This window comes from Bacteroides faecium (assembly GCF_012113595.1).
Taxonomy (GTDB): Bacteria; Bacteroidota; Bacteroidia; order Bacteroidales; family Bacteroidaceae; genus Bacteroides; species Bacteroides faecium.
The window spans coordinates 6,286,188-6,516,873 of record NZ_CP050831.1 but is presented as its reverse complement, the minus strand read 5'-3'; the positions used below and the strand labels follow the sequence as shown (position 1 = coordinate 6,516,873).

184 protein-coding genes, 3 tRNA genes, 3 rRNA genes, 4 pseudogenes and 1 riboswitch (1 of these 195 running past the window's edge) are annotated in these 230,686 nt (G+C 41.6%); of the genes and pseudogenes, 97 read left to right on the top strand and 97 right to left on the bottom strand.

Translation table 11 applies throughout. From position 1 onward, the window contains the following. Positions 1 to 253: 253 nt before the first annotated feature. Positions 254 to 760: an Imm9 family immunity protein gene (imm9, locus tag BacF7301_RS24775; RefSeq protein ID WP_167966865.1), complete on the top strand. Its 507-nt coding sequence runs from the start codon at positions 254 to 256 to the stop codon at positions 758 to 760. Between the two features lie 18 nt (positions 761 to 778). Here the strand turns inward: imm9 and BacF7301_RS24770 are convergent, their stop codons facing one another. After that, the gene (locus BacF7301_RS24770; protein WP_167966864.1) at positions 779 to 2,266 is read right to left on the bottom strand and encodes a glycoside hydrolase family 30 protein; all 1,488 of its coding nucleotides are present in this window, start codon (positions 2,264 to 2,266) and stop codon (positions 779 to 781) included. A gap of 209 nt (positions 2,267 to 2,475) precedes the next feature. Between BacF7301_RS24770 and BacF7301_RS24765 the strand changes: the two genes are divergently transcribed. Continuing rightward, a complete protein-coding gene (locus BacF7301_RS24765; RefSeq protein WP_167966863.1) occupies positions 2,476 to 3,372 on the top strand; it encodes a hypothetical protein in 897 nt (298 codons plus the stop codon). 86 nt (positions 3,373 to 3,458) lie between these two features. On the opposite strand, the gene BacF7301_RS24760 is transcribed toward BacF7301_RS24765, so the two are convergent. After that, the gene (locus BacF7301_RS24760) at positions 3,459 to 4,226 is read right to left on the bottom strand and encodes an MBL fold metallo-hydrolase (protein WP_167966862.1); all 768 of its coding nucleotides are present in this window, start codon (positions 4,224 to 4,226) and stop codon (positions 3,459 to 3,461) included. A 132-nt stretch (positions 4,227 to 4,358) separates the two neighbouring features. Here BacF7301_RS24760 and BacF7301_RS24755 point away from each other — a divergent pair, with 132 nt between their 5' ends. After that, positions 4,359 to 4,733 (top strand): virulence RhuM family protein, encoded by a 375-nt coding sequence (locus BacF7301_RS24755; protein ID WP_209319481.1) that lies wholly within the window; start codon positions 4,359 to 4,361, stop codon positions 4,731 to 4,733. Positions 4,734 to 4,957: 224 nt separating this feature from the next. Here BacF7301_RS24755 and BacF7301_RS24750 read toward each other — a convergent pair whose 3' ends face one another. Then, a complete protein-coding gene (locus BacF7301_RS24750; RefSeq protein ID WP_167966861.1) occupies positions 4,958 to 6,238 on the bottom strand; it encodes an O-acetylhomoserine aminocarboxypropyltransferase/cysteine synthase family protein in 1,281 nt (426 codons plus the stop codon). A 128-nt stretch (positions 6,239 to 6,366) separates the two neighbouring features. Here BacF7301_RS24750 and BacF7301_RS24745 point away from each other — a divergent pair, with 128 nt between their 5' ends. Next, a complete protein-coding gene (locus BacF7301_RS24745; protein ID WP_167966860.1) occupies positions 6,367 to 7,461 on the top strand; it encodes an N-acetylmuramoyl-L-alanine amidase family protein in 1,095 nt (364 codons plus the stop codon). Between the two features lie 486 nt (positions 7,462 to 7,947). On the opposite strand, the gene BacF7301_RS24740 is transcribed toward BacF7301_RS24745, so the two are convergent. The 4 genes from BacF7301_RS24740 to BacF7301_RS24725 form a co-directional block, all read right to left on the bottom strand. Beyond that, a complete protein-coding gene (locus tag BacF7301_RS24740; RefSeq protein ID WP_167966859.1) occupies positions 7,948 to 8,865 on the bottom strand; it encodes a YncE family protein in 918 nt (305 codons plus the stop codon). A 76-nt stretch (positions 8,866 to 8,941) separates the two neighbouring features. After that, positions 8,942 to 9,829, bottom strand: a complete 888-nt coding sequence (locus BacF7301_RS24735; RefSeq protein WP_167966858.1) for an AraC family transcriptional regulator — start codon at positions 9,827 to 9,829, stop codon at positions 8,942 to 8,944. A 61-nt stretch (positions 9,830 to 9,890) separates the two neighbouring features. Next, positions 9,891 to 10,073, bottom strand: coding sequence for a helix-turn-helix domain-containing protein (locus BacF7301_RS26025; RefSeq protein ID WP_369805593.1), 183 nt, complete (start codon positions 10,071 to 10,073; stop codon positions 9,891 to 9,893). A 317-nt stretch (positions 10,074 to 10,390) separates the two neighbouring features. Further along, on the bottom strand, positions 10,391 to 10,870 hold the full coding sequence (locus tag BacF7301_RS24725; RefSeq protein WP_167966857.1) for a hypothetical protein: 480 nt from the start codon (positions 10,868 to 10,870) through the stop codon (positions 10,391 to 10,393). A 256-nt stretch (positions 10,871 to 11,126) separates the two neighbouring features. Here BacF7301_RS24725 and BacF7301_RS24720 point away from each other — a divergent pair, with 256 nt between their 5' ends. Next, positions 11,127 to 12,161 carry a YeiH family protein gene (locus tag BacF7301_RS24720; protein ID WP_167966856.1) on the top strand — a complete coding sequence of 345 codons (1,035 nt, stop codon included), beginning with the start codon at positions 11,127 to 11,129 and terminating at the stop codon, positions 12,159 to 12,161. Between the two features lie 99 nt (positions 12,162 to 12,260). Here the strand turns inward: BacF7301_RS24720 and BacF7301_RS24715 are convergent, their stop codons facing one another. From BacF7301_RS24715 to accC, 3 genes are read right to left on the bottom strand one after another with little or no spacing between them, the layout of a single operon-like run. Next, the gene (locus BacF7301_RS24715; protein WP_167966855.1) at positions 12,261 to 13,796 is read right to left on the bottom strand and encodes an acyl-CoA carboxylase subunit beta; all 1,536 of its coding nucleotides are present in this window, start codon (positions 13,794 to 13,796) and stop codon (positions 12,261 to 12,263) included. 21 nt (positions 13,797 to 13,817) lie between these two features. Beyond that, complete coding sequence (locus BacF7301_RS24710; protein ID WP_005679512.1) at positions 13,818 to 14,327, bottom strand: acyl-CoA carboxylase biotin carboxyl carrier protein subunit; 510 nt, start codon at positions 14,325 to 14,327, stop codon at positions 13,818 to 13,820. A gap of 19 nt (positions 14,328 to 14,346) precedes the next feature. Continuing rightward, positions 14,347 to 15,858 carry an acetyl-CoA carboxylase biotin carboxylase subunit gene (gene accC, locus BacF7301_RS24705; RefSeq protein ID WP_167966854.1) on the bottom strand — a complete coding sequence of 504 codons (1,512 nt, stop codon included), beginning with the start codon at positions 15,856 to 15,858 and terminating at the stop codon, positions 14,347 to 14,349. Positions 15,859 to 15,993: 135 nt separating this feature from the next. After that, positions 15,994 to 16,198: riboswitch (cobalamin riboswitch) on the bottom strand. A gap of 203 nt (positions 16,199 to 16,401) precedes the next feature. Between accC and BacF7301_RS24700 the strand changes: the two genes are divergently transcribed. The 4 genes from BacF7301_RS24700 (at position 16,402) to BacF7301_RS24685 (ending at position 18,567) form a co-directional block, all read left to right on the top strand. Then, positions 16,402 to 16,725: a thioredoxin family protein gene (locus BacF7301_RS24700; RefSeq protein ID WP_005679510.1), complete on the top strand. Its 324-nt coding sequence runs from the start codon at positions 16,402 to 16,404 to the stop codon at positions 16,723 to 16,725. 319 nt (positions 16,726 to 17,044) lie between these two features. Next, a complete protein-coding gene (locus BacF7301_RS24695; RefSeq protein ID WP_167966853.1) occupies positions 17,045 to 17,821 on the top strand; it encodes an N-acetyltransferase in 777 nt (258 codons plus the stop codon). Positions 17,822 to 17,927: 106 nt separating this feature from the next. Beyond that, positions 17,928 to 18,245, top strand: coding sequence for a type II toxin-antitoxin system RelE/ParE family toxin (locus BacF7301_RS24690; RefSeq protein WP_167966852.1), 318 nt, complete (start codon positions 17,928 to 17,930; stop codon positions 18,243 to 18,245). 7 nt (positions 18,246 to 18,252) lie between these two features. Then, positions 18,253 to 18,567 carry a HigA family addiction module antitoxin gene (locus BacF7301_RS24685; RefSeq protein WP_167966851.1) on the top strand — a complete coding sequence of 105 codons (315 nt, stop codon included), beginning with the start codon at positions 18,253 to 18,255 and terminating at the stop codon, positions 18,565 to 18,567. Between the two features lie 68 nt (positions 18,568 to 18,635). On the opposite strand, the gene pncB is transcribed toward BacF7301_RS24685, so the two are convergent. Beyond that, entirely contained in the window at positions 18,636 to 19,805 is a 1,170-nt protein-coding gene (pncB, locus tag BacF7301_RS24680) for a nicotinate phosphoribosyltransferase (protein ID WP_167966850.1), read from the bottom strand. Positions 19,806 to 19,968: 163 nt separating this feature from the next. Between pncB and BacF7301_RS24675 the strand changes: the two genes are divergently transcribed. Then, positions 19,969 to 21,852, top strand: a complete 1,884-nt coding sequence (locus tag BacF7301_RS24675; RefSeq protein ID WP_167966849.1) for a toxin-antitoxin system YwqK family antitoxin — start codon at positions 19,969 to 19,971, stop codon at positions 21,850 to 21,852. 8 nt (positions 21,853 to 21,860) lie between these two features. Here BacF7301_RS24675 and BacF7301_RS24670 read toward each other — a convergent pair whose 3' ends face one another. The 5 genes from BacF7301_RS24670 to BacF7301_RS24650 all read right to left on the bottom strand — a co-directional run bounded on the left by BacF7301_RS24670 (position 21,861) and on the right by BacF7301_RS24650 (position 26,186). Next, positions 21,861 to 22,391, bottom strand: a complete 531-nt coding sequence (locus tag BacF7301_RS24670; RefSeq protein ID WP_167966848.1) for a hypothetical protein — start codon at positions 22,389 to 22,391, stop codon at positions 21,861 to 21,863. Continuing rightward, on the bottom strand, positions 22,391 to 23,116 hold the full coding sequence (locus BacF7301_RS24665; protein ID WP_167966847.1) for a T9SS type B sorting domain-containing protein: 726 nt from the start codon (positions 23,114 to 23,116) through the stop codon (positions 22,391 to 22,393). Before BacF7301_RS24665 ends, BacF7301_RS24670 begins: the two co-directional genes overlap by 1 nt. After that, entirely contained in the window at positions 23,113 to 23,727 is a 615-nt protein-coding gene (locus BacF7301_RS24660; RefSeq protein ID WP_167966846.1) for a TetR/AcrR family transcriptional regulator, read from the bottom strand. Before BacF7301_RS24660 ends, BacF7301_RS24665 begins: the two co-directional genes overlap by 4 nt. Before the next feature lie 374 nt (positions 23,728 to 24,101). Beyond that, positions 24,102 to 24,881, bottom strand: coding sequence for a 7alpha-hydroxysteroid dehydrogenase (hdhA, locus tag BacF7301_RS24655; RefSeq protein ID WP_167966845.1), 780 nt, complete (start codon positions 24,879 to 24,881; stop codon positions 24,102 to 24,104). A 366-nt stretch (positions 24,882 to 25,247) separates the two neighbouring features. Continuing rightward, complete coding sequence (locus BacF7301_RS24650) at positions 25,248 to 26,186, bottom strand: DUF1848 domain-containing protein (RefSeq protein WP_167966844.1); 939 nt, start codon at positions 26,184 to 26,186, stop codon at positions 25,248 to 25,250. A 456-nt stretch (positions 26,187 to 26,642) separates the two neighbouring features. Between BacF7301_RS24650 and BacF7301_RS24645 the strand changes: the two genes are divergently transcribed. The 4 genes from BacF7301_RS24645 (at position 26,643) to BacF7301_RS24630 (ending at position 29,851) form a co-directional block, all read left to right on the top strand. Beyond that, complete coding sequence (locus BacF7301_RS24645) at positions 26,643 to 27,512, top strand: DUF6845 domain-containing protein (RefSeq protein ID WP_167966843.1); 870 nt, start codon at positions 26,643 to 26,645, stop codon at positions 27,510 to 27,512. A gap of 193 nt (positions 27,513 to 27,705) precedes the next feature. After that, positions 27,706 to 28,467, top strand: a complete 762-nt coding sequence (locus BacF7301_RS24640) for a hypothetical protein (RefSeq protein ID WP_167966842.1) — start codon at positions 27,706 to 27,708, stop codon at positions 28,465 to 28,467. A gap of 119 nt (positions 28,468 to 28,586) precedes the next feature. Further along, positions 28,587 to 29,390 (top strand): AraC family transcriptional regulator, encoded by an 804-nt coding sequence (locus BacF7301_RS24635; protein ID WP_167966841.1) that lies wholly within the window; start codon positions 28,587 to 28,589, stop codon positions 29,388 to 29,390. A 95-nt stretch (positions 29,391 to 29,485) separates the two neighbouring features. Beyond that, positions 29,486 to 29,851 (top strand): VOC family protein, encoded by a 366-nt coding sequence (locus BacF7301_RS24630; RefSeq protein WP_167966840.1) that lies wholly within the window; start codon positions 29,486 to 29,488, stop codon positions 29,849 to 29,851. 146 nt (positions 29,852 to 29,997) lie between these two features. Here BacF7301_RS24630 and BacF7301_RS24625 read toward each other — a convergent pair whose 3' ends face one another. Further along, positions 29,998 to 30,855, bottom strand: coding sequence for an AraC family transcriptional regulator (locus tag BacF7301_RS24625; RefSeq protein ID WP_167966839.1), 858 nt, complete (start codon positions 30,853 to 30,855; stop codon positions 29,998 to 30,000). 313 nt (positions 30,856 to 31,168) lie between these two features. On the opposite strand from BacF7301_RS24625, the gene BacF7301_RS24620 reads away from it, so the two are divergent. Further along, positions 31,169 to 31,393, top strand: a complete 225-nt coding sequence (locus tag BacF7301_RS24620) for a winged helix-turn-helix domain-containing protein (RefSeq protein ID WP_167966838.1) — start codon at positions 31,169 to 31,171, stop codon at positions 31,391 to 31,393. 134 nt (positions 31,394 to 31,527) lie between these two features. Here the strand turns inward: BacF7301_RS24620 and BacF7301_RS24615 are convergent, their stop codons facing one another. Then, positions 31,528 to 32,841: an amino acid kinase family protein gene (locus BacF7301_RS24615; RefSeq protein ID WP_167966837.1), complete on the bottom strand. Its 1,314-nt coding sequence runs from the start codon at positions 32,839 to 32,841 to the stop codon at positions 31,528 to 31,530. Positions 32,842 to 33,288: 447 nt separating this feature from the next. On the opposite strand from BacF7301_RS24615, the gene BacF7301_RS24610 reads away from it, so the two are divergent. Together BacF7301_RS24610 and BacF7301_RS24605 are read left to right on the top strand one after the other, a co-directional pair. Next, positions 33,289 to 34,581: an MATE family efflux transporter gene (locus BacF7301_RS24610; RefSeq protein ID WP_167966836.1), complete on the top strand. Its 1,293-nt coding sequence runs from the start codon at positions 33,289 to 33,291 to the stop codon at positions 34,579 to 34,581. 42 nt (positions 34,582 to 34,623) lie between these two features. Next, complete coding sequence (locus tag BacF7301_RS24605) at positions 34,624 to 35,331, top strand: TIGR02757 family protein (RefSeq protein WP_167966835.1); 708 nt, start codon at positions 34,624 to 34,626, stop codon at positions 35,329 to 35,331. Positions 35,332 to 35,425: 94 nt separating this feature from the next. Here BacF7301_RS24605 and BacF7301_RS24600 read toward each other — a convergent pair whose 3' ends face one another. The 3 genes from BacF7301_RS24600 to BacF7301_RS24590 all read right to left on the bottom strand — a co-directional run bounded on the left by BacF7301_RS24600 (position 35,426) and on the right by BacF7301_RS24590 (position 38,948). Then, entirely contained in the window at positions 35,426 to 36,712 is a 1,287-nt protein-coding gene (locus BacF7301_RS24600) for a leucine-rich repeat protein (RefSeq protein ID WP_167966834.1), read from the bottom strand. 11 nt (positions 36,713 to 36,723) lie between these two features. Further along, positions 36,724 to 37,128, bottom strand: a complete 405-nt coding sequence (locus BacF7301_RS24595) for a hypothetical protein (protein ID WP_167966833.1) — start codon at positions 37,126 to 37,128, stop codon at positions 36,724 to 36,726. A gap of 164 nt (positions 37,129 to 37,292) precedes the next feature. Next, a complete protein-coding gene (locus BacF7301_RS24590) occupies positions 37,293 to 38,948 on the bottom strand; it encodes a tetratricopeptide repeat protein (protein WP_167966832.1) in 1,656 nt (551 codons plus the stop codon). A 234-nt stretch (positions 38,949 to 39,182) separates the two neighbouring features. On the opposite strand from BacF7301_RS24590, the gene BacF7301_RS24585 reads away from it, so the two are divergent. The 3 genes from BacF7301_RS24585 to BacF7301_RS24575 all read left to right on the top strand — a co-directional run bounded on the left by BacF7301_RS24585 (position 39,183) and on the right by BacF7301_RS24575 (position 41,784). Continuing rightward, positions 39,183 to 39,536: a type II toxin-antitoxin system MqsR family toxin gene (locus tag BacF7301_RS24585; protein ID WP_167966831.1), complete on the top strand. Its 354-nt coding sequence runs from the start codon at positions 39,183 to 39,185 to the stop codon at positions 39,534 to 39,536. Positions 39,537 to 39,541: 5 nt separating this feature from the next. Further along, complete coding sequence (locus tag BacF7301_RS24580) at positions 39,542 to 40,537, top strand: type II toxin-antitoxin system antitoxin SocA domain-containing protein (protein WP_167966830.1); 996 nt, start codon at positions 39,542 to 39,544, stop codon at positions 40,535 to 40,537. Positions 40,538 to 41,043: 506 nt separating this feature from the next. After that, a complete protein-coding gene (locus tag BacF7301_RS24575; protein ID WP_167966829.1) occupies positions 41,044 to 41,784 on the top strand; it encodes a hypothetical protein in 741 nt (246 codons plus the stop codon). A gap of 418 nt (positions 41,785 to 42,202) precedes the next feature. Here BacF7301_RS24575 and BacF7301_RS24570 read toward each other — a convergent pair whose 3' ends face one another. The 13 genes from BacF7301_RS24570 to BacF7301_RS24515 all read right to left on the bottom strand — a co-directional run bounded on the left by BacF7301_RS24570 (position 42,203) and on the right by BacF7301_RS24515 (position 56,155). Further along, complete coding sequence (locus tag BacF7301_RS24570) at positions 42,203 to 42,874, bottom strand: RelA/SpoT domain-containing protein (protein WP_167966828.1); 672 nt, start codon at positions 42,872 to 42,874, stop codon at positions 42,203 to 42,205. A gap of 6 nt (positions 42,875 to 42,880) precedes the next feature. Then, a complete protein-coding gene (locus tag BacF7301_RS24565; RefSeq protein WP_167966827.1) occupies positions 42,881 to 43,981 on the bottom strand; it encodes a ParA family protein in 1,101 nt (366 codons plus the stop codon). 714 nt (positions 43,982 to 44,695) lie between these two features. After that, positions 44,696 to 44,842, bottom strand: coding sequence for a DUF5989 family protein (locus BacF7301_RS26020; protein WP_245208298.1), 147 nt, complete (start codon positions 44,840 to 44,842; stop codon positions 44,696 to 44,698). Positions 44,843 to 44,848: 6 nt separating this feature from the next. Further along, positions 44,849 to 46,582, bottom strand: a complete 1,734-nt coding sequence (locus BacF7301_RS24560; RefSeq protein ID WP_167966826.1) for a carbamoyltransferase family protein — start codon at positions 46,580 to 46,582, stop codon at positions 44,849 to 44,851. Positions 46,583 to 46,585: 3 nt separating this feature from the next. Then, positions 46,586 to 47,857, bottom strand: a complete 1,272-nt coding sequence (locus BacF7301_RS26140) for an MBOAT family O-acyltransferase (RefSeq protein ID WP_167966825.1) — start codon at positions 47,855 to 47,857, stop codon at positions 46,586 to 46,588. Then, a complete protein-coding gene (locus tag BacF7301_RS24550; RefSeq protein WP_167966824.1) occupies positions 47,848 to 49,848 on the bottom strand; it encodes a GDSL-type esterase/lipase family protein in 2,001 nt (666 codons plus the stop codon). The genes BacF7301_RS26140 and BacF7301_RS24550 overlap by 10 nt, the downstream gene beginning before the upstream one ends. Before the next feature lie 41 nt (positions 49,849 to 49,889). Next, the gene (locus BacF7301_RS24545; RefSeq protein ID WP_167966823.1) at positions 49,890 to 51,020 is read right to left on the bottom strand and encodes a hypothetical protein; all 1,131 of its coding nucleotides are present in this window, start codon (positions 51,018 to 51,020) and stop codon (positions 49,890 to 49,892) included. Between the two features lie 31 nt (positions 51,021 to 51,051). Continuing rightward, positions 51,052 to 51,924 (bottom strand): His-Xaa-Ser system radical SAM maturase HxsC, encoded by an 873-nt coding sequence (gene hxsC, locus BacF7301_RS24540; protein ID WP_245208297.1) that lies wholly within the window; start codon positions 51,922 to 51,924, stop codon positions 51,052 to 51,054. Further along, the gene (gene hxsB, locus BacF7301_RS24535; RefSeq protein WP_167966822.1) at positions 51,921 to 53,312 is read right to left on the bottom strand and encodes a His-Xaa-Ser system radical SAM maturase HxsB; all 1,392 of its coding nucleotides are present in this window, start codon (positions 53,310 to 53,312) and stop codon (positions 51,921 to 51,923) included. The genes hxsC and hxsB overlap by 4 nt, the downstream gene beginning before the upstream one ends. A 3-nt stretch (positions 53,313 to 53,315) precedes the next feature. Beyond that, positions 53,316 to 53,618, bottom strand: a complete 303-nt coding sequence (hxsD, locus tag BacF7301_RS24530; protein ID WP_167966821.1) for a His-Xaa-Ser system protein HxsD — start codon at positions 53,616 to 53,618, stop codon at positions 53,316 to 53,318. Next, complete coding sequence (locus BacF7301_RS24525) at positions 53,615 to 54,505, bottom strand: peptidoglycan-binding domain-containing protein (RefSeq protein WP_167966820.1); 891 nt, start codon at positions 54,503 to 54,505, stop codon at positions 53,615 to 53,617. Before BacF7301_RS24525 ends, hxsD begins: the two co-directional genes overlap by 4 nt. After that, positions 54,502 to 55,377 (bottom strand): hypothetical protein, encoded by an 876-nt coding sequence (locus BacF7301_RS24520; protein ID WP_167966819.1) that lies wholly within the window; start codon positions 55,375 to 55,377, stop codon positions 54,502 to 54,504. The genes BacF7301_RS24525 and BacF7301_RS24520 overlap by 4 nt, the downstream gene beginning before the upstream one ends. A 283-nt stretch (positions 55,378 to 55,660) precedes the next feature. After that, a complete protein-coding gene (locus tag BacF7301_RS24515) occupies positions 55,661 to 56,155 on the bottom strand; it encodes a hypothetical protein (protein ID WP_167966818.1) in 495 nt (164 codons plus the stop codon). 561 nt (positions 56,156 to 56,716) lie between these two features. Here BacF7301_RS24515 and BacF7301_RS24510 point away from each other — a divergent pair. Beyond that, positions 56,717 to 57,934: a site-specific integrase gene (locus tag BacF7301_RS24510; protein ID WP_167966817.1), complete on the top strand. Its 1,218-nt coding sequence runs from the start codon at positions 56,717 to 56,719 to the stop codon at positions 57,932 to 57,934. 218 nt (positions 57,935 to 58,152) lie between these two features. On the opposite strand, the gene BacF7301_RS24505 is transcribed toward BacF7301_RS24510, so the two are convergent. Then, complete coding sequence (locus BacF7301_RS24505) at positions 58,153 to 59,037, bottom strand: helix-turn-helix transcriptional regulator (RefSeq protein WP_167966816.1); 885 nt, start codon at positions 59,035 to 59,037, stop codon at positions 58,153 to 58,155. Positions 59,038 to 59,304: 267 nt separating this feature from the next. On the opposite strand from BacF7301_RS24505, the gene BacF7301_RS24500 reads away from it, so the two are divergent. The 14 genes and pseudogenes from BacF7301_RS24500 (at position 59,305) to BacF7301_RS24435 (ending at position 76,281) form a co-directional block, all read left to right on the top strand. Continuing rightward, entirely contained in the window at positions 59,305 to 59,874 is a 570-nt protein-coding gene (locus BacF7301_RS24500; RefSeq protein WP_167966815.1) for a DUF3575 domain-containing protein, read from the top strand. A 4-nt stretch (positions 59,875 to 59,878) separates the two neighbouring features. Further along, on the top strand, positions 59,879 to 61,183 hold the full coding sequence (locus BacF7301_RS24495; protein ID WP_167966814.1) for a DUF3868 domain-containing protein: 1,305 nt from the start codon (positions 59,879 to 59,881) through the stop codon (positions 61,181 to 61,183). Positions 61,184 to 61,242: 59 nt separating this feature from the next. Next, positions 61,243 to 62,811, top strand: a complete 1,569-nt coding sequence (locus BacF7301_RS24490; RefSeq protein WP_167966813.1) for an Mfa1 family fimbria major subunit — start codon at positions 61,243 to 61,245, stop codon at positions 62,809 to 62,811. Between the two features lie 288 nt (positions 62,812 to 63,099). Continuing rightward, positions 63,100 to 64,074, top strand: a complete 975-nt coding sequence (locus BacF7301_RS24485; protein ID WP_167966812.1) for a FimB/Mfa2 family fimbrial subunit — start codon at positions 63,100 to 63,102, stop codon at positions 64,072 to 64,074. Between the two features lie 17 nt (positions 64,075 to 64,091). Next, entirely contained in the window at positions 64,092 to 66,551 is a 2,460-nt protein-coding gene (locus BacF7301_RS26015) for a fimbrial protein (protein WP_245208296.1), read from the top strand. A 30-nt stretch (positions 66,552 to 66,581) separates the two neighbouring features. Then, positions 66,582 to 69,503, top strand: a complete 2,922-nt coding sequence (locus BacF7301_RS24475) for a hypothetical protein (RefSeq protein ID WP_167966811.1) — start codon at positions 66,582 to 66,584, stop codon at positions 69,501 to 69,503. A gap of 30 nt (positions 69,504 to 69,533) precedes the next feature. Continuing rightward, positions 69,534 to 69,800, top strand: coding sequence for an HU family DNA-binding protein (locus tag BacF7301_RS24470; protein ID WP_167966810.1), 267 nt, complete (start codon positions 69,534 to 69,536; stop codon positions 69,798 to 69,800). Between the two features lie 41 nt (positions 69,801 to 69,841). Next, a complete protein-coding gene (locus tag BacF7301_RS24465; protein ID WP_167966809.1) occupies positions 69,842 to 71,011 on the top strand; it encodes an OmpA family protein in 1,170 nt (389 codons plus the stop codon). 162 nt (positions 71,012 to 71,173) lie between these two features. Continuing rightward, positions 71,174 to 71,578, top strand: coding sequence for a hypothetical protein (locus BacF7301_RS24460; RefSeq protein ID WP_167966808.1), 405 nt, complete (start codon positions 71,174 to 71,176; stop codon positions 71,576 to 71,578). A 39-nt stretch (positions 71,579 to 71,617) separates the two neighbouring features. Next, positions 71,618 to 72,277, top strand: coding sequence for an MIP family channel protein (locus tag BacF7301_RS24455; protein ID WP_167966807.1), 660 nt, complete (start codon positions 71,618 to 71,620; stop codon positions 72,275 to 72,277). A gap of 535 nt (positions 72,278 to 72,812) precedes the next feature. Beyond that, positions 72,813 to 73,328 (top strand): HU family DNA-binding protein, encoded by a 516-nt coding sequence (locus BacF7301_RS24450; protein WP_167966806.1) that lies wholly within the window; start codon positions 72,813 to 72,815, stop codon positions 73,326 to 73,328. An 85-nt stretch (positions 73,329 to 73,413) separates the two neighbouring features. Then, complete coding sequence (locus BacF7301_RS24445) at positions 73,414 to 73,764, top strand: hypothetical protein (RefSeq protein ID WP_167966805.1); 351 nt, start codon at positions 73,414 to 73,416, stop codon at positions 73,762 to 73,764. A gap of 30 nt (positions 73,765 to 73,794) precedes the next feature. Next, positions 73,795 to 74,576 (top strand): annotated as a pseudogene (locus tag BacF7301_RS24440) (peptidoglycan recognition protein family protein). Positions 74,577 to 74,724: 148 nt separating this feature from the next. Beyond that, positions 74,725 to 76,281 carry an ATP-binding protein gene (locus BacF7301_RS24435; RefSeq protein WP_167966804.1) on the top strand — a complete coding sequence of 519 codons (1,557 nt, stop codon included), beginning with the start codon at positions 74,725 to 74,727 and terminating at the stop codon, positions 76,279 to 76,281. A 40-nt stretch (positions 76,282 to 76,321) separates the two neighbouring features. On the opposite strand, the gene BacF7301_RS24430 is transcribed toward BacF7301_RS24435, so the two are convergent. Together BacF7301_RS24430 and BacF7301_RS24425 are read right to left on the bottom strand one after the other, a co-directional pair. Next, positions 76,322 to 76,669 (bottom strand): DUF4907 domain-containing protein, encoded by a 348-nt coding sequence (locus BacF7301_RS24430; protein ID WP_245208295.1) that lies wholly within the window; start codon positions 76,667 to 76,669, stop codon positions 76,322 to 76,324. Next, positions 76,656 to 77,672 (bottom strand): Kelch repeat-containing protein, encoded by a 1,017-nt coding sequence (locus BacF7301_RS24425; protein WP_167967298.1) that lies wholly within the window; start codon positions 77,670 to 77,672, stop codon positions 76,656 to 76,658. Before BacF7301_RS24425 ends, BacF7301_RS24430 begins: the two co-directional genes overlap by 14 nt. 245 nt (positions 77,673 to 77,917) lie before the next feature. Between BacF7301_RS24425 and BacF7301_RS24420 the strand changes: the two genes are divergently transcribed. The 6 genes from BacF7301_RS24420 to BacF7301_RS24395 all read left to right on the top strand — a co-directional run bounded on the left by BacF7301_RS24420 (position 77,918) and on the right by BacF7301_RS24395 (position 83,886). After that, positions 77,918 to 79,237: a DUF4270 family protein gene (locus tag BacF7301_RS24420; protein ID WP_167966803.1), complete on the top strand. Its 1,320-nt coding sequence runs from the start codon at positions 77,918 to 77,920 to the stop codon at positions 79,235 to 79,237. After that, positions 79,224 to 80,429, top strand: coding sequence for a BamG family beta-barrel-assembly machinery protein (bamG, locus tag BacF7301_RS24415; RefSeq protein ID WP_167966802.1), 1,206 nt, complete (start codon positions 79,224 to 79,226; stop codon positions 80,427 to 80,429). Before BacF7301_RS24420 ends, bamG (BacF7301_RS24415) begins: the two co-directional genes overlap by 14 nt. A gap of 158 nt (positions 80,430 to 80,587) precedes the next feature. Beyond that, positions 80,588 to 81,790 (top strand): sensor histidine kinase, encoded by a 1,203-nt coding sequence (locus BacF7301_RS24410; protein ID WP_167966801.1) that lies wholly within the window; start codon positions 80,588 to 80,590, stop codon positions 81,788 to 81,790. Further along, on the top strand, positions 81,787 to 82,548 hold the full coding sequence (locus BacF7301_RS24405) for a LytR/AlgR family response regulator transcription factor (RefSeq protein ID WP_167966800.1): 762 nt from the start codon (positions 81,787 to 81,789) through the stop codon (positions 82,546 to 82,548). Before BacF7301_RS24410 ends, BacF7301_RS24405 begins: the two co-directional genes overlap by 4 nt. A gap of 128 nt (positions 82,549 to 82,676) precedes the next feature. Then, the gene (locus BacF7301_RS24400; RefSeq protein WP_167966799.1) at positions 82,677 to 83,114 is read left to right on the top strand and encodes a LytR/AlgR family response regulator transcription factor; all 438 of its coding nucleotides are present in this window, start codon (positions 82,677 to 82,679) and stop codon (positions 83,112 to 83,114) included. 70 nt (positions 83,115 to 83,184) lie between these two features. Continuing rightward, on the top strand, positions 83,185 to 83,886 hold the full coding sequence (locus tag BacF7301_RS24395) for a TonB family protein (protein ID WP_167966798.1): 702 nt from the start codon (positions 83,185 to 83,187) through the stop codon (positions 83,884 to 83,886). Positions 83,887 to 83,997: 111 nt separating this feature from the next. Here BacF7301_RS24395 and BacF7301_RS24390 read toward each other — a convergent pair whose 3' ends face one another. Both BacF7301_RS24390 and BacF7301_RS24385 read right to left on the bottom strand, forming a co-directional pair. Continuing rightward, on the bottom strand, positions 83,998 to 84,294 hold the full coding sequence (locus tag BacF7301_RS24390; RefSeq protein WP_167967297.1) for a DUF1905 domain-containing protein: 297 nt from the start codon (positions 84,292 to 84,294) through the stop codon (positions 83,998 to 84,000). 97 nt (positions 84,295 to 84,391) lie between these two features. Then, positions 84,392 to 86,458: a HelD family protein gene (locus tag BacF7301_RS24385; RefSeq protein ID WP_167966797.1), complete on the bottom strand. Its 2,067-nt coding sequence runs from the start codon at positions 86,456 to 86,458 to the stop codon at positions 84,392 to 84,394. Positions 86,459 to 86,600: 142 nt separating this feature from the next. On the opposite strand from BacF7301_RS24385, the gene BacF7301_RS24380 reads away from it, so the two are divergent. Continuing rightward, on the top strand, positions 86,601 to 87,185 hold the full coding sequence (locus BacF7301_RS24380) for a nucleotidyltransferase domain-containing protein (RefSeq protein ID WP_167966796.1): 585 nt from the start codon (positions 86,601 to 86,603) through the stop codon (positions 87,183 to 87,185). A gap of 36 nt (positions 87,186 to 87,221) precedes the next feature. Here BacF7301_RS24380 and BacF7301_RS24375 read toward each other — a convergent pair whose 3' ends face one another. Further along, positions 87,222 to 87,989 carry a helix-turn-helix transcriptional regulator gene (locus BacF7301_RS24375; protein WP_167966795.1) on the bottom strand — a complete coding sequence of 256 codons (768 nt, stop codon included), beginning with the start codon at positions 87,987 to 87,989 and terminating at the stop codon, positions 87,222 to 87,224. Positions 87,990 to 88,272: 283 nt separating this feature from the next. Here BacF7301_RS24375 and rbp point away from each other — a divergent pair, with 283 nt between their 5' ends. The 3 genes from rbp to BacF7301_RS24360 all read left to right on the top strand — a co-directional run bounded on the left by rbp (position 88,273) and on the right by BacF7301_RS24360 (position 90,637). After that, positions 88,273 to 88,575: an RNA-binding regulator gene (gene rbp, locus BacF7301_RS24370; RefSeq protein WP_167966794.1), complete on the top strand. Its 303-nt coding sequence runs from the start codon at positions 88,273 to 88,275 to the stop codon at positions 88,573 to 88,575. Positions 88,576 to 88,951: 376 nt separating this feature from the next. Further along, positions 88,952 to 90,076 carry a DEAD/DEAH box helicase gene (locus BacF7301_RS24365; RefSeq protein WP_167966793.1) on the top strand — a complete coding sequence of 375 codons (1,125 nt, stop codon included), beginning with the start codon at positions 88,952 to 88,954 and terminating at the stop codon, positions 90,074 to 90,076. 54 nt (positions 90,077 to 90,130) lie between these two features. Continuing rightward, the gene (locus tag BacF7301_RS24360; RefSeq protein ID WP_167966792.1) at positions 90,131 to 90,637 is read left to right on the top strand and encodes a cold-shock protein; all 507 of its coding nucleotides are present in this window, start codon (positions 90,131 to 90,133) and stop codon (positions 90,635 to 90,637) included. Between the two features lie 273 nt (positions 90,638 to 90,910). Here BacF7301_RS24360 and BacF7301_RS24355 read toward each other — a convergent pair whose 3' ends face one another. The 4 genes and pseudogenes from BacF7301_RS24355 to BacF7301_RS24340 all read right to left on the bottom strand — a co-directional run. After that, a complete protein-coding gene (locus BacF7301_RS24355; RefSeq protein WP_167966791.1) occupies positions 90,911 to 93,211 on the bottom strand; it encodes an AAA family ATPase in 2,301 nt (766 codons plus the stop codon). 7 nt (positions 93,212 to 93,218) lie between these two features. Next, a complete protein-coding gene (locus tag BacF7301_RS24350) occupies positions 93,219 to 94,589 on the bottom strand; it encodes an AlbA family DNA-binding domain-containing protein (protein ID WP_167966790.1) in 1,371 nt (456 codons plus the stop codon). Between the two features lie 160 nt (positions 94,590 to 94,749). Next, the gene (locus BacF7301_RS24345; RefSeq protein WP_010993355.1) at positions 94,750 to 95,478 is read right to left on the bottom strand and encodes an SLATT domain-containing protein; all 729 of its coding nucleotides are present in this window, start codon (positions 95,476 to 95,478) and stop codon (positions 94,750 to 94,752) included. Between the two features lie 58 nt (positions 95,479 to 95,536). Next, positions 95,537 to 95,907: pseudogene (locus BacF7301_RS24340) on the bottom strand (AlbA family DNA-binding domain-containing protein); the annotation flags it as partial. Between the two features lie 339 nt (positions 95,908 to 96,246). On the opposite strand from BacF7301_RS24340, the gene BacF7301_RS24335 reads away from it, so the two are divergent. Together BacF7301_RS24335 and BacF7301_RS24330 are read left to right on the top strand one after the other, a co-directional pair. Continuing rightward, positions 96,247 to 96,816 (top strand): Crp/Fnr family transcriptional regulator, encoded by a 570-nt coding sequence (locus tag BacF7301_RS24335; RefSeq protein WP_167966789.1) that lies wholly within the window; start codon positions 96,247 to 96,249, stop codon positions 96,814 to 96,816. A gap of 90 nt (positions 96,817 to 96,906) precedes the next feature. Next, positions 96,907 to 97,179, top strand: a pseudogene (locus BacF7301_RS24330) (cupin domain-containing protein); the annotation flags it as partial. Here BacF7301_RS24330 and BacF7301_RS24325 read toward each other — a convergent pair. The 6 genes and pseudogenes from BacF7301_RS24325 to sppA all read right to left on the bottom strand — a co-directional run. Further along, positions 97,179 to 98,111: pseudogene (locus BacF7301_RS24325) on the bottom strand (phage integrase SAM-like domain-containing protein); the annotation flags it as partial. The pseudogenes BacF7301_RS24330 and BacF7301_RS24325 overlap by 1 nt on opposite strands. A gap of 251 nt (positions 98,112 to 98,362) precedes the next feature. Further along, a tRNA-Phe gene (locus BacF7301_RS24320) sits at positions 98,363 to 98,435 on the bottom strand. 160 nt (positions 98,436 to 98,595) lie between these two features. Then, positions 98,596 to 99,630 (bottom strand): thiamine-phosphate kinase, encoded by a 1,035-nt coding sequence (gene thiL, locus BacF7301_RS24315; RefSeq protein ID WP_167966788.1) that lies wholly within the window; start codon positions 99,628 to 99,630, stop codon positions 98,596 to 98,598. A 16-nt stretch (positions 99,631 to 99,646) separates the two neighbouring features. Then, on the bottom strand, positions 99,647 to 100,456 hold the full coding sequence (locus tag BacF7301_RS24310; protein ID WP_167966787.1) for a purine-nucleoside phosphorylase: 810 nt from the start codon (positions 100,454 to 100,456) through the stop codon (positions 99,647 to 99,649). Continuing rightward, positions 100,419 to 101,549, bottom strand: coding sequence for a tetraacyldisaccharide 4'-kinase (gene lpxK / locus BacF7301_RS24305; protein WP_167966786.1), 1,131 nt, complete (start codon positions 101,547 to 101,549; stop codon positions 100,419 to 100,421). The genes BacF7301_RS24310 and lpxK overlap by 38 nt, the downstream gene beginning before the upstream one ends. Positions 101,550 to 101,559: 10 nt before the next feature. Next, entirely contained in the window at positions 101,560 to 103,338 is a 1,779-nt protein-coding gene (sppA, locus tag BacF7301_RS24300; RefSeq protein ID WP_167966785.1) for a signal peptide peptidase SppA, read from the bottom strand. Between the two features lie 291 nt (positions 103,339 to 103,629). On the opposite strand from sppA, the gene BacF7301_RS24295 reads away from it, so the two are divergent. Further along, positions 103,630 to 105,825 carry a GH92 family glycosyl hydrolase gene (locus tag BacF7301_RS24295; RefSeq protein WP_167966784.1) on the top strand — a complete coding sequence of 732 codons (2,196 nt, stop codon included), beginning with the start codon at positions 103,630 to 103,632 and terminating at the stop codon, positions 105,823 to 105,825. 167 nt (positions 105,826 to 105,992) lie between these two features. Here the strand turns inward: BacF7301_RS24295 and BacF7301_RS24290 are convergent, their stop codons facing one another. The 8 genes from BacF7301_RS24290 to BacF7301_RS24255 all read right to left on the bottom strand — a co-directional run bounded on the left by BacF7301_RS24290 (position 105,993) and on the right by BacF7301_RS24255 (position 118,707). Continuing rightward, a complete protein-coding gene (locus tag BacF7301_RS24290; protein ID WP_167966783.1) occupies positions 105,993 to 107,543 on the bottom strand; it encodes a beta-N-acetylhexosaminidase in 1,551 nt (516 codons plus the stop codon). 55 nt (positions 107,544 to 107,598) lie between these two features. Further along, positions 107,599 to 109,053: a hypothetical protein gene (locus tag BacF7301_RS24285; RefSeq protein ID WP_245208291.1), complete on the bottom strand. Its 1,455-nt coding sequence runs from the start codon at positions 109,051 to 109,053 to the stop codon at positions 107,599 to 107,601. Positions 109,054 to 109,068: 15 nt separating this feature from the next. Then, positions 109,069 to 110,562, bottom strand: coding sequence for a DUF4832 domain-containing protein (locus BacF7301_RS24280; RefSeq protein WP_167966782.1), 1,494 nt, complete (start codon positions 110,560 to 110,562; stop codon positions 109,069 to 109,071). Between the two features lie 20 nt (positions 110,563 to 110,582). Beyond that, positions 110,583 to 111,914, bottom strand: coding sequence for a SusE domain-containing protein (locus BacF7301_RS24275; RefSeq protein WP_167966781.1), 1,332 nt, complete (start codon positions 111,912 to 111,914; stop codon positions 110,583 to 110,585). A 19-nt stretch (positions 111,915 to 111,933) separates the two neighbouring features. Next, positions 111,934 to 113,469: a RagB/SusD family nutrient uptake outer membrane protein gene (locus BacF7301_RS24270; protein WP_167966780.1), complete on the bottom strand. Its 1,536-nt coding sequence runs from the start codon at positions 113,467 to 113,469 to the stop codon at positions 111,934 to 111,936. A 22-nt stretch (positions 113,470 to 113,491) separates the two neighbouring features. Next, positions 113,492 to 116,815, bottom strand: coding sequence for a TonB-dependent receptor (locus BacF7301_RS24265; RefSeq protein ID WP_167966779.1), 3,324 nt, complete (start codon positions 116,813 to 116,815; stop codon positions 113,492 to 113,494). Between the two features lie 232 nt (positions 116,816 to 117,047). Next, entirely contained in the window at positions 117,048 to 118,070 is a 1,023-nt protein-coding gene (locus tag BacF7301_RS24260; protein WP_167966778.1) for a FecR family protein, read from the bottom strand. A 34-nt stretch (positions 118,071 to 118,104) separates the two neighbouring features. After that, positions 118,105 to 118,707, bottom strand: coding sequence for an RNA polymerase sigma-70 factor (locus tag BacF7301_RS24255; RefSeq protein WP_167966777.1), 603 nt, complete (start codon positions 118,705 to 118,707; stop codon positions 118,105 to 118,107). A 183-nt stretch (positions 118,708 to 118,890) separates the two neighbouring features. On the opposite strand from BacF7301_RS24255, the gene BacF7301_RS24250 reads away from it, so the two are divergent. Then, positions 118,891 to 120,891 carry a retaining alpha-galactosidase gene (locus BacF7301_RS24250; protein WP_167966776.1) on the top strand — a complete coding sequence of 667 codons (2,001 nt, stop codon included), beginning with the start codon at positions 118,891 to 118,893 and terminating at the stop codon, positions 120,889 to 120,891. 85 nt (positions 120,892 to 120,976) lie between these two features. Here BacF7301_RS24250 and BacF7301_RS24245 read toward each other — a convergent pair whose 3' ends face one another. Then, positions 120,977 to 122,185 carry a hexokinase family protein gene (locus tag BacF7301_RS24245; protein WP_167966775.1) on the bottom strand — a complete coding sequence of 403 codons (1,209 nt, stop codon included), beginning with the start codon at positions 122,183 to 122,185 and terminating at the stop codon, positions 120,977 to 120,979. A 1,512-nt stretch (positions 122,186 to 123,697) separates the two neighbouring features. Here BacF7301_RS24245 and BacF7301_RS24240 point away from each other — a divergent pair. Continuing rightward, positions 123,698 to 124,036 carry a hypothetical protein gene (locus tag BacF7301_RS24240; RefSeq protein WP_167966774.1) on the top strand — a complete coding sequence of 113 codons (339 nt, stop codon included), beginning with the start codon at positions 123,698 to 123,700 and terminating at the stop codon, positions 124,034 to 124,036. 741 nt (positions 124,037 to 124,777) lie between these two features. On the opposite strand, the gene BacF7301_RS26010 is transcribed toward BacF7301_RS24240, so the two are convergent. Continuing rightward, positions 124,778 to 125,080, bottom strand: coding sequence for a hypothetical protein (locus tag BacF7301_RS26010; protein WP_167966773.1), 303 nt, complete (start codon positions 125,078 to 125,080; stop codon positions 124,778 to 124,780). A 7-nt stretch (positions 125,081 to 125,087) separates the two neighbouring features. Here BacF7301_RS26010 and BacF7301_RS24230 point away from each other — a divergent pair. The 11 genes from BacF7301_RS24230 (at position 125,088) to leuB (ending at position 137,262) form a co-directional block, all read left to right on the top strand. After that, a 16S ribosomal RNA gene (locus tag BacF7301_RS24230) occupies positions 125,088 to 126,612 on the top strand. 161 nt (positions 126,613 to 126,773) lie between these two features. Further along, a tRNA-Ile gene (locus BacF7301_RS24225) sits at positions 126,774 to 126,850 on the top strand. A gap of 55 nt (positions 126,851 to 126,905) precedes the next feature. Continuing rightward, positions 126,906 to 126,979 (top strand) — tRNA-Ala (locus BacF7301_RS24220). 161 nt (positions 126,980 to 127,140) lie between these two features. After that, positions 127,141 to 130,024, top strand: a 23S ribosomal RNA gene (locus tag BacF7301_RS24215). A 72-nt stretch (positions 130,025 to 130,096) separates the two neighbouring features. Further along, positions 130,097 to 130,207 (top strand): 5S ribosomal RNA (rrf, locus tag BacF7301_RS24210). The 16S, 23S and 5S rRNA genes sit together here with 2 tRNA genes alongside, the layout of an rRNA operon. A 136-nt stretch (positions 130,208 to 130,343) precedes the next feature. Continuing rightward, positions 130,344 to 130,601 (top strand): hypothetical protein, encoded by a 258-nt coding sequence (locus BacF7301_RS24205; RefSeq protein WP_167966772.1) that lies wholly within the window; start codon positions 130,344 to 130,346, stop codon positions 130,599 to 130,601. 403 nt (positions 130,602 to 131,004) lie between these two features. After that, positions 131,005 to 132,501 (top strand): 2-isopropylmalate synthase, encoded by a 1,497-nt coding sequence (locus tag BacF7301_RS24200; RefSeq protein ID WP_167966771.1) that lies wholly within the window; start codon positions 131,005 to 131,007, stop codon positions 132,499 to 132,501. Between the two features lie 71 nt (positions 132,502 to 132,572). Then, entirely contained in the window at positions 132,573 to 133,967 is a 1,395-nt protein-coding gene (gene leuC / locus BacF7301_RS24195) for a 3-isopropylmalate dehydratase large subunit (RefSeq protein ID WP_167966770.1), read from the top strand. 42 nt (positions 133,968 to 134,009) lie between these two features. After that, complete coding sequence (gene leuD / locus BacF7301_RS24190) at positions 134,010 to 134,606, top strand: 3-isopropylmalate dehydratase small subunit (protein WP_167966769.1); 597 nt, start codon at positions 134,010 to 134,012, stop codon at positions 134,604 to 134,606. Then, a complete protein-coding gene (locus BacF7301_RS24185; protein WP_073342738.1) occupies positions 134,588 to 136,132 on the top strand; it encodes a hydroxymethylglutaryl-CoA lyase-like TIM-barrel protein in 1,545 nt (514 codons plus the stop codon). The genes leuD and BacF7301_RS24185 overlap by 19 nt, the downstream gene beginning before the upstream one ends. A 68-nt stretch (positions 136,133 to 136,200) precedes the next feature. After that, entirely contained in the window at positions 136,201 to 137,262 is a 1,062-nt protein-coding gene (gene leuB / locus BacF7301_RS24180) for a 3-isopropylmalate dehydrogenase (RefSeq protein ID WP_167966768.1), read from the top strand. A gap of 145 nt (positions 137,263 to 137,407) precedes the next feature. On the opposite strand, the gene BacF7301_RS24175 is transcribed toward leuB, so the two are convergent. Both BacF7301_RS24175 and BacF7301_RS24170 read right to left on the bottom strand, forming a co-directional pair. After that, entirely contained in the window at positions 137,408 to 138,097 is a 690-nt protein-coding gene (locus BacF7301_RS24175; RefSeq protein ID WP_167967295.1) for a phosphatase PAP2 family protein, read from the bottom strand. Positions 138,098 to 138,194: 97 nt separating this feature from the next. Then, positions 138,195 to 140,030: an LTA synthase family protein gene (locus BacF7301_RS24170; protein WP_167966767.1), complete on the bottom strand. Its 1,836-nt coding sequence runs from the start codon at positions 140,028 to 140,030 to the stop codon at positions 138,195 to 138,197. Between the two features lie 131 nt (positions 140,031 to 140,161). Here BacF7301_RS24170 and cysK point away from each other — a divergent pair, with 131 nt between their 5' ends. Further along, positions 140,162 to 141,112 carry a cysteine synthase A gene (cysK, locus tag BacF7301_RS24165; protein ID WP_167966766.1) on the top strand — a complete coding sequence of 317 codons (951 nt, stop codon included), beginning with the start codon at positions 140,162 to 140,164 and terminating at the stop codon, positions 141,110 to 141,112. Positions 141,113 to 141,135: 23 nt separating this feature from the next. Then, positions 141,136 to 141,954, top strand: coding sequence for a tetratricopeptide repeat protein (locus BacF7301_RS24160; RefSeq protein ID WP_167966765.1), 819 nt, complete (start codon positions 141,136 to 141,138; stop codon positions 141,952 to 141,954). A 153-nt stretch (positions 141,955 to 142,107) separates the two neighbouring features. Here the strand turns inward: BacF7301_RS24160 and recQ are convergent, their stop codons facing one another. After that, on the bottom strand, positions 142,108 to 143,916 hold the full coding sequence (gene recQ / locus BacF7301_RS24155; RefSeq protein WP_167966764.1) for a DNA helicase RecQ: 1,809 nt from the start codon (positions 143,914 to 143,916) through the stop codon (positions 142,108 to 142,110). Positions 143,917 to 144,185: 269 nt separating this feature from the next. Here recQ and BacF7301_RS24150 point away from each other — a divergent pair, with 269 nt between their 5' ends. The 7 genes from BacF7301_RS24150 (at position 144,186) to BacF7301_RS24120 (ending at position 151,511) form a co-directional block, all read left to right on the top strand. Next, positions 144,186 to 144,650 carry a helix-turn-helix domain-containing protein gene (locus BacF7301_RS24150; RefSeq protein WP_167966763.1) on the top strand — a complete coding sequence of 155 codons (465 nt, stop codon included), beginning with the start codon at positions 144,186 to 144,188 and terminating at the stop codon, positions 144,648 to 144,650. A gap of 96 nt (positions 144,651 to 144,746) precedes the next feature. Continuing rightward, positions 144,747 to 146,795 carry a dipeptidyl-peptidase 3 family protein gene (locus tag BacF7301_RS24145; RefSeq protein ID WP_167966762.1) on the top strand — a complete coding sequence of 683 codons (2,049 nt, stop codon included), beginning with the start codon at positions 144,747 to 144,749 and terminating at the stop codon, positions 146,793 to 146,795. A gap of 7 nt (positions 146,796 to 146,802) precedes the next feature. Further along, a complete protein-coding gene (locus BacF7301_RS24140; protein WP_167966761.1) occupies positions 146,803 to 147,462 on the top strand; it encodes a DNA alkylation repair protein in 660 nt (219 codons plus the stop codon). Positions 147,463 to 147,542: 80 nt separating this feature from the next. Then, positions 147,543 to 148,031 carry a Fur family transcriptional regulator gene (locus BacF7301_RS24135; RefSeq protein WP_167967294.1) on the top strand — a complete coding sequence of 163 codons (489 nt, stop codon included), beginning with the start codon at positions 147,543 to 147,545 and terminating at the stop codon, positions 148,029 to 148,031. Continuing rightward, the gene (locus BacF7301_RS24130) at positions 148,028 to 149,299 is read left to right on the top strand and encodes an adenylosuccinate synthase (protein ID WP_167966760.1); all 1,272 of its coding nucleotides are present in this window, start codon (positions 148,028 to 148,030) and stop codon (positions 149,297 to 149,299) included. The genes BacF7301_RS24135 and BacF7301_RS24130 overlap by 4 nt, the downstream gene beginning before the upstream one ends. Positions 149,300 to 149,403: 104 nt before the next feature. Continuing rightward, positions 149,404 to 150,711: an alpha-L-fucosidase gene (locus tag BacF7301_RS24125; RefSeq protein WP_167966759.1), complete on the top strand. Its 1,308-nt coding sequence runs from the start codon at positions 149,404 to 149,406 to the stop codon at positions 150,709 to 150,711. A 119-nt stretch (positions 150,712 to 150,830) separates the two neighbouring features. Then, positions 150,831 to 151,511 carry a zinc metallopeptidase gene (locus BacF7301_RS24120; RefSeq protein ID WP_167966758.1) on the top strand — a complete coding sequence of 227 codons (681 nt, stop codon included), beginning with the start codon at positions 150,831 to 150,833 and terminating at the stop codon, positions 151,509 to 151,511. 127 nt (positions 151,512 to 151,638) lie between these two features. Here BacF7301_RS24120 and BacF7301_RS24115 read toward each other — a convergent pair whose 3' ends face one another. Continuing rightward, a complete protein-coding gene (locus BacF7301_RS24115; RefSeq protein ID WP_167966757.1) occupies positions 151,639 to 153,207 on the bottom strand; it encodes a hypothetical protein in 1,569 nt (522 codons plus the stop codon). 187 nt (positions 153,208 to 153,394) lie between these two features. Between BacF7301_RS24115 and hisS the strand changes: the two genes are divergently transcribed. Further along, the gene (hisS, locus tag BacF7301_RS24110; RefSeq protein ID WP_167966756.1) at positions 153,395 to 154,759 is read left to right on the top strand and encodes a histidine--tRNA ligase; all 1,365 of its coding nucleotides are present in this window, start codon (positions 153,395 to 153,397) and stop codon (positions 154,757 to 154,759) included. Positions 154,760 to 154,841: 82 nt separating this feature from the next. On the opposite strand, the gene BacF7301_RS24105 is transcribed toward hisS, so the two are convergent. From BacF7301_RS24105 to BacF7301_RS24085, 5 genes are all read right to left on the bottom strand, one after another. Beyond that, on the bottom strand, positions 154,842 to 157,370 hold the full coding sequence (locus tag BacF7301_RS24105) for an alpha/beta hydrolase family protein (RefSeq protein WP_369805664.1): 2,529 nt from the start codon (positions 157,368 to 157,370) through the stop codon (positions 154,842 to 154,844). Positions 157,371 to 157,471: 101 nt separating this feature from the next. After that, positions 157,472 to 158,662: a [FeFe] hydrogenase H-cluster maturation GTPase HydF gene (gene hydF / locus BacF7301_RS24100; RefSeq protein ID WP_167966754.1), complete on the bottom strand. Its 1,191-nt coding sequence runs from the start codon at positions 158,660 to 158,662 to the stop codon at positions 157,472 to 157,474. Between the two features lie 59 nt (positions 158,663 to 158,721). Further along, positions 158,722 to 160,140, bottom strand: a complete 1,419-nt coding sequence (gene hydG / locus BacF7301_RS24095; protein WP_167967293.1) for a [FeFe] hydrogenase H-cluster radical SAM maturase HydG — start codon at positions 160,138 to 160,140, stop codon at positions 158,722 to 158,724. After that, the gene (hydE, locus tag BacF7301_RS24090) at positions 160,140 to 161,186 is read right to left on the bottom strand and encodes a [FeFe] hydrogenase H-cluster radical SAM maturase HydE (protein WP_167966753.1); all 1,047 of its coding nucleotides are present in this window, start codon (positions 161,184 to 161,186) and stop codon (positions 160,140 to 160,142) included. The genes hydG and hydE overlap by 1 nt, the downstream gene beginning before the upstream one ends. Next, positions 161,167 to 162,636 (bottom strand): 4Fe-4S dicluster domain-containing protein, encoded by a 1,470-nt coding sequence (locus BacF7301_RS24085; protein WP_167966752.1) that lies wholly within the window; start codon positions 162,634 to 162,636, stop codon positions 161,167 to 161,169. Before BacF7301_RS24085 ends, hydE begins: the two co-directional genes overlap by 20 nt. 146 nt (positions 162,637 to 162,782) lie before the next feature. Between BacF7301_RS24085 and BacF7301_RS24080 the strand changes: the two genes are divergently transcribed. Together BacF7301_RS24080 and BacF7301_RS24075 are read left to right on the top strand one after the other, a co-directional pair. Continuing rightward, on the top strand, positions 162,783 to 162,956 hold the full coding sequence (locus tag BacF7301_RS24080; RefSeq protein WP_167966751.1) for a hypothetical protein: 174 nt from the start codon (positions 162,783 to 162,785) through the stop codon (positions 162,954 to 162,956). A 73-nt stretch (positions 162,957 to 163,029) separates the two neighbouring features. Then, positions 163,030 to 163,578: an NUDIX hydrolase gene (locus BacF7301_RS24075; RefSeq protein WP_167966750.1), complete on the top strand. Its 549-nt coding sequence runs from the start codon at positions 163,030 to 163,032 to the stop codon at positions 163,576 to 163,578. Positions 163,579 to 164,478: 900 nt separating this feature from the next. Here the strand turns inward: BacF7301_RS24075 and BacF7301_RS24070 are convergent. After that, entirely contained in the window at positions 164,479 to 165,525 is a 1,047-nt protein-coding gene (locus tag BacF7301_RS24070) for a L,D-transpeptidase (RefSeq protein WP_167966749.1), read from the bottom strand. Between the two features lie 245 nt (positions 165,526 to 165,770). On the opposite strand from BacF7301_RS24070, the gene BacF7301_RS24065 reads away from it, so the two are divergent. The 7 genes from BacF7301_RS24065 (at position 165,771) to BacF7301_RS24035 (ending at position 173,719) form a co-directional block, all read left to right on the top strand. Further along, a complete protein-coding gene (locus BacF7301_RS24065; RefSeq protein WP_004314007.1) occupies positions 165,771 to 166,043 on the top strand; it encodes a co-chaperone GroES in 273 nt (90 codons plus the stop codon). A 43-nt stretch (positions 166,044 to 166,086) separates the two neighbouring features. Beyond that, a complete protein-coding gene (gene groL / locus BacF7301_RS24060; RefSeq protein WP_167966748.1) occupies positions 166,087 to 167,724 on the top strand; it encodes a chaperonin GroEL in 1,638 nt (545 codons plus the stop codon). A gap of 147 nt (positions 167,725 to 167,871) precedes the next feature. Continuing rightward, on the top strand, positions 167,872 to 169,155 hold the full coding sequence (locus BacF7301_RS24055; protein WP_167966747.1) for an AAA family ATPase: 1,284 nt from the start codon (positions 167,872 to 167,874) through the stop codon (positions 169,153 to 169,155). 52 nt (positions 169,156 to 169,207) lie between these two features. Continuing rightward, positions 169,208 to 169,657, top strand: a complete 450-nt coding sequence (locus BacF7301_RS24050; RefSeq protein WP_167966746.1) for a hypothetical protein — start codon at positions 169,208 to 169,210, stop codon at positions 169,655 to 169,657. 232 nt (positions 169,658 to 169,889) lie between these two features. Further along, positions 169,890 to 170,828, top strand: coding sequence for a tyrosine-type recombinase/integrase (locus tag BacF7301_RS24045; RefSeq protein ID WP_167966745.1), 939 nt, complete (start codon positions 169,890 to 169,892; stop codon positions 170,826 to 170,828). A gap of 373 nt (positions 170,829 to 171,201) precedes the next feature. Then, positions 171,202 to 171,924 (top strand): PL29 family lyase N-terminal domain-containing protein, encoded by a 723-nt coding sequence (locus BacF7301_RS24040; RefSeq protein WP_167966744.1) that lies wholly within the window; start codon positions 171,202 to 171,204, stop codon positions 171,922 to 171,924. Then, on the top strand, positions 171,881 to 173,719 hold the full coding sequence (locus BacF7301_RS24035) for a hypothetical protein (RefSeq protein WP_167966743.1): 1,839 nt from the start codon (positions 171,881 to 171,883) through the stop codon (positions 173,717 to 173,719). The genes BacF7301_RS24040 and BacF7301_RS24035 overlap by 44 nt, the downstream gene beginning before the upstream one ends. A 269-nt stretch (positions 173,720 to 173,988) precedes the next feature. On the opposite strand, the gene BacF7301_RS24030 is transcribed toward BacF7301_RS24035, so the two are convergent. The 4 genes from BacF7301_RS24030 to BacF7301_RS24015 form a co-directional block, all read right to left on the bottom strand. After that, the gene (locus BacF7301_RS24030) at positions 173,989 to 174,492 is read right to left on the bottom strand and encodes a GDYXXLXY domain-containing protein (protein WP_167966742.1); all 504 of its coding nucleotides are present in this window, start codon (positions 174,490 to 174,492) and stop codon (positions 173,989 to 173,991) included. Further along, the gene (locus tag BacF7301_RS24025; RefSeq protein WP_167966741.1) at positions 174,479 to 175,447 is read right to left on the bottom strand and encodes a DUF4401 domain-containing protein; all 969 of its coding nucleotides are present in this window, start codon (positions 175,445 to 175,447) and stop codon (positions 174,479 to 174,481) included. Before BacF7301_RS24025 ends, BacF7301_RS24030 begins: the two co-directional genes overlap by 14 nt. Further along, positions 175,431 to 176,378 carry a DUF2157 domain-containing protein gene (locus BacF7301_RS24020; RefSeq protein WP_167966740.1) on the bottom strand — a complete coding sequence of 316 codons (948 nt, stop codon included), beginning with the start codon at positions 176,376 to 176,378 and terminating at the stop codon, positions 175,431 to 175,433. The genes BacF7301_RS24025 and BacF7301_RS24020 overlap by 17 nt, the downstream gene beginning before the upstream one ends. Positions 176,379 to 176,444: 66 nt before the next feature. After that, positions 176,445 to 178,184, bottom strand: a complete 1,740-nt coding sequence (locus tag BacF7301_RS24015; RefSeq protein WP_167966739.1) for a thiamine pyrophosphate-dependent enzyme — start codon at positions 178,182 to 178,184, stop codon at positions 176,445 to 176,447. A gap of 235 nt (positions 178,185 to 178,419) precedes the next feature. Between BacF7301_RS24015 and BacF7301_RS24010 the strand changes: the two genes are divergently transcribed. The 7 genes from BacF7301_RS24010 to BacF7301_RS23980 all read left to right on the top strand — a co-directional run bounded on the left by BacF7301_RS24010 (position 178,420) and on the right by BacF7301_RS23980 (position 185,726). Beyond that, positions 178,420 to 178,638 (top strand): winged helix-turn-helix domain-containing protein, encoded by a 219-nt coding sequence (locus BacF7301_RS24010; protein WP_024988146.1) that lies wholly within the window; start codon positions 178,420 to 178,422, stop codon positions 178,636 to 178,638. 155 nt (positions 178,639 to 178,793) lie between these two features. Continuing rightward, positions 178,794 to 179,819, top strand: coding sequence for a threonine aldolase family protein (locus BacF7301_RS24005; protein ID WP_167966738.1), 1,026 nt, complete (start codon positions 178,794 to 178,796; stop codon positions 179,817 to 179,819). Between the two features lie 92 nt (positions 179,820 to 179,911). Next, positions 179,912 to 180,910 carry a virulence RhuM family protein gene (locus tag BacF7301_RS24000; protein WP_167966737.1) on the top strand — a complete coding sequence of 333 codons (999 nt, stop codon included), beginning with the start codon at positions 179,912 to 179,914 and terminating at the stop codon, positions 180,908 to 180,910. Between the two features lie 487 nt (positions 180,911 to 181,397). Beyond that, positions 181,398 to 182,597, top strand: a complete 1,200-nt coding sequence (locus BacF7301_RS23995; protein ID WP_369805663.1) for a BamA/TamA family outer membrane protein — start codon at positions 181,398 to 181,400, stop codon at positions 182,595 to 182,597. Continuing rightward, a complete protein-coding gene (locus tag BacF7301_RS23990) occupies positions 182,584 to 184,299 on the top strand; it encodes a phosphoethanolamine transferase family protein (protein ID WP_167966735.1) in 1,716 nt (571 codons plus the stop codon). The genes BacF7301_RS23995 and BacF7301_RS23990 overlap by 14 nt, the downstream gene beginning before the upstream one ends. 138 nt (positions 184,300 to 184,437) lie before the next feature. Continuing rightward, positions 184,438 to 185,397 (top strand): DnaJ C-terminal domain-containing protein, encoded by a 960-nt coding sequence (locus tag BacF7301_RS23985; protein ID WP_167966734.1) that lies wholly within the window; start codon positions 184,438 to 184,440, stop codon positions 185,395 to 185,397. Between the two features lie 14 nt (positions 185,398 to 185,411). Continuing rightward, positions 185,412 to 185,726, top strand: coding sequence for a chaperone modulator CbpM (locus tag BacF7301_RS23980; protein ID WP_167966733.1), 315 nt, complete (start codon positions 185,412 to 185,414; stop codon positions 185,724 to 185,726). 112 nt (positions 185,727 to 185,838) lie between these two features. Here the strand turns inward: BacF7301_RS23980 and msrC are convergent, their stop codons facing one another. From msrC to BacF7301_RS23890, 18 genes are all read right to left on the bottom strand, one after another. Further along, positions 185,839 to 186,309, bottom strand: a complete 471-nt coding sequence (msrC, locus tag BacF7301_RS23975; protein WP_167966732.1) for a free L-methionine (R)-S-oxide reductase MsrC — start codon at positions 186,307 to 186,309, stop codon at positions 185,839 to 185,841. Positions 186,310 to 186,316: 7 nt separating this feature from the next. Further along, positions 186,317 to 191,377 (bottom strand): DUF4132 domain-containing protein, encoded by a 5,061-nt coding sequence (locus tag BacF7301_RS23970; RefSeq protein ID WP_167966731.1) that lies wholly within the window; start codon positions 191,375 to 191,377, stop codon positions 186,317 to 186,319. A 44-nt stretch (positions 191,378 to 191,421) separates the two neighbouring features. Next, positions 191,422 to 191,841 (bottom strand): hypothetical protein, encoded by a 420-nt coding sequence (locus BacF7301_RS23965; protein WP_167966730.1) that lies wholly within the window; start codon positions 191,839 to 191,841, stop codon positions 191,422 to 191,424. A gap of 7 nt (positions 191,842 to 191,848) precedes the next feature. Then, positions 191,849 to 193,600, bottom strand: coding sequence for a rhomboid family intramembrane serine protease (locus BacF7301_RS23960; protein WP_167966729.1), 1,752 nt, complete (start codon positions 193,598 to 193,600; stop codon positions 191,849 to 191,851). Between the two features lie 153 nt (positions 193,601 to 193,753). Beyond that, entirely contained in the window at positions 193,754 to 195,460 is a 1,707-nt protein-coding gene (locus BacF7301_RS23955; protein WP_167966728.1) for an acyl-CoA dehydrogenase family protein, read from the bottom strand. A 7-nt stretch (positions 195,461 to 195,467) separates the two neighbouring features. Next, the gene (locus tag BacF7301_RS23950; protein ID WP_167966727.1) at positions 195,468 to 196,487 is read right to left on the bottom strand and encodes an electron transfer flavoprotein subunit alpha/FixB family protein; all 1,020 of its coding nucleotides are present in this window, start codon (positions 196,485 to 196,487) and stop codon (positions 195,468 to 195,470) included. Between the two features lie 2 nt (positions 196,488 to 196,489). Continuing rightward, positions 196,490 to 197,362, bottom strand: coding sequence for an electron transfer flavoprotein subunit beta/FixA family protein (locus BacF7301_RS23945; protein WP_167966726.1), 873 nt, complete (start codon positions 197,360 to 197,362; stop codon positions 196,490 to 196,492). 196 nt (positions 197,363 to 197,558) lie between these two features. Then, positions 197,559 to 197,963 (bottom strand): HEPN domain-containing protein, encoded by a 405-nt coding sequence (locus BacF7301_RS23940; protein ID WP_167966725.1) that lies wholly within the window; start codon positions 197,961 to 197,963, stop codon positions 197,559 to 197,561. Then, the gene (locus BacF7301_RS23935) at positions 197,960 to 198,274 is read right to left on the bottom strand and encodes a nucleotidyltransferase domain-containing protein (protein WP_167966724.1); all 315 of its coding nucleotides are present in this window, start codon (positions 198,272 to 198,274) and stop codon (positions 197,960 to 197,962) included. Before BacF7301_RS23935 ends, BacF7301_RS23940 begins: the two co-directional genes overlap by 4 nt. A gap of 102 nt (positions 198,275 to 198,376) precedes the next feature. Beyond that, on the bottom strand, positions 198,377 to 200,251 hold the full coding sequence (locus tag BacF7301_RS23930) for an alpha-L-fucosidase (protein ID WP_167966723.1): 1,875 nt from the start codon (positions 200,249 to 200,251) through the stop codon (positions 198,377 to 198,379). 43 nt (positions 200,252 to 200,294) lie between these two features. Continuing rightward, positions 200,295 to 200,975, bottom strand: coding sequence for a hypothetical protein (locus BacF7301_RS23925; RefSeq protein WP_167966722.1), 681 nt, complete (start codon positions 200,973 to 200,975; stop codon positions 200,295 to 200,297). A gap of 106 nt (positions 200,976 to 201,081) precedes the next feature. Further along, positions 201,082 to 203,130 (bottom strand): sensor histidine kinase, encoded by a 2,049-nt coding sequence (locus tag BacF7301_RS23920; protein ID WP_167966721.1) that lies wholly within the window; start codon positions 203,128 to 203,130, stop codon positions 201,082 to 201,084. A gap of 25 nt (positions 203,131 to 203,155) precedes the next feature. After that, entirely contained in the window at positions 203,156 to 205,216 is a 2,061-nt protein-coding gene (locus tag BacF7301_RS23915; RefSeq protein ID WP_245208290.1) for a sensor histidine kinase, read from the bottom strand. Continuing rightward, entirely contained in the window at positions 205,126 to 206,973 is a 1,848-nt protein-coding gene (locus BacF7301_RS23910) for a tetratricopeptide repeat-containing sensor histidine kinase (protein ID WP_167966720.1), read from the bottom strand. The genes BacF7301_RS23915 and BacF7301_RS23910 overlap by 91 nt, the downstream gene beginning before the upstream one ends. Before the next feature lie 106 nt (positions 206,974 to 207,079). Next, positions 207,080 to 209,926 carry a TonB-dependent receptor gene (locus BacF7301_RS23905; protein WP_167966719.1) on the bottom strand — a complete coding sequence of 949 codons (2,847 nt, stop codon included), beginning with the start codon at positions 209,924 to 209,926 and terminating at the stop codon, positions 207,080 to 207,082. A gap of 42 nt (positions 209,927 to 209,968) precedes the next feature. After that, entirely contained in the window at positions 209,969 to 210,406 is a 438-nt protein-coding gene (locus BacF7301_RS23900) for a hypothetical protein (RefSeq protein ID WP_167966718.1), read from the bottom strand. A gap of 13 nt (positions 210,407 to 210,419) precedes the next feature. Continuing rightward, a complete protein-coding gene (locus BacF7301_RS23895; RefSeq protein ID WP_167966717.1) occupies positions 210,420 to 211,694 on the bottom strand; it encodes a DUF4925 domain-containing protein in 1,275 nt (424 codons plus the stop codon). 25 nt (positions 211,695 to 211,719) lie between these two features. Continuing rightward, positions 211,720 to 212,961 (bottom strand): DUF4925 domain-containing protein, encoded by a 1,242-nt coding sequence (locus BacF7301_RS23890; protein ID WP_167966716.1) that lies wholly within the window; start codon positions 212,959 to 212,961, stop codon positions 211,720 to 211,722. 920 nt (positions 212,962 to 213,881) lie between these two features. On the opposite strand from BacF7301_RS23890, the gene BacF7301_RS23885 reads away from it, so the two are divergent. The 6 genes from BacF7301_RS23885 to BacF7301_RS23860 all read left to right on the top strand — a co-directional run bounded on the left by BacF7301_RS23885 (position 213,882) and on the right by BacF7301_RS23860 (position 220,211). Next, positions 213,882 to 214,667 (top strand): polyphosphate polymerase domain-containing protein, encoded by a 786-nt coding sequence (locus BacF7301_RS23885; RefSeq protein ID WP_167966715.1) that lies wholly within the window; start codon positions 213,882 to 213,884, stop codon positions 214,665 to 214,667. Between the two features lie 36 nt (positions 214,668 to 214,703). Continuing rightward, on the top strand, positions 214,704 to 215,378 hold the full coding sequence (locus BacF7301_RS23880; RefSeq protein WP_167966714.1) for a DUF4956 domain-containing protein: 675 nt from the start codon (positions 214,704 to 214,706) through the stop codon (positions 215,376 to 215,378). A 55-nt stretch (positions 215,379 to 215,433) separates the two neighbouring features. Further along, positions 215,434 to 216,162 (top strand): DUF2490 domain-containing protein, encoded by a 729-nt coding sequence (locus tag BacF7301_RS23875; RefSeq protein ID WP_167967291.1) that lies wholly within the window; start codon positions 215,434 to 215,436, stop codon positions 216,160 to 216,162. 18 nt (positions 216,163 to 216,180) lie between these two features. After that, entirely contained in the window at positions 216,181 to 218,169 is a 1,989-nt protein-coding gene (locus tag BacF7301_RS23870; protein WP_167966713.1) for a carbohydrate-binding domain-containing protein, read from the top strand. 99 nt (positions 218,170 to 218,268) lie between these two features. Further along, positions 218,269 to 219,483, top strand: a complete 1,215-nt coding sequence (locus BacF7301_RS23865; RefSeq protein WP_167966712.1) for a sensor histidine kinase — start codon at positions 218,269 to 218,271, stop codon at positions 219,481 to 219,483. Beyond that, positions 219,483 to 220,211, top strand: coding sequence for a LytR/AlgR family response regulator transcription factor (locus BacF7301_RS23860; protein WP_167966711.1), 729 nt, complete (start codon positions 219,483 to 219,485; stop codon positions 220,209 to 220,211). The genes BacF7301_RS23865 and BacF7301_RS23860 overlap by 1 nt, the downstream gene beginning before the upstream one ends. Before the next feature lie 32 nt (positions 220,212 to 220,243). On the opposite strand, the gene BacF7301_RS23855 is transcribed toward BacF7301_RS23860, so the two are convergent. The 3 genes from BacF7301_RS23855 to BacF7301_RS23845 form a co-directional block, all read right to left on the bottom strand. Continuing rightward, positions 220,244 to 221,428 (bottom strand): C1 family peptidase, encoded by a 1,185-nt coding sequence (locus BacF7301_RS23855; protein ID WP_167966710.1) that lies wholly within the window; start codon positions 221,426 to 221,428, stop codon positions 220,244 to 220,246. A gap of 102 nt (positions 221,429 to 221,530) precedes the next feature. After that, positions 221,531 to 222,736 carry a BamG family beta-barrel-assembly machinery protein gene (bamG, locus tag BacF7301_RS23850; RefSeq protein WP_167966709.1) on the bottom strand — a complete coding sequence of 402 codons (1,206 nt, stop codon included), beginning with the start codon at positions 222,734 to 222,736 and terminating at the stop codon, positions 221,531 to 221,533. Then, positions 222,733 to 224,061 (bottom strand): DUF4270 family protein, encoded by a 1,329-nt coding sequence (locus BacF7301_RS23845; RefSeq protein ID WP_167966708.1) that lies wholly within the window; start codon positions 224,059 to 224,061, stop codon positions 222,733 to 222,735. Before BacF7301_RS23845 ends, bamG (BacF7301_RS23850) begins: the two co-directional genes overlap by 4 nt. Before the next feature lie 191 nt (positions 224,062 to 224,252). Here BacF7301_RS23845 and BacF7301_RS23840 point away from each other — a divergent pair, with 191 nt between their 5' ends. After that, positions 224,253 to 225,296: a Kelch repeat-containing protein gene (locus BacF7301_RS23840; protein ID WP_167966707.1), complete on the top strand. Its 1,044-nt coding sequence runs from the start codon at positions 224,253 to 224,255 to the stop codon at positions 225,294 to 225,296. Further along, the gene (locus tag BacF7301_RS23835) at positions 225,283 to 225,609 is read left to right on the top strand and encodes a DUF4907 domain-containing protein (protein ID WP_245208289.1); all 327 of its coding nucleotides are present in this window, start codon (positions 225,283 to 225,285) and stop codon (positions 225,607 to 225,609) included. The genes BacF7301_RS23840 and BacF7301_RS23835 overlap by 14 nt, the downstream gene beginning before the upstream one ends. A gap of 83 nt (positions 225,610 to 225,692) precedes the next feature. Here the strand turns inward: BacF7301_RS23835 and BacF7301_RS23830 are convergent, their stop codons facing one another. Then, positions 225,693 to 226,214 (bottom strand): hypothetical protein, encoded by a 522-nt coding sequence (locus tag BacF7301_RS23830; RefSeq protein ID WP_167966705.1) that lies wholly within the window; start codon positions 226,212 to 226,214, stop codon positions 225,693 to 225,695. A gap of 223 nt (positions 226,215 to 226,437) precedes the next feature. Here BacF7301_RS23830 and BacF7301_RS23825 point away from each other — a divergent pair, with 223 nt between their 5' ends. Continuing rightward, the gene (locus BacF7301_RS23825; protein WP_167966704.1) at positions 226,438 to 227,283 is read left to right on the top strand and encodes a patatin-like phospholipase family protein; all 846 of its coding nucleotides are present in this window, start codon (positions 226,438 to 226,440) and stop codon (positions 227,281 to 227,283) included. A gap of 88 nt (positions 227,284 to 227,371) precedes the next feature. Here BacF7301_RS23825 and BacF7301_RS23820 read toward each other — a convergent pair whose 3' ends face one another. After that, positions 227,372 to 228,394 carry a helix-turn-helix transcriptional regulator gene (locus tag BacF7301_RS23820; RefSeq protein WP_167966703.1) on the bottom strand — a complete coding sequence of 341 codons (1,023 nt, stop codon included), beginning with the start codon at positions 228,392 to 228,394 and terminating at the stop codon, positions 227,372 to 227,374. A gap of 1,439 nt (positions 228,395 to 229,833) precedes the next feature. Between BacF7301_RS23820 and BacF7301_RS26135 the strand changes: the two genes are divergently transcribed. Further along, on the top strand, positions 229,834 to 230,686 hold the 5' portion of the coding sequence (locus BacF7301_RS26135; RefSeq protein WP_369805662.1) for a family 43 glycosylhydrolase. The gene runs 71 nt beyond the window's last position; only the first 853 of its 924 coding nucleotides appear in the window; its start codon is at positions 229,834 to 229,836; its stop codon lies beyond the right edge, outside the window.

The following is a 230,686-nucleotide window of genomic DNA, read 5'->3' as shown; positions in this document are numbered from 1 at the left end:
AACAGTGCTTTATCTTTGTACTTTTTCTCAAATATTCTCATGCCTATGAGAAAAAATACTCATACCTATGAGAAAAAATTCTCAATGCAATGAGTATTTATTCTCACTGTGGTGAGAATGATTCCTTTTCAGAGTATGCTTGAAGAATCTAAAATATATTCATGGAATTTCTTATATCACAGGAAAAAAACTTTTATTCCTTCGTATTCCATTTAATTAAATAGTATATTTATAGTCGATAAAATAATAGCCAATGAAATATCAATTAGAAATAAGCACTCTGTTGACTCCTGTCAATGCACATTTGCTGTTTGAAAAATGTGAGTGGCCTGAATTAAACAGTTTTGATAGAGAAATGATTGGAGATTATTTCTCCAATTTGGTGGATGATATTCAAATGGATAGCGCTTTGGCGGATTGGACTTTTACTATTATCATACATGTAGGTACTTATTGGGGAGCTAAAGATATAAGGATTGGGAAACGGGGAATTATATACACGGATACCAAGGAGAAAGTACTAACGATAGGGATTCCTCTTCCTTATCATAAGACTGTTGGCTGGGGAGTGGAGAAGAAAAAGCGTTTTGCAGCTAAAATACCGGACCCAAGCAAGGATAAAAATGTCAGGCTGATTCCTGTAGATTTTACAAAATATGATGATATGGGAAGCTATATTGAGGATACTATAAAAATAGCCCTTCAGAGTTTATTTGAGGTCGGTTTTACTCTGAAAGGCTGTGAGGTGAGACTAAAATAAGGGTATTATCTCTAGCTTTTATTTTTCTACAAATGTATTCAGTGAATGAGGTGGTAGGGTAACGCTTAGATAGCGGCTGCCTAATTTCACTGTTACTTCTTTAGCTTCTTTGTTGAAATTTCCGGCTATCACTACTTGTTTCTTTTGTGGAGTCATGACTACCATTACCGGTGTTTTATCTTCTTCAGCCGCCCTATAAGCCAGTACCTTTGAACCGGGCGTAACATAATGGCTGTAATGTTTTACTGCATAATATTCGGGAGTAAAAGTTGCTGTTCCCGTCTTTGAATCTACATGGATTAAGGAATTCTGTTTCCATCCCCATCCGCTGAAACCACCATCATATAAGATAGCATTCCAAAAAGTATATTCTTCGCAACCGTTGCCCAGGTAGTGGTTCATCAGACCGAAGGTATGTTCGGCAGCTTTCCAGTCGAAAGACCCCCAACCACATTCACTTTCTGTTTGTACATATTTATATTGCGGATATTTGGCACGGAGTTTAGGCAGAATCTGTCCGCCTTCCCATTGGAAACCGACTCCTTGTATCGTTTCCGGCATACGAGGGTCGGAAAGAACCTGGTCGATGACATCGTAGCGGTTGGTGTTGATTGTACCTAAGTATAACTTAATTTCCGGGTGCTGTTTCTTCAATGTCGGAGCCAGGTATTCTGTGTTGAAACGGATGATACCTTCCGCTGTCCAGGCACAACCCGGATAGTTGGTATAGCTCCATGATTCATTTTGGAACATAACCATTGAAACGGGAATTCCCTCTTCCTTGTAGGCGTCGATGAATTTGCAGAAGTAGTTGGCATAAGTTTGCAGGTAACGTGGGTCTTGGATGAAGTAGTCGTTCACTGCCAGTTGTTGAGGGAATACTTTGGTATCCTTCTCTTTGCTGTCTTCAAAAAGGGTTACATCCGACAGGGGAGACATCTCGTTTTGATTACGGTCACTGCGGACGGAATAGTAATGGTTAATCTTCATCCATGAAGGCGGCGACCATGGAGACATCCAAAAAGTCATATGGGGATTATACTGCTGCGCGGCTTTGATATAAGGAATCAGAGTCGTTTTATCACGATTGATATTGAAATGTTTCAATTGGAAATCACCGGGGACTTCATCACAACTGTACCAGTCGCGGGCATAATCATTGGCATTCATGGAAAAACGTCCCATTGTAAATTTTAAATCTCCTTCGGGAGCAAAGAGTTGTTGAAGGATAATCTCCTGTTGTTTACGTGGAAGCATATTGAGCGCATCCCAGCCTAGTTCGTTAAAACACGTTCCCCATGCTTTGAAGACAGTACCTTCTTCCGTACCATTGGCTTCTAGTAAAGGAGTTTGTCTGCTACTTGTCTGTAACTTGACTTTGGCCTGCTTCCAAACGTTCCCTTCCGTACTGCTAATCCATTCGAAGGACTGGGCATACACTTCGTTTATTGACAATACCATTATCAAACCGCTAAACAGGGCTGTTCTTTTTAGAATGTTTTTCATGTTCTTATTGATATGTTTTATTCATTATTTGATTCGTCACAAAGATAGATAAGAAAGAGAATATAGAGGAACATAAATGTAACAGATACTGCAACAAATGTATCAAGAATAAAAAGGAATGTGTTTTTTTCAATAAATAATTCATTTTTACATAATACTTTAATATCTTTGCAAAACAATATAAAAAAGACAAACTTATAACTGAAAACATGAAAACAAAAACTTTACTGGGCTTCTTTCTTTTGTCTGTTATGACATTCTGTATGTCTGCTTGTCAGGATGATGCAGAGATTATTTTATTCAGCGGTTCACAACTCAACAATGAACCGGGAACTTGTACGAATACGATTTCTTCTACAACTTTGTATCTCAACGGGCGGGGTACGGAAGATATTGGAATTGCTAATGGAAAAGGCGGTTACTCTGCGCATAGTTCTGATGAAACTATTGTGACGGTAACTGTCAGCAATGATCGGTTATTGATAAATTCACATGGAAAGAAAGGAAAGGTAACTGTGACTGTCAGTGATAAGAAAGGGAATAGCGTTGTTTTACCCGTAACTGTTTCGTATGGAGTAATTTCGTTGTTCTGCAGAGAGCAGACAGGATTTGCTGTCAGTGTTAATGACGAGATTTTATCGACAGGGAAGGATGAGAATAAGGAACTGTTGAAATCGGTAAACGATGTGATGATGCAGGAATATTCCTTTATAAAAGGACAGGAAGTTTGTATTCTGCAACCGGATGATGTTTATAATTTTATGGAAGATGGCAACGGCAGTTTTATCTTGAAAGCGGAGAATGGTGAGATACGTGCTGAAGGAACTTATCAAGTGGGACATGATAATGATTTGATTAGTGACAAACAGGGGGTGGCTTTTACTTTTAGCTACAAAGATGCTGACAATGCCGATAAACAGCATAAATTCTATTTGGAGCCCTCATTCAAACGACAGCCTTCTACCAAAAGTGTAGGCCCTGTTATGATTTACTGGATGGAAGATGTGACGGATTCTTCTTATTTGAACGGTATTTCATTACCGGAAAACGGGAAGGTGCTTTATGTTGTATTTACGAGTAGTTTTGGAATCCGACCGGCAGAATAAATGATAGAGTCGTATTAAGAAAAATGCACCCTTAAAATTATGTATCTGATTTTAAGGGTGCATTTTTAGTTCTATTTCATTGCAATTTATTGTAAAGCACGAATACGTACTTCTGTTCCTTTATCGTTCTTCAACCCGTCTTTTACCTTATTAATGTCCGTATCTCCATAATGATAAGGATACAGTATATGTGGCCGGACGATTCGGGTAGCCCGTATCGCCTGTTCCGGTGTCATTGTATAAGGCTGGTTGACAGGCAAGAAAGCGATATCAATGTTTTTCACTTGTTTCAGTTCGGGAATATCCTCTGTATCTCCGGCAATATAAATCCGTATTCCGCCCAGCGTGAGAATATATCCATTGTCACGTCCTTTAGGATGAAACTTGTCTCTGCCGGGAGTTGTATTATAGGCGGGCACTGCTTCCAGCTTGATATCCGGTTCGAGTTGAAGTGCATCGCCGTTTTTCATCTCCTGTCCTCTGTCCAGCATTTTCCGGCAATTCGGATTCGCTATTATTTTTGTAGACGGGGTTTCGATAGCTTCGATTGCTTTCGTATCGAAGTGGTCATGATGTTCATGGGTAATCAGAATGAAATCTGCTTTGGGCTGTTGCGTGTAGTCTGCATAATCAGATACGGGGTCGACGAAAATCTTTTTTCCCGCATACTCCAATAGCAAGCTGGCGTGTTTGAAGAAAATAATCTTCAGGCTTTTCCCATTCTTGGTGGTAAATGAATCCGTTTCAAAGTTCTGCATCTTTGTAATTTCATTAGTTGGATAATAAAACGAACGGGAATAAGAAAATCCGTAAGAAAAGCATAGCGCAAACACTATCAGTAGAATCTTTTTCATATCTATACAGAATTTGGTTCCCTGCAAAGATAACATTTGGAGTGATTTATCAGTTCACGTTAAAACTGAATCTGTGTGATATTAACTTTCTTTGTGTAGAAGGTGATAGGCTGGAGTATAAATGTTATCTTTGTGGATAAGGAATTATACTATATATGTAAGTCGTTGAAATATAATGATATGAACCAAAATAATGAGATAGTTATTTATCAGTCTCAAGATGGGACAATAAAAGTGGATGTTTTGTTTGAAGGAGAAACCGTATGGTTGACAATAGAACAGATGTCTTTATTGTTTGGAAAGTCACGTTCTACAATAAATGAGCATATACTCAATATCTATAAAGAAGGAGAACTTGTTGAGATAGAAAGTATGAGAAAAATCGGAAATTCCGATTTTTCTACTAAACCGACTAATTATTATAATCTCGATGTAATCATTTCTGTTGGTTATCGTGTCAAATTTAGAAGACGCAGGGCGGATTTCTCATCAGTTGGCACTACATAAAGCAGGGCAGGAATATAATAAGTATAAGGAAACACAACATACACTTGAACATCTGAATAGTATAAAAGAACTAGATGAAGATATTAGACGATTAAAAGGTGGAGTTAAAGAATAAAAGGAGATATGTTTCTTCTGAAAAAGCCTTATGTTATTTTATATTAGTAAAAAAGACACGGAGTAAATAGCTGCCGTGTCTTTTTTAGTTTTATGCTAATATTATGCTTTTATGCATTCAGCGCTTGTTCAATATCCGCGATAATATCATCCGCATTTTCGATACCTACCGACAAACGGATTAGGTCCGGGCGTACCCCTGCTTCCATTAACTGTTCGTCCGACAACTGGCGGTGAGTATGGCTGGCCGGATGAAGCACGCAACTACGTGCATCGGCTACGTGGGTAACGATAGCGATGAATTCCAGTGAATCCATAAACTTGATAGATACGTCACGTCCGCCTTTCAGTCCGAAGGAGATAACTCCGCAAGAACCATTCGGCATATATTTCTGTGCCAAAGCGTAGTATTTATTATCCGGCAGTCCGCAATAGTTTACCCAAGCCACTTTCTCGTTTTTAGAAAGATATTCGGCTACTTTCTGTGCGTTGCCGCAATGTTGGGGCATACGTAGGTGAAGCGTTTCAAGTCCCAGGTTCAGTAAGAATGAGTTTTGCGGGCTTTGGATGCTGCCGAGGTCACGCATTAACTGTGCTGTAGCTTTAGTGATATAAGCACCTTTGCCGAATGCTTTTGTATAAGTCAGTCCGTGATAAGACTCGTCCGGTGTACAAAGTCCCGGGAATTTTTCAGCGTGAGTGTCCCAGTCGAAGTTACCGCTGTCTACGATACAGCCGCCTACGCTGGTAGCGTGTCCGTCCATATATTTGGTAGTAGAGTGAACTACGATGTCTGCTCCCCATTCAAACGGGCGACAGTTAATCGGAGTCGGGAAAGTATTGTCAACAATCAAGGGGACACCGTGGCTGTGGGCGATACGTGCGAACTTCTCAATATCCAGTACTTCGAGGGAAGGATTGGAGATTGTTTCGCCGAACAATGCTTTTGTATTCGGCTGGAAAGCTGCGGAGATTTCCTCCTCGCTGGCATCCGGGCTGACAAAAGTCACGTCAATGCCTAGTTTCTTCATCGTAACACCGAACAGGTTGAAAGTACCACCGTAAATAGCGGAAGAACAAACAAAGTGGTCTCCTGCCTGGCAGATATTGAAAATGGCGTAGAAGTTGGCAGCCTGACCACTGGAAGTCAGCATGGCAGCCACACCACCTTCGAGAGCGGCAATCTTGGCGGCAACAGCGTCGTTCGTAGGATTTTGCAGGCGGGTATAGAAGTAACCGCTTTCTTCCAAATCGAAAAGACGTGCCATTTGTTCGCTGGTATCGTATTTGAAAGTTGTACTTTGATAGATGGGCAATACGCGTGGTTCGCCCTTTTTAGGCGTCCACCCTGCCTGTACACACAGGGTTTCGGGCTTGAATTGTTTTGCCATAATGTTATCGGGTTTTAATGATTTATTTCAAAAAATGTTTTAATGGCGCAAAAGTAGGGAAAATAATTGTATTTTTGCCCTGTTTATGAGTGAAATGATACTCATGTGAAGGAGATAATTGTGTAGATATGAAAAATAAACTCTATGTGCTTTTATTCTTAGCTTTTCTTTTTTCGGGTACGGCGCTTTGGGCACAGCAAAAGGCGACTCCGAAGGCAGGCGAAGGTATCTCTACTTTTCTGTTGAGACACAACCGTTCTCCGAAGAAATACTATGATGATTTTATAGAACTGAATAAAAAGAAACTGGGAAAGAATAATGTGCTGAAAATGGGCGTGACATATGTGATTCCGCCTGTAAAGAAAGCATCGGGAACTCCTGCCGGAAATACGGCCGCAAAGAGTACAACTGCAAAGAATACAACCGCTAGAAGTACAGAACCCAAACAACAACCCTCTAAATCTAAAGCGTCGAAAATAGGAACTACCATCAATGAACCCCTGTTCGGAAAGGAACTGGCAAATGTCAAAGTTACTTCCAACCGACTTGCGGGTGCCTGTTTCTATGTGGTCAGCGGGCATGGCGGACCCGACCCCGGAGCTATCGGACGGGTAGGTAAACATGAACTTCACGAAGATGAATATGCCTACGACATCGCCCTTCGCCTGGCGCGTAACCTGATGCAGGAAGGGGCGGAAGTCCACATCATCATTCAGGATGCCAAAGACGGTATCCGTGACGATACCTACCTGTCGAACAGTAAACGTGAGACTTGTATGGGAGACGCGATTCCGTTGAACCAGGTACAGCGCCTTCAGCAACGTTGCAATAAGATAAATACCCTTTACCAGAAAGACCGTAAGAATTACTCTTACTGCCGGGCAATCTTCATTCATATAGATAGCCGCAGCAAAGGGAAACAGACCGATGTCTTTTTCTATCATTCGAACAAGAAAGCAGAAAGCAAGCGTTTGGCAAATAATATGAAAGATACATTTGAATCGAAATACGGAAAGCATCAGCCGAACCGGGGATTTTCCGGGACAGTGAACGGACGCAATCTGTATGTGCTTTCCCATACTACTCCCGCTTCCGTTTTTGTGGAACTGGGCAATATCCAAAATACTTTCGACCAGCGCCGTCTGGTTATAAATTCCAATCGCCAGGCATTGGCTAAATGGCTGATGGAAGGCTTTCTGAAAGATTACAAAGATAAAAAATAGACCTAAAACATATTTTTTCGTGAACAAAACCGAAAACTGTATGTTTTATATATGCAAATCGCCTGATGACTGCTTGTAGGTATGCGAATATATGTGAGTCAGTGAATATGCCTCCCCGGCATAACAGGAAGATTGCATAGTAGTTTTGTCGTGTTTTATTTTGTGTTTGTGTTGTGACGGTGCTGCGATGTGAATCGGGGTGCCGTTTTTTTTGTTAAAATCCGGTTCCAGTCTTATTTTTTTCAAACTTCCGTGAACAAAATTCCAATCCGTATGTTTTTAATTATGCAAATCGCCTGATAAAGCTTCTTATGGGTATGCGAATATAGATAGGTGAGCAAGACATGCCTCCCCGGCATAACAGGAAGATTGCATAGTAGTTTTGTCGTGTTTTATTTTGTGTTTGTGTTGTGACGGTGCTGCGATGTGAATCGAGGTGCCGTTTTTTTCTTTTCGAAAAGGCTCTTTGGTAAAGGTACTATTGGGCTATAACGGTAGAATAACCATGCGGCTATTAGGTAAATCGGGTATATACATAGTGTCATTAATTACAGTGATGTCTGCCGGGCCTGCAAACTTTTCCGTTGTCGCTAATGGAGTAATTTTTTTCGTAGACATATCAATGGTGCTGATTCCGGCAGGTGTCCAGTTTGTTATATACATCGTTTTCTTGTCGGTTGACAGAGCTATCCCGTCGTATTGGCCCGGAAGGCTGATGAACTTTTCAGCTACCGGATTTGACAAATCCGTGATTTGGTAAATAACATTAGCGTCTGTAGTATTTCCGTCCGCCGGATAAGAAGCGACATACATGATGCCATTATCAATGATGATTCCGTTCGGTCCTGTGACATCAAGCCATTTGACAGGAACGGAACTGGTCATTTTAACAGGGTTGGCGATGTCGATCCGATAGATTCTTCCGCTATTGGTCACTGAAGCGTATAACGTGTTGCCATCAGCTGCCAAATCATTGATAAATAAATCATCTTCCGGGAAAGTGATGATTTCGGGAGCTTCTTTCAATGCTTTGAGGTTGTAGACTACGATTTTGTTGACATCAGAGATAAAAAGACGATGGCTTCTGATAAACATGCCTTTGGGAGCAGATAGATTGCCGTCAGCTGCAATCAGTACGTTTGTTTTGCCGTCTTTATAGTAGTTTATGTAACCTTTCTTCTCGTTATTGAGCGGATTGAGTTGCTCGGTGCCGAAGTTTCCAATCAGGATACCGTCTTCATAGGGGTAAGTACTTTCGCAGAAACGGATATTTTCATTGATTACCGTTGGTTGTTTCTCTGCTGTTGCGCTTTCATTGTTGTTCTTGTTTTGTTTGTTCTGACAACCGGCTACGGCAGCCTGAACAATAATCACGAGTAAAATAAACAGTTTGTTCTTTTTCATAAGGCTATCTTTTTTATATATTTATTGATATGGCAAAGATAGGCGGAAAAAGTAGAAGGCGGCTTGTCTGTTTGGTTCAGCTTTTTGTCTGTTTGGTCCTATATTCGGTAGGCGTATGTTGGTAATGTTCTTTGAACAGGCGTGCGAAGTGAGGGGTACTGGTGAAACCGCTGGCTTCGGATATCTCTTCTATAGTCTTGTCAGACGTTTTGAGTAGGTAGGCGGCGCGTTCCAATTTTTTCTTGCGTATCCAACTGCGGGGCGGTTCTCCGTATTGGAGAGAAAACTCGCGTTTGAAGCTCGACAGGCTTCTTCCCGATAGCAGCGCCAGTTCATTGATGGTGGCGGAAGAATAGAGATTGCTGCCGACAACGGATGAGATGGACGGATTCTCCCCTCGTGCCGCATCCAACAGAAAAGACAGGATGAGCTTCTGGTAAGGACTGTCCAGTAGCAGGTAAATCAGTTCGGCGAATTTAAGCCTAAGCAGCTCGCAGGTGAAGCGGCTTTCTCCTTGACTGTAAGTCGCGATGGATGAGAAGATTTTCTCGATAGCCGGATTGTGAGGGATGATTTTCACCGCTTCTTTTCTTGTTGGAACAACATCGGACAGGTGTGCAGACAGATAACCGCTGATTTGTTCTATCAACTCTTGTGCTACCTTTTTGTTGAAAAAGAGCATCAGGCTTTGAAAGCCGTTTTCTCCGGTGATGTATTCGGACATGACGTATTCTCCCCGTGGTATCAGAAATAGTTCGCCGGGTTGAATCTGAAATTTATTTTGCGCCACTTTGATTTGCTTGACTCCGGACAGTATGTAGACTAAGGCATAATGTGTCAGAAAAGCATCGAAATTCTCCTGTGTTGTGGAATTGACATATTGCAGCAGTCGTATATTGGTGTTTTCACCGCAACGTGCCGGATGAATGACGGCATCGGGGATAAAGAGGCGTTTAGTAGACATGGCGCAGATTCTTTTTATAGTTGTTGCAAATATAACGACTCTTGGCCAGCTTTTCGATAATTCAGAACTTTTTCTGCCTTTTCCGGTAATCCGATACATTCTCTCCTGTCATGCTCTTGAAAAAATGGCTGAATGTGCATACATTTTCGAGTCTCAGGATATTGGCGATTTCCGGACTGTTCTGCAGCAGGCGTTTGGCTTCTGTGATGATTCTTTCGTAAATGATTCGGAGTGGGGATGGCAAGTGGTAGGATGCAAACGCATTGCTGAGGGGCTTAGGGGAACGGTGAAGTATTTCGGCATAGTTGAAATGGATTTGGGGAGTTGATTTGCCGAAGCCGGAAGGAATATTATAGACTTGTTTGCCCGACCGGATTTCGTCGATTATTCTGATACAGTCGTTGGCGTAATCGTTGGCGCAGACGTAATATCCACCGCTGAAATATCCGTCTTGCGGGTGCAGGTCTCTTAATGTAAAAAGAGGTGTATTGGCAAATCCTACTTATATCTTGCCTATATTATCTGCAAAAAAACTATGGTTTCTTTCAGGTAAAATTTTTGTTACAGCAAATTAAGGTTATAGTGTTTTTGCAGTTCTTGGGCAGTGGTGGTGTTGAGGGAATCGGACGTTTCGTAGTTAAGCAGCGTGTTTAAGGAATTCGGCAGGTTGGATAACGGATGACATAAAATGACCGGGATTCCTTTCCATTCATTGTCGAACAGTGACGAACTGATGTGCCACCCCGTTGCGCCGATGACGACAACTACTTTGGGGCAGGTAGGGAACTTTTGCAATATTTGTGAACACTGTTCTTTGGATTCTTTTTCCGGGCTGAAGGATGGAATGGATAGTTTGTGAGTATCTAAGTACAACTCGGAACGTTTGTGACAATGTTCTTGCAGCGTTTTGGTGAAATATTCGTCCCATGTTCCGTTTGCCAGAGTGGAATTTTGTATGAGGATAAAATCCTTTTCTGTTTTCACTGTTTTGATTGTAACTGCGAATAAAAGACTTCCTAAAATTAGTAATATCTGTCTCATATGATGTTCTGTTGTCTGTTTTATAGTCGGCAAAGGTACTGTTTTTTATGGATGAAATAGATTCAGAACTAATAAAAGGGAATTATTGTTATCACTTAGGGAAAAATTGTAATTGAATCAGGTGGCTCTTTGCGGAAGTATCGAGAAGTATAACCGGAGATTATCCGACATAATAAAAATCTGTGAGCTAGTCTGCTAAAAAATGGTTTCCTTTGCAAAGTAATTAATTCAGTATCACTCTTAAATCAAGTAGTTTATGTTCAACGAAAAAAGAAGCAGCATGTTGCACGGTGTCTTGTTGATAGCACTGTTCTCTTGTGCGGCGTTTTACATTGGTGAGATGCCTTTCGTGAAGAGTCTCTCTTTCAGTCCGATGATTGTAGGTATCATTCTGGGTATGCTTTATGCTAACAGCTTGCGGAATAATCTTCCCGAGACTTGGGTGCCGGGCATACAGTTCTGTTCGAAGAAGATTCTGCGTATCGGCATCATCTTATATGGTTTCAGATTGACTTTTCAGGATGTGGCGGCTATCGGATTGCCTGCTATGTTGATTGATGTTATTATTGTGGTGGTGACTATTTGTGGCGGTATTTATCTGGGTAAATTATTGAAAATGGACAGGGGCATTGCGTTGCTCACTTCTATCGGAAGCGGTATTTGCGGGGCTGCCGCCATTCTAGGCGCGGAGTCTACGATTAAAGCAAAACCTTATAAGACGGCAGTGTCCGTTTCTACCGTGGTAATCTTCGGTACTATCTCCATGTTTTTATATCCTTTCCTCTACCGGAATGGTATTTGTGCGCTCACTCCCGACCAAATGGGAATCTATACTGGTTCTACTCTCCACGAAGTAGCTCACGTGGTGGGAGCGGGTGACGCAATGGGAAACGGCATTTCGGATTCGGCAATAATCGTGAAGATGATTCGGGTGATGATGCTGGTTCCGGTGCTTCTGATTACTACTTATATGGTGGCAAGAGCGAGAAAGAAACAGGTACAGAAAGGGCAGAAATTTCAGAAGATTGCCATTCCCTGGTTTGCGATAGGCTTTATGGGAGTTATCGCTTTTAACTCTTTTGATTTGCTGCCTGCGCAGTTGGTTGCGGGAATTAATACACTGGATACTTTCCTGTTGACAATGGCTATGACTGCACTTGGGACGGAAACAAGCATTGACAAGTTCAGAAAAGCGGGGGCGAAACCTTTTGTCCTGGCGCTTCTTCTCTATATTTGGCTGGTAGTAGGCGGTTATTTCCTGGTGAAGTATCTCACTCCTTATTTAATGTAATAAAAAAACGGACTTACGTAGATTCTCAGAATGACATTCTTCAGAATTTGTGTAAGTCCGTTTTTGGTGGTGGTACTTTGACAAGTACCTATCTAGTTGTTATAAGGGCATATTTCCATGCTTCTTGGGCGGATTCGTCTGCATCTTGTTTTCTGTCATTTCCAATGCTTGAATCAGACGTTTACGGGTTTGTCTCGGATAGATGATTTCGTCGATGAATCCCAGTTCGGCAGCCTGATACGGAGTGGCGAACTTTTCCTTGTAAGCTTCCAGTTCTTTAGCCTTGGTTTCTGCGTCTGCTTTGCGGAACAGGATATTTACCGCACCTTCTGCACCCATTACTGCGATTTCCGCACTTGGATAGGCAAAGTTTACATCCGCGCCTGTCTGCTTGGAGTTCATCACGATATATGCGCCGCCATAAGCCTTACGGGTGATAACGGTCAACTTGGGAACGGTAGCCTCCGCAAATGCATAAACGATTTTCGCGCCGTGGCGGATGATACCGTTGTTTTCCTGCGTGTATCCCGGAAGGAATCCCGGAACATCTTCGAAAGTAATCAACGGAATGTTGAAACAGTCGCAGAAACGGATGAAACGGCTCGCCTTGTCGCTGGCATCAATATCGAGCACTCCGGCAAGGTAGGCAGGCTGATTGGCGACGATACCTACCGAACGACCTGCCAGTCGTGCAAAACCGATGAGGATATTCTTGGCAAAGTTCGGCATAACTTCAAAGAAATAACCGTTGTCCACCACTCGCTCAATGATATCTTTCATATCATAAGGAACGTTCGGGTCTGCCGGAACGATAGTGTCCAAAGCGGCGTCTTCACGGTTGGTTTCATCCGTGCAGTTCTGCTTTTTAGTCTCGTCCATATTATTCTGCGGCAGGAACGAAAGCAGTTCGCGGATACTCATCAACAGTTCTTCTTCAGTGTTGCACATAAAATGAGTCACTCCGCTTTTGCTGCTGTGAGTCATGGCTCCACCCAGTTCTTCCTTGCTTACTTCCTCGTGTATAACGGTCTTCACTACGTCGGGCCCCGTCACAAACATGTGGCTCTTTTCTTTCACCATAAAGATAAAGTCCGTGAGGGCGGGAGAGTAGCAGGCACCACCGGCACAGGGGCCGAGAATGGCAGAGATTTGAGGAATCACACCGCTTGCCATTGTGTTCTGATAGAAAATGTCCGCATATCCCGAAAGGCTCTCGATACCTTCCTGTATGCGTGCACCGCCTGAATCGTTCAATGCGATAATCGGAGCGCCGTTCTTTAAAGCCAACTGTTGCACCTTCACAATCTTTTTCGCGTTGGAAGCGGAAAGTGAACCGCCGTAAACGGTGAAGTCATACGCGTAAACGAATACCTGGCGACCGTCAATCTTTCCGTAACCGGATACGATGCCGTCTCCCGGAATCTTGTTCTTGTCCATGCCGTAGTTGGTGCAACGGTGAACCATTAACTTGTCCAGCTCGACAAATGTCCCTTTGTCGAGCAACATCCCGATACGTTCGCGGGCAGTCATCTTGCCGCTTTCGTGTTGCTTCTCTATCTTCTCAACGCCCCCGCCGAGGGAAGCGATGCGGTCACGTTCCTGGAACGTGGCATATGCTTTGTTTATTTCTTCCATGATGCAATCCGTTTTTTAGTGTTATGCAATCGGTTCTAATGTTATTAATGTCTGGTCACCAGTGATGTTATCGCCTTCCTGAACCAGAATTTCTTTGATACGGCAATCCGAAGTCACTTTATAGTTGCTCTGCATCTTCATGGCTTCGATAACGATAGCGGTGTCTCCCGCTTTCACTTCCTGTCCTGCCGTTACGGGGATTTTTACTACTTTGCCCGGCATGGGGGAAGTGATGCGGTCGTTCTGCTCGTCCTCGCCTTTCTTGCGCATACGCAGGTATTTCGCCTGGCTGTCTACGATTTCAACATTGAAACTGCTGTAATGCGTGTTCACTTTATAGCTTTTTCCGTTCTCCTTGCGGATGAGTTGCGCGTTTGCGCTGCGACCGTCCATGAGGATGTTGCAGGTTCCGTTTTCCGCCATTACCACGTCCGCTTCAAACGGCTTTCCGTCGATGGTAAGTACCACTTTATTATCTTCTTTGCTGACCAGTTCCACTTCGGCCACCCGGTCACCTATATGAATTTCCATAATTAACTGCTTTTTTAAATTAGATACGAAGTACGCCTTTATGCAATCCGAATTCTTTCCATTTACTGATAGGACGGTTGTCGGTAGTGTCACCGCTGTTCTCTTCAAGATTCATCAGGTAATCCATGTAGGCGGCAATCAACGCAATATTCTCGGCACGTTCGCTGGTTCGCATGATGCACTGACGCAGGTGCTCACCGTTCTTGGCGATGAATCCGGTATCGTAATGGCCTTCCACAAAATCGGGCGTATCCATGATGGCACGTAGGTAACTGATATTATTCTTGACTCCCGTCAGCTTGTATTCGTGAAGCACGCGGCGCATCCGTTCGATAGCATATTCGCGGTTGGTAGCCCACACTATCAGTTTGCCAATCATCGGGTCATAATAAATAGGAATCTCGTATCCTTCGTACACATAACTGTCGATACGCACTCCGATACCGTTTGGTTCTGTAATCTGCTTGATGATTCCCGGGCTCGGCATGAAATTCATTTCCGTATCTTCAGCACAGATACGACATTCGATAGCGTGTCCGCGCTGCTTGATATCTTCCTGTTTCAGTTGGAGAACCTGTCCGTCGGCTACCTTTATCTGCTCTTTTACGAGGTCTACACCGATTACTTCTTCCGTAATGGGGTGTTCCACTTGCAGGCGGGTGTTCATTTCGAGGAAGTAATAGTTGTGGTGTTTGTCCACCAGGAACTCGATAGTTCCCGCACCGATATAATTAACGGCTTTTGCGGCAGCCACCGCTTTTTCTCCCATATCTTTCCGCAATTCCGGAGTGACGAAAACCGAAGGAGTTTCTTCCACAATCTTCTGATTGCGGCGTTGCACGGAACATTCGCGTTCGCAAAGATGAATCACGTTTCCATGCTTGTCACCCAGAATCTGAAACTCAATGTGATGAGGCTCTTCCACGAACTTCTCCAGATAAACCGTATCGTCACCGAAAGAAGAAAGAGATTCGCTTTTGGCAGTTGTATAGGCCTCTTCCACTTCTTCCGCGCTGTGGATAAGGCGCATCCCTTTTCCACCGCCACCCATAGAGGCTTTCAGCATCACCGGATAACCGATTTTATTGCAAAGCTCCACGGCTTCTTCCACACTTTTTAGGTTTTCTTGTGTGCCGGGCACAACGGGCACTCCGGCTTCAATCATCTTGATGCGGGCGGAAATCTTGTCGCCCATTGCTTCCATTGTTTCCGGATTGGGACCGATAAAGATAATGCCTTCTTCCTGGCAGCGTCGTGCAAAAGCCGCATTCTCGGACAGGAAGCCATATCCCGGATGAATGGCGTCTGCGTGGTTCGCTTTCGCCACTTCGATGATTTTTTCTATATTCAGATAACTCTCTTTAGATGCGGCGGGACCTACACAATATGCTTCGTCTGCGTAGAGCACGTGCTTTGCAGTCCGGTCTGCCTCGGAAAATATCGCAATACTCGTTATTTCCATCTCCCGGCAGGAGCGCATCACCCTCACGGCTATCTCACCGCGATTGGCTACTAAGATTCTTTTTATCATACTTTTCTAAATTAAGTACATACCTATTTTATGTCTTCCCACCTTGCGGACATACTCCACCTGATGAAAACACAGTATTTTCTTGATTTGGGGCTTAACAAACGATGTCCTTTCTCCTAATCCACGAGGCGGAAGAACGTTTTACGTGAAGTGGCAGGTCTTCTGACTGACTCTTGTCTTATTTGCCTTCCCGATAGAACATCAGTGGCGTCAAATTAGTTCATTTATAAGACATTGAACAGAGTTTCACAGCAGCGGGACTGTCCGGGATTTGCACCCGATTCCCTATTAATCGTCGTCCGTTGGCTACGGATTCCGAACCATTTCGGCGGCAAAGATAAATAAATTTTGAATAGAGTGTTCTCTTTTTGCACGAAAGTTGCTTTTTTGTGCAATGGGCGGCTGTCCGGATATTAGAAACGAAAGACGGTAAATGCAAGTGGATTTAATAGTTAAATCTGTGTGTATTATTGTTTACCCTTTAAACTTTCTTTCTTTTCGCATTGTTGAAGTAGCAATTATTAATCAAAACAGTAATCAGTTATGAAAGAGAAGAAAGTAGCTCGTGAGGAACGGAATCAAGAGAAGCTGGCTAATGCCGATTGGGTAATGGCGGAATTTTACGCAACGTGGTGTCCTCATTGCCAGCGTATGAAACCTGTCGTTGAGGAATTTAAGAAATTAATGGAAGGCACGATTGAAGTGGTGGAAGTAGATGTAGACCAGGAAACTGCCCTTACGGATTTCTACACCATCGAAGCAACGCCTACATTTATCCTTTTAAGAAAAGGACAACAACTTTGGAGACAATCCGGCGAACTTACTTTGGAAAGACTGGAAAGAGCCGTGAAGGGATTTAAATCTTGAAAAAGTATTAATAAAAGAGGTGTTATTCTTCGGAAAGTTTTAAATCATGTTATGAAACATGCTTTTTTATTTGGATAATTTGCAGATAATCGGAAAGTCCGTATCTTTGCACTGTGTTTTTCATAGTATTAGATTTAAGGTTAACAAAGGTTGGAGCAAGGCGTTGCTCCTTTTTTTATGCCCGTACCTCACTTTCTACTAAATAATATTGATTTTTACGGGATTGGATAATGACTGCTACACTCGAATGTTTATCTTTGTGGATAATATAATATCCGATACTATTTCATTAAAAGACTACTAATAAAAAACTGATACCATGAACATCGACTTTATCACGCTTACCAAAGACAACATAAGGAAAGAACATATCTGCTGCGCTTTCTCGGATAAGAAATGCCAGGAAAGTTATAACCTGAAAAAGGAATGGCTGAAGAAGCAATTTGAAAACGGGTATGTTTTTCGTCGTTTGAATGAGCGAGCGAAAGTATTTATCGAATACGGCCCGGCCGAAAACGGGTGGGTTCCTGTGAAGGCTGACAATTACTTGTTGATAAATTGCTTTTGGGTAGCCGGGCAGTATAAAGGAAAAGGGTATGCGAAAGCTCTGCTCCAAACTGCGATAGATGACGCTTTGCAGCAAGGCAAGGACGGTTTGGTGACAGTAGTAGGAACAAAGAAGTTTCATTTTATGAGTGATACCAAATGGCTGTTGAGACAGGGATTTGTTGTTTGCGAACAGCTTTCGACAGGATTTAGTCTGTTAGTGAAGAAATTAAATGTTGATGCTCCGAATCCGACGTTTAATGAGCCTGCACGAACAGGAGAATGCCCTGATAAAAAGGGTATCACTGTTTATTTCTCCAACCGTTGTCCGTTTGCAGAATTTCATGTGATGAGTTCTTTGAAGGAAACCGCCGCCAAAAGAAATCTGCCTTTGACGATTATAAAGCTGGAGACAATGGAGCAGGCACAGGCTGCACCTACTCCGGCTACGATATTCAGCCTGTTTTATGAAGGCAAGTTTGTCACAACGGATATCAGTGCTTGTATGGATAGCCGTTTTGATAAAGCGATAGCAGGTTTTATAAAATAGCCTTATGGCTTTGAGCAAGTTTGGTAGAACTGCTATCATTATATCCACTTTTTTAGTGTATTCCTAAAAGAATTGCTATCTTTGTACTGTCGTAATAATTAGAGTAATGGTTATTGAGTTTGAAAAAGAGTATCTTTCAGAACTTTACTATGAAGGCAAATGCAACGATAAGAAACATCGTTTTCAACCTCAAGTAATAAGGAATTATGTGAAGCGGGTCGTCACTTTGGCTGAAGCACTGAATGTAGAAGTGCTTTATCCTTTAAACTCATTAAATTATGAAGTGCTGTCCGGAGATAAAAAAGGTATTTCATCTATTCGAATAGATAAACAATACCGATTGGAGTTTAGGGTATCAACTACTGATTCCGAACCAATCATAACTATTTGTTCTATTATCGATATAACGAATCATTATAAATAGGAGTAATATGACTAATTTAGGATATTCTTTTATTCCAGTACATCCGGGAGAAATCATAAAAGACGAATTGCAGTCTCGCGGAATATCGCAGAAACGATTTGCGGAAGTGGTCGGAGTGTCATACACAATGCTGAATGATATTTTGAATGGACGTCGTCCTGTATCAACGGATTTTGCTTTGTTGGTTGAGGCTGCTACCGGCATTAATGCCGATATGTTAGTGAATATGCAGACAAGATATAATATGCAAATTGCCCGTAAAGACAAGAATGTGATAGCACGTTTGGAGAGCTTGCGGAAAATATGTGCTTCCTTGCTGTAGTTTGGTGGCTAATTAAAATAGAAAAATCCTCGGTAGCGGCTATCGGGGATTTTTTTATTTCAATCAATTCATCTATTCAGTCTCAATTCATGCAAACATGCCTGTACTTCTTCCGGACTACCGGTATGTTTGCCTTCGTCATCGGATAGCTTGATACATTCCCGCCATTCCTGATTGACATTCATCTTGCATTGTGTCAGCTTCATGACAATGTTCGAAGGCTCGAATCCGGTGTCATTGGTGAGATTTGTCCCGATGCCGAAGGAACAACGGATTTTGTTCTTGCAATATTCCTGAATCTCCAGTGCTTTTGTGAAATCGAGGGCATTGCTGAAAACGATAGTCTTGGTGGTCGCGTCAATTCCCAGTTCCTTGTAACGGGATACCAGGCTGTCTATAAATTCAAATTCATTACCGGAATCGCAGCGGACACCGTCAAACAGTTTCGCCTGTTTGCGGCTGAGATTGCTGAGGAAGATACCGGAAGTATAAGTATCGGATAAGGCAATGCCCAAATCACCGTCATAGACATTCACCCAGTTTTCGAGCGCCATGTAGTTGGCGTGTTTATATCCGAATTGTGCTCCATGAAACATGAACCACTCATGCGGATGAGTACCCATCATTTTCATGTCGTACTTCATCGCAAAATAGCAGTTGGAAGTGCCTGTGCAATACTGCGCCGTTTCTTTTAATTTTCCGATAACCGTCTCCTGCACATGGACAGAGAATCTCCGCCGCGTACCGAACTCTGAGAAACGTAACTGATGTCGATTGGACAGTTCCACTTTCTCCGATAATTTGCATAAGATTTCATCCATATCGGCTACATTGCCGAAGAACTGGTTCTTTATTTCGGATACAATGGCAAGCAAAGGTACTTCATACAGGGTAGCTTTATAGAGAAAATCACTGACTTCGATGCGAAGATGATGCGCCTTATCCAAATGTATCTTGATTTTATCCGGATGAAAGCGGAAGGATGACAGCCATTCCCAGTAAACTCTCGGAAGGAACCGGCAATTCCGTGTCATATATTCCAGTTCTTCTTCTGTAAGTCTCAATCGGCTTAGCTTATCAATTTCATTTTTAAGCCTTTCCAGAAATTCTTCAGTATATTCAGTCTCATTTCTATCATGGAAGCTGAACTTCCCCATTGCATTGGGAAATAGTTTGATATAAGCGTACGATGTGGTAAACTTATAGAGGTCTGTATCCAGTAGCGTTCTAACAATCATGCCGTTCGTTCTTTATATTAAAAACGTTGTAAAGTTAGTATTTGTTGAACAAAATAATAGTTTGGTCGCTGATAATTCTTTCTTTTTCAGTAGACTTCTGTTTTAATCTCTGATTTTATAACTAATTTCGTGGCGATTATGTATTAAAAAAGAGATGTTAGGTATGAAAAAAGCTTTGATATATGGCTGCGCATTACTGTTGCTATCATGCGGCGGAAAGACCGGAGTGACTTCGCAGTCCCCTTCTGTAGAAAAAGAAAATACTTCGGACGGATTCTCTCCTGTGGTTGTAGAAGCTTTTTCTATGGACTTTTACAAGGGAAGCGACTGGCTTCTTCCCGATACGCTTTCCGAGGCATTGCGAAAAGAACCGGAAGCCTCTTCCTTAAAGGAATATATACCCGACAGTATTTGCAGGAAACAGATTGATGGTGTGGAACGTTGTTTCTACAAGGATACATTGATGAATGGAGCTTACAAGAATTTTTATTTCCGTTCTACGGATTCTTTTATGTCAGAACCCTATTATTCGGTAACTGTTTATAAGGACGGAATAAAAAATGATACAGTACGCCATTACAGCATATCTTCCCATTGCATGGTAGACCGTTTTATCACCCTCGACAGTATTCATGAACTTTATCAGTCTTATAATTCCAACGGAAATCCCCATATCTTCTATCAGGCTACACGTGGCAAACTCGACGGAGTGCGTCAACGGTGGTACTACGATGGAAAGCCTGACTGGTTTGAGCACTATAAAGAAGGGAAACTTCACGGAGAAGAAAGGAGATGGCATGCGAACGGACGACTGTGGCAGATTAATCATTATATTGACGACCAGGAAGTGTTTCCAAGCGAATGTTGGTATTATGCCCATACTGAAGATAGTTACAATAATCCCAACAACATAAGTAAAGCTCCCGACTACTACGAGTACAAATATCAGGCGTCAGAGGGACATCCTCTCTATCACATTGAGGAAACTTATGTATTGGAAGACGGAGAGAAGAAATGTCTCCTTAAACGGCAATATTTTGAAGAAGGAACCGACGAGCCGATATGCTTCACGGATGGCAGATGTGATTCCGTGAAACGTGGTATTGTGACAATCGGTTCTCAAAAGCGGTTGGAGATAAGAGATTACTCCGGTGGGCGGCTGTGCCATTTCGCGAGCTATCCGTATTCGGAGAAAGGTGCGCCGGGTGCTATAATCGAAAACTATTCCGAAGACGGCAATCGGATAGGAAAGAGTATGTATGACTACCATAGTGGGAAAATGATACCTGTACGTATATATGACAGTACGGGAGCCGACGTGAGAAAACTTGAATTCAGTGCATACATGGCTGCGAAAGCGGATAGCTGCAACACGCAGCTTGACCCTGGCAAAGGGCGATATGCAGACAGTAAAGCCCAATTGTCCGTGCGGTGGAAAAAGGGAACTCTTGCACTACTGAACTCTCCACTGGAAGAGGACGAAGACGGATTTAGAAAATGGTATTATGATGGTTACCAATCTGATTACGGTTTGCATTTCTTCCATTTTTCCGGGTTCGAAAGCTGGGGTTATTTTGCGATGAGCGATGCCACTGGAGAAGTTTACAAGTACAATGGAATAGATACTCCTTTGTTCTGCGGAAAATCCGGCCTTTTCCTTGTTGTTGATGAAAGTCCGTACGAGGGCGGGTGTTATGTCCGCGTTTACAAGATGCTCGATGAAGGGCGTTTGGCAGAAGTTGCCGTACTCGATAGAGGGGGACTTGCTTACACAGATGTTGATTTGGAAGACTTTGCCTGGGTGGGTGAAAGTTCATTCATAGCAAATAAAAGGACTTCAGATGATGAACTTCAATATGATTTTTACGGAGAGTGCGCAGACAGTTGTCTGGAAGAGTACAGGAAGTATGGCTATCTGCAAGGCAATGAGGATGGCTGGGGATATATGCGCGTTGACCTTCGTTCTGATGCCTTGCAGACTGGGCAGACTCTTTCTTCTTCATTGGCGGACATTGAAGAAATGAATGCGTGGATAAAATCATTGTGAAACGTTAGTCAATAGGTTAATCCGACTTTCACGGTGAGGGAATGGTGTGATAATTCTTCCTTAAATTCAGTACGGAAATACGGGTCGGTTTGTTTCTTTAACCGTTCCAACTTCTGTATTTCATAGCCTAACGCTACACTCATTTTCAGCTTTTGAGTAAGTCTTAGTTGTGCCCCCACGGAAGGCGAGAGATAAAATCCGCCGTTTGTTTCTTTGGCGGCAGCGAATGAGCCGCCGATATTACATTCCAAATAAGGAGTTAGCTTTCTGGGTTGGGTAATGAAGAACTGTGCGTTGGCATATAATGGGATAAGCGCTTTCTCATAAACAGATAAACCACTGCCGGCACCGACGGTAAACCGCTGATTGATGTGATAATGAGCAATGATTTGTCCGATGAAAGGTGTATGCGAAGGTTGGCTCATGGAGAACCCGGTTCCGATAGATACAGTATAAGAGAAATGTTTGTTATCTGCCTGTCCGTTGGCGTACATTGCGATGAGGGATAACAGAATAAAGGTGAGTGTTGACTTTTTCATTATTGTATGTATATCGTTATGCTTTTGACAATATGTAATGCAGTTGTGAGCGAAGAAGTATCTTCTGTTATATCCCCGTTGCTTCCGTCCGGACTGCTATGTCCGATTAACTTGGCTGCAAATACTTTTTCACCGGAAGTTAAATCCACCTCTGCTGCATAGACAAGGGCAGGCTGTCCGCTTCCCTCTTTTCCGCCGGAATAATGGACGTCTCCTTCTTTGGCGGATTTCGGATATGCATCATTGAAATCTGTAGAATGATTGATTTCTACTTTGACAATGAACTTCTTTACCTTACCCGTAGGAGTTATCCGTACATCAAAACTGCCTTTTGGAGTTGCTCCGCTGACTCCGTCGGTGAATGGCGATTTCTTTGTCGGAAGATACAGTCCGTCCTCATATTGAACACCTCTCTGATGACACCAATGTGGCAGAGTCTCTTTTCTGCGGTTTCCGCCGGAAGCTTGCCAGGATTGAGTGGCTATTTTATGCGTCACATAAATAGTGGATAAATAATTTCCTTCCATATCTTCCGTCCAAATAGCAATTTGTGGCGGATTCTTCTTATTGATACCTAAGAATAGCGGAAAGTCATGCATCCATTCCTCACCCTTTTCGATAGATATTTTGAGGTCGTCGGTGTTGTAATCTATTAATTCCTGATTGCATCCGCTATTAATCAATAGAGAGAAGAACCATAATCCCATAATCGTCATTTTATTCATTTCGTTAAAGTTGTTTTTTGTAACCAAAGGTCTACTAGTAAATTAATCCCCTCTTCCAGTTGTTCCCAACCGGTTTCCTGTTGTATCTTGAGTCCGTTATATGCCTGGCAGTTTTCTTCGAGCAGCGCCAGATAGCTGATAGCCGCTGTGATAATGGAAGCTACGGCGGCAGTTTCCTTTTGCGGATGCTTTGAAAGCCTGCTGACGGCTTCTATCAGCCAGAGTCCTTTCTCTTCCCGCTTGTCGCGCAGCTCTTTCACGAATTTGTTGTCTGTTGAGAGCTCCCAGCGATATAACCGTTTCAGTGTATAACTTTCCCGCAGCCGGGCGATTTGTCTTTTGAATATTTGCTTGATAAATTCAGATAAATGTTCTTTATCCGGCAATTCTTCATTGAAGTTAATCCAATAGTCATTTTGTTGGATATAGGCTGCTATCAACCCGTCTAGTGAGTTAAAATAACGGTAGATAAGCATTTTGGAAACTTTAGCCTTGGCTGCTATTGCATTGATGCCTAATCCTTCGAAGCCACTTTCCTCGATGATGTCATCGACGGCTTTAATCAAGGTAAGTTCCGTTGCCTGCCTGTTTTTGGTAATCTCTTTTTCCATACTTTTATAGTCTTGTTACTGGTTGGTCACAAAGGTATGTTTCCTACCGGTAACATGGAGAGGGAAAAGAGTTTTTTTTGATGCGGCTACTCTGAATTTGGAAAAGAATGATGAAATATGGGGGCGGCGGGAGAATTGTATGCTCGGTAATGCGATGCAATAACTAGTTTGTGGCAATGCATTGTTTAAGAAACCAGGCTTCATAAATTATTTATTCAACCTGCGATTCAGTTTTCGTTTGACTTAAGTCAAGCGATAGCTTAACTTAAGTCGAACGCTCGCTTGAGTTAAGTCAAACGAAAACCGAATAGGCAACGGGGGAAATAATCCATGCGAATGAATATCTTATTCGCAGTTAATAAGATGTTTCTCTATTATGATAATTCCACGGTTGGGTTATGAGTAGTCAATCCGCCGTCTACGACGATTGTCTGTCCGGTGATATACCGGGCGTCGTTCGAGGCGAGAAAGGCAATGGTAGCTGCCACATCTTCCGGTTCACCCAGATAAGGCGTGGCACATTGTCCCAAAAAGATGTTGCGGACATCCTCATTCAGATTATCCAGGGCGGCGGGAGTCAGTATCAGTCCGGGTGCTACGGCGTTGCAACGTATATTCTTCTTGCCCAGTTGGGTGGCGATATATTTAGTCAGGTTGATGACACCCGCTTTGCTGGCTCCGTATAAAGTCCCGTTGGCGTCGGCGGTCATTCCGCTGATAGATGCTACGTTTACGATATTTCCCCCGCCGTGCGCCACCATAATAGGAATCACTTGTTGGGAGAGATACATAGTGCAGCAAAGGTTCAGGTGGAATACTTCGTCGAAGTAATTAATATCCAGTTTCTCGATACCCAGGTCACGTTTCGGGTCGGTTCCGCCTACGTTGTTAATCAGTATGTCCACTTGCCCGTATTCTTTCATTGCAAAATCAATCAGCTCTTTACAGCTTTGCAGTTCGGTAGCGGAGAAATAAATGGGACGTACGTCAGCCCCCGATTGAGTGAGTTCGGCAGCAAGTTGCTCTGCTTTTTCTTTGGAGTGGTCGGCAATGACTACTTTGCCGCCTTCAGAAACAATACGGCGTGTGGTTGCCTCGCCAATGCCGCCGGCAGCACCGGTGATGATGACTACCTTATTTTCGAATCTATTCATATAATGGGAATTTGATGGTTACCTTCTATTTTAAACAAACGGGCGGGAGATTTGTTACTCACCTTAAACTCTCTTTAATAAGATTCGCCAACCAGTTTGAAAACTTTTGCATCTCTCTTAGTTTTCCACTCCTATATATTTAAGAAAACTGTTAAATGTTAACGCCACTCTACTTATATGTTAATCGGATTCCGATTCTATTAAACCATGTTATAAGATACCCCGTTTTGCCCGATAAATTTGGAGATAAGCCGAAAGTCCGTATCTTTGCAATGTGTTTTTCATAGTATTAGATTTAAGGTTAACAAAAGATTGGCTGTCTGGGATAGATAGCCTTTTTTTATGCCCTTAAATTCGGGAGAACATTTAAAATAGTGAGTACTGGCTATTCTTCATACTTTTCATTTCCCGTTCTTTCACCACGTCGTTTTCAGATAAATACCCGATAAGAAGCGGAGAGTTTTTATCATGCTTCTTCATATTATATTCTGCGGTGTTGTAATTGCCTTTGATTGCATAACAATAGATGCACCCGTTGAGGCAACTTTCATACGTACCGATGTCGATGCTTTCGATGCAGTTGCAGATACTCCGTTGATTCTTATCTTTCTTGGCAAGAATCGGGCAGCCGATAATTCTTTCTATCAGTTCTTTGTCGATACACAGGCCACTGGGGATATTCAGATGTCTCAAATCCACTTTAGTGGTGCAGGTATCTAATTGGACGGTCGGATATGCATCTATTGTTTTCTTGAAAGAAACAGCCATTTCTTCAATCTCTTCTTTTGTCAAAGGATTGATGTTGAATTGTCCTACCGCATTGCGGATATGCTGATAATGGTCGATGAATCCCAGCATACATTTTTCCGTATGGTCTTTAAGCCCGTCGGCTATTTGTGCAAATGCTTCTTTATGGAAAGCTACATTAAATTCTGTATTCGTTAATATCGGGTCGTAACGCCAGATGACTTTCTCTTTTCCAATCTTGTCGGAGAGCCGTTTGAAGGTTTCTATTCGTTTGGCGATAGAGGGCAAGTTGTTTTCCAACTTTTCACCGTAAGGGTTGAGGGTGAACTGGAAGTAGTATTTGTAATCCTGCAATTTATCCAGTTTGTCAATCATCGGAGCCGGATTCTTCGTCCAGAACACGACACAATCTACTACGGCAGGGGCGAGGCTGACCTTGCTAATCATCTTTGGATTGAAAGGATTAGGCACTAATACATATCCCTCTTTAATCCGGTTGAAAAACCAGGATGAATAAAATGCCGGAATATCCGTCCGGCGGCTGGCACTGATTATCATACTTCAAAGTTACGTAAAATGAATCTTATTTATCCTCTTTTGGGCAGAAAAAAGAATGAAGCCTGATTCCAGGCAATGTGATAAGCAATGATTGTGAATGAATATGTTAAATGTTAACGTGTGAAGTCTGAAATGTTAATGCGCTTCCGAGAGTATTAAACCGTGTTATATTATCACCCGTTTTCACCCTGAAATTTGCTATTTACCAGAAAGATAGTACCTTTGTAATGTGTTTTTTTCATAAGTATTAGATTTAAGGTTAACAAAAGATTGGTTGCTCGTGATGAGTAGCCATTTTTTGTTTTTATACTCCTTGTGATTGTTTATTCCTCAACCATCGCTAATAACATCTAGGACTTTCCTGCTCTTTTTTAACTTATCCGATATGCATTGTTTGGTTATAACAAAAAACGATTTTTATTGTTATAGTACGAAAGACTTAATAAACTGAACATTATGAAGAAAAGAATCTTGTTGTTAGGGGCACTTGTCGGTGCTTTCTTGTTGGTTTCTTGTTCGGGAGGGAACAAGAAGCAGGTTGCGTCCTCAGCTACTCCTGAAGAGTTGGACGACGCCAGTAAAGTGATAAATTATTATCATACATCACTCATTGTTTTGAGGCATGTAGCTAATGCAAAAGATATAAATGCGGTATTGGGATATATGGAGCAGACGGGAAAAGTGCCCGAAGTAGCTCCGATTGCGCCGCCGGAAGTCTCGGCCAGGGATACTGCGGAACTGATGAATCCAGGTGTCTACTTCAATGATGAAGTTCGTCAAAATCTGATACAGAATTATAGGGGATTATTTACTTCGAGAGCACAGTTCTACGCTAATTTTGATAAATTCCTGGCTTACCGCAAGGATAACAAAAAGGTGGAAACCACTAAGCTTTTGGAAGAGAACTATCAGTTGAGCATAGCGATGTCCGAATACAAACAAGTGATTTTCGATATATTAAGCCCTCTGACGGAACAGGCGGAAAAAGAACTTCTCGCCGACGAGCCGTTGAAAGACCAGATAATGGCTATGCGTAAAATGTCGGGCACCGTACAAAGTATAATGAACCTCTACTCCCGTAAACACGCAATGGACGGCATGCGGATTGACGTGAAAATGGCAGAATTGAAAAAGGAACTGGAAGCCGCAAAGAAACTTCCTGCCGTTACCGGTTATGACGAAGAATTGAAAAACTATCAGAGTTTTCTCTCTTCCGTAGAATCCTTTATGAAGGATATGCAGAAAGCCAGGGACAAAGGCGCTTACTCGGACGCAGATTACAATGCAATGTCCGATGCCTACGAATACGGCCTTTCCGTTATCTAAAGAAACAGACTCCCGCTATCCTGCCACCATTGGCACGATAGCGGGAATTATTGTTAATAATATTTATATCCGATATAAATCAATTGCAGTCTTGAATTCGTTCAAGACTTTTTTATTTTCTTTCCCATAACTTTGTTGCCATAAAACTAAACTATTTTATGAAATAGGAAAAGATAACCAAACCCTGTATGTTATGAAGAATCTGCAATTAACTAAACTAGGCTTTTTACTTTTTCTCATCCTGTTGTGTGGATGTAGTGACAACTTTGTTATTGACACTCCTGCCGAGGCGGGTAACTCTTACGAGTCCGATGTCCATGTCCTGAATAAATTCGTAGACATCAGCGAACCGGTTCAGAAGTATTACATTAATCCGAACAAGAAAAGCACCGTTCTGTCTTATATCACGAATTCCGACCTTGAAGAACTGAACGCTGTGAATTCCCTAAGTGCATCGAGGTATGAAAAAAGTCTGCTCCGACTGAATGAAAGGATTTCGCAGAGTATATCTTCCCATACGGTAGATTATGTAGTGATGTGTACAAGCAGCCAAATATTTGTAGACCGGATTAATAATGATTCGCCTATCGAACTGAAAAGCGCCGGTTTCACAACTTTGTCGGATAATCTGGTCGTTTCCTTACTGGATATTTCATCAGAGGAAATGTCTTCAAGAGAAATTTATTCGGGAAATCTGGTGCAGACGGGGCTTGAACTGAATCCGTCCCTGTATGCGAGGGATAACTGGATATTCCGCATAAAATGTGAGGTGGGCGAACCGACAGATAGAAAAACGGCCTGGGTGCTTTTCTGCGGAGTAGGCTATTTCAGTGCCGCCTCTTTCAATTGGCTTGCGCTCGATTCTTATGATAACCGGGTTTCTTGGAACTTCACCGGTGAAAGTATGATGGATGAACCTATGCCCTCAATTGCGCAAATGGTTTTCTTTAAATAATGGTTTTCTTTAAATAAAAGAATGTCCCATTTTTACAATACATTATCCGGCAAACTTTCTACTTTTGCAGTCGTAACCTAAAAAAACGGTTACAACTTAAAAAGTAGAAAATCTGCCGTATGCAATCATTTCAAATTATCACTCCTGTTTCCGTACTGGCTCCTTATATCCGGCATTACTGGATATTGCAGGATGATGCGGTGGATACTGTTTCCGAGCGGACTCTGCCTATCGGTTGCATCCAGCTCGTGTTTCACAAAGGCAAACGGCTCTTTTTACAGAACGAATCGCGGTTGCAGCCGCAGTCGTTTGTTTGCGGGCAGTCGGTCGGCTTTTCCGATGTGGTGTCTACGGGAAGGATAGAGATGATAACAGTTGTCTTTCAGCCTTATGCGGCAAAGGTGCTGCTTCATATTCCCGTCAACTTGTTTCACGGCCAGAATGTACCTATGGATGAAGTGGGAGATGCCGGACTCTCGGACTTATCGAAACAAGTCGCTGATACTCCCGACAATACGGCTTGTATCCGTCTGATAGAACAATTCTTTCTCCGTCGTTTATATTCTTTTTCCGAATACAATTTGAAGAGAATGTCCGCTGTCTTTCAAGAAATCAATAATCAGCCGCAGATTCAAATCTCGCAGTTGTCGGAAGCGGCTTGCCTGAGCAGCAAACAGTTCGGTCGGGTTTTTGCCGATTACGTGGGGACGACTCCTAAAGAGTTTATCCGTATTGTACGTATGCAGCGTGCGCTGTTCCTGTTGCAACAGAATCCGGCAGTTCCTTTTGCCCGGCTTGCCTATGAGTGCGGATTCTCCGACCAGTCGCATATGATAAAGGAGTTCAAGCTCTTTTCAGGCTATACGCCTGCCGAGTATCTTTCCGTTTGTGCTCCCTATTCCGATTATTTCTCCGAACTTTAGAAGATGTCCCTTTTTTCCTATCAGGGCCCGACGGGTTGCCCTACTTTTGCAATGTCTTTGCAAAGGCTTAGTAGTAACCATAAAAAAGAAACAAAATGAAAAAGTTTATTGCATTTTTCGAGATTCCTTCTGTCGATTTTCGTCGGGCTGTCGATTTCTATGAAACGGTGCTGGGTGTGCAACTTCCCGTTTTTGAATGTGAAGAAGAAAAAATGGCGTGTTTCACCGAAGAAGGGGAGACGGTCGGAGCTATTTTCTACGCGCCGGATTATCTTCCTTCGGAGAAAGGAGTGATTATCTCTTTTAATTGTGAAGATATTACCCTGACATTAGAAAAGGTGCTTCAGAAAGGTGGAAAAGTCGTGATGCCCAAAACGAAAATAGAAGTAGAAGGCAGAGGCTGGTTTGCTCTGTTTACCGACAGTGAAGGAAATCGAGTGGGGCTATATGCCGACAGATAACTGATAAAACTGATAAAAACAGATAAAGGAGAGGAAGATTATCTGTACATCGTAATTCCCATTCATCGGGAATGGAAATGAGCTAAGTTGATACAGGCGTGCCAAGACGGAGTGGCACGCCTGTATTTTATACTTCTTATTCCATTTTATTCCACCGGAATATAAATCTCCGTCAGCAACTCTTCGGGAGTCGTTTTGCACGGGTCGTTCAGATAACGTTCGGCACTGGCTTCGTCGCGCAACGTACATTCCATTTCGGGCAGATATTTTCCGTAAATAGTGTCATACACTGCTTGCAGGTTGTCGTACGGCCCTTTATAAAGGAAAATGGCATAACGTCCGGCAGGAAGCATCTTGAATCCTACGTCGCCTTTAGGCGCTACCTGAACAGGCATTACCATACATACATCTGTACGCAACTTCTCGGCAGGTGTCACTTTGGGGTCGTCGTGATAGATGCAAAGCGGGCTGAAATCCCCCATTGGCAGGTTTTGTTCTTTGATAAACTGCCACAACCGTCCCCAGGTTCCGCCATAATCATTCAGTTTGTAGTCGCCCGACAGGCGGATATAAATCACATTTCTTGCAGGTACATTCTTAATCTCACTTTTCAGTTCCAATTCCGGTCTGATAATCGCTGGTTTCATAATTACAAAGTTTTTATTGTTTCGATACTCTAAAGGTGAAATCCCATAAAACTGCCTGAATACTTTCGACAATGAAGAGGGAGACGAATATCCGATGCGATAGGCAATATCGGCAATCGGGATATCCGAGTAGCGGAGCAGGCGTGCGGCAGCTTCTGTCCGCGTCCGGACAATAAACGTACCAATCGGTTCACCGAGAAATGCTTTCATTATCCGGTGAAAGTAAAAAGGAGAGAAATTAGAAACCTTGGCCAGCGATTTTAAATCAATATCTTCTCCTAAATGCTGATTGATATATTCCACTACGACATTTACGCACTTTTGATACTCTTCTTTCGTTGTTTTCTTCTGTTGCATAGTTTGATTGTTATTTCACTTTGCAAAGGTACTGGTAAAAAAGGGAACAGACTTGTCCGATATTGCTTATTTGTAGAATATCTATTTGTTGACGATGCTTTATTATCCCTTTGTTTGATAATTTATTTTAATATTTTGTGTATTTAAGTATGGTATAACTGTATATAAAATGACCATATTTTTAACCGTTTGCGGTGATATGGATTTTAATGTTTTAAATAATGTCAAAACCTGAAATAAAAAACGCTCTTTTGATTATAATCTATTGCTAAAATCGCTATATTGTAACCAAATTATTAAATAAATAATAGCCATGGATAAAAGAATAGTAGGGACGAACGCCGGAAAGGTCTGGTGCGCCCTAAAGGAATTTGGTGAAATTTCAATACCAGAATTGGCGAGAAGATTAAACCTTAGCGTAGAGAGTACAGCATTAGCTGCCGGTTGGCTGGCAAGAGAGAACAAAATTTGTATTCAACGAAAAAATGGATTGATAGCTTTATCCGACGAAAGCGCCTTTCCTTTCAGTTTTGGATAGTATGGATTTTGTAAACGAACGTCATTGAAGTTTTATTAGCTTATTGATAATAAAATGTCAATACGTATGGATAAAAGTAAAAAGAAAAAAATACCGGGGAGTGGATAAATCTGCTCCCCGGTATTTTTTTCGGGTCAGGCTGCGCACTGGTTGCCGAAGAATTGTCTGGACAGTGAGTTGATAAGCTTGTTTTTATCTGTGGTGTGCACGGATAACGTGAAGCAGTGGTCGCTTCCCCCGTAAGAAATGAGAGATACGGGAATGTCCTTGATAGTGTCCATGATATGGCTTTCTACCTGCGTGCGTTCCCAGTGAAGTGAGCCGATGATGTGTATCACGGACATATTTTCGTCTATGACCATTTCAGCATACTTATGCAGTTCCCTTTGGACTATTCGCAGGGTATCACTGCTGGCTGTCAGCATCATGGAGATAGATACGTTGGATGAAGCCATTGAAACGACGTTTATTTGATATTTGTTGATGACTTCCAGTAATTTCCCCATTAGCAAATAGCCGGGCAATACGTTTAATGACGTAAAGCGTACAAAGGTGGCTGAGTCCTGCGAAAGTATTGCTTTGACACTGTCACCTGTGTCGTGAGAGGAGATATAGAGCCGTTCGGTTGTCAGGTCATGGATATCTGTCAGGCGGATGGCCATGTTGGAACGTGCCGCAAGGGTGATGCAATCCGCGTAGAGCAGGTAAACTCCGCTGTTAATCAGTTGTTCGGCTTCCGTATAGGTCAGTGAGTGCTGCTCTCTCCGGCAGTTCCGGTTTGCATAGATATGGTTGATTTGGGTGGATAAGACTATTTCGTCCGCTTGAAAAATGGTAGCGAGCACTGTTGCGTAGTAGTCGTTACGCCTTTCGCTCATGAAGTCCGTTTCACCATATACATTCTTGCAGATAGAGAGCGGGGCGACAAAAAGCTCGATATTCCGGTTTTCGTCGATATATTGACGGATAGATTCCTGGATATAAGGGATATCCGGTTTCCTTTCCAGATTGGTTTGCATAAATTTACCGGTATCCAGCGTTTGGGCACGAAATCCCTGTTGGCGCAAGCAGTAAGTGAATAAATCACTGGACAGTCCGTATATTTCAGCTTTTATTGTTTTATCAATCAGTAAATCAGCCTTGTCCTCTACCAACGCATGTATTTTCTTTATGCACTCCCGGATACGGATTTTCATATCCTGATTCAATTGCGGTTCTGTGATGAGATGATTGGTCAGGCTATAACAATATTCTTCAATAGCATTAACAGTGGTATGAGAAGCTTCGTCTTCTTCGTGGAACCAACTGGCGGAGATAGCCTGCATCCATTCTTGCAACTGTGTCAATACAGGAAGTACGGCTACATAAGGATGTTCCTGCCGGATACAGTTGATAACTTGCTTGATATCATCTTCATCTTTAATTTTTTCAAATTTGCAAACTTTCATCGTTGTCTGATTATTTATTGGTTGTTACTCTTTTCAAAATGATATGCCTTTTTTCAAAAGGGAATGATTGGATAGTATCATTCTTTTGCTTTGAAATCGGGTATATCTCTATAAATCAATTTATTAATCTTGTAATCAATGGCTATATAGCATTTCCTTACTATAAATAATCTGCCAATACCGTACCACATTGGGATATGAAATAATATTTGCTATCTTTGTAGCGTAATTGTAATTGATTGATAAACCAACAATATTCATCTATTTATGAAACTCTGTATCTAGCTACGCTCAACGAATAGCGCCACTTCTAATAAGGCTATTCAGCTATTAGACAGGCAGCTACTCGCCTGTCAAAGAGTTTTATATCCATTTTTATAAACTTGCGAAACTGTGTACTGCTATGAGAATGTGGTATGCCGTATCGTGTTATTTTTAAGTTGAGCGATGAATTATACATATAAGCAAATATGGCTCATCAACTTTCCTGTGATGATGAGCATACTCATGGAACAATTAATCAATATCACCGATGCTGTCTTTCTTGGGCATGTGGGAGAAGTCGAACTCGGAGCGTCCGCACTTGCCGGAATCTATTATTTGGCCGTTTATATGCTGGGCTTCGGGTTCAGTATCGGGATGCAGGTGATGATTGCCCGTAGAAACGGGGAACAGCAGTATAAAGAGACAGGACATACCTTTTTTCAGGGATTATATTTTCTGTCAGGGTTGGCAATCATTCTTTGCCTGCTGCTCCACTTTGCCTCTCCCTTAATCCTGCGACAGTTGATTACTTCTGATGAAATCTATAAAGCAGTGATTCAGTATCTGGACTGGCGTAGCTTCGGACTGTTATTCTCATTTCCTTTTTTAGCTTTACGCTCCTTTCTGGTAGGGATAACAAACACCAAGGCGTTATCCGTAGCAGCCATTACAGCTATCTGCATCAACATCCCTTTTAACTATTTACTAATTTTCAAACTGAATTTAGGCATATCAGGAGCAGCTATGGCTTCTTCTTTAGCAGAGCTTGGAGCCTTTGTCATACTTCTATTATATATGTGGACGAAGATAGACAAAGTGAAATATGGATTAAAAATAGTCTACGACAGGAAGTTATTAATGAAATTATTAAGACTTTCTGTTTGGAGCATGCTCCATGCCTTTATCAGCGTTGCTCCCTGGTTCCTGTTCTTCGTAGCTATCGAACATTTGGGAAAGACAGAGCTTGCCATCTCCAATATTACCCGTAGCGTTTCTACCGTTTTCTTTGTGATAGTCAACTCTTTTGCATCCACTACCGGTTCATTAGTCAGCAATCTGATTGGGGCGGGGCAGGGGAAAGAACTTTTCCCCGTCTGCCGTAAAGTTCTTAAATTGGGTTATGCCGTGGGACTTCCATTGATAGTGCTAGCTCTTTGGGGCAATCAATGGATTATCGGATTCTATACGAATAATGATTATTTGGTAAAACTGGCCTTCTGCCCTTTTATAGTCATGCTGTTGAATTATACATTTGCATTGCCCGGATATGTTTATATCAATGCTGTAACGGGTACGGGAAAGACACAGCTTGCATTTGTCTTCCAGTTAATCACTATTCTGGTGTATCTGATTTACCTGTATCTGTTGAGTGAATATTTCCATGCTTCCCTCACTGTGTATATGACGGCGGAATACCTGTTTGTTATTCTCCTGGGAATACAATCCGTTATCTACTTAAAGAAGAAATCCGGCTAGAATATGTACTTTTGCATTTTCAATACTAGATACATTCTCAAAATGACTGAAGATATAAAGAATAAACTTTTGATGTGTGCGGAGATTTATCATTGCGCAGACTTTATAACGAGCGACCCGGTACAATTCCCTCATCGCTATACGCTGAAACAGGATATTGAAATCAGTGGCTTGCTGACCGCAATTATGAGTTTCGGCAATCGCAAACAGATATTGAAGAAAGCGGACGAACTGCACAGGTTGATGGGGGATTCGCCTTATCAGTATGTGCTGTCCCGCCAGTGGGAGGTCGATTTCCCTTCGGGAGTAACCAATAGCTTCTATCGTATGCTGTCGTATGCCGATTTTTATGGATACTTCCGGCGGTTATATGCAGCCTATACACAGTTTGAAAACCTGGAAGAAACCTTGAATACGTACTCAGGAATACCTATGGAAAAGTTGTGCTCATTCCTTGAAGTATCCGCTAAAAGTCCTCAAAAGAAACTCAATATGTTTTTGCGTTGGATGATTCGCCGGGATTCGGCAGTTGATTTTGGAATTTGGAAGAGCTTTGACCGTAAAGAACTGATTGTTCCTTTGGATACACACGTCTGCCGGGTAGCACATTATTTCAAGTTGACGGATACAGAAACCTTTTCTCTGAAAAATGCCCGTCAGATAACGACAGCATTGGCTGAAGTTTTCCCGGATGATCCTTGCCTGGGCGATTTCGCCTTGTTCGGCTTAGGCGTGAATGGGGAGATTTAACACGTGACCTGATAAAATGAAATTTTCGATTATAACCGGAAAAGTTGATATAAAACCAACTTTTTTCGGTTATAATCGAAAAATCAGAGAATTATTAAAATGTTGTTATTTTGTTTGTGAAATCCTTCCAACCATTTGCATTCTTGTATTTCTCCACAGATTCGGCAGGAACATGAATGACGGTGATATCGTCCGGAAATCCGTACCATACTTTTTCAAATACCTGTGGAGGTGTTATCCCTTCTACCTTTACTTCCTTAATACCTGTATTATTGAAAGCTGAAAAATTAATCTGTGTGACGTTTGCCGGAATGGTTAATTGAGTCACTTTTCTATTACCGCCCAATAGTCCTTGTCCCAATATCCGGATACTTTTAGAAATTTCGAAGCGAGTTAATTTCGGACACCCTTCAAGGCAGTAGGGGTGAATCATAGCTTCGGGATTTTCATTGAGAACAGTTCCGTAGGTGGTCACTTCCGTCAATTCCGGGCAGTAATAAAAGGCTCTTTGCGCTATGGTTGTAACGCCATTCGGTAATTTCACAGTGGTAATGCCACTTTCCCGAAATGCTTCCAACCCGATTGTTCTTACATTCTCCGGAATCTCAATCGTTTTTAATTGAGAAGTACTAAGGAATGCCTGTGCTCCGATTTCTTTTAGTGTCGCAGGCAGCAGCACCTCTTCAACGCCCGCATATACAAAAGTGCTGGCGGGAAGTTTGGTGAGTTTCGTCCGACTTAAATCCGCTTTTTTCAAGTTCCGGCAATAGTAGAAAATGTTTTCCTCAAGTTGTTCCAGAGTCGTCGGGAATACAATTTCCTGAACGGTTGAATTGAAGAAAGCCATATCTCCGATAGATTGCAGCCCTTCGTTGAACACCACCTTGTTTATTTGACTACCTCTGAAAGTAGCCTTTGAAATTGACTTCACACTATTGGGAAGTATGATTTCATTATGCCCTTTCAATACTTCCGTCAACACTCCATTTTCTACACGGACAGGAGAAATCTGCACGGAGAAACTTTTCTGTTTACCCTCTATCGTTATGGTTACTTCCTGTTTATCAACAGGGGCAGATGATGAGAAACCACTGAGCTGTTCCGGGGTAACCTTCACAGGTCGTTGTTTCCCGTCATCATACTTACCTGTCACGTTAAGGCCGGTTAAGTCTATATTCTCTCCTAATGCATAAATCGTTTTTGCGGGCAATTGTTCTATGGAGAAATCCTCTAGTAAAGCTCCTACAGGTTCAGCAGGATTTGCTGCCGAAGGTGAATCTTTCTTGTATTCGTCATTTTCGGTGCTGCAACTTAGTAATATTGCTCCCAGAACCATTTGCAGGCAAAGTGCTGTAATTATATAAAGTCTAGTTTGTTTCATATGATAAAAGTTTAGTTAGGGAATTGGGTTAAACGTATTTCTACCTTTACGACTTTTCCGGCTTCTACGGTTTTGCCGGAAGACCATATCTGGTAGTTGTCAGGGCCACCCCCTTCTTGTACCACGAATGTCAGGAACCGTTGCGACTGCGTTGCGAACCATTCTTCTCGTGGCAATACAAAGGTTGCTATACCACTTTCATTTGTCTGGGCAATTGCAGTTGGCAAGGTTAAATTATCTTTTTCAAAAATCTTATAATCCTTTTCATTATACATTTTTACGGGAACGCCCGTTGCAATTTTTCCATTCTCATCATAAACGGCTACCACTACTTTTGCTTCTTTCATTTCTTCGTTTCCTTTTTCGCATGCTACCATGAAAAGCATGACGCTTAATAGAATAACAATCTTCTTCATAATCTTTTCTTTTTTTTCTAATTTTTCGAATACAAAAGTAGTAAGATTGCATCAAATATGGGTTATGATGCAATCTTTCAAATCTAACACTCTAATTTAAAGTGTGTTGATATTCAATGAGTTGTATAAGATGTATTCTAAGATTTCTAACACAGGTCTAACACCTATCCGAAAAGTGCTAAAAACAACTCCTTATTGGCTGTTTCTGCCGATTTGATACGTGATTTGAGCCGTGACTTGCGAGCATATACATTAGCTACCGTATCTTTCATGAACAAACTGATTACTTGTGGCGAGAAACCTACAAAAATATAACAAAGCAGCCGTATGTCAGCTTCTTTCATTGACGGAAAATCATTCCGCAGCTTCTCCATAGCATTATCATGGCAGGTATTTACGATAAGTTCCAGCTCTTGGAGCATTTCATTGTTCTCTGCAAAATCGGTGATAATCTGTTTCACTTCGTGGAACATGGCAGCCTGTTGTGATGTGGTGTTCTCACGTTCATAGTAAGTCTTTCCCAGTTTGTCAATGATGTCAAAGCGTGAAGCTATCAAACCCTTTAAATGGCTTTCCGCATTGCGCTGTCCTTCCATGTGTTCCGTCAGGGTTTTGTATTGGAAGTTGGCTTCTTCCGCCAATAGCAGGTAGTGGTCGGTACGTTCGCGTTGCAGGCGCAGACGTTGACGGATGATGTAGTATGCTACACCTATTATCAGAAAAATTACGCTTGCTACGGCAATCTCCCAGATAGTACGGTTCTTCATCCGGTATTCGGCAAAATTGGAGCGTTCCTTGAAATAGTCACGTTCCACCATACCGGCGGAAAATTGCATATTCGAGCGCGTCAGAGAGTCAGTCAGATAGATATAATGATGTATCTTCTCGGTTGCTTTCTCGAAGTTTCTGGCCTGCGCTTCAATCCGATAAGCGGTGTATTGCAGGTCTGCCATATCACGAATATCGGTAGAATGTGCCTCTGCAAGTGCCAGATAGTAGCGTGCGCTGTCTATACGGTTTTTCAGTAGATTTACATCTACTAACGTATGATATCCGTAGAGCGTATCTTGCCGGGCAGAAAGTTCGATACGTTGCAGCAGGTCATGAGGAATTTGTTTCTTGCCTGACACCACATAGAGAGAAGCAAGATTGGTGAGACTGGCTTTGGCTAACTTATCGTACTTGTGTTCATCGGCCAAATCGAGTGCGGCAGAATAGAGCCGCATGGCTTTCTCCATATCTTTCGAATTGAAAGTTGCGGCTGCCATATCAAGAGTTGCCTCTGTTTCTTCGCGAGTGTTATCAGATTGCCGGAAGTTATTGCGAGCTTCACGAAAATAATGATAAGCCCGGCTATAGTTCATCTGGTCATAATACACTTCACCGATTTGATTGTATAAAAGCCCCGCATAATAAGGCTCATTGGTATCTTTCAGTTTCTCTTCAACTTTCAAGTAAAGGCGTAACGCTCCCGGCTTGTCTCCTGCACGCAGTTTGACTTTTCCCCAATAATAGAGAGTCTTGCATTGACGGCGTAAATCTTTGGGATGATGTTTGTAATACTCCCAGGCCCGACGAATCAGCGAATCATTTGTTGCTTTAATATGATTCTTGTCTAAAGCCTCTGAATAAAGCAACGCATACCTAGCCTGTTCAGCCTGGCTGCCTTCCGATTTGAGTTGTTGTAATATTGTTAAGGCACTATCCGGCTTATTTTGTAACAGTGCTTCCGCCTCGTCAAGCCGGGAAATCTGTTCTCTGTTATAACATCCTGTAAAAAAGAGAATTGCTAATAGTTTGAGTATAATTCTGCATTTCATGATGTGAATGTAATAAAAATATTTCGAGTTTAGTATGGAAATGTCATATCTTTATAATTCTTATGATGTTTAATTTTGCAAAGGTAGGAAAATTGATTTGAGTTAAACTTTTCGGACTAATATTAATATTCCTTGAGTATATAGTTCTTTAATAGAGGATTTTTCAACTTTAAAGTTGAAAAATTGTTGTATCATACTATATTATTCATATCTTTGCATAAAGATATTTTAGATATGGATATAGAAACAGTCGATAAATTCTTGAAAGAATTTAAAGATAAGGCTAGGGTTTTCGGGATTATCTTTCGCATAGATAGAAAGAAGAATATGCAAGCTTTGCTTGATTTGGAAATTTCGGCAATTATGCGTGAAAAGATAATAATGTCTTTGAGAGTTGAAGACTATTATAAAGGTCCTACGGAAGATAAATTGAATTATATGGGAGAACTTTGGGAGTTTGGCAAGTCCGTAGATAAAAAGGAGGTCTATATCAAAATAAGTAAAGGTACTGGAACAAATTTTCCAATCTGTGTCTCCTTTCATTTGGCTGAGAGAAAAATAGAATATCCTTTCAAAAATAAAAAGTAGAAGTTATGAAAAGTCCGTTTACAGGTGGTGACGCTGTATTGTGTCATGAAAAGCAATCATTTGAATTTCGAAAAGACAATTTTGAGATAGTATATCATTTTTATAGATGTAAGGATACAAATGAAGAGTTTACTACAACTGAACTTGATCAATTGAATATGAATCAAGTTTATAATTTGTATCGTCAGAAATATGCAATACCATTTCCGGATGAAATAAAAAGGGTCCGGGAATTATATGGTATATCTGCACTTCGTATGTCTAAACTTTTAGGTTTCGGAGATAACCAATATAGAAAATACGAAGAAGGAGAGATGCCTAGTGTGTCTAATGGAAAAATGATTTCAGCTTTGAAAGATCCTCATTTCTTTTTGGAAATTCTGAAACTTGCTCAAAATCAGTTTCCCAATGATGAGATACTTAAAATTGAAAAAAGGGTAAAGGAACTGTTATTAAATAATTCCTGTTTTGAGAATAAAATAAATGAATTTATATTTCACAACCATTTGTCTTTACGTTCAAGTATGAATGGGTATGCTTCTGTCATTCCCGAGAAGGTTAAGCAGATTATTGTCTTTTTTGCATCTGCATTACAAGGAGTTTTTGAAACAAAACTAAATAAATTATTATTTTATTCTGATTTTCTTTCCTATAAGAAATATGGTAAAGGTATTAGCGGGTTACAATACCAAGCTATAAGTTATGGGCCTGTTCCTGTGCGTTATAGTACTATATATGAGAACTTGGACGGATTAAAAAAGGAAATTATAAATTTGGGAAATGGTTATTCTGGAAGTATAATTACAACTGTTGAGCAATTTGAACAGTCTTTATTTACAGTTGAAGAATTAGAGGTTTTACAATGTGTATTAGTTCATTTTGAGAAGAGTAAGGCTAATGAAATTTCGGAAATGAGTCATGCTGAGGAAGCGTGGCGCCAAAATGAAAAACAGCATAGCTTGATTGATTATAGTTATGCGTTTGATTTGAGACAGTTGTAATATTAAACTTCGTCCTAATAAACGGTTAGCCGTATTCTGTTTAAATGAATCCGACCGTTTTTTCTTTATCTTTCTCCCACAGATATTAAGTTTGTAATATATACGAAGGAAAGAAAGAAGCCGTCCAACAAGTTGTTGGAAAAAGGTAATCCCCTTTTTAGTTTTGCACTCGGAAGAGTTTCATATAAGCTTTAAGACTGTTAGTAAGCCTCAAGCTTAAATAGCTTTTATTGATATAGCTTCTTAGCGGATATTAACAAGATTGTTTTTCTTTCTTTCAAATAACCAGACTAAAAGGGGACTTACAAATTATCGGTCTAAGGTTGATATTCAAAGATGCAGGCAAAGAAATATAAATGAGATAGATATAAAACGATAATTTTACATTATTCTCCTAAAATATTATCTTTGTGTTCATGATAAGTTTCTCATAAAGTTTTTTGGTTCATATTATCGAAGACGATATTGGAACTGTTATATGATAAATTACAACAAATACTATAAATATGATAAATCTTGATTTATATACAATTGATTGGACTACTATAGGATCAATAGCAACTGCAATTGCTATGATAATTGCTTTTAGAGCTATAAGCGTATCTAATAAACAGAATAGAGAGAATCGTAACCTTCAAATTTTACTAATTCGTCAAGAACAAGAGCAAAAAAAACTTGATGAAATGGTAAATAATATTTTAGAAATAAGTCATTCTATAAAACCGATTGATGTTCTAGACTTTTCTTCAAAGTGGATAGATAAAGTATTTACAACAGAGGATAGACGCAAACTTGATTATATGGCAGATCAAGACTTATTAAACAATATCCGACTAAATATCCAACTGATAAAATTGAAAAACTATCCTACTGCAAATATCTTGTTGACTCGTCTAAATACGATTAGAGAAATTTATGGACAATGGATAAGATGTATCAACCCACTACATGTATTTTTAGAATCCAAAGATAAAATCACAAAAGAAGAGCAAGCTGCATTTATGACAAATATAGTAAATCAAATGGCAGCAACATGTAAAAAACTTAGTCCTGAATATACACCAATAATATCTGATATTTACAAGCAAAGAACTAATATAGTAGATATAGCTAAAGATGTAATGAACATTTTTGAATCAGTAATATCTAGCCAAATTCAAGTCCTTAAGCCGACATTTGAAAAAGAATTATATGAGTTTATAAAGAAAGAGCAAGAAAGGATTGATTGTATTATTGAAGCAAAATAATTTTGAAAAGAGTTTTCTATATCTTGATATGTATAAATAGTATATATTTTTATCGCCTTTCCTACTTTCAAAAAAACATTAGCAAGTCGAGTCAGAGAAATTGAAATACCTATTTTGACTATTTCTTGAACAAATAAAACTATATATAGTAAAATATAGCCAATTACCGACAATTTTTCCGACAAACCACTGAAACGTCCCTTTACTTCCTTTGTTTGAGGGTGGAAGAGAAATGTAAATGAATCAACTATTATCCTAATATTAGCTCTATAGAAAGAGAACAACTAGAGCAATTAATATTATGGAGAGTCCCCCTTTAAGAATAAAATGCTTGAAGGTAAATAGAGACTTTGAGAATTTCCATTTGCCTTCTATGATAATTCAATATAACCAAATATAAGTATGTGATTGATCTTTTTTACCTTGTTAAATGTTCTTTGTGTGACCTAAAAATAGAATCTGCTAATCGAGTTCCTGTTGAGACTAGTTTTGATAAAACTCTTAACTGTTCTTTACAGGCGATACTCTCTGTTGGATGTGGATAGTTAATCGTGTGGTCTATCTCTCCCCATATCTCTTCAAAAAGTGTCCTAACTTGGATCTCACAACAGATAGCATTTTTATTATTGGGCTTAACTAGGTAATGAATACTAGTATAATATGTGTCACGCAGTTCTGTTTCTAAATTTAACTCCTCGTAAAATTTCACTGTTTCTGGATCCCAAGTATATGCCTTAGGCTGTTCGACAAAAATCCAATCTCCACTATCTATTTTTTCCATTATAGCATTATGAATAGCAGGGAATTGATCTTGATATAAATGTAGAACCCTAACTCCAATAAAGTCAGTAATTTCATTAAAAATATTCTCTTCCGTTATAATTCTTCCCTTCTCCTGCTTTCGTAATAGCTTATCTTTCAAATGTGTAGGATCTTTCAATCTAGACTTAATAGAATGAATTATAGGTGATTGATTTGTGTTTAAATTTGGATGTTTCTGAAAGAAAACTAAGACACCCGCTAAAAATTGCTCATATTCAAATTGTTTGACGACATACGCATCGACAGCTTTATCAATATCAGAGTTCATATACACTTAGTTTAGGGTATTGACACGTTCAATAAAACTATCAGAGAATTCAATATATTTTTCTCTCGTAGCTTCATATATTTTTCTATTCCCCATAATTGTTCCTTTATCTTCTATATCAAGATTTGGACATGAAGGAATTGCCCATATTGGAAGTTTGTATTTTTGCGCCATATTTGGGAGTGTATTATGTGAATGCATAACGGCAGTTCCACCCATCGGATTTCTAGCTTGCTCCTCTGATAAATGTCCTCTAACATCAATATCTATACATTGTTCTATAATTGCAGGAATTTCTTGTGCATAGTTATAATGAGCAAGTGCTAAATCCCATGGAGAATTACCCGAATATTTTTTTGCATTATAAATTGTATAGCCTAAAAATCTTACAAAATTCTCGGGAAATCTTAATCTCTTATCTTCAGATATTAATCCATATATAGTGTTAAATTCTTTTTTCCAATTATTCAATGCATTACCTATATTTCGTATTCCATACGATGAAAACATATCAGGGAGAGCTGGGATTAAGAAACCATCAACCATAGAAATTATAACTTTATTCAAAGCTCCTAAGCTTGGTGAGGTGTCGATAATAATAAAATCGTAATTATTAATTGAATAATAATTTTCTGCAAGTTCTCGAATTTTTGTAATCGTCCTTATTGAAAGAGGATCTCCCGAATATGCTCCACTCCATCTTTCAGAAATTTTATTCTCATATTGGTAAACAGTAAGCCTTCCTGGTATTAAATCTAAATTAGTTCTAACTGAATAAGCCGGTGGTAAATTAGATAAGTCTCCTTGTCCGTCTTCTGTTGGCTTTAATAAAAAATGAATAGTTCTTGTTCTAGAAAGAATATCAGAAAGTTCTTCTTGGGATTTATTCTGTTTTGCGGTTTCAAAGTCATCTATAAATAAGTCTTCTTCACGCCAAATTTCGTGAAGTAATTCCTCATTCATCCCACAAATTGTTAAGTTACACTGGGGATCCAAGTCAATCATTAAAACCTTATGTCCTCTTTCTGCTAAGATATTCGATAGGTGAAAAGCTAAAGTTGATTTACCTACTCCGCCTTTATTGTTAAAAAGTGAAACAACTCTCATTTTTTATGTATCTTATTATTTATCAATAAATTGAATGCATTGTGCTGCTTTGCTGTTGATGTACAAAGAAGAACTATAACATAGCTGAGTACAAAGATACTAATTTTTTGAATACAAATAAAGTATATATAATAGTTTATTCAGTAAGTTTATTGAGAATTTATTAATAATGGAAGTGCTCTACCGCTAAAAAATATCCAATAAAAACTTTTGGGCTAGAGTGAGGGAGGCTCTCTTTAATTATATTAGGTGAGAGGTATTTACTGAGTATTTCCACAGAAAAAAGGCAACTAACTCGCAATGGATTAGTTGCCTTATATTTTATATTAAAGTATTTAAATATCAATATCTGGTACTGGATTGATATTCTTGAAATAAAGATATCGCCGCATGGTATAGTTATTGTACATTATGGCTATTTGGGTAAGTGTTTTTCTCCTCAGGTAAACGTTATATACAGTTTTAAGCTGACTTTTTCCTCTAATTACCTCTCTCCAGTTGTGATGTAATAATCACTTCACCACATATAATCATGGTCCGAACTAACAAACTCATGATTACGAATATGCCAAATCTTTCTTTTCTTTTTGATGAATAAAGAATAGGGGACTATTATGGCGAAATAAATTAGTATGAGGAAACAAGCTATGATATACTTGTTTGCCTGTTTTATGATATTTGAGAAGCCGTGGAATAATTTAATAATCGTTTTCATTAGAATAAAGAATAAATGAATGGTGCAACAGCTGAGTTAGCGAAAATAACAAGAAGCCCTACTATAAGTAGAATAAATAAAATAGGTGCCAACCACCATTTCTTGCGATTTATGATATACTGAAAAATTTCTTTCAAAAAAGTCATGTCGTCTTATCTATTTTTTGTAATTAAGTAATTTCCTATGATTAGAAAATCAATATTTGATTTTTGGAAAGTTTGTATAGCATCTTCAGGCGAACATACAATAGGTTCTCCCATAATATTAAAACTAGTATTTAAAAGTACCGGACAACCTGTTATTGAATGAAAATCACTCAATAGGTTATAAAATAACTTATTATCTTTCTTAGTAATAGTCTGTACGCGGGCTGTATTATCTATATGGATTACAGCTGGTAATTCATCGCTTTTTAGATGCTTAGCTGTTGCTGTAAACATCATATAGGGGGAATCATTATTTGGCATATTGAAGTATTTATCCGCTTCTTCCTGAAGAATTACTGGAGCGAAAGGTCGGAATTCTTCCCTGAACTTTATAGAAGCATTTATCTTTTTTTTCATATCTTGAACTCTTGCATCAGCAAGGATGCTTCTGTTACCAAGGGCACGCGGTCCGAATTCCATTCTTCCTTGAAACCATGCAACAATTGCACCTTTAGCCAAAAGACAAGCTACTTTCTGTGTTAATAGTCCGCTTGATTCTAATTTTGTATAGGATATTTTATTTTTGACAATAGCTGATTCTATGTCTGTGTCGCCATATACTGGTCCGATGAATGGGTTAGCATTAGCATTGGGTACTTGCTTAGGATGCGTAGAATGATATATTGTTAATGCTGCTCCAATAGCTCCACCAGCATCACCGGGAGAATAAGGTACAAAACAATGTTCAAAGATTTTGGAATCTTGAATAAATCCATTAACAGCGCAATTTAAGGCTGTGCCCCCTACGATACATAAATTAGAACAGCCAGTGCTCTCTCTTAAATGTACAGCCAATCGTGAGATGATTTTTTGTGTGACGGCTTGAATAGCATACGCTAAATTTCGATGTGACTGAGTTATACCACTTTGAGGTTTTCTTGAGGCTATATGGAATAAGTTTTCCCATTTGGAGAGGTTAATCATCTTAAGTCCGTAAGTGTAACTGAAATAGTTATTATTGATAGATAGCCCACCATCGTCCTGAATAGTGATTAACTCATTTTCAATTATTGAAATAAATTGTAGTGTTTCTTCTGAATGGGGATTTCCATATGGAGCCAATCCCATAACTTTATATTCATCTGAGTTAACTTTAAACCCTAGGAAATAAGTGAATGAAGAATAAAGTAACCCAATAGAATCAGGAAAATGCTGCTCTTTGATAACTCTTATTTTACCATTTTTTGCTTCCATGAGGGAGGTAGTAGCCCATTCTCCCACAGCATCAATTACAAGTATTCCGGTGTTAGTAAAACCAGACAAATAATATGCCAGAGCGGCATGGGATAAATGATGCTCAGTAAATTTTATATTCAGTGGTGAGAAACCAAAACTTCGTTTGAATTCTTTGCGTATGTGGTCCCGGAGGTTTAATCTCTCTTTTAGCCATATAGGAACAGCTTTTAGAAATGTTTTCCAACCTTTGGGTGCATATAAGATTTGAGTTTCGATGAAGCGTTCAAATTTAATAAGTGGTTTTTCGTAAAAAACTATAGTATCAATATTAGTGATATTACAGCCTGCGTATTCAAGACAGAAGCGGCAGGCATTTATTGGGAAAGAATTGTCATGTTTTATACGCGTAAAACGTTCTTCCTGAGCAGCTGCAACAATATTGCCGTCTATAATGATTGCAGCCGATGAATCGTGAAAGTGAGCAGAAAGTCCTAGTATAATCATTAGCTAAAATTTGAAATAGAAAAATGTTGAATTATAATCACCACAAAGTAAAATAATAAATATTATCATTATGGAAATCGTAGTTACTTCATATATAATGAATTTTTTATTGTCATGAATGCTGAAAATAATTTTAAGTACAGTCTTTGATTGTAGTATGACCATTACTGTGAGACTTATAGACAAATATACAATGAGCTGGATGTTAATACTATCAGGCGTTTTAATAGCTTTAAAAAGTGATGCTATATCTTCTAAATTATTGCACTTGAACATCTGCCATAGTAGTGAGACGGCTAGAAAAACAAAAATTCCATATAGCAATCCCAAGTTAAAAGAATACCGTTTGATAATAGTTAATTCTATAATTAATAGAATAGCATGTGTAATTCCCCAAATGATAAACGGAACCGTAGAACCATGCCATAATCCACTTACAATGAATACTATAAGGATATTGGAAATCCAGTGCAATCGTTTTACTTTATTTCCTCCTAATGGGATATAAATATAATCTCTGAGCCATGTACTCAATGTTATATTCCAACAGTTCCAAAATTTCTTGAAGGAATTCGAATAGTATGGTCTATTGAAACTTGGAGATAGTTTTATTCCATAAAGCCACCCAAAAGCAATTGCGAAGTTAGTATATGCCCAATAATCAAAATAAAATTGAATTGAAAATAAAAGAATGGAAATGATCGTATTAACTCCATTATAGTCTGAGGTAGTTGTTCCTTCAAGATTGTTGGCTATCACGAATTTACATAAAGTTGAGAAAACTATCAGTTTGAAAACTTTGTAAAATTGGATAAGTGTAGGTTTATTGATTGTAGAAAGTTGACTTATGAAATCTTGTGACCGTTCTATTGGTCCTGCTAGGATTTTAGGAAAGAAATATAAAAAACAAAGTATATCGAGCCATTTATATTTTATGTGATTTTTATATTGATCGACTATAAATGAAATACTACTAAAAGCATAGACAGAAAAGCCAACTGGTAGTTTCCAATTAGAAAAACCTGTATATTTCAGTATTGCAAAAGTGAAGATAATAAATAGTATAGGGATTATGACAAATATCTTCTTGTTTTCGTTGACAATGAATTTGCTTGATATAATTATAATTGTGGATAAAATGAGTAATAGTAATATATATACTCCAATGAATTGATAATATACATAAAGACTCGTGAGAATAAGAATCACTTTTCTCCATGTTATGCCTGTAGCATAAAAAAATAATAGGCTTATCACAATCACTGTTAAGGGCATAAATCGATTTTTTTATGATATATGCCGTTATTTATCCCAAATACACCTGCAAACCAAATATCAGAATCATCTGCACCAAATACTGGATCCCATTCATCGCCTAGTGTATCTGTTATTTGTTTTTCCTTTTGTTGCAGTATGTCATAAATGAATATATCCCAATTCTGATTTTTATAGCCTGCATAAAGCATGTATTTTCCTGACGGAGAAATTGCAATATCCCAGATATCGTAGTCAGTTTTAAGAAGAATTGATTCTTTGTGACTTTTTAGGTTATATGATTTTATCTTAAATTTGTCTGATTGCCTGTCCTTCTGAATGAAATATATTGTTTCATCATCAACAGAAAAAACGGGTCTCCAGCATTCTTCTTTATGTTTTATGGTAAATAGTATTTTGTTTTGTTTTATGTCATATACAGAAATGCCAGGTACTGAAGATTTATCCCAGTTTGCATAGGCAATCAAATCTCCTGTATGGCTAAATGTTGGTATAGCACCGTAGGTAGATGGGGCATTTATTTTTAAGGAATGTTCGGTTATAAAATTATATAAGATCACATCGGTACAGCCTTTTTCTTGATTCCCTTCTGTAAATGCCAACATTGTTTTGTCTGGTGAATAAACAGGGTGAATAAGTTCATTCAAGCTTCTCCATACAATTTCATTCTTGCTAAAATCTTGATTTGCAGTACAAATTTGGTGTAAATGTTCATCCTGGCTTTGATAGAGTATTTTTCTACTTTCATCGTAGATAGTCGGATATCGGTCGAAAGTATTTCCCTGGCTTAGGTAATTATAATTAAATGCTTCATTTAAGAAATATGAGGATACTCGTTTAGCAATTAAATGATGCCCAACATAATTCATATGTTCATCAATATAAAAAAAGGGAAAATCCTTGGAAGTCCGAAAGTCATCATATAAATCGATTAACTTGATTCCTATTTTATTGGCTAAATCTTGTATCCATCTATTAGGATAAGTCATATCCAAATCGCTTTTTTGTATATTATATTTGCATACAACTTCGTCAAGCATTTCATCAGAAACTTGTTCTTTGGATGGAATTAATAGCAAAACTAATTCTCCGCCATTTTGTTTTATGCATTGATTAAATTCCTTAATGCATTGATATAAAGAGGTTTTATCCTTTTCTTTCTGTGGAGAGGTCTTTTTATACAAGATATTGTAGTCTGTATTTTTTTGTATATTAGCAAAGAAAGGTTCTGTCCACCTTTTTAAGGATAAATCTTCTTTGCCGATGAGATTGAATTCTAAATAACGAAATAAGTCAGAATAGCACATTAACCAATCCTGAAATGATGCATTCTTTTCCTCAACATTGAAAAAATCATTGAATACTCCTATTTGTAAAAATACACGTTTAGGCTTTAATAAATGCCCCATATCTTTGTAATAGTTTAGTTCATCATAAAGTCCTGCACCGCTAATTCCTGCATTGACAATTATTTTATCGGGAAAGTAACGATATAATAATGATGAAAATAAATCAGGGTAGTCTACTTGTGCTCCTTGTGTATATGAATCACCAATGAACATCCAGTCACAATATTTTATACTATCGTTTGCATTTGATAGTCTGTCAATCCTATATCCTTGACAATTAGTTTTATATAAACTGACATATTCGTCATCATTGAAATTTCTATTAAGATTTGGTTTGTTGAAATAATACTTATCGTGGATTTGATATAGATTTGGGATATTCTTCTCGGGAAATACGTTTATGAAAATCAGTTCAGCATGGTATGCAATACTTAAGATTGCACATATATTGAAAGCCCAAACTTTTATTCTAAGATACTTATCATTTAGGGAATATATGTATAATCCGGTAGATAATATTATGGCAGGAATGAAGAAGGCTATTACATAATTCTTGAATAGTAATAATAAAGTGATAGGATTCCATAATAGTAAGATTATTACTATTATGGAACTCCAGTTTTTCTCTTTTAAATTCTGCATAATTATTAGTTAAGCCTTTATATTGGAAGGTGAGTAGAAGTTTAAATCGTTTGAGTTATGCGCTGTATGAATTCGTTATATTCAATTCGTACTATTTCATTGACATTCCGGTCGGTTTTCAATTTTAAGACATGTGGGTAGTCATAAATGCTAATGATAGGTTCGAGTGTATTTATATCTGTTTGTGAGAATTTCTCTCTATTTAATTCAACCCAGCAAAAACCGGAACTTCTGTTGCTATCCCATAATGCAATTCGAGCCGTTTCAATATTAGGGGTGATATTAAATACTAAACTACTAAAATAGTAAATAACTCCTAAAATGCAATCAGATTCATTTTGTAAATTCTCTTTAAGTGTCTTGCTCTTTATAGAGATCTTACCTGTTGATAAGATTGAAGCTTTCATTAATGGAATGTTTAGTCCTTTTGGTATTTCCAAATTTGCAGTAAATAATTTATTTTTAGCAGAATAGGTGTAATCTACATCTAGTTGGAATGGAATAGAAATATCATTTGCAAGAGTTTTCATACCTTCTTCAACAGCCTTTTCCTGACCATTGATGAATGTCTCTAAACGCTCTTTTTTTTGATTATATTCGGCTATATATACTTCGTTTTTTTTATATTCTATTGCCGTTTCAATATCTTCGAAAAAAGATTTTGTAATATTCCAATAATCTAGTCTTTGATTAAAGATATCTTTTAATTTCCCATTTATAAATGTCTCTTTTTTTCTTTTGTTATTAGAGAAAAGAGAATAAAATTTATGATATGCCTCGTTTTTTAGATCGTTTACGACTTCTTCTTTAGTTGGTTGGCTGATTGAAAATGGACGGCGTTGATAATGCTCTGGAGTCAAGTTGCCCAACTTTTTCTCATAATATACTTTTAGGTGTACCTTTGCCATTTTCTTGTTCATTTTTGTATGAATGAGTGTCTCATTTATATACTCATTATACATCTTTTGAGAAATTTCTAACATTTTGATTTTATACTCAGGATCACGTTTGGCACTTCCTTCATAGGCTGAATAATTTGACCCATTTACAAGGAGTTGATAACTTCCATTTTTATCAAGAGTTATGGTAGCTTTACCATAATTGAATGAGAATGAGGTAGATTGCTCTTTAATAGGCTCTGGCAATTGGGCGTTTATTGTAATTTTACTCATGTCTTATAATATTTTAAATATAGGGTTGTTTCTAATATGCTTTTAATCCGTTGTACGATTTGATGGATGTGCTGAATAGTCCACAACATTTATCTTTCATTTTGCATTCCTGACAAATATTCAAATATTTGGTTTTCCAATCCGAAATACTTTTTGGTACAAAATGGTGATATTCCTGTGGAAGTAAACATAGTGGAATATTATATATTGCTACATCGTAGTGCCATTCATCGAGATATTTGACAGCTTTGGTTAACAGATGGATATATTCAATAGGCTCTATCCAAATCTTAGAACTGTTTGTAACTGCATACCCAACGTATTCCATTCCCATGAAAGCAGTCCATGATGTAAAAGGTAGGTTCTTATGTATGAATTCTGCTATAGGAAGCAATCGTTTATAGTTTAGGGAAATTATCACAACACGTAGCTCAATAGAAATATGCTCATAGGCAAGATTATATAAACCGTACATTGTATCATTAAAAGCATTTTTTTTACCTGCTATCATATCATGATCTTTAAAATAATCAGAGTGCAATGGTATTCCAACTATTAACTTATCACCAGCTACTTCTTTTATCTCATGCGTAAATTCTACGTTGCAGAATTTTCGTCCATTGCTTAACATATGAATTTCTGTGTTAGGCAGATTGTTCCTGATTTCAGCTATCAGGGAGATTAATTTTTTCCCTAACAAAGTTGGTTCACCGCCTGATATTCCTATTATAGGTATATCTTTAGGAGCATTTTTAATCAATGTAAGATTGTAATCATATAATTCGTCAATGTCGTCAATCGGTTTTGGGGGTTGGCAACACATAATACAATTATTGTTGCATTGAGATGTAACAAACAATGTATTATCATTTGAATTTATGTCGAAAGGTCGATAGTTCATCATAGCCAGCGTTTGAAAAGTGGCATCACTTCGTCATGCCGGTTAATGATTAATGATATGATATATTCAATGATTGCTTTATTCTTGCGGCAGAGCAATGACGTAGGGCGATAGCCATACATATCATTTTGTGTAGAATAATTTCGGACAGGATCGGCACCACAGTACGATTTCAGTGCGCAATCAGCGCAGCCCGCTAATATCTCATTTGCCCATATCTTTGCGTATTGTTTTGCTTTTGTGCCATAGACAATGTTTTCGTAATCCTCGTTTACACTACCTAGGCAAAACGTAAAATCGTTGAACTCGGTAAGCATGCGTGATTCGTCGGAGGCGTAAACATAGCTGTCGTAATTGTAAACTAGTACGGAATTTATAATTCCAGCAGGTGATTGCAAGTCAACGAATCCTGTACTAAATGGAGTGAGCATTTTACGCAATATTATCGAAGCAAATTCTTCTACAAAAAATGTTCCTTGCTTGTTAAGTTCAATGATATAGTCGAATGCTTGTTTGTAGAATTCGATAAATCTATCTGTATATTTACTCCAGTCTGCATTATCTGAGGCCAATCCGTATGGATTCAAAGCTCGTAAAAAAACACTTTTGAATCCTAACTTCACATATTCATCAATGATTTCTTTGGGATAAGTGAGTCCTTTTTCGGAAGTTGTCATTAAGGCTGAGACCTGATCAAACCCTAAAGCTTGTCGAGCTAATGATATGCCGGAGACTACTTTCTTGTAACTATTTGATTTGCCACGATTTGAATTGTGCAGAAATGCAGGACCGTCAAGAGAAGTTGAAATAAGTACCTTATATTGCTTGCATATTTCTAAAACGTCCTCAGTCAGGTTGATGCAATTTGTACAAAGTACATATTTGATATAGCGTTGTTCCGTTTTATTGATTTCTTCAGCTTTTTCTATTCCAAATCTCAATAGGTTGGCTTCTAGACTAGGTTCTCCGCCTTGAAATTCCATTGTCAGATATCGGGATGGTGATTTAAACATTAATTTTACAGCGGACTCCATTGTTTGCTTCGACATAGTGCTGGAACTGCAACTCTCATTTCGGCTTGATGCTTGACAGTAAATACAATTTTGATTGCATCTCAATGTTAATACGAAAATGTGTAGTGCTGTAAAATCATCTAAAAATCTTTTTTTCTCTCTTAATCGTTCAGCATATATGTCCAATAATGGAGGAATAATGTCTTCTGATATAAAAAAATTGGAGATTAATGATTTGTAAAGGTCATTTTCTCCAAGAGAATGATTTACTATATTGCATACAGTTCCTTCAGGAGTTATCAGCAAATCTCCTAATTCATTTATCAGCACTTCTTTATTGGCAATTCTGGTAAAATTGAATGGCAGTAATTTATACATATATTATTCGTTTAAATCATCTTCGGTCAGTTCATCATATTCAGCAAAAGCTTTTGCATAAAGAATGGTACGGATGTCTTTTGTTTCTTCTTCGATGATACACCTTAATTTAAAGTCGTTCAGTTTGTCGAAAAAGGAACTTCGAAAAGCTGATTCATCAAAGGGTAGGCATGATTTTGCATCCACTATTATTTCTTCGGTATCTGTAATGAGATTCCGCTGGAATGTGTAGTCTTTAGATAACCAGTAAATGGTTTTAGAAATACAACTGTCCGAGTATATATTGCGGTCTACTGATAATTTCATTTTATTTTGGAGCGGAGTTTCTGAATAGTTTTTTCATCTGCGATACCGGTTACACTTAAACTGTTGTATGCTTGGAACATCTTTATAGCCATGGCAATATCTTCAGTGAAAATGACTTGTTGTCCACTGTATTGAAGTTTAGACGGGTCGGGAGCATAACCGGCTTTTTTGAGTAATACTACTAGTTCGCTTACGTCATTTCCCGAAACAATTGATGTAGAATCAATGTATTGTAAATCCCGTATTCCTAAAACTATCGTTGTTTTATTGGTATCCCATGCTTGCAGATGAGAGATTGTCGTTGCATCTACTACTCCTGTTTGTTTCAGTCCAGCGTCTTTTTGGAAACGCTTTATAGCAGATACGACATGATTATTGAATTGAGAATAGTTCGATTTTTGAGTTATCCAATTTTTTCTCAAATATTTGGCGAGAACAAGTAAATCAGTCAATTTGGTCACGTCAGCACCATATGACCCACTGGTGAGAATTCTGTCTCCCAACGAATAAGTGGCATAAGTTTTTTTAGGAGTAGAATATGAAGTACTTGAACCGGAATTGCTGCTTCCGGAACTGTAACTTCCACCATACGAACTAGATCTGTGAGAGGAATGGGAATAGTGCCCCCCACCTCCGCTAGATCTATGCGAATAGTGAGAACGATGTCCAGCGATTAAAGTCAGGTCACCATTCTTTTTCAATTTCAAGACATTATAATAAATCTTATTATTCAATGGACTCATTTCGTCTTTTTTATTTCCGTTGTTTAAGTCATCAAGTGATAATGACAATCCTTGGGCTTCGACGGCTTCAGCATTTGCGTGGAATAAAGAAACGATAGCTGATAAAAGTACTGATTTAATTATTTTCTTAGATGATTTTTTCATTTCTCTTTGTTTTTAATAAATATCAACCAATAGTCATCGGGGGCAAATTTTAATAACTCTGCAAGTGATTTTTTACCTTCTACATCCAAATGTCCCCCATTAGTGAAAATATTTAGTATAAGTTGTTCTTTCTTTTCTGAAACGATGTCTGATAACCTATCTGTTATAGATTTTATATCTTCGGCGATTTTAGGATTTTTATTTATAATTTCCTGATGAAGTGAGTGCATCTGTAGTTTTGCTTCATTGTAGTGTTCGTCAACTATTAATGACTCACACTTTGTTTTAAACATATTAAAGCAGATGATCATATGCTCCTTGGCTTCATGTTTATAGCTAGAATTATTAAAGGAACCGTCGTATTCGTCTTTTGCTTTTTGATAGGTGGTCATAGCTTCATTGAAATTTTCTTGGCTTTCAAGGCTTTTAGCTACATTCATTGAGTACTTAAATTTGTCGATAGCATCTTTTGAACTTATATATGAGCATAGTGTACCTAATCCCCAAAGTAGGATGATTACAGGAAGCCCTATTTTCCATGCCACTTGGAATAAGTGTTTGGATCTAGGTTGATGATAACGCTTAAGTATCTCATGTTTTTTAGTTGAGCACCAAGTGTGGTCATCTTTGCCCAACTCTTTATTTATAATTGCTATCTTATTTTCAATAAGGTATAGTTCATTGAGAACTTCGGCTGTAAAATATCCCGATATTTTATATGTTTTTCTTTTAGGTATTATAATTTGTTTTTTAAGTATGTCTATATATTGTTGCTTGAGACTATTTAATTGTTTCTCTAAGGTGTCAAGAATATTATCTTTAGAGGTCTTTTCTGTAGATATATTCAGTTTGTTTGAGTGTGGATCTGTCATATTCTATTTTTTATACTGTATCTAATGTGCAAAAATAATGAATTCTATGATATAAACAATTTGGAACGGTGTTTTTTTTACTTTCTTTTTATTGATAGGGTTATTTACTGGAATGGAAGTCTTTGGGTTGCTCGTAAAAAAGCTTTGGTTCTTGTATCTGTTGAATATTCTTTTCTAATAACATAATCTGTTAGTAATCTTTATTTTCTGTCCCACTATTTACTCTTTAGTAGTTTGCATAGCGGGACAGTTTTATTTTAAAGAATCTTAATTAGGTGTGATTTTATAGTTTAGAGTCTCCCTTCATTTTCTTTCTCCACCTCTGAAACCCTCTCATCAAACTTTCCTCTTCCACCGACTCCACCATATCATACTTTACCACAAACTCATGCATCGACTTTATATACATCACCCCATTTTTGAACTTATTTTCCAATAGGAATGAATAAAGCTCCGCTTTCATTTCCACCTCAATTTCCTTTTCAATAATAAAGATACTGTCCTGACCGAAGTAATTGTAGATTTCCGGGTTCTTGCTCTGTCTTGGGCTAGGAAGAACAAAAGTGATATTTCCAGTCTCTTTCCAGGAGACGCCTTGCGGATGGGGAACGGATAATTGATGCAAGAAATGATAAATGGGAGTGAGGTGGGAGAGGTGGATTGGAATGGGGAGCCTTGGCGATGGATTGCTGTGCGATAGAAGTTCTAAACTTTGTCCGTAGCGGACATACATGTACCTCGCCAGATATGGCTTAATGGCAAACGTGACTGTAACCATGGGATTTGAATTTTGAATTGTTGAAATTTGTTGTATACTGATTGCCGCTTCGTGCGGCAGCTTCCGTTGTGTTTGTTGGAAAAAATCCCATGGGTTGCGGGGACGGAATTCTAATTCAGTAAGAAGTTGAAATTCAAATGGTTACAGATGTTGGTTTTTCCTTTAAAACCAACGGGCCGTTCCTTTAAAAGGAACGGCCCGTTGCACACCGAGGAATGACCTCTTCCTTTTAAAGGAACGGACGGCTCCCTAAAATCCATAGTACAAAGCTATGCCTAATATTCTAATTTTTCAAAAGGATGAATAGCAGAAATGTTTATATTATGTAATGAAATATCATTTACTGTGTACATATTTAATTTATGCGTATGTATATTGAAATTATGTAATAAAAATATACTAATTACTAGAACGTGTATTTTAACTATATTTATTAGATAACTATTCTTAAAGTGAAAAAACTTTTTATTCCATTTCTTGTTTCTTGCGTAACAGGCGGAAAATAGTTCTGATAAGTAAGGTGAACTTCGTACTTTTACGTCTCAAACAAAAAAGCAGGATATGATAACATCAGTGAAACTTATGCTGAACAAGAGCAGGATATTGAATAATGGCAGTTACCCTTTAGTATTTCAGGTAATCCACAATCGAAGAAAAAAGTTGCTGTATACAGGTTACCGGGTGAAAGAAGAAGTGTTTGACGAGTCGGAAGGGAAGATTATTAATGGTACGGGTTCTTCTTTTACAGCTAAAGAAGTCGTGAAGATGAATCGTGAGTTGCGGAAGATGTGTAATCAGATTGATACACGGATCAGGCAGCTTGAACGGACAAGGGAAGAATTTACAGTGGAAGATGTACTGGCTCAAAATGTCCTTGGAAGTGGAAAACCACAGTTTTATTTATTGCAGTATATCAATACGCAGATTGAACGGAAGCAGGAACTGAAGAAAGTAGGAATGGCTGCGGCCTACAAGAGTACCCGCTCGTCGTTGGCAAAATTTATAAGTCGCCCCGATGTGCGGATGTCGGAGGTTGATTTGGCGTTTGTCAGGAGATACGAGGATTTCCTGTATAGTAACGGTGCTTCCGGCAATACGATAAGTTATTATCTGCGCAACTTACGCTCTTTGTATAACCAGGCGATAGTGGACGGCTATCATCCCCGTGGCGAATATCCGTTTGCTAAAGCGCAGACCCGTCCGGCGAAGACTGTGAAACGCGCTTTGTCACGGAAGGATATGCAGATTCTGGCGGACTTGGATTTGACGAATGAACCGCAACTGGAGTTTGCCTGCGATTTGTATCTGTTTAGCTTTTATGCGCAGGGAATGGCTTTTGTTGATATTGTCCTTTTGAAGAAAGCCGATATTTGTAATGGTGTGCTGACCTATTACCGGCATAAGTCGAAACAGCTGATTCGTATAGTCGTATCTCCCCAAATGAAAGTTCTGATAGATAAATATGGGACAGAAAATGAGTATCTCTTTCCGATAATAAGTGGTGAATATGCTTCTGGATACAAACAGTACCGTTTGGCGTTGGGACGTATTAACCGTTATTTGAAGAGAATCGCTGTTGTGGCTGATATTAAAGTACCGTTGACGACATATACTGCACGCCATACCTGGGCTACCCTCGCACGTGACTATGGAGCTCCGGTTTCTGTGATTAGTGCCGGGCTTGGGCACACTTCGGAAGAAATGACACGCGTCTATTTAAAGGATTTCGATGTGTCCATGCTCAATCAGGTGAATAGTATGGTTACAAATTTATCTTAGCGAAATGTTCTTTGTAATATAATCCGTTGGAAATTAGAAGATATTATATTTTTATTTATCTTTGCAATATTGTAATCTATTCTGTAATAGAGATTATCTTAAAATCTCTCTGTAGTTTTGATATCTTTCACGCTGCAAAGTAAACTAAATTTTTCATTATAGGATTTATCATAAAGTCCAATAATTTATTCATTTTGTACAGATAGGGATAATACTTGCTAGCTTGTCCGGTTTGCAGCCTGGCACCGCTCTATCAGCTGTTTGGGAGTACATCCGAAATGTTGTTTGCAGTAACGGTTGAAGTTGCCTTGTGAATCAAATCCCAATTCTTCGATGACATCTTTTATGCATACTCCTGGTTCTGTCATTTTTTCCAGTATCCTTTGGTTCCTTTGTTTCAGTATCCACTGTTTGGCTGTCATGCCGAACACTTCATTGAATTTGCTAAAGAAGCAGCTTCTTCCCATATTTGACAGTGAGATGAGCTGTTCTATATTATCCACTTTTCTATAGTTGTGCATGACAAAATCCTTGAAGTCCATTTCTTTTCCGATAATAGGGTGGAATAATGCTGCAATCTCCTGTTTTTCATAAAAACCACGTAAAAGAAAGAAGAACTCCCGTTGCATCAAGTCATGCAGGTGTGCGCAACTCATTCCATTCTTGATGCAGTAGGTTAACACTTCGAGGAATGGTGTCAACGGATAGTGTATTTTAATTGGTGAAAAGTTGTACTTAATGTTGTCGCATATATCTGATAAAGACTGCAATATGAGTTTGTCACAGTTTCCTTCAGGCATGTCGAAAAACATGGAGAGTAGGCTTGAACCGGTTTCCGCAATTCCTTTCAGCCGGGAAGAACGGGGGATTAGTATCATGTCTCCGGCATGAAATATTCTGTTGTGGAACTGGTTACAGCTTATGGTGAAATCACCTTTCAGAAAGAACAGGAGATAGTTTTTGGTTGCATTGTCTTCCTCAAATTCTGTGTTCCCGGTAAATTCAAGGAGTTTAAACCCGGTTTCAATCGTTGTCATGTAGTTTTGGCATGACAGGTGTTCTTCGATGTACAGTAGTTCGCTTTTTATAAGTTTTGTTTCCATGGCAATAACTGCTTTGATTGTTTGGTCTGTTACTTATTTGTTTGTTTCACAATTGTTTCAGCATCTATTTTTTTAATAAATTATATATCAGGATATTATTATCTATTTTTTTTGATATGATTCATTATATTATGATACTGAAACATTCTATTTTTATTTTATGTGATGTAATTCATTGGAAATTAGATATTTACTATTCGTATTATTTATTTCATCTCTATTACAGAATAGAGATGAAACAAAAGCAATAATAAATAATAAGATGATATGAAGAAATATCTATGTTTAATCGGGGTTTGGGGGATGTTACTTTGTAATGTGGTCAGTTCTTATGCCCAAAAGGTTGCAGTAAAGAGTAATTTGCTTTATGACGCTACTACTACAATGAACTTAGGCTTGGAAATAGGTTTGGGCAAGAAATGGTCTCTCGATTTATCCGGAAATTATAACCCCTGGAAGTTTGATGATGAAACGCGTTTGCGCCACTGGGGCGTACAGCCGGAACTTCGCTACTGGCTATGTGAGAAATTTAACAGCCATTTTCTGGGTCTGCACGGACATTACGCCAAATATAATGTGGGTGGAATGTCATTTTTGAGTGATAACATGGAACGTCACCGCTATCAGGGACATTTGTGGGGCGGTGGAATATCCTACGGCTATCAGTGGTTGCTCGGCAACCGCTGGAGTATGGAGGCTGTACTTGGAGTCGGATATGCGCGAATGGATCATTCCAAATATCCCTGTGCCACTTGTGGAACTGTTCAGAAAAGTGAAAAGAAAAACTACTTCGGCCCGACAAAGGCTGCAATTAGTATCATATACATTATAAAATAGGCTAATGATGAAAAGAATCTGTATATACATGGCTTTGGGGCTGTTAGGCGCAGTATCCGCCTATGCCCAGGAGGTAAATATCGGACATACTGTTGCCCGGAAAATAAGTGATGACAAAGTGGAAGTTTCATTTAGTATGGATTGTAGCACACTGCGGCTTCCTTCACGCCAGCAAATGATAGTTACTCCATTAATAATCAGCCGGTCGGAAAGTGATACGCTTGTCCTGCCCTCTGTTTGCATTGCAGGCAGGAACCGCTATCGTATGAACAAGCGGAAAGAAAGTTTGTATGGTAAGGAGTCGGTTGCGGGAGAGAGAGGAAAAATGACCCGTTTTGACAGGAAACGCGATATGCAGCTTGAATATAACGAAACAGTCCCGGCGCAGGAGTGGATGTCCGGTGCGCGTGTTGAGATATTTTGTGAATTGCAGGGATGTGCAGGGTGTGGAGAAATGTTGGGTAAAGCTCCTGTTGCCGAACTACCTTTATTTAAAGAGGTGATAGAACGCCCGAATTTAGAGATAATGGTGGCACAGGCAGAGGAAAAACGCCGTTCTTTCACCCGCAGTGCTTATCTGAATTTTAAAGTGAACCAGTCGGCATTGCTTGCCGATTATATGAATAATCCTGCCGAGCTGGCTAAAATCTATTCGTCCATTGATTCTATCCGTGGCGACGATAATTATCGTATTGCCCGGATTAAGATAGTGGGTTATTCGTCGCCGGAAGGTAGTTATGATGCTAACACACGCCTTTCCGAACAACGTGCGAAAGCGTTGGAACAAAACTTGAAACATGCCTATAAGCTGGACGATAACATGATAGAGTGCATTTCGGTGCCGGAGAACTGGGAGGGACTGGCTGTATGGTTACGTGAATACCGCCCTTCCTATATGCAGAAAGTGCTTGATATTATCGCGCAGACTCCCGAACCGGACGCACGTGACGCAAAGATAAAAGCGATTGACGGCGGAAAAATCTATAATGCCTTATTAAGGGAGGTATATCCGAAGCTGCGCCTGGTGGAATATACAGTCAGCTATACGGTGGTTCCATTCTCTGTGGAGCAGGGACGGGAAATCATCAAGACACGTCCCGATAAGATGAACCATAACGAAATGTATCAGGTCGCAGTAAGCTATGGCAAAGGTTCGGACGAATACAACAAGATTATCCGGCTGATTGCCGACCGCTTTCTGGGTGACAGGATAGCCAACAACAATGCAGCGATTGTATCCTGGGAAACAGGGGATTATGATGCGATGCGAATGTACTTGAAACGTTTGGAAGACATGAAAGCTGAATGATACAGCTTGAAACTTATATTTAATAATAAACATTTTAGTAATAATTTAATTTTTTATCAATGAAATTGGACAAATCTTTTTTAACGCTGTTTGTCGGACTGGCAATGGCAGCGTGTAGTAACGATGAAGAGATGGTAACCGGCGGACAAAACCAGTTGCCGGTAGACGGCAGGGAAGCTTATATGTCCGTGTCTGTGTCAATGCCCAAAAGTACGGGAACGCGTGCTCCGGGAGAAGATCACGGAAGTACAGAAGAACAGAAAGTAAATGAATTGCTTCTTGCGTTGTTTGACGCATCGGACGTTTGTTTGGAAACAAAGGCATTGGCTGCAACCGACTATATCCTGAATGCAGGTGGTGCTCTTGTGACTGGATATGACGGAAAAGCATTCAAAGTTCCTTCCGCTACCGCTAAAGTGCTGGCAGTAGTCAATCCGAGCAACAAATTCAAGACAGCCTGTGTGGCTTCCGCTTCCTGGTCTGCTATCAACAGTGCTGTGGAGCAGACACTTGAGGAAGTGATTGGAGCAACAAAGGACAACTTTATGATGATTAATGCCGGTGACAATGCCAACTCTGCTAATGGAGCATTGGTAGCAGTCGATGTAAAGGTGGTTGATGGAACGAATTTTGTCGATGCTATTGCTGCGAAGGCCGCTGCTGAGACTGACCGTTCCCTGATTCACGTAGACCGTGTCGTTGCCAAGGTTTCTTTAGGAACAAATCCGGCTGGTGTCACAGTTCCTACAGGGGTAACCTGTACATTCGGTGACTGGGCATTGAATGTAACTAACAAGAGCATGTTCCCGTATTCTGAAATCGTAATGCCTGTCGGAGGTTCTGTCAATGCGGATTACAGAAAAGACCCGAACTATGAATTGGCAGGATTCAATACGTCGCAGTTCAATTATCTGAAAGTAGCTGATGACGGTACTTTGCCGACTGATTTTTCAGCTATGACGGACAGCAAATATTGTCTTGAGAATACAATGGCTGCTGACGCACAAACCCAGGCACAAACTACGGCTGCCGTAGTAAGTGCGGTCTATACTCCTAGCTCATTTACAGTAGGCGATAGCTGGTTCCGCCTTTTGGGTGTCACTTATAAGACATTGGTTGAACTGCAGACAGTGTATAATGCTGCAAAAACAGCAGCTACGGCGGATGCATTGCAAACACAGATAATCACTCTTTGTGACCAGTTCTATGCACGTATGAAGGCTGCCGCTACTAAACAAGGCAAGACTGTCGGCGCTGATTTTGCCGCTATTACTATCGCCGAACTAGACGCTATTGCGAACGGTGGCGAATACTCCAAGCCCGCTGCCAGTGAAATCGTAGGTGTAGAATACTTCCAGAATGGTGTCTGCTACTATAACATCCTGATTCGTCATGACGACGCAATCACCGCCACAATGGAACTTGGCAAATATGGTGTCGTACGCAACAACTGGTACACATTGACTATCAACAGCGTGAAACAACCGGGTACTCCTTGGATTCCTGACAAGACAGATCCTACCGATCCTGAAAAACCGGGTGGGAATGATGATGACGCTGAAGCATATCTCTCTGTAAATATTGTGGTAGATCCATGGACTACCTGGAGCCAGGGAGTGGATTTGTAATGACAAATATATTGGGCTAAAATAATAATTAAAATTGTAGGAAGGCGTTATGATGCGGCGCAGGTTGTCTTATAGCGCCTTCCTTTTTTCCTCTTTTTGTTTTTATTAAGCTGGTGGAGGCATATTTCCGTGAATCAAGACCTTGATATGAAAAACTTGATAGAAGCAGGTCTTACCATACAGACAAGTTTTGACGCTTGTCCACTAAAGCAGATTATTCCGAGAAAAGCACAAAGGCGCTTTTCCACACTATATATGAAATTAGAAAAATAAATAGAACCATAGATTATGAGAAAGATAATGAATACAAAAGGTGTTGTCCGACGGATGAGTTATGGAAGTTGCCTGCTATTACTGCTTGTACTCTTTTCTTGCACATCCATTGATGAGACACTACCGGAATGTCAGTTATATGTCCGTTTCCAGTACGACTATAACATGGAGTTCACCGATGCTTTTGCGGCTCAGGTGAATTGTGTAGATGTGTTTGTATTTGACAAGGAAGGCACGTTTATTATAAAGAAGAGCGAACAGGGGGAAACTCTGGGCAGCGGCAGCTATCGTATGCCGTTGTCACTTCCGGTCGGAGAATACCGGATAGCCGCTTGGGCGGGAATGAGCGATGCCTTTGAAATGCCGGAACTGGTTGTCGGAAAATCGATACTGGAAGATTTGACGGTAAGAATGAAACGGGGGGAGTCATTGGTACATAATAAAGTTTTGAAGCCTCTCTGGTATGGCGAGGTGAAGAACGTGAGTTTTACAGGGAAACGGGAACAGACGGAAACGGTCAGGTTGATAAAAGATACCAATAAGTTCCGCTTTATCCTGCAAAAGTCCGGGCCGGGAGAAGAACTGGATATGAATGACTGCCTGTTCGAAATCCGTGCGGACAACGGATATTACGACTGGAATAATGACTTGCTGAATGATGATGTGATTAGTTATCAGCCGTATCATCTGGAAAAAGTGGAAGATGTGGGCATTGTAGCGGAAATGAACACCATGCGCCTGCTCGAACATAAAAAAGTATATTTGACGCTTACACGCAAGTCGGACAGCAAGGTACTGATGAAGATTGACCTGATACCTTACCTGCTGCTTACTAAAATGGAAGGACATGATATTCCGGCACAGGAATATCTCGACCGGCAGAGCGAATATGCGATAGTCTTTTTCTATAATCCGGAATTATTGAATTTCCTTTCCACTAAGATTGTGATTAACGGCTGGACTATCTGGCTAAAAGGTGAAGACCTCTGATAAATAAACAAAGATTGATGAATATGAGAGATAAAGGTTGTATATGGTGGATGTGGCTGCTGTTGTTTTTATTTTCTTGTACAGAAAGTGAACAGACAGTTGAGCCGGTAAATCCCGGAGAAGTGCGGATGAGCATGAATATCAGCACACGTGCCACGAGTGATCCGGAAGTGCTGAACACGAACGAAACCCGTATCAGCCGTTTGCGTATCTATGTTTTTGATGGTACATCATTGGATAAGATGTATTATTGGCAGGGACTTACCGCTACCGACGGGACTTACACTACTCCGGTTTTCAAGGTGAAAGCCGCTACTGGGAAAACATTGTATACCATTGTAAACGAGCCTGTTGACCTGAATACCCGTGCTATACTTGAGTCTGTGGATCATCCGAATGATTTGGTGGATGTGCAGTATCAGATGGCTGACTACTTGACAACAAAGACTAATGTCGTAGAATATGGAAAAGAATACTGCCTTCCCATGTATGGAGAACTGGCAGGGGTGGATGCGGCGGAAGGAACGACACAGACGGTCAATATGCATGTAGACCGTGCAGTAGCACGTGTGGATGTCTATATGCGGAAAGAATCAGGAAATCGGGAGGAAGTTCAGATACCTGCGATGTTGGTTGTGACGGGAGTTTCCAAAACCGGATTCATTTCTCCCGAAAAGACTGGTAATTATGCATCTTCCGCAATCAATATGTTGTCGAGAAAGACAGTAGGTGAAATCCCAGAAGAAACTTCTCCGGAAGACAAAGGTGTGCTGGCTTACTCTTTTTATATCCCGGAAATGGAGTGTAAGGACAGTAAGCTGAATATAGGCATTGACGAATACGATATGATAGAGTTGGGTGGGGATGCGAACAATTCGGGCGGAGCGCCTTTGGAAAAGCTGGAACGTAATCATGTCTATCAACTGTTGTGCCGGTTTATGATAAAATCACTTTCATTGGAAATGCATATACTTGATTGGGAAGATGTAGGGGTTACAGGTGATATTGTAGGTACTGACTTTTATATAGACAGGACTGCAGGTAAAGGAATAACCCTTATTAAAGATATTGTCGATCCGGTGAAGCTGGTGAAAGTGGACTGTCGTACTCCGGGTCGTTTACGAATTAGAGCTTTGAAACCTGATAAGGCGGATTTAATGTCAACAAGTGATTTGCAACTGTATTGCAATGGAATAACGGAAACGGATAAATTGGCGGATAACAGTGGCATTTATGACCTTACTGCTGCGCAAGTAATGAATTTCTATTGTACCACCGGTAGTGTTCCCGCTAATTATGAAGGTGGTTTTATCGAAGTGTCTTCCGATAATGTGCATGTGGAATATATTCCTATCAGTTCATTGGATACTTTTACTCCATTGGACACGGAAGGCACTGCCAACAGCTATATAGCGGATAGAGGTGCGGGCTCTTATTCTTTCACGGCTACCATAATGGGAAACGGATCGGACGGTATTATTGATGAAGGAAAGTTTGAAGATGTAATGGGGAATATATTGACGAAAGCAGCAGGTGCGGATATTCATCCTTTATCGGCAAAATTGCTTTGGCAGGATACGGATGAACTGGTGGAACAAGTTGCTTTAGTCGATAATAGGGTTCAAGTGAAAATGGGACGAAGCCGGGGAAATGCATTGATAGCCGTTTATGATAAGGCTGATCCTAATGCGGAGGATGCGAAAGTGTTGTGGAGTTGGCACCTTTGGTGTACGGCTGTGCCACAAATAATAGAATTTATTGTACCAAAGACAGGCAATAAATATAAAATGATGGATCGTAATCTTGGGGCAACAACTATTACACCTGCTTTGTGGACTACACAAGGGTTGCATTATCAATGGGGACGTAAAGACCCGTTTTACAGTCCATTGAAGAATGATGGGAAATTGACTACCTTATATAATGTTAGAAGTGTCGGCTCTTTGTGGAAGATTACTCATGAGGAACCGCTAACTCTTGCTCAAGCTATCAATAATCCGGATATATTTATTCATAGAACTTGGTCAGACGATACTTGGTGTACGAAAACTTCAGACTCGGAAACAACAGAAATGCGCTATGTGTGGGGTAATCCGGAAGGAACAATAGCCGATTATCCTAGTTCGACTATTAAAACAATTTACGATCCTTGTCCTGTTGGTTATAAAATATCACCATTCGATGCATTTTTTATTTTTAATGAGAGTGGGGTGAATATGAACGGTGTTACTGCCTATGTAGAAGATAAAATGATTTTTTTGCCAATAACTTGTACTCCTGATTGGGCATTTTCTCCAGCGATAAGTGGAACGTATTGGAGTTCGTCAGTTTATGGACGACGTAGCGATGACTTTTATTGGCAAAAAATGGGAGCTTTACTTTATTTTTATCCAAAGGGTACTGGCATAAATAAGTTAAATACGACTCTGTGGCTTGGATTTGTGCAGGCTGGCTCTATACGTTGTGTAAAGGAATAATTCATTAGAAATCAAAAAAGTATAAATGAAATGAAAACAAAAATACAGCAACGCTTATATTACCTATTCAGAGGATGTCTATTAATTCTCTGTACAATTAATATTCCTTTGTTAGTTGGTAGTTGTAGCGATAACAGTGAAACAACAACCGTTGACTTCTTTCAGAAAAATGTCATCAGACTATCTATCTCTGACGCGGAACTGGTGCAAGTGCGTAGTGTGGAAAATGAGTCGGAATGTAAGATTAGTGGTATACAAGTATTCGTATACAATGATTCTCATACTTCATCCCCTGTATATTATCAGGAGGGTACGACTGATTTATCTTTTTTGTTTGGAAATGGAACTGCGTCGCCTACTGTAACATTGAAAAAATTCATTCCTGCTAACGGAGAACGAATCTATGTGGTTTGTAACCTGACCAATCGTTCTTCTGCATTGGGAACAGGTGGTTTCCTTATAGATAAAACGGCTGGTGAGGAACAGTTAAGAAATTATACGAGCCAAGGCTTGATGAGAGGTTTTTCTAATTTGAAAGATGAAGGACAAGCAATCCCTATGTACGGGTGGATAGAATGGAATACCAGCGCTACTTCTAATGTATGTTTGTTGAAGCGATGTTTTGCTAAAATTACAGTAGATGCGGATATGCAGGTCTTATTTCCTGACAAGGTGGTTTGTTGGGAATGGCAAAATTTGGACTTTTCGGACTTTGTATTGGACAGTGAACATCGGGGTGGAATCTATCAAGGTAGTATAAATGAAAAGGGTATTTCAGAAAAGCATGATTTGCTTTCGGCTACGGTTCCTTTGGATGCAGCCAAAGGTCTGGTGACTAGTTACTATTCTTTAGAGTATAAACATTCTGTCTATGCGTTGGGGAATGAGATAGATGAAAAAACGTTTTCCAAAGATCGTGCCATGTTACTTCTTACTGTTCAGAATCCGGATGGCTCAAATAAGGAGTATTATCGTCTGGACTTTTGGGATAAAGAAACAGGAAAGTATTTGGATATAGTGCGAAACCACGCTTATCGTTTTAATATTACGAAGTTGAAAAGTAAAGGATATACTTCCGTACAGGAAGCCATTCAAAATCCGGGGAGCAATATTGAATATACAATAACAGTTTCTGATAAATGGGTGCAGGGGTATACTTCAAACGGGCAATATCTGGTTAAGACGGATAGGGAAGAAATAAAGTTATTGCAAGGTACAATAAAGGATCCGGTGATAATGTTGAAAATAGAGTTGCAGGCAGACGATGCAGGAAATGTCAATTTGGATAATGTGACAACCCGTAAAGTACGTTTATTGGGAAAGGATAAAGAGCTAGTGTCCCGTTTCTTCATTCAAACATTTTATAGCACGGATAATGAACATCTGACTCCAATAGATAATGGAATTGTCATGGACGGTATACCTTCTGTACCTGGTGCGATAAATAGTACCGGAAACGAATGTGAATTACCGTTGGATAATAAATATTGGATATATGCTACTGTGGTCTACGGAGTTTCTCTTATGCCGAAGGAAGGATTCCTGGAAATAACAATAGGCAACATAGTGAAATATATCCCTTTCAGTATTATACCTGAAACAGAAGTGTTCCCTGTGGATGATGATGGTCCGGCAAATTGCTTTATCACTCCGGTGACTTATGGTGCTTATTCGTTTGACGCCACGGTGATAGGAAATGGAGTGGAGGGTATTGTGGAGGAAACGAGAGATCATGCAAAAGCATCTACTGGTGGTGCCTTAACAGAAGATGTTGAACAATATCATTTTAAAAATGGGATGGGAGAAGATATTTCTAGTTCAAAAAATGTTGTGATATCTCCTCAATCTGCAAAGTTAATTTGGCAGGATCAAGAAAGTCTTATTTCGCAAGTGGCATTTAATCAGACTACCAATCGTGTTGAATTTTTGAGTAGCGGTGCAGGAAACGGAGTCATCGCAGTTTATGATAAATATGATCCAAATGCGGAAGATGCTAATGTACTTTGGAGTTGGCATGTCTGGTGTACGGAGAAACCTGATATTATTGAATTGGGGTTACCGACTAATGGAGAAAGTTATAGTGGGAAGAATTATAAAATTATGGATCGGGATTTGGGAGCTACAACTAATATTCCGGATAAATTGACAACTTGTGGCTTAGGATATCAGTGGGGACGTAAAGATCCTTTTATTGGCCTGACTTCGTTTTATACATCCCTTGACGATCCCGAACCGGAAAATGCTCCAATGTATAGTGTTCGTGGAACGGAGCAGGAATTAAAGGAAGAAGTGAAAAATGAAAGTATAGGAACTATTGAATATGGAATAAAACATCCTAATGTGTTTATTAAGGCTGGCATAGGTTACAGCAGTGGTGATTGGTTATATTATACTAATCTTCATGGTGGGGATAATTCCTTTGCGGGGAATCAGTATCTATGGGGAAATAATCCTTATTCGAGATATAAAATGGTTGATATAGAGACTATGAAGACTCTTTATGATCCTTGTCCTGCTGGTTATAAGGTGTCGCCGCCAGATATATGTGGGGCATTTCTAAAAAAGCCTATAATAAATGACACTATAACAGATCTGAGGTCAGGGAAAATAGTCGGACATACAGGAAAGATGATGGAAGACAGTTTTTATACTCCGTCATTTACTGAATATGGAGCCTATTTTTATTGTGGTAGAGAGAATAGTGAGCGGAAAGTATATTTTATTTCTGCCGGTTTTCGTTTGGGGGATGGCACTGAAGGCTTAAATTTGATACCAGGTTATGCCGGTCATCTTAGTGGGACAATGACTTCATATGATGGCTCTGGTATGAATACTGTGATGACCTTTTATTTTAAGAGCTTGCACACATTTTATACTTCTTTCGGGGGAGACACTGGTTTCTCGGAAATCCGCGCTTCCGCAGCACAAGTTCGCTGTGTCCGTGATGAATAAACACATATAATTCATTTTAAATATAAACTTATGAACAAATCAGAATTAATCAAAGAAGTAGCCTTGAAAGGTCAGTTGAGTTTTAGCGAAGCTACAAATGCAGTGAATGCAATAATGGAAACCATTGCGGAAACAATGCATAAAGGAGAGAGTGTCACCTTGGTCGGTTTCGGAACTTTTGTCGTTCAGGAACGGAAAGCGCGCAATGGGCATAATCCTGTGACTGGCGGCTCAATGGTAATCTCGGCTAAGCGACAGGTAAAATTCCGTCCTGGCAGTAAAATGAAATTAGAGTAAAGAAACAGGTTGAACTAAATGTTGAACATAAAAATTGAAACATGAAAAAGAGAATTATTACAGTTGCATTGGTATTATCATCAGTCTGCGCTATGGCGCAACAAAAGGAAAATCGCGATACGGACGGAAATATTCTTCGTGGCCCGTATGAAACGAATAGTTTTTGGAGTAACTGGCATATCGGTGTAGGTGGTGGAATCAATATCTATGAAGGTGAATTTGATAATAAGACATCGGTGGGCAACCGTATTGCTCCCGCATTGGATGTTTCGTTGGGTAAATGGATAACCCCTTCTTACGGAGTCCGTCTGCAATATTCGGGTCTGAAAGCCAAGGGGCTGACGGATGCAAGCGGGATGTATGCCAAAGGGGCGCATCGCGGTTATTACAAGGAAGAGTTTAATGTATCCAATCTCCATGCGGACTTTATGTGGAACTGGTCGAACGGTTTCCTCGGATTCAATGAGAAACGTGTGTGGAATGTGATTCCGTTTGTCGGTTTCGGTTGGGCACGTTCGTGGGGAAACAGCACGCATGATAATGAAATTGCTGCCAACATCGGTATTTTGAATACGTTCCGTCTGGGCAAGCGTCTGGACTTGACTTTGGAAGGACGGCAGATGCTAGTGAAAGAGTGTTTTGACGGAACGGTAGGCGGCAGCAAAGGTGAAGGAATGAGTGCTGTGACACTGGGACTAAGCGTGAAGTTGGGCAGGACCCGTTTCGACCGCGTTGAGAAAGTGGCTCCGGCAGATTATTCATCTTATAATGAACGTATCAACGCGCTTCGTGCCAAAAATCATGATTTGAGCACCGAAGCACAGCGCCTTGCCGCCGAACTGGAAGCTGCCAGAAATCGGAAACCGGAAGTGGTGAATGAATCGAAAGTGACTGCTTCGCCGGTAGCCCTGTTCTTCCCTATCGGCAAGGCTACTTTGGATAAGAAGGAACTTACCAATCTTGAGTTTTATGTGAACAACGCTATCAAGGCGGATAAGAACAAGACTTTCACGCTGATTGGTTCGGCGGACAGTGCTACGGGCAGTAAGGAACTGAACCAGCGTTTGAGTGAACAACGTATGGAATATGTGTACAATTTATTAGTCGAAAAGTATAAAATTTCCCCTGAACGTCTCGTGAAGAAAGCGGAGGGCGATACGAACAACCGTTTCAGTGAACCTGAATTGAACCGTGCCGTAATCGTCGAATAATAGTTTTATTTCATTTCAAGGTATTTATAGGCAACATTGCGGGGCTGTCTCGTTTTCTTCTATGTCGGGACTGAAAGTGCTTTGTCGTTACAAGGTGGGCTTGTCGGTGTCGGTAGTTGGATGGTTCTTTGCAATGTTGCTTTTTTGAATGAAGAGGAGAATATGATAATATATAATAGTCTGTTGGCGAAAACTTTCCTGAACAGGAAGAAAAGGCATTATTTTATGATTTTCGGATGGTGTTTCACCCGGTTCAAGTATCTGGAAGTGTGGGAGGATATGGAGCTTCGGATTCATGCGCGGCAGTATACGGAGTGTTTCTTTCTGGCGCTGTTTCCCGCTCTGGTGTTATCCGTCTGGCTTTTGTGGTGGTGGATGTTGGTTGCGTTCATGAATTATCATCTGCTTTACTGGCTGGAGAGGTGGTTCGGACATCATTCTTCTTTTGACTGGGAAGCGTTGGAACATTGTGGCGATACGCTTTATTTGAGGAAACGGAAATCATACGCCTGGATGAGATGGTACGGGAGGAAGTCGTTGCCGCCTTCGGAATGGGAGGATGATTAGAGAGAATAGTAAATCTTATACGAGAAGAAAAAGTAGATTATGAAAACGAAATTTATAGCTGAAATGGTGGGCACTATGGTGCTTGTTTTAATGGGATGCGGTGCTGCTGTATTGAATGGCGGTGCGACATCGGTAGCCGCTGTGTTGACGATTGCTTTCGCGTTTGGCTTGTCGGTGGTGGCAATGGCTTACACAATCGGCCCTGTTTCGGGCTGTCATATTAATCCGGCCATCACTATCGGTGTTTGGCTGAATGGCGGACTGTCGGTTATGGAAGCTGGTGTGTATATTGTAGCGCAAGTGACGGGCGGAATACTTGGTTCTGCATTGTTGTGGGTGATTACCGGCACAATGGGGATAGAAGGTACGGGAGCCAACGGTTTTGAAGAACCGTATCTGCTGGCTGCATTTGTTGCCGAGGCGGTGTTTACTTTCATCTTTGTGTTGACTGTGCTGGGCACTACCGACCGGGATAATGGCAGTCCTCATTTTGCGGGGCTGGCTATCGGATTGACTTTGGTCTTGGTGCATATTGTATGTATTCCCGTTACGGGGACGTCGGTTAATCCGGCCCGTAGCATTGGTCCGGCATTGTTTGCCGGTGTGGAGGCTATCAGCCAGCTCTGGCTGTTTATTGTGGCTCCGATTGTCGGTGCAGTGGTAGCTGTGCCTGTCTGGAAAGCAATAAAAGGGAATTAATTGTTTCATTTCATGTTTTTGTGAGAATAAAAAAGATGTAGGTTTTTCCCATAAAGTATAATAAATGAGTTTAATGGCCTATATCCTTAATGTCGCTGTGAAGCGCCTCATTTCCCCAAGAGAATCCATGCCCCTGCCATTTTTCTTTTTATAATAGTAGCATGGGAAAAATGGAATCATGGGTTCTTCTCTGCCTGTGAAGGTAGACTATTGTTTGTTTTGTTTGTGTGGTGCACCTTTTTCCCGGTGGGGGAGCAGGTGCACTCTTTTTTTGCATATATACTGGTTTGGATATATTTGTTTATTTATTATTCTCCCTAGTTATCGGTTTTGTCGCTTTTTTCTTATTCCCAGTCGTTCTCTTGTCGTTTATTGAGCACTTTTATACCGAATACATGTGTCTGAAAAGCCTTTTAGTACCTTTTTAATGAAGCAATTTAGTGTCGTTTCATCTCTAGGGAATATGCTGCATCTTTGCATTGTTAACGTTAGCGAAGTGATAATTAAAACAGTATTAATTAAAAAGAAAAGTATTATGGCAATTAGATTTAGAAGAGTGTTTCGCCTGTGTGACCCTACAAATAAAGAAGCAGGAAAGAAAGTATATCCAGTGATTTCTTATCAGTATGATACAAGTGCAACACTGGATGAATTTGCAAAAGAGATAGCTTCTGCTTCCGGTGTCAGTGAGGGTGAAACAATTAGTGTTCTCAAAGATTTCCGTACGTTGTTGAGAAAGACATTGCTGGGTGGCCGTTCGGTGAATATTAAAGGATTAGGCTATTTTTTCCTTTCTGCACAGAGCAAGGGAACGGAGAAAGCTGAGGACTTTACTATCGCCAACATTTCAGGGCTTCGTGTTTGTTTTCGTGCCAACTCGGACATTCGTCTGTTTACCGGGACGACTACCCGTTCGGATGGATTGAAGTTCAAGGATTTGGATCATATTAATGATTCGGGTCTTGTTGGTGACGGTTCGGATGGTGGTGAAACTCCGGATCCGGATGGCGGTTCGGGAGATGACGGTGAAACACCGGATCCGGCAGCTTGATTTACGGAAAGTTGAGAACTGTCAATTGTGTATGGAATGAGGCTTCGGCCTCATTCTTTCTTTGTAACTACATAAATAGACCAATATGCAAATAACTACAATCCTAGCTTTTATTACTGCTATGGGTGGTTTGGAAGCTGTGAAATGGTTGGTGAGGTATATCACTTGCCGTAAGACGGATGCACGGAAAGAGGAAGCGTCCGTGAATAGTATAGAGGAAGAAAATCGTCGTAAAAAGGTAGACTGGTTGGAAGAACGTCTTACCCAGCGTGACGAGAAGATAGACGGGCTTTATGTCGAACTTCGTAAGGAGCAGGAAGAAAAGATTAACTGGATACATAAATGCCATGAAGTGGAGTTGATACAGAAAGAGTCGGAAGTGAAAAAGTGTGAGATTAGAGGGTGTGCGAAACGTATTCCACCTTCGGATTATTAACAGATGCGTTTGAACTAATAATGAATTATCATGAGAAAAATAGATTCTATTATAATACATTGTTCGGCTACGAAAGCCGGACAGGATTTTACTGCCGCAGATATGGAATATGTTATATCGGTGGATTGGATGAGAACGGGCGTCCGGCAGATACCCGGACGAATGCTCAAAAACGGGTGCTTTATCAGATTATTATAGATTTGCAGCGGGAATACAATATTCTTCGAGTGTTGGGGCATCGGGATACTTCACCGGATTTGAATGGTGACGGAGTGATTGAACCTTATGAATATGTGAAGGCTTGTCCCTGTTTTGATGTAAGGGAGTTTCTGAGAAGTGGGCGGGGATTGCTGTTTGTGCTGTTGGTGGCTTTAGCAGTGCCTGTGCTGCTGTCGGGATGTAGGAGTAAGAAAGAGGTAGTAAGCAGGAATAATGAGATTAGAGTGGATTCAAGTTTGAATATTAGCTCCGGGAAAAGTCTTGTTAAAAATGAGGTTGCTTCGGAAAAGGATTCGGAGGTGGTGGAGGAGCATATCGAACAGGTGGTGTTTGTGTTTCCTGCGGATACGTTTGGATTGAAGGCTGGGGTGATGGTGAAGACTGTGGTGGATAGGAAAAACGTTAATCAGAAACAGTTTCTTCAAGAAATGAATTCACAGTCTGTGAGTTTGTCGGATATGAGTTCTAAGACAGAGATTCATAAAACGGGAGTTGAGAAAACTACTAATAGGATAATCGGAAGTGGGTATTGGTACGGAATTATTTTGCTGGTTTTAGTTATTGTGTGTTGGATTTGCAAATTGAAGAAGTGAGATGTTGTTTGTCTTGTACAAAGCCAGTTTTGATAAAAATGGAGTCATGATAGAGCTGTCTGTGAAACTGTGTGTTTTTTTGTGGAGTTTGTATGCGTATTCCCATGGAAATGCGTATCTTTGGATAATTACAAACAGAAGAAAAATTATGGGCGGGGTATTACGCAAACTTCCAATTGGAATACATGACTTTGAGAAACTTCGTAAAGGAGATTATCTCTATGTGGATAAAACCGCTCTTGTATGGCGAATAGCTAACATAGGTAAAACTTATCTTTTAACTCGCCCTCATCATTTTGGAAAAAGCCTACTACTCTCTACTTTTAAAGCCTATTTTGAAGGCAAGAAAGAACTATTTGAAGGGTTGGCTATTGCTGGTATGGAAAAGGATTGGAGTAAATATCCGGTATTACATTTGGATTTGAATGCCGAGAAGTATGAAACTCCAGATGACTTGCTTGCTATGTTGAATCAACACTTGGAGAAATGGGAAGCTGTATATGGAGATGAGAAAAGAGAATGGAACTTGGAAGGAAGGTTCGGTTATGTTATCTGTCGTGCCAGCGAACAGTTTGGATGTGGAGTAGTAGTGCTTGTTGATGGATATGATAAACCTTTATTGAAGGCATTAGGTAATGATGCTTTGCTTGATGATTATCGTAAAACCTTGAATGCTTTTTATAGTGTACTGAAAAGTTCTGATCGTTATCTTCATTTTGTTTTACTTACAGGTGTGACTAAGTTTGCACAAACTGGTATGTGTAATGATTTGAATCAGTTGAATGATATCAGCATGATGTCTCAATATGCGACGATTTGTGGTATTACACAACAAGAACTGGAAGATACTTTCATGCCAGCACTGAATCAATTGGCGAAAGAGAATGAACTAACTTATGAAGAAACGTTGAACAAGATGATGGCTTTATATGGCGGTTATCATTTTTGTGAGTTTGTAGAAGGGGTATTTAATCCATTCAGTGTGCTTAATGTTTTTGACGGGTATAAGTTTAGTAACTATTGGTTTCAAACAGCTAATCCAGCTTTTTTAGTCGAGTTACTCAAAAAACGGGAGTATGATTTGCGTACATTAATTGATGGAATTGAGACTAGTGTTTCTTCTTTCACGGAATACAGGGTGGAGGCTAATAATCCGATTCCGCTGATTTATCAGAGTGGCTATTTGACTATAAAAGATTATGATAAGCGTTTCGGAAACTATCTATTGGAGTTTCCGAATGATGAAGTTCGCTATGGCTTTATGGATTTTTTGGTTCCCTATTATACATCGGTGGTGGATGATGAACGGGGTTTTTATTTGGGTAAGTTTGTACGCGAATTGGAGAATGGTGATGTCAATGCTTTCCTTACCCGCTTACAGGCTTTTTTTGCGGATTTCCCTTACGAACTGAATGAAAAGACCGAACGTCATTATCAAGTTGTATTTTATTTAGTTTTTAAATTGATGGGACAATTCACCGGAGCAGAGGTTCTTAGTGCCCGCGGACGGGCGGATGCAGTGGTGAAAACTCCGAAGTATATTTATGTGTTTGAATTTAAATTGAACGGGACTGCTGAACAGGCTTTGCAGCAGATCGATGAAAAAGGTTATCTGATTCCTTATCAGGCGGACGGGCGTGAACTGGTCAAAGTAGGAGTGGAGTTCAGTGCGGAAAAAAGAAATATAGACCGGTGGTTGTACTAGTTCAATAACCATGTTGTTGGAGGAGTTGTGCATAAATCGATTAATGAGAAGGTAAGCATTGTTGCACTTCATTTTTTGACACAGAAAAATTGCGATGAGCATTAAATCGTTTTAAAACTAGAATACCGACTTTTCGTGTGCTGACCTCGTCAGGAAAAGGGATTACTGTATCAATAGCCGGGATAGTGGGTTGGTATATCAAAATCTTCTGCTTCATGACAATTTGATATCCCCAACCATTTTTATATTGAAATATTTCCAGTTCAGCTTTTGGTTCTCCTTCATCCTCAATTACCATAATTGAGTGATGAAGAAGAATGATGGTTAGTAACGACAGTAAACTAATCCAAAGTACGCAAGTTCTGATTTTGATATTAATTATTTTCATAATTGTCATCGTCATATTCGTATGGATGAAGTTCCCATATGTCGTCAAAGCGGTAATTATTGCTTCTGCCTGTAACAATGAAACCTTTGTCGCCATTAGAGAAGGAGGCGGTTGCTGTGCGTGGAGCACCTTTGAATTTGGCAACTTCTTCCCATAAATCATTAGTAGGAGAGTATTTCCAAGTATTGCTGCGTAAGTCAGGCGCTCCACCACAGGTTAGGTATGCTTGCCCGTCAATGACAAAGGCAACTCCGTAAATTCGTGTGATACTGTTATATTTATTGTCGTATGTTGCATCCGAGGTATCTGTGATATCACGAAGTTGAATCCAACGCTTTTGAGAAGGATCATATTTCCAGAAATCTTTAACGTATTCACCATTATTGAATCCGGCACAAACATAAGCAATATCATTTATCACAAAGCAGGTAGCTCCCCGACGTTTACTTCCACCCAGGCTGACAATTTGTTCCCATGTATCAGTTTGCGGATCATAACAATAGAAATCTTTCAGATAGTTTCCGTTATAGCCGCTACCTAGATAACCTTTATCTGATAACCCAAATGCTATGGCATCATTTCGCGCGCTACCCGGATAATCCTTTTTTGAACTCCAGGCATTTGTGCCCGGATTATATTCCCAGAAATCATTGTAGTAGTTTTTTCCGTCATAACCTGTTCCGAAGTATCCTTTGCCGCCAACGGAAAATGCTGTGGATGAACTACGGGAAGTTCCCGGGAAAGAAGCTTTTTGTGTCCAAAAGTCGAGTTCCATATCATATTCCCATAGATCATTCAGGTGTTTTCTAGCGTCATAACCACCGGTGAGATACCCCTTGTTACCGATAGTGAAAGAGGTTGCTTCTCCACGTGCCAGGCCGTCAAAATCGGAAACACGATACCATTTACCCATTAAATCTTCATCCTCGTCATCGTTACTACAAGAAACTGTGATAACAGAGAACATTGTTAACAGAAGTGCTAATAAATTTTGATGTTTCATCATATTATACATTGTTATTATTTTATGGATACAAAAGAACAAGGCTTTCACGTGCTTGACAAATCGAATCGGTAAGCATCCGGATTTATGCCGTAAATTGAGTATTTGAGAAGGTAAATGGCCTTGCTATATTTAATACATGGTTTGCCTTTGTTAATGGCATGTTGCCGGAAGATATGTATTGGTTGGCGGGATAAAATTGTATGAATGAATGCTTATTCCCTCTTTTGCCGCAAAAATAGAATATGCATAAATTGTTGATTGTTATTGGCTTTTGTTTAGTCACATTTTTAGGAGTGATATCGTGCTATGATGAGCGCAATACTTTTGGGGACAGGTTGGTTGATTCGGATTTGCGCAATATAAGTATGGATACAAGTACCATTGTCATGACTGCTGTGCTGATAGATTCTTTGGAAACTTCCGGCAAACAGGTTGTTCTTGCGGGAAGATATGTGCATCCGGTATGGGGGAAGGTCTCTGCTGCCAGCTACATACCTTACGTGCGGCCTCAATATTCGACAGAAGCGGATGTGACGGTAAAGTTTGACTCATTAATGTTGGTACTTTCCAGTAGTGGTGATTTTGTTGGTGATACGACTTTACAGCAACGATATTTTATTCATTTACTTACGGAGAAAATTATTCTGAATGACAATGGTTATTTGTATAATAATTCTTCATTTGCTTATGAATCCGAACCGATGGCCAGTTATTCTTTTATACCTAGACCTCATGTTACAGAGAAACTGGAAATACGTTTGCCTGATGAGTTAGGACAAGATTTGCTGACTCGTTTTCACAACCATGATGAGTCTGTTGCTATCAATCATTTTGAAGATTATTTTAAAGGGATTGTTATAATGCCTGATGAAAAGCAAAGTTATTCATTGCTGAGTTTTCAAGTTTCGGATTCATTGTCGGCTTTGGTATTGCATTATCATATTGAAGGGGGATATGAGAATCAACAGAAGCTGGTTTTCTCGCCGAATACAACTACGCAATTTAATCAGTTGATACATGAACGCCACGGTACTCCTATGGAACCTTATCCGTTGAAAAAGGTAGAGATACCTTCTGAAAAATTAGGAAATCGTGGAATATTGTTCAGTGGTATCGGCTGGTACACTCGTCTTGAATTTCCTTATCTTAATAATATTATGGAACAGGGAGAGTATATACATATCGAAAAAGCCGGATTGAAAATATATCCTGAATATGGGACTTATTCGGGATATAATGCGTTGCCGGATAGTATCTTTCTATACATAGCAGATGAAAATAATGTAGTGACTGATGCTGTAAAAGACTATTTAGGAAAGCAAGTACAGGGTGGAAAGCTGGTGAAAGATGATTTGTTTCTTGGAAATGCATATTACTATTTTGATGTTACCAAGTTTATGAAAGATGAGTTGGGAACTTCAGGTAAATATAAACATAATCTTCAGTTGGTATTTAATAGTGATGATTATACCAAGACACTGAAGAACCTGACTTTCGGTGACCCCAATGGGCAGCATCCTATTATTTTACAACTAAATTATAAAATATATGAAAGCTATTAACTGCATAATCTTTCTTTTGTTGGTTACGCTAAAATCACAGGCACAGAACGTTATGACTTCATCTCCTTATTCTATGTTTGGTATCGGAGAATTGGAATCCGGACTTTACGGACAAAATGCAGCTATGGGTGGTGTTTCCTACGGGATGCGAAATAATACACTGATTAATATTGAGAACCCGGCAGGATTGACAGGGCTAGAGAGTAAACGGCTGCTTACGGAACTTTCCATATTTCTAAAAAATGAATCATATACTTCCGGGGGAAGTTCGAATCAGGCTTTTACAGGAAGTTTTTCTGCTTTAATGTTGGGAGGCCGGGTGATTCCGCGGTGGTATACGGCAGTCAGCCTGACTCCTTATAGTTCGGTAGGTTATTATTTTCAGTCTTCCCAGCCGGTAGAAGGAAATCCTCATGAAAATTATGATGCTGCCTTTACAGGAAGTGGGGGAATCTCAAAAGTCACTTGGTCTAATGCTTATCTCCTGTCTCAACATTGGTCGTTGGGGATGAATATCAGTTATTTGTTTGGTAACATTGTGTTATCTGAGCAACAAAGTGACTTGATTGTTGACAGGAAGATGCATGCACGGTCACTTTATGCTAATTTAGGTATTCAGTATCACCGTACATTGAACCATGATTTGTCTTACACATTAGGAGCGGTTTATGGTTATCGGCAAAAACTGGATATTACTAATGCTAAATATATAGTAAATGGCAACGCACATGAAAAGAAGAAACAAAGAAGTCAAAAACAAAGTTTGCCTCAATATTTTGGCATAGGCGGCTCTCTACAATATAAGAAATGGACGTATGCGTTGGATTATGCTTTTCAGCAATATAGCTCTTTGACATCAACGGACAGTCGAATTGAATTCAAAGATGTAAACGAATGCCGTATCGGAGTTTGTTATTTACCAAATGGTTATTCTTCAGATGGCCTTTGGAAGCAGGTAGCCTATAAGGCCGGAATTAATGTTTCCAGTTCGTATATGATGATTAATGGAAACACGGGACTTTCTTTACGATTTAATGCAGGACTGAGTTTGCCTGTATTTAGAGGAAGAATAGATACCAGCATTTTTTATGACCGTATGCAACTGAAAAAAGGTACGTTAAATCGGGATGTGATAGGTGCTACTATTTCTTTTACATTAGGTGAGATATTCTATCACAGTAAACTCAAATAAAAGAAATAAATGAATGGGTGGGGTGCAATATAAAGCTTAATTTTCCGTTTATTCATAAAATGCGAGCGTTTTACCGCCTGTTTTGTCCGTTTCACCGGACTGCTTGCCGGAAAGTGGATAGATTGATTATTTTTGTAGATTAAAAAATAAAAGAGCTTATGCTGCGATCAACAAGAAATGAATTTCTTATTGGATTCACCCTATCGGTGATTCTTTCTCTTTTTGCCAATTTTGCATTGTTGATACGCCGTTATGATCTGATGATGGACTCGAAATTGCCTGGTTCTTCTTATGCGATAGAGAAATATGAATTGTGGTTCTCTGTCTTATGGTTTTTCTTTTTCTCTTTTGTATTGTTTGTTCTTTATAGATGGGCATACAGATGGGGTGATAAGGTGTTTCAACATAAAGAAGTAAAGACGATAGGACTTGCGATGGGAAGTATTTTTATTGTTGCTTTAGGGCTGTACAGGGCATATCCTGTTATAAATACGGCTGTAATGGGAAAGGTCTGTAATGTATCTGTTCTTCATGATTGTGCAGAGCGTTCAATTATGATAACAGAGGTTTCAGGAAAGATGCTTGATACTGTTTCTGGTTCTGTAGTGGAACCGGATAAGATTCGGGTAGGAGTGAATACCGTGTTTTCAACAGCTTATTCGAATCCTTTATTGATAGAGCATATTTTTGTATTGTTGACTATTATGTTAAGTATGCTGTTACTTCACTTGCTTGATAAAAAGCAGGAAATGAAATTAGAGTATGAGAAGATAAAAGTAGAGAAACTGCAAAACTCATATAATGCACTGATGGGACAAATCAACCCGCATTTCTTTTTCAATTCGTTGAATGGGCTTAATTCATTAATTCGTATGGGAGAGCAGGAAAAGACGCTTGAGTATCTGAATGGATTGTCTAATGTTTTCCGGTATATTCTGCAAAGTAATCATAAGACATTGGTAACTCTTGATGAAGAATTGCAATTTATTAAGGCATATACTTATTTGCTTAGTGTGCGATATGAGAATAAGTTGTTTTTCTCAATTCGGATAGCTGATATTTGCTTACAGAAGCGCTTACCTATCCTAAGTTTGCTTCCATTGATTGAAAATGTGGTTAAGCACAATGTTATTAGCATGCAACATCCTTTACAGATTGAGATTTATACAACTTCAGAAGATTTATTAGTCGTTTCAAATTTTATTCAACCCAAAATGGAAGAGTATGTCTGCAATGGGATTGGATTAAAGAATCTTCGGGGACGTTATCAGATGTTGGTTGGCAAGAATATACAGATAGATGATTCTAATGGATACTTTGTGGTTTCTCTGCCTTTATTAAATACACCGGAGCGAATATGAAAGCAATAATTATTGAAGATGAAACAGCAGCAGTAAACAGTTTGAAAGCTGTTTTGCAACAAAATTCGGTAACGGAGATTGAAGTGATTGCTGAACTGGAAAGCATTGAAGAAAGTGTGGAGTGGTTCAGATGCTCGTCGCAACCGGATATTATTTTCATGGATATTCATTTGGCAGACGGACTGGCTTTTAAAATATTTGAGCAAGTGGAAATTGCTGCTCCTGTAGTATTTACAACTGCTTATGATGAGTATGCTTTACAGGCTTTTCAGGTGACCAGCATTGATTATTTGTTGAAACCTGTTACACTCAATACATTAGAACATGCTTTGAATAAGTTTTTCCTTTTCAATCCGGCGGAACGAGAGGAGCATATTCGACAAACTAATTCTGCTATTAAAAATCGTAATGAGGTAAAAAAGTTGCTGATAATGCTTGCTGATAAGTTCTATCCGCTTTCGGTAGATGATATTTATTATTTTTATACGACCCGGGAGAAAGTTACGGCCTATACCTTTGACGGCAAAAAACATCCTGTAGACCGTACACTGGATACACTTGGTGAACAACTGGATAAACGGCTTTTCTTTCGTGCTAATCGTCAATTTATTATATCCCGTAAATCAATTAAAGATGTAAATATTTGGTTGGGCAACCGACTTTCTGTAAACTTACTATTGCCTGTTCCGGAGCGTATTATAATAAGTAAGGTAAAGACTCCGGTATTCAAAAAGTGGCTTATGCAGGAAGATAATTGAATCTGTTCACCTTTGCTTATTGTACGTCTCACCTGCGAAGAATCCCCGTTTGCCGGAGTTTAACTTTAGTTTGCTAATGTTTCCCTTTAATTTGTAACAGATAATAAGAACAAATAAAACGGGATGTTATGCTGAAATGTATCACTTTGGACGGCGATGTTTCTACGCTCAATGATTTGATGGAGTATTTAGAAAAGATTGACCGAGCTTTGGCAGAAGTCAATGGGTTGTTGGGAAGCAAGCGGGTCGAACAATCTGTTTTTCTTCGTGAAGGCTCCAGGATTGTGCGTCTTAATCAAGAGGATATTTTATATTTGGAAGGATACGGTGGTGATTATGTTAAAGTACACCGTATAGAAGGAAAACCTATACTTTCACAAGTGAGTCTGAAACGTTTTGAAGAATGTCTTGGAGAGAATTTTTGTCGCGTACATCGCTCTTATATCATTTCACTGTCTCATATAAGTTATATTGAACGGAAAAGAATCCGTATCGAAGGTGCTTTGATTCCGGTCAGTGATTCTTATCTGCCTATGTTAATGAGCAAACTGCGCATACAAATATAGATTGACATAATAGGCTATATAGTATGAATTACAAATATTTTCAATGTATCACATTTTAAAAAACAATCTTATGAATTACGAAATGGAATCTTTAAAAACAGGGGTGAAGAACTTTATTTTAGGGCTGTCCCTAGTTCTTCTTTTAACGATGACTGCTTATTCTTCTGGTAAAGCACAGAATTGCGTTGATAAGACAAGTGTTAATACTATTATTATGTCGGGTATGAAAAATGATACGGTTATTATTTCTCAAATAAAAACTGATTCTTTACATCATAACGGTTCTTGTTGTTCGAATAATATGCAGGTTGTATTTACCTTTCTTGGGAAACATATTAATTATCTGCCCAAAGCGATTGAGAACAAAGTAGAGGGAGATATAATAGTCGGTTTTACTATGACTAAAAATGGCGAGGTGGCGAATGGCAGTATTATCAAAGGGCTTTATGCTGATTTGAATGAAGAAGTGCTTCGGGTTATAAAAGAAATTCCCAAATGTGAGCCTATAAAAGAGGATATGGATTATAGGGTCACTATGAACTTTAATTTGTCAGATGGAAGATTGAACTTCAGACCGAAAATGTCTATTATCGGAGTAGAAACAAGTAATGCGAAACTTTCCGTTAAAAGAATGGATGGGAAAAATTATGGTTCTATGATTGTTTATGGAGAACCTGGTGTGGGAGAGGATTCTGTTGTTATAAAGACGATGTCTGTTAGAATCAGCGATATGGATAATAGTATAATAACCATTGATAAAAAGAATAAGTAGCTAAAGCGTGAATATTCATATTCGAATATTCCTTTAAAAAATATCATACTAATAATATATCCAGGTGGGTTATCCAAAATATTTTGAATAGCCCATTCTTTTGTTACAGTTTTAAATCCAAATCATAATCTCCACCTCTTTATCAGTTACGATTTTTTCCTTTTTCCTGATTTCTGCTTTGAGAGGCAGTAAATAAGTATCAAGTTTCGTGTCAAACCAAATAGCGGTTTCCCATTGAGTATTACCGATTTTTGCCGTTATTTTCAATCGTCCCCAGCCTTCTTCTAAGAATCCAAGATTTTCTCTTATTTCTTTGGATATTCCTTTCGGAAGGCAGGCTATGTGCCAACCACCCGTTCCGATAGTTGATGAGTAATTCCATACTTTTGCGGTAAACTCATATTTTATTCCCTTATTTTCCATTGTGCAAAAATAGGGAATAATTAGGAGACTAGATATCATTTTCTCTTTCAATTAATTTTCGATATTTGTCTGAATACATATCCTATTGCAGGAATCGACATTTGGGCGAAGAAACGGAATAAGTTAAAGTTAGCTTGTGCATAGCCCTTGTCACTGCCACATAAAGCATACTTCTATCAATGCCGGAATGATAGTTCTTATCATCAGCTTGCGGAATGATTACTTCGTCAAATTCCAGTCCTTTTGCCATGTGGGCGGAAGTGACGATAATTCCTTTAACATAAGCGGAGCTTTGACTTGACAATAGTGAAATGTCGTTGGTATAAGTCCGGAGTCTCTGAGCAAGTTCTTTTGCTTGGGATTCGGTTTTGCAAATGATTCCTAATGATGTGTTGTTGGAGTTTCTGAAAGAATTTATTAAGTCTGAGATACCGAGAACTTCCTCTTCAACATTTGGGAATTGAAAAACCTTTGGTTGTTCCCCATGTCGTGAAATAGGTTCTAATTCACAATTCGGTTGAATATTCTGTGCAAAGCCGGTAATCTCAAAGGTGGAACGATAGCTTTTGCAAAGCTTCATTATTTCCCCTGTTGTAAATGCTTTTTTTATCATATTTGCGGTGGATGAACCATAAGGATTCACGGATTGGGAAGCGTCTCCCAGTATTGTTTTCCGGCAGGGATATAGTTTCTGAATCACCTTGTATTGTATAGGAGAATAGTCTTGCATTTCGTCTATTAGAAGGTGTTTGACATAAGATTGGGCATTGTTTCCATTTAGTGCGATATGCAAATAAGCTAAAGCTGCTAAATCTGCATATTCCAATGTACGATTCTTGCGCATTTTGAACATTTCAGGCTTTCCTGTCCATTCGAAGAAATCTTTATAGATTTGCAGGTCGTTGTTTCCTGCAAACATATTCTTAATTTCTTTCTTTAGCAGATTCTTTTCAGCAGTGGTGACTGTAAGGTTATATTGGAGTTTCATCATTTCCAGAATATAATCTGTCATAGTCTCAAACCGTTGGCGTATGGGGTAGCGATGGAATCGCTTGAACTGTTCGCTGATAAATCCGGCAGGAATGGTAATGTACTTGGTGAGTTTTACATCTGTCGCTTTGAAATAGTTGTTTTCTATGTGAAGGACGAATTTATCGAGCCGTGATATGAACTCGAAGGAGGCTTTATACTGTATCCGTTCGATGAAATCAGAAGTCGGCTTCTCTAATAATTCCGTCACTTGCTCAAAGAAATTCTGATATTTGTATTTGTTATCGAGGACTGTGGAGAGTATTTGCTCCATACTGGTTTCCGGCACAGTTGTTTCTCCAAGTTCCGGAAGGACATTGGAGATGTAGTCGGCAAACACTTTATTGGGTGAGATAATCAATATGTCTTTTGAGGAAATCTGTCCTCTTTGCGCATAGAGCAGGTAGGCAATGCGATGTAACGCAATGGAAGTTTTTCCCGAACCGGCAACTCCCTGTATGATGAGTACGGGGGCAGCCTCATTACGGATAATCCGGTTCTGCTCGCGCTGAATGGTCATGACGATATTTTTCATCTTATCGTCCGCATTGGAACTGAGTTCTTTTTGCAAGATATCATCGTGGACAGTAACGGAACTTTCAAGCATATATTCCATTTTCCCTTTGCGGATACGGTATTGGCGTTTGAGTGAAATATCTCCATGAACTTCGCCTGCCGGAGAAGAATAGGTCGCTTCGCCCAACTCATAATCATAGAACATACTCGAAATAGGTGCACGCCAATCGTATATCAGGTTTCTCTTGTTGTTGAAATCAAAAAATGTATGTATTCCTATGTAGACAGGCAGGGATTGGCTTCCGTCTTTTCTCTCCTTGAAATCTATTCGTCCGAAATAGGGAATGTCTACTATTTTGCTCAGTCGGTTGCGTTTGTCAATCACATTTTCTCCCCGTGCAAAATGATGTAAGATGCTCTCGCGCATAGAACGGATTTCATGGGGATCGATGTCTTTGTTCGACCATAGATAGTCTTTGTATTCCTGCAAGGTATCCACATGTTCCTTGACCGATTTGTCCGTACTGTTTATCGTAGCATTAATGATACTGATAACCTGTTGCAAGTATTCTTTTTCCTGCTTTTCTGTTCTGTTAAATATCATATGAAAACCTCATTTGAGTATTAAAAGTTTATTGAAAGGGCTGGCAAAGTTAGGTCGATTTATCGGGGTATTAAATAGTTATTTATAGCTATATATTGAGCCTTTTTCCTACTTTTGCATACTTACTTAAAAAAGAAGAAAAATGAATATCCTCGATATTGCAGAACGGAATCAGCAGAAAGCATGGGAGATAGTAGCGAATACTAATGTTATCCCGATATGGGAAAGTATAGGTGCCCGGATTAACTTGGTGGGTTCTTTGCGCACAGGATTGTTGATGAAACACCGGGATATTGACTTCCATATTTATACCCCTACTTTGACTTTGGCAGATAGTTTCCGGGCAATGGAGAAGCTGGCGGAAAATGAATCTGTCAAGCGGATAGAATACATGAATTTATTACATACCGTTGAGGCATGTATCGAGTGGCATGCCTGGTATCAGGATGCGGAAGGTAAACTCTGGCAGATTGATATGATTCATATTCAGGAAGGTTCCCGATATGATGGATATTTTGAAAAAGTGGCCGAACGGATTTCTAATGTTCTGACGGACGAGACAAGAGAGAGTATTTTGAGATTGAAATACGAGACTCCTGATTCGGAGAAAATTATTGGGATAGAATATTATCAGGCGGTTATTCGGGATGGTGTGCGAAGCTATCCGGAATTTGAGGAATGGAGAAAGCGACACCCGATGACGGGGGTGGTGGAATGGATGCCTTAGACGGACTGATAGCTTCGGAAAAGGCGTGTGAGTTAATCAACCTAGCAGTCCGGTTTCCTGTCCCAAGTGAATAGCTTCGATAGAATTCTGTACACCTAGTTTACGTAACAGGTTTTGCCGATGGATATTGACTGTGTGAATACTGATACATAGCTTGTCTGCAATCTCTTTACTTAACAGTCCTTTTTGAATAAGCCGTAATATCTCTATTTCCCGATGAGTGAGGTTGGTAGAAGGTATGGACAAAGAGGATGGAGAGAAGAACTCTCCGTTCTTTAGATTCAGAACAGTGCAGTCTACTGTTTCGGAATGTTTCTGGTCGGGTGAAATGTCCATGTTGCCTATAACAAGCCATGCTTTGCCGTTACGGTCTTGCTCCAAAACTTGATGCCGGCTGGTGACACGTATATATTGTTGCCTGGCATTGAGTATGCGGAAACTGTAAATGTTGGAATATTCATTCCGCTGTTCGAGGGGCAGACTGTAAATAAATTGACTTAACGTGACCTGTAATGCTGCCAGTTGCGCACGGTCGTCCGGATGAATACGTGATTCCAGATAATCGCCCTGTTTTTCCAGAGTTTCTATTTTGTGGCTGTCATATCCCAGTAAATCAACGAAATTCGAGGAAGCATACGTGTAACTGCATTTGTAGACATCGACAACGAATGTGCAGCTATGACTGATTTTAGAAAGCCGGTGAAGCATGGACTTATCCCGTTCCCACGCGGTGTAATCAATATCGTTGGCGGACAAGCATTGCTTTGCCCACATTTCTTCCCGGGTGGTATGAGTTGTTTTCATATAGGATAGTGAAGTGGTAAATTAGGGTTAATTGCTTAGAGTGCGGCAAAAATAGAGATATTTCTAATACTTTAGGTGCTAATAAATGATAATTATCGTCTTTCTTCCGAAAAAGAATGAATATAAACGTATTTTTCTGATTTATTACATTATCTTTGCTCCCAGAGTTTGAGTTACGAATCATTATCGTATAGTTCTCCTTTTAATATATTATTAGTAAGTAGGCCTTTTCTGTAATTATCCTCCTCACTCCAATTTAGTATTTATTTTAATAAAAGTTTAAATGAACATTTACATCGCAGGTTTAAGTTATCGTACAAACGATGCGGACTTAACAAATTTATTTGCAGAGTTTGGAGAAGTTTCTTCAGCTAAAGTAATTATGGATAGAGAAACTGGAAAATCCAGAGGATTCGCTTTCGTAGAAATGGCGAACGACGAAGAAGGACAAAAAGCAATTGACGAATTGAATGGCGTAGAATACGACCAAAAAGTTATTTCAGTAAGCGTTGCACGTCCTCGCGCTGAAAAACCGTCATACGGTGGAAACCGTGGAGGTGGTTACAACAATTCCAGAAGATATTAATATCCGGACTTTGGGAAAGCGGAGGAAATCTTTCTTCTGCTTTTCTATAAAGTCTTTCTATATCCGCCTTTATGATTTGTCTGTGGAGGCTGTTTTAATCTGACAGCCGGAAATGAAAATCATCTAACAATTAAGTTCTGCTAATTCTCACTCCTCTGTGTAGTGCAACTAGGATACCCCAGATCCTGATCTTTTCATGTCTAAAGAAGAATTATTAGGCTTTATTGCAATTTGAAGACTCTTGAAAATCAAGAGTGTAAGTTTAATAATTATATCACAAAGTCTATATTGATAATTGTGCTGGCATTATCGTAAACATTTGCATGAAATGTTTTCAGATGCTCCGGCGTAAGTACAGGTATAGCAAATTACATTTATGACATTTAAAGATTTAAAAATAACCGAACCGATTTTAAAAGCAATTGAAGAAAAAGGATATACTGTGCCGACTCCTATTCAGGAAAAAGCGATTCCTGCCGCATTGGCGAAAAGGGATATATTAGGTTGCGCACAAACGGGAACAGGGAAGACTGCTTCGTTTGCAATTCCTATCATCCAGCATTTACATGAAAACAAAGAGCCTGGTAAACGTCAGGGCATTAAAGCACTGATATTAACGCCTACCCGTGAACTGGCTTTGCAAATCAGTGAGTGTATTGATGATTATTCAAAATATACCCGTGTGCGTCACGGGGTTATCTTCGGCGGTGTCAATCAACGTCCTCAGGTTGATATGTTGCATAAGGGAATTGATATTCTGGTGGCGACTCCGGGGCGTTTGCTTGATTTGATGAGCCAGGGACATATACACTTGGACAAGATACAATATTTTGTGCTTGATGAGGCAGACCGTATGCTCGATATGGGATTTATTCATGATATTAAGCGGATATTGCCAAAGCTCCCGAAAGAAAAGCAGACCTTGTTTTTCTCTGCGACAATGCCGGATAGCATTATTGCATTAACTAAATCTCTGTTGAAGAACCCGGTGAAGATTTATATTACACCGAAATCATCTACGGTAGATTCAATTAAGCAAATTATTTATTTTGTAGAAAAGAAGGAGAAGAGCCAGCTCTTAATCTCAATTTTGCAAAAAGCGGAAGAGCAATCGGTATTAGTTTTCTCACGAACGAAGCACAATGCTGATAAGATCGTCAGAATATTAGGTAAAGCAGGTATTGGCAGTCAGGCTATTCATGGAAATAAAAGTCAGGCAGCCAGGCAGTCCGCACTGGGAAACTTCAAATCGGGAAAAACCAGAGTAATGGTAGCTACCGATATTGCTTCCAGAGGAATTGATATTAATGAATTGCCGTTGGTAATCAATTATGATCTTCCTGATGTGCCCGAAACTTATGTACACCGTATTGGGCGTACCGGAAGGGCAGGAAATGAGGGAACTGCACTTACATTCTGTTCACAGGAAGAACGCAAACTCGTCAATGATATTCAGAAGCTGACGGGTAAGAAATTAAATAAAGCTGATTTTATTATTTAAAATCAGCAATTTACACTATCTTTAAAGTATAATATAAAACTAAATATAAATTCTATGGCAAAATCCATGACAGTTGGTAAACGTGAAAATGAAAAGAAAAGAATCGCTAAACGGGAAGAAAAACTAAAGAAGAAAGAAAGTAGGAAATTATCAGGTACTAGCAGCTTTGATGATATGATTGCTTATGTGGACGAGAACGGAATGATTACCTCGACTCCACCGGCCGACAATATTCAAAAGGAGGAAATCAGCCTGGATGAGATAATCATAGCAACACCGAAGAAAGAGGAAGAAGAACCGGCTATCTTGAGAGGTCGTGTTGAATTCTTTAACGAAGCAAGAGGCTTTGGTTTTATTAAAGACCTTTCAGGAGTTGAAAAGTACTTCTTTCATGTAAACAATGTTGTTGGTACTATTGCGGAAAATAATATCGTTACATTTGACCTTGAGCGCGGAGTAAAAGGGATGAATGCAGTCAATATATGTTTGGAAAACAAATCTAAATCGGAAAATTTGGCTCAGACTAAACCTGAACCTGAACCTGAATCTGAATCTGAATAAGAAAATGGGACGTTTGCAGATGCAAAAAGAAGGATAAAAAAATCCCTTGAACTTTCAAAAGTTCAAGGGATTTTTTATATTACCGAATCGATAGTGGTACCACCAGCAACCGAAAATGGTTTGATATGGCACTATCTTTCAGTAAGTTATATCTTTGCTACGATGTAAGTCCCTTGAATAAGGTTTTCACAGCTTTGCATCGTTCAACACAAGTTTGTATCTTGGGTACGATTTCTGAATGCAAAGATAATAATTATATTCTATTTTTTAAACTTAAATATCTTTTTTTTCTATACCTTCATATAAAGAGGATAGGTGCGCAGGGTCCTTACTCAGTAACACATATAAATCTAATATAATATCTTCTAGTTTAAATATTAATGCATTATGTTGAGCAACCCTTTCAAATGAGGTGAAATGAGAAAATGTATGTAATATTTTTAATTCGTTGGCATCTCCAATTAATATTTTCACTCTATTATCTATTTCATCTTTGTTACCCGGTAGTTTGATTAAAGTATATATCTCTAAAAAACGTCTGATAACATTGGGCATTATGTAACTCTTTTCTTCTGGAAATCCTGCGTCTTTAAATTTGTCTATTTCTGAAAATAAATAGATGTATTCAGAATTATAACTGCTCAACTCTTTGGGGATATCTGTAAGTGTTGATTCAGTGTTGTTTTTTCTTTTTAAAAAGAAAGAATTGCAGCCTTTTCCGTCTTTGTTTCTTTTGATATTGTTTGCCGTTTTGATAAATGAGTAAAACTCAAAACTATGCGTGGATATAAATAATTGTTTAAAGCAGGAAATTATTTTTGATGGATTTTCAGCATCAATGCCCCTTCTGAAGAAAAAAGAGTTGATAAGTGATGATACCTGTGCGATATGGTTAGCATCTAAACTTGATATAGGGTCATCAATGTAAATTATTGTATCCATGAGTTTATTTGTCTGTAAACTGTCTAGCATAACCATGAAATGTGAAAAAGCGATAGCTGTCATTTCTCCATCACTTAAATTTGTTGCTATATTGATTCCACGTTTTAGAATGAAATAATCATCGTCAGTAACTTCTATAGATATATCATCCCTATTAAGAAAGAGATGGATGAACTTATTTAGCTCTTCCTTTCCTTTAGTAATAGTTTTTAATTGTGCTTCAAGCTCTTTGTTTTCTAATTTAATCTTATTGATTATATTTTTGCAATTCGTACCTAAGTGCTCTTCACACTGTTTCAGTCGTTTTATCTCATAATATTGTTCGTCAATAAGGTACTTTGCGATGAGGTGTTTTTTATAAATATCCCTTGCTCGTTCTCTGATGACTCCAAATTCTTGAATATTTTTATTATGCTTATTGAAGATATCTTTTGCACTTCTAACCCATTCTTCAATTTGCGTAATAAAGTCTATATCAATCTCAGATGGTTTTTGTTTAATAAATATGTATTGAGAATCTTTTTTAACTAAATCATCTTGTAGTATGTCCAATGCTGAAATGTAATTTGCTTTAACTGTGCTATATTTTGCCAATAGAGAAGAAAATTCTTGTTGACAGCAGTCCATTAAATCATTTACGCTTTTTTTACTCCAGTCTAATTCTTCGATTTTTTGCTTCTCTGTGTTTATTTTTATTTTCAGATTTGTAATTCTTACTCTTAGCTTTGCTGCTTCATTAGTATAAAAAGCATTTAAATATGTAAGACGACTGTCATCAATGTTATTTCCGCAAAAAGCACACTTTTTTATTATTGGATTTTTTTCTATGTAAATATTATATCCGCTCTTTGCCCAATTATATAAATCTATATCGTTAGACAAGAGAGAGTCTTCTTCAGTTTTTGTTGGTTCTGATTGTAGTATTAGTTTGTATTCATTATATATGTTTTCAAATTCCAATATGCTAGAAGTTTCTATCGGTATTTCTTGTTTTGGATTTTGAGTGAGTGCAGTTGCTTTTATCTCTCCTAATTGTTTGGCATCTAGTAATACGTAAGTTTCTAATGGAGCAGATAATGTGTCTATTATCTTTTTTAGATGCCCTTTATTGAATTCTATTAGGCTGTTGAAACAATCATTTTTTATTCTTCCTGCTTCCTTTGTGAATTTTGTTTCAAATTCATTAAATTTTAAAATGTTTTCTTGATGTTTTTCCAATAACGACTCGGCTTTTGTAATAAGATTATTATTACTAGTGATTTTATCACGTGTTTCAATATTGCCACCCACATCAAAAGTAATGCCTTTAATACGATTATTTGTTCGTTCAAAAGATAAATTATCTCGTATAAAGTCTGAATTGAAAATTTTTACATTTAATGGTGATGAATTTCTGTTTTCATGAGTGATAATTTGTCCATTAGTCAATTCAACTTCAAATTCTATATCTGAATGTTCTATAGGAATTTCGTAGTCTTTATTCAAAAATGAAAATAATCTAGACAATGTGGTTTTTCCTGAATAGTTCCATCCATATATGATGTTTTTTTCATTAAAATCTCGGGTATTTCCATTCATTCTATAATTACTGAATACACCAAGGTTCTTTATTGATTTTATCCTCTTTATCATATCTTTCTTATTTTGTATAATACCCTCCTGTTTTTGGAGCACCTCTAAATTCTATCAAGCCTTTTTCACTCAAAGATTTAAGGTAGCGCATAGCTGTTCTCCAGCTTTTAGAAATACTTTCTGCTATTTCTGAAGCATTTAATCCCGGTTTGGCTTTAAGCAGGTTTATTATTGCTTGTTCATTCTCGTTTACTATGTCATTTACTATGTCATTTACTATGCCATCCGTGGCATAGTTCTTTGCACCTCGTTTGAACACTACCGTAAACATCCCGTCCGTATGAAATTCAGGCTCAGGAAGATTGGCTTCTTTCATGGCTTCCTGCATACGGGGAATACCAGATGCGACCCTTTCGACCAAATGCATACGGGTGAACAATCCAAAGATTAACGGGTTACGTGTCATACTCTTGTGTCCGAAATCTTTAGCTACGATAGGCAAAAGCCCTCCGGGATTAGAAACCTCTACCCGGTCATCAAACATTTCTATCGTAATGGTTGCTCCCTGTTCGTAATAGTCACGATGTGAGAGAGCGTTAATAATGGCTTCTTTAAATACCGTAAGAGGAATTTCCCAAATTTCTTCTCTTGGTCCTGCTCCCTCAATTTTATAAGCTACTTGCAGTTTACTTTCCAGCCATGCCATAGCCTGCAAATATTGTTGGTATAGTGGACCACCAAAGGTTTTATCATCTATGATATATACTTTGGTTGTTCCTTTGAAAAGGACACATCTTGTTACTGCGTGTGGAAACTTCCGTTCAGGTTGTTTCCCAAAGAACATGGCTGCTCCATTCTTGGCTACTCCTTTATCCGTAAACAGTTCCAAATTCTCAAATATCTGTTTATTGGCAGTCAATGGACTTAGCTTTGCTTCCGTGCGAAAGTCTTTTATCGCTTGTTCGTCTGCATCTTTGTAGATATTGAACCATGAGCAAGGAATAGCATCAAAAAAGATTTTGTTGCATTCCTGAAAGAAACTGCGCATTTCTTCGACAGTACGAAGTTTCTGTGAGTTTGCTCCCTCACGCACAAAGATAGAACCGGAAAATATATAAGGTTTATCTTTCCCTGATGGAACATCAATTACCCAAACTGTCTTATCTTCGATATTTACCACATACATCTCACAATGGAGGGCCGGAGATATTTCACTGATAGAGCCTTGGATGGCTGAACGTTTATCATTATCCAAACCTGTACCGATAATTTGTCCATTATCATCTACACCAATAAGTAGATATCCTCCGTCTGCATTAGCGAAAGCGCAAATTTCTTCTGTTAGTTCACGAACTTTTGAAGGAACACGAACTTTAAATTCTACATTATAGCCTTCTCCGCTATCAATGAGTGACTGTAGGTTTTCTGTGTAAAGCATAATTTTCTGAAATAGTGGTACAAAGTTAATTGTTTGTTGGGTAAGTAGTTCATAAACTCCTGCCTATTTGTCATGAAAGTCTCTTTTATCTTAGATATGATGGACCTGAGAAAATCTAAAAACAGGATGCTCTTTAAAATCTCATCATGAAGATTTCCGTTTATTTTAGGAATGTTCCTAGATTGATTATACAAATGGAGCAATACAAAATGGGAAGAATGAATACACAAAAATAGTAAGCAGAACGAACTAATATAAAGTATCTTATATGATTAAAAAAACTAGAATATAAGCTTATATTAAAATATTCTCTTTTCTCCAACTTGAACATTATTAAATCAATAGGCAAATGATTATTGTATCTATCGAGTATCTTTTCATATTCACCCTTTATTTTAAGAACTTCCTGCATACTATGTTCTGATTTTACTTTTAATGACCGTAGTTCATTATATAATTTTGCTATTTCCAAAGCGCATTCGTGATAATTTTTAGCATGAACAGAGTAATTTTTTGCATAAGCAAATTGGCTAAAAACTAAAATTAATATGGAAAGTGAGATGGATATAAATGTACTGCAATTATCAGGAAGAGTAAAAAATGGTATTTTGCATAGATTTAAAACACTAAAAATAATCAAATATGAGGATACCCATCCTACAATACGATTATATCTAGCATCTAATTCTTCGCATCGTTCACTTGCCTTAAATCTAGCTCCTTTCGTAACCCATAGTTTGTAATTTAATTCAACCTCAAAATTATTATCTTTTAAGTATTCTGGAATGTACTTTTTCTTATTACGTATATTCTTGGCTCTTCTTGTCTTATTATAATACTTTTTGAAAGAACTTGAATCTGGTAATGTTTCAATAATATAGCGGAACATAATATGTGTTTTTGATTAATATTGACTATTGCTGAGTGACAATGCTCTGTTATTCATATTTTGGGGAACAAATACTTTCCCGCACAAGGATAAAATCGGGAAATATATAAACTTGTCTTTCCCTGATAGGACATCAATTATCCAACTTGTTTTATTCTCAATACTTACCGCATATGTCTCACGATGAAGAGTCGGAGATATCTCACTGATAGAGCCTTGAATGGCAGAGTGTTTGTCATTTTCCAAATTTGTGCCAGTAATCAGTCCATTATCATCTACCCCAATAAGTAAATATCCTCCGTCTGCATTGGCGAAAGCGCAAATTTCCTCTGTTAGTTCACGAACTTTTGAGGGTACACGGACTTTAAATTCTACATTATAGCCTTCTCCGGTATCAATGAGTGATTGTATGGTTTCTGTATTTATCATAGACATCTATAAATATAATGCAAAAATAGCTATTTGTTTGGTAATCTCTTTATTAATACAGCTTTATTTGTTGTTGTGGCTTTTAATTGCTTATTTGTGAATCCCTTAATTCAATTTACGTTTTCACTTAATGAAAATAAGAATTTTATCAGTTGAATAACAAGTGCTTAGACGAAGTGTAAAGAATAAGCTGTAACGATATAGAAACGAAATAATTTCTTCAATCTGTTTAGCATTTCCATTGTTTCAAAACCTCACTATAAAAATAGTGATTTTGTTTGTTAAATGGAGTATCTGTTTGAAGTCTTTTGGGTAATTTTGTACTCTCAAACGGTAAATATGATATTAGAAGACTTAATAATCAAGGAAATAGGTCTATTATTCAATTCATATGGAAGATTGATGGATGTATGCGATGAAGTTGTTTTGAAGAAGAAAGAATTTTTATTGCATCAGGGACAAGTATGTTCATTTATTGGTTTTGTAGAAACGGGAGTTTTACGTTCTTATATAGAGAAGGAAGGAGATGATTATATCAGTGACTTTTATTTTGAAGGTGCATTTACCACATCATATAGAAGTTTTTTGACGAGAGAAATAAGTGTAGGAAGTATACAAGCGTTAGAAGATTCGGTTATATATCGTTTGTCTAAATCCGACTATGACCAATTACTACAAGAGTCAAATGAGTGGTATAAATTAGGAAAGTATATAGCAGATACTCTCTTTATAAAAAAATGTAGAAAAGAAACATCATTACTTATGGATAATGCTTTAGGCAGATATAAATTGCTATTACAGACTTATCCTAATATAGAACAAGATGTGTCGCAATATCATATTGCGTCTTATCTCGGAATAAAACCTGAATCTTTAAGCCGCCTTAAATCTCTTAACATAGGTCAATGAAATAAGGTTCTATCTTTGCAGCAAAACAAATCAATCATGAATAAGATAGCGATATTCATTTTATTAATCGTTTTAAATTGTTGCACAAATATGGAAAAGAAAAACGTAGCAAGAACCAATCTTTTTTCTGTCCGATTGAAGGAAAAACAAGGTTTGTCGAAAGTTGAAATTAAGAGAGTTGTTATTCCACAAAGCGGAAAGGCGGAGTATCATTTGCACCCTTGCTCGGTTGTAGGTCATGTCGTTTCGGGAACTTTATTATTTCAGATTGAAGGTGAAAGTCCTCAATTGCTAACAACAGGAGAAGCATTCTATGAGCCTAAGAATAAGCCGATATTGCATTTTGATAATGCATCAGATTCCGGATTGTCCTTGTATTTTTCAAGTATCTGCTTTGGAATGCTCAAAAGCGGAATGTTACAAAGATTGTTTGTTTTTTCACGGGCTTTTACTATCCACAAGTTGCCGTTGCTATCCTCTGAAATATGTTCGGGATGTAAATTATATACGTCTATAAACGCTAATCCGGTGTACACACAGAAAATGAATACATCCCGTACCAGTTCCAGCCGTTCTATCTTAAATTCTTTCTGCCATATCTTATTAATTTCAGTTTGGCTAAGGAACTGTTTGTTTACTTCCTCCTCGTGAAACTTGATTCCGGCAAACGGATTTTTTGTTATCCATTCGTTTGCAATAGTAAGGTTTATCACTTTCTTGAAACACTTCATATAACGGATAACGGTATTTTGTGCGCAATGCTTTTCCGTTTTCAGGTATAAATCAAAGTTGCGCACCAATTCCCCGTTTACTTCACGTAGTAGAATATCATCTACCTTATAATCCCGTTTCACCAGTTCCATAAGATATTTAAGGCAATTATCATAACGTCTTACGGTTATGTCGGCATAATTCGTTCCGATTAGCTTCCGGCAGTTGTCGTTATGCTCCTTGAATACATTATATAATGTCTTGAAAGTTTCGTCCTTTCCCTGATAACGGTTTACGATGGCACGGGCAGAAATAATCTTTCCCTCCAGTTCTAAATCTTGATAGATTTGATAGAATTTCACACGTAAGGCATCAATGTAGTGGTTTAGTTCTACGGAATTGCGGTCTTTGCCTATTGATTTCTCTTTGTCCTGCGACCAAAGTGGGACTTTTACACTTCATTTAAGTTGGAGTTCCACATATAAGCGGTCATAAGTGACGCGTACACGCACGGGAGCTTCCCCATTTTTTAACAGTTTGCTTCTCTTGATGAAGAACAAAACGCTGAATCTCTTTCTTTCCATACTGCTCAATTTTTAATGATACAAAGTTAGGAAATCGAACCGAGGACTCTGTTATGTAAAATAGTGCAACGTACTGTAAAAGAATGAAGTAACTATTGCGCAGTGGAACATTCAGGGCTTTCTAAAACCGTCCCCCAAATAAGGACGTACAGTTTGCTTTAATCCCACTTATTTTGCTTATTCTTGGAAATGAAAAATCCCTGAACTTCTTTGAAATTCAGGGATTTACATCGTTTTTCTTTTCTTAAAAGTGGTGCCACCAGGAATCGAACCGGGGACACAAGGATTTTCAGTCCTTTGCTCTACCAACTGAGCTATGGCACCTTGTGATTATTGATTCAGTAATTTCTCTTTTGCGGTTGCAAAGGTAGTGAAACTTTTGGATTCTGCAAGCCTTTCAGAAATAAAAAACACTGATAAAAAGTTAGTCGGCTTATTATCAGTGTTATATAGAACGAAAATATTTTGCTGTATACTGAATATTTTATTTATCTTCTTTTAATGGATTCCATCCCTGTGCTTTTAATTCAAACTCTTGTCCGTCACGGGTGACCAAAGCGCAACCTAACTCCGGTTTAGTGATATGGCCGATGAGGCGGATACCTTCCATTTGCGACACTTTCTCGTGCTCGGCAATAGGTACGGTGAAAAGAAGTTCGTAGTCCTCGCCGCCATTCATAGCGCAAGTGGTCAGGTTCATGTTGAATTCTTCTGCCATGACAGCAGTCTGATAGTCGATAGGGATATGTTCCTCGTAAACACGGCAGCCGGCATTACTCTGCTTGCAGATATGCATAAGTTCCGATGATAAACCATCGGAAATGTCCATCATGGAAGTCGGGGTAATATTGGCAGCAGCAAGTTTCTCGATAATGTCCTTACGGGCTTCAGGTTTCAGTTGGCGTTCCAATAAGTATTCTTTGCCGGTGAAGTCCGGTTGCACGTCTTTTTCGCCTTTTAATACACTCTTTTCACGTTCCAGGAGTTGAAGTCCCATGTAGGCTCCACCCAGGTCACCGCTGACACATATCAGGTCTGTTTCTTTAGCTCCGTTGCGATAGACTACTTTATCCTTATCCGCATCACCTATACAAGTAATACTGATAGCAAGTCCGGTAAGGGAAGAAGTCGTGTCCCCACCTACAATATCAACATTATATTGTTGGCAAGCCAGGCGGATACCTGCATAAAGCTCGTCCATATCTTCTACGCTGAAACGTTTAGATAGTCCGAGAGACACTGTTATTTGCCTGGGAGTGCCGTTCATGGCGTAAATGTCGGAGAAGTTGACTACGGCAGACTTATAACCCAAGTGCTTCAGGGGAACATATGTCAGGTCGAAATGTACGCCTTCCATAAGTAAGTCAGTAGTTACTAGTATTTGTTTCTCGGATGGGTAGGAGAGGACTGCGGCGTCATCGCCTACTCCATATTTACTGGATTCGTTTTCTAATTTGATTCCCTCGGTGAGGCGGTCGATCAGACCGAACTCACCGAGAGTAGCTATTTCAGTTCTCATAAATAGGGTTTGATGTTTAGGCACGGTTGATAAGTTCACGCATGATAGTCGTCATTTTCGGTTGGGCGGCATCGGCTGCTTTCTGGACTTCTTCGTGCGTCACTTCTACGATTTTTCCTTCCACTCCCAAGTCGGTAATAACGGAAATACCGAAAACCTTGATTCCGCAATGGTTAGCGACAATCACCTCAGGAACGGTAGACATACCTACGGCATCCGCACCTAAGATATGGAATAATTTATACTCTGCAGGAGTTTCGAAGGTAGGGCCTTGAGTACCTATATATATACCATGTTGTACCTTGATACCTTTCTCTTTCGCAATCTCGTTCGCCTTACGGATTAGTTCCTTACTGTATGCTTCACTCATATCCGGGAAACGCGGGCCATAGGGGATATTTTTGCCACGAAGCGGATGCTCAGGGAAGTAATTGATATGGTCGGTGATAATCATCAAGTCGCCGATTTCAAAGTCTGCATTCGTACCGCCGCTGGCATTGGATACAAATAATGTCTTGATACCCAATTCGCGCATCACACGTACAGGGAAAGTTACTTCTTTCATCGAATAACCTTCGTAGTAGTGGAAACGGCCTTGCATAGCCATAATATCTTTATTGCCTAATTTACCGAAAATCAGCTTGCCGCTGTGACCTTCGACGGTAGACACCGGGAAATTCGGGATATCCGAATACTTTATTTCGTACTTCTCGGTGATTTCGTTTGCTAAACTGCCAAGTCCGGTGCCAAGAATGATGGCTGTCTCGGGGCTTGTATGCATCTTTTCTTTAAGATAAGCTGCGGTTTCTTGTATTTTCTCTAACATAGTCAATAATATGTTGGTTAAATTTATCTTGTTGATTTTGTAATATCTCTATCTCAATAGGCAAAGCATAGATAAACGGTTTCAGCTCTTCGTCCAGTCCCGGATGGTTGACCAGGCGTGTCGCATCCTTCTCGGTGGTGATTATCAGTCGTTTTTCCCCTGTTAATCGCTTGAACCGTTCCTTTATCTGCTGCATATCTTTATGAGTGAAATCATGGTGGTCACTGAAAGATAACGTTTCTATTTGTTTTGTACAATCTTCCAGTCTTTCCAGGATAGGGGCAGGAGATGCAATGCCGGTGACTAACAATATATCGGTATCCGTTAGTGAAGATAAAGAAATGTCTTTGCCTGCCGGGATTACATTTGCGGCGGTTTCTTTAACTCCCTGTTGGAATACAGGTTGCAGACTCCCATAACGGAACGATGAGAAGAATAACTGCTGATACGGATAAAGGTTCAGCCGTTTAGTGATAATATTGTAATCAATAGGTTTGATGTCCTGAGGACATTTGGTGACAATGACGATTTGTGCCCGGTTCTTTCCACTGACCGGCTCACGCAAACGACCAGCCGGAAGCAGTGTGTCGTCACAGAAAAGACGGTGATAGTCTGTCAATAGAATACTTAGCCCCGGTTTGACATAGCGATGTTGAAAAGCGTCGTCCAGCAGAACGATATCTACTACGGGTTCTTTCAACGCAAGCAGTTTTTCTATTCCATGGCAGCGATTTTCGTCAACAGCCAACGTGACGGACGGGAACTTGGTGTACATCTGATAAGGTTCGTCACCAATCGTCCTGGCGGTACTTTGGGGAGTGGCGAGCACGTAGCCTTGTGTACGCCGTTTATATCCCCGGCTTAGAACAGCCACCTGATATTTATCATGGAGCAACTTTATCAAATATTCGGTATGAGGAGTTTTACCTGTCCCGCCTACAGCCAGGTTACCTACACTAATGACAGGAACGTCGAAACTCTTCGACCGGAACAATCCCCAGTCAAAGAGTTTATTTCTCATTATTACCGCTGCTCCGTATAGCCACGAAACAGGATATAGCCATTTATGTATTTTGAAAAAGTGCTCGTCCATGCAGTACGGTTTATTTAATATTCAGTTCGAATGGAATACGTGCCTGAATCATGGATTGTTCTTTTAAGTTTTTCAGTAAGCCGAATTGTTGATAATACTCGCCTAATTTACTTTTCAGAAGTTGCGATTCTACATAATTAGTCGGCTTCGTGTCGAATAGAGAAGACAGGAAATCCTGCTTGGCAGGATAGGATACTACTGTATATCCTTCAATACCCGCTTTGGCTACGGCAATATCCAATGCCTTGTCAATGCCCCCGAGTTCATCTACCAGACCTAACTCTTTGGCCGTTTCACCCGTCCACACACGTCCTTCGGCAATCTTTTCGATTGCTTCTTTTGTCATGTGGCGCCCTTCGGCACATCTGCCTACAAATGTGTCATATCCCTGGGTAATCATCATCTGTAACAATGACTTCTCACCCTCATTGAAAGGACGCATAATATTACCGAAATCTGAATATTTATTGGTTTTTACCACATCATACGTCAGACCTATTTTTTCAGTTAATCCTTTGACATTCGGAATCATTCCGAAGATACCGATAGAGCCTGTCAGCGTTGTAGGTTCCGCAACAATCGTATCGGCTACACAAGAGATATAATAACCGCCTGACGCTGCATAATCGCCCATGGAAACGATGACGGGTTTTTTAGCTTTCAATTCTTTCACCGCGTGCCAGATTTGTTCCGAAGCAAAAGCACTTCCGCCCGGAGAATTAACACGGAGTACCACAGCTTTCACATCGTCATCTTCTTGCAACTTACGTAAATCGCGGCTCACTTTGGGACCTACGATACCTTCTTCGGAAGCAGAGGAACTGGGATAATCTGTGATTTCACCGGATGCATAGTAAACGGCAACGATATTACCGCTTTTATCTTTGGGAACATTCTTTTTCACATTAATCATATCTGCCAGTCCTAATATGGGAAGACGGTCGTCTTTATCTATTTCCACCATCTGCTTGAGATAGTTGCGTACGTCATTGCGATAAATCAGCGTATCGGCCAATCCACATTTCACGCTTTCTTCTGCCGGATAGAACATTAACATACGGTCTGCATAAGCATTGAGAGAATCGACCGGAAGACTACGGCTGGCAGCTACCCCTTCCGTCACTTGTCCCCAAATGGAATTGATGAAAACTGTAACCTGTTCGCGGTTGGCCGGACTCATTTCAGTAGCAATGAACGGCTCGACGGCAGATTTATAGGTTCCTACCTTGAATACTTGCATCTCCACGCCGATTTTCTGAAGCAGATCCTTGTAGAAGAGAGGAGTGGAAGCGATACCACGCCATTCGATCATACCTTTGGGATTAAGTAATACTTTGTCGGCTACACTGGACAGATAATAAAGCCCTTGGGTATAAGAGTCACCATAAGCAATGATGAATTTTCCGCTTTCCTTAAAATCCAATAACGCATTACGTATCTCCTGTAAGGAAGCGTAGGATGCGCCTAATGAACTAGCCTGCAAATAAATTCCTTTGATATTTTCGTTCTCTTTGGCTTTCTTGATAGACGAAAGAATGTCGTCCAGCCCGTATGTGTTAGACCCGTCACCGAATAACTGTGATAAAATGCCTAACGGATCCTCTTGTGTACGTTCCACCAACGTGCCGTTCAAATCGAGCATCATTACAGAATTCTTTTTTACTATTGTTTCTGTATCCGAGGCAGACATGATACCGAACAGCGTTACCATGCTGATAATAAATAATACAATACTTGACAAAATGATACCTGTCACTGTGGCAAGTGTGAATTTCAAGAAATCTTTCATTGTACTTATTGTTTTTTTGCGCCAGCTTATTATTAAGCTAACAAAGATAAATAATTGAGTTGATATTTATTCAATAAGTCGTACGAATTTTTGTTTTATCACAATGAATCTGTATAAATCAGTGCTTCGTTCGTTTAAGATTTAAGTATATTTGTCAATATACACTCGTCTTAAATGGGAAGAAATCTTTAATTTTGTGGCACAACTATTCATACATTGAATCATACTGTCATGAAAAGAATGATAAATACTCATGTATGTAATGCGACATTAACTTAACACTATATTTGCATGAAAAGAAAAATCCCTTTGATGACTGCTGCTTTGGCAGGTTTATTTATTTATTCTTCCTGCACTCCGACAGAAAAAATGGAAACGCAGGATTATACCCAGTACGTTAATACTTTTATTGGTGCTGCTGATAACGGTCATACATTTCCCGGTGCGTGTTATCCTTTCGGAATGGTACAGACTAGTCCCGTGACAGGTGCAGTCGGCTGGAGATACTGTTCTGAATATGTTTATCAGGACACGTTGATTTGGGGATTCACTCAGACTCATCTGAACGGAACAGGATGCATGGATTTGGGTGATATCCTGGTGATGCCGGTAACAGGTACACGTGCCCGTGCATGGGATGCCTATCGTAGTCACTTCTCAAAAGATAAAGAAGCCGCTACTCCGGGGTATTATACGGTTGAACTTTCAGACCCTCAGGTGAAAGCGGAACTGACTGCTTCTATTCATGCAGCTCTGCATCGTTACACTTATCATAAAGCCGATTCGGCTTCAGTCTTGATTGATTTGCAGCATGGGCCCGCATGGAGAGAAGAACAATACCATTCTCAAGTGAACAGTTGTGAAGTAAACTGGGAAGACGCACAGACACTGACTGGACACGTCAATAACACTGTGTGGGTAGATCAGGACTATTTCTTTGTGATGAAGTTCAACCGCCCTGTTATAGATTCTCTTTATCTTCCGATGGGCGAAACAGAAAAAGGCAAACGTATCGTTGCCACTTTTGACATGCAGCCGGGAGAGGAACTGATGATGAAAGTAGCCCTTTCTACAACCAGTGTAGACGGAGCAAAAAAGAACCTGGAAGCCGAAATTCCTGCATGGGACTTTGACGGAGTGAAAACTGCCGTTCATAATGAATGGAATAACTATCTGAGCCGTATTGAAATAGAAGGTACTGACGATGAAAAGACCAATTTCTATACCTGTTTCTATCACGCACTGATTCAGCCGAACCAGATTTCAGATGTAGACGGTATGTATCGCAATGCTGCCGACTCCATTGTGAAGGCCGGAACAGGAACTTTCTACTCTACATTCTCTTTATGGGATACCTATCGTGCCGCTCATCCGTTCTATACATTAGTGATTCCCGAACGTGTGGATGGTTTTGTAAATTCGTTGATAGAACAAGGTGAAGTGCAAGGTTTCCTGCCTATCTGGGCATTATGGGGAAAAGAAAATTTCTGTATGATTGGCAATCACGGTGTATCAGTTATTGCTGAGGCTTATCGTAAGGGATTCCGTGGCTTTGATGCCGAACGTGCTTTCAATATGATAAAGAAAACTCAGACAGTCTCTCATCCGTTGAAGTCGAACTGGGAAGTTTATACAAAATACGGATATTTCCCGACCGACCTGATAAAAGCGGAATCGGTATCTTCTACTTTGGAATCAGTGTATGATGATTATGCCGCTGCCGACATGGCACGCCGTATGGGAAAAGAGGAAGATGCCGCTTATTTCTCAAAACGTGCGGATTATTATAAGAACCTCTTCGATTCGGAAACTCAATTTATGCGTCCGCGTAAGGCTGACGGAACTTGGAAAGCTCCGTTTAATCCAAGTGCGTTGGGCCATTCCGAAAGTATTGGCGGTGACTATACTGAAGGGAATGCGTGGCAATATACCTGGCATGTACAGCATGATGTACCGGGATTAATCAGTCTGTTTGGCGGTGAAGTGCCTTTCCTGAACAAGTTGGATTCTTTGTTCACAGTTAAGCTCGAAGGTGAAAGCCTGTCGGATGTGACAGGTTTGATCGGGCAGTATGCCCACGGCAACGAACCGAGCCATCATGTCACTTATTTATATGCATTAGCCGGTCGTCCGGAACGTACACAGGAGCTGGTTCGTGAAATCTTCGACACCCAATACAAGAATAAACCCGACGGACTTTGTGGAAACGATGACTGTGGTCAGATGTCAGCCTGGTATATGCTTAGCGCAATGGGATTCTATCCGGTAGATCCGGTGAGCGGAGAGTATGTATTCGGTGCTCCTCAATTGCCGAAGATGGTATTGCATCTGGCTGATGGAAAGACTTTCACGGTGATTGCAGAGAACTTGTCTAAAGAACATCTGTATGTGGATAGCATAACGCTGAATGGAGAACCCTACACAAAGAATTCAATATCCCATGAAGATATTGTGAAGGGTGGGACGTTGGTGTATAAGATGAAGTAATTCTCAAGCATTCTCACTGCGATGAGAAAAAATACTCATCGCAGTGAGAACTTTTTCTCATACCTATGAGTATTTATTCTCATTGGAGTGAGAATTATCCCTTGTCAGAACATGCTGTGACAGCGCTTTTAGGATGACTTAGGAACGTTTTTAGCTTGTCTTGTATTTTAATGAGTCTTTAATGCTGCTGAAAACTGCTGAAAGTTCTTGTTCTTTTCCAAGCACCATCCTGTTTCTGCATATGCGGCTATCCTGGGAAATAGCAGTTTATCCATACTTTCTACGGTCGGAATAAACTCTCCCCACATCTGGCAACTGACGCCTAATACATGAATACGCTGTCCTACTGTCAGCCCTTCGGGTACAGGGTTGAAATGATATGCTTTCTCTAAAGGAATTTTTTTGTAGTCATAATCGAGATAAGTATATTCGTGATAAGCATTTACTATATCATACCCATTCTCAATAGCTTCTTTAATCAAAGAATAATCTCCTTTCCAACAATGTACAATCGCATTTTTTGCCAGCTTCTCATTTTGGATAGCAGTATCGGTAGAAGATTGGTATTCGTGCAACTTGCTGCCCGTGATTTCGTTCCAGCCCATCATCCTTTTTCCTTTAGAGGAAAGCCAGTTGGATATGCCGTTGGTGAAATGCACTTGTAGTTCTGCCGGTGTTTGCAGTGCATGTTTCTGCATATATGCCTGCACTATAGGAGACTCTTTCCATTGGTTATATTTCACTTCATCGCCCCCGATATGGATTACCGGAGAAGGGAATAATTCAATAACTTCGGTCAGGATATCTTTCAAGGCGTCCAGTACTTTGGGATCGGCTACGTTGTAAACATTGTAATGCACTCCGAATTTTCCCGGCACCTTAATAGATTCGTTATTTGTTCCCAGCCAGGGGTAAGAAGCAATGGCGGCACTGGCGTGTCCCGGCATTTCTATTTCCGGAACAATATTGATATGACGTTCGCGGGCATACTTGACAATTTCTTTTATCTCTTTCTGGGTATAATAGCCGCTATGTGGTTTACCGTCGAACACATCACTTTCAAAATGGTTGATTTCGCTTGAATCACGGTAAGAACCGATTTCTGTAAGTTTTGGAAATTTCTTGATTTCAATGCGCCAGCCCTGGTCGTCCGTCAGATGCCAATGGAACGTATTCATTTTTAAATAAGCCATTTGGTCGAGCAGCCGGCATACTACTTCTTTTCCTTTGAAATAGCGTGCTTCATCCAGCATGAAAGCTCTCCAACTGAAGTTCGGATAATCGGTAATGGTCAGTTGCGGAAGCCGGCGGTCAGGGTATTTTCCGATAAGTTGGCGTAATGACTGGATACCGTAAAATATTCCCGTGGATGAAGGCGATTTTATCTGTATATTTCGATTTGAAATTTGCAGGATGTACCCTTCTTTATGTGCAGGAAGAACAGTCGGGGAGATTTGTAGCTGAATCATTGCACCGGGTTTGTCGGGATGAAGTTGCACGGTTAGCTCTGATTCCTGTAAATACTTACTTAGTAGAGTTGCTTCCTTATTTAATATCGGTGAATAGGAAATATCAATCGAACCGGATATTGGGAGAGTACCGGATTGTATCCGGATCTCGGCTGGCTGTGGTATCAGCCGGATAGAGTCTTCTGCCTTGAGCGGAAATGGAAAGAAGGTTGCTGCCAGCAGGAAGATGAGTATATATGTAATTCTCATATCGTTGTTTTTTAGAGAGTTGGAAAGTCATCGTTGTACTTTCCAACTCGTTTGTTTATTGAATAACTATCTCATTGAGTAGAAACCAACCTTCTTTTTGGGGTTTATCTTTGATTGCCAGTTTAATCCCCGGCTGTTGGTCTTTCGTTTGGTCAACGATAGCCACAGCCCATTGATAAGTACCTTTCGGAATATCGGTGAAAGTAACCGGATAAGTATAAGAATGCACTGTATTATGCAGCCAGTCCGAAGGTTCCGCATTATCATCTACCCATGTTTGTACAAGTTTCCCTTGTTGGTCAAACAATGCAAAAGCCGGTTTATATTTATAATTCCAGTTGGGCATATTGTTGGGCAGATAACCGTTTCCCGTATTCTTCCATTCGTGTGAAATGGTGGCTGTCGAATTGGCTTTGGCACGGACAGGCAATGATACGTTGCACGGATAAATCCGGTATCCTCCCTGGATGATAAACTTCTTTACCAGGTCATTTGCCCGTTCGGTCCATCCTTTTGTTTCGGGAAGTTCTCTTAAATCCAGCGTATTGAAATGTCCTTCAATAGCATGTTGATAAGTCTGTTCGTACACATCTCTCCATGTATCCATCCGGTAACGCGTATCCGAGGTGAACGGAGTGCAATCATCGGTGGAACATCCCCAATAACAGGATTCTCCGATAAGAAGTGTCTTTCCATACATATCCGCGACGATTCTCCTTTCTTCATCACTGAACCACATACTTCCCAATCCGTCCCTTCTCATGCCATATCCTTTTCCGTCGATTGCAATTCGTTTTTCGGTGTCAAAACCGATTTGGCTGCCAAAGGGGAGCGCAAGAATCACGTGCTTGAAGTGAGTGGAATAGAGGGTTGTAAACCAGTCGAACACTTGCTCGAATTTGCTTTGGTCTTGCAGAACCACATGATGACATTCTCCCCACCAGCCGAGGCTGTATCCGTCTACAAAGTCTACGATGTCCGGATTATCATATTCCTTGGCAAAGGCTTCGACAAACTTTTCCAGTTTTTCCTGAAAAACCGGGTCATCCGGATAAGGTGTCCAAAGATCACCTTTCAGTCCTTTTACGGTATATCCTTTTGCTCCGGCACGGCGTACGTAGTCAGGAGTTCCGGCACGCAGGTTATCCTGTCCGTTGTCGTAAATACGGAAGCTGAGTTTCAATCCACGGTCTAAGGCACCCTGTATCAGTTTCTTGTAATTTTCATCATACAGCCAGGCGTACTTGCCTTCCTCCGGTTCCATGTCCGACCACCTCCAGCGTACATAAAAGAAGGAAGCATATTGACGGGCTGCCTCGTCTTGGGCAGCCCAGTAAATATCCGCATTTTGTACTTCATCATTAGCGTCGTCATATACTCCCCAACCCATACAAGGGTTGCGAAGCAATGATACGGTGTCTTCCTGCAACTCTACCTTTTGATAGGGGTGCGAGCAGCCTGCAAGGAGCACGGAGATAAGTGCAAATAGATATAAATGTATATGTTTCATATTTTATCGGCTCATTTATTTAATAGTCATCTCACTGATAAACGTCCACCCGTCCTTCTTCTCCTTATCTTTGATACTGATATTGATACCCGGTTTGTTATCTTTGGTCTTGTCCACAATAGCTACCGCCCATTGGTAATTGCCTTTGGAAATACCATCGAGGGAAACCTCATAAGTATAGTTTTTCCGTTGGTTGGACAACCATTGCGAAGGTTCGGCATCCTCGTCAATCCATGATTTTACCAGTTTGCCGCTCTCGTCGAACAAGGCAAAGGCTGGTTTGTACTTATAGTTCCAGTTCTTCATGTTATTCGGCAAGTAACCATATCCGGTGTTTCTCCATGAATGGGAGATAGATACGGTTTGACCTGCTGAGGCTTCATAAGGCATGATTACATAAGTAGGATATACCCTGTATCCTCCGTTCAGAACGAATTTGCGGACAAGTTCCGGTGCCAGTCCCGTCCACCCCTTTGTTTCGGTAATCGTCCTTAGGTCGAGTGTGTTGAAATGATAAGTCTGGGCATGGTCGAAACTCTGATTATATACATCTTTCCATGATTTGAAAGAGAATTTCGTATCATTTTTGTACGGTTCGTAAGCAGCCGTATATCCTCCCCAATACGCACATTCGCCCACCATCAGAACTTTTCCATACATTTCGTTCGCTACTTTCTCATCATTTTCAGTAAACCACATACTTCCCAGTCCGTCTCTACGCAATCCATACCCTTTCCGGTCGATGGCGATTTCCTTTTCCGTATCGAATCCGATTTCACTATTATAGGGTAGTACCAGAATGATATTCTTGAAGTTTTTGGAATACATTGTCGTAAACCAGTCGAATGTCTCTTTCTTCTTGTCTGGATTTAGGTATTCGATATGTGAACCTTCACCCCACCAGCCCAAAGAGTGTCCGTCAATAAAATCTACGATATCCGGATTATCATATTCTTCGGCGAATGCTGCGACAAACTTTTCATATTTCTGCTGAAAGACAGGGTCGTCGGCATAAGGAGTCCATAGTTTGCCATCTCGTCCTTTAACTTCATATCCTCGGGCACCTGCGGTTCGGACATATTCGGGAGTACCTTGACGAATATTGTCCTGCCCGTTATCATAGATGCGGAAACATAACTTCAGCCCCCGGTCGAGCGCTCCTTGAATCAGCTTTTTATAGTTCTCGTCATAGATCCAGGCATATTTTCCTTCCTCCGGTTCCATTTCCGACCAACGCCAGCGTATATAGAAGAAAGATGCATAGTTGCGTGCAGCTTCGTCTTGTGCAGTCCAATACTCTTCTGCGTTGGCTACATTGCCGACAGCATCGTCATAAAGTCCCCAACCCATGCATGGATTACGTAGCAGACCACTTCTGTCTTGTTGCAGGTCGATAGCTTTTGAACCTTTGGGTATGCCGTTCTGACCGGATTCCGAATCGGAATCGGAACATCCGGCAAATAGCGTCAGACAACACGCCAGTAATATTTGAAAGTAATATCTTTTCATAATGATTCATGTTTTATTAGTTATTCTGCATAGATATAGCGCATGACGGTTCCTTTAGCCCAGGATACCCATAATGTTTCGCTGTTGTCATGGATTAAAGCTCGCCAGGGATCGTTCCAGGTTGCGGGGTCACCCAAGTCGGCGGCCATAAAGTAGAATTTTTCCTGAGCCAGTTCGATTGCGTCCCTATCCAAGTTCCATGTACCTGCTGAAGTAAAGCTCAGTCCCCATTCATTCAGATGTTCCTGACCGGTAGGATCTTTGTAGTAATACACAGGGTCTTTAAGAACATTATACCCGCCATTCTTCCCGGCTTCGGAGAATAAATAATTCCATTCGGCTTCGGTCGGTATTCTCCAGCCTTTCGGGATAATCCGGTCGCGAATCACAAAACTGTAATAGGTACCGATTGCTTTGATCCAGTCTTCTCCAAGGGATTCGGGAGCATATCTGTAATATTCGGCTTCGATTTCCGTTCCATCCGGGTATCTGGTAGTATTCAGATTTTGGGCTGTCCACACTTGCGAAGTTCCGTCGGAGAATGTCACGCGGACTACGGGATAAGTGATCGTCTCATCTCCACGTTTGTCAACCAAGCGCATCATGTCATTCATATATAGAACATTGGCAGCACGGGAAACAAATTCTTGATCGGTATTACTTCGTACATTCCAATACAGTATATTAGTTTGATAACGTTTGATTGCCAATTTTTCAATAGTTTGTTCTACTTCTTCGTGAGTGGCGCTGATACTGCCATGTCCTGTAACAGGTAATTCTACCGAGTTATTCATTTCCGGATCTAACGAAAATAGTAACTTACATTCAGTGTCTTTACCTACAATAGACGTATCCCACTCAAATTTTATTTTAGTTTGTGTAGCATTTGCCAGTAATTGGCAACTTGCCATATCTTCGGGACTAGTCAGACTACTTTCCATACGTTTGATGCGTAAAGTTCTTACTTCGGATGCGGCAGCAGTTAGATTGTTTTGATCTTTAACAGTCCAGTATAGTGTCTTTTCATTACCGGCTTTGATTCCTAAATGAGAAAATAGTAAATTGATGATGGCTGGTCTTATGGAATAGTTGGTCCCTGTCCCTGCTTCCACGGTAACCTGTTTCACAAGGTCCTTGGTAGTGCTGAATATCAGTACGGAACCTTGTTCCGAAGCCTTATCCCAAGTAAACTCGTATGAATCTTTACTTTCATCGTTTAAGTCCATAGTTGCTCCTTCGGCGGGAGAACTCAGATATATGCCCGACATTGGAATTGTGATGTCGGTCTTATAATCATCTTCGCAACCGGCGAACATTAGTAGTCCGATGATGCTATAAATTAACTTTTTCATGTTTTTTCCTTTTCAGTGATTAATAACCGGGGTTCTGTTTGATTATTCCCTTACCTTCATCAATAATATCTTGTGGAATAGGGAAGCGGTAACGGTCTTCATCCACAAGCGTTTGTTTACCCATTGATTGAGCCTTCTTCTTGATAGCTTCCACAAATAATCCATAGCGGATCAGATCCTGTCGGCGATTTCCTTCGAAATATAACTCCCAACCTCTTTCGTCCAATACGGCTTTCAGAAATTTGTCCACACTGTTCAAATCTTGCAGACTGTATCCTTTTCCGGGAAGAGAACGGGTACGCACTTCATTAAGCAAATCAACAGCTTCCTGTGTTACGGCATTCTTGTTGCGCACAATAGCCTCTGCTGTCAAAGTGAGTACATCGGCATATCGGTAGATAATCCAGTCTATCTGTGAATCTTCTCCCGTACAATCCGGATCAAATTCATATTTCAATGGAACTGCTCCTAAATATAATTGAGCGGAAGGATCCGATCTGTCATTCTTTTCATTATGTACCACTCCGTCTTTACTGGTATATTCGTATGCAATCGTCAGCAAACGTCTGTCTGCCGGATCAAAGGTCTGCATAAAATCCCATGAGATTTTATATCCGTTCCATTTGGTCATTTTATCCAGATAAGAAGTGAAATTATAGTCGTTGGGTAATACATGAGGTTGCCATTTATGTTCCTGGTATCCTTTGGCACATTGGCAAGCCCAGATAATTTCAGGGTTCTTCTCATTTGCCAGCGTGAATATATCTTTGTATTCGGGCACAAGTTCGAAACCGTATTCAGGTTTCATCAGTTCGCGTCCCTCTGCTTCCGCCTTATCCCATTGTTTGGTAAGCATATAGAGTTTTAGCAAAACGGTATGTGCCAATCCGGCTGTAAAACGACCATAGTTCTTATCTCCCTTTTTGTAGTTGGCAGGCAGTACTTTGCTTGCTTCTGTAAGTTCAGTCTCGATATAGGTTTGCATTTCTTCCTCGCTGAGTCGGGGGAGAATTTTCTCAGCCATAGGATTCTTGAGTGTTTCCAGGTCGGCAATGGGGATTGGTCCGTAGAAATCGTAGAGAAGGTATGCCAGCCATCCCCTGCCCATACGGAGTTCAGCGATATATTGCTGTTTGAGGGCATCGTCCATTTCAATACCGTTCAACCGGTCGATAGTCAAAGTCATTTTACTGATATCGTTTACATAAGCGTAGCTCTCGACGGTCAGCCAGCTACCGGAACCGGATATCTTGAGGGTGTTCCAGTTGGCATAGTTGATGTGGTCCCAGCCCCAGTTGCACATTCCGTAATCGCCTGCCTCGTCGCTGACGATTTGTATGCCCGTTGCTATATTGAACAGACCTCCGTAGCCACTATTTTTAAAGGTGGCGTATGCGGCGGACGTTGTGATAGCGTCAGCGTCTTCTGCCGTTTTTGGGAAGATACTGGTATTGATATCACCATAGTTCTCGGAGACGAGTTCGCACGAAGCGTTCAGTCCTGCGATGAGGCAGCTTCCGAGAGCAAGATATATAAGTTTTGTAATTCTTTTCATGTTCAATTCTTTTTAGGTTTATTTAGAATGAAATATCTACTCCGATGCTAAAACTAGTGACGTTGGGATATGCATTCGTATTACTGTCCGTTTCCGGATCTTGACCTTTCCAGTTGGTCCATACACATGGATTGTTGACGTCAGCATATACTCGTAGTCGGTTACAGATACTTTTACTGATTGGCACGGTGTATCCCAATGTGATATTTCTGATACGGAGGAATGAAATTTTCTGGAGAAACAGATCACCGGTACCATAAGCCGACTCGATGAAGCTGGGGCGTGTACTTGTCTGGTTGTCCGAACTCCACGCATCCTTGAAAGAGACGGGTACATTCTGTCCCAGTTTGATGCGGTTTCCATAAGAACCCCAGGCGTCGTAATAACTGTTTGCTCCGGCAATTTTTCCTACCTGTCCATACATATATATATTAAGGTCGAAATTCTTATAAGAAAAATTGTTGTTGAAACCGAAAATGAATTTAGGGTCATTGCGTCCGATTAAGACCATATCTTCCTCATTCAGTTTATCGTCTCCATTTATATTCTTGAGTTTCACTTGTCCGGGAAGAAGTTGCGGCTGGTGGGCGGGGGCTTCCTCACCGGGTTGCAACAGTCCGTCGGCTATGTAGGCAAAGACTCCGCGAATCGGGTCCTGTTCTTTCTGGTAGGCGGCAGGTTTCCAGTTCGGGTCGCGTTCTTTCCAACGGTCGTTATACGTTGAGAATGTTAAGTCGGTGCTCCATGCAAACTGTGCAGTCTGAATATTCTGCGTATTCAGGGTCAGTTCCACACCGTTACTTTGAGTCGAACCGATGTTGGCTGCAATGGTTTTCACTTCATTGTAGTGGGGGATTGTTTTATCTTTTACCAGCAAGTCGGAGATCGTACGCTGAAAATATTCGGCGGTCAGGTTGATCCGGTTGTTGAAGAATCCCAGGTCCAGACCGATATTAAATTCGGTTGTCGTCTCCCATGTCAGGTTTGGATTACCTAATTGTGACACATAGATACCTACGTGCTGTGAATCACCAAATTGGCTGCCATACCACGGGTCTGCTCCATAGTAATCGAGAGCTCCGTTGCCTACATTATAATTACCGGTTTGTCCCCAACTTAAGCGCAGTTTACCATTCGAAAGAAAGTCAGAGGAAAAACTCTTGATGAATTTTTCTTCGGAGAAGCGCCAGCCGGCGGATACGGAAGGAAAATAGCCCCATTGATGTCCTTTGGCAAAGTTGGAAGCGCCGTCGGCGCGAAGAGTAGCGGTGAGCAGGTATTTTTCCTTCCACGAATAATTAAAACGTCCGAAGTAAGAACTCAAACTGCTGACTGAAGCGTACGAACCTACCGGCGGTCGGCTATAATTTCCTGCTCCCAGATTATTGTACAGGAATGAGTCATTGATAAAATCCTGATTACCCGCACTCATTCCTTCGGTGTTGAACTTCTGATAGGAATAACCGAAAAGAACATTGAAACTATGTTCGCCGAATGTCTTTTGATAATTGGCTGTCAGGTCCATTAGATAGTCGTTGTTATCTTCCTGAGCTAAATATGCCTGACCGTTGACTGCCGCCCCGTATTGAGTGGTTTTCGGGAGATAAGTTTTACGTTTCTGGTATTTTCGGTCGATACCCAAATTGGCTTTTAGTTTCAGTCCCTTGATAGGTTCCACTTCTATATAAGCCGAGCCCAACAATCGTTCCTTGACGGTTTTATCATTAATCTCCAGGAGAGAAACCGGATTAGGAAGTTGAGGCATCAGAGGATTAGCCGAGTAGTTCCCTTCTTCGTCTCTGACGGGAACAGTCGGGTTAAAAGCAACGGCAGCAGTAATGATACCAGATTTTTCATTCTCACCGTTTCCCAAAGGTACATTGTCGTAGTTATTACGGCTGATATTGAAAGACAATCCGGCCTTTACGTACTTGGAAATCTGCTGGTCCAAGTTTATTTTTGCGGTGAAGCGCTCCATATCATTATTCTTCACTACGCCGGAGTGGTTGAGGTAGTTGATAGAAGCCATATATTTCGTCTTTTCCGTTCCACCGTTTATAGAAACATTATGCTGGTGCATAAGTCCGGTACGTGTGATTTCGTCAAACCAGGGAACTGTCGGCGCGTTGAGTATCTGGTCGTTCGAGTATCTGGGTTTAAAGTCCGCCGCATCATCATTCGGAATCATATAATCCTCGTAAATGCCTTCTCCTTTTTCTTTCAGCCATAGTTCGTGATAATATCGGTTGGTCTGATACATATAGTCCTGCCCGTTCAACATCTTGAATGAGTTTTTCATTCTTTGCACAGAGACATTGGCGGAGTAGTTGACGCTTGCTTTTCCTTCTTTTCCCCGTTTGGTAGTAACGATAATCACACCGTGTCCGGCTCTTGCACCATAGATAGCAGTAGAGCTGGCGTCTTTCAGAACCTCTATCGACTCAATGTCATTCGGATTGATAGATTCAAGAATATTATCGGTTTGCCCCGCTTCGTAACGATTGCCCGAACCAAGCGTAGAACTGGAAGAAACGGGAAAACCGTCAATGATGATAAGCGGATCGTTCCCGGCGCCGACGGAGGCTGCTCCACGTATATTGAAACTACTGCCACCGCCTACCTGTGCACTCGTCTGCACTACTTGCAGACCTGCTGCTTTTCCGGCTAACGCATGGCTGACCGTCGTGAATGTTTGCACGGGAGTTTCATCCATTTTGATAGAAGAAATGGCACCGGTCAAGTCTCTTTTCTTCATCGTTCCGTACCCCACAACGACAACTTCATCCAACGCCTGTGCGTCTTCTTTCATTGAGATGGCCAGATGCGTTTTGTTCCTGGTATTCACCTCTTGCGTCAGATATCCCAAGTAAGATATTTGCACGCTACTACCTTCGTCGACAGTAAGCTGAAACTTTCCGTCAATATCGGAGATAGTCCCATTCGTACCATTTTTATCTTTGATATTGGCACCGATGATCGGTTCTCCGTAATTGTCTGTGATTATTCCGCTGATCGTACTTTTTTTCTTTTGTTGTGCGGCTTGGTTACTTTTCTTTTTTATAATGATGTCTTTACCTTGAACTGTATAACTAACATTTTGTCCTATTAAAATCTGTTCCACTACCTTCTCTATAGGTAGGTTCCTGGCTGTTACCGTAATAATCTTCTGGGTATTCAGATCGCTTGCCGCAAATGTAAATGAATATCCATTCTGCTTCTGTATTGTTTCAATGGCCTGTTTTACTGTCACGTTCTTCAACTGCATACTGATATGCTGCGCAAATGAGCTCAGATGAAGACATAGCATGAGCAGGACCATGAAAAAAACTTTTTTCTTAGTTTTCATAAGTCAATGAATAAATAATTGATAAATAGGATGAGAAGTTTAGGATTTTATTTATATTTGCCTAAACTTTCATCAATAAAGTCACTGTGGCTTTTAAGACAGAAAGTCAAAAGGGGTCAGGGGTTGGAAAGGAACCTGACCTTTTTTTATTTCTATCAGGGAGAGTAAAATCATGTTTTTTCAAAGTTGCTTTTCATATTCTTTTAAGTTTTAAAAGGTTTAACATTCAGTCTCATTCAGGAAGTGTGATCACAATATTTTTTCCTTCAATGGTATAAGTCATTTTATCGGTAGATGATAGTACATCCATAATTTCCCGGATACTCTGTTCCCTTCTGCGGAAGTTACCATAGAAACGGACGGAGTTTAGCGCAGCGTCTGCAATAGTGATTTTTATATTGTAGCTTCTTTCCAGTTCCTTCACAATATCGGGGAGCAACGCTTCGTCGAAATAGAGACGGTCGTTTGTCCATTCGGCACTGTAAGCAGCTTTTGTACTTGAAATCAATAATTTTCCGGTCTTTTTATCTAATAGGGCTTGCTGGTCCGGGTGAAGTATTGTTTCCTTTTGTTGGGTGCTGAGAGCCACTTTACCTTCGAGCAAACAAACTTTCGCTTCCAGGTCGTCCTGATAATTTCTGAAATTGAATTTGGTTCCTAATACCTTTACGTCCAGTTCATCAGTATGTACTTTAAAAGGAATATGTTTATTCTTGGTTACTTCGAAATAAGCTTCTCCAGTCAGATTCAGTGCCCGTTCGTTGATGCCGAAGTCCTGCGCATAACTCATCTTCGAACCTGCATTGAGCCAGACCAGCGTTCCGTCCGGAAGATATAATTTGGTTTTTGAACCATACGGGGCTTCAATAGAGATCTGGGTCAACTGATTGCGGATAACACTCTTTCCTGTCTGAAAAGCAATCGTTCCGCAAATAAAGACAACGATAATCATCGCGGCAGCATACATCCACGGGCGAAGTTGGAAAGCCTTGCGTTTATTGATAGCTTGTCGGGTAGTAGCTTCGGTTTGTTTCAAGAATAGTTGATAAGCTCTTTCTTTGTTGAAGCTCCTATCGTCTGTTTCGTCCGAAGCGGCTATCCATACTTCTTGCATATCGGAGAAATATTTTCTGTTTTCTTCCGAAGCACTCAGCCATTCTTGCAATGATTGCATTTCTTCCGGTGTCAGGCTATTTGTCAGATATCCGGTAATCCAATCGTTGACTGTGTCCGTATGTAGTGATTGTTCATCCATAAATAATGATTGCCTTTATATATACTACAGTTTTTTAGAATAAGAGGGTAGGGTAAAAAGCGAGAAAAATGCATAAAAAAGTTCCGAGTTCTCTTTTGAGTACTACTAATGCGCTCTTAATGTGATATTTAACCGTGTTGACGGAAATGCCAAGTTCTTGGGAAATTTCTTCGTAACTCATTTCCCGGAAGCGGCTCATCATAAATACCTGCTTGCAGACAGGGGGGAGTTTTTGAATTGCTTCCTGAATTTTATGTTCCAGTTCTTTCTCTAACAATGTACCTAGAGGTTGTTGATTGTCCGGAATGATATTTTGCAGTTGGATTCCTACCCGTTCCATAGCAGAAAAGCGGATTTCCACTTCTTGTTGTTTGAGAGCCAGATAATTCAGGCATTTATTACGTACGGCTATAATTAAGTAATTGCGCAGGGGAGGAGCAAGCTCCAGACTCTCCCTGATCTCCCATAGGTGAAAAATAACATCGCTGACTATACTTTCTGCTTGTATCCTGTCTTTCAGTATATAATAACTAAGTTTGCAGAGAGCAACATAATGATAGTCATACAAATACTTGTACGCCTCATTATCTCCTGCCTTTAGCTTTTTTATTATGATTTTTTCATCAACTGGATTCATGGTGTGCTTTTTCATCTCTGCAATATTCGGATAATATATTGAAAGATGCAAATTAATCGAAGAAAAAATACTCTCTCCCCATTTTCCCTTTAAAATCTCTGACCGGAGAATAGGTTACTATCATATATTGTTTTATTTTTGTACCATCCTTCTATAAATTAGATAACTACTATAATTAAAACCATGAAAAAACTGAAAATCTTCTTGTTCTTTTGTGTCGTCGTATGTACGTTTACTACGATGCGGGCGCAGAAACAATTTACTTTGAACTCTCCGGACGGGAAACTGCAAACAACGGTCACCATAGGTGAAAAACTGACTTATGACATCACCTGTAACGGACGGCAAATACTAGCTTCTTCTCCCATCTCGATGACATTGGACAATGGCGAAGTTTGGGGTGAGAAAGCGAAACTGTCCGGCACTGCTAAAAAGAGTATCGACCGGATGGTGCCTTCTCCTTTCTATCGTGCCAGTGAACTGAGAGATTGTTATAATGAGCTGACATTGCGGTTCAAGAAAGACTGGAATGTGGAATTTCGTGCATACAATGACGGTATCGTTTATCGTTTCGTCAGTCGGTCGAAGAAACCTTTCAATGTGGTTGATGAAGCGGTGGATTATCGTTTCCCGAATGACATGATAGCCACTGTTCCTTATGTGAAGAGTGGGAAAGACGGAGATTTTAATTCCCAGTTCTTCAACTCTTTTGAGAATACTTATACCACGGATAAACTGTCAAAACTAAATAAACAACGCTTGATGTTTCTGCCATTGGTAGTAGATGCCGGAGAAGGTGTCAAACTGTGTCTCACAGAATCCGATTTGGAAAATTATCCGGGACTTTACCTGTCCGTCGCCGAAGGAGAAAACAGCCTGAAAGGAACATTCGCTCCTTATCCCAAGCATACAGAGCAGGGGGGACATAATAAGCTCCAGATGCTGGTGAAAGAGCGCGAAGCCTATATTGCCAAAGTGGATAAACCCCGTAATTTCCCGTGGCGTATGGCTATTGTCACTACTGCGGACAAAGACCTTGCGGCAAGCAACCTCAGTTATCTTTTGGCAGCTCCTTCACGCCTGTCGGATATTTCGTGGATTAAACCCGGCAAGGTAGCTTGGGAATGGTGGAATGCCTGGAACTTGGATGGCGTTGATTTCGTCACAGGCGTAAATAATGCGACTTATAAAGCTTATATTGATTTTGCTGCGGCAAAAGGTATTGAATATGTGATACTTGACGAAGGTTGGGCGGTGAACTTGAAAGCAGATTTGATGCAGGTTGTGAAAGAGATTGATTTGAAAGAATTGGTCGACTATGCCGCTTCCAAAAATGTAGGTATTATCCTTTGGGCAGGTTATTATGCTTTCGACCGTGATATGGAGAATGTCTGCCGTCATTATGCCGCAATGGGAGTGAAAGGGTTCAAAGTCGATTTCATGGATCGTGACGATCAGGAAATGACTGCCTTCAATTATCGGGCTGCTGAGATGTGTGCTAAATATAAGTTGATTCTCGATTTGCACGGAACACACAAACCGGCAGGTATGAACCGCACTTATCCCAATGTATTGAACTTTGAGGGAGTGAATGGTTTGGAACAGATGAAATGGAGTCCGGCTTCGCTCGACCAGGTGAAGTATGATGTGATGATTCCTTTCATCCGCCAGGTTTCCGGCCCGATGGATTATACGCAGGGAGCTATGCGCAATGCGTCGAAAGGTAATTATTATCCTTGCAATTCGGAACCGATGAGCCAGGGCACACGTTGCCGCCAGTTGGCTTTGTATGTGGTCTTTGAGTCGCCTTTCAATATGTTGTGCGATAATCCGGGCAACTATATGCGCGAACCGGAATCGACAGATTTCATCGCCGGGATTCCTACTGTATGGGATGAGAGCATCGTTCTTGACGGTAAAATGGGAGAGTATATCGTGACTGCACGCCGGCAAGGAAATGTGTGGTATGTAGGTGGAATAACCGACTGGACTGCACGTGATATAGAAGTTGACTGCTCCTTCTTGGGGGATGATAAAACATATAACGCTACTTTGTTCAAAGACGGCGTAAATGCTCATCGTATCGGACGTGACTATAAACGTGAATCGCTTTCGATAAAGAAAGATGGTAAATTAAAGATTCACCTGGCACCCGGCGGTGGTTTTGCTCTTCAGATAAAATAACAATATAACAGAGATTATTATAGTAAAGTTTAAAACGGATTCGATGCTGTATCAAGGACTTTGATGCAGCATCGAATTTCTTTTATCAGGATAATGCCGCAATGCCTGTTCCTATCAGATTCGCATTATTCATACTTTTTATATCCACTTCGACATCTTCCAAGCCGGATAACTTGAAAAGTTCTCGTAGTTTCTCTGCAACGATAACGTTATAATCCTGGCCTTTTCTGTATTCGCTCCAAAAAAGGCTGCCTTCGGCAACCAGACAAATCTTCCGTATCTCTTTATTATATGATTTCAACAGCATGATAAGTCCTGTAAGTGAAGCTGCCACCAACTGTGCCGACCTGCCATAAATCCATTGTGCCACCTGTACATATACATCTTTATAAATATCCGGATAATTCATGATGGCGGTAAGTTTTTGTGCGTCAAATTTCCCTTCAAATTCTTCTAATGGGAACGTTGCCTTTAGAATATCCCCCAGATACATGCCGGATACCGCTTTCTCAAAACGTTGTTTTCCCGAAGTTCCGGAAATAACATCAACAGTATTGTCTACGGCCGTAAGGAATGGCGGATGGAAATTCCCGGATTCCAGGTTGACGGGAATCAATCCTTGAATATTATCTGCCGGATTCAGCTTTTTTATTTTGTCGGCAGGAATAAAAGTCGCCATATTAGTACCCGTCCCTACAATCAAACCTATATAGGCATCGTAACCATTATCGGTAAGTCCCGCAAATAAACTTGCTACGGTGTCATTGAGTACTTTTATATTCGTAAATTTGATTTTGTTTCTTTCGTTCAGATAGTCGAGTAGGGGCTTTCCTATGAATTCTCTAATCATCTCTTTAATGTCAACTCCCTTTGTCCAACGCAGCAATTTGGCATCTCCATCCGGCGTGGATTCTGCCGGATAAGAAAAGCAATAGCCGATAGGCATTTCTTCCTCTCGTTTTATTCCGATTATCATATCCGCCAACTCTTTGAATAACTCTTCACGAGTATAACCGGGTGATTTCATAATCGACATATCTTTCTTCCAACCATTGTTTGGATGAATGGCAGGTGTCGATTTACTGAAATCAACGAGCGCCACCCGATAGTTGGTTCCACCTAAATCGAGTACCAGCGACTTACCGCTAATGCCATTTGTTTTGGGCGTGATGAAGGTAGGAATACATTGTATCTCAGCATTTTCAGTACTCAATCCCTCTTCTACTTTTTCTTTGAATGAACGTGCTATCTCTTTGAGTTGCTCATTATCTAACTTGAAAATATTCTTCTCCATGATATTGACTTTTAGTGTATATGTTATCTTTATGTATGAATAACAACTGAAGATTGATTTTGCTCAATTGTATTTATAAAGTATGGGTTCGATACCTTATCAAGTTATGTTAGTGCCCTGTCTGTTGGTAGGCTCTTCTCATAAAAAGTTTTGTTGAGTTTTACCCTCATACTCTCACAAATCGTTTGAATCCCTTTGTTCATCGTGGTTTCAGCTATGGGAGCAGGGCTTTATCTCTCCCTGATAGTAACTTTTACTCTCATACTGATTTTTTACTTTTAATATATAATATATTTATAATCAATGTAATATGCATTTCTAGTGAATAAGTCAACATACTCCATGTCGACTGTTTTTTGTGCCTTATTTGCTTCATATAACCTATAATTTTATGTTTGTCTCGGTTTCAAGTACCTGTTTTTATCCTTTTTTCTCCTATATATCATACGTTAACTCCTTATGTATTATATGTCGGTTCCTTATATATTATATGTCAGCCTTTGTATATTGTATGTCAATCCTTAAGTATTCTTCTGTTTTCCCTTAATCATGTGAAAGGGCTCACAACTGTGAGCTTATATGTTCACATATGTAGATATATTTATTTACAACTGTTAGCCTGTTTGTTCACATTAGTGAGCCCTTGACAATGACTAAGGGAAGATGTATAGATGCCTAAGGAAAGATGTCCGGATATTAGTGGGATGACCTCTTGATGTCTGCTTTGTGTGTTGTAAAGTACCGCTTGATACTATGTAATTAAGCGGTGCATGACTTCATGTTTACCTTTAAATATGTTGCTGTTTAATGATTCTTTCGTTTCAGAAGTGTTACTTTTCTTATGAGAAATGCTTGATAAACGTATGAGAAATGCACTGTTTTTAAGGTAAAATGGTGAAAAAAGTATGAGAAATGCCGTATTTGATTTTATTTCTCATAGTGTTATCTGATTGATTAATATGTAATTATCCTGTAATTATGAGAATATGAGAAATGATTTTGCGAAATCATTTCTAGAAGGCGCTGAATAACGTAGTCCCTGAGTGGCCTGTTGAGTTTAACTTATAAATGGGTTGCCTTTAAGCTGAAAAGGCTAATAGGGTGTATTTGAAAGTAGTTTGTGTATAACCAAAATAATTTTATGTCTCATGCTCATTTCTTTGTCAATATTGTTTGCTTGCTAAATATAAATTGCTACTTTTGTCGTAGTTTACTTTCTAGCGAAGAAAGTAAGTTTTTGATAATTTTATTGAGAACGGTTATTTATTGCATTCTATATAAAAATCGGCTAAATTTTTACTCCTGAATGACGGTAAGTGACGTGTCTCACGCATCTTTTGTATATATAACCTTGTTATATACCCAATTGGGCGTGGGGCTATCACTTGTGTTCAGGAGAGGGTCTTAGCCGATACCTTATATAGGACATGAGTAGATAGTTTCCACGTTCATTTTTTTATATATAAACCCTCGCACCATCGGGAACTGATGCGGCAACAAAACAAAAAGGCGATGGACATTGATTTTAAAGAAAACATCATCCGCTTGATGCAGCATCCCATCATGAGTAAACCCATTCATGAACTGACCAGTTCAGAGCAAAGCCAGGCTTATGAAATCCTTGAAAACCTGTATGAGTGCTCAATGGATGAAAACTGTACCCAGATAGACTATATCCAAATGTCCCGTCTGCGTTATGCCCTTGGCGAGCTGACCTATGTTATGTGCAGTAATCCTGAACGTATAATTAAATATTTGCTTTCCTCTCTCCATTCCTTGGAGAAAGGTGGCATTGACTTGAGTCTGAACAAATGGGCGGAGCTGGTTAATTTGCGTCAATCTGCGGAGTAATGGAGTCAATCTGCGGAGCGATGAATACTTTGAATGAATTCAATAACAACAATAAATTCAATAAAACCAATAAATTCAATAAATCCAATAAATTGAATAACTCTGAGTTGAATTGCGTAAATCGGATAAAATCATTCGTATGCGCCCGGATTCATAATTTTGTCGTACGTATGGCATAATGATGAATCAGTTTTCGTAATCCTACCAGTGTATATAACGGAGGTCGCGAACCGGCAGACAGCTTGTGAAAGTAGTTTGTTTGGTTTGTCTCCTAGAGAGGATACCCAACTTTTCCCTTACGGGTATCCTCTTGCTTTTTCTAAATATCCTTTTTTTCCTGCAATTTCCGTTCTTTTTTTCTCCCCGGTCTTTATCTCTTTGCGCGCACTACGCGCACGTGTGAATATAATAAGGTGTACTTCCGTGTCCGTTCCCGCGCACACTCCACCTCATATTAAAAAATATGCTCTACAACATACTTATCAATCAGCTAGTTAGCATATTTATTCAAAAATAATTAGAAAAAAGCGTTGAATATATTTGGAGTGTATACCAAAACGGACTACTTTTGCACCCGCTTTCCAAGAGAAGAAAGCCTTGATAAAATGACTTAGTGATAAAGCGAAAGACGGCTTAAAAATAAGAACAAAAAACTTCCGATAAAGTTTGGAAGATATAACTTAAAGTTCTTATCTTTGCAGTCCGATTCGCAAAGAAAACGGTTTAGCTTTTCTTTTATAATTATTCTTTCCCTTTCGCAAGAGAGCCTGAGAAACGAGTTGAAAAGAAAAACAAAAAAAACTTCCGAAAAAGTTTGGTAGTTAAAATTAAACCTCTTACCTTTGCACCCGCTTTTAAAACGAAAGCAACAAGTTCTTTGAAATATTGATAAACAATACAAGTAGTACAAGTTAAAAAAATAGAACCGTCAATACTTGCTTCAAATGTAGTAATACAGATGAAATACAGGTAATTGAAAGAAGTCAATAAATTTTGTACGGCATCCTGAACAGAGCAAAAACCAGCAGCAATGCTGATTAACAATACTTTTACAATGAAGAGTTTGATCCTGGCTCAGGATGAACGCTAGCTACAGGCTTAACACATGCAAGTCGAGGGGCAGCATTTTTCTAGCAATAGAAAAGATGGCGACCGGCGCACGGGTGAGTAACACGTATCCAACCTGCCTCATACTCGGGGATAGCCTTTCGAAAGAAAGATTAATACCCGATAGTATAGTTTCACCGCATGATGAGACTATTAAAGAATTTCGGTATGAGATGGGGATGCGTTCCATTAGATAGTTGGTGAGGTAACGGCTCACCAAGTCTTCGATGGATAGGGGTTCTGAGAGGAAGGTCCCCCACATTGGAACTGAGACACGGTCCAAACTCCTACGGGAGGCAGCAGTGAGGAATATTGGTCAATGGGCGATAGCCTGAACCAGCCAAGTAGCGTGAAGGATGAAGGCTCTATGGGTCGTAAACTTCTTTTATATGGGAATAAAGTTTGGTATGTATACCATTTTGTATGTACCATATGAATAAGGATCGGCTAACTCCGTGCCAGCAGCCGCGGTAATACGGAGGATCCGAGCGTTATCCGGATTTATTGGGTTTAAAGGGAGCGTAGGTGGATTGTTAAGTCAGTTGTGAAAGTTTGCGGCTCAACCGTAAAATTGCAGTTGAAACTGGCAGTCTTGAGTACAGTAGAGGTGGGCGGAATTCGTGGTGTAGCGGTGAAATGCTTAGATATCACGAAGAACTCCGATTGCGAAGGCAGCTCACTAGACTGCAACTGACACTGAGGCTCGAAAGTGTGGGTATCAAACAGGATTAGATACCCTGGTAGTCCACACAGTAAACGATGAATACTCGCTGTTTGCGATATACAGCAAGCGGCCAAGCGAAAGCATTAAGTATTCCACCTGGGGAGTACGCCGGCAACGGTGAAACTCAAAGGAATTGACGGGGGCCCGCACAAGCGGAGGAACATGTGGTTTAATTCGATGATACGCGAGGAACCTTACCCGGGCTTAAATTGCACCTGAATATAGTGGAAACATTATAGCCGCAAGGCAGGTGTGAAGGTGCTGCATGGTTGTCGTCAGCTCGTGCCGTGAGGTGTCGGCTTAAGTGCCATAACGAGCGCAACCCTTATCTTTAGTTACTAACAGGTCATGCTGAGGACTCTAGAGAGACTGCCGTCGTAAGATGTGAGGAAGGTGGGGATGACGTCAAATCAGCACGGCCCTTACGTCCGGGGCTACACACGTGTTACAATGGGGGGTACAGAAGGCAGCTACCTGGCGACAGGATGCTAATCCCAAAAACCTCTCTCAGTTCGGATCGAAGTCTGCAACCCGACTTCGTGAAGCTGGATTCGCTAGTAATCGCGCATCAGCCATGGCGCGGTGAATACGTTCCCGGGCCTTGTACACACCGCCCGTCAAGCCATGAAAGCCGGGGGTACCTGAAGTACGTAACCGCAAGGAGCGTCCTAGGGTAAAACTGGTAATTGGGGCTAAGTCGTAACAAGGTAGCCGTACCGGAAGGTGCGGCTGGAACACCTCCTTTCTGGAGCGATGTCGTAACAAATGACTTTAGGTTCTGTTTTTATTGTACTACTGGTACTTGTTTATTTATAAAATATAGATCAACCATCTATAGATAATATAGATAGAGATAAACAAGAGAAAAACGAAGCCGAGTCTAACTAAGGTAGACAAGGTTGAACTAGTCCTATAGCTCAGTTGGTTAGAGCGCTACACTGATAATGTAGAGGTCGGCAGTTCAACTCTGCCTGGGACTACCAAGCTCAAGAAGAAGGAAAAGCGAAAGCGAAAAACTTAAATTCTTGATAACCTCTTGGGGGATTAGCTCAGCTGGCTAGAGCATCTGCCTTGCACGCAGAGGGTCAACGGTTCGAATCCGTTATTCTCCACAATCTCTGAAAAGAGAAACGATCTTTGACATGATGATAACAAAAAAGTAAAATTTTAGTAAAGAGCTAAAAGTATATATCGAACCGTACGTGATTGACGTATTGTCATTGAGTATTATTTTTTAATTCTCAATTTTCAATTCTCAATTTAGTAAGTTTGAAAGAAAGTAAGCAAGGGCGCATGGCGGATGCCTTGGCTCTCGGAGGCGATGAAGGACGTGATAAGCTGCGATAAGCTTCGGGTAGGTGCAAATAACCTTTAATCCGAAGATTTCCGAATGGGACAACCCGGCATTCTGAAGGAATGTCATCCATCCTAGATGGAAGCTAACGCAGGGAACTGAAACATCTTAGTACCTGTAGGAAAAGAAAATAATAATGATTCCCCTAGTAGTGGCGAGCGAACGGGGATTAGCCCAAACCATAGATGTTACGGCATTTATGGGGTTGTAGGACCACGATATCGCATGAAATTTAGTGAATAGAACGTTCTGGAAAGAACGGCCATAGACGGTGATAGCCCTGTATATGAAGCTAAATTAAGCGTAGTGGTATCCTGAGTAGCGCGGGACACGAGAAATCTTGCGTGAATCTGCCGGGACCATCCGGTAAGGCTAAATACTCCCGAGAGACCGATAGCGAACCAGTACTGTGAAGGAAAGGTGAAAAGAACTTCGAATAGAAGAGTGAAATAGTCCCTGAAACCATGCGCCTACAAGCGGTCGGAGCTTCGTAAGAAGTGACGGCGTGCCTTTTGCATAATGAACCTACGAGTTACTTTTTCCGGCAAGGTTAAGAATCTTGAGATTTGCAGCCGAAGCGAAAGCGAGTCTGAACAGGGCGATTAGTCGGAAGGAGTAGACGCGAAACCAAGTGATCTACCCTTGGGCAGGTTGAAGGTTAGGTAACACTAACTGGAGGACCGAACCGATAAGCGTTGAAAAGCTTCCGGATGACCTGAGGGTGGGGGTGAAAGGCTAATCAAACTTGGAGATAGCTCGTACTCCCCGAAATGCATTTAGGTGCAGCCTTGTGAGTTACTAATGTGAGGTAGAGCGACTGATAAGATGCGAGGGCTTCACCGCCTATCAAGTCTTGATAAACTCCGAATGCGCATTAGTTCTATCACAGGAGTGAGGGCATGGGTGCTAAGGTCCATGTCCGAAAGGAGAAGAATCCAGACCATCAGCTAAGGTCCCCAAATAATTGCTAAGTTGAACTAACGAAGTCAGATTGCTAAGACAGCTAGGATGTTGGCTTGGAAGCAGCCATTCATTTAAAGAGTGCGTAACAGCTCACTAGTCGAGGAGTTTGGCGTGGATAATAATCGGGCATCAAGCAATTTACCGAAGCTATGGGATCAGTAATGATCGGTAGGGGAGCATTCCACTCTGCGTCGAAGGTGAAGCGTGAGCTTTGCTGGAGCGTGTGGAAAAGCAAATGTAGGTATAAGTAACGATAAAGGGGGTGAGAAACCCCCTCGCCGAAAGACTAAGGTTTCCTGATCAACGCTAATCGGATCAGGGTTAGTCGGGTCCTAAGGCTCAGCCGAACGGTGAGGCCGATGGCAGAACAGGTTAATATTCCTGTACTACCTTAATGAGTGACGTGGAGACGGAGCAGTGACAGCGCCGCGGACTGACGGAATAGTCCGTTGAAGGGTGTAGACGTTGATTGTGGCAGGCAAATCCACCGCAAGAGTCGAACCTGATAGTATGGAGCGTTCTTCGGAACAATCCAATAGTGCGTGTAAGCATACTCCCAAGAAAATCCGCTAAACTTAATCATTAAGGTACCCGTACCGTAAACGGACACACGTAGTCGGGTTGAATATACTAAGGCGCTTGAGTGATTCACGGTTAAGGAACTAGGCAAATTGACCCTGTAACTTCGGGATAAAGGGTCCCTATCAGTGATGGTAGGGCGCAGAGAATAGGTCCAGGCAACTGTTTAACAAAAACACAGGGCTGTGCAAAATCGAAAGATTCGGTATACAGCCTGACACCTGCCCGGTGCTGGAAGGTTAAGAGGAGATGTCATCGCAAGAGAAGCATTGAATTGAAGCCCCAGTAAACGGCGGCCGTAACTATAACGGTCCTAAGGTAGCGAAATTCCTTGTCGGGTAAGTTCCGACCTGCACGAATGGTGTAATGATCTGGACACTGTCTCAACCGTGAGCTCAGTGAAATTGTAGTATCGGTGAAGATGCCGATTACCCGCGATGGGACGAAAAGACCCCGTGAACCTTTACTATAGCTTAACATTGAATTTGGGTAATTGATGTGTAGGATAGGCCGGAGACTTTGAAGCAGGTACGCCAGTATTTGTGGAGTCGCTGTTGAAATACGGCCCTTTGATTATTTGAGTTCTAACCCGTAGATGCGGGGACACTGTTTGGTGGGTAGTTTGACTGGGGTGGTCGCCTCCAAAAGTGTAACGGAGGCTTCTAAAGGTGCCCTCAGGACGATTGGTAACCGTCCGTAGAGTGTAATGGCATAAGGGCGCTTGACTGGGAGACATACAAGTCGATCAGGTAGGAAACTAGAGCATAGTGATCCGGTGTTTCCGTATGGAAGGGACATCGCTCAAAGGATAAAAGGTACTCCGGGGATAACAGGCTGATCCCTCCCAAGAGCTCATATCGACGGAGGGGTTTGGCACCTCGATGTCGGCTCGTCACATCCTGGGGCTGGAGAAGGTCCCAAGGGTTGGGCTGTTCGCCCATTAAAGTGGCACGCGAGCTGGGTTCAGAACGTCGTGAGACAGTTCGGTCTCTATCTATCGTGGGCGTATGAAATTTGCGTGGCTCTGACACTAGTACGAGAGGACCGTGTTGGACTGACCGCTGGTTTACCAGTTGTGCCGCCAGGTGCATCGCTGGGTATCTAAGTCGGGATTGGATAAGTGCTGAAAGCATCTAAGTACGAAGCCAGCCACAAGATTAGATTTCTTAGGGTCGTCAAAGACGATGACGTTGATAGGATGCAGGTGTAAAGGTGGTAACATCATAGCCGAGCATTACTAATTGCCCGTTCACTTTCTTTCGGACTTGTACGGGGCGCGATATATACGTTTAGCTATTGCTAATTTTACTTTTTCATCATGTCATAACCTTATTCAGGTGGTTATAGCACGAGGGTTCCACCTCTTCCCATTCCGAACAGAGAAGTTAAGCCTCGTCACGCCGATGGTACTGCGTAACAGTGGGAGAGTAGGTAGCCGCCGTTTTTAAGAAGCCCCTTGATTCATCAAAGAATCAAGGGGCTTTCTGTATTTACGCACTTTTATAGGTAGTCTGAGAAAAAAATGCTATATTTGCCACCGACAATTATTTTATTAAACGTTTAAAGCAAATTTGAAAGGTATGAAAACTAAATTATTTTTGGCTGCCGTAGCCGTAACATTTTCTTTTGCAATGATGTCTTGTACTGGTAACAAAACTACTAACGCTGCTGCCGAAGGCGAAGAAGCAACTGTAGAAACTGTAGAAGCTGCTGCTGTTGTTGAAGGTGATTCTTGCTGCCAGGCTAAGGATTCTTGTGCTACTGCTTGTGATAAAAAAGCAGATTGCGATAAGAAAGCTGATTGCGCAGAAAAGAAAGAATGCTGCGATAAGAAGTAATCTATTGATTTAGAACAATAAGACAAAAGGGGAACGGAGTGAACCAAAACACTCTGTTCCCCCTTTTCGTTTAATGGAATATGTCCCTCTATTCGTGATATATTCTAGATTATAATCGGGTTTAACTTATGAAATGAAATTTTATTCGAGAAAAAAGTAACGTTTTATTTGGTAGTAACGAAATAATCCATACCTTTGCACCGTCAAACTATAAAAAGAGACAAGAAATGAATCAAATGTTTATACATATTCTACTATGCGGTATTATTATTCTACTATCAAAGGTTAGTGGAAGTGAGTGCTGCGCGTAAATGTGTATAAATGAAGATATACGAAAGCCTTTCTCACTTCCAAGTGTGAAAGGCTTTTTTTAATGCTAATAATTACATAATATAAAAAGAATATGGACAATAGGTTATTTATTTTTGATACCACCCTTAGGGATGGCGAACAGGTTCCGGGATGCCAGTTGAATACAGTAGAAAAGATTCAGGTAGCAAAGGCATTGGAACTACTGGGGGTAGACGTGATTGAAGCCGGATTTCCCATTTCAAGCCCGGGTGACTTTAATTCAGTAATTGAAATTTCGAAAGCGGTGACTTGGCCTACTATCTGTGCTCTGACTCGTGCTGTTCAAAAAGATATTGATGTAGCTGTCGATGCGTTGAGATTTGCAAAGCATAAACGTATTCATACAGGTATCGGCACTTCCGATTCGCATATTAAATATAAGTTCAACTCGAATCGTGAAGAAATTATCGAGCGTGCGGTAGCTGCCGTGAAATATGCCCGTCGTTTTGTAGACGATGTAGAGTTCTATGCGGAAGATGCCGGTCGTACGGACAATGAGTATTTGGCACGTGTAGTAGAAGCAGTTATCAAGGCAGGAGCTACGGTAGTCAATATACCGGATACGACTGGTTATTGCTTGCCTTCGGAATATGGCGCTAAGATTAAATACTTGATCGACCATGTAGACGGCGTTGAAAATGCAATCCTTTCCACTCACTGCCACAATGACTTGGGTATGGCTACTGCCAATACGATTGCTGGTGTTTTGAATGGCGCACGCCAAGTGGAAGTTACCATCAACGGTATCGGCGAACGTGCCGGAAACACGGCACTCGAAGAAATCGCTATGATTATCAAGAGCCACCACGAAATTGACATTCAGACTAATATCAATACACAGAAGATTTATCCGACCAGCCGCATGGTATCCAGCTTGATGAATATGCCGGTACAGCCGAATAAGGCTATCGTAGGTCGCAATGCCTTTGCCCACTCTTCGGGTATCCATCAGGATGGTGTGTTGAAGAATGTACAGACATATGAGATTATCGATCCGCACGATGTGGGTATTGACGACAACTCAATCGTACTGACTGCCCGTAGCGGACGTGCCGCTTTGAAGAACCGCCTGACTATCCTGGGTGTTGAGTTAGACCAGGAAAAACTGGACAAGGTTTACGAAGAATTCTTGAAGTTGGCCGATAAGAAGAAAGATATTAATGATGATGATATTTTGGTATTGGCAGGTGCAGACCGTAGCGAGAACCACCGCATCAAACTGGAATACCTGCAAGTGACGAGTGGTGTCGGTGTTCGTTCGGTAGCCAGCCTGGGATTGAATATCGCCGGTGAGAAGTTTGAAGGTTGTGCCAGCGGTAACGGTCCGGTAGATGCAGCTATCAAGGCATTGAAAAAGATTGTAGACCGCCACATGACGCTGAAAGAATTTACTATTCAGGCTATCAGCAAGGGAAGTGATGATGTAGGTAAAGTTCATATGCAGGTGGAATATGATAACCAGGTTTATTATGGTTTCGGCGCGAATACGGATATTATTGCCGCTTCAGTAGAAGCCTATATCGACTGTATTAACAAATTCAATTCGTGAAAAGCAGGTTTGGGAATAGATAAGCCGGTTTAAAAAAGAAAATAGTAATTAGTAAAATAGTAAATAAACAGATGAATACATTATTTGATAAGATATGGGATGCCCACGTGGTGACTACCGTGGAAGATGGCCCTACACAGCTTTACATTGATCGTCTATATTGTCATGAAGTAACAAGCCCGCAAGCCTTTGCCGGATTGCGGGAACGTGGAATCGGAGTATTACGTCCGGAAAAGGTATTCTGTATGCCCGACCACAATACGCCGACTCACGATCAGGACAAACCGATTGAAGATGCTATCTCCAAGACACAGGTGGACACTCTGACGCAGAACGCAAAAGATTTCGGTCTGACACATTACGGCATGATGCATCCGAAGAATGGTATCATCCATGTGGTAGGTCCGGAACGCGGTCTGACTTTGCCGGGAATGACTATTGTTTGCGGTGACTCTCATACTTCTACTCACGGCGCTATGGGAGCGATTGCTTTCGGTATCGGAACGAGTGAAGTGGAAATGGTACTGGCTTCGCAATGTATCCTTCAGTCAAGACCGAAAACGATGCGTATCACTGTGGACGGTGAACTAGGCAAAGGTGTGACTGCAAAAGACGTGGCTTTGTATATGATGTCCAAGATGACTACCAGTGGTGCTACCGGATACTTTGTAGAATATGCAGGTTCGGTGATCCGCAACATGACAATGGAAGGACGCCTTACGCTCTGTAACCTTTCTATCGAAATGGGTGCGCGTGGTGGTATGGTTGCTCCTGACGAAGTGACTTTTGAATATATCAAAGGTCGTGAGAATGCTCCGAAAGGAGAAGAATGGGAAAAAGCAGTGGCACATTGGAAAACATTGAAGAGTGATAATGATGCCGTATTTGATAAGGAAGTACGTTTTGACGCGGCTGATATCGATCCGATGATTACCTACGGAACCAATCCGGGAATGGGTATGGGCATCACTCAGCATATCCCTACTACAGAAGGAATGGGCGAAGCCGCACAGGTTTCTTTCAAGAAATCATTGGATTATATGGGATTCGAGCCGGGTGAGTCTTTACTGGGCAAGAAGATTGATTATGTATTCCTGGGTGCTTGTACAAACGGTCGTATTGAAGATTTCCGTGCATTTGCTTCTCTTGTGAAAGGTCGCAGGAAAGCGGACAACGTAATCGCATGGCTGGTTCCGGGTTCCTGGATGGTAGATGCGCAGATTCGTAAGGAAGGCATCGACAAGATACTGACTGAAGCTGGTTTTGCTATCCGTCAGCCGGGATGTTCTGCTTGTCTGGCGATGAATGATGATAAGATTCCTGCCGGCAAATATTCGGTATCTACCAGCAACCGTAACTTTGAAGGTCGCCAGGGACCGGGTGCACGTACATTGTTGGCCAGTCCGCTGGTAGCGGCTGCGGCTGCGGTGACAGGTGTGATTACCGATCCGAGGGAATTGATGTGATTTCAATCGTAAATCGTAAATATTTAAATAGTAAATAAACAGATGGCTAAGACAAAATTTAATATCATAACAAGTACTTGTGTACCCCTGCCTTTAGAAAATGTAGATACCGACCAGATTATTCCGGCTCGTTTCCTGAAAGCAACTACCCGTGAAGAGAAATTCTTTGGTGATAACCTTTTCCGTGATTGGCGTTACAATGCCGACGGTTCTCTGAATAAGGATTTTGTGTTGAACAATCCTACATACAGCGGACAGGTATTGGTGGCGGGAAAGAACTTCGGTTCCGGTTCGAGCCGCGAACACGCAGCCTGGGCGATTGCCGGATATGGCTTCCGTGTGGTGGTATCCAGTTTCTTTGCCGATATTCATAAGAACAACGAGTTGAACAACTTTGTGCTTCCGGTGGTTGTTACCGAAGAATTCCTGCAAGAACTGTTCGATTCGATTGAAGCGGATCCGAAGATGGAAGTGGAAGTGAACCTTCCCGAACAGACCATCACCAACAAGGCGACAGGTAAAAGTGAACATTTCGAAATCAATGCTTACAAGAAACATTGTTTGATGAACGGATTGGACGATATAGATTTCCTGCTAAGCAATAAAGACAAAATAGAAGAATGGGAAAAGAAGGCGTGAAGATAGAAGTCATGGACACAACGCTCCGTGATGGTGAACAAACCAGCGGAGTATCTTTTGTGCCTCATGAGAAGCTAATGATCGCCCGTTTGCTATTGGAAGATTTGAAGGTAGACCGGGTAGAGGTTGCCTCGGCACGAGTATCGGAAGGCGAGTTTGAAGCTGTGAAGATGATTTGTGACTGGGCAGCCCGGCGCAATCTGCTCCAAAAAGTGGAAGTGCTGGGGTTTGTAGACGGCCATACTTCGGTAGACTGGATACAGAGTGCCGGTTGCCGTGTGATTAATCTCCTTTGCAAAGGTTCGCTGAAGCATTGTACGCAACAACTGAAAAAGACACCGGAAGAACATCTGGCGGACGTTATCGACGTGGTGCACTATGCCGATGAGCAGGATATAACCGTCAATGTCTATCTGGAAGACTGGAGTAACGGCATAAAGGATTCTCCCGAATATGTATTCCAGTTGGTAGACGGATTAAAGGAGACGAGTATCAAGCGTTTCATGCTGCCTGATACGTTGGGAGTCTTGAATCCGTTGCAGGTAATAGAGTATATGCGGAAGATGAAGAAACGTTATCCGAATACTCATTTCGATTTCCATGCGCACAATGATTATGATTTGGCGGTGAGCAATGTGCTGGCAGCGGTGTTGAGCGGTGTCAAAGGATTGCATACTACCATCAACGGACTGGGCGAACGGGCGGGTAATGCCCCTCTCGCAAGTGTACAGGCTATCCTGAAGGATCATTTCAATGCGGTGACCAATATCGACGAAAGTCGTCTGAATGATGTCAGCCGGGTGGTAGAGTCGTACTCGGGTATCATGATACCTGCCAACAAACCGATTGTGGGCGAGAATGTCTTTACACAAGTGGCGGGTGTGCATGCCGACGGTGACAATAAAAATAACCTGTATTGTAATGACCTGCTTCCCGAACGGTTCGGGCGCAAGCGTGAATATGCGTTGGGCAAGACAAGCGGCAAGGCAAATATCCGCAAGAATCTCGAAGACCTCGGACTGCAACTGGACGAAGAATCCATGCGCAAAGTGACGGAACGCATTATCGAACTGGGTGACAAGAAGGAACTGGTGACGCAGGAAGATTTGCCGTACATTGTTTCTGATGTATTGAAACATGGCTCGATAGGCGAGAAGGTCAGACTGAAGAGCTATTTCGTAAATCTCGCTCATGGCTTGAAGCCGATGGCAACGTTGAAGATAGAAATCAACGGAAAAGAGTACGAAGAAAGTTCGGGTGGAGACGGTCAGTATGATGCTTTTGTCCGTGCATTGCGTAAGATATATAAGGTGACGCTGGGGCGTAAATTCCCGATGCTGACCAATTATGCGGTAACTATCCCGCCCGGCGGACGTACGGATGCGTTTGTGCAGACGGTAATCACATGGAGTTATGACGAACAGGTGTTCCGTACCCGTGGACTGGATGCCGACCAGACGGAAGCTGCCATCAAAGCTACTATGAAGATGCTGAATCTCATAGAAGATGAATATGAGAAAGAGTAAGCGGGATGCTGCTTGCCCGAAGCGAAGAATGTTTTTATAAGAATATATAAATAGAAGAATTAACAATTATGGATTTTAAAATTGCTGTATTAGCAGGCGACGGTATCGGACCGGAGATCTCTGTGCAAGGTGTAGAGGTAATGAGTGCCGTTTGCGAAAAGTTTGGTCACAAAGTAAGTTACGAACACGCCATTTGTGGTGCCGACGCGATAGATAAAGTGGGTGATCCGTTCCCTGAAGCAACCTATCAGGTTTGTAAGGATGCGGATGCTGTATTGTTCTCTGCCGTAGGCGACCCGAAATTTGATAATGACCCTACTGCTAAGGTACGTCCTGAACAAGGTTTGTTGGCCATGCGTAAGAAACTGGGACTTTTCGCTAATATCCGCCCCGTACAGACATTCAAATGCCTGATTCACAAGTCTCCGTTGCGTGCGGAACTGGTAGAGAATGCCGATTTTATCTGTATCCGCGAACTGACAGGTGGTATGTATTTCGGTGAAAAATACCAGGATAACGATAAGGCTTATGATACCAATTATTATACCCGCCCTGAAATCGAACGTATCCTCAAAGTGGCTTTCGAATATGCAATGAAACGCAGAAAACACCTGACAGTGGTAGATAAGGCGAATGTCCTTGCTTCTTCCCGTCTGTGGCGTCAGATTGCACAGGAAATGGCTCCTAATTACCCGGAAGTAACGACTGACTATATGTTTGTGGATAATGCTGCCATGAAGATGATTCAAGAGCCGGCATTCTTCGACGTGATGGTTACTGAAAATACATTCGGTGATATCCTGACTGATGAAGGTTCGGTAATCAGTGGCTCTATGGGCTTGCTTCCTTCTGCTTCTACAGGCGAGAGTACTCCGGTATTCGAACCGATTCACGGTTCATGGCCGCAGGCTAAGGGATTGAACATTGCTAATCCGTTGGCACAGATTCTTTCCGTAGCTATGTTGTTCGAATATTTCGACCTGAAAGAAGAAGGTGCGTTAATTCGTAAAGCGGTAGACGCTTCTTTGGACGCGAACGTGCGTACACCGGAAATTCAGGTTGCCGGTGGTGAAAAATACGGAACGAAAGAAGTTGGACAATGGATTGCTGACTATATCAGGAAGGCTTGATATTTCACCACAGATTACACAGATTCACACAGATTAGTAAATGGGGATATTTAATAAATATCCCCATTTTTTGTTTATTCCTTTTATGGAATATCTTTTTTCATGATTTAAAATCTGTGTGAATCTGTGTAATCTGTGGTGAACTTTACCAGCTTTTAATCGTGGAATAGATAAGAATACCGAGTACTGTCAGCAATCCTACATAAATCGTGATTGACGACTGCTTTATATCATTTCTTCTTATACGGGTAGACGGTTCTATATAAGCGGCTGCCTTATGAGCAAGGGTACTGAACATCCATCCGCCGAATCCGCCGATGATACCGCCGACAAGTAAATCGCCGGGATAGTGTACACCCAGATAAATGCGGGTATAGCAATTAAGTACAGCCCATGTTATAATGAAAATACTCAGCCAGCGTTTGCGAAATGTGAAGATCACATACATGGCAAGACCGAATGAATTGGCGGCATGGCATGACGGGAATCCGTAACTTCCGCCACGGTAGCCATTGACGATATATACCATATCCACAATTGGGTTTTCGAGGTTGGCAGGACGAAGTCGTGCTACAACCGGGCGAATAAGACTACTGCACATTTGGTCGGCGAAAGTAATTGTGAGAGCGATAGCCGCCACATAACAAAGTACCGCTTTCCAGTGAAAGTTCTTTAGCAGGATATACAAGATGGTTGCGTACATAGGTACCCAAATAATCTTTCCGGTGAAGGAAGTCATAAAGTAATCCCAAAAGGGGGAGTGGATACCATTGAAAGACAGAAAGATACTAGTATCTATCTCTGACAGGAATTTGACGATGTTTGTATTTACCATCATTCTTTATTGTTCTATTTTTTAACGCAGCAAATATACAATAAAGAATAGGAAATTGTCCTATATTACCTTATAAATCTTCTATAATGCCCAGTTCCTATCGTTTGGCAAGATCATCGTAGAGCTTTTGCAGGAAGGCTTTTCCTTTTTCCAGGTTCGCTCCTTTTTCCGTGCCTTCGTCGAGTTGTACGGTGTTGGCATCCAGGTTATACACCAATTGATTCTCGGGAGTCACCATACCGAAGAAGTTCGGACGGGTGAAATATCCGAAATGCGGGGATGCCGGATTCATAATATCTTTGCTGAAGGTAAATTCATCGTGCGGCAATCCTAACTGTGAAAGCAGGGTGGCGGCAATGTCGATTTGTGAAGCATAGGTATCTATGACACGGGGTTCTTTGATTGCTCCGCCAATTAGAATAAGAGGAATAGTCTGTCCGTCCAATGGATTTTCTATCGGATACGGGTAGACTCCTTGATGATCAGGAACGAGCACAAACACGGTGTTTTTCCATAGTGGAAGTTCCTTATATTGTTTAACGAAGTCGCCTACGCAGCTATCAGCGTAAGCGAAGGCATTGAGTCCTTTATCATCCAGTCGGTGAAACGGCACTTCAAACGGCTCATGGCTGCTTGAGGTCTGAACGAATTTCAGGAAAGGTTCTTGTTGCTTTTCTTCTTTAATGTCTTTCATCAGGCGTTGAAACAGGACATGATCCTGCGCTCCCCATTTGCTTGTACGTTCGGACAAGGGGAAATCTTTATCGCAAACGATTTTTTCAATGCCGGAAGATATTAAGTAAGAGCGCATATTCGTGAAGTCTGCGTCTCCGCCGTAATAATAATCCAAGCTATATCCGGCATTTTTCAGGCTGCGGGGGATGGAAGGAAGTTTATCTGTCTTTTCGGGATACTTCATGATGCTGGTACTCGGTTGTCCGGGATAAGCACTGATGATGGATGCCAGTCCGCGGTCGGTGCGGAAGCTACTGGCGTAGAAGTTACTGAATAAGATGCCTTCTTTTGCGAATTTATCCATGTTGACAGCTACGTTGGGTTGTCCGCCGAAAGTTTCCATCAGGTGTGTGGAGAAACTTTCGAGAATGATAAAGACGATATTCGGGCGTTGGGTGTTCAATAATTGCGGGATGCTGTCTGTGGCTGTGGCGGGCTTGTCAAGCATCGTTGCAAAGATTTCGTCCGCCACTTTCGGATCCATGAAGCGGTATTGCTTGTCGAAATTGGTCTGATGGGTAGCGGAGTACATGAAACTGAATGCCGGGTTGATGGCGGCATGGTTCATCCGCTGATCCTGGCTGAAATATACTTTGCTCAAATTCATGGTCGATACGGTGAAACCGCCGCGGATAGGGATAAAGAGGGCGGCTGTCAGCAACAGAAGTGCGAGAGAGACATTTTGTCGCCGATAGGGTATCTTTAATGGTTTTCTTTCGCGGATGAGAACCATGTAGAATATATAGTATAAGAGGGCGGCGTAGATAAGCATCGCCAGTATGCCTAACAGGACAAACCAAAAACTGACACTTGCCATAGCATCTTTGGGCGAAGAGAAGAAGTAGAAAATAGGGGTGGCATCCAGGCGGAATCCCCAAAAGCCATACAGTCCGAGGTCAATGATAAAGATGCAAGCCATGACGAAAGCGATTATTCCGAAGTAGACTTGCCGGATACGCCGGAGTATGGATGATTTTGTCCAGGCGGAAGCAATGAGTATAAGTCCCGGAATGGCGGTGAGGTAGCCGGCAAGTGAAAAATCCAAGGGCAGTCCGTGCCACATGACACTGAAATAATCGCCGAAGGATACACCGCTATATAGTTCATGGTAGTAAACCATGAAGATAGGTTTTTGAAGAACGAACAGAAGGACAAACAAAAAATAGGTCGTGAGAAATTGTATAATTCTCTTTTTCATATATGTAAACTTAAAAAGATTGAACGGATACAAAGTTACTATACTTTTCCTTATCTTTCTTATGATGTGATGTAAAACATACCTTTTTTTCCATATCTTTGCCCTAAATGTGACAAAAATTAAGTAATGAAATGGCTAAGATTGCAAAGAAACTAACAGATTTAGTGGGGAATACCCCTTTGATGGAACTTTCCGGTTATAGCGAAAAGTATGGTCTGAAACAAAATATAATTGCCAAACTGGAGTCTTTTAATCCGGCTGGAAGCGTAAAAGACAGGGTGGCTCTTTCGATGATTGAAGATGCTGAAGCACGTGGAGCGTTGAAACCCGGCGCAACAATTATTGAACCGACAAGTGGAAATACCGGTGTCGGACTGGCAATGGTGGCTACCATTAAAGGGTATCATCTGATATTGACTATGCCTGAAACAATGAGCCTGGAACGGCGGAATCTGTTGAAGGCACTCGGCGCTGAAATTGTACTGACAGACGGATTGGGCGGGATGGCTGCTTCTATTGCCAAGGCAGAGGAGTTGCGTGATAGTATTCCCGGTTCGGTGATTTTGCAACAGTTTGAAAATCCTGCCAATGCTGCCGCCCATGAACGTACGACGGGTGAAGAAATATGGCGGGATACGGACGGTGAAGTAGCGGTTTTTGTTGCCGGAGTCGGTACGGGTGGAACTGTTTGCGGTGTAGCCCGTGCATTGAAGAAACACAATCCGGATGTTTATATAGTAGCGGTGGAACCGGCGTCGTCTCCTATACTGGCGGGCGGGCAGGCAGCTGCGCATCGTATTCAGGGAATCGGGGCGAACTTTATTCCGAAGTTGTATGATGCATCTGTGGTGGATGAGGTAATTGGTGTGCCCGATGATGAAGCGATTCGTGCCGGACGCGAATTATCGGCAACAGAGGGTTTGTTGGCAGGAATTTCTTCGGGTGCGGCGGTATATGCAGCCCGCCGGTTGGCAGAGCGTCCCGAGTTTCAGAACAAAAAAATCGTAGCGTTGTTGCCTGATACGGGAGAGCGTTACTTGTCTACCGAGTTGTTTGCATTTGACGCGTATCCGTTGGATTGATTCATTAATTATAACCGAACTATATGATAAGAATTATTATAATATTGCTTTTTTGTTTTCCGGTTGCCATTTGTGCGCAGACCTATCAACAGTTGTCTGAAAAAGCAATTGAATGCATCGAGAAGGACAGTCTTCCCCAAGCTGAAAAACTTCTGCTTCAGGCATTGAAGCTGGAACCGAAGAATGCAAAGAACGCCCTGCTCTTTTCTAATTTAGGGTTGGTACAACGTCGGCTGGGAGAGTTCGACAAGGCTTTGGAATCGTATTCGTTTGCCTTGAATTTTGCTCCGTTGGCAGTGCCCATTCTTCTTGACCGTGCTGCCATTTATATGGAAATGGGAAAGACAGACCGTGCTTACACGGATTACTGTCAGGTGCTTGATGAGGATAAACAGAACAAAGAAGCATTGTTGATGCGTGCTTATATTTATGTGGTTCGCAGGGATTATCCGGCTGCGCGGATAGACTATAACCGTTTGCTGGAGATTGACCCGCAGAGTTATAGCGGTCGGTTGGGACTGGCTACTCTGGAGCAGAAAGAAGGAAAATTTCGTGAAGCTCTTGATATTCTGAACAAGATGATTGTGGAAAGTCCTGACGACGCAATACTTTATGTCGCCCGTGCCGATGTGGAGCGTGAGATGAAACACGACGATTTGGCATTGGTGGATTTGGAAGAAGCTATCAGGCTGAATGCATCATCGGCAGATGCTTATCTGTTGCGTGGAAATATCTATCTGACTCAAAAGAAGAAAGCATTGGCAAAAGCTGATTTTGAGAAAGCCATCTCTTTAGGAGTACCGCCTGCTGATTTGCACCAACAACTTCAACAGTGTAAGTGATGTATGATTTGTTTTAAGTGCCCGTTTATAAATTAGCTTATATAATAAATTTAGGCACGGATTACACGGATTAACACGGTTTTTTAATTAAATAATTTCTTAAAACCGTGAAATCCGTGTAATCCGTGCCTAATAATATCATTTTCCGAAGGATTATTCCACAAACTGCTTAATCAGCTTGACGAAATCCTTTCCATATTTCTTCTTTTTATAGTCTCCGATACCACTGATTTCCCCAAACTCTTCAATAGTGGTAGGACGTGAAATACTGAGCAGATGTAAAACCTTGTCCGACAAGACGATATAGGCGGGAAGCGCTTCCTGGTCGGCAAGTTGTTTTCGTAATCCGCGCAATGCTTCGAACAAATCCTCGCTTTCTCCGCCTGCCGCACCGAAGGGAAGTTCTTTGGCGATAACCACTTTCTTCTTTTTCCCTTTGGGAGTGGCAGCTTCTTCATGGTGGATAACCACCAGTGTTGCTTGTGTTCTCCCGAAAAGTATATCGCTTCCGCTTGACGTGATTTTGAGGTGATTATTCTCATTATAAGCGATCTCGAAGTAGCCCAACTGGAGCATTTGAAGCAGATAATCCTGCCAGTCGCGAGGTGGAATATCCCGCCCTGCGCCAAACGTTTTAAGTTCCTGGTATCCTTTTCCGGTCACTTCCGCCGAGTAATTCCCGCGAAGAATGTCAATCAGCAACCCTGTGCTGATTTGCTGTTCTGCACGCGCAATGGCACTTAATGCTTTCTGCACGATGACCGTCCCGTCAAATCGTTGAGGAGGATTTTTGCAGACATCACAGTTTCCGCAATCTTCGGTAGTCGTTTCTCCGAAATAACTTAGCAGGATTCGTCTCCGGCAAATATCCGCTTCCGAATACTGCTGCATACGTTGGAGCTTTTCCAGGTTGATGCTCTGCTGGTTGCTTTCCGTGGCAAACTTAGTCAATAATATCAAGTCGCCCAATGAGTAAAACAAGACGGTGTCGCTTGGCAGACCGTCCCGTCCGGCACGTCCTATCTCCTGATAAAAGCTTTCTATGCTTTTGGGAAGGTTATAGTGGATGACCCAGCGGACATTTGACTTGTCGATACCCATGCCAAAGGCAATCGTGGCACATACCACCTGAATCCGGTCATTGATGAAATCATCCTGCGTCTCGTCCCGTTGCTGCGTAGACAATCCGGCGTGATAAACTCCGCAACGAATCCCCTGCTTCTGCAGCATTTGGGCTACTGTCTCCGTCTTGCTTCGGCTCATACAGTAAATGATTCCGCTTGTTCCCTCGTGTCGGTGGATAAAGTCGAGGATAGCTTTATTCTTTTCCTTTGCCTGGAAACCGCGTTTTACCGTCAGGCTGATATTGGGGCGGTCGAAAGACGATATAAAAGTACGGGGTTCGATAAGATGGAGTTGACGGACAATGTCTCCGCGGGTGATTTTATCTGCGGTGGCAGTCAGGGCAACAATCGGCACTTGCGGGAATTGTTGATGAAGTACCCCCATTTGAGTGTATTCCGGTCGAAAATCGTGTCCCCATTGCGAAATACAGTGCGCTTCATCAATAGCGAACAGGGAAATATGCATATCTCGCAATAAATAGTCTTTTTCTGCCAGTAATTTCTCCGGTGAAATGTAAAGCAGCTTCAAACGTCCCTCGATGCAGGCACGGCGCAGGTTGGCGTTTTCCGTTTCGTCATTACTGCTGTTCAATGCTCCGGCGGCGACTCCGTTTGCCAACAATGCTTCCACCTGATCTTTCATTAATGAGATCAACGGCGACACTACGACGGCCGTACCTTCGCAGAGCAGGGCAGGGAGCTGGTAACAGATTGATTTTCCCCCGCCAGTAGGCATTAACACTAATGCATCCTTCTTGTTGAGGATGTGACGGATGATATCTTCTTGCAGGGGACGGAAACTGTCGTATCCGAAATATTTCTTCAGAGTTTCTCTCATGGATGTCATTTTAATCTTGCTGCAAAGGTACGTTTTTCTTTCGCAATTTCCGCAATGTGTAGATTTCAGTTTCCGAGATGAAATATAAAAAGGTTAAAGTTTCTTATTATTCGAGCTTATTCCCTCTTTTTCAAGGTTTTTGATTGTTTATTTAGAAAAAAAATGCACAAAATAATTGTGTGTTTAAAAAAAAAGTAAGACATTTGTAACATGTTACGTTGCAAATATGCGAGTACTAACAAATGAACAAACCCTAACCAGTTAATTCAATGAGTGATTTAGAGAACAAAAAATCGGAAGAAACTCCGAAAAAACGTCCCTACAATTTGAGGGAAAAGAAAGAAAAGAAGGCTGCATACAGGTCTTTAATCAGACCGGAATTGGCAGACGAGTTGTATGACAAGATCCTGAATATCATCGTTGTACAGAAGAAGTACAAGGATGCTGACTATTCAGCGAAAGATTTGGCGAAAGAGCTGAAGACGAACACTCGTTACCTTTCTGCAGTAGTGAACTCACGTTTCGGCATGAACTATTCTTGTCTGTTGAATGAATACAGAGTAAAAGATGCTTTGCATTTATTGACTGATAAACGTTATGCCGACAAAAATGTGGAAGAGATTAGCGCCATGGTTGGTTTTGCAAATCGTCAATCTTTTTACGCTGCATTTTACAAGAACGTAGGTGAAACTCCTAACGGATATCGCAAAAAACATTTGGAAAACAAAAAGTAATTGCGCATTCCGAAATTAATCGAAAGGAATTACCTCTAAATGAAAAATTTTGGAGATAATTCCTTTTCTTGTTTTTAATTAATCAACACTAGCATTATGAATAAACATCTTATTTCAATGGCGGTAGCTGCTACGATTCTAACGTCGTGCGGCGGAGCCAAAACAACAACTGCCGAGGCAGATAAATTCAATTATACAGTGGAACAATTTGCAGATTTACAGATTTTGCGTTATAAAGTCCCCGGATTTGAGGAACTGACGCTGAAACAGAAAGAACTGATTTATTACCTGGCAGAGGCTGCTCAGGAAGGAAGGGATATTCTGTTTGACCAAAATGGAAAATATAATTTGAGAATCCGTCGGATGCTCGAAGCGGTATATACTAATTATCAGGGTGATAAAACGACTCCTGATTTCAAGAACATGGAAGTGTACCTGAAAAGGGTATGGTTCTCCAATGGTATTCATCATCATTATGGAACGGAGAAGTTTGTACCCGGCTTCTCGCAGGATTTTCTGAAACAGGCTGTACTCGGACTTGATGCCGGGTTGCTTCCGCTGGCGGAAGGGCAGACTGCCGGACAACTTTGCGATGAACTTTTCCCTGTTATCTTCGATCCGGCTATTATGCCGAAGCGGGTGAACCAGGCGGATGGCGAGGATCTTGTATTGACTTCCGCTTGTAACTACTACGACGGAGTGACGCAGAAGGAAGCGGAAGATTTCTATGGTGCGATGAAAGATCCGAAGGATGAGACTCCGGTTTCGTATGGCTTGAACAGCCGTTTGGTAAAAGAGAACGGTAAGTTGCAGGAGAAAGTATGGAAAGTAGGCGGACTTTATACACAGGCTATCGAAAAAATCGTTTATTGGCTGAAGAAGGCTGAAGCAGTGGCAGAGAATGATGCGCAGAAAGCGGTTATCACCAAGCTGATTCAGTTCTATGAAACCGGTAATCTGAAGGATTTCGATGAATATGCCATCCTTTGGGTGAAAGACCTGGATTCACGCATTGATTTTGTGAATGGATTTACGGAAAGTTATGGTGACCCGCTGGGAATGAAGGCTAGTTGGGAATCACTGGTGAACTTCAAGGATATTGAATCTACGCACCGCACGGAGATTATCAGTAGCAATGCGCAGTGGTTCGAGGACCATTCTCCGGTAGATAAATCGTTCAAGAAAGATGAAGTGAAAGGCGTATCGGCGAAAGTGATTACTGCCGCTATCCTTGCCGGTGACCTTTATCCGGCTACGGCTATCGGTATCAACCTGCCGAACGCCAACTGGATTCGTGCTCATCACGGTTCCAAGTCGGTGACTATCGGCAACATTACAGATGCTTATAACAAGGCGGCTCATGGAAACGGGTTCAATGAAGAATTTGTGTACAGTGATACGGAAAGACAATTGATTGATGCCTATTCCGACCTGACGGATGAACTTCATACTGACCTGCACGAATGTCTGGGACACGGTTCGGGCAAGTTGCTTCCGGGTGTCGACCCTGACGCGTTGAAGGCTTATGGTTCTACAATTGAAGAAGCACGTGCCGATTTGTTCGGACTCTATTATGTGGCCGATCCGAAACTGGTGGAACTGAAGCTTCTGTCTTCTCCCGAGGCTTACAAAGCTCAATATTATACGTATCTGATGAACGGCTTGATGACGCAGTTGGTACGTATCGAACCGGGAAACACGGTTGAAGAAGCTCATATGCGCAACCGCCAGTTAATTGCCCGTTGGGTATTTGAAAAAGGAGCGGCGGACAAGGTCGTGGAATTGGTGAAGAAAGACGGAAAGACATATGTCGTTATCAATGATTATGAAAAGGTACGTGAATTGTTCGGTGAATTGTTGGCTGAAATTCAGCGCATCAAATCGACAGGCGACTTTGCAGGTGCCCGTTCGTTGGTGGAGAATTATGCGGTGAAGGTAGACCCGGCTCTGCATGCTGAAATATTGGAGCGTTATAAGAAGCTGAACCTGGCTCCTTACAAAGGCTTTGTGAATCCGAAATATGAATTGGTGACAGATGAAAACGGAAACATTACAGATGTCACTGTGGCTTATGATGAAGGGTATGTAGAACAAATGCTGCGTTACAGCAAGGATTATTCTCCACTTCCTTCAGTAAACAACTAATCTGAAAATGGATATTAAAGAACAACTTACAGCTATTAAAACACAGCTCCGGCTTTCCATGAACGGGGCTGTGTCCCAAAGTATGCGTGAAAAAGGGTTGGTGTACAAACTCAATTTCGGAGTGGAGCTGCCCCGCATCAAAATGATTGCCGAAAGCTACGAAAAGAATCACGACCTGGCGCAAGCCTTGTGGAAAGAGGAGATTCGCGAATGTAAGATTTTGGCGGGAATGCTTCAACCGATTGACACTTTCTATCCCGAAATCGCTGATATCTGGGTGGAAGACATCCGGAATATCGAAATTGCGGAACTGACCTGTATGAACCTTTTCCAAAACCTGCCGTATGCTCCTGCCAAGTCTTTCCACTGGATAGCCGATGAACGGGAGTATGTGCAGACTTGCGGTTTCCTGACTGCCGCCCGGCTTCTGATGAAGAAGGGGGATATGGCCGAACGGGCTTCCGGCGAGCTGCTCGACCAGGCAATGTGCAGCGTTCATTCCGAAAGTTATCATGTGCGCAATGCAGCTCTGCTGGTAATCCGCAAATATATGCAGCATAGCGAAGAGCATGCTTTCCAGGTGTGCCGCATGGTGGAAGGAATGGCTGATTCTGCCGTAATAGGAGAACAGATGCTTTATAATATGGTGAAAGCAGAGACAGAATGACTGCTCTGATAAATATCAAAGAAATCCTTTTGCGTTCCGCAAAAAAGGCTTAACTTTGTTGGCGCTAATTTTGGCTGATGATGGAAACTCAAAACGTGAAAGATACAGTAAGGCAGATATTCACGGAATATCTCACGGCGAACGGGCATCGTAAGACTCCTGAACGATACGCCATACTCGATACAATCTATTCTATCGACGGCCATTTCGATATAGACATGCTCTATTCACGGATGATGGACCAGGAGAATTTCCGGGTGAGCCGGGCAACTCTCTACAATACCATTATTCTTCTTATCAATGCAAGGCTGGTCATCAAGCACCAGTTCGGAACTTCTTCCCAATACGAAAAATCATATAACCGCGATACGCATCACCATCAGATATGTATGCAATGCGGTAAAGTGACCGAGTTTCAGAACGAGGATTTGCAGCATGCCATTGAAAATACGAAATTAAGCCGCTTCCAACTTTCGCATTACTCCTTATATATATATGGAATATGCAGCAAGTGCGACAGAGCTAACAAAAAGAAGAAAGTTAATAACAACAATAAAAAAGAAAAATGAAAGTAGATGTTCTTTTAGGATTACAATGGGGCGACGAAGGTAAAGGAAAAGTAGTCGACGTTTTAACACCTAAGTACGATGTGGTTGCTCGTTTCCAGGGCGGCCCGAATGCCGGTCATACACTTGAGTTCGAGGGACAGAAGTATGTGCTTCGTTCTATTCCTTCCGGTATTTTTCAGGGAAACAAGGTAAACATCATCGGTAACGGTGTGGTACTCGACCCGGCACTGTTCAAAGCAGAAGCGGAAGCTCTTGAAGCATCAGGCCATCCGTTGAAAGAACGTTTGCACATCTCAAAGAAAGCTCATCTTATTCTTCCGACACACCGCATCCTCGATGCTGCTTACGAAGCTGCCAAGGGTGACGCCAAAGTAGGAACTACCGGAAAAGGTATCGGCCCTACTTATACGGATAAAGTTAGCCGTAACGGTGTTCGTGTAGGTGATATACTTCATAACTTCGAACAAAAATATGCTGCTGCAAAAGCACGCCACGAACAAATCCTGAAAGGTCTGAACTATGAGTATGACCTCACGGAATTGGAAAAGGCATGGCTGGAAGGCATCGAATATCTGAAACAATTCCATTTCGTAGATAGCGAACATGAAGTGAATAATCTGCTGAAGGATGGCAAGAGCGTTCTTTGTGAAGGTGCGCAAGGTACGATGCTTGACATTGATTTCGGTTCATACCCCTTCGTGACTTCTTCCAATACCGTTTGTGCTGGTGCATGCACCGGACTGGGAGTAGCTCCCAATCGTATCGGCGAAGTGTATGGTATCTTCAAGGCATATTGTACCCGCGTGGGTGCAGGTCCGTTCCCATCAGAATTGTTTGATGAAACAGGAGATAAGATGTGTACATTGGGACATGAGTTCGGTTCGGTGACAGGACGTAAACGTCGTTGCGGATGGATTGACCTGGTAGCGTTGAAGTATTCTGTGATGATAAACGGCGTTACCAAATTGATTATGATGAAGAGCGATGTTCTCGATACATTCGACACTATCAAGGCTTGTGTAGCTTACAAAATGGATGGTGAGGAAATTGATTACTTCCCGTATGACATTACCGACGGCGTGGAACCTGTATATGCAGAACTTCCGGGCTGGAAAACTGATATGACCAAGATGCAGAGCGAAGATGAGTTCCCCGAAGAATTCAATGCTTACCTGACTTTCCTGGAAGAGCAACTTGGTGTTGAAATCAAGATTGTATCTGTTGGGCCTGACAGAGCGCAGACTATCGAACGTTATACTGAAGAATAACAAACTGATAATTATATAGGGGGAAGGCGGAGCATTTTTATCTCCGCCTTTCTTATTCCAAACCTCTTGTTTTCTATTTTAAACACACATAAATAATAACGCTTATGAAAACACGTTTTCTTTCTATCTTTTTACTGCTCGCCGTGGGCGTCAGTACATTTGCCCAGTCTTCTTCTTATCAACCCACCGAAGAGAACCTGAAAGCACGTCAGGAGTTTCAGGACAATAAGTTTGGTATTTTCCTTCATTGGGGACTGTATGCCATGTTGGCTACCGGTGAGTGGACTATGACAAACCATAATCTGAATTATAAAGAATATGCCAAACTGGCAGGTGGATTCTATCCTTCCAAGTTTGATGCCGATAAATGGGTGGAAGCTATCAAGGCTTCGGGAGCGAAATATATCTGTTTCACTACCCGCCACCACGAGGGCTTTTCTATGTTCGACACCAAGTATTCGGATTATAATGTAGTCAAGGCAACTCCTTTCAAAAGAGATATTGTGAAGGAACTGGCAGCTGCTTGTGCAAAGCATGGAATCAAGCTTCATTTCTATTATTCACACCTTGACTGGGCGCGTGAAGATTATCCCTGGGGACGTACAGGACGCGGAACGGGACGTACCAATCCGCAGGGCGACTGGAAGAGCTATTATCAATTCATGAATAATCAGTTGACGGAATTATTGACGAATTACGGGCCGGTAGGTGCTATTTGGTTCGATGGATGGTGGGACCAGGACCAAAACAAGTCATTTAATTGGGAATTGCCCGAACAATATGCATTGATTCATAAGCTTCAACCGGGATGTCTGATAGGTAATAACCATCATCAGATGCCTTTTGCGGGGGAAGATATTCAGATTTTCGAACGTGACCTGCCTGGTGAAAATTCGGCGGGACTTTCGGGACAGGATGTAAGTCACCTGCCTTTGGAGACTTGCGAAACGATGAATGGTATGTGGGGATATAAGATTACTGACCCCAATTATAAATCTGCCAGGACATTGATTCATTATTTGGTGAAGGCTGCCGGTAAGGATGCTAATCTTTTGATGAATATCGGCCCTCAGCCCGATGGAGAGCTTCCGGCAGTGGCAGTAGAACGTTTGGCGGAGATGGGAGAGTGGATGAAGCAGTATGGCGAAACCATTTATGGAACACGTGGCGGTGCAGTTGCCCCGCATGACTGGGGAGTGACAACACAGAAAGGAAATAAGCTCTATGTGCATATCCTCAACCTGAAGGACAAAGCGCTGTTTTTACCTTTGGCAGATAAAAAGGTGAAGAAGGCGGTGTTGTTCAAAGACCAGTCACAAGTTCGTTTTAGCAAGGCGAAAGCAGGCGTTTTGCTGGAGTTTGCCGATGTGCCGAAAGATATTGACTATGTGGTAGAACTTACAATTGACTAATTTTTAGCTAATTCTTCATAAAAGCAGGGGGAAACTATTCTGACATTGATAGTTTCCCCTTACTTTTGGCAAACAATTTGTTTATATAGATAGTGAGTAATAATTAAAATGAAAAGTATATGATGTCTTATTGGGTATTATTTATTGGAATTGCCGTAGTAAGCTGGTTGGTACAGATGAATTTGCAGAACAAGTTCAAGAAGTACTCCAAGATTCCTACTGGAAATGGCATGACAGGACGCGACGTAGCTTTAAAGATGTTGCATGACAATGGAATTTATGATGTACAGGTTACACATACACCGGGTCAGTTGACCGACCACTACAATCCCACTAATAAAACAGTGAATTTGAGTGAAGGGGTCTATGAAAGTAATAGTATAATGGCGGCTGCCGTAGCAGCTCATGAATGTGGACACGCTGTGCAGCATGCACGTATGTATGCTCCATTGAAAATGCGTAGTGCATTGGTTCCGGTTGTGAACTTTGCGTCTTCCATTATGACATGGGTTCTGTTGGGTGGTATCTTGCTGATAAACTCTTTCCCGCAATTATTGTGGGCGGGTATTATCCTGTTTGCCATGACTACACTGTTCAGCTTTATCACGCTGCCGGTGGAAATCAATGCAAGTAAGCGTGCACTCGTTTGGTTGAGTTCGTCCGGCATCACCAATTCACGCAATCATGCACAGGCTGAAGATGCTCTTCGCTCTGCTGCTTATACGTATGTAGTTGCTGCGTTAGGTTCATTGGCTACGTTGGTTTACTACATCATGATTGCAATGGGTAGAAGAAACTAAGAAATGAAAAAAGAGAGTATGCGGGTTTTGAACGGCTCTCTCTATAAAAAAACAAAGCGTCTCCATAGCCTTAACAAATGCTATGGAGACGCTTTGTTTTTTATATGCTGAATTTTTATTATGCCTGCTATTCGTAATAAGTATATTCTCTTTCTTCGTATAATACAGGTTTATCATCAATAAACTTAATGCGTTTTTTCCAGTTCCCGTGCTTGTCATTATAGAATTTATATACGAATTTAACAGGCGGTTCATTGTTTATTGCTTCTGTGCCGGAAATAACTTCGCCACGGGTACTGTATTGATAAGTATAACTTCGTTCGTTTTCGGGAATGCCTATTTTTTCCTCAACGATTCTGCCTTTGGCGTTCCATATACGGGTTATCGGTTGAAACTCCGTCCCCTTGGCGTCTGCCGGGGCTACCAATATTTGTTTCATAATCAAATTACCGTATGGGTCATATTGCTTGCGGACATCACTATATTTTGAACCGTCTTTGCCGAAGCATAATTCTGCAATACAATTGCCTTCTCCGTCATAGCGGAAAATAGTCTTGCGCAGCATTTCATTGTTGGCGTCCATTAGGGATTTGCTTTTCACCCTGCCGTCATCATTGTATGTTAACAACGAAGTACTTTCTATTTTGGCATTGGGTAGTTTTTCTATTTCCTTCTCTACGTTTCCATTAGCGTCATATACATATTCGGTAGTACTTTCCGGTATGCCTGCGTCCGAGAAATGTGAAACCATTGTCTTTCGTCCGTTCTTGTCAAATTTGCAAATAAAGAAATAACCTTTCTTCTGTCCTCTGTTGATGATGTCGGGGCCGTTGGGAAGCGCTATGTACGAAGTCTGGTGTACGGTTTTCACTTTCCCTTGGAGTAACAGTTCTTTCCAGTCCGTATCTTCCGCTCCGGCATATTCGATGGCACGCATGACGATATATTCAGGGTTGGGACCATTGTATTCCATACGTTTAATCCAGTTGCCGTACTGGTCATAGGATATGTCCACTCTTTTGCTTTTGGGAGCTTTATATCGTGCAAACTTCCCTTCCGAATAGGGCTTTAACGGTATTGTGTCTTTTTTAAGCAGCTCCCGGTTGCCGGGGTTGCCATTCCTGTTCAGCGTACTTTCTTCAATGACTTCCGTGACCTGCCCTTCATCGTTGTAGAAGATATTCACCGCTTCACGGTATGTTCTTTCTTTGGGTTCTCTTGAAGGAGAGTAGATTACTCCCGCATGGATTCTTTGTATGATTAGCCCGGCTTCGTTGCGTATGATGGTGTCTATTCCTACTACAGTCCGTTGGGCATTAAGTTTCTTCTTGCCGTCCATCCTGCCTTGTGCGTCATAATGGTATTGATAGACATCGCTCACTCCGCCTTTTTTGATAGAAGCGATGACTTCCTCTACTATATTCCCGTCTTTATCGTAAACGAAGATAATCTTACTGTCGGCACTACCGTCCGGCTTTAGTGAGTTCTCTGCTATCTTCCTTCCGTTGCGGTCATATCTTACAAAATGAATTTGGTCGACAACGGCACCCGCTGTCCATGCGGTATCTTTTTGTATGGCTTGATGTACCGTAGTGCGGGTACTTTTGAAAGGCGGGGCATCCTGGATATTGTTTTGTGCCAGTATCGGCATTGCTAAAAGTGAAGCAGTAATAAAAAGAATTTTCGTCTTTTTCATTGAGCAAATAGTAGTTGTATTCATTCTATTTTCGGTCTTTAAAGTTTCCAAAAGTGTTATGCCGCTATCTGTTTGAACAGTTTTGCATAACTTAGGGTGCAATATTGAGCATTTTTTCAGATATATGCAAGCGTTGCTCGGAAATTTGCAGTAAATTTGCGCAATTAAAATTATAAACAGTAATATTATGGCAGCAAAACCAAGTATTCCTAAAGGAACTCGTGACTTTTCGCCGGTAGAGATGGCGAAGCGTAATTATATATTCAATACGATTCGTGACGTATATCATTTGTATGGATTCCAGCAGATAGAGACTCCTTCGATGGAGATGCTTTCTACGTTGATGGGAAAGTATGGCGATGAAGGGGATAAACTACTCTTCAAGATTCAGAATTCGGGAGATTACTTTTCCGGGATAACTGATGAAGAACTGTTGAGCCGCAATGCTGCCAAGTTGGCAAGTAAGTTTTGTGAGAAAGGGTTGCGTTATGACTTGACAGTGCCTTTTGCACGCTACGTAGTGATGCATCGTGATGAAATCACTTTCCCGTTCAAACGTTATCAGATTCAACCGGTATGGCGTGCCGACCGTCCGCAGAAAGGACGTTATCGTGAATTTTATCAGTGTGACGCGGATGTGGTAGGCAGTGATTCTTTGCTGAATGAAGTAGAGTTGATGCAGATTGTCGATACGGTGTTCAGCCGTTTCAATATCCGTGTATGCATTAAGATTAATAACCGCAAGATTCTTTCCGGTATTGCTGAAATTATCGGCGAATCGGATAAGATTGTCGATATAACCGTTGCCATAGATAAACTGGATAAAATCGGTTTGGATAACGTAAATGCCGAGTTGAAAGACAAAGGTATCAGCGATGAGGCTATCGCTAAATTGCAGCCGATTATTCTTCTCAGCGGAACGAATGCGGAAAAACTAGCCACATTGAAGAACGTATTATCTGCCAGTGAAGTGGGACTGAAGGGAGTGGAAGAAAGCGAATTCATACTGAATACATTGTCAGCAATGGGATTAAAGAATGAAATCGAACTTGACCTGACTTTGGCTCGCGGACTGAACTACTACACAGGTGCTATTTTTGAAGTAAAAGCACTGGATGTACAAATCGGTAGTATCACAGGTGGCGGCCGTTATGATAACCTGACCGGTGTGTTCGGTATGGCAGGAGTGTCGGGTGTCGGTATCTCTTTCGGTGCAGACCGTATCTTCGATGTATTGAACCAGCTCGAACTTTACCCGAAAGAAGCAGTGAACGGAACGGAAGTTCTATTTATCAACTTCGGTGAAAAGGAAGCTGCCTTCTCTATGGGAATCCTGGCTAAAGTACGCGCAGCCGGTATTCGTGCAGAGATTTTCCCGGATGCTGCCAAGATGAAGAAACAAATGAGCTATGCTAATGCAAAGAATATTCCGTTTGTAGCTATTGTCGGTGAAAACGAGATGAACGAGGGTAAAGCAATGCTGAAGAATATGGAGACAGGAGAACAGAACCTTGTTTCGGCAGAAGAATTGATTGCTGCTGTGAAGAAATAAGCAGAGATAATAGATAAATAAGGATATAATAAAAAGGTGTCGTTGACTGTAGAATCAGCGACACCTTTATTCTTTTCAGGGATTACAAATGACGTTCCGGATATAACTCATTCCACCATTCGGGACGGTCTTGCAGCCAGCGTGAAAACCAAGCCATGATAGAATTGTGCCATTTGATACGCTTATCGTAATCAGAAATGAAATGGTTTTCACCATCTACTGTGATAAACTCTACCGTCTTGCCTAATATCTTCAGTGCATTGAAAAGCTGGATACTTTCCCCGATAGGTACATTCGTGTCGGCAGTGCCATGCAGTAATAACAACGGAGTGTTAATCTTATCGGCATTGAACAGAGAACCTTGTTTAGTGAACAGTTCCGGATTCTTCCAGGGATAGCTGTCGGCAGCCGCAATCGCATTGTATGAATAGCCCCAGTAGCCTTCTCCCCAATAACTGGTCACATCACTGATACCTGCGTGAGATATGGCAGCAGCGAAAATGTCGGTTTGGGTTTGCAAGTATTGAGTCATGAATCCACCGTAAGAAGCACCGATACATCCGATTCGTTTCGCATCCACAAACGAGTGTTCTTTGCAGAATTGCTTCGTGCCTTCGATAATATCATCGGCAGTACGTTTTCCCCAGGCATTGACGTGGCGGGCAGAAAACTCTTGTCCGAAGCCGATAGTACCGCTAGGCTGAATGACATATACTACATAATCACGTGAAGCGAACAATTGTGCGCAATATGGACTCCCGATGCCACGTGTTGTAGGAGTGGTTCCACCATAATAATAGACAATCATAGGATACTTCTTATTCGGGTCGAAGTCGGGTGGGAGACACACTTTGCCGGTGATAACCGTTCCGTCTGAAGCGGTGAAGTTCCAAGGCTCTGTTTTGCCTAATTCTATTTTATCCAAAATCGGTTTCATCGGGTCAGCCAACAGGCGGGAAGTCTTTTTCTTTATATCATATAGATAGGCAACCCCTGAACTTGTATCCGATTGACCGATATAGGCGGCAATAGCCGGATTATATTCAGATAAGCTGAAAGCGCTGATAACATCCTCTTCAAGGTTCAGTTTCTCGAAGTTACCGTTTTTCGGAGAATAGCGGTAAATGTTCTTGCAGTCACCATCATCCGTATTGAAATAGATGCATCCGTCTCCGCGATTCCATTGAAGCGGACTTACGGTAGGGTTGAAGTCTTTGGTTATCGGCTGTATTTTGCGGGTAGCCAAGTCCATGATAAAGGCTTGCGTATCGAAATCATTAGCTATGGGATGATTGCCGCAATTCTTACCGATGCCGCCGAATGCTTCGGGACTTGCGGTCAGTAACAACTGTTTTCCGTCCGGTGAATAGCTGGCACCACCCAGGAACCTTTCGTTCCGGAAAAGAGTATCTACTTTCAGAGTCTCTAAATCTACGATATAGAGAGAAGACAGGGAGAAAGGACGTTGAGTGATATTTTCTTTGGAAGTGCTGTATATCATATACTTTCCGTCAGGAGAAATATCCTGTAGATAAGTACTGTGATTACCATAAGTCAGCCGTTCGGAAACTCCGTTGGCTACGTCATACTTAGCCAGGAAACTACGTCCCCGGGTATTTGGAATACGGTCTGCCGGACTTACAATACGGCGGAGAGCGCCTTCTTCCTTTTCCCCTTCTTCCCTGGGATAGTAAATAAGGAAGTCTTCATTGGGCGACCAGGTGAAACCTTGTTCGGGTATTCCTTTTAAAATCACTTCTTCTTGAAGGGTGGCGGGATTGAGGGCAATTACGTCATTTCCGCTTAGTGCCGTAACGGTATAATACAACTTGTCACTTTTCGGCATCCATCGCATGCCGTCTCTTGCGTTGTCCAAAAGAACCTTTCCGGTTTTTAAGTCGCTGAGTTTGCAATATGTGCGTGAACGTTTGGCGGAATGATTATCCCAATAGCGGGTTAATAAATACTTCCCGCTCGGAGAAACGGCGACAGAGATTGTCCGGTTTCCATACACTGTATTGTCGAGTGAGAAGCGTTGCTTGGCATCGGGAGTAAGCGTGCAGGCGATTTCCTTGAATTTATCGTCTTTAATCAATTCGCATTTCAGGGTAGGGGCTGCTTTGTCTTCCGGGGCGGAAAGCAGTTTGAAAGTAATTTCATAATCGCGTTCCGGCTCCATAGTGATGGCTATTTCGCGGGAAGAGGCGGAAGTTATACTGTCTTCGGCAGCGTCTTTCGTCTGTTTGGAAACTCCGTCAATAAACATTTCCCAACGGACGGGAGAAGTTACTTTCAGTTTTCCTTTCAGGAAACGTTCTGCACGTATTTGTGTTTTAAACAAGTAGAGTTTATTGTTTTGCCCTGCTTTTTCCAAACTTAGATAGCCTGCCGTATCAACAGTCAATGTTTGCATCTGTGCGTCCGGTAAGTCCAGTACTACCGGAGTTTTGAGCAACATCTTTACAGAATGTTTTTCTCCTTTCGGATTAATGCTGTCGTTCATGATAGGGGTACGGATTTCGATAGCATTTCTTACTTTGTACTCTGTCAGTTTCTCTTGTGCCTGTACTTGAAAAACAAGCCCGGTCGCCAGAAAAATGGTAAAGACCATTCCTTTCTTTTTCATGTGTTGTAAATTAATAAAGAGGTTAATAATAGATTCGAACAAATGTAAGGATTCTGATTTTAGCATACAACTAAATAGCTTCCTTTTTAGTATTCTATTTGACTAAGTATTCCATTGAGATAAGCAATGGCTACTCCGTAATTCGTCATGGGAATATGTTGCTCCTGTGCACGGTCGATACGGCTGAGTACATATTTACGATTAAACATACATGCTCCGCAATGGATAACCAAAGAGTAAGGAGTCAGGTCGTGGGGGAAATCCGTTCCGCTAACTATGTCGATTTGCAGTTTCTCACCGATTCTCTTTCGTAATAAATGCGGAAGTTTCACTCTTCCTATATCTTCGGAAAGGGGAGCGTGCGTACAGGCTTCCGCTATCAGTATGCGTGACGATTCCGTCAGGCTTTCAATGGCGGCAGCGCTTTCTACATAATAATGAATATCCCCCTTGTATCCGGCAAAGAGAACCGAGAAAGAAGTCAGTTTACTTTCGTCCGGTTTCTGTTCATAGACAGTTCTAAAGACTTGCGAATCGGTGATGATTAACTTCGGCGGGCGGGCGAGAGCCTGCAAGGTTTCCGATAGTTTGTCAGTGGTACAAGTCATTACAAGACATTTTTTATCCAATAGTTCACGGATAGTCTGCACTTGTGGCAGGATAAGCCTGCCTTTAGGTGCTTGAATATCCTGCGGCATGACTAGCAATACGAGGTCATTCTCTGCGACAAGAGCTCCGGTGATACTTTGCTGCCCGAAGTCCGAAGGAAGTTTTTCAAGAATCGCCTGTCGGATTTCCTCGATTCCTGTCCCTTCTTTTGCACTGACAAGCAACGGGCGTATGTTGAATTGCCGCTCCATATGTGCAACTAGTTCAACGGCATTTTCACGAACATCCATCTTGTTCAGTATCAGTATAACAGGAATATTCTTCTCTTTCAGTTGCTTCAACATTTCGTGTTCGCAGGAAAGCGTATCATCTTCACAAAGCAACAAGGCAATGTCCGTCTTTTCAATCGCTTTCAATGTCCGGGCGATACGCATTTCTCCAAGTTCCCCCTCGTCGTCGAATCCCGGAGTATCCATAAAAAGACAAGCCCCGATGGCGTGAACTTCCATTGCTTTGGAAACAAGGTCGGTCGTTGTCCCGGGCGTATTCGAGACGATTGCGGTATCCTGTCCTGTCAATGCGTTGATAAGAGAAGACTTACCACTGTTCCGTCTACCGAAAAGGGCTATATGAAGTCTGTTGGCATTTGGAGTATCTGTTAGGCTCATATTCTTTCTATATTTTAATTAGTATCCATCCGCATGGAAATTTGGCAGGGCACCTTGCCCTAAAACCTAAAGTCTCTTTTGCCTTCGGCGATGGCTTTAAGATTCCGGATAGCTATTTCTCTGATTTTAGGGTTAGGGATCCGTTCCGTTTCATTCAGAATAAGTTCCAAACCTTTTTGGTGTGTATCTTCCGAAGCATAATCTTCCAGGTATTCTTTCAAAGTCATTAAGGCATTCGGAGCGCAACAATTGGCTATCTGGCCGGATTTGACTAAAGACATAAAACGGTCGCCCGTTCTTCCTTCCCGATAACAGGCTGTGCAGAAACTGGGGATATAGCCAAGTTCGAGCAACCAGTTGACTACTTCATCCAATGTCCGTGTATCGCTGACATCGAACTGGGCAGAATTATTATCAGGCAATTCTTTTTCTGCATATCCGCCCACACTGGTACGCGAACCGCCGCTGATTTGCGAAATACCCAGTTCGAGCACCTTCTTCCGGGATTCCTGTGACTCACGGGTGGAAATAATCATTCCCGTATAAGGAACCGCAATGCGGATTACAGCTACAATCTTGCTGAATATCTCATCGGAGATAGCATTCGGGAAATCTCCCGCGTCAATATCATCTGCCGAGCAAATGCGCGGAACGCTAATCGTATGCGGGCCTACACCGAATTTGACTTCCAAATGCTCCGCGTGCATCAACAAACCTGTAAAGTCATACCGGTAAGTATTCAGACCGAATAGTACACCTATTCCTACATCGTCAATTCCCCCTTCCATGGCACGGTCCATGGCTTCGGTATGATAAGCGTAATTGCTTTTCGGGCCGGTGGGGTGGAGCGTTTCGTAGTTTTCCTTATGGTAGGTTTCCTGAAACAAGATATAGGTGCCGATGCCCGCTTCTTTCAGGCGACGATAGTTCTCTACCGTAGTGGCGGCGATGTTGACGTTTACCCGCCTGATTGCACCGTTCTTGTGCTTGATGCTGTAAATCGTCCGGATAGATTCAAGGATATATTCTATCGGATTCAGTGACGGATGCTCTCCGGCTTCGAGAGCCAGGCGCTTATGTCCCATATCCTGCAAAGCAATCACTTCCCGGCGGATTTCTTCCTGTGTCAGTTTCTTGCGTGCGATAGTCTTGTTCCTGGCATGATACGGGCAATATATACAACCGTTTACGCAATAATTCGACAAATAAAGCGGTGCGAACATCACGATGCGGTTGCCGTAAAACTTCTGTTTGATTTCTTTGGCGAGATGAAAGATACGTTCTATCAGGTCAGGTTGGTCGCATTCCAGCAGGACGGCTGCCTCACGGTGGGTCAGTCCCTTGCACAGGGCAGCCTTTTCAATAAGTTGTTCAATCAGTACACGGTTATCCTTGTTGTTTTGTGCGTATTCCAGTGTATCCAGAATCTCTTCGTGGTGGATAAACTCTTCTGCTTTTGATGAATCTGCTTGGTACATCATAATTCTATTGTATTAAAGTCTCCTCTTTCGGTGGAAATCTCGTAGCCGATGGCGTTCAGTTGCTTTTGCAGCACGGCCAGTCCTTCGGCGGATTCAGCTCCGAGTGAAGCCTTGTCATTGTATAATTCATATTTCTTCCGTTCTTCCCGGGGGGACAGATTGGGCATGACTACATTCGCTCCTGCCAATATACCCCGTTCCCTGCCGTCAGGAGTCAGCGTGGCCAAAGCCGTTGTTGCCGGAATCAGTGCGGACGGATGCATCAGGCGGAAGATGGATAATAAAAGAAGGGTCTGCTCCACCGTGCCGCCGGGATATTCGGCAAAAGGCGTGTCATAGTGGGGCAGGAAAGGGCCGATACCAATCATTTCAGGACGAAGTCTTTCTATAAACAGAATATCTTCGATGATATGCTCCACCGTTTGTCCGGGGCTGCCGACCATGATTCCTGTTCCCGTCTGATAACCGATATCCTTTAAATCCTGCAAACATTGCAAACGTCGTTTGCCGGACATTTCTGCCGGGTGCAGTCGTTGGTAATGCTGTTCGTTGTGGGTTTCGTGACGGAGCAGATAGCGGTTAGCGCCTGCCCGGAAGAAACGTTCGTACACGTCGCGCGGCTTTTCACCAAGCGACAGGGTGATAGCGCAATCCGGATAATTCCGACGGATGGCAGAGACTGTTTTTTCTATCCGGTCGTCCGTCAGAGCAGGGTCTTCTCCGCCTTGCAATACAAAAGTACGGAACCCCAAGTCATAACCTTGCTTACAGCAATCCAGGATACTTTCCCCGGTCAACCGGTAACGCTCGATAGCCGGATTCCCTTTTCGGATACCGCAATAATAACAATTATTCCGGCAGCAGTTGCTGACTTCAATCAGGCCACGGATATAAATCTTGTTTCCGAAGTGAAGCAGGCTCACTTCCCGCGCCTGTCGGTTGATGTAGCGCAGGGTTTCTGCGTCACATCCAGTCAACAGTTGCCGGAATTCTTCCTGCCGGAGCGTTCTTTCCTTCCGTAATTTATCTATCCATTGTTTCATAGCTCTCTTTCCGTTTGAGAAGCTCCTGTGCCAGTTGGCGACGTCCTGAAACAATGTCATTGTGCGTACTTGGGCCGGTGATACATCCACCTTCGCAAGCCATCACTTCAATAAACTGCCCGGCAGCTTTTCCTGTCTTGGCACAAGCACGTAGCAGAGCTATATTCTTCTTGTTAATGTCCGATACCTGTATCGCATTAATTTTCTCCGCTTCCTCTTTCAGATAAGCCTTGACCGCTCCCATCACACCGCCTGCCTGGGCAAAACCGTGTGCTTCGCGGACGGAAGTATGCAATACGGAAAACTCCTGCACCTGCTCCAACTGAATACCCAGTCCGTCGAGGATAGAACCTACCTCTTCAAATGTCAGAATGTAATCCACGGCTTCATCGCGACGTACCTCTTTGCGTTTAGCTACGCAAGGGCCGACGAATACGATTTTTGCATCCGGATGCTTCTCTTTGGCAATCCGTGCCGCATAATACATCGGTGAGCCGGTGGTGGATACATAGGGTTTCATACCCGGAATATGTTTCTCCACCAATTCTATATAAGAAGGGCAACAGGAGGTAGTCATGAAACTCTGTCCCTCTGCCAGTTTCTCCAGCAATTCATGGGCTTCGTTGCTGGTAGTCGACATGGCGCCTTCGGCTACCTCTATTACATCAGTGAATCCTATTTCTTTAAAAGCGCCATATACCTGTCCGATGGAAGTCTTGAACTGTCCGAGAATAGACGGAGCAATGATGGCGACCATCTTTTCTCCTTTCCGAATCCGTTGCAATACATCGAAAGTCTGTGAAATCTCAAAGATAGCACCGAACGGGCAAGCATTCATACACTTACCGCAATAGATACATTTACTTTCGTCAATGTATTCTGTACCATTCTCGTCTTTGCTGATAGCCTTTACCGGGCAAGATTCTTCGCAAGGCACAGGGATATACACAATGGCATGATAAGGACAGCTTTTGTGACAAATGCCGCAACTGATACATGTGTCATGGTCAATCATGGCCTGACCGTTTTTCTTGAATCGTATCGCGTCCTTCGGGCAGTTCATGTAGCAACTGCGGGCTACACATCCGCGGCAAAGGTTCGTAATTTCATAATTGATTTGTACGCAGGAAGAACATGCTTCGTCAATGACGCACATGATATTTTCCTTGTCCGGTTCGGGACGGCTCAACGCCATGCGTGCGTAATCGGAAAGCGGAGTCACTTCGTCGTGTTCGTCTGTCATGTCCAGTCCCATCAGCGGAAAAGTCTTGTATCTCCACACCGCCCGTTCTTTGTGTACGCAGCAACGTCCCAGCGGTTTTGATTTCCGCGGACTCAGCTCAATCGGGAGTCGGTCTATCTTTTCTACTAACTGGTCGTTTTTCCAGAGTCTAACAAGGTCAGCCAGCAATTTGTGCCGGACAATCATAATATTATTCGTAAATGCCATATTGTAATAAAGAGGTTGTTAGTTAGCTGGTGCAAAGATACGAACAGAATTTCAATATTTAAGTCTTTTGTAACATTCTTGTCATTTTTTTGTAGCCCGTCGCGTGTTATCTTTGTAGTAGACAAAAAAGGAGAGGAGATAGAGGTATGAACAGCAGTATTTTTGAACAACGCAGCAGGTTTGCAATGATTGGTGCGCTGATGGTTATTATCAGCTTGATGTTTTTATTCTATATGGGAAGTTCTCTGGTTAGTTCGACCAAGAAATACCTGGAACAAATACAGGGGATAGAGATTACCTGTATCGACATAGACGAATAAAAGATAGAAAACAGAAAAAGGTGCGGTATTCCGGTGAAAATCATTATTTTTGTCGGAATAAAAACGAAACCTTATGGAAGAAAAGAATAAAGCCTGGAAAACGGTAAGTAGCAAGTATCTATTTCGCCGTCCATGGCTGACTGTACGCTGTGAAGATATGTTGCTTCCCAACGGAAACCATATCCCCGAATATTACATTTTGGAATATCCCGACTGGGTGAATACGATTGCCATCACGAAAGAAGGCAAATTTGTATTTGTCCGCCAGTACCGTCCTGGAATCCAGCGAACCTGTTATGAACTTTGTGCCGGTGTGTGTGAAACCGAAGATGCTTCGCCATTAGTGTCCGCCCAGCGTGAACTGTGGGAGGAAACGGGCTATGGAAAAGGAAACTGGCAGGAATATATGGTGGTTTCCGCCAATCCGAGCACTCACACCAACCTGACACATTGCTTTCTTGCCACAGATGTGGAATTGATAGACCATCAGCATCTGGAAGATACCGAAGACCTTTCCGTTCATTTGCTCACCTTGGAAGAGGTAAGGAGCCTACTCGAAAATAATGAAATCATGCAGTCACTGAATGCCGCTCCGCTTTGGAAATATATGGCTGGTTTATAATTTAAAATCATCATATAGCATCTCCCCAAAAAATAATTTTATGATTTTACCCTCATACCCTCATAGATTCACCAAACCCCTTTATTCATCGGTGTTACAACTATGAGGGCAGGCTGCGGTTGCACCCTGATAGTAAAAGTTACTCTCATACCAATTTTACGAATATTCAAGGTACTCACACATAGAACACGTAAGCAATCACTGTGTGGCATCCTTTGCTCGGACTTTTTCATGGCTTGAAACAGTTGGTTTCACGGTGAGAAACACTTTGTTTCAAGTAATGAAACACTTTGTTTCTACCCTTGAAACAGTTAGTTTCAAGCCTTTGAAACTAAAGTTTCAAGGGTTGGAAACTAAAGTTTCAAGGCACGAAACTGAAACTTTCCCTTGTTGAAACTTCTGTTTGCACGTGGGCTACAGATTGTCTGCCTGTATAAACAGATATTTTCTGTGTAGATTTGGTCTTATAATGGAATAGATTACAATAACTTCACCTGTACCTATTATCTCGTTCAACCTGTAACTTTAAGTAGCATTACTCCGTTTATCAGTCATTTTACATCACTTTTTATGTGTTAATACCTGGTTTCTCAACTATTAATGGTTGAAGTTTAGGGTGTTAATGCTTGAAGGAATAACTGTTAATACCTTGTGTTTCAGGTATTAGCATCTTGGTATTCGTTCGAATGGGTATGAGGGTAACTTTTACTCTCAGGGTGCTATTATAGCCTGCTCTCATAGCTGGAATGCCGATGAATAAAGACTTTGAGATGATTTATGAGGGTGTGAGGGTAAAATCATAAAATTATTTTTTTGGAGATGCTTCTATAAGTTAAAATAGAATTAGCCTATTAATGTACAAAGATTGATTAACCCGAATGCATACGGAAAAAGCTCCAATTATTCCAATACAAAAACAACAGTCTCATTCACGGGCGCCCAGTCATAAATGAATTTGGCGTGCGAGGTTGCATTTCGCACACACATATGCGAGCGGGGTGTCGTTCCCAATGACGGACTGTATTCTATCAGCGTCTTGCGCGGCGCATTGACAGGTACTCCATGAATATAGGCCCCATCTGTGAAACGACTGGCATAAGGCGCATAACCGCCTGTCTCTTTCGAACCGTCTTTGAGAAATACCATTTTGACTTTCTTTTCCTGTAATACAAACATACCTAAAGGAGTCTCCTGCGCATACGGCGGAAGGTGGCGTCCGGTAGTGGAGGGATTCATGCTGCGCACTATCCATTCCCCTTTTCCGCTGCGTTCAAGAGAGGTGATATTCTGATTGTGCCGGTCTACGAAAACAGCATTGTTGAAAACAATCGTATCTCCGATAACCTTGACATATTTCTTGGGAATCATCCATTCATCTCCCGTAAATATCGGCTCCGCTTTGACAAACTTTTCTCCGTCTTCTATAAAACGGGTCAGTTCACCGTCCTGTCCGTAACGCTCGGGAACGAGTGTGTCCGTCAGTAGATAGAGGGGAACGGATTGGTAGCGTTCTACTCCGAGAGTATCTGCCACCCGTCCGTAAGCATTTCTCTTGAAATTCCTTACAAGGGGAGCTTCCCCGTTCCTGTTCTTATAGTTCTGAAGAATAGCCCATGTGGTGGGTTGTAGCTGTATATTCTCAAGCAAGGCCAGCCGTTCTTTTATTTTATCCCATTGAAACTGTCGGGTAGTATCTTTATAAGGATAGGTGTCATCCAGTGTGTATTTGTCATAGAGTAAATCTTTGGTGATATGTATCTGCTCCCCTGTCAGCTTTTCAACGACAGGTTTAGCGGCGGTTTCAGTAATCGTGTCCTGCATTAATGAATCCGATGGCTGGATTTCGGCAGACGAAATCTCTCCTGTACGCGAATTACAGGAGCAGAAGATGCAAGAGGCGATAAATATGCCGGATGCTATTTTATTCATATTATTAGTACAATGCATTAAATGGTCTGTTTACGAATATACGTCATTATAAGGAATAAACCTTTTATTTTGTTTAAAAAGTATAGAACAAATATACTTTTTTGCCATAAGGTATGGGTTGTCAGTCATTTTGTCAGTCAATTTCTGACAAAGAATCATTTATCTACTTTGGCACGCTTTTCGCAATGTCTTTAGCGTTCCGCCTGAAAAAGACGGATAACATCTACCATATAAATGTATAACTAAAATATAAAAAAGTAACTATGAACATTAAACCATTAGCAGACAGAGTGCTTATTCTCCCTGCACCTGCAGAAGAAAAAACAATTGGTGGTATCATTATCCCTGATACAGCAAAAGAAAAACCTTTGAAGGGTGAAGTTGTGGCAGTAGGTCACGGTACGAAAGACGAAGAAATGGTATTGAAAGTAGGCGATACGGTTCTTTATGGTAAATATGCCGGAACAGAACTTGACGTTGAAGGTACTAAATATCTTATCATGCGTCAGAGCGATGTTCTCGCTGTTTTGGGTTAATTAATAATAGTAAATCATAAATCTTTAAATAGTAAATAAAGAGATGGCAAAAGAAATATTATTCAATATCGACGCCCGCGACCAATTGAAAAAAGGTGTTGATGCTTTGGCAAATGCAGTAAAAGTAACTCTCGGCCCGAAAGGACGTAACGTTATCATCGAGAAGAAATTTGGTGCTCCTCACATCACAAAAGACGGTGTGACAGTAGCAAAAGAAATCGAATTGGCAGACGCTTACCAGAATACCGGTGCACAGTTGGTAAAAGAAGTTGCTTCCAAAACAGGTGACGATGCCGGTGACGGTACAACAACTGCAACCGTTCTCGCTCAAGCTATCGTAGCTGAAGGCTTGAAGAATGTAACTGCCGGTGCCAGCCCGATGGATATCAAACGTGGTATTGACAAGGCTGTTGTCAAAGTGGTAGAATCTATTAAGAATCAGGCTGAAACTGTAGGTGACAACTATGACAAAATCGAACAGGTTGCTACCGTATCTGCAAACAACGACCCGGTAATCGGTAAATTGATTGCTGACGCTATGCGTAAAGTTTCTAAAGATGGTGTTATCACTATCGAAGAAGCGAAAGGTACTGACACTACTATCGGTGTAGTAGAAGGTATGCAGTTCGACCGTGGTTATCTGTCGGCTTATTTCGTGACTAATACGGAAAAGATGGAATGTGAGATGGAGAAACCTTACATCCTGATTTACGACAAGAAGATTTCTAACCTGAAAGATTTCTTGCCTATCCTCGAACCGGCTGTACAGACTGGTCGTCCTCTGTTGGTAATCGCAGAAGATGTAGATAGCGAAGCGTTGACTACTTTGGTAGTAAATCGTCTGCGTTCTCAGTTGAAGATTTGTGCAGTGAAAGCTCCGGGCTTCGGCGACCGTCGTAAAGAAATGCTTGAAGATATCGCTATCCTGACAGGTGGTGTTGTTATCAGCGAAGAAAAAGGCCTGAAACTGGAACAAGCTACTATCGAAATGTTGGGTACTGCCGACAAGGTAACTGTTTCTAAGGATAATACTACTATCGTAAACGGTGCCGGCAACAAGGATAGCATCAAAGAACGTTGCGAGCAAATCAAGGCTCAAATCGTTGCAACCAAGTCTGACTATGACCGTGAGAAATTGCAGGAACGTCTGGCTAAATTGTCAGGTGGTGTAGCTGTTCTTTACGTAGGTGCTGCTTCTGAAGTGGAAATGAAAGAAAAGAAAGACCGCGTAGACGATGCATTGCGTGCAACTCGTGCTGCTATCGAAGAGGGTATCATCCCGGGCGGTGGTGTAGCTTACATTCGTGCTATCGACTCTTTGGAAGGAATGAAGGGTGACAATGCCGATGAAACAACTGGTATTGGTATCATCAAACGTGCCATCGAAGAACCGCTTCGCGAAATTGTTGCCAACGCTGGTAAAGAAGGTGCGGTAGTTGTTCAGAAAGTACGTGAAGGAAAAGGTGATTTCGGTTACAATGCCCGCACGGACGTTTACGAAAACTTGCACGCTGCCGGTGTGGTAGACCCTGCTAAGGTTGCCCGTGTAGCTTTGGAAAATGCAGCTTCTATCGCTGGTATGTTCCTGACTACTGAATGTGTTATCGTAGAAAAGAAGGAAGACAAACCTGAAATGCCGATGGGCGCTCCCGGAATGGGAGGTATGGGCGGAATGATGTAATTCCGGTTTCCTTTGAATGAATATAAAAGTCGCTTTCGGATTTCCGGAAGCGACTTTTTTGTTATTAACTTCCCTAAAACTTTAAAGATTCTACTTTTGTTTGTTATCTTTGCATATCACTGTGATATAGAAGTAAAACATATCTATATGGATAAAATAGTAGAATTGTCTGTAGAGAATTTCAAGGCTGTAAAGAAAGCTGATATAACATTGAATGGGATAACGGTAGTATCTGGTATTAATGGTTGTGGAAAAAGTAGCTTGTCACAACTGTTGTACTATTCGTTTTATTATGCGAATCATTTTGATGAAATAGTAGATTCTATTTTAAATGATGAATTGCTTCGTTATGTTGAAGTTTTAAGGCAAATAGAAAGAGAAGTAAATGGTCTTACATTTGTCGATTCTATTATTTTACGTCATGTTTCTGTTATAGATAAAAAGAAATATCTGCAATATGTAGAGAATTTGTTTGCAAGTTTTCTATCTTATAGAGATAATGCATACGACAAGAACGATGAGAATATAATGAATTCTTTTAGACGTATTGTTCGAATTATTAAAAATATGTTTGATGATTCATTAGATGATTTAGATAAATTGTTGAGACTATTTTATAAAGATGTTGAAGAATTATTTGATTGTGCATTAAGGGATAAAGAAAAACGACGATATTTTTTACTGTACTATTATCTAGATTTCTATTTGAAAGGTGTATATCCTCAGAAATGGACGATTCGGGAATATGGGGTTTCTTTTGTAGGTGAGAATACGCAGTCTGTTCCTCTACTTCATTATATAAGAAAGGTTGCCTATATTGATACCCCAATGATAGCAGGAAGCCAACTTATTGGTGGTAAAGATTATTGGGAGAAGTTAGCGACTTTGTTGAATGATAATTCTCAAATAGGGAAAAAAGTTCCTTTATATAAGAATATTACCCAAATAATGGAAGGTGAATCTCTTGTAGAAGAAGATGACGTTCGTAATTCTAAATTGTCTTATAAAAGAAGTGATGGAAAAATCTTTGATTTGAAAGATTGTGCTACAGGAGTAAAATCATTCTCTATTTTACAACTATTATTAAAGAACGGCTTCCTTCAAAAAGATACGTTACTTATTATAGATGAACCGGAAGCACATTTGCATCCCCAATGGATAGTTGAGTATGCACGGATGATTGTATTGCTTCATAAAGAAATTGGAGTCAAATTTTTTATAGCAAGCCATAGCACGGATATGATAAGTGCTATTCGGTATATTGCTGCCAAAGAGGAAGTTCAAGATAGCTTAAACTTTTATTTAGCCGAGGATTCGGAAGAAACTCCTTATGAATATACTTATCGTGCTTTAGGTCTTGACATAGACCCGATTTTTAAATCATTTAATAAATCCTTTGAAAAGATTGACGAGTATGGAGTTTTCGAATAAGTTGCAATGTAAGTGCCTTTCGATAGACTCTTATTGTTTTTCTGAGGAATTCATGAAGCAGTTCTCTGCTTTTTATGTTAGTTTGACTGATTTATTAATTCGTGAGGGAGCTTCAAAGAAGATACCTGATTGCAAAAGGAGTATTTTGGTGATTGATGTTGACCGATGGGAAATAGAACAGGCGAAGAAGCAACGTCGTTGCTTGAATAGCACAATGGATTTTGTGGCATTACTCAATAATAAGAGAATGCTTTTGGCAGATGCTAAGTTCAGAGTGGAAACTAATGAACTGAATTCATCTTTTGTTCAAGATATAAAAGCTAAGTTAGTCTATACCAAACCTTTGTTCTATGCTCATCTACCCATTCATGAGAAAATCATTTTATTATTTCAAACTAAGAAGGTAGAGCAATGCAGAAATAGGATAAGACGATTGATGAATAATAAGTCAGATATTGAAGTGATGGATATTGCTGATTTCTATGATAAGTATGTTATGTGAAAAAATGCTTGAAACCATAAATGTAAGAATCGCTTTCCCGGGTAAGGGAAAGCGATTCTTTGTCTAAAAGATATTCTTTTTTCTGCTTATTGATATTCTCTGTGTAATTAATCTATTCTATAAAGTAATATTTATAAAAACATCCGAACTTTATATTTTGTTTCTCTATTTGTATTCTTGATGCCAAGAATACTTCGTATATTTATAATCAAATTTATTAATAAAAAGTGAGATGTTGAAAGTATTAACATTTATGAAGCAAGTAGCCAACGGGTTACAGGTGGAGGGAAACTTTGGTACTGCGCACGTCTATCGTAGCAGTCTGAATGCCATCATTGCTTATCGTGGGAAAAGCGACTTTGTCTTTAGTGAAGTGACTTCGGAGTGGTTGAAGGGATTCGAAGTTCATCTTCGTTGTCGTGGGTGTAGCTGGAACACAGTTTCCACCTATATGCGTACCTTCCGTGCAGTTTACAATCGTGCGGTCAATCTTCGGAAAGCTCCTTATATTCCGTATCTGTTTCGTTCCGTTTACACCGGGACGCGTGCCGATCATAAACGTGCCCTGACTGATGATGATATGAAGAAGGTCTTTGTTAATTTGTCCCGGAAGGCGGGAGTATCATTGCCTGTACGTCAGGCTCAAGAGTTGTTCATTCTGATGTTTTTGCTTCGTGGTATGCCGTTTGTCGATCTTGCCTATTTGCGCAAGATTGATTTGCGGGATAATGTGATAACATATCGCAGACGTAAAACAGGGCGTTCTTTGTCGGTGACACTGACTTCAGAAGCAATGATTCTGATAAAGAAATACATGAACCGTGACTCTTCTTCGCCTTATTTGTTTTCGTTTTTGAAAAGCCGTGAAGGGACAAAGGAAGCCTATCGTGAATATCAGTTAGCATTGCGCAGCTTTAACCAGCGATTGATGTTATTGGGAGAATTACTGGGATTGGGAGATAAACTAAGCTCATACACCGCCCGCCACACTTGGGCTACGACAGCTTATTATTGTGAAATCCATCCGGGTGTTATCTCCGAAGCGATGGGGCATTCATCTATCACGGTGACTGAGACTTATCTGAAGCCTTTTCAGGATAAGAAAATAGATGAAGCAAATAAACAAGTACTTGATTTTGTGAAACGTGCTGTTGGTGGCGTAAATGCCTGAAAACTATTCTGTTACTTCGTAGGTAACGGGAATGAATTCCGGTGCAAATATGAGCATATTTCTTAAAACAACCAAACTAAATCACACATTTTTTCTAATAAACTACACAAAACAAGAACAAGACAGTTAAAACACGCGGATTCTTTGTATTAGGGCTTTGTTAACTTCTAAATTTTGCAATAGATTTCCCTCCCCTCTGCCGCTTATCAGAAGCAGGGGTAAAAATGTTTCATCGCATATCGTATCATTTTTCAGTATTGACTACTCTAAAAGAGCAGGACAAAGGTTTTCCCGTTACCTACGAAGTAACGGGCTGTCTATTATTGAAACTTAGTGTTTAATAATATATTATTAATGTAATTTTTAAGTAGTTATGAAAAGAAAATTTGTAAAAGTGATGTTCTTCGGGGCGCTGGCACTTTCTACTGTCACCTATGTAGGTTGTAAAGACTACGATGATGACATCGACAATCTGCAAACACAGATTGACGCAAACAAAGCTAGCATTGTCGATCTACAGAAATTTGTGAATGAAGGCAAATGGGTTAAATCCGTTGAAGATGTTGCTGGAGGTTTCAAGATCACGTTTGATGATGGAAAGTTTTATTCTATCATTAACGGTACGAATGGAACTAACGGTACTAATGGAAAAGATGGAAAGAATGGTACTGTAGTTACTATTGGTGCTAATAACAATTGGTTTTTTGATGGAATAGATTCTGGCAAATCTGCTGTTGGTCTTAAGGGAGAAGATGGCAAAGATGGAGTAAACGGTAAGGATGGAGTAAACGGAAAATCTCCTCGTATTAGTTCTACTACCGGATGCTGGGAAGTTTATAACACAGAAACAGGAAAATGGGATTCTACAGGTATAGTAGCTAATGCAACTATTTATATTACTGAAGTTACTGGTAATCCTTTGATCTGGAAACTTTATGTACGTGAATTGAAGTCTGACGGTACTTATGCTGAATCTTCTGTAACACTTCCTAAAGCAGGTTCTATTGTTAGCATGGATGCTGTTAGTGTAGATGCTAATGCAAAACTGACACTTGGAAGTACTATTACATTATATTGCGGAAAAAACAAATACTAAGGTTGATTTTAATGGTCATAAGTATGAAGCAAATGAAGTTCTTGTCGCTTCTGGGGCATCTAAAATGCAAGCTTTGATTAATCCGGCAGATGTAAATGTACAACTTTATAATATAGGTTTAACAGACTCTAAAGATAATCAGTTCTTCCAAATTCTTAAAGGAAGTATTCAGGAAAATATGACTGAAAAACCTTTATCTCGTGCTGCTGGTGATAAAACAGCTAATAAAGGTGTTTATGATATGAATGTCACTTTCAATAAGGATGCTGAAAACTTTGATTTGGCAAAGATTCCTACTAAAGGTTCTTATGCTCTTACTACTCATGATCCTTTTGGAAATGAAATTATTTCTAAGTATGATGTGACAATTAATGTAGATCAGTCAGCTCCAACTTTGAATGATGCTATCGCGGAAGCAATCATTAATAAAGCGTATGATTTGAATGGATTGATGACTGGTGCTGATAAAGTTGTTGATTGTAAGTATTCTTTGGCTCTGGATGCTACTAAACCAACTGAATTGGAAGCAAAAGATATTACGTTGACAGGATCCACCATTACTGCTAAAGAAGCAGGAACGGCTACTCTTAAAGTAGAATATCTGAAAACGGATGGAACGGTGATTAATTTGGCAAATGCTCCTAAATTAGAGATCACATTTAAGTATCAGGCTGAACCTGTAGCTTTGGGTACAGTGAAATGGACTGTAAATGCTGCTCCTAATAATACTGCTGACATTGCTCTTACTGACGAGTTGAAAGCACTCTTCAATAAGACGGCACAATATACATTGGATGCAAATCCGACTATCGGCTTTAAGAGCGATGTGAAGGTGAATGGAGTTAATGTGACTTATGACTCACAGAGTATTAAACTTGAATTGTTTGATAAGAATGCTAGCGTATCGGGATCTACAACTAAAGATTGGGTGATTCGTGCAACCTTTACACCTAAATATGTTTGTGCTACTACACATACAGTTTCTGTCAATGTCAATAATGCTAGTGGTTCACCTACATTAGGCAACGAAGTTGCAAAAGTTCTTAACTTTGAGATTGTAGTTAATCCGTTCGAAGGATTTAAATGGGACGGAAGACGTCTGGGTGGCTACTTTGACGGTAATAAAGGAACTGCAACCGGTGTTATAAGTGGAACAGGTGCAAATCAGAAAGTTACTTATAACTTATATGGTTTGTATTCTGCTGAAACTAAGAGCGATGCAGCATCTTATATCAAGTTTGATGAAGAGACGCCTCTTCCAGAAGGCTTTACTAGCTGGTTTGCAAATGGTGGAAGTAAAACTACTGGTGATATCGTAGTTGCAAAAGCTCCTGCCAAAGGTGGTGTAGGCGTTGCTCGTACTATCAAAGCTATTTATAGTCCGTTTAATAATAGTAGATTGGAAAATATTACAGATGAAATCAGTCTGACTGTTGTTTCTGGATTAGGAACTTTGAAATATAGTGGCACAAATAAGGAAATCAAGAATGAAAGTGGTACAACAATTAAGGCTGACGAATTTAAAATCGCGGACATAGCTAATGGTAAGGATCTTGCATTGAAAGAAGCTAAAATTACTTTAGTTTGGACTGGTGACAAGAATGCTCAAGACTATTTGGATATGGCGAATTTGTCAACTTGGAATGTTCAAAGCAATAGTACATTGACTGTGAAGAAGAAAACTTCTGCAAAGATTGTAACAGCTCAAACTTGTAAACTGACCTTGACTGCAACTGATGAATGGGGTGTAACTCATGCAACAACTGTAACAATTGTAGTCAATAAATTTGAATAATAAAAATCAAATCCTTCTTCACCTTGTGTGAAGAATACGCCGAGAAGAAACAGAGTGAAGGATTTGGCTTGTGAAAGTCAATCCTTCCAATTCTGTTCTTCTTATAGAAAGGGATACCTCCCTTATTTCCCACAGGCATCCCTTTTTTGTCTCAGGTATCTTCTTTATTGCGCTAGAAACAATTTGCTAGTCCCTTATTTCCCTAATGATAAGGAGATATCTTGAGAAAACAAAAGCCCGGGCTTGTGAAAGTCCGAGCTTTTTATCTTTTATTTATCCGATAGAATCTGCTGAAAGTTTTCATCATACAGCCCCACTAGTAGGCTTTGTCCTTTATCATCCACTTTCAAACCACCATATTTTGCATTTTGATAAAGAGTATCCTGTCCCTCTTCAAAGAAGAAAGATTCGGCACCGAGAAATATCCGCCTGTTTACTATTTTGTATTTGATAGCTATCTCGTTATCATTCAAAGGTGTTAGAGCATTCTGTAATCGTATAAGTTGACCTGCCTGATTACTGTCCGTTTGGAGTATAGCATAACCGCGCGTGGCAGTCTGCTCATCTATAAAGTCTGACGAAGATGAGTTTATTTCGTAGTTGAGTCTCATGTAGTCCCCTTGCATGAGAGAACGAGGGTCAACGGGAGCTAAGTGTAATAACACTAGCTGTCCATCCTTCAAAGTCTGTTCTTTCTTGAAAACTGACCAGTTGAAGTATCCCAGTAGCAATATAAGATTTGCAATAATCAATATCCGACTATATTTTTTCATGTCTTATTCTTTTTTGAGTGAAGAAATACCAGGCTGCAATAAAGGAAATTCCAATAATGAATAACGTGATAGACTTAATAAGTAAGCTTATATTCAAATCATAGTAATATTTGGAAACAGCATAGATAAAGAGAAGGAGTGAGGCTGCACACTCTGCTTTATAACCATAATGGAAACATATCAGAATCATCAATAAGCTACCGGATAAATAAGGGGCAAATATAGTGGGCAGACAGATGACGATACAAAGAATATAGATGCCGACCTGATGTACCGGCTTATCTACTTGCATAACTTTCATAATCCGTTGAACCATGATGAGAAGTCCTGTCCATATAAATACAGACAGAATGCAGGATATAATCCAATAATTCATATCCTGTGTCAGATAATTGATTGATAGTCCACTCATTAAAACAAGACAAGAAACGAATAGCCCGTAGTGGAATGGCATATATTTGGAAAAACTATTTCCTAGTCGGGCAAGCAGTTTCACTTCGAAAAGATTGGTGAACAGGAATGCTGCCATAACAGGAACTACTGCAATTTGCAGAGGATAGGAAGAAGAAAAGATATGAGTTATTTCTCCAAAGAAAGATATAATAAACGCAATCACTGAAAGGAAGGGCAGAATGAAACCTTTCGACAACTTGAAGGTGAGCATGCTGATTCCTATAAGTACAATGAAAAGTATATTCATATAATCACTAAGCCCAAAGCCAACCAATACGCATCCTGCAATATATAAAGTGATATTCATAGCATCCAGGAAAGACCGGATGACAAGACGGCTGATTGTTAATGTAGTAATAATTAATAAACTCCCGACTAACAGGCACGAAATTTCGGAACTTAGGATTCGGGCAAGTGCAAGAAATCCGAGAAAGAAGATAGCAGTCAGTATTCCACCGATGATGGATACGACTTGAATTGTAAGATTATGCTTCTGTGCCATACCACTTCTTTTTTAGTTGAAGAATAATGTAGATAAGCAAGGTCGTTCCAGTGATAACCATCATTCCTGAGAAGAAGAATAGATTGACATCTCTCAAATCGCTGTGACATATGAATGCAGTCAATAGAATCATCAATGTCGCAAAAGGAATAGTAGCCAGATAGAACAGATTCTTTTCTTTCCACCCAAACCATAGTCCAGCAGAGAATATAAGAATTGTACTTATGAGTGAAACGATTATAGCTTTTTCTTCGCAGATGGTTGCTATTGCAAGCGAGCTGGCATCTGATATCGCCAGCATCGTAAGATAACAGGTGTGCACAATGGTAGCTAATGAAAGTAGACTAACGAACCAGCGATTCTGCTTATTCAGGCTGCCTTTTATACTCATCCATTCTGTAATGACGGTTGCCGAAGCGCATATCCAGGTTACTGCATTGGCAAGTAAAATCATTTCCCATGAGCCGCGAGCGGCAATCTGTATATTATACAGCCATATCGTCGTACAAAGTAATCCGATAAAAGTCAGCCATAACGGAGCAAAACGGATGGCAACCGCCCAAAGGATAGTAAAAAGTGTCCAACCCAGGAAAAGGTCGTAGGCATCAGCCCCCGTCTGATAAATTTGCCCGAAGACGGCAAAGAGCGTACCTGTCAGGAAAGTCGCTCCTGTAAGAAGAATCTGTTTGACGAGCCTGTTCCATCGGGTGAATACGGCAAGCAAGACGGAAGCTACTAATAATACTTCTACGATTCCCAGTTTTGCAAATTTAGGCAGGTCGTTCCAGTTATAGGCAAAGAAAAAAATGATGCCTGATACGGTAAAACCAATACCCACTGCCAATAAGAAAATGGATAGAAACCGGTTCCATTCCTTTTTATTTGCGTATAGAGCTTGTCGTGACAAGGGTGAAGAGTCAGTCTTTTCCATATGTTTCAACTTTTAGATGATTACAAACATAAGAAAATAAAATGATAATCACCCTTGTCACTCCACTTAAAATACTTCACGTATATGCTTATAATTCGAATTGATAGTATCAATCACCTCTTGTGAACGTCCGTTGATTAACAACTTATACATGGATTGGGCAAAGCCTACCATCTGTCCCAGTTCAATTTTAGGCGGCATGGCAAGCGCATTCGGGTCGGTCATGATATTCACGAGCACAGGTCCGTCCAGTTCGAAAGCATTGAATAGAGTCGTTAATACTTCTTCCGGGTTGCTGACATTGAATCCTGTCATTCCCATCGCTTCGGCTACTTGGGCAAAATCGGGATTCAGCATATTTGTTTGCCAGTCCGGCAGTCCGTCCACTTCCATTTCCAATTTCACCATTCCCAGTGAACGGTTATTGAATACGATAATCTTAATCGGCAACTTATATTGAACCACCGTCTCTAAATCTCCCAAAGTCATAGACAATCCGCCGTCTCCGCAAAGCGCAACTACCTGACGGTCGGGGCAAGCCAAAGCCGCGCCAATAGCTTGCGGCAACGCATTGGCCATAGAACCGTGGTTGAAAGAACCCAGCATATGGCGCATCCCTGTTGCCTGCAGATAACGTGCTCCCCATACGCAAGTCATTCCCGTATCGACAGTGAATACAGCATCATCCGAAGCCAGCTTGTCAATCTCGGACATTACATATTCGGGATGAATCTTATTTACCTCTCCTTTATCTTCCGTATAGGCAGCGAGGTCTTTCTTCACCCCTTCATACCTTTTGAGTTGCTTCACCAGGAATGTATCATCCGTTTTCGGATTCAGCATACGGAGTAAAGCCTGAATACTCAACTTTACATCTCCGCAAAGTCCGATATCCACTTTGGCACGCCGACCCAAACGTTCGGGCTTTATATCTATCTGGGCTATCTTAATGTCATCCGGCAAAAAAGCGGAATAAGGAAAATCCGTTCCAAGCATAAGGAGTACTTCCGCTTCGTGCATGCTGTAATATCCCGAAGGCATTCCCAAAAGTCCGGTCATACCCACTTCATACGGATTCTCATATTGCACTTCCATCTTCCCTTTAAAAGTATAAACCACCGGAGCATTCAGCTTCTCAGAAAGTGCAATTACTTCCTCGTGAGCTCCCCGGCAGCCGATACCGCAGAAAAGAGTGATACGTTTATATTTGTTTAATAAATCAGCCAGTTGTGCCAAATCCTCTTCCGCCGGACAAACTTCCGGCACGACAGGATAGTTACGAACCGATGAATCGACAGAAACAGCAGAAGCCTTTGCCAAATCTCCCGGCAACCCGATAACCGATACCCCTTTGCGGGTGATAGCCGTCTGAATAGCCGATTGAAGCATACGGGGAAATTGCGTGGGGGTGGTGGCCACCTCATTATAATAACTACAATCATTGAATAGTTTGATAGTATTCGTCTCCTGAAAATATTCAGTACCGAACTCCCCGGTGGGAATAGTGGAAGCAATGGCAATAACCGGTGCACCCGAACGGTGCGCGTCATACAAACCATTGATAAGATGAACATGCCCCGGGCCGCTACTTCCGGCACAGCATCCCGGACGACCGGTCAGTTGTGCTTCCGCTGCCGCAGCATACGCCCCGGTTTCTTCGTGGCGGACATGTATCCATTTTATTTTATCGTTCTTTCTGACAGCTTCGTTTACTTCATTCAGACTGTCGCCCGTCACTGCATAAATGCGTTCTACACCGGATTGCACCAGTGTATCTATGAGCTGTTCTGCTACTTTTCTTGCCATATCTGTAATAGGTTTAGGATTGATTTTTAAGTAATAACAGCTATCTGCAAAGAAAAGTTCTAATTTAACATATGCTAATAACGCCTTTGTGTCGGAACACATCGCCGTTTTTGTGTTAAAAAGAATTTTGTAACAACTTTTTAGCAAAGTGATATAAACAAATGCAATATCCTTTTGTTATCTTTATAGGCGAAATCTTAACCTAATGTTTTAAACCTCTTAATAACTGTAGAAAATGAATAGAAGTGAAATCGGCGTGAATGCCGGTAAAGTTTGGCAACTGCTTAGCAATAATGAGAAGTGGGGCTACGGACTTCTGAAAAGAAAATCCGGGCTGAAAGACAAAGAGTTGGGCGCCGCTTTAGGATGGTTGTCAAGAGAGAATAAGATAGAGTTCGAACAGTGTGATGAAGAACTTTACGTGTATCTCTGTGTGAATGTTTACATTGGCTAAAGGAGTTTGGTACCTGAACAAGAACAAAAGAATCCCCGAAGTAACGACAGGATAGTCAATGCTTCGGGGATTTTTGTTTTTATGTATGTCCCTTTCAGATGATATCTGAAAATAATTCTGTTACTTTGCAATCCAATTTAAAATGTAAGGAAACGATGAGAAGTTTTGCCTCTGATAATAATTCCGGTGTGCATCCGTTGGTGATGGAAGCGTTGAACCGGGCGAATATAGACCATGCATTAGGTTATGGCGATGATAAATGGACAGAAGAAGCAGTAGCTAAGATAAAGGAAATCTTTACGCCGAACTGTGTCCCTTTATTCGTATTCAACGGTACAGGCAGCAATGTAGTGGCATTGCAATTGATGACACGTCCGTATCACTCCATCTTTTGTGCGGAAACAGCTCATATCTATGTGGATGAGTGTGGCTCTCCCGTTAAAATGACCGGCTGCCAGATTCGCCCGATTGTTACGCCGGACGGAAAACTCACTCCGGAACTGATGCAACCTTACCTTCATGGTTTTGGCGACCAACATCATTCACAGCCCAGGGCTCTTTATATTTCACAATGTACCGAACTTGGCACGATTTACACTCCCGAAGAACTGAAACGCCTGACCGACTTTGCTCATCTGAACGGTATGTACGTCCATATGGACGGAGCGAGAATCGCCAATGCCTGTGCCGCCCTCAATCTTTCTCTCAAAGAACTGACCGTAGATTGCGGAGTGGATATTCTGAGTTTTGGCGGTACAAAGAACGGATTAATGATGGGAGAGTGCGTTATCGTATTCAATAAAGACTTGCAATCGGAAGCCCGGTTCGTTCGTAAGCAGTCTGCCCAGTTGGCTTCGAAGATGCGTTACCTTTCCTGTCAGTTTACAGCTTATCTGACAGATGACCTTTGGCAGAAAAATGCGAAGCATGCCAATGCAATGGCAGCCAAACTTTACAATGAGTTGAAGAAACTCCCGGAAGTAACCTTTACTCAAAAGGCGGAAAGCAACCAATTATTCCTGACCATGTCCCGCCCGATAATTGACCGGATGCTGGAATCTTATTTCTTTTATTTCTGGAATGAAGATAATAATGAAATTCGCCTAGTAACTTCTTTTGATACCACAGAAGAAGATGTGGACGAGTTTATAAGACTTCTAAGGTCATTGATAGTCTATTAATTATATGCCTCTCATATAAAGAGCGAAATAAATATAGGCAAATACTTTTAAGAGGGAACTTGAATGATAGAATAAAAAAAATGATTGGTAAAATGGAAGAAAATAAAGTAATAATATACACCGCTAATGATGGCAAAACAAAGATTGATGTAAAACTTGAAGAGGAGACACTGTGGCTTACACAGGCTCAGATGTGCGAACTGTACCAAACGAGTAAATCAAATGTAAGTGAGCATATTAAGCATATTTTTGAGGAAGAAGAACTGACCAAAGAGGCAACTGTTCGGAAATTCCGAATAGTTCAAATGGAAGGTTTGCGTAGTGTGGAACGTGAAGTGGAACACTACAATCTTGATATGATTATTGCTTTAGGTTATCGTATCCGTTCTATTATTGCCACAAGATTTCGCCAATGGGCAACCGAACGATTGAAGGAGTATATTGTAAAAGGTTTTACTCTTGATGATGAACGATTAAAAAAACTGGGCGGTGGTAGTTATTGGAAAGAACTGTTGGAGCGTATTAGAGATATTCGTTCTACTGAAAAAGTCCTATATCGCCAAATACTTGAGATATATGCGACAAGTATAGATTATGACCCACGGGCACATGTATCGCAAGAGTTTTTCAAGAAAGTACAAAACAAAATACACTATGCTATTCACGGTCATACTGCTGCTGAATTAATCCTGGAGCGTGCTGATGCTGAAAAAGATTTTATGGGATTGCTGACCTTTAAAGGGAACCATCCATCTTTGATTGAAGCAAAAACGGCAAAGAACTACTTGAATGAAAAGGAACTTCGTGCTATGGGACAACTTGTATCAGGATACTTGGACTTTGCTGAGCGTCAAGCCGAACGTGAACAGGTAATGACAATGAACGACTGGGCTGCGTATTTGGACAGGATTCTAACGATGTCAGGTGAGCAGTTATTACAAGGTGCCGGCAATGTATCTCACGAAGAAGCCATGGAACACGCTACAGTAGAATACCGAAAATACAAACAGCGCACTATTAGTGACGTTGAACGAGACTATTTATTTTCAATTAAAACGATTGAGAATTTTGGAAAAAAGAACGATAATTAAGCATTTTGCACTCAATAACTTTGGTTATTGAGTGCTTGTGTTTTGTCTTTAATTAAAAAATGGTCTAATAGTAAACATTATAAATCAGCTTCAATCAATAAAAAGTCAGACGATACCTCGTCCCTTAGTAACAATGTTCCGCAATCTGACAATGATTAGTAGTGAACTGCACTAATTTGTCTCCTACTGTTAACTTTGACTACTTCGTTTCCATACCGTTTTGATTCTTTTCACCACAGAGGACACCGAGGACGCAGAGGTTATGATTATCTCTGAATTAGAACTCTGTGTCCTCGGTGTCCTCTGTGGTGAAATAGTTCATTTCTGCACGATAATGAATATTTTATACTCCGAGTACTATATAAACAGAAGAGAAATCGGACTTTTGAAACGTTAAAAAGGAAAAATAGGTCAACAAAAGCTTCTAAAATGCTGTTGTAATAAGAAGTTAGAAACTAACTTTGTCCCGAAAGTTTTTTTACTTCTTATTACAATGAATACTAGACAGAACAGGCTAATAATATTCGCGCTATTACTACTGACACAAAGTTCACTTGGAGCGCAGACGCATTCTACCGAAATTGAATTGCCTGGTGATTCAGTATCAGTGGTTGCCGAAGATACTGTTGCGGCAAAGCGCAGCTTCTTCAAGAAGTTTCTTGATTACTTCAATGACGCCAATAAGGAAAAAAAGAATAAAAAGTTTGATTTCAGTGTGATAGGTGGTCCTCACTATTCCAGTGATACCAAGTTCGGACTCGGACTGGTGGCGGCGGGTTTATACCGCACCGATTATAATGATACGATTCTTCCCCCTTCCAACATATCCCTCTACGGAGATGTCTCTACGGTTGGCTTCTATTTATTGGGAGTCCGTGGAAATCATCTGTTTCCACAAGATAAATACCGCTTGAACTATAATCTTTATTTTTATTCTTTCCCCAGTCTTTATTGGGGCAGAGGGTATGATAACGGAGCAAACTCCAATAACGAAAGCGATTATAAACGTTTTCAGGCACAAGTGAAGGTAGACTTCATGTTCCGTATGGCGAAGAATTTCTATATCGGCCCGATGGCTGTATTCGACTACATCGACGGACGGGACTTTGAAAAGCCGGAATTATGGGAAGGAATGGCGGCGCGGACTACCAATACAAGTCTCGGACTTTCCCTTCTCTACGACTCACGTGACTTCCTGACAAATGCTTATCGGGGATATTATCTGCGACTGGACCAACGGTTCAGTCCGGCTTTCCTCGGCAATAAATATGCGTTCAGCAGCACCGAACTGACTACCAGCTACTATCACACCGTGTGGAAAGGCGGGGTGCTGGCAGGACAATTCCACACACTATTGACCTACGGAGATACCCCCTGGGGACTGATGGCAACCCTGGGAAACTCATATTCGATGCGTGGATACTACGAAGGTCGTTATCGTGATAAGTGTGCGATGGATGCGCAAATAGAACTCCGGCAACACGTTTGGAAGCGGAATGGAGTAGCTGTATGGGCAGGGGCGGGAACAATCTTCCCGAAATTTTCCGAATTTACCCCGAAGCATATTCTACCCAATTACGGTTTCGGTTACCGCTGGGAGTTTAAAAAGAGAGTAAATGTACGTTTGGACTTAGGTTTTGGTAAACACCAGACCGGATTTATTTTTAATATCAATGAAGCTTTTTAAGAATATAAAGAATTGGTTGGAAAATCAGGAACACTTGTTTTATCTGTTTCTGTTTATCCTGATAGTGCCTAACATCGTCCTCTGTTTTACGGAGCCGCTACCGGTGATGGCAAAAGTAACGAATGTATTGTTGCCTTTTGGCTGCTATTACCTGTTGATGACCCTGTCGAGAAATTGCGGTAAGATGCTTTGGATTTTGTTCCTGTTCCTCTTCTTCGGGGCTTTCCAAATCGTACTGCTTTACTTGTTCGGACAGTCCATCATCGCTGTTGATATGTTCCTGAATCTGGTGACTACCAATTCGAGTGAAGCACTCGAACTGCTTGATAACCTGACTCCTGCCATTATTGCCGTAATCATACTTTATGTCCCTGCATTGATATTGGGAATGATTTCAATGATTCGCAAGCGCAAACTCTCGGCAGAGTTCATCCGCAGAGAACGGAAAAGGGCTCTCATAGTCTTTGGAATCTCCCTTCTCAGCCTTGCCGGAGCATATTTACAAGATTCGGGATATGAACTGAAGTCGGATTTATATCCGCTGAATGTCTGTTATAATGTAGGTCTTGCCTTTCAACGGACTGCTTTAACGCAGAATTATCATCAAACCTCAAAAGACTTTACCTTCCATGCCAAAGCCACCCATCCGAAAGAGGAACGGGAAGTGTATGTGATGGTAATAGGGGAGACGTCCCGTGCCCTGAACTGGCAATTATATGGTTATGAACGCGAGACGAATCCATTACTGTCCAAGCAAACAGGATTGATTGCTTTTCCGAAGGTACTGACGGAATCGAATACGACACACAAAAGTGTACCTATGTTGATGTCGGACGTCAATGCCTGCAACTACGACTCTATTTACCATCAAAAAGGAATCATCACCGCCTTTAAAGAAGCTGGTTTCAAGACTGCCTTCTTCTCCAATCAGCGTTACAACCATTCGTTTATCGATTTCTTCGGAAAGGAAGCCGATACGTATGATTTTATAAAAGAAGATTCTATTGATTTCAGCTATAACCCATCTGATGACGAACTCTTGAAACTAGTGGAACAAGAACTGGCGAAAGGGGCAACGAAGCAATTTATCGTACTTCATACCTACGGTTCCCACTTTAATTATCGCGAACGATATCCATTGGAAAACACTTTCTTCACACCGGATTATCCGGTTGATGCGGAACGGAAATACCGCGATAATCTGGTGAACGCTTATGATAATTCTATCCGTTACACGGATGGCTTCCTGTCAAGAATCATCCGTATGCTGGAAAAGCAACAGGTAGACGCTGCCATGATTTATACTTCCGACCACGGCGAGGATATTTTCGACGATTCCCGTCATTTGTTCCTTCATGCTTCGCCTGTGCCTTCTTATTATCAGCTTCATGTACCGTTTCTCATTTGGATGTCTGACAGTTACCGGGAAACTCATCCCGAACATTGGCAAGCGGCAATAGATAATAAAGAGAAGGATGTTTCTTCCAGTAGTTCCTTCTTTCCGACCATGCTAGATTTGGGTGGTATAGAAACTCCTTATCGGGATGATTCGCAATCAGTGGCAACTTCGCTTTATCAAATGAAGCCGAGAGCTTATTTGAATGACCATAACGAACCCCGTCCGCTGGATGATTTGGGCATGAAGAAACCGGATTTCCGAATGCTGGAGCAGAAGGAGATTAAGTATAAAGAGAAGTATTAAGTATTATGCCATGTGGACGGAAACTTGCCGGAAGCTACGGCTAATATCTAATACTTAATACTTGCTAAAATTTGAACCCAAAAGCAGGATTGGCGTGTTATTTGCCGTATGATGTATGAACGATTAAATTCATAAAACATGGCCTATATAGATTATTACAAGATTCTTGGAGTAGACAAAAGTGCTTCTCAGGACGATATCAAAAAGGCTTTTCGTAAGTTGGCCCGGAAATATCATCCTGACCTGAATCCCAATGACCCGAGTGCAAAGGATAAATTTCAGGAAATCAACGAAGCCAATGAGGTACTGAGTGACCCTGAGAAACGTAAAAAGTATGATGAGTACGGAGAACATTGGAAGCATGCCGATGAATTCGAAGCACAGAAACGGGCGCAGCAACAAGCCGGTGGCTTTGGTGGTGCGGGCGGTTTCGGTGGCGGTGGACAAGGTTTCTCTGACGGTAACGGTGGATATTGGTACAGTTCCGACGGCGAAGGCTTCTCCGGCGGTAATGCCGGCGGTTTCTCCGATTTCTTCGAATCGATGTTCGGTGGACATCGGGGGGGACGGGGACAAGGTTCTGCGGGATTCCGCGGACAAGACTTTAATGCCGAACTTCACCTGTCTCTTCGTGATGCTGCCCAGACACATAAACAGGTATTGACCGTTAATGGTAAACAAGTGCGTATCACTATTCCTGCCGGTGTAGCCAACGGACAAGTGATTAAACTGAAAGGTTACGGAGCCGAAGGTATCAACGGCGGTCCTGCGGGCGACCTGTATATCACTTTCGTCATACCCGAAGACCCCGTATTCAAGCGCCTGGGTGACGATTTGTACGTAGATGTGGAAGTAGACCTTTACACAGCCGTATTGGGTGGTGAGAAGCTGGTCGACACGTTGGACGGTAAGGTGAAACTGAAGATAAAACCGGAAACACAGAACGGTACGAAAGTCCGTCTGAAAGGAAAAGGATTCCCGGTTTATAAGAAGGAAGGACAATTCGGTGACTTGATTGTGACCTATTCTGTCAAGATTCCTACGAACTTGACGGACAGACAGAAAGAGTTGTTCCGCGAGTTACAGAGTATGAACTAAAAAGAATGAGTACTATGCAGACCGAATTAATTATTGTCAGTGAATACTGTCACAAATGTCATATCGAGCCTTCATTCATAGAACTGTTGGAAGAAGGCGGTTTGATTAACGTACATACCGAAGGCGGTGAACATTATCTGCTTTTGTCGGAACTTCCGAGCGTAGAACGTTATAGCAGAATGTATTACGACTTGTCTATCAACATGGAAGGTATTGATGCCATCCATCATTTGCTGGAAAGAATGGAAGATATGCGGCGTGAAATGAGTTCGCTACGCAACCAGCTTTTACTGTACCGGCAACGGGAAATAGAAGAAATTGACTGGTAAAAAAACGAAGGCTCTGTTTGGTGCAAATAGAGCCTCTATTTATATAAAACAGAGGCTCTGTTTCACCCAATCAGAGCCTCTGTTTTTTTGTATGATAGTGGCACGAATAAAATTATCCGATGTACGTGCAAATTTCTTCCAGATAGCGTGCGTCAACCGTATCGAAACTATCCAGTGTATCACTGTCTATATCCAATACCCCGATAACTTCTCCCTGCTTTATCATCGGCACTACTATTTCCGATTTTGAATCCGAACTGCATGCGATGTGTCCGGGAAATTGCTCTACATCAGGAACAATCAGTGTACGGGCTTCTTTCCAGGCCGTTCCGCAAACTCCCCTGCCGATTCGGATACGTGTACAGGCAATAGGCCCCTGGAAAGGACCTAATACAAGTTCATCTCCTTTTACAATATAAAAGCCTGCCCAAAAGAAACCGAAAGTCTGCTTCAGGGCTGCCGCAACATTGGCTAGATTGGCAATGAAATCCGTTTCCGTGCTTACTAAAGCATGTAGTTGCGGAAGTAGATCGCGATATTTCTCCTCTTTGCTTCCTGTATTGATTAATAAATTTTCTGCCATATCGTTCTTATTTGATTTGATTCAGGATACTCGGGTCTTTTATCTTATTGTCTTCCGCAAAGAAGATAATCTTAGTCAATATCTCGGCCGTTTTCGGGTCTTCATCTACAAAAGGCAGGAACAGGCGTCCGCGGCTTTGCGAATGTACCGGAAGAACAGCAATCTGTGCACCGCCTTCCTGATGAATCACACCACTGCCCAGGTGGATGTTGTATTTACCCAGTTTGCCTTCTATATGGGCAAAGTTACCTTTTACCTTCACGTTGTTGAGATGGAATAAAGGCATCGTCAGTTCCACTAACGTGCTGCGCATTTCGATAGTAGAGTGACTGGTTTCCGGGTCGACGCTGCCGGCATGGGCTATACTGACCGCCAAGTCCACATCCCTCATTACTTCAGAGAAAATAACGGGCGGAATTTCCGAGATATTCATCAGTTTGTAGTCCCTGCGGTTGTGGAAGCAGACATATTCCAAAATCGGAGCTTCGATGTCGGCAGGAGAGAACCAGTCCGCCATGGCGTAGATGGTAGCGATGATATTCTCTTTATAATATATCTTCTGAAGTCCGTCTTCATAATCGGCCACCCACCGGCGTCCTTTCAGTACGGCGACAGTTTTCTGCGGTTGAATCTGATTTCCGGCATAGCGGCGGGATTGTGTGGCGTTTTCCTCTTCCGAAGTAGGCACATAAAGCTCGCGGAACACCTGTTTGAAAGGTTGGCGTATGGCTTTATCAAACAGGAATTTCTGATACGTATGCCAGTCACCGCTTGCGTACAGGTCGGTAGGATGGGCGATACGTAATTCGTCTTTCGACTTCAACGGGAGACAAACGGCATTTGCCGTCACCAGTAATCCGTCGGTATAAAAACCTGCTTGTCCGTTACAGATAAAGACAAGATGTCTCAATAACGGCCAGATAACAGGGTTCTGCATCAACTTGCAAAGCTCGTTTTCTTCAAAACGGATGCAGTCTTCCATAGCCTGTTCCAGCATGACGCGGGAGCGGGTGTACTGGTCTTTCAGCTTCTTGTGTACCGCTTTCAGTTCTTCTACATATGGATGCTTTTTCAACTTGGCAGGCATGCTGTTGAGCTCTTTCCCGGCTTTGATTTGTTTGATTTCCGCCTTGCCTTCATCATTGATGTGCACATACGCTTCTACATCTTCTATTTCTTTCGGAGAGAGGTAGGGTAGCAGTTCTTTAATCAATTCGGTTTCCATACTCCAGGTCAGGCGGGTGACATCACCGTAACCGGAGTTGAGGGCTAAGTTTTGCAGAGCGATGCCCACTGCCTTCTTTTCGCTTTCCTGCCTTTGTGCGCCGAAGTCCTTGCTTTCTTTCAGGAACTTTTGCAGGAATTGGTAACGTTCCAACAGCTCTTTATCCGCTTTCTTTCCTAGTGGGATGAGGCCGTAGCTCATTAATAAATCTTTGTTGCGCTTGGCTGATATTTCCTTCTTTATATCCTCCGCTTTCACTGCGCCGTTAGTGGCGTCCGCAAATTTGCGGGCGCGGGTGTGGCTGTTGCTGCATGAAATATACTTGGCAGCATTGTAGACTACTTCAAAGCGTTGTTTGCCAATCGTCTTGAAAGCATCTTTGAACCAGCCGATGTCGAAAGCACCATCCCGAAGGTCTTCTACGTCAATCGGAGTATAGCGGGCGATAATTGCTTTCTTCTTGTCGTCGCAAGTCTCGTTGGTATGGGCGTGGAAGTAGTAAGCTGCGCTTGTCAGTCCTTTCCATCCTGTCGCTTGTTCGGTAAGTTCTATCCATTGGGGAGCGAACATGGCGGCTTCCACCAGTCGCTCGTCACTGATTCCGGCTTGTTTCGCCAGTTTCTTGAGATGGGCGCTTGTGTCTGCCGGCAACGGATAGCAAGCATGGAGCAGGCTGCTCAATACTCCCCGTTTCGTGTTCCGCCAATTATAACTGTCGCGTATGAACGTATCTTTGCCGAATGCTTGCAGGATACGGATAAATGTTTCGGCACCATAGACACAAGTCAATTCTTCGGCCAGGCGGGTAACCTGCGTTTCGGAATCTCCACGTGACAGTTCTATGTCCAGGATACGGTCGACTACCTTTTGCAGCAGTGGCCGGAAGAGAGAGAAGTTGAAGTCCTTGATATAGGTCATCCACTCCCTGTCTCTTTCGTTGAAACGACGGTTCTCGTTCAATACCAGAGTGATATTCTTGATTTGTTCGGGAGAATTGACACGGGCTATCAGTTCACGATATACTTCTTCTGTCGGAATCAATCCCAGCATCCAGGCACGGGCAAAGTCCACGCATTGCAGATAGGAATCGGTTTCTTCCAGTTCGGGTGTATGCTCCATATAGTTGGTGAGCTTGTAGAGCTGATAGCGCACGGTGAAGTAGCGGGTAAACAAGGCGTCGTCTATCGGCCTGCAGGGTGTGTCAAGCCAGAACTGGACAAACTTATTGTTGTGTATCGGATAAACAATGAGCTTTTCTCCGTATTCCAGTTTGTCTCTGAGCCATGCGTGTTTGCTCGTATATTGGCGGAAGATATTCTTTGTATCGAGTAAGGGTGTCAGTTGGAGCAACATATTGGCAGCCATTCGTTGGTAAACCGTTTCGTCTCTGTATTCAGACGTCAGCGCGTCGATAATATCTTCCATTTGTTCATAGTAAGGCAACTTCCGGACTACCTTCTGCAATCCGCGGTAGGTGAAACCCGCATACATCTTGTTGACAAGCGGTTCAAAACTGTTGGCTGATTTTATATCGGCTTTTCTGTCTTCTTCATCTTCCTCGTCGTAGTCGTCATTATCCTGGGCAACGCCTGTCGATGCAAGCATGAAACTCATCATCATTAATTTCTCGTAACTTCCGATTTCACGTTCGTAGAAATCCATCCAGAGCTCCGGGAGCCCAAGGGCACTCAGTCCACCGTAGTTGCTCCATTTCATCAGTACGCTGTTACCCACCAGGCGTGCTTCCCCGTAGTCGTTTTTAAATTCGTCGTTTTTGTGTGCGGCGATGTATTTACTCAATCTTTCGAAAGTGAGTTTGGCTCTTCCAAAACCGATAAACTCGAATGCTTTCTTGACATTGAATCCTTTGTCCGGCGCAATTTCCGGCAGGCTTACTTCGAAATCAGGACTGTACAGACCGAAACCGTTTTCTTTGGTGTAGTGCTGCGTGGCTTTCTTCTCCGTTCCGTCACCAATCAAAGATTCTATCAGCACCTTTTCTTTAGCGTTCGGTTTCTGAATTTCCCTGATGGCAGGAAGAAGTTCCTGATAGATGTCTTGCATAAATTCTACATTATGAATTGTCTTCATCATATCCAATCCCGCCAGGCGGCGTTCGGCCACTTTGTCTGTAATCAGTCGTCGGATGCTGCCGGCCAGTTCTTCTTTCGGCTGTTTCATCAGCAGGTTGATAGCGTTGATACGCATCTCGCTATATTTGAAACGAAGCAACTCTTCCACTTTCTGATTCTGTTCGGGCGATAAGGCCATTTCAGACAATACTTTGTAAGACTCGTTGCGTACATCCAGAGAACGGTCGCCCAGTGATTGCAGTATATATTCTTCTTGCAGCGGACTGGTGGGCGGATTCAGTACGATACCGATATAGCTTGCCCGCATATAGGAATCGAGGGATACCAGATAACTGCAAAGGTCATCTTTCATGGCAGAATCATTCAGCATCCAAATGATATATGCCATTTTCATAACCACTTCCGACTGGGTGAGCTGCGCGCTTTCCCACGGGAATATATAAGGAGCATAGGTTTCCTTGGTTGAGATAGACTGATAGATTTGCTTCAAATATTCATAGTGGCGTACGGCTTCTTCCCTGTTCTCAAAGTAATCGGTGAGTTTCGGGTCTTCACGTCCACCATACCGGCTAAGATAAAAATCAGAGAGATAGAGTGGGAGAATAGCTGCCACGACCGACGGGTCACTGTGCCACTTCTCAAAGGCATCCTTGCTGATGCAATAACTCATGGCGGAGTGTTGCGTACAACGCAGGAAATAAAGGTATGTCTGCACTTGATGTTTGGTTCCGTTCCTGATGATGTCCGATGCAAGTGCCTGAATATCGTTTGTATTATAAAACCCAATGCTCCATAAAGCCAGATAAAGCTCGATGGTATCTTTGCTTTGAAGGGCTTTGCGTGCCTCGTCCTGATTCTTCAGGAATTTCAGGATTAGTTCTATATATTTATTGTTGACGCGTTCGCTGCTGTCCTGCTCTCCGATTCCCGTGCTGACTGCGATGCCCCGTTTCACGGAAGCAAAGCGTTGCAGGCCGTTGTCGTAAATCACCGAGAGCAGATATAAATAACTTTCGGGACATCCTTCGTCCATTGTTTCCACGATAGCCTGTCGGAGTCCTTCCTGTAATTTGGCCGCCAAAAGTAATTTCCCTTCCAGTTCCAGCAATGGGCGGTGTCCGCTCACTGCGATAGCCTGAAGATGTCCCTGATTAAGGCGGTTGGCGTTATTTTCACTGGTCAGTACGTTGTACAGGTAGTCAATAACGGTTTGGTTGCCTTCTGCTATTTGGGCTGCCATCCAGTTCTGGCAGTTCATGCTGTCCTTGTAGGCTTCTATTTCTTCCGGCGTATTTCCACCGTTCAGTATGACTTGGTCTGTGAAGCCGGTAGCGCGAAGTTTTAGGAATTGCGTCAGCGCGTCTATCACATGGGAGAAGTGCAGATAAGGATTGACGGCGCGTTGTGACCGTCTTGAATATCCTTGTGTGTATGGGCAATGCGCTTTGAGCTTCAGATAAGTGTGGAACAGATGTGCATATTCATCTCCCAGTAAATAGTGGAGCAGTTTGTCCAGCTTTCCGTCGAAAAGATTGGCTACGCTCTTGATTTTCTCTTCCTTGATAATACTTATAATGCAAGGTTCGAGCTTGTCGCTATATGTGCCATACCGGGTATCCATATTAAAGTATAGCATAAATATATCAAACAAGACGCTAGTTTCTTTGTCTAAACTACTTTTTTTCTTGGTTAATTTCTCCAAGTACGGAAGTATCCGTTTATTTAATGCTTCATTATAAATGAGTCTCATGATTCTATTTGTTTTTTTAAGTGTTTTCTTTTATGGGATATGAATTACCACAATCTTCCTGACAGCATGGCTAGCCGGATAAAAGTCAGTGTAGATTCTTCTTTCATTAGGATAGGAGAGGATAAATCTCCTGCTTCCGCGTCGTCGATGAAGATACGGAAAATTCCGTCTTCGTAGGATTGCAGGGCATTGGCGATAGCTTCGGCTTCTGCAGCGGGCTTGCCGTTGTAATTTACCCCGAAGCCTACCTTGCCGGAAGCAGCTTTATCTTCCACTTCTTCCCGGGTGAGGTATTTCAGCACTTCGCTTTGTTGCAAGCGTTCGTTGTATTCACTGACTTGCCAACTGACGATGGCTTCTATCAACTCCTGTACATGGGCAGGTGGAGCAGGAAAATCGACAGGCATATTTTCAATGCCGCACTTCCGCTTTCCTAATTGTTTGACTTGGATATATACTCTCATATTCTCTTTATTTGGTTATCTGAATACTTGATGCGATGGCTTCTAAATCGGGTTCCGCTTCTTCGTCATAAACGAGCATGACAATACTAAAGATTCTTTTATTACTTTCTTGAAAATAGTTTAATACAATTTGTTGTATATCTTCTCCCTGTTCGTCGGGAGCACCAATATGCAAAGGATTGGTAGTCCTTGTCATGGATAGCCCGTTGATATTAACATTGCTCTGCTTATAGTCTTCCGATGGTTGTCCCTGTGCATTTCGCGGGAGAGTGAGCAATAATTTTTTTGTATGTTCAAATTCTTTCTGTGTGTCATAGGTAATAGCCGTAACGGATAGTTGGTTGGCTCCGTTGGCAAGTCTGAGCAATGGGGGATGCGAGATGGGAGTCAAGCCTTCTACTCCTGTTATTTTTGTCCAGTTGGTAGGATACTGGCAACTGAAATTGGTTTCTGTATCGTAGTAAGAAAGCCATGTATCGTTATTGCCGACGGGAACATATGAAGGAAGCTGCCTGCCGGAAGAATCATCGGAAACACTCATAGCCGAATCATCCTTGTTTTCTTCTTCTTCCAGTTCTCCATTAAGATAGGCTTCTACGATTCCGCTGTCCCACTCTTGACGTATCTCTTGATACAGGGGCGAGACATTCTTGCAAAGCATAATGAAACTGAACAGGAAAATACAGAATATGCCAAGTTCTCCAATGATGGATACGGTTCGCTGCGCATCGGCTTTTTCGAACTTATAGCTGAATACATAAACAATTCCCAGTAAGAAGCCGCTTAATAATCCGCCGATATGTGCTGCATTGTCAATTCCTTCTTTCATCCCATAAACCAAATTATAGCCGACAAAAATAAGGATACTGGTTAGTAATGCTTTTCGTTGTTCTTTGGCAATGCCGTGGAATAAGAGGAAGGCGAGGAATATACCGTAGAGTCCGAAGATTGCCCCGGAAGCTCCGGCGCTGATTGTCTCGGGATGCATATATAAGCTGAATACGGCCGAACATAGCCCGGTCAGGAGATAAGAAGCGAACATCCGGCGGCTTCCTATCAGTTGTTCCAGGAAAAGACCGACAAACATGAAGGCATATATGTTCATCGCAAGATGGAAACCACCGATGTGAATGAAGTTGCAGGTCACCGTACGCCACCAGTCACCTGTAAGGGTCAGCGGGCCGAAGTCGGCTCCCCATTTTAACAGCGCCAATGTGCTGGGTTCTAAGATTCCCACTCCCGAAGCGACCATCAGGATAAATACCAGAATGTTGATGTCTATCAGGATAGGCGTTGCTATAAATCCTTTGCGTGGAATAAAGAAAGACAAGAGAGAACCTTTTTTCTTTTCCTCTTCTATATATGCTTTTTCTTCTTCTGTGAGCGGGCGGTTGAACTCTTCTTCCAGCTCGTTTGCTTTCTGGGTCAGTTTTTCCGGGGGAAGGGCGGCTCTTACTTCTTCCATTGTCTTCTGTAGCTTTTGGAAATTCTTTCTGTTCTTGCCGTAATCTACAAATTGTACGGAACGAGATTGGCTGCGGACAGATACTTCTCCGTCACTTTCCTTTTCTAAAGTGAAAGTTATTTCTTCTCCATGGGAGTACCAATTGAGCGGGACTTCGAACCGGATGCCTTCCGGAGTTAGTTCCTCAATGTTCCATTCAAGTTTTTGAGAAGCCTCGAGAGCTAATATAAGAATTTCCGTATTTGATAATCCTGATAAATGTAGTTTGTCGTCATATGAAGGTTTGAGTGCCATATTTCTTTCTCTATCTTTGGTTACTGATTAAAAAATTTACTTATCTCCCTGACAAATGTATAGAATAATAATGAAAAATGACAGAATATGACAAATAAAAAAGCATCCTCTTCGTGAGAAGGGATGCTTTTTTTATTATTGGTACTTAATCTGTTACTTTTTGTAGAAAGCCAAGTCTTCTTTATCGAAGTTTTCGATGAAATTTGTATGCTTTTCTACCTCTGCCTCTGCATAATTCAAATATACATGTGCAGATTTGGAGAACAGCTCTGAAGATTTGCTGGCATCTTGAATCAACAGGTGACACATGATGATGGTAGCGGACATTTCCATCAGTCTGCGGGCAACGAAGTCCAGCAATTCCTGATCTTGTGCCTCTTTCACAGCGTTCGTGCTTGCTTCGAATTTATCAGCCATCTTCTTCAGACGAGACATCAACGGTTCCATTTCCGGTGAGCAAGGAATTGCTTCGTACTCGCGGATAGTAGCGAGGTAAGAACCATTCGTCACGTAACGGATAGCCGCTACGGTCTGCAACTGGGTGGTTCCTTCGTAGATGCTGGTGATACGTGCGTCGCGATAGATGCGTTGACAAGCGTATTCCATCATGAAGCCCGAACCGCCATGAATCTGAATACAGTCATAGGCGTTCTGATTGGCATATTCAGAGTTCATACCCTTGGCTAGCGGAGTGAGACTGTCGGCCAGTTTGGCATATCTCTTCTGCTCCTGACGTTCTTCGGGAGTCAGCTTGCGCTCGCGGGAAATGTCATCCAGCGCTTTGTAGATGTCTACGTAGCGGGCTGTTTGATACAGCAATGCACGTCCGGCATCCAACTTCCCTTTCATGATAGCGAGCATGTCGTATACTGCCGGGAAATCAATAATCGCTTTGCCGAATTGCTTGCGGTCTTTGGCATAAGCCAATCCTTCATTGTAAGCAGCCTGGCTCAAACCTACGGATTGTGCGGCAATACCCAGACGGGCACCGTTCATCAAAGCCATAACGTATTTAATCAAACCGAGTTTGCGGTCACCGCAAAGTTCGGCTTTGGCGTTCTTATATACCAATTCGCAAGTTGGAGAGCCGTGGATACCGAGCTTGTGTTCGATACGACGTACATCTACGCCACCTTGCTTTTTGTCATAAATAAACATAGACAGACCGCGGCCGTCTCTTGTTCCTTCTTCAGAACGAGCCAACACGAGGTGAATATCAGCATCACCGTTCGTAATGAAACGTTTCACACCGTTTAGCAACCAGCAGCCGTCTTTTTCGCTGTAAGTCGCTTTCAGCATCACTGCTTGAAGATCGGAACCTGCATCCGGTTCAGTCAAGTCCATAGACATCGTTTCGCCCTGGCATACACGAGGGATGAAACGGCTGTGCTGGTCGGTTGTTCCGAACTCGTACAGAGTTTCGATACAGTCCTGTAAAGACCAGATGTTTCCGAAACCTGCGTCGGCGGCAGCCACGATTTCCGCGCACATGGTGTACGGAGTAATCGGAAAGTTCAGACCGCCGAATTTACGTGGCATAGTCATACCATTCAAGCCGGCTTTTACCATAGCGTCCAGGTTCTGTTTGGTTCCTGAAGCGTATTCTACACGCCCGTTGGCACAGTGAGGACCTTCTTCGTCCACGCCTTCTGCGTTGGCGGCGATGATTTCTCCTGTGATTTCTCCTGTAATCTCCAACACTTTGTCGTAAGAGTCTACAGCGTCTTCAAAGTCCAGCGGAGCATAGTCGAATTCATCTTTATCTCTGTAATTGCGTTCTTTGAGTTCGCAAATACGTTTCATCATCGGATTGTTCAAGTGAAACTTGAGTTCCGGTATGTCTGTATAATAATTAGCCATCTTTTCCTTACTTGCTATTTTGTTTATAATACTTAATCATCTTCGGCACAACTTCTTCGATACTTCCGTTGATTACGTAATCGGCAATCGCATTGATCGGAGCATCCGGGTCGTTATTGATGGAGATGATGATACCACTTTCCTGCATACCGGCGATATGCTGGATTTGTCCGGAGATACCGCAAGCGATATAGAGTTTCGGACGAACCGTTACGCCTGTCTGGCCGATTTGACGGTCGTGAGCGGCGAAACCCGCATCGACAGCAGCACGGCTGGCACCTACTTCTGCGTGAAGTTCTTTAGCGAGGTCGAACAATAGGTCGAAGTTCTCTTTTGAACCTACACCGTAACCACCGGAGATGATAATTGGAGAGCCCTTCAAGTTGTTCTTCGCTTGTTCTACGTGACGTTCGATTACTTTCACTACATAGTCCGTATCGGCTACATATTTCTTCACGTCGTGACGAATCACTTCTCCCTGATAAGTAGGAGAGAGGATTTCTTTCTTCATTACGCCTTCGCGAACGGTTGCCATCTGCGGACGGTGTTCCGGATTCACAATTGTAGCTACGATGTTACCGCCGAATGCCGGACGAATCTGATACAACAGGTTCTTGTAAGTCTTACCTTCTTTTTTGTCTTCGTGGTCACCGATTTCAAGTGAAGTACAGTCGGCAGTCAGTCCGCTGGTCAAAGCAGAAGAAACACGCGGGCCGAGGTCACGACCGATAACGGTAGCACCCATCAGGCAGATTTGCGGTTGCTCTTCTTTGAAGAGGTTCACAAGGATAGCAGTGTGAGGAAGTGAAGTATAAGGATAGAGTCCTTCGCCGTCGAAAACGTGAAGTTTGTCTACTCCGTAAGGAAGGATTTGTTTTTCAATCTCTTTGAGGTCGCTTCCGGCAACCACAGCTTCGAGCTGACAGTTCAACTGGTTGGCTAACGAACGACCTTTGGTCAGAAGTTCGAGGCTAACGTCCAAAACGTTACCTTCTTCTATTTCGCAATATACAAATAAGTTATTCATGATTATCCGATGGTGTGGTTAGCTAACAGTTCAACAATCAGTTCTTCCACGTCACGGTCACTGCCGCTGATGGTTTTGTTCTCTTTAGCCTGGAACACGATGTTCTGGATGGCTTTCACTTTTGTCGGTGAACCGGACAGACCGCACTGTGCAAGGTCGCCGTTTACGTCGGATACACTCCATTCTGCCAGATTCAGATAGTCGCGCTTGTCATACAGGTCGGTGTAATCAAGATTACCTTGCTGCTTTTCAGTGACAGTCTTGGCGTGTTTGTATTTCTGAACCAGTTTCGCGTTGCGCGGACGACAGGGAGCTGCAGAACCGTTTACGGTAATCACGATAGGCAACGGACCTTCTACTGTTTCAACACCACCGTCGATGTGACGTTTTACCTTAATCTTGTCTTTACCCACTTCCAGAATTTCTTCTGCGTATGTGATTTGCGTCAATCCCAGCTTCTCTGCTACCTGAGGACCTACCTGTGCGGTATCACCGTCGATAGCCTGACGACCACCGATAATAATGTCACAGTCACCGATTTTGCGGATGGCAGTAGCCAGTGCGTAAGAAGTAGCCAGTGTATCTGCACCAGCGAAAGCACGGTCGGTCAGCAAGTAACCGTTATCTGCACCACGGAAAAGTCCTTCACGAATAATGTCGGCTGCCCGTCCCGGTCCCATTGTCAGGATGGTTACGGTAGAGCCTGGATGAGCATCTTTCAATCGAAGCGCTTGCTCAAGAGCATTCAGGTCTTCGGGGTTGAAGATGGCGGGAAGTGCCGCGCGGTTAATCGTTCCGTCGGCTTTCATGGCATCTTTCCCAACATTACGTGTGTCAGGAACTTGTTTTGCCAATACAACAATTTTCAAACTCATGCTATAAATTTTAGTATTAGTATTTCTACAAGTTAGCAGCCAGTAGTCAAGTAGTAATCTCTTGCTATCCAAACTATCCGGTTAACTATCAGCGTGCAAAATTACTCAAACACTTGGTTCTGACAAGAAATCCGAGTAAAAAATGCACAACTTTAAGGATTTTGAGCAAATGAAGAACTTCTTTATGGGGTTCTTATTATTCCTTCAGCAGAACTTCGATGGCTCCAATAAAATCAGTTGCTTTAGGCATCAATTCGTCTATTTCTTCTTCGCTTGAATAGGCAAAATCATCATAATCACTACTATGCCGACGTTCGAAAAGTAAGGAGAAACAACGTCCCAATTCACGTGAAAGACGACCGGTAGCGACGAAATGTAATCCTATCATCTGTTTGACACCTGCATGGGTACCGGGATTTATCTCGTGTTTAATAAGCAGAGCGACTGCTGCATAATAACAGGCATAATAAAGACGGTTGACAGCTGTATTATAATATCCCTGTTGTTTTAGATAGGGTATTTCTTTTAGCGTTTCTTTAGCACGTAGAAAACGGTAAGCTGACAGTGCCTCAATATTTTCCCGGTTTAATTGTTCTTTCATAGCACGATTCCCTCTTTCATTACATTCATACCAAAAGGTGTCTGGAAAGGACGGTTTTCCCAAATCTTTTTCAGCAAGACACGTGCATTTATTTGCACTCCCGTTTCTATTTCTATATCGTAGAGCGGAGTGATGATACGGTCTTCTTCTTTGATGGTCAATTTATTTCCGTCAACCAATATCAATAAATCAATATCGCTATCGGGACGTGCATCTCCACGTGCCTCACTACCATACAAAATGGCTTGCGCTTCCGGTGCCACCTGTGTTAATGCCTTGCGTATTCGTTCTACAATTTGTGGACGCTTCATATTTATTGCTTTTTATTTACGAACAAAGTTATATAAATTATTCGAGAAGTCAAGAGATACAGCTATTTATTCTCTTTAAGTGTTAAATGGCAGTTACTTATTTTATTGTATGCCGATTTCAGCTAATCCCATCGGTTCTCCATCATGTATCATCCGTGTTGCCTTCAACTGAATATAACGGGCTTTGACTGGGGTAAAGTAGACCGATTGCAGAATCGGATTATTCTTTATATTAGAAAATTCGTCTTTCGCTACTACCTGATTGATTGCATTGCTATCCGTTCCGACAGATATTTCATAGGCGGCGATTACACCTTTATTATATTCGCTTTGGTCGGGAAGGTAATGGAATGAAGTAATCGTACGTTCTTCTCCCAAGTCAATCAATACTGCATTCCCATTGATGAAACAGGCCGTTTGGTCGTTCTTATCCATGCATTTTTGTGCTTCTGCTGCGTCTACTCCGTTAAGAGTAAACGGGAAACTCTTCAGTTCTTCCGCTTTTGCGGTGTATATATCAGAAGTCTCTCCTGCATAAAACGCTTCAATATTATTGATACAGAGACAAGCACGTGAATCCGTGAAACGGATACGAATCTTATCGGCTGTGATTGTTTCGAAACGGAGAAGACGTTTGTAACCAACGGTTGTTGTTTCTTCATTGAGTTTCACGGGAAGCCATTCACCTTCCTGATTATATTCTACTACGAATGATTTGACACGCTGTCCGAGAGGAATGTATTCCTGCAACATCATACGGTTGATTTTCTCCGGTTGAGGCAAGTCGAATTCGATAGTGGCAGAGGTTACTTCGTCGTTAGTAGCCCAATAGGTATCGTAATCATTGTCTGTAACAGCTTTTGCAGAGAAAGCAGAACCTCGTTCGTCCGATGCTTTAGGAGAAAGACCAGCCAATAGGTTATTTGCCAGTTGTTTTTGTACATTCTTGTGGAAATTAACGGCGTTGGCAGAGTCTGTCGGATGAATCAGTCCATCACGGTCAACGGGGAAGTTCAGTAATAATGTTGCGTTGTGTCCTACGCTGCGGTAATACAAGTCGGTCAGGTCGTCCACAGTTTTTACACGGTCGTCTTCTTCGGGGTGATAGAACCATCCTGGGCGGATAGAAACGTCACACTCGGCAGCTACCCATTGGTTGCCGTCGGCATGACCGTATTGCAATTCACGATAGTTAGGATAACCCGGATAGACCTCTCCGGCACGAAGGAAAGACCAGTTGGTAGCTCCGGCAAATCCTTTCTCATTGCCTACCCAGCGACAACCCGGGCCACCATCGGAGAAGATTACAGCTTGTGGTTGCAACTCGTCAATCATCTTATAGGCTCTCGGATAATCATAATAAGTTTTGCGGTCGATAGTACGGCTATCTTTTGCACCGCCATACCAGCCGTCACCGCCATTAGCGCCGTCGAACCAGATTTCAAAAACGTCACCGTAGTTGGTCAGTAGTTCATTGAGTTGTTTATAGAAGTAGTCTACGTATTCGGGAGAACCATAATTGGCTTGATGCCTGTCCCACGGAGACAGGTAAACAGCGAATTTAATGCCATACTTTTTGCAGGCATCCGATAACTCACGGACGATGTCACCTTTTCCGTCTTTATACGGAGTGTTTCGAATGCAGTACTCAGTCAGTTGGGTAGGCCAAAGGCAAAAACCATCGTGATGCTTGGCTGTCAGGATCACTCCTTTCATTCCGGATTTTACAAAGGTTTGTACCCATTGTTCGCAATCCAGTCCGGTGGGGTTGAATGTTTTAGGGTCGGAATCTCCGTATCCCCATTCGCGGTCGTTGAATGTGTTAAGTCCGAAGTGTACAAAAGCGTAGGTTTCCATCTTTTGCCATTCTACCTGTTTAGCTTCGGGGATAGGCAAGATAGCTTCCGGTGCTTTTGCCGGTTGGCAGGCACTTAGTAGAAGAACTCCTGCGCAGAAAATAAGAGAGTGTTTTTTCATGGGGGTGATAATTAATAAATTATTAAATAGATAAATGAATTTGTTAGAGTGTGATTCCGAATACAAAATAGACCTGTTCCTCGTAAGGATTGGCTATCAGTTTTCCGAATATAGGCAAAGAGAAACCGGATGTTATTTTGATTTCTTTCGTTGCGGATAGTCCGACGTTCACTACATTGAATTTGTCGGAGTAGAAGCTCTCCCAAGGGGTAAATCCTGCTTCGATACTTAAATCTACCTCTTTCACACTGAACGGATAGCTCAGTTCGCAATAGCTCGACCAGGCGCGTTTCCCGTTTTCCCGGTAGTCATTTCCGGCAAATGTAGTGTACCAGCTTACTGATAACGGGAATTTCTCGCTGAGCATATATCCGGCTCCTACTTCAAAAGTATGTCCGGTGGAGTGTGAGTTGTAATTGAAATATTTGAAAGGCTCGTCTTCAGTTTGGGTAAAATAGTTGTTGGCGTAAAGAGTCAGGTTTTTATAGGCATATTCCAATGAAAGGTCTATTTCATTATTCTTTTCACGAAATTCGGTAGAGCCCCATGCATAAACGGTCAATCCTTTCCAGTTGAGCCCGAGTGAGGGTTGCACACTTGCATTTCCGCTGTCTATACCACGCCAGATATAGCTGCTGACAAAGTCCGCATTTACAAAAACTTCTTGTGCCTGTGCAAAGGCTGTGCAAAATAGGATTGCAATAAATACGATTTGTTTCTTCATTTTATCGGTTGTTCTTTCCATTAACGGATGACAAATATACGGAAAAAATGTATGAATCGTAACAAAACCAATTATATTCTACAGGAATAGCAGGTACGATGAACCACTACTTTATTGGCAGGCATACCGATACCTTGCAGCCTTTAGTGTAACAGGAATCAATACTTATACTGCCGCTGAGACGCTGGATGATGATACGGCAAATATAAAGCCCAAGTCCTGTGCCGGGTTTGAAATCATCTACTTTGGTAAACCGTTCGAATACCCACTCTTGCTTGTCGGTCGGTATGCCTATTCCCGTGTCGGTTATGGAAATAATCAATACTCCCTGTTCTTCGTCAATTCGACAGGTTAATGTAATTGTCCCTTTCTCTGTGAATTTGGCAGCATTACCCAATAAATTACCGATTACTCGAGAGAGGTAAAAAGCGTTTGTCGGTATGATTATTTCTTTCTTATCTGCTTCGGTGATACATAATATGTCAGGATTCAATATCCTGTCTTTCAGTATTTCCATTTCTTCTACACAAAGTCCGTATACGTCTGTGGGTTCAACCGGTAATGGTTCGTAAGAACTGACAAGTTCGGATAGTTCCAGTATATTGTTCACCATAGAAAGCAATGCGGTGGAATTGTTTAGTATTAATTCTTTGAATTCTACACGAGTCGCAGTATCCAGAGAATCATCCGTGATTAGTTCGGAAAATCCGGCTATAGAATTCAATGGAGTCCGTATTTCATGGCAGATGGAATTAAGAAAAGCGGTTTTCATTTTTTCGCTTTCGGTAGCTTTCTCGCTTTGTCTTTTGACCTCTTCATTGGCGACCATCAATTTCCGATGCATCTTTTTCAGTCGTTTTACCATATAGCGTTGGTAGATACTCCACGCAATTAGTCCTATTAATAAAATACAGGAAGCGATGAGCGCTATTTGTTTGTTTTTATAGGCAAGGCTCATTTTCTCCAGTTCCAGTTTGCTGACATCAAAGCGTGTCTGCATTTCCGCCATTTGCTGTTCCCTCTTTGTTGATTTGTTTTTTGTTTGTAGTCTATTGCCCTCTTTTAAAGTCAGATATGCATTTTTATAATCTTTCATTTTATAGTAGAGCCCTGCTTTTACTGTGTAGAGCGGGATAAGGACTTCCGGTTCATACTGTTTCGTAAGGATAGTAGAATCGATGTAGGTGATGGAGGCTTGGTAGTCTCCAATCGTTTTATAGTATCTTGCCCTGGTTTCGTATGTACTTTTCATCTTGTTTTTCTTTCGGGCTATTCCGATGTATTTTTCATAATACTTTTGGGTTTCCTTTTTATCAATAAGGTCTCCGAGAAAAATGATTAATGAATATTGCTTCATATAATAGTCTGATTCGTCAAGAAACTTTCTCTCGAAAGAGGTATTCAGACTGTTCCATTCTCTGTTTAATTCAATCATTTTGTTTATTTCATCTGCTGCCTTTTTATCCTCTGTTGCCGTGTATAAGTCCGACAATTCGTAACGGCATAATATTTCAAAATGGATTCTGTCTTTCATAGGGAATTTTGAAACTTTGTCCAGTGCTCGTTCTATATAAGGTATAGCTTTGCCGATTTCGCGGTATGCATGAGTCAGTAGAGATAAATAATCCAACGATACTCCTGTGAGGTATTCCCACCGGATTTGTTCCTCAACTGTCATTGCTTTCACTTCTTCATCTTTCAGTTCATTCAGTTCCTGTTCGATAAGTTCCAATGAGTTGTTTTTTCTCATTTCCATCCAAATATTGTAACAATACAGATAATTGACGAATAGCGTGTTGTGGCTTTCCGGAAGCACACGCTTGGCGATATCTATATACTGTTTTACTTTTTCCTTATCCTTCGCGGCATAGCTTTTGACGAGTGCGTCCAAAGCAAGTTTCGTAATATATTCATCTTTAGCCTTGACCGCTTCGGTGAGTGCCTTGTTCCAGTATGCAGGAGCGATATTTATACTATCGACATAAATATCAGCCAGATGTACATAGATGACAGCCCTCTTTCCGGTATCCGGACAGTCTTTTAATAAGTTCTGCAAACTATCTGCAGGGGTAGAGATTACCGTTGCAAACAGAATGTATGGAATCATTAGTAAAATTCCGGAGATAAGGCTGATTTGTGCTTTTGGGTTGTTCATAAGCGTATTTGTCTATAAAAGTATGTTACATGGCATCTCCTGCCGGTAATTTTGAGTAAGGGTATGTGATAATAATTTCCGGTTCTTCCCTCGGACCGGAAATAATGGTGTATGTCCCTCCGAAATATTCGATTGTCAGGCGATTAATCCGGTGGCGGATATCCACTTTCCGCGTTTGGAACTCCGAATCTGCAAGCGGAGTGTTTATGATACGGAACACAAACTGTTTTTCCGGTTCATTACGATACAGGGAGAACGTGATGAACCTTTGCACCTCACAGGAAACCGGATAAACGAGCGTGCTTAGAATGACTTCTGTGAAGCGTGCGATATCCAGTTGGAAAGCCTGTTCTTTGACAGTGGTTTTGAAATCAATCAGTATCTTTTCCCTGTTTCTCATTTGCGCTATGCTGACAATGTCCGAGCATAAAGGAATAATGTCATACTCCTGTATTTGCCATTTCGTTTTTCCGGCTTCCAGTCTCGACAAGTCAAGTACGTCATTCACCAGTTGTATCAGTTCGGTCGAATTGGTTTGGATAATTTCGGAGTACTCTTCCCACTGGGTGGCTTCTATGCTGTCGGGGTCTTGGGTCATTAATTGTGAGAAGCCCAGTACGTTGTTGAGCGTACTGCGGATGTCATAGCTCATGTTGGAAAGAAAGTGGCTTTTCACTTCATTTGCTTCTTCCGCTATATGAGTCATTTTCCTGATTTCTTCCTCCTCCTTTTTCAGCCTTTTTTTTACGTAAAAGATGCGGATAGTAGCAGGTATCAGAATGATTAATGCAATAATGATTAATGCCAGTTCGATTGTTTGGATAATCGACCGGTGCTTCTCCTTTTCAAGGAGCAATTCATCCATTTCCTTCATTTCGTAGATTTCTTCCATTTGGGTGGTGGACAAGTGCTGGTAGAAGGTATCTTTCTTAGCCAACAGACTGCGGAATAAGGGAATAGCTTCATCTGTCCGTCCTGCGTCGGCAAGTATTCCTGCCCGTTTTATCCGGTAGTCTAGCCCGTTGTTATCCGACACTCCTGAAAGTAAATTGACGGCGGAGTCTGCATAAATCAGTGCTTTGTCATACATTTGCGTAATCCGGTAATATTGGGCATATACGTCGTAATAGAGTCCGCGGCAGGGGATATAATCCGTAGGAGAGAAATATCCGTTCATCTTCTTGAGGTGAATACGGGCTTCGTCTATTTTTCCGTTTTGCAGATAATACTTGGCGTATAAAGTTTCCAATAAGAGATAACCGGTGTGATGAACCTTTAATTTGAATTTCGCTTCTTGTTGGGACAGTTTGTCCAGCACAGTCTCAAATTCTTTTAGATATTTCAGCGACTCTTCGCTCTCTATCGATGCGCATGCCAGGGATATCTCCTGTAAGATATCCTTTCTTTCTTCAAGAGAAGCGGTGGCAGGCAGCAGGCGATAAGCCTCAAATCCTGCGTTTTCTCCTTCCTTATATCGGGCGGACATCAGATAAGCGTTCATCAGGCATAGTTTCGCATAACGCATTCCTTTTATATTATTTGTTTTAGAGGCGAGACGATACATTTCTTCAGCCTGTGTGATGCTGTATTCTATTTTGTGTTCTATGATATGTATCAATATCTCCGCCCGTTTGGCAGAAAAATAAGTACTATAGTATTTATGATTCAGGGCTATTTCGGTCAGTTTGTCCATCCATAATTTGGTGTTTTTCCCGTCTTGGTGATTGAAATAATAGACAACATACGCATACATGGCAAGACACTGGTACTTTTTGTCATCTTGCGCGGCCGCTTCTTTCAGCAGCCGGTCCAGGTAATTGAGACAGGACGTTGACATGGGGTCTTGGTAAGCTAATAAATACAGGACGTCCAGCCTTGCCTCGTTGGCGGGTATGGTATCCAGTACATGTATCAGGCTGTCTTTGACAGTCATTGCTTGGGCGGGCTGAATTTTTATCAACCCCAGCAATATGATGCAGAATATACCGATTCGTTTCATGCCTGCTCCTCCTTTCTTCCTTCCACCGGACGGACGGGGTGTGTGAAACAGAATCTGCATCCGTCGGTATATGCCGGGTCTATCCATATTTTTCCACCAATGCGTTCTATAATCAGTTGGCAGATAGACAAACCGAGTCCCGATCCCTGTGCCGTTTCGTTCAGCTTTTCGAAACGGCTGAAGATGTTCGCCTGTTTCTCCAAAGGAATCCCGCAGCCTGTATCCGTCACGGAAAAAAATGCATACTCATCCGATTGCAATCCTACTTCAAGGGTAATGCTGCCTTCGGCAGTGAATTTGGTGGCGTTGATGAGAAGATTGATGAGCAACTGTTGCAAACGTGAATCATCTGTGTATAGTTGCAGTGAGGTGAGCGGTGTTTTAAAGCGGAGTTCAGCCCGGGTTTGTTTTACTTTGTTGACGGTGTCGATAACATTATTGCAGACGGCAATAGCGTCGTGGTAGCCGAAGCTGAACTTCATTTTGCCTACTTCCAGATTAGTCAGGTCGATTACGTCATTAATCAGTTTAAGCAGCAAGTCCGAATTTTGTTGTATGACATCACTGCATTGCCGACGAGTTTCCGTATCCAGTTTCTGGTCGGTCAGTAGATTGGAGAAACCGGAAAGGGCACTAAGCGGAGTACGGATTTCATGACTCATGTTGGAGAGAAAAAGGCTTTTGGCGTGCATGGCACTTTCCGCATTTAGCCGTGACTGCTCAAGGAGTTTTTTTGATTCGGCAATCTTCTTGTTTTGTTTCAATATATGTAGCGCCAGATAAATAATGACAGTCAGGATGACAGTTCCGATAAGGATACCACCCATGAAAATACGATTGTGCTCAATCTTGTTCTCCACTTTCATCCGGCTTTCCTGATAAGAGGCGCGCAGGCTGTTGATGCGGTGTGTATAACTGGGAGAAGCGATAGAATCGGTGATATGGCTGATTTTATCGTATAGTCGGGCGGCTTCTTGAGGGTTTCCGGTTTTTGCGAGCAAGTCTGCTTTCAGGTAGGATACCTGTAAGTAGCTTATCGACCGCATTTTTTGTTTGATACTTTGCAACACGTTGTCATAACATGACAAGGCGAGTTCGTTTTCCCCGATTGCTTCGTAGTATAATCCTCGGGAGCAGAGCAAAGGGGAGTAATAATAGGGCTCTTTGCAGGAGTCATAAATCTTTTCCGCTTCATGGAAACTGTCTTGTGCTTTCTGCAGTTCTCCTACCATTATATAATATGCCACATCGGAACAATAATGGAAGAACAGGATGGTTCGGTTGGTATGTATGGCATCCGATTTCAGTAACATTTCCCTGTAGACTTTCGCTTCTTTCGGGTTGCGTTCCCTGATAAAGATAGCCTTCAGGTGCAACATAGCCATTTCTTTGTAATAGTTGCCTTCCGAAGAAGATACGGGCTGAAGGATTGCTTCTTTGTAAGCGTCGATTGCCTCCTTGGACATATTTGAACAGTAATAGGCATCTCCGATAGCTGTATTGGAGAGTGCTATTCCTAAATCATATTTCAGGGTTTCGGCTTTTTCATACATAAGTCGTGCTTCATCGATAGCTTGTCCGATGTTGCCATGTAAAGAGTGTACATGTACTAGTAGTTGTTTGATTCGGAATAAAAGTTCTGTTTGGTTCTCTTGTTCGAGTATCGGGCTTAGCTTCTGTTCCCAGATTATGATACTGTCTATAGAGGCTATCGAATCATAAGCAAGGTTGGTGTTGATAAGATGCTGTAAGGCGTACAAATGTTCGGAAATCCTGTCCTTTGAATGTAATGGAATACATACAAGCAGGTTGATGATAAATGATATGTAAACAGCCTTTTTCATTTGGGGGATGTTTTGTTGCGTGAGTGTTTATTATTTCTCCCCAAAAATAAGCAAAAAAAGTAATAATTGCCCTACAAATTACGACAATTATTACTTTTTCTTTCCTTTAGAATGTCACGTCCATCTTCAGTACGAAAGTACGTGGAGCGGCCACTGCCATCGGACGGTAACTGTATTCCTTGTTGAACAGGTTGTTTACCATAAATTGGAATGCCACTTCTTTGGTTGCTTTCACACCGAAGCGGAAATCAACGGTAGCATAGGGCGTATTATGCTTGTCCCAGTAAGTAGCCAGTGTCTCGCCTTTTGAATAACCGAAGAGGATACCGCGTACGTAATCCATCAGGTCATTTTGCATTTTGGGACGCTCGTCCATCATCAGGTAATCCACTGCAAGAATCTTGCTCTTCCATGCCACGTTGGCACCTACGTTGATACGTTTCCATTGGAAATCTACCGTAGCTTTGAAGCTATGTTTCGGGCGGTATTTCAGATACTTTCCGGTGTTTGATTTTTCTTTCATTTGCAATGGGTCGGTATAAAGACCTTCTACGGCGTTGCGTTCCTGATAATCTGCGTCGCGGGGTTCAGTATATACATATCCCAAGTTATAGAACAGCTTCGTATTCTTATTGAAGTTGTACACACCATTTGTCGAGATTTCAACTCCGTAGATTTGAGCTTTCGATACGTTGTGGAATTGGGCGCCGATGCCGAAACCTTTGCCGTCCGACAACATTTGGATGGCATCACCGATGCTGTTAATCATCGTATAATTGGCATTGTTGAACAGTCCGAACTGGAATTCAACCATGTCTTTATATTGCGTATAGAATCCGGCAACGTCTACAAATCCCTGGAAATTACCAATCTTATATCCTTGTTTGAATCCAAGTTCTGCATTGAATCCTTTTTCAGGGTTGATGTTCAAGTTAGGATAAACACCGACACCGCCAATATCCTTACGTAGATATTTCTCATTGATAGACGGGTTACGATAACCTTGTCCGAAGCTGGCGCGGATAAAGCTGTAATCAGCCAACTGATAGTTCAATCCGGCACGGAATACGGGGCGGAAGGGAACTTTTGTTCCGAATATCTTAGTTTCCGCTTCGCGGTGGTGGTTGTTCACACGGTAGTATTCGGCACGTACACCGGCGGATACACTCAGGCGATCCCAGAAACGTTGGTCGTACTGGAAGAAAGCGGCGATGTTATCGCTTTTGTACACTTCATCCATGATGGCGGAATCATAGCGGATATGTTCGAAAGTTGCTCCGGTAGTGATTTGTGCGCCACAGTCCCATTTCTTGTTGAACTGGTAGTCGAGATAATAGTCGAAGTTCTTGTCAGTCTGAGTTTTCGGATTGTTACGTGAGGGATTGATTACATTGGATAACCAGGGAACAAGGTCGCTTGGTAATTTTCCATCCTGTACTAACTTGTCCAAATCACTCGGTAATCCGTTATCCATTGTCCATGAGATAAGGTCGCAGTAATCGGCAGTGGTTGCGTTCGGGAAGATGTTGCCCAGTGAAGTGAATACTCCGTTCATGGCATCTTCTAAATTTCCGTTGATAAGTCCTGAACCGATACCTACCAGTGCCGGATAGAGCGAACTGTAATCACCGCCTGCGATATTCTGTATGGTTTGGGCGTCTGTTCCCATATTTCCTAAAATATCAGTAATGGATGTTCCGTCAGTCGGGCGCACGATATTGTCGGCACTATAATAGAAACGTCCTTTAATCTTATGTGATGTACCGTTTTCGGGATTCACGTAGTTGATGAACGGGTCGATATGGAAGTTGTTCTCTTCACGTCCCATGTTGGTGAAAGGAGAGGGCTTGTACACTTCCGTCGGTGAACGCCAGATGAAGAAGTCACCATACTGGTTGGAAAGGAAATCCACATTAAATCCATAATTCAGGATTTTCATTCCCATATCCGGTTGGTGGTAAGTCAGGCTGCCACCCATGCGGAAACGTTTGTTGTATCCTTGTTGACGATATCCTTCGTCCGTGAAAAGATTGATACCGCCACTGACATCAAAATTACCGATGCGGCGGGAGTGGGAGAGGTCGAATCCTTCATAAATCGGATTCCGTACACCGCTAAGAAGGCTTCCGCGGAGAATCGGTTTCACGGCATACTTGTCGTCTTTCCAAAAGCTTTTGTCACTCCATTGGTATTCGTCATTCTCTGCATCTCCATATACACCGACATAGGCGCTGAAACGTGTTTTCGGTGTCAATCCCGGACGTGCGGTACGGATATTGATAATACCGTTCAAAGCTGACGAGCCATACAGTACGGAAGAAGCTCCTTTGATAACTTCCACTTGCTCTACATTCTCCAAAGGAACGGTGTTCCAGTTTATTTCTCCTGTTTTCGGATTGAGCGTGCTCATACCGTCTACCAAAATCTGGCTGCGCGCACCTACTCCGTAAGTCCACCCGCTACCACCACGCATGGAAGGCTGTTTGTCTATGATGTCTACACCGGGAAGCGTGCGGAGAGTAGAAGAAATATCCGTTGGCGCCTGGCGGGCAATGTCTCCCGATTTGACAACGTCCATAGAGACAGTGACGTCACTTAACTTCTGCTCGAAACGCCCGGCACTGACTACTACTTCTTCCAGTAGTTTAGTGCTTTCCTTCATGTAAACGTCTTTAGTGATTACTTCACGTTTGCCAATGACGATAGGCATCAGTACATCATCATAGCCTACATAACTGAATACAAGGTCAACTCCGCCTTCGGGCAGTTTGATTTCATATTCTCCGTTGATGTTGGATACTACTCCCTGGTTGCCGTGGAGCTTGTAGGTAACGGCAGCGCCCACCAACGGTTCGTTGGTTTTTGCGTCGTATATATGTCCTTTCAGAGTCTGTGCAGTGGCGCAGACGGAGAAAAGAGTGAGAACAGTTAATAGTGTATATAGTTTTTTCATTGTTCTATATTATGAAATAGGAGTTACTTGAATAAATCACATTTAATTAAAAACAGCAGTTATGGTGCCGGAAGGTGTTCCGGTAATCCGCAAATATATTCCTTGGCAAGAATTTGCGTTAATATAACAATCTTGTGTGAAGGTTACAGGATAGCCCATGGCTGTTGATTTTGTACCCTTTGGAATCTTAATTCCGTCATAAGTCAAATCAGTCATAGTCAGATCAATAGGTATTTCTAAAATTGTGAGACCACTAATAGATAAGCTGATTGTGTTACCATTAGGAGTCGCTGTTACCGTAGCCGGACCATTAGATAAGGGTAATAGACCTGCCTTTACATTCAGATTTCCATTAAATGTCCAATCCTCGTTTAGAGAATTGTTGATTGTACTTTCCGGTTTCACAGTGGTGTGAGTTTCCGCGTTCATACTTGCTCCTGCAAGGAGAACAGTCAACATAATCAAATATATCTTCTTCATATTCGTTACAGTTTTATTGTTTTGATTTATATAAGTAAACTCCTATTTTTATGTTCGATTCGTTCAAATCTTTTCTAAGTGTAGGTAATAAATCGGTGATCTTCTGATTTCCTAGGGTCGGTTTCAACATAGGAGGAAGCATATCACCTGCCAACTCACCAATTGTCTTATCCAGCATATCGGGAGCAACTAGCTTCAGTATGTCGGGGAGTATATCAAGTATAGGTATCAGAACTTTTATTTCCGAAGGATCCATATATATAATGTAATCACCTTTTATCTTGGTTTGCTCGAATTCGTCACCTACAAAATCACGCATTGGATTTTCTTCAATATGAAACTTAATTCCGGTCGTTGTCCATTGAGCCAGTTTGGAATACAAATCTTTTAATATATCTATTGATATGCTGCGTGTTTCTGTTTTATCACTTTGTATCTGACGTAAAATCATATCAATATTGGGAATTATATAAAAAGTAGAAGCGTCTTCCATATAATAATTCGCAAGATTGATGCCGGATAGTTTATAATCCGAATCAGGACGTTCGTTTACGTAAAGTCCTCCTGTGGTTGTGAGACTGGTGGGTAGAATATCTGTGAATGTTACTCCTTCAGGAAATCCGGCATAATGAGCTGTAATATTCCCGTCAGATTGAAAAGTTATATCATTTAGCATAATGCTGAAGATATTATCCAATAAAGGCTTTGCGAAAAAGGCGAAGATCCAATTGATTGTGTTTGTTTTGTCATTCTGATAATAGCTTGAATAAGAATATGCTGTCAACCAAACAAAATCCTCATTCTCTCCCTCTTCTGGCAAAGCATTATGCACCAAGTACCATGTTCCGTTTCCACCATTACCGGACAGCATGTTTCCCGGCAGTTTCACCTCACTCACATTTAATGTCAGTTTGCCTTTTGTCACCTTTCCTTCATACTTGAACGAGATATTTCTCGCCGTGGTCAAGTTACCTGAAAAAGAATATCCTTCTTCATCTCCGATGATAGGAACATTAGTCAGTTTCAGTGTTTCTTCTCTAGGGATAATATTGTATAGAGTGATGTTAGCATCCTCTCCTTTCACTGTACTGAAGTCGACTGATTTGCCAATCAATTCTTCTCCACTGTATGTCAATGCCAGGTTAGGATTCGGATTGGTTAATTTGTTTGAGTAGTTTGCGGTTACTTCTACCGGATCGGGACCGGGATAGTCTTCATCACAGGACGTGATGAAAGGGACTGTAAGGCAGAGCAGGCTGCCGAATAAGAATATTGATATTTTTTTCATTGTTTCTTATTTTATATGACTGTTGTTATTGTGTGACGGGAACAAGGTCCAGACCTATGTTGACAGTTTCCATTAATTTCCATGGTTCACCAAGCATCATTGATAAATCAAGTTCTATTCCCCCGAGGTCAACTTTAATTCCGGAAACCACGTTGATAATCGGAGTCAATGTTTGATAATCAAGATATAGATATGTGTGTCCATCTTCTGTATGAGTAATATTCATCGGGATTCCGTCTTTGATACATGAGAATAATGCAGAGAATGTTGTTTCATCTGTATTAACAATGTACCCGAGTACTTGATTATTAATAATAGTATTAAGAATTCCCAGCAAATTTTTAAGGCGGATTGGATCGGTTTTGAAGATTGCCTCGGTAATACCGTTAATGAGACCGCTATCAACTTGTTGCTGACTATTTTTTATGACTTCGTTGATAATAGCGGGAATATTAAGTTTTAATAAAAACTTACCATTTACTTTACTCCAGTATGCCAATCCGGTTGGAGAAGGCAGATAAGTACGGCTGTTTACTAATTTCTGGATTTCTGGTCCGGCATTCTCTTGGCCAACTAAAGACATTATTTTTTCCATGTCAATAGGGTCAGAAGAATAATTAGCTATGATAGTACCATTATCTTCAATCTTAATGTCTTTGATTAATTGAGGAATAAGTATTTGAAGTATGTTTCCCCCTATGACTCCGATAATTGACATCATAACTGCATCATCTTCGAAACCTTCTTTCGGTATCATGTCCAAATAAGCGGCACCTTTGAATTTAACGTATAGAAATTCTTCATCATTAGTAATCATTTCGAATGTTCCGAAACTATAATTTTTAGCCAATTCAGAAGAATTTGCCATTTTTACATCTACCGCCAACTTCATCGCTTTCGGAGTAATGCTACCACTATACTTTACCGTAGCTCCCCCCATCGTGATATTAGTTCCACTGAACGTGTAGTTACCCTTTTCTTCATTCTCATAAAGTTTGATACCATTAATAGGAGTACTGGCTTCTCCCGGAATCACATCATTCAGTGTCAACGTCCCCGTCTCGCTGTCTTCTGTCTTAAAACTGACAGTTTTTCCAATTAATTTCTCTCCACTGTAGGTTAGGTCTAACGTATATGGCTTAATATACGAGCCATATTCCTGGCTGATTTCTCCCGGCCAAAATAGCTTGTCATTGTAAGTCTCTTCACATGATGTAAAGAAAAAAACTGCACAAGCTACCCAAAATAGTTTCTCTAAGTTTCTCATTTTGTTTCTTGCTTTTATTGCATATTTAATAAATCTTTGCAAAGTTCGGCTAACAATCCTTTATTAACAAGGTCTATTTTTCTATAATGATGTTCTATTTTTAATTATTTGGGGTGAAAAGGTGAATGAAGTAGAATTTTTAGTGTTCTATTTTTAATATGAATTGTTCTTCTTTTAAGAATGGACTGTTGAGGATAAGGATTAGTGTGAACCTATGGAGTGGTTTCTGTTGAAATATAGAGAAATGTAAAATCCAGTATTCTTAAAATATGACTGTACATAAAAATGGAACGTTTTATGCATTTTCTATCCTCAAAATAGGACTTCCATAGAGGCGTGGATGAAAATATGCCGTGAATCTGCAATGGGAAAGAAGAGAGAAGATAGATTTATTGCTTGAAATAGTTCTTTTTGTGATTCCTATTAACGAAAAGGAAACAAATAGGTCGGCTTTCTGTCGATATGCAGCTATTTGTTACGTAGATAATCAACGGGTTTTAATACGAAATAGCTCGAAAACAACCCTTATTTCAACTAATAGTTGCTTCCTCACCGGGGATTAATCGCTTGGTCGGTGAGCAAGAAAGTGTTCCTCACCGAGGAACAATGTGTTTCTCGGTGAGGAACAAATACCATCAAACCCGAAAAAACAAATATTCATCCCTGATTTATACATAATAGGGGACTAAATATGCATATTCTTGCATTAGTTTATGCAGTTTTTTCTCTATTAGCTTCGAAAATTACCTGTCAGCAGATGGCTCAATCTTAAAAATGGGACAGAATAGAGCAAAATTGTTTGTCGCCACAATAAAGCCTATTCACCGATAAGAATCCCCCGTTCATTGATTTTTTTTCCTTTTCTTCTTTCTCTGTCATACATTTGTTATAGAATTGTAACATCGAATACCCCAAGCCCTATGAATATAAACGAAACGTTCCATATTGCCCCCGCACTTTCCACTTTCTCACCCATTTCTTTGGAAGAGATGAACACCATCCGTTTAATGAACCGTACAGATACGAAATATATTGTTTCGCTGCCTGTCCTGATGGATGTACTACGGCGTGCAAGTCAGTATTATCGTGTACAGGAAGTAGAAGGGGAACGAAATATCGCCTATCATACTACCTATCTTGATACACCGGATTACGCTATGTACCTGGCGCATCAGAACGGAAGAGTGATACGTGAAAAGATACGTGTACGAACCTATGTTGCTTCCGGCCTGACATTCCTTGAAGTGAAAAATAAGAATAATAAAGGGCGCACGGATAAAAAACGTATCCGGGTGCAAGGAGTCGATTCTTTACATGTGGATGGTGGAGAAGAATTTCTTCGTAATCACGCCTGGTATGAGTTATCCGCCTTAGACCTTCTTTTAGAAAATCATTTCCATCGCATTACATTGGTGAATAAAGCCATGACAGAACGCCTGACCATTGATACAGGCGTACATTTCCATCATCTTCTAACGGGCACGGAAGCCAAACTCGACAACTTGGCAATAATAGAACTGAAACGCGACGGAAGAACCTATTCACCTATCAGTGAAATACTGCGCGAACTACATGTACGCCCTTCGGGAATTAGTAAATACTGCGTAGGAACCGTATTAACGGCAGGTGAGTTGAAATACAATCGTTTCAAACCCAAATTGAGACTCGCACAAAAAATTGCAAAGCGTAAGATAATGGATATATAATAAGGTAATGAATATATAATATTAAAATTGAATAGTATGTTTGACGAACTGAGTGATATTACATTGATAGAAACGCCATTACTGGATAGTGCGGGTTTTATGGAATTGCTGCTGCGATTCTTCTTCAATTTATTGGTCGTATCCTGCATTATCCATTTGTTCTACTATCCGAAGAGCAAACGGCGCGATTATTACTTCACCTTTACTCTGATCAGTATTAGCATCTTCCTGATGATTTTCCTCTTGGGAAGTGTCAAGTTGAAAATCGGCTTTGCCCTCGGATTATTCGCCATTTTCGGCATCATACGTTACAGGACGGAGTCGATGCCGGTACGCGAGATGACTTACCTTTTTGTCATCATCGCTATCTCCGTGATAAATGCCCTTGCCGTAGCTATCAGCCATGCCGAATTGCTGTGTACCAATCTTCTTTTTATAGTAAGTATATGGATTTGTGAAAGCAATCGATGGCTGAAACACATCTCGTGCAAATTGATTCAGTATGACAAGATAGAACTGATAAAGCCCGAACGGGAACCGGATTTATTGCGTGACCTTCGTGAACGTACAGGGCTTGACGTACTTCGTGTGGAAATCGGGCACATAGACTTCCTGCGTGACACTGCTATACTGAAAGTCTATTACGAGCCTTTGAGAGATGAGATAAATACGATAGATACTCTAACCCGCCTTCCTAAGGAAAATGAATGAGAATATGAACGACCAGAAAAACAAAAAAGGACAAACCCGCTTCAAAAGAGCAGGAATGTATCTGACGGGCTGTTTGTTATTGCTGTGCATGGCAGAAACGACCCGTGCCCAAAGTGATGATTTCGGCATATGGACCAGTGCGGAAGTGAAGAAAAAACTATTCCCCGGATTCGACGCTTCTTTAGAAGGCGAGTTCCGTACCAGGGACGGATTGCAGACAGTAGAGCGTTGGTCAGGTTCGGCAGGTGTTTCCTATAAAGTGTTCCGTTGGCTGAAAGCATCCGCCGGATATACATTTATCAATTACTACCATCCGATGGAGACAACTAAAAAAGGAAATTATATCCCCGAGTACTGGCAAGCGAAGCATCGCGTTCAGTTGTCACTGACAGGAAAAGTGGACTGGCGCCGTTTCACATTTTCTCTTCGTGAACGATGGCAGTACACCTATCGTCCCAGCCAGTCCGTTGCGAAATACGACGGAGACGACGGGAGCGCGAAGAATGATGAATATATCAGTGGAAAGGGGAAGAATGTGCTTCGTTCCCGTTTACAAATAGAATATAATATACGTAAGTGCGCTTTCACCCCCTATACTTCGTGCGAACTGTCTCATTCACTAAATGACAATGCAGCTTTTGAAAAACTGCGATGGACATTGGGGACGGAATGGAAACTAAGTAAAAAATATTCCCTTGATTTCTACTATCTGTATCAGAATAAAGCGGATGATGATGAGGCGAACGGGCATGTGGTTGGCGCAGGATACTCGTTTAAGTTTTAATGTATAAAGCGGAAAGTTATGAAAAAGAATGTGTTGTTTTGGATGCCGGTACTGTTACTGCTGTTGGTGAACTGTACGACGGAGTCATTCGACTTCGGTGGGGAAGAAGGAATATTGGTCGAAGGTTCGGGCGGTGGAAGCAGCCAGCCTGACCCGACGGTTCCCGAAGAATCGGGGGATTTGTTGGGATTTACCGTCGCTTTCGATGAAAATGATGAATTGACTTACGGGAGTATGCCGGAAACAGTTCCGGCGGATGATGAAGACTTTATAGAAAATTCCGAATTTACGTCCGTAGTGACCATTGTTTATAACGGAACGACAGCGACGGTAAGCAACAGTGTTTCCGGCGTAGAAGTGTCTTCCAACGGGGGACATGTGGTAGTGAATTCTGCGGTCAGTAAAGTGGAATACGTGTTGAGCGGAACAACGGCGAACGGTTCGTTCAAAGTATATAGCGATAAAAAGTTCAAACTGTCGCTAGCAGGAGTGTCTATCCTCAATCCGGTGGGCGCGGCTATAAATATACAGTCATCCAAACGTGTATTTGTGGTATGCGCGGACGGGACGACAAATATCCTGGCAGACGGTTCTTCGTACACGTCGGCCACCGAGGGCGAAGATATGAAAGCCTGTTTCTTCAGTGAAGGACAGCTTGTATTCAGCGGCAGCGGTTTGCTGACAGTCACCGGAAACTATAAACATGCCATCACGAGTGACGAATATGTACGTTTCCGTAGCGGATGTAATATTACAATTCCCGCTGCCAGGAAAGACGGTATCCATGTCAATGACGCTGTTGTTATCGGCGGCGGAATCCTGAACATATCTTCCACCGAAGACGCCATCCGGTGCGAAGACGGTGGAATCACGATGACAGGCGGCTTTGTGAAAGTATCTACAACAGCCAACAAAGCACATGGGCTAAAATCTTATCTGGACGTAGCAATCAGTGGTGGTGCCATCCAGGCACAAGTGGCGGGAGCCGCCTCGAAAGGAATATCCTGCGATGGCAACCTGACCTTTTCGGGTGGAAAATTGACAGCCTTCACCTCTCAGACCGCCCTCTACGAAGACAATGATTTAAGCTCGTGCGCCGGAATCAAATGTGACGGCAATATCCTGATTACAGGTGGTGAAATAGCCATCCAAAGCACAGGCGGAGCCGGCAAGGGGATAAACTGCGATGGTTCTATCACCATCAGTGACGGTACGGTGAAAGTCATTACCACCGGCACCCAATGTGTATATGGCAAACTCGACTCATCGGCAAAGGGAATAAAGGCGGACGGGGCACTGACAATCAATGGCGGAACCGTATTGGTGAAAGCTACCGGCGGCGAAGGCAGTGAAGGTATCGAAAGCAAAAGCGTGCTGACTGTGAATAACGGCATGATTGCCGCCCTCTGTTACGATGACTGTATGAATGCCAGCAACAGCATTGTCATTAACGGCGGTAATATCTACTGCTACAGTTCCGGCAACGACGGTATTGACTCCAACGGCACACTGACTATCACAGGCGGAGTGATTGTATCATCCGGCACTACCTCTCCCGAAGAAGGATTCGATTGCGACCAGAACACTTTCAAGATAACCGGTGGCATTGCCCTCGGCATTGGTGGCGGGACGAGTACGCCTACTTCCGGTGTATGTACACAGCGTAGCGTTATTTATGGCGGTTCGGGCTCGAATGGAGAATATCTTAATATCCGGTCTGCCGACGGAACCGATATTCTGACTTACCAGATTCCCCGGACTTATTCTCAGATGACAGTCTTGTTCAGTAGCCCGAACCTGACGTCGGGCGGAAGTTACACAATCTCGAAAGGCGGAACCGTTTCCGGCGGCTCCGAGTTCTTCGGTTTATATACGGGAGCAACCTACTCCGGTGGTACGCAGGCGGCAACTTTCACAGCCGGCTCGATGGTGACGCAAGTCGGCAGTACGTCCGGCGGTGGCGGTCAGCCTGGTGGCGGTGGCGGACCCGGCGGATGGGGATGGTAAACAGCAGTTTACCGTCGAAATCCGTCCTTTGGTCGATTCTATTTGGGATAAAGCAGTGCCAGTCCTACCTTTGTCCCGCTAACTTGGAATAAATGGAGCATGGAACGACAGCGTAAGCAACAATTGCTGGAACAGGGCATTTATGGAGCCATTTGGGTTGTAATATTCCTTCTTCCGCTGATAGGCGGATACTTTGCCATGAGTGGCGGACTCGAAAGAGAAGAAATCCGCATGATTATTCGCGACTCATGGCTAGGTATCCTTCCTTTCTTCATGCTTTTTTTGCTAAACAATTACGGACTGGTTCCCTATCTCCTTTTCAAGAAAAAATACGGGCAGTATTTTGTTTCATTGTTTTTGTTGATAATTGCTGTGTGCTGGTTCGTTCCGTCCCCTTATATGGAACGCTTCAGAAAAGACTTCAGGCACGACGGCTTGCATCGTGACGTGAAAGAAAGTCCAAGAGACCAAATTATAAAGATGAGAGAGAAGAGCAGGGAGAAAGGAGAGGCATACTGGAATGAGCCTGAGCGTGAAAAGCCCCCTATGGAAATGGGAAATCCTAAAGGTGGTCCTAAAGCTTTTCCCAAACGGGGGCCTCTTCCTTATCCCCCCTTTGGAATCCGTTACCTCATTCATTTTGCCATTGCTTTTTTGATGGTAGGGTTCAATATTGCCATCAAACTTTTCTTTAAGTCTTTCCGCGACGAAGAAATGCTGAAAGAACTCGAACACCAGCGTTTGCAATCCGAATTGCAGTACCTCAAATATCAAATCAACCCTCATTTCTTCATGAATACGCTCAATAATATTCATGCATTGGTGGACATTGATACGGGAAAAGCGAAGAGCACGATTGTCGAACTCTCTAAATTGATGCGCTATGTGCTGTATGAAGCGAGCAATAAAACCACCCTGCTTTCACGTGAGGTGCAGTTTCTCGAGAACTATGTCGGCTTGATGAGCCTGCGCTATACCAACAAAGTCTCTATCGAGATGTATTTCCCTGCCGAAGTGCCCAAGGTAGAGATTCCCCCCTTGCTCTTTATCTCTTTTGTGGAGAACGCCTTCAAGCATGGCGTCAGTTACCGGAACGAGTCTTTCATCCGCGTCCTTGTACAGTTGGAAGAAGACAACCGCCTGTCTTTCCGTTGCACGAACAGCAATAACGGCTCGGCGGATGAACAGCATCACGGCATCGGGCTCGAAAACGTACGGAAGCGTCTGCGGCTACTGTTCGGCAATGATTATACACTTTCCATTACGGACGAGAAACAAACTTTTGATGTGTTACTTATTATACCTTTATTATAATGAAATGTTTAGCAATAGATGACGAACCGTTGGCATTGGCACAAATCTCGGATTATATATCCCGTGTCCCTTTTTTGTCTTTAGTGAAATCCTGCCAGGATGCTTTCGAAGCAATGAAGGTATTGGCGGAAGAAGAAGTAGACCTGATATTCGTGGATATCAATATGCCCGATTTGAACGGACTGGACTTTGTACGGTCACTGATTAGTCCGCCATTGGTCATTTTCACCACCGCCTATTCGGAATATGCGGTAGACGGCTTTAAACTGGATGCCGTGGATTACCTGCTGAAACCGTTCGAGTTTCAGGATTTGCTGAAAGCGGCGGACAAAGCCCGCAAACAGTTTGAATACCGGTTATTGGAACAGCAGGGAGAACTGGGAAACGCTTCGCAGATAAAAGGGGACTCGCTGTTTGTGAAGAGCGATTATAAGGTAATCCGTATCGACGTGAACAATATCCGCTATATAGAAGGTATGAGTGAATACGTGCGTATCTTTGTAGAAGGAGAGGACAGGGCGGTTATCACGCTTGCCAGTCTCCAGAAAATGGAAGAACGGCTTCCCACGCATTTCATGCGGGTTCACCGTTCTTATATTGTCAATCTTCGAAAGATTACCGAAGTTTCCCGTCTCCGTATTATCTTCGATAAGAATACTTATATTCCTGTCAGTGATAATTATAAGGATAAATTCACCGAATATATCGGAAAACTGAGCCTTTCTTAAGAAACTGTATCTTTCCTGATAAGAATAACTACTTATTTGATGCCCAGTTTCTTGGCGATTTCCTTAGGAAGCGCATCTTTGTGTACCAGGATGTTCATAGTCTTGTAGGCTACGAATGCTTTGGAAGCATACCAGATACCCTTGTATTTGCCCGCTTTACCCCAGGAGTTCTTCACCATGAAGTATTCTTTTCCGTTTTGGTCTTTAGCGATACCATAGATTACCATTCCGTGGTCGTCAGTCGTTTCCCAGTTATCGAAAGCTGTTTGACGCATTTCCTGAGTGATTTCCATTTCCTGGAACGGTTTGGTAGTCATTTCTTTCTGCTTGTCAGCAGCCGTCAGACCTGTCCAGCGAGCCATATCCGAACCGCTAAGTTCAGCGCCTTTCGCTGCATCCGGCATTACGGCAGTACCATTGCGTGTGAAACCTTGTTCGCTCACGTCGCTGCCCCATGCGAAAGTATAACCTTTCTTTACGGCGTTGTCCATTACAGCCATCAGTTCGTCGATAGGCAGATTGTAAGACAAGCCGTTGCGCCAGTTATCCTGAATTTCGATAGCGAATTGGGAATAGAACGGATGATGCGTATAAGAAGTCAGTGATACGTAATCGTCAGGATTCAATCCCAGTGATTCGGCAAAAGATTTCGGAGTATATTCCTTGCCTTTATAAGTGAAGTTTTCCGGGCATTTACCCAAATAAGTGTCATAGATAGCTGCCAGTCCGTTTTTCCATACCGGAGTCAGCTTGCTCAGTTTGCCCTTGGCGATGGCGTTGATATAGCCGGAAGCAACAGCGTCCAGTTCGTTATGTACCGGCAGCGTATCACCATACATGATTCCCGGCATCACTTCCTGCGGAACGATACCATAATTCTTGATGCAATACATTACATCGTAGAAACTTCCGCCCGGAGAAAAAGAACTGTCACCATGATAACGTACATAGTTTACTCCGCGGTCCTGCATCGTTTTGTGTACCACAAACATTTCAGCCAGGTCATATTCGCCTTTGCCCATACGAAGTAGTTCTGATTCTACAAATCCGAGAGTGGAGAAACTCCAGCACGTGCTCGAACGGTTCTGATTCTTGATGGAAGTAATCGGGTTTTCTTTCACTGTCGTGAATACAAATCCCTCTTGGGGTTTTGCGTCTTGTGCCGTCATGCTCAGGCTGCATAAGCCCAAAGCAGCGATAAGGATACTTTTTTTCATTCTTATGACATTCATATTAAATTTGTTTTGGCCACAAATATAACGATTCCTCTCTTGAAAACCATCCATTTGGATTCAATTTGCATAAAAAAAGAATGAATATTACTGTATCTTGGCGCGATAGGTTCGTTCGGAGAAGGTAATATTGAGGAACAGGGACAGGCTGTTTTCACGTTGCATACCGGCGGGTACCTTCATCTGTCCCTTGTATTTCAGTCCGATGGAAAGTACATTATTATTGCGCAGACCCAAATTCAGCCCCGTACTCATATAGTATTCAGTCGCCTTTTTCTTTTGGATGACAATGTAGGAATTGTTGATTCCCGTTCCCAGCAACAAGCTGACCGGATTACGGTACACATTGCCTAAGGTATATCTTCCCCCCAGTGACAACCGGTGCTGATTCTCAAAACTGATATTGGATTGTGAAGATTGCATCCGGCTCCAGTCCACATACTTATAATCAACGGTTGCCATCCACCGCAAGCTGTTGTAAGAAACTCCTAACCCAAAGAATTGGGGAAGGCATTGCCGATAGCGTTTCAGGTCTTTTGCAATATCATCCCCGCCCGAACTGCTGCTGACGTATAGGCTGTTCTCCTGCTTGAAGTCCTGCGAATAGCCATAGACGGCACCTGCTACGAAAGAACGGTCACGGTCGATTGCCCATTTATACTGCACGCCGAAATCTGCATAAAACGTATGTTTATACGAACTCGTTTCTTCTGACGCACTGCCTTGTGTTTCCGTCTGCGTAATAGTACCGGTAACGTAGGAGAGATTCGTGCCGATAGAAAATCCTTTTCCGAAAAGATACGCTGTGCTGATACCCATTTTAGACAGCCCGCCTTCGCCTTGAAACAGGGAAGAAACGGTACTTCCGTTACTGCCCGCCACTTCTTCATCCAACGTGATGGCATATCCTACGCTACTCACAGGAGCCATGAAGATAGCCCCGTACCATCGTGGAATAATCCGGCAACCGATACTCAGGTTATTCAGATTCCCCGTGACGGAATGATTGTTTGCTCCCCGCTGCGAATAATTCTGATAAGCTCCCATGATGCCGGCATCTATCTGAAACCGCTGTTCACTTAGTTCCGTGAGTGAAGCCGGGTTGGCACTGTTCAGGAAATTATTACCCCGCAGAGCAATCCCCGCACCACCCAGTCCGGCATATTGTCCGCCTTCTCCGGTAGAGAGTTCACCCAATCCGAACATGGAAGTGGGCGAATTCGTTGTGTTTTGTGCCATCAATAAGTGAGCGGGAGTATAGAATGCCAAAAGGCAGAACAAAATCTTTTTCATTGTTGATAAATTTTGTAGAGTATGATAAGTTTGGTGTTCTTTTTATTAGCCGTATGCTCCCCATCGCCGAAGATAACACCTTGCAGGGTGGTGTAGAACAAGTTGTCGGGAAGGAATAACTGTAACTTCTGCCGGTTATAGCCGGTTGTTCCCAGGTTGCTTTGCAGGAAAGAGGTGATGTCGAAAGAATAATACGTCTCTTCGTAAGCCATGTCGTCAACCACCAGGTTACCCGTCTGTACGGAGCTTCCGGTAAGGTCGGTGATAACATCCTGTCTCACGTTATCCTCATTGGAAGTATAAAGTGTCAGGCTTGCGGGGAGCGGGTACATTCCGTCATATGTCCCCTTCACCGGATAGAGTTGTAACGTGGCGCTTTCGATGGTCACGAGTTCGCCTTCCGCGCAGAGATTATTCAAATGCGGGAAGTCGATAGCGATATACATTCCTGTCATGCCTTGCAGATAACATTGGTGTTCTGTCCGGGACGTGGACAGGGCATTGTCGGCGCCGCTTTTCAGTCCCTCAATCGGAGTGCCGGTACGGTCATATGATACCTTATTATATATAAGAGAACTGCTGGCATTGAATACAAGTGTCTTTTCCGTTGAAATTTCCGCCTGTTCATGGTAGTAAAGCGTAATACACAAACTGGAATCATTCACCTGGAATCCGTTGACGCAGGCGTCATTGTCGATGTCCGGAATAAAGGCGATTCCCTTGAAGTAATCATGGAAGAGCTCCTGCGACTCCATTTGACGCGCGTCTTGCAGCATCAGGTTAAACCACTCTTCCCCCCAGTTGTCGGGCAGGCGCACTTCCATTTCTTTTGTCCTTTGTCCGGGAGTCGGCTTGAAACTGAACGAGGTCAGGGGAGATGCTTCATACGATGTCCGGGTGGTACTGTATAGATACCCGTAATCATCCAGTTGGATATTTTCCGTCAGGCGGTGCATATGGATGCGTTGGGTACTTAGTGTATCTCCTAAATAATTGCCGGAGGAGTAAAGACGGATGGTGATGGAATCGAATGTATATACCGTCTCGTCATTAAAGGAGAAAGAGGGGATTTCGTATTCGGCATAGAATGAGGCCGTAATAGTCCCCCATAATTCATCTTTGCGATGTCCTATCTGACAAACGGTATCACCCGAAGTTGCCAGTGAGTCACTAAGGATGGTACTGAGCGATACGGTACAACTGTCTGTCTGTACATTCCGGAAAGAGCTTTCCACCCATTTCCCGCCTATTGCGGATGATTCGTCCAGGCAAGAGGAAAAGGAAAGAAATAGAAAGAGCGAAAAAAGTACTAAGATTGATTTCATGCAATACTAATGAAATTGGTTTTGTGACGGCAAAAGAAGAGCTTTTAAGCAGTCTCCCCAAAAACTATCGACTAAGTCTTGTTATTTGTCGACCTCAATTTCGTTGGTAGACAGAATATATCTGTTTGTCGATAGTTTTTTTATCCGTGCCCGTTGCCCCCTACTTTTGCGGGTAATAAACGACATATTTAATGGATAGAAAAATGAATAAATTACTTTGCATGGTGGTCGTACTGCTCTCATTGGCGGCATGTACGGAGGATACGGAATATACGGCAGGTGTGTGGTATCGCCGTTCTGATTTTGATGGGGTGGCACGTAATGATGCTGCCGGGTTTACTATTGGCAACAAAGGGTATATTTGCGGCGGATACCGGGGAAGCAACAAAGACCGCCTGAAAGATTGCTGGGAGTATGATATTGATAATGACTGGTGGACTCAATGCAAAGACATGAGTGAAGAAGCCATTGCCCGGAACGCGGCGACAGGCTTTTCTGTAGGGACGAAAGGATATATTGCCACAGGATATGACGCTAAGACCAGTTCGTTTCTGAAAGATTGCTGGCAATATGACCCGGCAACGAATGATTGGAAACAGATGGCGGACTTTCCCGGGGGAGGACGCCGTTATGCACTTTCTTTCGGCATCGGGCAATACGGTTATTTGGGTACGGGCTACGATGATAACTATCAGAAGGATTTTTACCGCTTTGACCCTTCGGTGGGTGATAAGGGAGAATGGACGCTTATCAATGGCTTCGGTGGACAGAAGCGCCAGGGCGGACAGGTTTTTATCATTGATGATGTAGCCTATATCTGCGGTGGTGAGAATAATAACTCGGATGTCACGGACTTTTGGTGCTTTGACCCGTCGAATGCATCCAATCCCTGGAAGCAACTGCGTGACATCAAAGATTCCAGTGATGATGATTATGATGACGACTATACTTCTATCGCACGCTGCTATGGCTGTGCTTTTGTGATTGACGGTAAAGGATATCTGGCCGTAGGACAGGCTGCGGGTGGGAGCTTGCGTACCAACTATTGGATATATGACCCTTCTACGGATTTGTGGGAAGGTGAAGACCTGACCGATTTCGAGGGCAGCGCACGTGCGAAAGCTGTTTGCTTTTCCACAGGAACACGGGGATTTATAACGACCGGTGGTAGTACTTCCTCGTCCTATTATGACGATACCTGGGAGTTGAAACCTTATGAATATGAAGAAAAATAAGATAATAACAGGTATTGGATGCCTTATCCTGTTACTTACCGCCGGGTTTGTCTGTTACCGGAACATGACTCCCGCAGACCGCTACCATTTGGAAGTGATGAAACTCGGAGAGGACGGATACGGTTATAAAATCTATGAGGGAGAACGTACGATTATTGTTCAGCCTTTCATTCCTGCCGTTGCCGGAAAAAGAGCTTTCCGTGCAGAGCAGGATGCCCGGCGAGTAGGAAATTTAGTTCTTGAACGTATAGAAGCAGGAGATGAATTTACTATATCGAAGGGGGATCTGGAGTACTTGGGGATTGTGTACTAATGCCACTTCGTTGGCACAGTCATGCCACTTCGTTGGCACGACTGTGCCAATGAGGTGGCACAAACTCAATACTAAGGTGTGGATTACTCCCCCTTTTGAGGGTTAATTACATAATCTTCCTTGATGAACTCATCATATACACGTTTCGGATGGTCGAATTGTGCAGTTCCACTCTTTTGTTCATTGAAATTCTCGCGGCGGAATTGCTTCAGCTTCAGGTTATCTTCGGCATATTCCCTTAGTTTTTTAGGTTCATTTCCATAAAGCGAGCTCTCGGTCACGTCCGAATTGAGCAGCCCTTCTTTCGGAGTGATGGTCGGTAGGAGTACTTGTTCCAATAATCCACGATAGGCGCCGTTATATTCGCACCACACGATGTCGTTGGTTACAAATATACGATAGGTGTACTTAGACCATGCGGTTTTGATTTCGACGGATGCAGCATAGATTTCAACTGTAGCTTCAGAACCATACGCCTGGTCACGAATCACAACGGTCGTCCGACCGCTGATTTCTTCCTTTACGGAAGTTTGCCATTTCTCGGAATGCATGATTTCTTCAATGATTTCCGGCAATCTTTCTTTAATCTCAAACTGTATTCTCATGGTGCTTGCCTGCGGGCAGGACTTTTTGATTTTTTCCTACTTAAACAATAAAGCTAGCCTAAAGTTACGTAGATTGAAGCAAAAAAACAAGATTTTGTTTAAATATTTGCTACTTTTGCCGGATAATCTGTCTTTTTCGTTTGTTTTTATAATAAATATGCACAAACAGTAATAGGGCAGAGTCTGTAAAGAGAGTGATAAATAAAAAAAAGGGGAGATAAGAATGAAGAACTTAGAAATAGATGAATGTACCGGATTAGTGTTGGAAGGCGGGGGAATGCGCGGCGTATTTACTTGCGGCGTACTCGATTATTTGATGGATTGCGACATTCGGTTCCCTTATGTGATAGGGGTATCTGCCGGAGCGTGCAACGGGCTTTCTTATGCTTCCCGTCAACGGGGACGTGCCAAATACAGCAATATCGACCTGTTGGAGAAGTACAATTATATCGGTCTGAAACATCTGCTCAAGAAACGGAATATCCTCGATTTCGATTTGTTGTTCAATGAATTTCCGGAACATATTCTTCCTTATGATTACGAAACATACTTTGCTTCGCCCGAACGTTTCGTCATGGTGACTACAAACTGCCTGACGGGAGAAGCCAACTATTTTGAAGAGAAGAAAGACAAGAACCGGGTGATTGATATTGTCCGTGCTTCCAGCAGTTTGCCTATTGTCTGTCCCATTGCTTATGTAGACGGTATTCCGATGCTCGACGGGGGAATTGTGGACTCCATTCCTCTGTTGCGTGCCATTGCCGATGGTTATACGCGCAATCTCGTTGTGCTCACCCGCAACCGTGGTTACCGGAAAGATTCCAAAGATATTCGTGTCCCGTCATTCGTATATCGCAAATATCCGAATTTGCGCGAAGCGTTGAGCCGGCGTTGTGCCCTGTACAATGAACAGTTGGAGATGGTGGAGCGCATGGAAGATGAAGGAAAGATTGTCGTTATCCGTCCGTTGAAACCGGTAGCCGTAGACCGCATCGAGAAAGATGTGCAGAAGCTGACGGAGTTTTATCAGGAAGGATATGAGTGCGCAAGAACTTTATTTGAAGGATAAAGGATTCTTCCTGCTCTTTGTTTCTCTCCATATGGCGGATAAGATTGTTGAATATTGGCTATGCTTCCTGTTCACTGTGGTTTCCTGTTCATTGTGAGTTTGTATATTGTTCGGCAGCTCTTTTTAGTTTCTTGCCCATCAATTCTACCAATGTCTTCGGATACAGGATTTGTATTCCGTCGGCATATCCGAAGAATACCCGTTCCAGTTCATGGTTGATGACTACCTTGATTTCCAGTATGACGCTTCCGTCAGCCAGTTCTTCTATCAATTGCTGGCTGTGATGTATCGGCTTGGTTATGATGTAAGGCGCTTCGTCGGCTCTCACTTTGAAACCTACTTTTTCCGCTTTGCTTCCTGAGTTCTTGGTCACTCCGACCAGGTCGTCAAAGAATGTATTCGGGTCGAAGAATGTATTCTTTATAGATTGTTCTTGTTGCAGGACTTCTAAGGAGTGTATCCTGTCCAAAGCTAAATTTTGCAACATGCGTCCCCTTCTCCTTACTCCGTAGACAAACCAACGGTTCCGGTATTCTTTTAATAGATAAGGATAAAAAATAAATTCGTTTGCCGAACGTGCTTTGAACGAACGATATTTAATCCGTATCGGATGCTCGTTTACGATGGCGTGATAGATGATGTCCAGATAATCCAGTCCTTTCAGTGATTCATTCTTTTCGAAGTCGATGACCGGAGTTGTCTTCATTCGTGCGGAAGCGACATGGTCTTCCAAGCGATTGATAATATCGCTCATTTCCGTGAAGTAAGAGAATCCTTTGAACTGTCGTAATACTTCCACAGCTTCCGACATTGTTTTCAAATCCTGTTCGTTCAGCGGAGTTTGCGTGATGCTGTATTCCGGGTCTTCATATTTATAGTATTTATTCTCGTACACTACAATCGGGGCGTTATACCCCAGCTTCTCGCTGCGCATCATCTGGATATCCATCTGCACGGTACGTTTGCTTATTCCTTTGTCAATGCCCTCATATTCATAAAGGGCATCCGAACAGGCGTCCATCAAATCTTCCAACGTCCAGCGTCGGTAAGGATTACGCAGACAGTTGTCAATCGTTTTATAACGAATCAAGGCATTTCTATTGGCTGGCATAAGCAGAAGAATAAAGATTTGCTTCAAAAGTAGAAAAATAAATTCAGGAAAACAAAGAGACTGTCTGTCTTTATTCCTGTAATATCTCCGTAAACAGGTGTCTTTTTCCGGTTCTTTCCCTCTTTTTCCTCAATTAATTCGATTTTAAGTCATTATTAATTGACTTTAGCGGAATTTATTAAGGGGTGCCCCTTTACTTTGCTGAAAATAGTTTTAAAGACTTAAAAGTATAACATGAAAAACAAAGGAATAAGATGGTAAAAAGGTTTGATTGGTTATTGGTATTTTTATTGTTTTCAATAGGGGCGACGGCACAATCCGGCAGGAAACAGTATGATTCTTACAAAGGATTGGTCATGGCTGGTTATCAGGGGTGGTTCAATACCCCTGGTGACGGCTCCGGCCGTGGTTGGCATCATTACAATGGTCGTGAGGGGTTTCGTCCGGGTTCCTGTTCGGTGGATATGTGGCCGGAAGTGTCGGAATACAAGAAACTCTATAAAACGGAGTTTACTTTTGCGGACGGCAAACAGGCTTCTGTTTTTTCTTCTTATGATGAGTCTACCGTCAATGTTCATTTCAAGTGGATGAAAGAGTATGGACTGGACGGAGTATTCATGCAGCGTTTTATCACGGAGATTCGGAACGAAAGCGGGATGAAGCATTTCAATAAAGTGCTGAATTCGGCAATGAAAGCTGCTAATAAGTATGAGCGTGCTATCTGTGTGATGTATGATTTGAGTGGAATGAAACCGGGAGAGGAAGAGTTTCTGCTCAAAGACATAGCGGAGATTGCGCAGCGGTATTCTATCAAGAATCGGGCAAAGAATTCTTCCTATCTGTATCACAACGGCAAACCGCTGGTTACGGTATGGGGAGTGGGATTCAATGATAACCGGCGTTATGGACTGAAAGAAGCTGCGCGTATCATCGACGGCTTGAAATCTCAGGGATTCAGTGTGATGCTCGGCGTACCTACCCAGTGGCGCGAACTGAAAGGAGATACGGAATCAGACCCTCAGTTGCACGCGCTTATCAGAAAATGTGATATTATCATGCCCTGGTTTGTGGGACGCTACAATCAAACGACTTATCCGAAATATCAGAAACTGGTGGAAGAAGATATTCAGTGGGCAAAGAAGAACATGGTTGATTATGCTCCTTTGGTTTTCCCGGGCTTCTCATGGGCGAATATGAAGGGTAAAGAACATAATTCATTGATTCCCCGTAATAAAGGTTCTTTTCTTTGGGATCAGTTGATGGGGGCTATTCGGGCAGGTGCCGAAATGATTTATGTAGCTATGTTTGATGAAATAGACGAAGGAACGGCTATCTTTAAATGCGCCAGGAAAGTTCCGGTAGGCGAAAGTACGTTTGTACCTATCGAGGAAGGGGTAGAAAGCGACCATTATTTGAAACTGGTCGGTGAAGCCGGCAAGATATTACGGAAAGAGAAGGCGACAGCCTTGAATACTAGCCTGAATCCGGCAACTCCTAATCCTTTTATTCGGCATATGTACACGGCAGACCCTTCGGCTCATGTCTGGAAAGACGGGCGTTTGTATGTATATGCTTCCCATGACATTGCCCCGCCGCGCGGCTGTGATTTGATGGACCGTTATCATGTGTTCTCAACCGATGACATGGTGACTTGGACAGACCACGGAGAGATTCTTAGTTCTGAACAAGTACCCTGGGGACGGAAAGAGGGTGGTTTCATGTGGGCGCCGGACTGCGCTTACAGGAATGGTACTTATTATTTCTATTTTCCTCATCCCAGCGAGACAGCTTGGGACGGCAGTTGGAAGATTGGAGTAGCTACCAGTAACAAGCCGGCCGAAGGATTCAAAGTGCAGGGATATATCGAGGGAATGGATCCGATGATCGACCCTTGTGTTTTTGTGGACGATGACGGGCAGGCTTATGTCTACAATGGCGGTGGCGGCATTTGCAAAGGTGGCAAACTGAAAGACAATATGATAGAACTGGATGGCCCGATGCAATTGATGAAAGGATTGGAAGACTTCCACGAAGCAGCCTGGATTCACAAATATAACGGCAAATATTATCTGTCTTACTCCGACAATCATGATGAAAACTGGAACGACGGCGTGAAAGGGGATAACCGGATGCGTTATGCTATCAGTGACTCCCCGCTAGGTCCTTGGGAATCGAAAGGTATCTACATGGAACCGACAGACAGTTACACGAATCACGGCTCTATTGTTAAGTTCAAGGGGCAATGGTATGCTTTCTATCATAACAGCGCGCTGTCCGGACATGACTGGCTGC

Bases quoted from the DNA above. Each gene is read 5' to 3' on its own strand.
- BacF7301_RS23920 (WP_167966721.1), bottom strand. From the start codon at position 203,130: ATGAACAACCCAAAAGCACAAATCAGCCTTATCTCCGGAATTTTACTA.
- BacF7301_RS24355 (WP_167966791.1), bottom strand. From the start codon at position 93,211: ATGATAAAGAGGATAAAATCAATAAAGAACCTTGGTGTATTCAGTAAT.
- BacF7301_RS24590 (WP_167966832.1), bottom strand. From the start codon at position 38,948: ATGAAATGCAGAATTATACTCAAACTATTAGCAATTCTCTTTTTTACA.
- BacF7301_RS24740 (WP_167966859.1), bottom strand. From the start codon at position 8,865: ATGAAAAAGAACAAACTGTTTATTTTACTCGTGATTATTGTTCAGGCT.
- imm9 (WP_167966865.1), top strand. From the start codon at position 254: ATGAAATATCAATTAGAAATAAGCACTCTGTTGACTCCTGTCAATGCA.
- bamG (WP_167966802.1), top strand. From the start codon at position 79,224: ATGAAAGCTATTAACTGCATAATCTTTCTTTTGTTGGTTACGCTAAAA.
- BacF7301_RS23895 (WP_167966717.1), bottom strand. From the start codon at position 211,694: ATGAAAAAAATATCAATATTCTTATTCGGCAGCCTGCTCTGCCTTACA.
- BacF7301_RS24470 (WP_167966810.1), top strand. From the start codon at position 69,534: ATGAACAAATCAGAATTAATCAAAGAAGTAGCCTTGAAAGGTCAGTTG.
- BacF7301_RS24660 (WP_167966846.1), bottom strand. From the start codon at position 23,727: ATGGAAAAAGAGATTACCAAAAACAGGCAGGCAACGGAACTTACCTTG.
- BacF7301_RS24030 (WP_167966742.1), bottom strand. From the start codon at position 174,492: ATGAAAAAATATAGTCGGATATTGATTATTGCAAATCTTATATTGCTA.
- BacF7301_RS24455 (WP_167966807.1), top strand. From the start codon at position 71,618: ATGAAAACGAAATTTATAGCTGAAATGGTGGGCACTATGGTGCTTGTT.
- BacF7301_RS24290 (WP_167966783.1), bottom strand. From the start codon at position 107,543: ATGAGAATTACATATATACTCATCTTCCTGCTGGCAGCAACCTTCTTT.
- BacF7301_RS24395 (WP_167966798.1), top strand. From the start codon at position 83,185: ATGAATTACGAAATGGAATCTTTAAAAACAGGGGTGAAGAACTTTATT.
- BacF7301_RS24120 (WP_167966758.1), top strand. From the start codon at position 150,831: ATGATGTCTTATTGGGTATTATTTATTGGAATTGCCGTAGTAAGCTGG.
- BacF7301_RS24490 (WP_167966813.1), top strand. From the start codon at position 61,243: ATGAAATTGGACAAATCTTTTTTAACGCTGTTTGTCGGACTGGCAATG.
- BacF7301_RS23820 (WP_167966703.1), bottom strand. From the start codon at position 228,394: ATGCCAGCCAATAGAAATGCCTTGATTCGTTATAAAACGATTGACAAC.
- BacF7301_RS24045 (WP_167966745.1), top strand. From the start codon at position 169,890: ATGTTGAAAGTATTAACATTTATGAAGCAAGTAGCCAACGGGTTACAG.
- BacF7301_RS26020 (WP_245208298.1), bottom strand. From the start codon at position 44,842: ATGACTTTTTTGAAAGAAATTTTTCAGTATATCATAAATCGCAAGAAA.
- BacF7301_RS23990 (WP_167966735.1), top strand. From the start codon at position 182,584: ATGAAGCTTTTTAAGAATATAAAGAATTGGTTGGAAAATCAGGAACAC.
- BacF7301_RS24745 (WP_167966860.1), top strand. From the start codon at position 6,367: ATGAAAAATAAACTCTATGTGCTTTTATTCTTAGCTTTTCTTTTTTCG.
- BacF7301_RS24055 (WP_167966747.1), top strand. From the start codon at position 167,872: ATGGATAAAATAGTAGAATTGTCTGTAGAGAATTTCAAGGCTGTAAAG.
- BacF7301_RS23915 (WP_245208290.1), bottom strand. From the start codon at position 205,216: ATGGATAGACCCGGCATATACCGACGGATGCAGATTCTGTTTCACACA.
- BacF7301_RS24720 (WP_167966856.1), top strand. From the start codon at position 11,127: ATGTTCAACGAAAAAAGAAGCAGCATGTTGCACGGTGTCTTGTTGATA.
- BacF7301_RS24170 (WP_167966767.1), bottom strand. From the start codon at position 140,030: ATGAAAAAGAGAATTATACAATTTCTCACGACCTATTTTTTGTTTGTC.
- BacF7301_RS23970 (WP_167966731.1), bottom strand. From the start codon at position 191,377: ATGAGACTCATTTATAATGAAGCATTAAATAAACGGATACTTCCGTAC.
- msrC (WP_167966732.1), bottom strand. From the start codon at position 186,309: ATGGCAGAAAATTTATTAATCAATACAGGAAGCAAAGAGGAGAAATAT.
- accC (WP_167966854.1), bottom strand. From the start codon at position 15,858: ATGATAAAAAGAATCTTAGTAGCCAATCGCGGTGAGATAGCCGTGAGG.
- hydG (WP_167967293.1), bottom strand. From the start codon at position 160,140: ATGTACCAAGCAGATTCATCAAAAGCAGAAGAGTTTATCCACCACGAA.
- BacF7301_RS24770 (WP_167966864.1), bottom strand. From the start codon at position 2,266: ATGAAAAACATTCTAAAAAGAACAGCCCTGTTTAGCGGTTTGATAATG.
- BacF7301_RS24645 (WP_167966843.1), top strand. From the start codon at position 26,643: ATGAAGAAAAGAATCTTGTTGTTAGGGGCACTTGTCGGTGCTTTCTTG.
- BacF7301_RS24465 (WP_167966809.1), top strand. From the start codon at position 69,842: ATGAAAAAGAGAATTATTACAGTTGCATTGGTATTATCATCAGTCTGC.
- BacF7301_RS24025 (WP_167966741.1), bottom strand. From the start codon at position 175,447: ATGGCACAGAAGCATAATCTTACAATTCAAGTCGTATCCATCATCGGT.
- BacF7301_RS23965 (WP_167966730.1), bottom strand. From the start codon at position 191,841: ATGAGAGTATATATCCAAGTCAAACAATTAGGAAAGCGGAAGTGCGGC.
- BacF7301_RS24580 (WP_167966830.1), top strand. From the start codon at position 39,542: ATGAAAAGTCCGTTTACAGGTGGTGACGCTGTATTGTGTCATGAAAAG.
- BacF7301_RS23825 (WP_167966704.1), top strand. From the start codon at position 226,438: ATGAAGAACTTAGAAATAGATGAATGTACCGGATTAGTGTTGGAAGGC.
- BacF7301_RS24550 (WP_167966824.1), bottom strand. From the start codon at position 49,848: ATGCAGAATTTAAAAGAGAAAAACTGGAGTTCCATAATAGTAATAATC.
- BacF7301_RS24185 (WP_073342738.1), top strand. From the start codon at position 134,588: ATGGGAAAAGAAGGCGTGAAGATAGAAGTCATGGACACAACGCTCCGT.
- BacF7301_RS24380 (WP_167966796.1), top strand. From the start codon at position 86,601: ATGAATATCCTCGATATTGCAGAACGGAATCAGCAGAAAGCATGGGAG.
- BacF7301_RS24405 (WP_167966800.1), top strand. From the start codon at position 81,787: ATGAAAGCAATAATTATTGAAGATGAAACAGCAGCAGTAAACAGTTTG.
- BacF7301_RS24145 (WP_167966762.1), top strand. From the start codon at position 144,747: ATGAATAAACATCTTATTTCAATGGCGGTAGCTGCTACGATTCTAACG.
- BacF7301_RS24665 (WP_167966847.1), bottom strand. From the start codon at position 23,116: ATGAATAAAATGACGATTATGGGATTATGGTTCTTCTCTCTATTGATT.
- leuC (WP_167966770.1), top strand. From the start codon at position 132,573: ATGAATACATTATTTGATAAGATATGGGATGCCCACGTGGTGACTACC.
- hxsC (WP_245208297.1), bottom strand. From the start codon at position 51,924: ATGATGAACTATCGACCTTTCGACATAAATTCAAATGATAATACATTG.
- BacF7301_RS24345 (WP_010993355.1), bottom strand. From the start codon at position 95,478: ATGTTCCGCTATATTATTGAAACATTACCAGATTCAAGTTCTTTCAAA.
- BacF7301_RS24505 (WP_167966816.1), bottom strand. From the start codon at position 59,037: ATGGAAACAAAACTTATAAAAAGCGAACTACTGTACATCGAAGAACAC.
- BacF7301_RS24240 (WP_167966774.1), top strand. From the start codon at position 123,698: ATGGACATTGATTTTAAAGAAAACATCATCCGCTTGATGCAGCATCCC.
- BacF7301_RS23960 (WP_167966729.1), bottom strand. From the start codon at position 193,600: ATGGCACTCAAACCTTCATATGACGACAAACTACATTTATCAGGATTA.
- BacF7301_RS24430 (WP_245208295.1), bottom strand. From the start codon at position 76,669: ATGAAAATAATTAATATCAAAATCAGAACTTGCGTACTTTGGATTAGT.
- BacF7301_RS26015 (WP_245208296.1), top strand. From the start codon at position 64,092: ATGAATATGAGAGATAAAGGTTGTATATGGTGGATGTGGCTGCTGTTG.
- BacF7301_RS24085 (WP_167966752.1), bottom strand. From the start codon at position 162,636: ATGGCATTTACGAATAATATTATGATTGTCCGGCACAAATTGCTGGCT.
- BacF7301_RS24520 (WP_167966819.1), bottom strand. From the start codon at position 55,377: ATGACAGATCCACACTCAAACAAACTGAATATATCTACAGAAAAGACC.
- BacF7301_RS23940 (WP_167966725.1), bottom strand. From the start codon at position 197,963: ATGAAAGAACAATTAAACCGGGAAAATATTGAGGCACTGTCAGCTTAC.
- rbp (WP_167966794.1), top strand. From the start codon at position 88,273: ATGAACATTTACATCGCAGGTTTAAGTTATCGTACAAACGATGCGGAC.
- groL (WP_167966748.1), top strand. From the start codon at position 166,087: ATGGCAAAAGAAATATTATTCAATATCGACGCCCGCGACCAATTGAAA.
- BacF7301_RS24360 (WP_167966792.1), top strand. From the start codon at position 90,131: ATGGCAAAATCCATGACAGTTGGTAAACGTGAAAATGAAAAGAAAAGA.
- BacF7301_RS24385 (WP_167966797.1), bottom strand. From the start codon at position 86,458: ATGATATTTAACAGAACAGAAAAGCAGGAAAAAGAATACTTGCAACAG.
- BacF7301_RS24150 (WP_167966763.1), top strand. From the start codon at position 144,186: ATGAGTGATTTAGAGAACAAAAAATCGGAAGAAACTCCGAAAAAACGT.
- BacF7301_RS23930 (WP_167966723.1), bottom strand. From the start codon at position 200,251: ATGAAAAAACACTCTCTTATTTTCTGCGCAGGAGTTCTTCTACTAAGT.
- BacF7301_RS24365 (WP_167966793.1), top strand. From the start codon at position 88,952: ATGACATTTAAAGATTTAAAAATAACCGAACCGATTTTAAAAGCAATT.
- BacF7301_RS24495 (WP_167966814.1), top strand. From the start codon at position 59,879: ATGATGAAAAGAATCTGTATATACATGGCTTTGGGGCTGTTAGGCGCA.
- BacF7301_RS24250 (WP_167966776.1), top strand. From the start codon at position 118,891: ATGAAAAAACTGAAAATCTTCTTGTTCTTTTGTGTCGTCGTATGTACG.
- BacF7301_RS24750 (WP_167966861.1), bottom strand. From the start codon at position 6,238: ATGGCAAAACAATTCAAGCCCGAAACCCTGTGTGTACAGGCAGGGTGG.
- BacF7301_RS24160 (WP_167966765.1), top strand. From the start codon at position 141,136: ATGATAAGAATTATTATAATATTGCTTTTTTGTTTTCCGGTTGCCATT.
- BacF7301_RS23860 (WP_167966711.1), top strand. From the start codon at position 219,483: ATGAAATGTTTAGCAATAGATGACGAACCGTTGGCATTGGCACAAATC.
- BacF7301_RS24765 (WP_167966863.1), top strand. From the start codon at position 2,476: ATGAAAACAAAAACTTTACTGGGCTTCTTTCTTTTGTCTGTTATGACA.
- BacF7301_RS24510 (WP_167966817.1), top strand. From the start codon at position 56,717: ATGATAACATCAGTGAAACTTATGCTGAACAAGAGCAGGATATTGAAT.
- BacF7301_RS24130 (WP_167966760.1), top strand. From the start codon at position 148,028: ATGAAAGTAGATGTTCTTTTAGGATTACAATGGGGCGACGAAGGTAAA.
- hydF (WP_167966754.1), bottom strand. From the start codon at position 158,662: ATGAGCCTAACAGATACTCCAAATGCCAACAGACTTCATATAGCCCTT.
- BacF7301_RS23840 (WP_167966707.1), top strand. From the start codon at position 224,253: ATGGATAGAAAAATGAATAAATTACTTTGCATGGTGGTCGTACTGCTC.
- BacF7301_RS24425 (WP_167967298.1), bottom strand. From the start codon at position 77,672: ATGAAACATCAAAATTTATTAGCACTTCTGTTAACAATGTTCTCTGTT.
- BacF7301_RS24375 (WP_167966795.1), bottom strand. From the start codon at position 87,989: ATGAAAACAACTCATACCACCCGGGAAGAAATGTGGGCAAAGCAATGC.
- hydE (WP_167966753.1), bottom strand. From the start codon at position 161,186: ATGAAACAATGGATAGATAAATTACGGAAGGAAAGAACGCTCCGGCAG.
- BacF7301_RS23875 (WP_167967291.1), top strand. From the start codon at position 215,434: ATGTATCTGACGGGCTGTTTGTTATTGCTGTGCATGGCAGAAACGACC.
- BacF7301_RS24125 (WP_167966759.1), top strand. From the start codon at position 149,404: ATGAAAACACGTTTTCTTTCTATCTTTTTACTGCTCGCCGTGGGCGTC.
- BacF7301_RS24640 (WP_167966842.1), top strand. From the start codon at position 27,706: ATGAAGAATCTGCAATTAACTAAACTAGGCTTTTTACTTTTTCTCATC.
- BacF7301_RS23925 (WP_167966722.1), bottom strand. From the start codon at position 200,975: ATGAAGAAACAAATCGTATTTATTGCAATCCTATTTTGCACAGCCTTT.
- BacF7301_RS23885 (WP_167966715.1), top strand. From the start codon at position 213,882: ATGAATATAAACGAAACGTTCCATATTGCCCCCGCACTTTCCACTTTC.
- thiL (WP_167966788.1), bottom strand. From the start codon at position 99,630: ATGAGAACTGAAATAGCTACTCTCGGTGAGTTCGGTCTGATCGACCGC.
- BacF7301_RS24485 (WP_167966812.1), top strand. From the start codon at position 63,100: ATGAGAAAGATAATGAATACAAAAGGTGTTGTCCGACGGATGAGTTAT.
- BacF7301_RS24075 (WP_167966750.1), top strand. From the start codon at position 163,030: ATGGAAGAAAAGAATAAAGCCTGGAAAACGGTAAGTAGCAAGTATCTA.
- BacF7301_RS24735 (WP_167966858.1), bottom strand. From the start codon at position 9,829: ATGTCTACTAAACGCCTCTTTATCCCCGATGCCGTCATTCATCCGGCA.
- lpxK (WP_167966786.1), bottom strand. From the start codon at position 101,549: ATGGACGAGCACTTTTTCAAAATACATAAATGGCTATATCCTGTTTCG.
- BacF7301_RS24625 (WP_167966839.1), bottom strand. From the start codon at position 30,855: ATGCAACAGAAGAAAACAACGAAAGAAGAGTATCAAAAGTGCGTAAAT.
- BacF7301_RS24245 (WP_167966775.1), bottom strand. From the start codon at position 122,185: ATGGAGAAGAATATTTTCAAGTTAGATAATGAGCAACTCAAAGAGATA.
- BacF7301_RS24050 (WP_167966746.1), top strand. From the start codon at position 169,208: ATGAAGCAGTTCTCTGCTTTTTATGTTAGTTTGACTGATTTATTAATT.
- BacF7301_RS24675 (WP_167966849.1), top strand. From the start codon at position 19,969: ATGAAAAAAGCTTTGATATATGGCTGCGCATTACTGTTGCTATCATGC.
- hdhA (WP_167966845.1), bottom strand. From the start codon at position 24,881: ATGAATAGATTCGAAAATAAGGTAGTCATCATCACCGGTGCTGCCGGC.
- recQ (WP_167966764.1), bottom strand. From the start codon at position 143,916: ATGAGAGAAACTCTGAAGAAATATTTCGGATACGACAGTTTCCGTCCC.
- BacF7301_RS24695 (WP_167966853.1), top strand. From the start codon at position 17,045: ATGAACATCGACTTTATCACGCTTACCAAAGACAACATAAGGAAAGAA.
- BacF7301_RS23890 (WP_167966716.1), bottom strand. From the start codon at position 212,961: ATGAGAAACTTAGAGAAACTATTTTGGGTAGCTTGTGCAGTTTTTTTC.
- BacF7301_RS24450 (WP_167966806.1), top strand. From the start codon at position 72,813: ATGGCAATTAGATTTAGAAGAGTGTTTCGCCTGTGTGACCCTACAAAT.
- BacF7301_RS24310 (WP_167966787.1), bottom strand. From the start codon at position 100,456: ATGTTAGAGAAAATACAAGAAACCGCAGCTTATCTTAAAGAAAAGATG.
- BacF7301_RS24280 (WP_167966782.1), bottom strand. From the start codon at position 110,562: ATGAAAAGATATTACTTTCAAATATTACTGGCGTGTTGTCTGACGCTA.
- bamG (WP_167966709.1), bottom strand. From the start codon at position 222,736: ATGAAAAAGATTTTGTTCTGCCTTTTGGCATTCTATACTCCCGCTCAC.
- BacF7301_RS24005 (WP_167966738.1), top strand. From the start codon at position 178,794: ATGAGAAGTTTTGCCTCTGATAATAATTCCGGTGTGCATCCGTTGGTG.
- BacF7301_RS23845 (WP_167966708.1), bottom strand. From the start codon at position 224,061: ATGAAATCAATCTTAGTACTTTTTTCGCTCTTTCTATTTCTTTCCTTT.
- BacF7301_RS23870 (WP_167966713.1), top strand. From the start codon at position 216,181: ATGAAAAAGAATGTGTTGTTTTGGATGCCGGTACTGTTACTGCTGTTG.
- BacF7301_RS24010 (WP_024988146.1), top strand. From the start codon at position 178,420: ATGAATAGAAGTGAAATCGGCGTGAATGCCGGTAAAGTTTGGCAACTG.
- BacF7301_RS24200 (WP_167966771.1), top strand. From the start codon at position 131,005: ATGGACAATAGGTTATTTATTTTTGATACCACCCTTAGGGATGGCGAA.
- hxsD (WP_167966821.1), bottom strand. From the start codon at position 53,618: ATGAAATTATCAGTAGACCGCAATATATACTCGGACAGTTGTATTTCT.
- BacF7301_RS24565 (WP_167966827.1), bottom strand. From the start codon at position 43,981: ATGAGAGTTGTTTCACTTTTTAACAATAAAGGCGGAGTAGGTAAATCA.
- BacF7301_RS24500 (WP_167966815.1), top strand. From the start codon at position 59,305: ATGAAGAAATATCTATGTTTAATCGGGGTTTGGGGGATGTTACTTTGT.
- BacF7301_RS23910 (WP_167966720.1), bottom strand. From the start codon at position 206,973: ATGAAAAAGGCTGTTTACATATCATTTATCATCAACCTGCTTGTATGT.
- BacF7301_RS24760 (WP_167966862.1), bottom strand. From the start codon at position 4,226: ATGAAAAAGATTCTACTGATAGTGTTTGCGCTATGCTTTTCTTACGGA.
- BacF7301_RS24670 (WP_167966848.1), bottom strand. From the start codon at position 22,391: ATGAAAAAGTCAACACTCACCTTTATTCTGTTATCCCTCATCGCAATG.
- BacF7301_RS24710 (WP_005679512.1), bottom strand. From the start codon at position 14,327: ATGGAAATTCATATAGGTGACCGGGTGGCCGAAGTGGAACTGGTCAGC.
- BacF7301_RS24410 (WP_167966801.1), top strand. From the start codon at position 80,588: ATGCTGCGATCAACAAGAAATGAATTTCTTATTGGATTCACCCTATCG.
- BacF7301_RS23945 (WP_167966726.1), bottom strand. From the start codon at position 197,362: ATGAGTTTGAAAATTGTTGTATTGGCAAAACAAGTTCCTGACACACGT.
- BacF7301_RS24265 (WP_167966779.1), bottom strand. From the start codon at position 116,815: ATGAAAACTAAGAAAAAAGTTTTTTTCATGGTCCTGCTCATGCTATGT.
- BacF7301_RS24070 (WP_167966749.1), bottom strand. From the start codon at position 165,525: ATGCATTGTACTAATAATATGAATAAAATAGCATCCGGCATATTTATC.
- BacF7301_RS24135 (WP_167967294.1), top strand. From the start codon at position 147,543: ATGGAAACTCAAAACGTGAAAGATACAGTAAGGCAGATATTCACGGAA.
- BacF7301_RS24615 (WP_167966837.1), bottom strand. From the start codon at position 32,841: ATGAAAGTTTGCAAATTTGAAAAAATTAAAGATGAAGATGATATCAAG.
- BacF7301_RS24275 (WP_167966781.1), bottom strand. From the start codon at position 111,914: ATGAAAAAGTTAATTTATAGCATCATCGGACTACTAATGTTCGCCGGT.
- BacF7301_RS24175 (WP_167967295.1), bottom strand. From the start codon at position 138,097: ATGGTAAATACAAACATCGTCAAATTCCTGTCAGAGATAGATACTAGT.
- BacF7301_RS24105 (WP_369805664.1), bottom strand. From the start codon at position 157,370: ATGGTCTTTACCATTTTTCTGGCGACCGGGCTTGTTTTTCAAGTACAG.
- BacF7301_RS24630 (WP_167966840.1), top strand. From the start codon at position 29,486: ATGAAAAAGTTTATTGCATTTTTCGAGATTCCTTCTGTCGATTTTCGT.
- BacF7301_RS24115 (WP_167966757.1), bottom strand. From the start codon at position 153,207: ATGAAAAAGACGAAAATTCTTTTTATTACTGCTTCACTTTTAGCAATG.
- BacF7301_RS24715 (WP_167966855.1), bottom strand. From the start codon at position 13,796: ATGGAAGAAATAAACAAAGCATATGCCACGTTCCAGGAACGTGACCGC.
- BacF7301_RS24685 (WP_167966851.1), top strand. From the start codon at position 18,253: ATGACTAATTTAGGATATTCTTTTATTCCAGTACATCCGGGAGAAATC.
- BacF7301_RS24635 (WP_167966841.1), top strand. From the start codon at position 28,587: ATGCAATCATTTCAAATTATCACTCCTGTTTCCGTACTGGCTCCTTAT.
- sppA (WP_167966785.1), bottom strand. From the start codon at position 103,338: ATGAAAGATTTCTTGAAATTCACACTTGCCACAGTGACAGGTATCATT.
- BacF7301_RS24260 (WP_167966778.1), bottom strand. From the start codon at position 118,070: ATGGATGAACAATCACTACATACGGACACAGTCAACGATTGGATTACC.
- BacF7301_RS24605 (WP_167966835.1), top strand. From the start codon at position 34,624: ATGACTGAAGATATAAAGAATAAACTTTTGATGTGTGCGGAGATTTAT.
- cysK (WP_167966766.1), top strand. From the start codon at position 140,162: ATGGCTAAGATTGCAAAGAAACTAACAGATTTAGTGGGGAATACCCCT.
- hxsB (WP_167966822.1), bottom strand. From the start codon at position 53,312: ATGTATAAATTACTGCCATTCAATTTTACCAGAATTGCCAATAAAGAA.
- BacF7301_RS23905 (WP_167966719.1), bottom strand. From the start codon at position 209,926: ATGAAAAAACTATATACACTATTAACTGTTCTCACTCTTTTCTCCGTC.
- BacF7301_RS24460 (WP_167966808.1), top strand. From the start codon at position 71,174: ATGATAATATATAATAGTCTGTTGGCGAAAACTTTCCTGAACAGGAAG.
- BacF7301_RS24620 (WP_167966838.1), top strand. From the start codon at position 31,169: ATGGATAAAAGAATAGTAGGGACGAACGCCGGAAAGGTCTGGTGCGCC.
- BacF7301_RS24080 (WP_167966751.1), top strand. From the start codon at position 162,783: ATGAACAGCAGTATTTTTGAACAACGCAGCAGGTTTGCAATGATTGGT.
- BacF7301_RS24610 (WP_167966836.1), top strand. From the start codon at position 33,289: ATGAATTATACATATAAGCAAATATGGCTCATCAACTTTCCTGTGATG.
- leuD (WP_167966769.1), top strand. From the start codon at position 134,010: ATGGCTAAGACAAAATTTAATATCATAACAAGTACTTGTGTACCCCTG.
- leuB (WP_167966768.1), top strand. From the start codon at position 136,201: ATGGATTTTAAAATTGCTGTATTAGCAGGCGACGGTATCGGACCGGAG.
- BacF7301_RS24600 (WP_167966834.1), bottom strand. From the start codon at position 36,712: ATGAAACAAACTAGACTTTATATAATTACAGCACTTTGCCTGCAAATG.
- BacF7301_RS24285 (WP_245208291.1), bottom strand. From the start codon at position 109,053: ATGAAACATATACATTTATATCTATTTGCACTTATCTCCGTGCTCCTT.
- BacF7301_RS23865 (WP_167966712.1), top strand. From the start codon at position 218,269: ATGGAACGACAGCGTAAGCAACAATTGCTGGAACAGGGCATTTATGGA.
- BacF7301_RS24570 (WP_167966828.1), bottom strand. From the start codon at position 42,874: ATGAACTCTGATATTGATAAAGCTGTCGATGCGTATGTCGTCAAACAA.
- BacF7301_RS24015 (WP_167966739.1), bottom strand. From the start codon at position 178,184: ATGGCAAGAAAAGTAGCAGAACAGCTCATAGATACACTGGTGCAATCC.
- BacF7301_RS24475 (WP_167966811.1), top strand. From the start codon at position 66,582: ATGAAAACAAAAATACAGCAACGCTTATATTACCTATTCAGAGGATGT.
- BacF7301_RS24000 (WP_167966737.1), top strand. From the start codon at position 179,912: ATGGAAGAAAATAAAGTAATAATATACACCGCTAATGATGGCAAAACA.
- BacF7301_RS24295 (WP_167966784.1), top strand. From the start codon at position 103,630: ATGAAAAGAAAAATCCCTTTGATGACTGCTGCTTTGGCAGGTTTATTT.
- BacF7301_RS24435 (WP_167966804.1), top strand. From the start codon at position 74,725: ATGGGCGGGGTATTACGCAAACTTCCAATTGGAATACATGACTTTGAG.
- BacF7301_RS24270 (WP_167966780.1), bottom strand. From the start codon at position 113,469: ATGAAAAGAATTACAAAACTTATATATCTTGCTCTCGGAAGCTGCCTC.
- BacF7301_RS23880 (WP_167966714.1), top strand. From the start codon at position 214,704: ATGTTTGACGAACTGAGTGATATTACATTGATAGAAACGCCATTACTG.
- BacF7301_RS24420 (WP_167966803.1), top strand. From the start codon at position 77,918: ATGCATAAATTGTTGATTGTTATTGGCTTTTGTTTAGTCACATTTTTA.
- BacF7301_RS24575 (WP_167966829.1), top strand. From the start codon at position 41,044: ATGATAAATCTTGATTTATATACAATTGATTGGACTACTATAGGATCA.
- BacF7301_RS24020 (WP_167966740.1), bottom strand. From the start codon at position 176,378: ATGGAAAAGACTGACTCTTCACCCTTGTCACGACAAGCTCTATACGCA.
- BacF7301_RS24140 (WP_167966761.1), top strand. From the start codon at position 146,803: ATGGATATTAAAGAACAACTTACAGCTATTAAAACACAGCTCCGGCTT.
- BacF7301_RS24525 (WP_167966820.1), bottom strand. From the start codon at position 54,505: ATGAAAAAATCATCTAAGAAAATAATTAAATCAGTACTTTTATCAGCT.
- BacF7301_RS24725 (WP_167966857.1), bottom strand. From the start codon at position 10,870: ATGAGACAGATATTACTAATTTTAGGAAGTCTTTTATTCGCAGTTACA.
- BacF7301_RS23955 (WP_167966728.1), bottom strand. From the start codon at position 195,460: ATGGCTAATTATTATACAGACATACCGGAACTCAAGTTTCACTTGAAC.
- BacF7301_RS23835 (WP_245208289.1), top strand. From the start codon at position 225,283: ATGAAGAAAAATAAGATAATAACAGGTATTGGATGCCTTATCCTGTTA.
- hisS (WP_167966756.1), top strand. From the start codon at position 153,395: ATGGCAGCAAAACCAAGTATTCCTAAAGGAACTCGTGACTTTTCGCCG.
- BacF7301_RS26140 (WP_167966825.1), bottom strand. From the start codon at position 47,857: ATGCCCTTAACAGTGATTGTGATAAGCCTATTATTTTTTTATGCTACA.
- BacF7301_RS23830 (WP_167966705.1), bottom strand. From the start codon at position 226,214: ATGAGAATACAGTTTGAGATTAAAGAAAGATTGCCGGAAATCATTGAA.
- BacF7301_RS24255 (WP_167966777.1), bottom strand. From the start codon at position 118,707: ATGAATCCAGTTGATGAAAAAATCATAATAAAAAAGCTAAAGGCAGGA.
- BacF7301_RS24560 (WP_167966826.1), bottom strand. From the start codon at position 46,582: ATGATTATACTAGGACTTTCTGCTCACTTTCACGATTCATCGGCTGCA.
- BacF7301_RS23980 (WP_167966733.1), top strand. From the start codon at position 185,412: ATGCAGACCGAATTAATTATTGTCAGTGAATACTGTCACAAATGTCAT.
- BacF7301_RS23855 (WP_167966710.1), bottom strand. From the start codon at position 221,428: ATGAAAAAAAGTATCCTTATCGCTGCTTTGGGCTTATGCAGCCTGAGC.
- BacF7301_RS24595 (WP_167966833.1), bottom strand. From the start codon at position 37,128: ATGAAGAAGATTGTTATTCTATTAAGCGTCATGCTTTTCATGGTAGCA.
- BacF7301_RS24040 (WP_167966744.1), top strand. From the start codon at position 171,202: ATGAAAAGAAAATTTGTAAAAGTGATGTTCTTCGGGGCGCTGGCACTT.
- BacF7301_RS24400 (WP_167966799.1), top strand. From the start codon at position 82,677: ATGCTGAAATGTATCACTTTGGACGGCGATGTTTCTACGCTCAATGAT.
- BacF7301_RS24585 (WP_167966831.1), top strand. From the start codon at position 39,183: ATGGATATAGAAACAGTCGATAAATTCTTGAAAGAATTTAAAGATAAG.
- BacF7301_RS24350 (WP_167966790.1), bottom strand. From the start codon at position 94,589: ATGCTTTACACAGAAAACCTACAGTCACTCATTGATAGCGGAGAAGGC.
- BacF7301_RS24445 (WP_167966805.1), top strand. From the start codon at position 73,414: ATGCAAATAACTACAATCCTAGCTTTTATTACTGCTATGGGTGGTTTG.
- BacF7301_RS24650 (WP_167966844.1), bottom strand. From the start codon at position 26,186: ATGATAATCAGTGCCAGCCGCCGGACGGATATTCCGGCATTTTATTCA.
- BacF7301_RS24690 (WP_167966852.1), top strand. From the start codon at position 17,928: ATGGTTATTGAGTTTGAAAAAGAGTATCTTTCAGAACTTTACTATGAA.
- BacF7301_RS24065 (WP_004314007.1), top strand. From the start codon at position 165,771: ATGAACATTAAACCATTAGCAGACAGAGTGCTTATTCTCCCTGCACCT.
- BacF7301_RS23950 (WP_167966727.1), bottom strand. From the start codon at position 196,487: ATGAATAACTTATTTGTATATTGCGAAATAGAAGAAGGTAACGTTTTG.
- BacF7301_RS23985 (WP_167966734.1), top strand. From the start codon at position 184,438: ATGGCCTATATAGATTATTACAAGATTCTTGGAGTAGACAAAAGTGCT.
- BacF7301_RS24335 (WP_167966789.1), top strand. From the start codon at position 96,247: ATGATATTAGAAGACTTAATAATCAAGGAAATAGGTCTATTATTCAAT.
- BacF7301_RS24545 (WP_167966823.1), bottom strand. From the start codon at position 51,020: ATGAGTAAAATTACAATAAACGCCCAATTGCCAGAGCCTATTAAAGAG.
- BacF7301_RS24515 (WP_167966818.1), bottom strand. From the start codon at position 56,155: ATGGTTACAGTCACGTTTGCCATTAAGCCATATCTGGCGAGGTACATG.
- pncB (WP_167966850.1), bottom strand. From the start codon at position 19,805: ATGATTGTTAGAACGCTACTGGATACAGACCTCTATAAGTTTACCACA.
- BacF7301_RS24205 (WP_167966772.1), top strand. From the start codon at position 130,344: ATGAAAACTAAATTATTTTTGGCTGCCGTAGCCGTAACATTTTCTTTT.
- BacF7301_RS23935 (WP_167966724.1), bottom strand. From the start codon at position 198,274: ATGAAGCGTCCACAAATTGTAGAACGAATACGCAAGGCATTAACACAG.
- BacF7301_RS24700 (WP_005679510.1), top strand. From the start codon at position 16,402: ATGAAAGAGAAGAAAGTAGCTCGTGAGGAACGGAATCAAGAGAAGCTG.
- BacF7301_RS23900 (WP_167966718.1), bottom strand. From the start codon at position 210,406: ATGAAGAAGATATATTTGATTATGTTGACTGTTCTCCTTGCAGGAGCA.